Source organism: Pseudomonas sp. DTU_2021_1001937_2_SI_NGA_ILE_001, assembly GCF_032463525.1.
Classification (GTDB): Bacteria; Pseudomonadota; Gammaproteobacteria; order Pseudomonadales; family Pseudomonadaceae; genus Aquipseudomonas.
On the sequence record NZ_CP135971.1, the window covers coordinates 2,459,802 to 2,686,670 of the forward strand.

The 226,869-nt window shown below is 64.0% G+C and carries 210 protein-coding genes, 1 tRNA gene, 1 other RNA gene, 1 pseudogene and 1 riboswitch (2 of these 214 running past the window's edge); of the genes and pseudogenes, 92 read left to right on the top strand and 121 right to left on the bottom strand.

The window, feature by feature from the left end; all coding sequences use genetic code 11:
* From RRX38_RS10465 to rpoE, 4 genes are all read right to left on the bottom strand, one after another.
* A protein-coding gene (locus RRX38_RS10465) for a DegQ family serine endoprotease (protein WP_315962659.1) crosses the window boundary here: on the bottom strand, window positions 1-786 show its 5' portion. Its footprint begins 591 nt before the window's first position; only the first 786 of its 1,377 coding nucleotides appear in the window; its start codon is at window positions 784-786; the stop codon falls past the left edge of the window.
* 342 nt (window positions 787-1,128) lie between these two features.
* A complete protein-coding gene (locus tag RRX38_RS10470; protein ID WP_315962449.1) occupies window positions 1,129-2,091 on the bottom strand; it encodes a MucB/RseB C-terminal domain-containing protein in 963 nt (320 codons plus the stop codon).
* Between the two features lie 12 nt (window positions 2,092-2,103).
* Window positions 2,104-2,691 (bottom strand): RseA family anti-sigma factor, encoded by a 588-nt coding sequence (locus RRX38_RS10475; protein ID WP_295473706.1) that lies wholly within the window; start codon window positions 2,689-2,691, stop codon window positions 2,104-2,106.
* 32 nt (window positions 2,692-2,723) lie between these two features.
* Complete coding sequence (gene rpoE, locus RRX38_RS10480) at window positions 2,724-3,305, bottom strand: RNA polymerase sigma factor RpoE (protein ID WP_295473708.1); 582 nt, start codon at window positions 3,303-3,305, stop codon at window positions 2,724-2,726.
* A 527-nt stretch (window positions 3,306-3,832) separates the two neighbouring features.
* On the opposite strand from rpoE, the gene nadB reads away from it, so the two are divergent.
* Window positions 3,833-5,449 (top strand): L-aspartate oxidase, encoded by a 1,617-nt coding sequence (gene nadB, locus RRX38_RS10485; RefSeq protein ID WP_315962450.1) that lies wholly within the window; start codon window positions 3,833-3,835, stop codon window positions 5,447-5,449.
* 17 nt (window positions 5,450-5,466) lie between these two features.
* Here nadB and RRX38_RS10490 read toward each other — a convergent pair whose 3' ends face one another.
* Together RRX38_RS10490 and RRX38_RS10495 are read right to left on the bottom strand one after the other, a co-directional pair.
* Window positions 5,467-5,916 carry a protein YgfX gene (locus RRX38_RS10490; protein WP_315962451.1) on the bottom strand — a complete coding sequence of 150 codons (450 nt, stop codon included), beginning with the start codon at window positions 5,914-5,916 and terminating at the stop codon, window positions 5,467-5,469.
* Window positions 5,900-6,154: a succinate dehydrogenase assembly factor 2 gene (locus RRX38_RS10495; RefSeq protein WP_315962452.1), complete on the bottom strand. Its 255-nt coding sequence runs from the start codon at window positions 6,152-6,154 to the stop codon at window positions 5,900-5,902. The genes RRX38_RS10490 and RRX38_RS10495 overlap by 17 nt, the downstream gene beginning before the upstream one ends.
* Window positions 6,155-6,298: 144 nt before the next feature.
* On the opposite strand from RRX38_RS10495, the gene RRX38_RS10500 reads away from it, so the two are divergent.
* The gene (locus RRX38_RS10500; protein ID WP_315962453.1) at window positions 6,299-7,240 is read left to right on the top strand and encodes a folate-binding protein YgfZ; all 942 of its coding nucleotides are present in this window, start codon (window positions 6,299-6,301) and stop codon (window positions 7,238-7,240) included.
* A 63-nt stretch (window positions 7,241-7,303) separates the two neighbouring features.
* A complete protein-coding gene (locus tag RRX38_RS10505) occupies window positions 7,304-8,125 on the top strand; it encodes an HDOD domain-containing protein (protein ID WP_295473723.1) in 822 nt (273 codons plus the stop codon).
* 66 nt (window positions 8,126-8,191) lie between these two features.
* On the opposite strand, the gene RRX38_RS10510 is transcribed toward RRX38_RS10505, so the two are convergent.
* The gene (locus tag RRX38_RS10510; protein ID WP_295473726.1) at window positions 8,192-9,568 is read right to left on the bottom strand and encodes a sensor histidine kinase; all 1,377 of its coding nucleotides are present in this window, start codon (window positions 9,566-9,568) and stop codon (window positions 8,192-8,194) included.
* The gene (locus RRX38_RS10515) at window positions 9,558-10,232 is read right to left on the bottom strand and encodes a response regulator (protein ID WP_295473729.1); all 675 of its coding nucleotides are present in this window, start codon (window positions 10,230-10,232) and stop codon (window positions 9,558-9,560) included. The genes RRX38_RS10510 and RRX38_RS10515 overlap by 11 nt, the downstream gene beginning before the upstream one ends.
* A gap of 453 nt (window positions 10,233-10,685) precedes the next feature.
* On the opposite strand from RRX38_RS10515, the gene RRX38_RS10520 reads away from it, so the two are divergent.
* The 4 genes from RRX38_RS10520 to RRX38_RS10535 all read left to right on the top strand — a co-directional run bounded on the left by RRX38_RS10520 (window position 10,686) and on the right by RRX38_RS10535 (window position 14,726).
* Window positions 10,686-11,666, top strand: a complete 981-nt coding sequence (locus RRX38_RS10520; protein ID WP_295473732.1) for a Bug family tripartite tricarboxylate transporter substrate binding protein — start codon at window positions 10,686-10,688, stop codon at window positions 11,664-11,666.
* 61 nt (window positions 11,667-11,727) lie between these two features.
* Window positions 11,728-12,186, top strand: a complete 459-nt coding sequence (locus RRX38_RS10525; RefSeq protein ID WP_315962454.1) for a tripartite tricarboxylate transporter TctB family protein — start codon at window positions 11,728-11,730, stop codon at window positions 12,184-12,186.
* 1 nt (window position 12,187) lies between these two features.
* Window positions 12,188-13,702, top strand: a complete 1,515-nt coding sequence (locus tag RRX38_RS10530; RefSeq protein WP_295473738.1) for a tripartite tricarboxylate transporter permease — start codon at window positions 12,188-12,190, stop codon at window positions 13,700-13,702.
* On the top strand, window positions 13,695-14,726 hold the full coding sequence (locus tag RRX38_RS10535; RefSeq protein WP_315962660.1) for an AbrB family transcriptional regulator: 1,032 nt from the start codon (window positions 13,695-13,697) through the stop codon (window positions 14,724-14,726). Before RRX38_RS10530 ends, RRX38_RS10535 begins: the two co-directional genes overlap by 8 nt.
* Before the next feature lie 62 nt (window positions 14,727-14,788).
* Here RRX38_RS10535 and ung read toward each other — a convergent pair whose 3' ends face one another.
* Both ung and RRX38_RS10545 read right to left on the bottom strand, forming a co-directional pair.
* Window positions 14,789-15,481, bottom strand: a complete 693-nt coding sequence (gene ung / locus RRX38_RS10540) for a uracil-DNA glycosylase (protein WP_295473741.1) — start codon at window positions 15,479-15,481, stop codon at window positions 14,789-14,791.
* A 108-nt stretch (window positions 15,482-15,589) separates the two neighbouring features.
* Window positions 15,590-16,009 carry a hypothetical protein gene (locus RRX38_RS10545; RefSeq protein WP_295473744.1) on the bottom strand — a complete coding sequence of 140 codons (420 nt, stop codon included), beginning with the start codon at window positions 16,007-16,009 and terminating at the stop codon, window positions 15,590-15,592.
* A gap of 373 nt (window positions 16,010-16,382) precedes the next feature.
* Window positions 16,383-16,484: riboswitch (guanidine-I (ykkC/yxkD leader) on the top strand.
* A gap of 61 nt (window positions 16,485-16,545) precedes the next feature.
* On the opposite strand from RRX38_RS10545, the gene RRX38_RS10550 reads away from it, so the two are divergent.
* From RRX38_RS10550 to RRX38_RS10605, 12 genes are all read left to right on the top strand, one after another.
* Entirely contained in the window at window positions 16,546-17,625 is a 1,080-nt protein-coding gene (locus tag RRX38_RS10550) for a putative urea ABC transporter substrate-binding protein (RefSeq protein WP_315962455.1), read from the top strand.
* Between the two features lie 27 nt (window positions 17,626-17,652).
* Window positions 17,653-18,468, top strand: coding sequence for an ABC transporter permease (locus RRX38_RS10555; protein WP_315962456.1), 816 nt, complete (start codon window positions 17,653-17,655; stop codon window positions 18,466-18,468).
* Window positions 18,465-19,229 (top strand): ABC transporter ATP-binding protein, encoded by a 765-nt coding sequence (locus tag RRX38_RS10560; protein WP_315962457.1) that lies wholly within the window; start codon window positions 18,465-18,467, stop codon window positions 19,227-19,229. Before RRX38_RS10555 ends, RRX38_RS10560 begins: the two co-directional genes overlap by 4 nt.
* A 13-nt stretch (window positions 19,230-19,242) precedes the next feature.
* The gene (locus RRX38_RS10565; protein WP_295473756.1) at window positions 19,243-19,968 is read left to right on the top strand and encodes an urea amidolyase associated protein UAAP1; all 726 of its coding nucleotides are present in this window, start codon (window positions 19,243-19,245) and stop codon (window positions 19,966-19,968) included.
* Window positions 19,969-19,978: 10 nt separating this feature from the next.
* Window positions 19,979-20,596, top strand: a complete 618-nt coding sequence (locus RRX38_RS10570; protein ID WP_295473758.1) for an urea amidolyase associated protein UAAP2 — start codon at window positions 19,979-19,981, stop codon at window positions 20,594-20,596.
* 113 nt (window positions 20,597-20,709) lie between these two features.
* Window positions 20,710-24,294: an urea carboxylase gene (gene uca / locus RRX38_RS10575; protein ID WP_315962458.1), complete on the top strand. Its 3,585-nt coding sequence runs from the start codon at window positions 20,710-20,712 to the stop codon at window positions 24,292-24,294.
* Window positions 24,295-24,933: 639 nt separating this feature from the next.
* On the top strand, window positions 24,934-28,218 hold the full coding sequence (locus RRX38_RS10580) for a dermonecrotic toxin domain-containing protein (protein WP_315962459.1): 3,285 nt from the start codon (window positions 24,934-24,936) through the stop codon (window positions 28,216-28,218).
* Window positions 28,219-28,298: 80 nt separating this feature from the next.
* Window positions 28,299-29,768: a sensor domain-containing diguanylate cyclase gene (locus RRX38_RS10585; protein WP_315962460.1), complete on the top strand. Its 1,470-nt coding sequence runs from the start codon at window positions 28,299-28,301 to the stop codon at window positions 29,766-29,768.
* Entirely contained in the window at window positions 29,765-29,980 is a 216-nt protein-coding gene (locus RRX38_RS10590; RefSeq protein WP_315962461.1) for a cysteine-rich CWC family protein, read from the top strand. The genes RRX38_RS10585 and RRX38_RS10590 overlap by 4 nt, the downstream gene beginning before the upstream one ends.
* Before the next feature lie 3 nt (window positions 29,981-29,983).
* Window positions 29,984-30,676 carry a pseudouridine synthase gene (locus tag RRX38_RS10595; protein WP_315962462.1) on the top strand — a complete coding sequence of 231 codons (693 nt, stop codon included), beginning with the start codon at window positions 29,984-29,986 and terminating at the stop codon, window positions 30,674-30,676.
* A 304-nt stretch (window positions 30,677-30,980) separates the two neighbouring features.
* A complete protein-coding gene (locus RRX38_RS10600) occupies window positions 30,981-31,874 on the top strand; it encodes an alpha/beta fold hydrolase (protein ID WP_295473774.1) in 894 nt (297 codons plus the stop codon).
* A 138-nt stretch (window positions 31,875-32,012) separates the two neighbouring features.
* Window positions 32,013-32,086, top strand: a tRNA-Gly gene (locus RRX38_RS10605).
* A 61-nt stretch (window positions 32,087-32,147) separates the two neighbouring features.
* Here RRX38_RS10605 and RRX38_RS10610 read toward each other — a convergent pair.
* A complete protein-coding gene (locus RRX38_RS10610) occupies window positions 32,148-33,314 on the bottom strand; it encodes a TDT family transporter (protein WP_315962463.1) in 1,167 nt (388 codons plus the stop codon).
* A 101-nt stretch (window positions 33,315-33,415) separates the two neighbouring features.
* Between RRX38_RS10610 and RRX38_RS10615 the strand changes: the two genes are divergently transcribed.
* A complete protein-coding gene (locus tag RRX38_RS10615) occupies window positions 33,416-34,306 on the top strand; it encodes a LysR family transcriptional regulator (protein ID WP_315962464.1) in 891 nt (296 codons plus the stop codon).
* A gap of 47 nt (window positions 34,307-34,353) precedes the next feature.
* Here the strand turns inward: RRX38_RS10615 and RRX38_RS10620 are convergent, their stop codons facing one another.
* From RRX38_RS10620 to RRX38_RS10630, 3 genes are read right to left on the bottom strand one after another with little or no spacing between them, the layout of a single operon-like run.
* Complete coding sequence (locus RRX38_RS10620; RefSeq protein WP_315962465.1) at window positions 34,354-35,661, bottom strand: MFS transporter; 1,308 nt, start codon at window positions 35,659-35,661, stop codon at window positions 34,354-34,356.
* A 49-nt stretch (window positions 35,662-35,710) separates the two neighbouring features.
* Window positions 35,711-36,490, bottom strand: coding sequence for an SDR family NAD(P)-dependent oxidoreductase (locus RRX38_RS10625; RefSeq protein ID WP_295473786.1), 780 nt, complete (start codon window positions 36,488-36,490; stop codon window positions 35,711-35,713).
* Entirely contained in the window at window positions 36,471-37,388 is a 918-nt protein-coding gene (locus RRX38_RS10630; RefSeq protein ID WP_315962466.1) for a sugar phosphate isomerase/epimerase, read from the bottom strand. Before RRX38_RS10630 ends, RRX38_RS10625 begins: the two co-directional genes overlap by 20 nt.
* 121 nt (window positions 37,389-37,509) lie before the next feature.
* Between RRX38_RS10630 and RRX38_RS10635 the strand changes: the two genes are divergently transcribed.
* Window positions 37,510-38,430 (top strand): LysR substrate-binding domain-containing protein, encoded by a 921-nt coding sequence (locus tag RRX38_RS10635; protein ID WP_315962467.1) that lies wholly within the window; start codon window positions 37,510-37,512, stop codon window positions 38,428-38,430.
* Window positions 38,431-38,436: 6 nt separating this feature from the next.
* Here RRX38_RS10635 and RRX38_RS10640 read toward each other — a convergent pair whose 3' ends face one another.
* The 4 genes from RRX38_RS10640 to RRX38_RS10655 form a co-directional block, all read right to left on the bottom strand.
* Window positions 38,437-38,811: a cupin domain-containing protein gene (locus RRX38_RS10640; RefSeq protein WP_295473795.1), complete on the bottom strand. Its 375-nt coding sequence runs from the start codon at window positions 38,809-38,811 to the stop codon at window positions 38,437-38,439.
* A gap of 36 nt (window positions 38,812-38,847) precedes the next feature.
* Window positions 38,848-39,702 (bottom strand): AraC family transcriptional regulator, encoded by an 855-nt coding sequence (locus tag RRX38_RS10645; RefSeq protein ID WP_315962468.1) that lies wholly within the window; start codon window positions 39,700-39,702, stop codon window positions 38,848-38,850.
* The gene (locus RRX38_RS10650; RefSeq protein WP_315962469.1) at window positions 39,686-40,636 is read right to left on the bottom strand and encodes an alpha/beta hydrolase; all 951 of its coding nucleotides are present in this window, start codon (window positions 40,634-40,636) and stop codon (window positions 39,686-39,688) included. The genes RRX38_RS10645 and RRX38_RS10650 overlap by 17 nt, the downstream gene beginning before the upstream one ends.
* 107 nt (window positions 40,637-40,743) lie before the next feature.
* On the bottom strand, window positions 40,744-41,019 hold the full coding sequence (locus tag RRX38_RS10655; RefSeq protein WP_315962470.1) for a metal/formaldehyde-sensitive transcriptional repressor: 276 nt from the start codon (window positions 41,017-41,019) through the stop codon (window positions 40,744-40,746).
* Between the two features lie 62 nt (window positions 41,020-41,081).
* On the opposite strand from RRX38_RS10655, the gene dmeF reads away from it, so the two are divergent.
* Window positions 41,082-42,026: a CDF family Co(II)/Ni(II) efflux transporter DmeF gene (gene dmeF / locus RRX38_RS10660; protein WP_315962471.1), complete on the top strand. Its 945-nt coding sequence runs from the start codon at window positions 41,082-41,084 to the stop codon at window positions 42,024-42,026.
* A gap of 49 nt (window positions 42,027-42,075) precedes the next feature.
* Here dmeF and RRX38_RS10665 read toward each other — a convergent pair whose 3' ends face one another.
* The 4 genes from RRX38_RS10665 to RRX38_RS10680 all read right to left on the bottom strand — a co-directional run bounded on the left by RRX38_RS10665 (window position 42,076) and on the right by RRX38_RS10680 (window position 47,531).
* Entirely contained in the window at window positions 42,076-44,217 is a 2,142-nt protein-coding gene (locus RRX38_RS10665) for a TonB-dependent siderophore receptor (RefSeq protein ID WP_315962472.1), read from the bottom strand.
* 124 nt (window positions 44,218-44,341) lie between these two features.
* The gene (rtcA, locus tag RRX38_RS10670) at window positions 44,342-45,427 is read right to left on the bottom strand and encodes an RNA 3'-terminal phosphate cyclase (RefSeq protein WP_315962473.1); all 1,086 of its coding nucleotides are present in this window, start codon (window positions 45,425-45,427) and stop codon (window positions 44,342-44,344) included.
* Window positions 45,428-45,469: 42 nt separating this feature from the next.
* Window positions 45,470-46,258 carry a nucleotidyltransferase domain-containing protein gene (locus tag RRX38_RS10675; protein WP_315962474.1) on the bottom strand — a complete coding sequence of 263 codons (789 nt, stop codon included), beginning with the start codon at window positions 46,256-46,258 and terminating at the stop codon, window positions 45,470-45,472.
* 46 nt (window positions 46,259-46,304) lie between these two features.
* Window positions 46,305-47,531: an RtcB family protein gene (locus RRX38_RS10680; protein ID WP_295473827.1), complete on the bottom strand. Its 1,227-nt coding sequence runs from the start codon at window positions 47,529-47,531 to the stop codon at window positions 46,305-46,307.
* Between the two features lie 244 nt (window positions 47,532-47,775).
* Here RRX38_RS10680 and rtcR point away from each other — a divergent pair, with 244 nt between their 5' ends.
* The 3 genes from rtcR to RRX38_RS10695 are packed head-to-tail and all read left to right on the top strand — an operon-like array spanning window position 47,776 to window position 51,185.
* On the top strand, window positions 47,776-49,389 hold the full coding sequence (gene rtcR, locus RRX38_RS10685; RefSeq protein ID WP_315962475.1) for an RNA repair transcriptional activator RtcR: 1,614 nt from the start codon (window positions 47,776-47,778) through the stop codon (window positions 49,387-49,389).
* 48 nt (window positions 49,390-49,437) lie between these two features.
* A complete protein-coding gene (locus tag RRX38_RS10690) occupies window positions 49,438-50,181 on the top strand; it encodes an AraC family transcriptional regulator (protein ID WP_315962476.1) in 744 nt (247 codons plus the stop codon).
* Between the two features lie 53 nt (window positions 50,182-50,234).
* Window positions 50,235-51,185, top strand: a complete 951-nt coding sequence (locus tag RRX38_RS10695) for a DMT family transporter (RefSeq protein ID WP_315962477.1) — start codon at window positions 50,235-50,237, stop codon at window positions 51,183-51,185.
* A gap of 26 nt (window positions 51,186-51,211) precedes the next feature.
* Here the strand turns inward: RRX38_RS10695 and RRX38_RS10700 are convergent, their stop codons facing one another.
* Both RRX38_RS10700 and yiaY read right to left on the bottom strand, forming a co-directional pair.
* Complete coding sequence (locus tag RRX38_RS10700) at window positions 51,212-51,538, bottom strand: DUF2025 family protein (protein ID WP_315962478.1); 327 nt, start codon at window positions 51,536-51,538, stop codon at window positions 51,212-51,214.
* Window positions 51,539-51,594: 56 nt separating this feature from the next.
* Complete coding sequence (gene yiaY / locus RRX38_RS10705; protein ID WP_315962479.1) at window positions 51,595-52,743, bottom strand: L-threonine dehydrogenase; 1,149 nt, start codon at window positions 52,741-52,743, stop codon at window positions 51,595-51,597.
* 211 nt (window positions 52,744-52,954) lie between these two features.
* Between yiaY and RRX38_RS10710 the strand changes: the two genes are divergently transcribed.
* Window positions 52,955-53,854 carry a DMT family transporter gene (locus tag RRX38_RS10710; RefSeq protein WP_315962480.1) on the top strand — a complete coding sequence of 300 codons (900 nt, stop codon included), beginning with the start codon at window positions 52,955-52,957 and terminating at the stop codon, window positions 53,852-53,854.
* Here RRX38_RS10710 and RRX38_RS10715 read toward each other — a convergent pair.
* The 3 genes from RRX38_RS10715 to RRX38_RS10725 all read right to left on the bottom strand — a co-directional run bounded on the left by RRX38_RS10715 (window position 53,847) and on the right by RRX38_RS10725 (window position 56,472).
* A complete protein-coding gene (locus RRX38_RS10715) occupies window positions 53,847-55,067 on the bottom strand; it encodes an SAM-dependent methyltransferase (protein WP_315962481.1) in 1,221 nt (406 codons plus the stop codon). The two genes, RRX38_RS10710 and RRX38_RS10715, sit on opposite strands and share 8 nt — an antisense overlap.
* 116 nt (window positions 55,068-55,183) lie before the next feature.
* Complete coding sequence (locus tag RRX38_RS10720; protein WP_295473849.1) at window positions 55,184-55,801, bottom strand: TPM domain-containing protein; 618 nt, start codon at window positions 55,799-55,801, stop codon at window positions 55,184-55,186.
* A 23-nt stretch (window positions 55,802-55,824) separates the two neighbouring features.
* Window positions 55,825-56,472, bottom strand: coding sequence for a TPM domain-containing protein (locus RRX38_RS10725; RefSeq protein ID WP_295474305.1), 648 nt, complete (start codon window positions 56,470-56,472; stop codon window positions 55,825-55,827).
* Window positions 56,473-56,913: 441 nt separating this feature from the next.
* Here RRX38_RS10725 and bglX point away from each other — a divergent pair, with 441 nt between their 5' ends.
* The 5 genes from bglX to RRX38_RS10750 all read left to right on the top strand — a co-directional run bounded on the left by bglX (window position 56,914) and on the right by RRX38_RS10750 (window position 64,882).
* A complete protein-coding gene (bglX, locus tag RRX38_RS10730; protein WP_315962482.1) occupies window positions 56,914-59,217 on the top strand; it encodes a beta-glucosidase BglX in 2,304 nt (767 codons plus the stop codon).
* 74 nt (window positions 59,218-59,291) lie between these two features.
* Window positions 59,292-61,058: an ATP-binding protein gene (locus RRX38_RS10735; protein WP_315962483.1), complete on the top strand. Its 1,767-nt coding sequence runs from the start codon at window positions 59,292-59,294 to the stop codon at window positions 61,056-61,058.
* Window positions 61,055-62,377: a sigma-54 dependent transcriptional regulator gene (locus tag RRX38_RS10740; RefSeq protein ID WP_315962484.1), complete on the top strand. Its 1,323-nt coding sequence runs from the start codon at window positions 61,055-61,057 to the stop codon at window positions 62,375-62,377. The genes RRX38_RS10735 and RRX38_RS10740 overlap by 4 nt, the downstream gene beginning before the upstream one ends.
* 272 nt (window positions 62,378-62,649) lie before the next feature.
* Window positions 62,650-63,972, top strand: a complete 1,323-nt coding sequence (locus RRX38_RS10745; protein WP_295473859.1) for an MFS transporter — start codon at window positions 62,650-62,652, stop codon at window positions 63,970-63,972.
* A 364-nt stretch (window positions 63,973-64,336) separates the two neighbouring features.
* Window positions 64,337-64,882, top strand: coding sequence for a phage infection protein (locus RRX38_RS10750; protein ID WP_315962485.1), 546 nt, complete (start codon window positions 64,337-64,339; stop codon window positions 64,880-64,882).
* Between the two features lie 76 nt (window positions 64,883-64,958).
* Here RRX38_RS10750 and RRX38_RS10755 read toward each other — a convergent pair whose 3' ends face one another.
* Together RRX38_RS10755 and RRX38_RS10760 are read right to left on the bottom strand one after the other, a co-directional pair.
* Window positions 64,959-67,037: a TonB-dependent receptor gene (locus RRX38_RS10755; RefSeq protein WP_315962486.1), complete on the bottom strand. Its 2,079-nt coding sequence runs from the start codon at window positions 67,035-67,037 to the stop codon at window positions 64,959-64,961.
* 103 nt (window positions 67,038-67,140) lie between these two features.
* Window positions 67,141-67,542 carry a DUF2946 domain-containing protein gene (locus RRX38_RS10760; protein WP_315962487.1) on the bottom strand — a complete coding sequence of 134 codons (402 nt, stop codon included), beginning with the start codon at window positions 67,540-67,542 and terminating at the stop codon, window positions 67,141-67,143.
* Between the two features lie 122 nt (window positions 67,543-67,664).
* On the opposite strand from RRX38_RS10760, the gene RRX38_RS10765 reads away from it, so the two are divergent.
* Window positions 67,665-68,288, top strand: coding sequence for a flavin reductase family protein (locus RRX38_RS10765; protein WP_295473871.1), 624 nt, complete (start codon window positions 67,665-67,667; stop codon window positions 68,286-68,288).
* Between the two features lie 6 nt (window positions 68,289-68,294).
* Here RRX38_RS10765 and RRX38_RS10770 read toward each other — a convergent pair whose 3' ends face one another.
* Window positions 68,295-68,537 (bottom strand): hypothetical protein, encoded by a 243-nt coding sequence (locus RRX38_RS10770; RefSeq protein ID WP_315962488.1) that lies wholly within the window; start codon window positions 68,535-68,537, stop codon window positions 68,295-68,297.
* A gap of 129 nt (window positions 68,538-68,666) precedes the next feature.
* Between RRX38_RS10770 and RRX38_RS10775 the strand changes: the two genes are divergently transcribed.
* On the top strand, window positions 68,667-68,837 hold the full coding sequence (locus tag RRX38_RS10775; protein ID WP_315962489.1) for a hypothetical protein: 171 nt from the start codon (window positions 68,667-68,669) through the stop codon (window positions 68,835-68,837).
* Window positions 68,838-68,947: 110 nt separating this feature from the next.
* Window positions 68,948-70,432: an MDR family MFS transporter gene (locus RRX38_RS10780; protein ID WP_315962490.1), complete on the top strand. Its 1,485-nt coding sequence runs from the start codon at window positions 68,948-68,950 to the stop codon at window positions 70,430-70,432.
* A 93-nt stretch (window positions 70,433-70,525) separates the two neighbouring features.
* On the opposite strand, the gene RRX38_RS10785 is transcribed toward RRX38_RS10780, so the two are convergent.
* On the bottom strand, window positions 70,526-71,173 hold the full coding sequence (locus RRX38_RS10785) for a TetR family transcriptional regulator (RefSeq protein WP_295473883.1): 648 nt from the start codon (window positions 71,171-71,173) through the stop codon (window positions 70,526-70,528).
* 221 nt (window positions 71,174-71,394) lie between these two features.
* On the opposite strand from RRX38_RS10785, the gene RRX38_RS10790 reads away from it, so the two are divergent.
* Genes RRX38_RS10790 through RRX38_RS10800 form a run of 3 tightly spaced genes read left to right on the top strand, consistent with a single transcriptional unit; the run spans window position 71,395 to window position 77,150 of the window.
* Entirely contained in the window at window positions 71,395-72,555 is a 1,161-nt protein-coding gene (locus tag RRX38_RS10790) for an efflux RND transporter periplasmic adaptor subunit (protein WP_315962491.1), read from the top strand.
* 3 nt (window positions 72,556-72,558) lie between these two features.
* The gene (locus RRX38_RS10795) at window positions 72,559-75,693 is read left to right on the top strand and encodes an efflux RND transporter permease subunit (protein WP_315962492.1); all 3,135 of its coding nucleotides are present in this window, start codon (window positions 72,559-72,561) and stop codon (window positions 75,691-75,693) included.
* On the top strand, window positions 75,690-77,150 hold the full coding sequence (locus RRX38_RS10800) for an AdeC/AdeK/OprM family multidrug efflux complex outer membrane factor (protein WP_315962493.1): 1,461 nt from the start codon (window positions 75,690-75,692) through the stop codon (window positions 77,148-77,150). The genes RRX38_RS10795 and RRX38_RS10800 overlap by 4 nt, the downstream gene beginning before the upstream one ends.
* 83 nt (window positions 77,151-77,233) lie before the next feature.
* Here RRX38_RS10800 and RRX38_RS10805 read toward each other — a convergent pair whose 3' ends face one another.
* From RRX38_RS10805 to pcaR, 5 genes are all read right to left on the bottom strand, one after another.
* On the bottom strand, window positions 77,234-78,526 hold the full coding sequence (locus RRX38_RS10805) for an MFS family transporter (protein WP_295473893.1): 1,293 nt from the start codon (window positions 78,524-78,526) through the stop codon (window positions 77,234-77,236).
* Between the two features lie 231 nt (window positions 78,527-78,757).
* Complete coding sequence (gene pcaF / locus RRX38_RS10810) at window positions 78,758-79,960, bottom strand: 3-oxoadipyl-CoA thiolase (RefSeq protein WP_315962661.1); 1,203 nt, start codon at window positions 79,958-79,960, stop codon at window positions 78,758-78,760.
* On the bottom strand, window positions 79,957-80,739 hold the full coding sequence (locus RRX38_RS10815; protein WP_295474309.1) for a CoA-transferase subunit beta: 783 nt from the start codon (window positions 80,737-80,739) through the stop codon (window positions 79,957-79,959). The genes pcaF and RRX38_RS10815 overlap by 4 nt, the downstream gene beginning before the upstream one ends.
* Window positions 80,736-81,593 carry a CoA transferase subunit A gene (locus tag RRX38_RS10820; RefSeq protein WP_315962494.1) on the bottom strand — a complete coding sequence of 286 codons (858 nt, stop codon included), beginning with the start codon at window positions 81,591-81,593 and terminating at the stop codon, window positions 80,736-80,738. Before RRX38_RS10820 ends, RRX38_RS10815 begins: the two co-directional genes overlap by 4 nt.
* Window positions 81,594-81,762: 169 nt before the next feature.
* Window positions 81,763-82,605: a pca regulon transcriptional regulator PcaR gene (gene pcaR / locus RRX38_RS10825; protein WP_295473899.1), complete on the bottom strand. Its 843-nt coding sequence runs from the start codon at window positions 82,603-82,605 to the stop codon at window positions 81,763-81,765.
* 770 nt (window positions 82,606-83,375) lie between these two features.
* On the opposite strand from pcaR, the gene RRX38_RS10830 reads away from it, so the two are divergent.
* On the top strand, window positions 83,376-83,606 hold the full coding sequence (locus RRX38_RS10830) for a hypothetical protein (RefSeq protein ID WP_295473901.1): 231 nt from the start codon (window positions 83,376-83,378) through the stop codon (window positions 83,604-83,606).
* Between the two features lie 140 nt (window positions 83,607-83,746).
* On the top strand, window positions 83,747-85,219 hold the full coding sequence (locus RRX38_RS10835; protein WP_295473903.1) for an inorganic phosphate transporter: 1,473 nt from the start codon (window positions 83,747-83,749) through the stop codon (window positions 85,217-85,219).
* Between the two features lie 40 nt (window positions 85,220-85,259).
* On the opposite strand, the gene RRX38_RS10840 is transcribed toward RRX38_RS10835, so the two are convergent.
* The gene (locus RRX38_RS10840) at window positions 85,260-86,747 is read right to left on the bottom strand and encodes a helicase HerA-like domain-containing protein (protein WP_315962495.1); all 1,488 of its coding nucleotides are present in this window, start codon (window positions 86,745-86,747) and stop codon (window positions 85,260-85,262) included.
* Window positions 86,748-86,946: 199 nt separating this feature from the next.
* Here RRX38_RS10840 and RRX38_RS10845 point away from each other — a divergent pair, with 199 nt between their 5' ends.
* The gene (locus tag RRX38_RS10845; protein WP_315962662.1) at window positions 86,947-88,044 is read left to right on the top strand and encodes a glycosyltransferase family 1 protein; all 1,098 of its coding nucleotides are present in this window, start codon (window positions 86,947-86,949) and stop codon (window positions 88,042-88,044) included.
* Complete coding sequence (locus tag RRX38_RS10850) at window positions 88,037-88,843, top strand: polysaccharide deacetylase family protein (RefSeq protein ID WP_315962496.1); 807 nt, start codon at window positions 88,037-88,039, stop codon at window positions 88,841-88,843. Before RRX38_RS10845 ends, RRX38_RS10850 begins: the two co-directional genes overlap by 8 nt.
* Here RRX38_RS10850 and RRX38_RS10855 read toward each other — a convergent pair.
* Window positions 88,789-88,977, bottom strand: coding sequence for a hypothetical protein (locus RRX38_RS10855; RefSeq protein WP_315962497.1), 189 nt, complete (start codon window positions 88,975-88,977; stop codon window positions 88,789-88,791). The genes RRX38_RS10850 and RRX38_RS10855 overlap by 55 nt on opposite strands.
* A 64-nt stretch (window positions 88,978-89,041) precedes the next feature.
* Window positions 89,042-89,893 (bottom strand): formyltetrahydrofolate deformylase, encoded by an 852-nt coding sequence (purU, locus tag RRX38_RS10860; RefSeq protein WP_295473914.1) that lies wholly within the window; start codon window positions 89,891-89,893, stop codon window positions 89,042-89,044.
* A gap of 518 nt (window positions 89,894-90,411) precedes the next feature.
* Between purU and mvaT the strand changes: the two genes are divergently transcribed.
* Entirely contained in the window at window positions 90,412-90,792 is a 381-nt protein-coding gene (mvaT, locus tag RRX38_RS10865; protein WP_295473916.1) for a histone-like nucleoid-structuring protein MvaT, read from the top strand.
* Between the two features lie 169 nt (window positions 90,793-90,961).
* On the opposite strand, the gene sbcB is transcribed toward mvaT, so the two are convergent.
* A complete protein-coding gene (sbcB, locus tag RRX38_RS10870) occupies window positions 90,962-92,392 on the bottom strand; it encodes an exodeoxyribonuclease I (RefSeq protein ID WP_315962498.1) in 1,431 nt (476 codons plus the stop codon).
* A gap of 280 nt (window positions 92,393-92,672) precedes the next feature.
* Here sbcB and RRX38_RS10875 point away from each other — a divergent pair, with 280 nt between their 5' ends.
* The 6 genes from RRX38_RS10875 to RRX38_RS10900 are packed head-to-tail and all read left to right on the top strand — an operon-like array spanning window position 92,673 to window position 99,443.
* Complete coding sequence (locus tag RRX38_RS10875) at window positions 92,673-93,386, top strand: RDD family protein (RefSeq protein ID WP_315962499.1); 714 nt, start codon at window positions 92,673-92,675, stop codon at window positions 93,384-93,386.
* Window positions 93,383-94,363, top strand: a complete 981-nt coding sequence (locus RRX38_RS10880; protein WP_315962500.1) for a stage II sporulation protein M — start codon at window positions 93,383-93,385, stop codon at window positions 94,361-94,363. Before RRX38_RS10875 ends, RRX38_RS10880 begins: the two co-directional genes overlap by 4 nt.
* Window positions 94,350-95,873: a DUF4129 domain-containing protein gene (locus tag RRX38_RS10885; protein WP_315962501.1), complete on the top strand. Its 1,524-nt coding sequence runs from the start codon at window positions 94,350-94,352 to the stop codon at window positions 95,871-95,873. The genes RRX38_RS10880 and RRX38_RS10885 overlap by 14 nt, the downstream gene beginning before the upstream one ends.
* Window positions 95,870-97,069: a DUF4350 domain-containing protein gene (locus RRX38_RS10890; RefSeq protein ID WP_315962502.1), complete on the top strand. Its 1,200-nt coding sequence runs from the start codon at window positions 95,870-95,872 to the stop codon at window positions 97,067-97,069. Before RRX38_RS10885 ends, RRX38_RS10890 begins: the two co-directional genes overlap by 4 nt.
* Window positions 97,066-98,103 carry a MoxR family ATPase gene (locus RRX38_RS10895; protein WP_315962503.1) on the top strand — a complete coding sequence of 346 codons (1,038 nt, stop codon included), beginning with the start codon at window positions 97,066-97,068 and terminating at the stop codon, window positions 98,101-98,103. Before RRX38_RS10890 ends, RRX38_RS10895 begins: the two co-directional genes overlap by 4 nt.
* Before the next feature lie 8 nt (window positions 98,104-98,111).
* Complete coding sequence (locus RRX38_RS10900) at window positions 98,112-99,443, top strand: DUF58 domain-containing protein (protein WP_315962663.1); 1,332 nt, start codon at window positions 98,112-98,114, stop codon at window positions 99,441-99,443.
* Window positions 99,444-99,458: 15 nt separating this feature from the next.
* Here the strand turns inward: RRX38_RS10900 and RRX38_RS10905 are convergent, their stop codons facing one another.
* Entirely contained in the window at window positions 99,459-99,818 is a 360-nt protein-coding gene (locus RRX38_RS10905) for a PilZ domain-containing protein (protein ID WP_315962664.1), read from the bottom strand.
* Between the two features lie 198 nt (window positions 99,819-100,016).
* On the bottom strand, window positions 100,017-100,391 hold the full coding sequence (locus RRX38_RS10910) for a tetratricopeptide repeat protein (protein ID WP_295473936.1): 375 nt from the start codon (window positions 100,389-100,391) through the stop codon (window positions 100,017-100,019).
* 178 nt (window positions 100,392-100,569) lie between these two features.
* Between RRX38_RS10910 and pyk the strand changes: the two genes are divergently transcribed.
* Window positions 100,570-102,021, top strand: coding sequence for a pyruvate kinase (pyk, locus tag RRX38_RS10915; RefSeq protein WP_295473938.1), 1,452 nt, complete (start codon window positions 100,570-100,572; stop codon window positions 102,019-102,021).
* Between the two features lie 118 nt (window positions 102,022-102,139).
* On the opposite strand, the gene RRX38_RS10920 is transcribed toward pyk, so the two are convergent.
* Window positions 102,140-103,090, bottom strand: coding sequence for an iron-sulfur-binding ferredoxin reductase (locus tag RRX38_RS10920; protein ID WP_315962504.1), 951 nt, complete (start codon window positions 103,088-103,090; stop codon window positions 102,140-102,142).
* Window positions 103,091-103,274: 184 nt separating this feature from the next.
* Here RRX38_RS10920 and RRX38_RS10925 point away from each other — a divergent pair, with 184 nt between their 5' ends.
* Window positions 103,275-104,798 (top strand): fumarate hydratase, encoded by a 1,524-nt coding sequence (locus RRX38_RS10925; protein ID WP_295473944.1) that lies wholly within the window; start codon window positions 103,275-103,277, stop codon window positions 104,796-104,798.
* A 394-nt stretch (window positions 104,799-105,192) separates the two neighbouring features.
* On the opposite strand, the gene RRX38_RS10930 is transcribed toward RRX38_RS10925, so the two are convergent.
* The 3 genes from RRX38_RS10930 to RRX38_RS10940 form a co-directional block, all read right to left on the bottom strand.
* Window positions 105,193-106,350: a phosphatidylserine/phosphatidylglycerophosphate/cardiolipin synthase family protein gene (locus RRX38_RS10930; RefSeq protein WP_315962505.1), complete on the bottom strand. Its 1,158-nt coding sequence runs from the start codon at window positions 106,348-106,350 to the stop codon at window positions 105,193-105,195.
* 257 nt (window positions 106,351-106,607) lie between these two features.
* On the bottom strand, window positions 106,608-106,943 hold the full coding sequence (locus RRX38_RS10935) for an amidase (RefSeq protein WP_315962506.1): 336 nt from the start codon (window positions 106,941-106,943) through the stop codon (window positions 106,608-106,610).
* Window positions 106,940-108,046, bottom strand: a complete 1,107-nt coding sequence (locus RRX38_RS10940; protein ID WP_315962507.1) for a serine hydrolase — start codon at window positions 108,044-108,046, stop codon at window positions 106,940-106,942. Before RRX38_RS10940 ends, RRX38_RS10935 begins: the two co-directional genes overlap by 4 nt.
* A 203-nt stretch (window positions 108,047-108,249) precedes the next feature.
* On the opposite strand from RRX38_RS10940, the gene olsB reads away from it, so the two are divergent.
* Together olsB and RRX38_RS10950 are read left to right on the top strand one after the other, a co-directional pair.
* On the top strand, window positions 108,250-109,005 hold the full coding sequence (gene olsB, locus RRX38_RS10945; protein WP_295473954.1) for an L-ornithine N(alpha)-acyltransferase: 756 nt from the start codon (window positions 108,250-108,252) through the stop codon (window positions 109,003-109,005).
* Window positions 109,005-109,811: a 1-acyl-sn-glycerol-3-phosphate acyltransferase gene (locus tag RRX38_RS10950; RefSeq protein WP_315962508.1), complete on the top strand. Its 807-nt coding sequence runs from the start codon at window positions 109,005-109,007 to the stop codon at window positions 109,809-109,811. The genes olsB and RRX38_RS10950 overlap by 1 nt, the downstream gene beginning before the upstream one ends.
* Here RRX38_RS10950 and RRX38_RS10955 read toward each other — a convergent pair.
* Entirely contained in the window at window positions 109,727-110,368 is a 642-nt protein-coding gene (locus tag RRX38_RS10955) for an ACP phosphodiesterase (protein ID WP_295473959.1), read from the bottom strand. The two genes, RRX38_RS10950 and RRX38_RS10955, sit on opposite strands and share 85 nt — an antisense overlap.
* Window positions 110,369-110,533: 165 nt before the next feature.
* Between RRX38_RS10955 and RRX38_RS10960 the strand changes: the two genes are divergently transcribed.
* Both RRX38_RS10960 and RRX38_RS10965 read left to right on the top strand, forming a co-directional pair.
* Window positions 110,534-110,848 (top strand): ArsR/SmtB family transcription factor, encoded by a 315-nt coding sequence (locus tag RRX38_RS10960; protein ID WP_295473962.1) that lies wholly within the window; start codon window positions 110,534-110,536, stop codon window positions 110,846-110,848.
* A gap of 102 nt (window positions 110,849-110,950) precedes the next feature.
* Window positions 110,951-112,000: an alkene reductase gene (locus RRX38_RS10965; protein ID WP_295473965.1), complete on the top strand. Its 1,050-nt coding sequence runs from the start codon at window positions 110,951-110,953 to the stop codon at window positions 111,998-112,000.
* 59 nt (window positions 112,001-112,059) lie between these two features.
* On the opposite strand, the gene RRX38_RS10970 is transcribed toward RRX38_RS10965, so the two are convergent.
* From RRX38_RS10970 to RRX38_RS10980, 3 genes are all read right to left on the bottom strand, one after another.
* A complete protein-coding gene (locus RRX38_RS10970; RefSeq protein ID WP_315962509.1) occupies window positions 112,060-112,920 on the bottom strand; it encodes an ATPase in 861 nt (286 codons plus the stop codon).
* Between the two features lie 118 nt (window positions 112,921-113,038).
* Entirely contained in the window at window positions 113,039-114,040 is a 1,002-nt protein-coding gene (locus RRX38_RS10975; RefSeq protein WP_315962510.1) for an NAD(P)-dependent oxidoreductase, read from the bottom strand.
* Between the two features lie 55 nt (window positions 114,041-114,095).
* The gene (locus tag RRX38_RS10980) at window positions 114,096-114,983 is read right to left on the bottom strand and encodes a LysR family transcriptional regulator ArgP (protein WP_315962511.1); all 888 of its coding nucleotides are present in this window, start codon (window positions 114,981-114,983) and stop codon (window positions 114,096-114,098) included.
* Window positions 114,984-115,079: 96 nt separating this feature from the next.
* Between RRX38_RS10980 and RRX38_RS10985 the strand changes: the two genes are divergently transcribed.
* The 7 genes and pseudogenes from RRX38_RS10985 (at window position 115,080) to RRX38_RS11015 (ending at window position 124,314) form a co-directional block, all read left to right on the top strand.
* Window positions 115,080-115,682: a LysE/ArgO family amino acid transporter gene (locus RRX38_RS10985; RefSeq protein ID WP_315962512.1), complete on the top strand. Its 603-nt coding sequence runs from the start codon at window positions 115,080-115,082 to the stop codon at window positions 115,680-115,682.
* Between the two features lie 198 nt (window positions 115,683-115,880).
* Window positions 115,881-116,462 carry a superoxide dismutase gene (locus tag RRX38_RS10990; RefSeq protein WP_315962513.1) on the top strand — a complete coding sequence of 194 codons (582 nt, stop codon included), beginning with the start codon at window positions 115,881-115,883 and terminating at the stop codon, window positions 116,460-116,462.
* A 380-nt stretch (window positions 116,463-116,842) separates the two neighbouring features.
* Window positions 116,843-118,894 (top strand): putative bifunctional diguanylate cyclase/phosphodiesterase, encoded by a 2,052-nt coding sequence (locus RRX38_RS10995; RefSeq protein WP_295473985.1) that lies wholly within the window; start codon window positions 116,843-116,845, stop codon window positions 118,892-118,894.
* 196 nt (window positions 118,895-119,090) lie between these two features.
* Window positions 119,091-120,454 (top strand): annotated as a pseudogene (locus tag RRX38_RS11000) (imelysin family protein).
* 223 nt (window positions 120,455-120,677) lie between these two features.
* Entirely contained in the window at window positions 120,678-122,105 is a 1,428-nt protein-coding gene (locus RRX38_RS11005) for a di-heme oxidoredictase family protein (RefSeq protein WP_315962514.1), read from the top strand.
* 28 nt (window positions 122,106-122,133) lie between these two features.
* Window positions 122,134-123,198, top strand: a complete 1,065-nt coding sequence (locus RRX38_RS11010; RefSeq protein WP_315962515.1) for an imelysin family protein — start codon at window positions 122,134-122,136, stop codon at window positions 123,196-123,198.
* Between the two features lie 18 nt (window positions 123,199-123,216).
* Window positions 123,217-124,314: a DUF1513 domain-containing protein gene (locus tag RRX38_RS11015; RefSeq protein ID WP_315962665.1), complete on the top strand. Its 1,098-nt coding sequence runs from the start codon at window positions 123,217-123,219 to the stop codon at window positions 124,312-124,314.
* Window positions 124,315-124,329: 15 nt separating this feature from the next.
* Here the strand turns inward: RRX38_RS11015 and RRX38_RS11020 are convergent, their stop codons facing one another.
* Complete coding sequence (locus RRX38_RS11020; protein WP_315962516.1) at window positions 124,330-125,028, bottom strand: hypothetical protein; 699 nt, start codon at window positions 125,026-125,028, stop codon at window positions 124,330-124,332.
* A 255-nt stretch (window positions 125,029-125,283) separates the two neighbouring features.
* Between RRX38_RS11020 and RRX38_RS11025 the strand changes: the two genes are divergently transcribed.
* Together RRX38_RS11025 and RRX38_RS11030 are read left to right on the top strand one after the other, a co-directional pair.
* The gene (locus tag RRX38_RS11025) at window positions 125,284-126,435 is read left to right on the top strand and encodes an efflux RND transporter periplasmic adaptor subunit (RefSeq protein WP_315962517.1); all 1,152 of its coding nucleotides are present in this window, start codon (window positions 125,284-125,286) and stop codon (window positions 126,433-126,435) included.
* Between the two features lie 14 nt (window positions 126,436-126,449).
* Window positions 126,450-129,476, top strand: a complete 3,027-nt coding sequence (locus tag RRX38_RS11030) for a multidrug efflux RND transporter permease subunit (protein WP_315962518.1) — start codon at window positions 126,450-126,452, stop codon at window positions 129,474-129,476.
* A gap of 60 nt (window positions 129,477-129,536) precedes the next feature.
* Here the strand turns inward: RRX38_RS11030 and RRX38_RS11035 are convergent, their stop codons facing one another.
* From RRX38_RS11035 to RRX38_RS11075, 9 genes are all read right to left on the bottom strand, one after another.
* On the bottom strand, window positions 129,537-129,764 hold the full coding sequence (locus tag RRX38_RS11035; RefSeq protein ID WP_295474003.1) for a hypothetical protein: 228 nt from the start codon (window positions 129,762-129,764) through the stop codon (window positions 129,537-129,539).
* A complete protein-coding gene (locus RRX38_RS11040; RefSeq protein ID WP_315962519.1) occupies window positions 129,764-130,471 on the bottom strand; it encodes a lipopolysaccharide kinase InaA family protein in 708 nt (235 codons plus the stop codon). The genes RRX38_RS11035 and RRX38_RS11040 overlap by 1 nt, the downstream gene beginning before the upstream one ends.
* A gap of 16 nt (window positions 130,472-130,487) precedes the next feature.
* On the bottom strand, window positions 130,488-131,180 hold the full coding sequence (locus tag RRX38_RS11045) for a class I SAM-dependent methyltransferase (protein WP_315962520.1): 693 nt from the start codon (window positions 131,178-131,180) through the stop codon (window positions 130,488-130,490).
* Window positions 131,181-131,410: 230 nt separating this feature from the next.
* Window positions 131,411-132,706: a sensor histidine kinase gene (locus RRX38_RS11050; protein ID WP_295474010.1), complete on the bottom strand. Its 1,296-nt coding sequence runs from the start codon at window positions 132,704-132,706 to the stop codon at window positions 131,411-131,413.
* Window positions 132,696-133,379 (bottom strand): two-component system response regulator ColR, encoded by a 684-nt coding sequence (gene colR / locus RRX38_RS11055; protein ID WP_295474012.1) that lies wholly within the window; start codon window positions 133,377-133,379, stop codon window positions 132,696-132,698. The genes RRX38_RS11050 and colR overlap by 11 nt, the downstream gene beginning before the upstream one ends.
* Window positions 133,380-133,586: 207 nt before the next feature.
* Complete coding sequence (groL, locus tag RRX38_RS11060; protein ID WP_315962521.1) at window positions 133,587-135,230, bottom strand: chaperonin GroEL; 1,644 nt, start codon at window positions 135,228-135,230, stop codon at window positions 133,587-133,589.
* A 52-nt stretch (window positions 135,231-135,282) separates the two neighbouring features.
* On the bottom strand, window positions 135,283-135,576 hold the full coding sequence (locus RRX38_RS11065) for a co-chaperone GroES (RefSeq protein WP_295474018.1): 294 nt from the start codon (window positions 135,574-135,576) through the stop codon (window positions 135,283-135,285).
* 243 nt (window positions 135,577-135,819) lie between these two features.
* Window positions 135,820-136,308, bottom strand: a complete 489-nt coding sequence (locus tag RRX38_RS11070) for an FxsA family protein (RefSeq protein ID WP_295474021.1) — start codon at window positions 136,306-136,308, stop codon at window positions 135,820-135,822.
* Window positions 136,309-136,374: 66 nt separating this feature from the next.
* Complete coding sequence (locus tag RRX38_RS11075) at window positions 136,375-137,106, bottom strand: HugZ family protein (protein WP_315962522.1); 732 nt, start codon at window positions 137,104-137,106, stop codon at window positions 136,375-136,377.
* Between the two features lie 128 nt (window positions 137,107-137,234).
* On the opposite strand from RRX38_RS11075, the gene RRX38_RS11080 reads away from it, so the two are divergent.
* The gene (locus RRX38_RS11080; RefSeq protein WP_315962523.1) at window positions 137,235-137,993 is read left to right on the top strand and encodes an SDR family oxidoreductase; all 759 of its coding nucleotides are present in this window, start codon (window positions 137,235-137,237) and stop codon (window positions 137,991-137,993) included.
* Window positions 137,994-138,221: 228 nt separating this feature from the next.
* Here the strand turns inward: RRX38_RS11080 and RRX38_RS11085 are convergent, their stop codons facing one another.
* A complete protein-coding gene (locus tag RRX38_RS11085) occupies window positions 138,222-139,229 on the bottom strand; it encodes a DUF481 domain-containing protein (protein ID WP_315962524.1) in 1,008 nt (335 codons plus the stop codon).
* 213 nt (window positions 139,230-139,442) lie between these two features.
* Between RRX38_RS11085 and RRX38_RS11090 the strand changes: the two genes are divergently transcribed.
* Both RRX38_RS11090 and RRX38_RS11095 read left to right on the top strand, forming a co-directional pair.
* On the top strand, window positions 139,443-139,748 hold the full coding sequence (locus tag RRX38_RS11090; RefSeq protein ID WP_295474323.1) for an MGMT family protein: 306 nt from the start codon (window positions 139,443-139,445) through the stop codon (window positions 139,746-139,748).
* A gap of 43 nt (window positions 139,749-139,791) precedes the next feature.
* The gene (locus tag RRX38_RS11095) at window positions 139,792-141,345 is read left to right on the top strand and encodes an AmpG family muropeptide MFS transporter (protein WP_295474030.1); all 1,554 of its coding nucleotides are present in this window, start codon (window positions 139,792-139,794) and stop codon (window positions 141,343-141,345) included.
* A 73-nt stretch (window positions 141,346-141,418) separates the two neighbouring features.
* Here the strand turns inward: RRX38_RS11095 and RRX38_RS11100 are convergent, their stop codons facing one another.
* The gene (locus RRX38_RS11100) at window positions 141,419-142,261 is read right to left on the bottom strand and encodes a mechanosensitive ion channel family protein (RefSeq protein ID WP_295474033.1); all 843 of its coding nucleotides are present in this window, start codon (window positions 142,259-142,261) and stop codon (window positions 141,419-141,421) included.
* Window positions 142,262-142,400: 139 nt separating this feature from the next.
* Entirely contained in the window at window positions 142,401-142,886 is a 486-nt protein-coding gene (locus RRX38_RS11105; protein WP_295474036.1) for a YajQ family cyclic di-GMP-binding protein, read from the bottom strand.
* 156 nt (window positions 142,887-143,042) lie between these two features.
* Between RRX38_RS11105 and RRX38_RS11110 the strand changes: the two genes are divergently transcribed.
* Genes RRX38_RS11110 through RRX38_RS11120 form a run of 3 tightly spaced genes read left to right on the top strand, consistent with a single transcriptional unit; the run spans window position 143,043 to window position 146,639 of the window.
* On the top strand, window positions 143,043-143,963 hold the full coding sequence (locus tag RRX38_RS11110; protein ID WP_410524884.1) for a putative 2-dehydropantoate 2-reductase: 921 nt from the start codon (window positions 143,043-143,045) through the stop codon (window positions 143,961-143,963).
* A 44-nt stretch (window positions 143,964-144,007) separates the two neighbouring features.
* Window positions 144,008-146,044 carry an ATP-binding protein gene (locus tag RRX38_RS11115; RefSeq protein ID WP_315962525.1) on the top strand — a complete coding sequence of 679 codons (2,037 nt, stop codon included), beginning with the start codon at window positions 144,008-144,010 and terminating at the stop codon, window positions 146,042-146,044.
* Window positions 146,045-146,057: 13 nt separating this feature from the next.
* Window positions 146,058-146,639: a cob(I)yrinic acid a,c-diamide adenosyltransferase gene (locus RRX38_RS11120; RefSeq protein ID WP_315962526.1), complete on the top strand. Its 582-nt coding sequence runs from the start codon at window positions 146,058-146,060 to the stop codon at window positions 146,637-146,639.
* A 120-nt stretch (window positions 146,640-146,759) separates the two neighbouring features.
* Here RRX38_RS11120 and RRX38_RS11125 read toward each other — a convergent pair whose 3' ends face one another.
* From RRX38_RS11125 to secA, 3 genes are all read right to left on the bottom strand, one after another.
* A complete protein-coding gene (locus tag RRX38_RS11125; RefSeq protein ID WP_315962527.1) occupies window positions 146,760-147,704 on the bottom strand; it encodes a Nudix family hydrolase in 945 nt (314 codons plus the stop codon).
* 106 nt (window positions 147,705-147,810) lie between these two features.
* A complete protein-coding gene (gene argJ / locus RRX38_RS11130) occupies window positions 147,811-149,028 on the bottom strand; it encodes a bifunctional glutamate N-acetyltransferase/amino-acid acetyltransferase ArgJ (RefSeq protein ID WP_315962528.1) in 1,218 nt (405 codons plus the stop codon).
* A 113-nt stretch (window positions 149,029-149,141) separates the two neighbouring features.
* Entirely contained in the window at window positions 149,142-151,877 is a 2,736-nt protein-coding gene (gene secA / locus RRX38_RS11135; RefSeq protein WP_315962529.1) for a preprotein translocase subunit SecA, read from the bottom strand.
* 307 nt (window positions 151,878-152,184) lie between these two features.
* Here secA and RRX38_RS11140 point away from each other — a divergent pair, with 307 nt between their 5' ends.
* Complete coding sequence (locus RRX38_RS11140; protein WP_315962530.1) at window positions 152,185-152,640, top strand: DUF721 domain-containing protein; 456 nt, start codon at window positions 152,185-152,187, stop codon at window positions 152,638-152,640.
* A gap of 208 nt (window positions 152,641-152,848) precedes the next feature.
* Here RRX38_RS11140 and lpxC read toward each other — a convergent pair whose 3' ends face one another.
* From lpxC to rsmI, 18 genes are all read right to left on the bottom strand, one after another.
* Window positions 152,849-153,760, bottom strand: a complete 912-nt coding sequence (gene lpxC, locus RRX38_RS11145; protein WP_295474055.1) for a UDP-3-O-acyl-N-acetylglucosamine deacetylase — start codon at window positions 153,758-153,760, stop codon at window positions 152,849-152,851.
* 112 nt (window positions 153,761-153,872) lie between these two features.
* The gene (ftsZ, locus tag RRX38_RS11150) at window positions 153,873-155,069 is read right to left on the bottom strand and encodes a cell division protein FtsZ (protein WP_295474058.1); all 1,197 of its coding nucleotides are present in this window, start codon (window positions 155,067-155,069) and stop codon (window positions 153,873-153,875) included.
* Window positions 155,070-155,140: 71 nt separating this feature from the next.
* Window positions 155,141-156,400 (bottom strand): cell division protein FtsA, encoded by a 1,260-nt coding sequence (ftsA, locus tag RRX38_RS11155; RefSeq protein WP_295474060.1) that lies wholly within the window; start codon window positions 156,398-156,400, stop codon window positions 155,141-155,143.
* Window positions 156,401-156,414: 14 nt separating this feature from the next.
* Window positions 156,415-157,281 carry a cell division protein FtsQ/DivIB gene (locus RRX38_RS11160; RefSeq protein WP_295474063.1) on the bottom strand — a complete coding sequence of 289 codons (867 nt, stop codon included), beginning with the start codon at window positions 157,279-157,281 and terminating at the stop codon, window positions 156,415-156,417.
* A gap of 2 nt (window positions 157,282-157,283) precedes the next feature.
* Complete coding sequence (locus RRX38_RS11165; protein WP_315962531.1) at window positions 157,284-158,243, bottom strand: D-alanine--D-alanine ligase; 960 nt, start codon at window positions 158,241-158,243, stop codon at window positions 157,284-157,286.
* A complete protein-coding gene (gene murC / locus RRX38_RS11170; protein ID WP_315962667.1) occupies window positions 158,240-159,679 on the bottom strand; it encodes a UDP-N-acetylmuramate--L-alanine ligase in 1,440 nt (479 codons plus the stop codon). Before murC ends, RRX38_RS11165 begins: the two co-directional genes overlap by 4 nt.
* A gap of 13 nt (window positions 159,680-159,692) precedes the next feature.
* Entirely contained in the window at window positions 159,693-160,763 is a 1,071-nt protein-coding gene (murG, locus tag RRX38_RS11175; RefSeq protein ID WP_315962532.1) for an undecaprenyldiphospho-muramoylpentapeptide beta-N-acetylglucosaminyltransferase, read from the bottom strand.
* The gene (gene ftsW / locus RRX38_RS11180; RefSeq protein ID WP_295474332.1) at window positions 160,753-161,964 is read right to left on the bottom strand and encodes a putative lipid II flippase FtsW; all 1,212 of its coding nucleotides are present in this window, start codon (window positions 161,962-161,964) and stop codon (window positions 160,753-160,755) included. The genes murG and ftsW overlap by 11 nt, the downstream gene beginning before the upstream one ends.
* Window positions 161,964-163,310 (bottom strand): UDP-N-acetylmuramoyl-L-alanine--D-glutamate ligase, encoded by a 1,347-nt coding sequence (gene murD / locus RRX38_RS11185; protein WP_315962533.1) that lies wholly within the window; start codon window positions 163,308-163,310, stop codon window positions 161,964-161,966. Before murD ends, ftsW begins: the two co-directional genes overlap by 1 nt.
* 6 nt (window positions 163,311-163,316) lie before the next feature.
* The gene (mraY, locus tag RRX38_RS11190) at window positions 163,317-164,399 is read right to left on the bottom strand and encodes a phospho-N-acetylmuramoyl-pentapeptide-transferase (protein ID WP_295474075.1); all 1,083 of its coding nucleotides are present in this window, start codon (window positions 164,397-164,399) and stop codon (window positions 163,317-163,319) included.
* The gene (locus RRX38_RS11195; RefSeq protein WP_295474078.1) at window positions 164,399-165,769 is read right to left on the bottom strand and encodes a UDP-N-acetylmuramoyl-tripeptide--D-alanyl-D-alanine ligase; all 1,371 of its coding nucleotides are present in this window, start codon (window positions 165,767-165,769) and stop codon (window positions 164,399-164,401) included. Before RRX38_RS11195 ends, mraY begins: the two co-directional genes overlap by 1 nt.
* Complete coding sequence (locus RRX38_RS11200) at window positions 165,762-167,225, bottom strand: UDP-N-acetylmuramoyl-L-alanyl-D-glutamate--2,6-diaminopimelate ligase (RefSeq protein WP_295474081.1); 1,464 nt, start codon at window positions 167,223-167,225, stop codon at window positions 165,762-165,764. The genes RRX38_RS11195 and RRX38_RS11200 overlap by 8 nt, the downstream gene beginning before the upstream one ends.
* Window positions 167,225-168,949, bottom strand: coding sequence for a peptidoglycan D,D-transpeptidase FtsI family protein (locus tag RRX38_RS11205; protein ID WP_410524902.1), 1,725 nt, complete (start codon window positions 168,947-168,949; stop codon window positions 167,225-167,227). Before RRX38_RS11205 ends, RRX38_RS11200 begins: the two co-directional genes overlap by 1 nt.
* Window positions 168,949-169,242 carry a cell division protein FtsL gene (gene ftsL / locus RRX38_RS11210; protein ID WP_295474105.1) on the bottom strand — a complete coding sequence of 98 codons (294 nt, stop codon included), beginning with the start codon at window positions 169,240-169,242 and terminating at the stop codon, window positions 168,949-168,951. Before ftsL ends, RRX38_RS11205 begins: the two co-directional genes overlap by 1 nt.
* Window positions 169,239-170,180, bottom strand: a complete 942-nt coding sequence (gene rsmH, locus RRX38_RS11215) for a 16S rRNA (cytosine(1402)-N(4))-methyltransferase RsmH (protein ID WP_295474108.1) — start codon at window positions 170,178-170,180, stop codon at window positions 169,239-169,241. The genes ftsL and rsmH overlap by 4 nt, the downstream gene beginning before the upstream one ends.
* A 2-nt stretch (window positions 170,181-170,182) precedes the next feature.
* Window positions 170,183-170,638 (bottom strand): division/cell wall cluster transcriptional repressor MraZ, encoded by a 456-nt coding sequence (mraZ, locus tag RRX38_RS11220; RefSeq protein WP_295474111.1) that lies wholly within the window; start codon window positions 170,636-170,638, stop codon window positions 170,183-170,185.
* Window positions 170,639-170,943: 305 nt separating this feature from the next.
* An RNA gene (rnpB, locus tag RRX38_RS11225) (RNase P RNA component class A) lies at window positions 170,944-171,301 on the bottom strand.
* 81 nt (window positions 171,302-171,382) lie between these two features.
* Window positions 171,383-172,255, bottom strand: a complete 873-nt coding sequence (gene rsmI, locus RRX38_RS11230) for a 16S rRNA (cytidine(1402)-2'-O)-methyltransferase (protein ID WP_315962668.1) — start codon at window positions 172,253-172,255, stop codon at window positions 171,383-171,385.
* 253 nt (window positions 172,256-172,508) lie between these two features.
* Between rsmI and RRX38_RS11235 the strand changes: the two genes are divergently transcribed.
* The 4 genes from RRX38_RS11235 (at window position 172,509) to RRX38_RS11250 (ending at window position 175,998) form a co-directional block, all read left to right on the top strand.
* Window positions 172,509-174,323: a penicillin-binding protein activator gene (locus RRX38_RS11235; protein WP_315962535.1), complete on the top strand. Its 1,815-nt coding sequence runs from the start codon at window positions 172,509-172,511 to the stop codon at window positions 174,321-174,323.
* Window positions 174,320-174,688 (top strand): YraN family protein, encoded by a 369-nt coding sequence (locus RRX38_RS11240; RefSeq protein ID WP_315962536.1) that lies wholly within the window; start codon window positions 174,320-174,322, stop codon window positions 174,686-174,688. Before RRX38_RS11235 ends, RRX38_RS11240 begins: the two co-directional genes overlap by 4 nt.
* 141 nt (window positions 174,689-174,829) lie before the next feature.
* Window positions 174,830-175,423, top strand: a complete 594-nt coding sequence (locus RRX38_RS11245) for a phosphoheptose isomerase (RefSeq protein ID WP_295474120.1) — start codon at window positions 174,830-174,832, stop codon at window positions 175,421-175,423.
* On the top strand, window positions 175,420-175,998 hold the full coding sequence (locus RRX38_RS11250; RefSeq protein WP_315962537.1) for a BON domain-containing protein: 579 nt from the start codon (window positions 175,420-175,422) through the stop codon (window positions 175,996-175,998). The genes RRX38_RS11245 and RRX38_RS11250 overlap by 4 nt, the downstream gene beginning before the upstream one ends.
* A gap of 94 nt (window positions 175,999-176,092) precedes the next feature.
* Here RRX38_RS11250 and RRX38_RS11255 read toward each other — a convergent pair whose 3' ends face one another.
* From RRX38_RS11255 to rplM, 7 genes are all read right to left on the bottom strand, one after another.
* Complete coding sequence (locus RRX38_RS11255) at window positions 176,093-176,512, bottom strand: ClpXP protease specificity-enhancing factor (protein WP_295474126.1); 420 nt, start codon at window positions 176,510-176,512, stop codon at window positions 176,093-176,095.
* A 17-nt stretch (window positions 176,513-176,529) separates the two neighbouring features.
* Window positions 176,530-177,147, bottom strand: a complete 618-nt coding sequence (locus RRX38_RS11260) for a glutathione S-transferase N-terminal domain-containing protein (protein WP_315962538.1) — start codon at window positions 177,145-177,147, stop codon at window positions 176,530-176,532.
* 258 nt (window positions 177,148-177,405) lie between these two features.
* On the bottom strand, window positions 177,406-178,185 hold the full coding sequence (locus RRX38_RS11265; RefSeq protein WP_315962539.1) for a cytochrome c1: 780 nt from the start codon (window positions 178,183-178,185) through the stop codon (window positions 177,406-177,408).
* The gene (locus RRX38_RS11270; RefSeq protein WP_295474134.1) at window positions 178,185-179,396 is read right to left on the bottom strand and encodes a cytochrome b; all 1,212 of its coding nucleotides are present in this window, start codon (window positions 179,394-179,396) and stop codon (window positions 178,185-178,187) included. The genes RRX38_RS11265 and RRX38_RS11270 overlap by 1 nt, the downstream gene beginning before the upstream one ends.
* Entirely contained in the window at window positions 179,396-179,989 is a 594-nt protein-coding gene (gene petA, locus RRX38_RS11275) for a ubiquinol-cytochrome c reductase iron-sulfur subunit (RefSeq protein ID WP_295474137.1), read from the bottom strand. The genes RRX38_RS11270 and petA overlap by 1 nt, the downstream gene beginning before the upstream one ends.
* Before the next feature lie 298 nt (window positions 179,990-180,287).
* Window positions 180,288-180,680: a 30S ribosomal protein S9 gene (gene rpsI / locus RRX38_RS11280; protein WP_295474140.1), complete on the bottom strand. Its 393-nt coding sequence runs from the start codon at window positions 180,678-180,680 to the stop codon at window positions 180,288-180,290.
* Between the two features lie 14 nt (window positions 180,681-180,694).
* Entirely contained in the window at window positions 180,695-181,123 is a 429-nt protein-coding gene (gene rplM, locus RRX38_RS11285) for a 50S ribosomal protein L13 (RefSeq protein ID WP_045487943.1), read from the bottom strand.
* 446 nt (window positions 181,124-181,569) lie between these two features.
* Here rplM and RRX38_RS11290 point away from each other — a divergent pair, with 446 nt between their 5' ends.
* The gene (locus tag RRX38_RS11290) at window positions 181,570-182,466 is read left to right on the top strand and encodes a GlxA family transcriptional regulator (RefSeq protein ID WP_295474335.1); all 897 of its coding nucleotides are present in this window, start codon (window positions 181,570-181,572) and stop codon (window positions 182,464-182,466) included.
* Window positions 182,467-182,547: 81 nt separating this feature from the next.
* Here RRX38_RS11290 and zapE read toward each other — a convergent pair whose 3' ends face one another.
* From zapE to RRX38_RS11305, 3 genes are all read right to left on the bottom strand, one after another.
* Window positions 182,548-183,642 carry a cell division protein ZapE gene (gene zapE / locus RRX38_RS11295; RefSeq protein WP_315962540.1) on the bottom strand — a complete coding sequence of 365 codons (1,095 nt, stop codon included), beginning with the start codon at window positions 183,640-183,642 and terminating at the stop codon, window positions 182,548-182,550.
* Window positions 183,643-183,703: 61 nt separating this feature from the next.
* Entirely contained in the window at window positions 183,704-185,053 is a 1,350-nt protein-coding gene (locus RRX38_RS11300) for a tryptophan--tRNA ligase (protein WP_315962541.1), read from the bottom strand.
* Between the two features lie 43 nt (window positions 185,054-185,096).
* On the bottom strand, window positions 185,097-185,735 hold the full coding sequence (locus RRX38_RS11305) for an alpha/beta hydrolase (protein ID WP_295474151.1): 639 nt from the start codon (window positions 185,733-185,735) through the stop codon (window positions 185,097-185,099).
* Window positions 185,736-185,879: 144 nt separating this feature from the next.
* Between RRX38_RS11305 and RRX38_RS11310 the strand changes: the two genes are divergently transcribed.
* A complete protein-coding gene (locus tag RRX38_RS11310) occupies window positions 185,880-186,314 on the top strand; it encodes a YhcB family protein (RefSeq protein ID WP_295474154.1) in 435 nt (144 codons plus the stop codon).
* Between the two features lie 112 nt (window positions 186,315-186,426).
* On the opposite strand, the gene cysN is transcribed toward RRX38_RS11310, so the two are convergent.
* The 4 genes from cysN to RRX38_RS11330 form a co-directional block, all read right to left on the bottom strand.
* On the bottom strand, window positions 186,427-188,328 hold the full coding sequence (gene cysN, locus RRX38_RS11315) for a sulfate adenylyltransferase subunit CysN (protein ID WP_315962542.1): 1,902 nt from the start codon (window positions 188,326-188,328) through the stop codon (window positions 186,427-186,429).
* 52 nt (window positions 188,329-188,380) lie between these two features.
* Window positions 188,381-188,722 carry a four helix bundle protein gene (locus RRX38_RS11320; protein WP_315962543.1) on the bottom strand — a complete coding sequence of 114 codons (342 nt, stop codon included), beginning with the start codon at window positions 188,720-188,722 and terminating at the stop codon, window positions 188,381-188,383.
* Between the two features lie 103 nt (window positions 188,723-188,825).
* The gene (cysD, locus tag RRX38_RS11325) at window positions 188,826-189,743 is read right to left on the bottom strand and encodes a sulfate adenylyltransferase subunit CysD (RefSeq protein ID WP_295474162.1); all 918 of its coding nucleotides are present in this window, start codon (window positions 189,741-189,743) and stop codon (window positions 188,826-188,828) included.
* A 232-nt stretch (window positions 189,744-189,975) separates the two neighbouring features.
* A complete protein-coding gene (locus tag RRX38_RS11330; RefSeq protein ID WP_295474165.1) occupies window positions 189,976-190,734 on the bottom strand; it encodes a Nif3-like dinuclear metal center hexameric protein in 759 nt (252 codons plus the stop codon).
* 167 nt (window positions 190,735-190,901) lie between these two features.
* Here RRX38_RS11330 and algW point away from each other — a divergent pair, with 167 nt between their 5' ends.
* The gene (gene algW, locus RRX38_RS11335) at window positions 190,902-192,065 is read left to right on the top strand and encodes a Do family serine endopeptidase AlgW (RefSeq protein ID WP_295474168.1); all 1,164 of its coding nucleotides are present in this window, start codon (window positions 190,902-190,904) and stop codon (window positions 192,063-192,065) included.
* A gap of 70 nt (window positions 192,066-192,135) precedes the next feature.
* On the opposite strand, the gene hisC is transcribed toward algW, so the two are convergent.
* The 10 genes from hisC to RRX38_RS11385 form a co-directional block, all read right to left on the bottom strand.
* Window positions 192,136-193,188, bottom strand: a complete 1,053-nt coding sequence (gene hisC / locus RRX38_RS11340) for a histidinol-phosphate transaminase (RefSeq protein ID WP_295474171.1) — start codon at window positions 193,186-193,188, stop codon at window positions 192,136-192,138.
* 2 nt (window positions 193,189-193,190) lie between these two features.
* A complete protein-coding gene (gene hisD / locus RRX38_RS11345) occupies window positions 193,191-194,537 on the bottom strand; it encodes a histidinol dehydrogenase (RefSeq protein WP_315962544.1) in 1,347 nt (448 codons plus the stop codon).
* 175 nt (window positions 194,538-194,712) lie between these two features.
* Window positions 194,713-195,348: an ATP phosphoribosyltransferase gene (gene hisG, locus RRX38_RS11350; protein ID WP_315962545.1), complete on the bottom strand. Its 636-nt coding sequence runs from the start codon at window positions 195,346-195,348 to the stop codon at window positions 194,713-194,715.
* A gap of 155 nt (window positions 195,349-195,503) precedes the next feature.
* Window positions 195,504-196,769, bottom strand: a complete 1,266-nt coding sequence (gene murA / locus RRX38_RS11355; RefSeq protein WP_295474180.1) for a UDP-N-acetylglucosamine 1-carboxyvinyltransferase — start codon at window positions 196,767-196,769, stop codon at window positions 195,504-195,506.
* Window positions 196,770-196,791: 22 nt separating this feature from the next.
* The gene (locus RRX38_RS11360) at window positions 196,792-197,031 is read right to left on the bottom strand and encodes a BolA family protein (RefSeq protein WP_315962546.1); all 240 of its coding nucleotides are present in this window, start codon (window positions 197,029-197,031) and stop codon (window positions 196,792-196,794) included.
* Window positions 197,032-197,125: 94 nt separating this feature from the next.
* Complete coding sequence (locus tag RRX38_RS11365; RefSeq protein ID WP_315962547.1) at window positions 197,126-197,440, bottom strand: lipid asymmetry maintenance protein MlaB; 315 nt, start codon at window positions 197,438-197,440, stop codon at window positions 197,126-197,128.
* Entirely contained in the window at window positions 197,437-198,099 is a 663-nt protein-coding gene (locus RRX38_RS11370) for an ABC transporter substrate-binding protein (protein ID WP_315962548.1), read from the bottom strand. Before RRX38_RS11370 ends, RRX38_RS11365 begins: the two co-directional genes overlap by 4 nt.
* Window positions 198,100-198,109: 10 nt before the next feature.
* Window positions 198,110-198,577, bottom strand: coding sequence for an outer membrane lipid asymmetry maintenance protein MlaD (gene mlaD / locus RRX38_RS11375; RefSeq protein ID WP_295474192.1), 468 nt, complete (start codon window positions 198,575-198,577; stop codon window positions 198,110-198,112).
* Entirely contained in the window at window positions 198,577-199,374 is a 798-nt protein-coding gene (gene mlaE / locus RRX38_RS11380; RefSeq protein WP_295474194.1) for a lipid asymmetry maintenance ABC transporter permease subunit MlaE, read from the bottom strand. Before mlaE ends, mlaD begins: the two co-directional genes overlap by 1 nt.
* Window positions 199,374-200,183, bottom strand: a complete 810-nt coding sequence (locus RRX38_RS11385; protein ID WP_315962549.1) for an ATP-binding cassette domain-containing protein — start codon at window positions 200,181-200,183, stop codon at window positions 199,374-199,376. The genes mlaE and RRX38_RS11385 overlap by 1 nt, the downstream gene beginning before the upstream one ends.
* A 286-nt stretch (window positions 200,184-200,469) precedes the next feature.
* Between RRX38_RS11385 and RRX38_RS11390 the strand changes: the two genes are divergently transcribed.
* The 10 genes from RRX38_RS11390 to RRX38_RS11435 all read left to right on the top strand — a co-directional run bounded on the left by RRX38_RS11390 (window position 200,470) and on the right by RRX38_RS11435 (window position 207,539).
* Window positions 200,470-201,444, top strand: coding sequence for a KpsF/GutQ family sugar-phosphate isomerase (locus tag RRX38_RS11390; protein ID WP_295474200.1), 975 nt, complete (start codon window positions 200,470-200,472; stop codon window positions 201,442-201,444).
* Window positions 201,444-201,983: a 3-deoxy-manno-octulosonate-8-phosphatase KdsC gene (gene kdsC / locus RRX38_RS11395; RefSeq protein ID WP_295474203.1), complete on the top strand. Its 540-nt coding sequence runs from the start codon at window positions 201,444-201,446 to the stop codon at window positions 201,981-201,983. The genes RRX38_RS11390 and kdsC overlap by 1 nt, the downstream gene beginning before the upstream one ends.
* Before the next feature lie 26 nt (window positions 201,984-202,009).
* On the top strand, window positions 202,010-202,582 hold the full coding sequence (gene lptC / locus RRX38_RS11400; protein ID WP_295474206.1) for an LPS export ABC transporter periplasmic protein LptC: 573 nt from the start codon (window positions 202,010-202,012) through the stop codon (window positions 202,580-202,582).
* A complete protein-coding gene (gene lptA / locus RRX38_RS11405; RefSeq protein WP_295474209.1) occupies window positions 202,569-203,114 on the top strand; it encodes a lipopolysaccharide transport periplasmic protein LptA in 546 nt (181 codons plus the stop codon). The genes lptC and lptA overlap by 14 nt, the downstream gene beginning before the upstream one ends.
* The gene (lptB, locus tag RRX38_RS11410; RefSeq protein WP_295474212.1) at window positions 203,115-203,840 is read left to right on the top strand and encodes an LPS export ABC transporter ATP-binding protein; all 726 of its coding nucleotides are present in this window, start codon (window positions 203,115-203,117) and stop codon (window positions 203,838-203,840) included.
* A gap of 155 nt (window positions 203,841-203,995) precedes the next feature.
* Window positions 203,996-205,489, top strand: coding sequence for an RNA polymerase factor sigma-54 (locus RRX38_RS11415; protein ID WP_295474215.1), 1,494 nt, complete (start codon window positions 203,996-203,998; stop codon window positions 205,487-205,489).
* A 110-nt stretch (window positions 205,490-205,599) separates the two neighbouring features.
* Window positions 205,600-205,908, top strand: coding sequence for a ribosome hibernation-promoting factor, HPF/YfiA family (hpf, locus tag RRX38_RS11420; RefSeq protein WP_295474217.1), 309 nt, complete (start codon window positions 205,600-205,602; stop codon window positions 205,906-205,908).
* A gap of 12 nt (window positions 205,909-205,920) precedes the next feature.
* Window positions 205,921-206,385 carry a PTS IIA-like nitrogen regulatory protein PtsN gene (gene ptsN / locus RRX38_RS11425; protein WP_315962550.1) on the top strand — a complete coding sequence of 155 codons (465 nt, stop codon included), beginning with the start codon at window positions 205,921-205,923 and terminating at the stop codon, window positions 206,383-206,385.
* A gap of 2 nt (window positions 206,386-206,387) precedes the next feature.
* A complete protein-coding gene (rapZ, locus tag RRX38_RS11430) occupies window positions 206,388-207,251 on the top strand; it encodes an RNase adapter RapZ (protein WP_295474223.1) in 864 nt (287 codons plus the stop codon).
* A gap of 15 nt (window positions 207,252-207,266) precedes the next feature.
* Entirely contained in the window at window positions 207,267-207,539 is a 273-nt protein-coding gene (locus tag RRX38_RS11435) for an HPr family phosphocarrier protein (protein ID WP_295474225.1), read from the top strand.
* Between the two features lie 215 nt (window positions 207,540-207,754).
* On the opposite strand, the gene RRX38_RS11440 is transcribed toward RRX38_RS11435, so the two are convergent.
* From RRX38_RS11440 to RRX38_RS11455, 4 genes are read right to left on the bottom strand one after another with little or no spacing between them, the layout of a single operon-like run.
* Window positions 207,755-208,366, bottom strand: coding sequence for a superoxide dismutase (locus RRX38_RS11440; RefSeq protein ID WP_295474228.1), 612 nt, complete (start codon window positions 208,364-208,366; stop codon window positions 207,755-207,757).
* Between the two features lies 1 nt (window position 208,367).
* Entirely contained in the window at window positions 208,368-208,820 is a 453-nt protein-coding gene (locus tag RRX38_RS11445; RefSeq protein WP_315962551.1) for a hypothetical protein, read from the bottom strand.
* Between the two features lie 31 nt (window positions 208,821-208,851).
* Complete coding sequence (locus tag RRX38_RS11450; RefSeq protein ID WP_315962552.1) at window positions 208,852-210,228, bottom strand: class II fumarate hydratase; 1,377 nt, start codon at window positions 210,226-210,228, stop codon at window positions 208,852-208,854.
* Window positions 210,221-210,604 carry a FagA protein gene (locus RRX38_RS11455; protein WP_315962553.1) on the bottom strand — a complete coding sequence of 128 codons (384 nt, stop codon included), beginning with the start codon at window positions 210,602-210,604 and terminating at the stop codon, window positions 210,221-210,223. Before RRX38_RS11455 ends, RRX38_RS11450 begins: the two co-directional genes overlap by 8 nt.
* 539 nt (window positions 210,605-211,143) lie before the next feature.
* Between RRX38_RS11455 and RRX38_RS11460 the strand changes: the two genes are divergently transcribed.
* Window positions 211,144-211,350 (top strand): DUF6124 family protein, encoded by a 207-nt coding sequence (locus tag RRX38_RS11460; protein ID WP_315962554.1) that lies wholly within the window; start codon window positions 211,144-211,146, stop codon window positions 211,348-211,350.
* 143 nt (window positions 211,351-211,493) lie between these two features.
* Here the strand turns inward: RRX38_RS11460 and pmbA are convergent, their stop codons facing one another.
* Entirely contained in the window at window positions 211,494-212,840 is a 1,347-nt protein-coding gene (gene pmbA / locus RRX38_RS11465; protein WP_295474243.1) for a metalloprotease PmbA, read from the bottom strand.
* A 107-nt stretch (window positions 212,841-212,947) separates the two neighbouring features.
* Between pmbA and yjgA the strand changes: the two genes are divergently transcribed.
* On the top strand, window positions 212,948-213,469 hold the full coding sequence (gene yjgA / locus RRX38_RS11470) for a ribosome biogenesis factor YjgA (protein WP_295474246.1): 522 nt from the start codon (window positions 212,948-212,950) through the stop codon (window positions 213,467-213,469).
* A 21-nt stretch (window positions 213,470-213,490) separates the two neighbouring features.
* Here yjgA and tldD read toward each other — a convergent pair whose 3' ends face one another.
* The 8 genes from tldD to mreB form a co-directional block, all read right to left on the bottom strand.
* Entirely contained in the window at window positions 213,491-214,930 is a 1,440-nt protein-coding gene (gene tldD, locus RRX38_RS11475; RefSeq protein ID WP_315962555.1) for a metalloprotease TldD, read from the bottom strand.
* A gap of 2 nt (window positions 214,931-214,932) precedes the next feature.
* The gene (locus RRX38_RS11480; RefSeq protein WP_295474251.1) at window positions 214,933-215,778 is read right to left on the bottom strand and encodes a carbon-nitrogen hydrolase family protein; all 846 of its coding nucleotides are present in this window, start codon (window positions 215,776-215,778) and stop codon (window positions 214,933-214,935) included.
* A gap of 34 nt (window positions 215,779-215,812) precedes the next feature.
* Entirely contained in the window at window positions 215,813-219,628 is a 3,816-nt protein-coding gene (locus RRX38_RS11485) for a YhdP family protein (RefSeq protein ID WP_315962556.1), read from the bottom strand.
* Window positions 219,629-219,775: 147 nt separating this feature from the next.
* On the bottom strand, window positions 219,776-221,233 hold the full coding sequence (gene rng, locus RRX38_RS11490; protein ID WP_295474256.1) for a ribonuclease G: 1,458 nt from the start codon (window positions 221,231-221,233) through the stop codon (window positions 219,776-219,778).
* Window positions 221,230-221,829: a Maf family protein gene (locus RRX38_RS11495; protein ID WP_315962557.1), complete on the bottom strand. Its 600-nt coding sequence runs from the start codon at window positions 221,827-221,829 to the stop codon at window positions 221,230-221,232. The genes rng and RRX38_RS11495 overlap by 4 nt, the downstream gene beginning before the upstream one ends.
* 54 nt (window positions 221,830-221,883) lie before the next feature.
* Window positions 221,884-222,375 carry a rod shape-determining protein MreD gene (mreD, locus tag RRX38_RS11500; protein ID WP_295474263.1) on the bottom strand — a complete coding sequence of 164 codons (492 nt, stop codon included), beginning with the start codon at window positions 222,373-222,375 and terminating at the stop codon, window positions 221,884-221,886.
* Entirely contained in the window at window positions 222,368-223,456 is a 1,089-nt protein-coding gene (mreC, locus tag RRX38_RS11505) for a rod shape-determining protein MreC (RefSeq protein WP_410524903.1), read from the bottom strand. Before mreC ends, mreD begins: the two co-directional genes overlap by 8 nt.
* A gap of 230 nt (window positions 223,457-223,686) precedes the next feature.
* Window positions 223,687-224,724 carry a rod shape-determining protein MreB gene (gene mreB, locus RRX38_RS11510; protein WP_295474267.1) on the bottom strand — a complete coding sequence of 346 codons (1,038 nt, stop codon included), beginning with the start codon at window positions 224,722-224,724 and terminating at the stop codon, window positions 223,687-223,689.
* A gap of 206 nt (window positions 224,725-224,930) precedes the next feature.
* Between mreB and gatC the strand changes: the two genes are divergently transcribed.
* The 3 genes in view from gatC to gatB are tightly spaced (at most 14 nt apart) and all read left to right on the top strand, a layout consistent with a single transcriptional unit that may run on beyond the window.
* Window positions 224,931-225,218 carry an Asp-tRNA(Asn)/Glu-tRNA(Gln) amidotransferase subunit GatC gene (gene gatC / locus RRX38_RS11515; protein WP_295474270.1) on the top strand — a complete coding sequence of 96 codons (288 nt, stop codon included), beginning with the start codon at window positions 224,931-224,933 and terminating at the stop codon, window positions 225,216-225,218.
* A gap of 14 nt (window positions 225,219-225,232) precedes the next feature.
* Window positions 225,233-226,684 (top strand): Asp-tRNA(Asn)/Glu-tRNA(Gln) amidotransferase subunit GatA, encoded by a 1,452-nt coding sequence (gene gatA / locus RRX38_RS11520; RefSeq protein ID WP_315962558.1) that lies wholly within the window; start codon window positions 225,233-225,235, stop codon window positions 226,682-226,684.
* 13 nt (window positions 226,685-226,697) lie between these two features.
* A protein-coding gene (gatB, locus tag RRX38_RS11525) for an Asp-tRNA(Asn)/Glu-tRNA(Gln) amidotransferase subunit GatB (RefSeq protein ID WP_315962559.1) crosses the window boundary here: on the top strand, window positions 226,698-226,869 show its beginning. 1,274 nt of this gene lie beyond the right edge of the window; only the first 172 of its 1,446 coding nucleotides appear in the window; it begins with the start codon at window positions 226,698-226,700; the stop codon falls past the right edge of the window.

Below are 226,869 nucleotides of genomic sequence, written 5' to 3' on the forward strand. Positions count from 1 at the left end.
CTGAATGACCACGCCGAGCCAGCCCCGATCGACCTTGCCGTTGGCCTTGAGCTGATTGGCGACATCCATCGCGACATCGATCGGGATGGCAAACGACAGGCCCATGAAGCCGCCGGAACGGGTGAAGATCTGCGAGTTGATCCCCACGACCTCGCCCTTCATGTTGAACAGCGGGCCACCGGAGTTACCGGGGTTGATCGCCACGTCGGTCTGGATGAACGGCACGTAGGTGTCGTTCGGCAGGCTGCGCCCCTTGGCACTGACGATACCCTTGGTCACCGAGTGATCGAAGCCGAACGGCGAACCGATGGCCAGCACCCACTCACCCACCTTGAGCTTGTCGGTGCTGCCCAGCTTGGCGGTCGGCAGGTCCTTGCCGTCGATCTTCAGCAGCGCCACGTCGGTGCGTGGATCGGTGCCGACCAGCTTGGCTTTCAGCTCGCTGCGGTCGGACAGACGCACGATGATCTCGTCGGCACCATCAACCACGTGGTTGTTGGTCAGCACGTAACCATCTGGGGAAATGATGAATCCCGAACCCAGCGACTGGGCTTCGCGCTGGCGGTCACCACGGCCCGGGGCGCGCGAGCTTGGCGGCATGCCGCGCTCGAGAAATTCCCGCAGCATCGGCGGCAGACCTTCCAGGTCGGGCATCTGGCTGGCGACGGCACGGTCAGGCAGCTTCTGGCGGGTACTGATGTTCACTACCGCTGGCGAAGCCTGCTCGACCAGCCCAGTGAAATCGGGCAGATCCTCGGCCTGGGCCGTCGCGATCTGGCCAAGCATCAGCACGGCAGCCACCAGTGAGAAATAGGATTTCAAGCGTAATATCGACATACGGCTCCCGTTTGTAACGAGCGAAGTTAAGCATTACCAATGCGACCGACCTTTGCACCTGGAAAGTTCATTGGAAGTCTCCAATGGCACCCAATGGCTTTTTGTTTCCAGAAACAACAAAGGTCATAGCTGTCAGGCTGTGACCTATAGAAAAAAAAGCGCGGGCTTGCAACTTTCAAAGCACACCAAAGATTTCAAGAGCCGCCGCCGAAGCCAGTAAAACCGGGGCTTTCAGGGCGGCCGTGAACTATATGAAACCTTTTACATTCACCCGTACGGAGGTTCTGCCAATCATTTACCGGCAGCGGCACTGACCGGACGCATGGACAGGGCGATGCGCTCGGCAGTCCCCACGGGGATTTCACCCACGACGGTAATCATGGCGTCGTTCTGACCCGTTGCAAGCCGCCTGGACACCACGGCGGTGGGCCCGAACTGGGTGCGGATATCGGATGCTTGGCTTTTGCCCAGCGGCTCGATGAACACCGAGAAGCGGGTCAGGCCATCGCCATACAACTGGCTGGTGATCAGCGCACTGGAGTCATGATCCTTGCGCACCGACTGATTGGTCAGCTCGAACCCCGACGGCAACCAGTCGGAGCGCCAGGTTTGCCCGGCCGGGCTCTTGTCCGCAGGTTTGCTGCGCGAAGCCTGCACCGGCTTGCAATCGGCGCTGGCGCTGAGCAGGCTCTGGTCGGACGGCGCCGAAGGATCGAAGTCGACGAACTGGAAACGCTCCAGAAGAACGCCCCGCTCGCTGAGCAACAGGGATTTGAGGACCATGCCGCTCTGATCGTCCAGGTGCATTTCCACACCATAACGATGCTGATCCTTGGGAGACATGACCAGAATGGTCGCGGGGCGGCCTGCCACGCGAGACTTGCCCGCGACCTTGAGGTCGTACCAGGCGGAAAGCTTGTGGGCATCAAGTATGCGTCCGGCAGGATCCGGGAGATTGGCCAACCCTTCCACCAGCGTGCCGCTGACACATTGAGTCAGACCATCGACCCGGACGATCTCCTGTGCCGAGCCATCGAGCTGCAGCAGGCGCTCGCGCACCTTGCCGTCGAGGACTTCATGCCAGATCCGGTGAGTGGAGAAACTGCCGTTTCTCTCGTAGATGAACGCACCTTGAAAGCTTTGCTGCTGCTCGGCTTGCGCAAGACGCTTGAGCAGGTCTTGCGCATCGTCAGCATGTGCGGGAACGGCTAGCCATCCACTGAACAACAAAAACCATAGAGGAGTGGCTCGCATACTCGTCCTTTATTAGCGGTTTTCCAAGCTCGCAGCACGTGCATAAGGCAGTGCGCTTTCGGTTTCTTTCAGCGCAGCCTGCTGGGCATGCTGACGCAGGTAACCGGGCACACGCTGGTCATCGACACCGGCCTGGCCTTGTACAGCGCCACCGGCGGCAGGACCGGCCTCTTCGCTGGTGTTGTAACCCGCCAGCACGGCAGGGCCCTGAGGCTGAGCTACCGAGAGGTTGGCGGGCTGCTGGCTTTGCTGGGCCAGTTGGGCGCCGGTGATTTCGTCCTGGTTGTAGAGACGCACACCAGCCAGCACTGCCACGGTGACCGAAGCGGCTACCGCCAGGCGACCCAGGGTGCGCCATGGACCACGACCAGGCTTGAGAGGCGAGGCTTCATCAGCAATCGCCGCCGACACAGCAGCAGAGATATCCAGATGAGGAACCAGCAGCTCCTTGTGCATGGCTGCACGCGCTACTTGGTAACGCGCCCAGGTGGCCCGTGTATCGGCGTCGTCGATGGCGTTCAATACACGACGTAATTCCAGTTCGTCCGCTTCGTTATCCATCACCGCGGACAGCGATTCCTGCAGGGCTTCACGACTCATGGCGGGTTCCTCTCTTGGCTATCGCCGCTGTCTCAGGTTTCCTGCAACAACGGCTGCAGGGCTTTATCGATGGCTTCCCGAGCGCGGAAGATCCGAGAGCGCACGGTACCCACCGGACACTGCATGACGCTCGCAATGTCCTCATAACTAAGACCGTCGAATTCGCGCAAAGTTAGGGCCGTGCGCAAATCTTCCGGGAGTAGCTGGATGGTTCGATGGACAGTCCCTTCGATTTCATCCCTCAACAATGACCTCTCCGGAGATTCGATGTCCTTGAGGCCATGGTCGCCGTCGTAGAACTCTGCATCTTCGGACTTGACATCGCTGTCTGGCGGCCGCCTTCCACGGGAAACCAGATAGTTTTTCGCCGTGTTGATGGCGATGCGGTACAGCCACGTGTAGAACGCACTGTCGCCGCGAAAATTGCCGAGTGCGCGGTAGGCCTTGATAAAGGCTTCCTGCGCGACATCCTGAGCTTCATGGGTGTCGTGCACGAAACGCACGATCAACCCGAGAATCTTGTGCTGGTACTTCAGCACCAACAGATCAAATGCTCGCCGGTCACCGCGCTGCACGCGTTCGACCAGCTGCTGATCCTCTTCCTGGGTTAGCATGAACACTCCTCGTTGAGCCTGAAGGAGTGTTGCATCTGCCATCGCTCAGGCTTGCAAACATAGACTCGGGCTTTTGGCAAAAGTTCTCCCCCTTCAGGCAAGTTTCCTGCAGACATTGAACCAGCCTGCACGAAAAACGCAGCTCGAACGAAGCTCGGCTGCGTCAATAGTCTTTTCGTCGGATCGGCCGCCGATGATCGCTGCGTACGGCCGATACGCTCCCTTTATCAGGTATCCCGCTATTGAGTTTTGGGCTTGCTGAAAAGTTCCCGCACCCCTGTATACACAGGCCGAAACTCCCCAGTGGATCCGATCACCGCCCTCCCCGGCACACGCACCGAAAAACGGTAGGCATCATCCCGGTGAGTGGCGCACAATCCGATCCCGCTCCTGGTCTCACAGTGCCACTAACTACGTGGATATTGTGCCGTCCCCCCCTTACTTATACTAGGGGGCCGTCCAGGTTCCGGCGGCGACAAGACTGAACTTCCATGGCACGCGATGCCTGGTCTAAGCGGATTTGATGAATGAGCCTACATTTTCAGCATGATGTCCTGGTTATCGGCAGCGGCGCTGCCGGGTTGAGCCTGGCCCTTACCCTGCCAGGACACCTGCGCATTGCCGTTCTGAGCAAGGGCGACCTGTCGGACGGCTCGACCTTCTGGGCCCAGGGTGGCGTGGCGGCGGTCCTCGATGACAGCGACACCGTGCAATCCCATGTAGAAGACACCCTCAATGCCGGCGGTGGCCTGTGCAACGAAGAAGCCGTACGCTTCACCGTAGAGCACAGTCGCGAAGCCATCCAGTGGCTGATCGACCAGGGCGTGCCCTTCACCCGCGGTGACGAGGACCCCGAACAGGCCCAAGGCTTCGGCTTTCACCTGACCCGCGAGGGCGGCCACAGTCATCGACGCATCATCCACGCCGCCGACGCTACCGGCGCGGCCATCTTCCGCACCCTGCTGGCTCAGGCTCGCCAGCGCCCGAACATCGAGCTGCTGGAGCAGCGCGTGGCCATCGACCTGATCACCGAGCCGCGTCTGGGCCTGCCGGGCCAGCGCTGCCTGGGCGCCTATGTGCTGGACCGGCATACCGGCGAAGTCGATACCCACGCCGCGCGCTTCACGCTCCTGGCCTGCGGTGGTGCGGCCAAGGTCTATCTCTACACCAGCAACCCGGACAGCGCCTCCGGCGACGGCATTGCCATGGCCTGGCGCGCCGGTTGTCGGGTCGCCAACCTGGAGTTCAACCAGTTCCACCCCACCTGCCTGTACCACCCGCAGGCCAAGAGCTTTCTGGTCACCGAAGCGCTGCGTGGCGAAGGCGCCGTACTACGCCTGCCCAGCGGCGAGCGCTTCATGCCGCGTTTCGACGAGCGCGCCGAGCTGGCGCCCCGGGATATCGTGGCCCGCGCCATCGACCACGAAATGAAGCGCCTGGGTATCGACTGCGTGTACCTGGACATCAGCCACAAACCGGCCGAGTTCATCAAGGCGCACTTTCCCACCGTCTACGAACGCTGCCTGGAATTTTCCATCGACATCACCCGCGAGCCGATCCCCGTGGTGCCCGCAGCGCACTACACCTGCGGTGGCGTACTGGTCGACAACCACGGTCGCACTGACGTGCCCGGCCTCTATGCCGTGGGCGAAACCAGCTGCACCGGCTTGCACGGGGCGAACCGCATGGCCAGCAACTCGCTGCTGGAATGCTTCGTCTATGCCCGCTCCGCCGCCGCCGACATCGTCGCGCAGCTTGACCAGGTTGACATGCCAAACCACCTGCCCACCTGGGACGCCAGCCAGGTGACCGACTCGGACGAAGACGTGATCATCGCGCACAACTGGGACGAACTGCGGCGCTTCATGTGGGACTACGTCGGCATCGTGCGCACCAACAAACGCCTGCAGCGCGCCCAACACCGGGTACGCCTGCTACTCGACGAAATCGACGAGTTCTACAGCAACTACAAGGTCAGCCGCGACCTGATCGAACTGCGCAACCTGGCCCAGGTCGCCGAGCTGATGATCCGCTCGGCCATGGAACGCAAGGAGTCGCGCGGTCTGCACTACACCCTGGACTATCCACAGATGCTGCCCGAGGCCACAGACACCGTACTGACGCCGGAACATCATGCCCGCTGACCACCCCGCAAGCGGTTTCAGCCATGCCGGGCAAAACGCAGGCGCACCCGCAGACGCCGGTGCGCATCGGCCGGCAAGGCGTCGCGGGGGATGCACAGGGAATGGGTGAAGCAAAGAAAACGCCGCTCGTCGGCAAGCTTGAATCGCACCACCACCAGCCAGGGGATGACCAGGCTGTCGGCGCAGATGCGGGCCGGTCGCCAGCGGCCATCATCGCCACCGACCTGCCACCCATCGGGGCCATGACGCAAGGCGCGAAAGGCTTGGTGATGGGTGAACAGAATGCAACGCGGCAATACCCAGGCGGCATGGCCCAGGCACAGCAGCCAGCCAGAAAGGGCCAGCCAGGTGGGAATCGACAGCAGCCCCAAGGCCACCCAGGCCAGGACCTGGGCCGTCAGATAGACCGCCAGCAGCGTCCTGGAGGGCCGCCAGCGGCATTCGAAGGGATCACTGCGGCTGGACACGGTCCAGAATCATGCGAACCATGCGCTGCAGCTCGGCGTCTTCGGATTCGCCACGCTGCATGAACCAAACGAACATGTCCTGGTCTTCACAGTCGAGCAGACGGCGATACAAGGCGCGGTCTGTATCGTTCAGGCTCGGGTAAACCTCCCGCACAAAAGGGACCAGCAGCACGTCCAGCTCCAGCATGCCGCGGCGGCTGTGCCAGAACAGACGATTGAGTTCTACTTCATCGACCATGGATCGCTCCTCGAAATCAGGCGGCGAGTATACAGGCTTTGCCGCCGTGCTCGAATGGCAGGCTGTGACAAAGGCTTGCGTATACCTTTCTTCCCGGTACATCACTATGATGTACGACATTTCTTTCTGATCTTTGCGATGACCATGGCCGACCCAGCTTTCTTCTGCACGTTGTCTCACGAAGGCGTCCTGGCCGTACGCGGCGTAGACGCTGGCAAGTTCCTCCAGGGCCAACTGACCTGCAACATCAACTACCTGAGCGAGACCCGCTCCGGCCTGGGCGCACGCTGCACCCAGAAAGGCCGCATGCAATCGAGCTTCCGCATCCTCTTCGAAACCGACGGCTGCCTGCTGGCCATGGCCAGCGAGCTGATCGAGGCGCAACTGGCCGACCTGCGCAAGTATGCAGTGTTCTCCAAGTCCAAACTCACTGACGAAAGCGCCGCCTGGGTACGTTTCGGCCTGCAGCAGGGTGACAGCGCACTGGCCGCGCTGGGGCTCGACCTGCCAGCGGAAACCAACAGCCTGGTGCGCCACGCCGGGCTGCTCGCCACCCGGGTCAGCGCCGGGCGCGCCGAGCTGTGGGTGCCTGCCGCACAGGCCGAAGAAGTACGCACCAAACTGGCCGCACACCTGCCAGAAGCGCCGCTCAACGACTGGCTGCTGGGACAGATCCGTGCCGGCATCGGCCAGGTGCTGGGCCCCACCCGTGAAGAGTTCATCCCGCAGATGATCAACCTGCAGGCCGTGGATGGCGTGAGCTTCAAGAAAGGCTGCTACACCGGCCAGGAAATCGTTGCGCGCATGCAGTACCTGGGCAAGCTCAAGCGCCGCCTGTACCGCCTCAGCCTGGCTGACGACACCCTGCCCGAGCCAGGTACGCCACTGTTCTCACCGGTGCACACCAGCGCCGTGGGTAATGTGGTGATCGCTGCGCAAGCCGACGACGGCATCGAACTGCTGGCCGTGCTGCAGGACAACGCCATCGAAGATGGCCAGGTACATCTGGGCAGCGCCGAAGGACCGCAGCTGCGCCTCGAGGATCTGCCGTACACCCTGGACAGCAAGCTGGAAATCCAACGCTGAGCCGAACCGGCAGGCCCATGGCCTGCCGGCCCCTGACAAGAGCCCACAGCTACGAGACTTAACATGAGCAAGATGGCTGCTGAGGTACAAAAAGACCTGATCAAGGCCATTGATCGGGACGCACTGTTTTTGCCTACCCTGCCCGAAGTTGCCCTCAAGATCCGCCAGGCCGCCGAAGACACCGAGATCAGCGTCGCCGCGCTGAGCCGGGTGATCGGTCACGACACCGCCCTGTCCGCACGCCTGATTCGTATCGCCAACAGCCCGATGCTGCGCGGCAGCGTCGAAATCAGCGACGTCGGTTCCGCCATCCGGCGCCTGGGCATCAACTACACCAGCAACCTGGCCATCGGTCTGGTGGTGGAACAGATGTTCCATGCCAAATCGCCGGTGATCGAGCAGAAAATGCGCGAAATCTGGCAGCAGAGCCTGCAAGTGGCGGGCATCAGCTACACCCTGTGCCAACGCTACACCGCGCTCAAGCCTGACCAGGCCACCCTGGCCGGATTGGTCCACCTGATCGGCATCCTGCCGATCCTGACCTACGCCGAAGATCACTTCGACCTGCTGGCCGACCCGATCAGCCTCAATCACGTCATCGACAACATCCACCCGACCATTGGCGAGCGCCTGCTGCACACCTGGGATTTCCCGGAAGCCCTGGCTGCCGTGCCCAGCCAGTTCCAGATACTGGACCGGCCGCTGCGCAAGGCCGACTACGTCGATCTGGTGCAGGTGGCCAGCGCACATATCAACAGGGGCACTCCCCACCCGCTGGGCCAGGTCGACATCATCGACCTGCCGGCCTTCACTCGTCTGGGCCTAGACCCGGCCGGCGGTCAACTGGCCATTGACATGGATGAAGCCAGCCGGCTGTTCTACTAGCGTTCAGCGCTGTTTCCGCATAGCGGCTTCAGCCGGGCGGCTTTCCCGGCGCGGTGACTTGGACACTCAGGAAAACCGCACCCGCACTTTCAGGCCTCGTTCGGCCCCATCATGCAACGAGATCTGCGCCAGGTGAGCGCGACAGATCTCGCCCACGATCGCCAGCCCCAGGCCGGTCCCGGTGCCATGCGGCTGGCGCGTGTAGAAGCGCTCGAAGACCCGCTCGCGGTCCTCGGGCGCAATGCCGGGGCCGTCGTCCTCGACCTCCAGGATGCCCGGCTCCAGCACCCGCAAGACCACGTTTCCGCCAGAGGGGGTGTGGGCCAGGGCATTGTCGACCAGGTTGCTCAACAGCTCGTTGAGCAACGTCGGTTCGCCGCGCAGCCACACCGGCTCGTCGGCCTCAAGCGCCAGGCTTACACCGCGAGCATAGGCCAGCGGCGCCATGGCCATGCCCAGGTCGCGGGCCAGCTGGCTGAGGTCCAGGCGCTGCGCGCCGCCCTCGGCGATGGCGCGCGCACCGTTCTCGATGCGTGCCAACGACAGCAACTGGTTGGCCAGGTGCGTCAGGCGGTCAGTGCTTTGCGCCACCGACTCCAGGGTATGTCGCCACTGCAGCGGGTCGCGTTCACGCAGCCCCAGCTCGACCCGCGCCTTGAGCGCCGCCAGCGGCGTACGCAGTTCGTGGGCCGCATCGGCGATGAACTGCGCCTGACGTTCGAACTGGTGACGCAGGCGCTCGGTGAAGTGGTTCAGCGCACTGACCAGCGGCCGCAGCTCGTGCTGCACCTCGACCATCGGCAAGGGCCGCAGGTCATCCGGTCGGCGTTCTTCCACGGCGCTGCGCAAACGTTCCAGCGGGCGCAGCGCGCCGCTGACGGTGAACCACACCAGCAGCATCGCACCGGCGCCCAGCATGCCCAGGCGCAGCAGGGTGTCGGCCATCAGGCTGCGCGCCATGCCCACCCGCGCATCGTCGGTCTCGGCCACGCGGATCTCGGCAATGCCGTTCATGCCCGGTTCGCTGACCGGCTTGAGCAGGCTCACCACGCGCACGTTCTGGCCGCGATAGACGCCGTTGTAGAAGGTCGCCAGGGCTGGGTAGTCATCGGTGCGCGCCGTGCCCGGCGGGGGCGAAGGCAGGTTCTCGTAGCCGGATATCAAGCGCTTGTGGATGTCGTTGACCTGGTAATAGATGCGCCCCTCGCTGTCGTAGGCGAAGGTGTCCAGGGCCACGTAGGGAATGTCCGCGCTCAACGTACCGTCGCGTTGCGCCAGGCCCGCGGCGATGGTGCGTGCCGAGGCCAGCAGGGTGCGGTCGTAGGCGGTGTCGGCAACCTCCCGGCCATTCCAGTAGGCACTCATGCCACTGGCCAGCATCAGCAGGGTGAGCAACAGGCCAAGGGTCGAAAGCAGGCGCCAGCGCAGGCTGTCATTGCGCATCGCGACTTTCCAGCAGGTAACCCAGGCCACGGAAGGTCACGATGGCCACCGCGTGCCCGTCGAGCTTCTTGCGCAAGCGGTGGATGTAGATCTCGATGGCGTCCGGGCTGGCCTCTTCGTCCATGCCGAACACCTGCCCGGCCAGTTGCTCCTTGCTCATCACCCGTCCGGAGCGGGCGATCAGCACCTCCAGCACCGATTGCTCGCGCGAGGTCAACTGCAGGGGCTCGCCCTGCAAGCTGAAACGCCGGGTGTCGAGATCGTAGACCAGAGCGCCACAGCGCTGTTGGCGCTCGCCGCCCAGCACGCTGCGACGCAGCAACGCCTTGACCCGCGCCTCCAGTTCGGAAAGCTCGAACGGCTTGGCCAGGTAGTCGTCGGCCCCGAGGTTCAGACCATGCACGCGGTCCTTCACGTCGCTGCGCGCGGTGAGCATCAGCACCGGCAGGTTCTTGCCGCGCCCGCGCAGGCGCGCCAGCACTTCGAAGCCGTCCATGCGCGGCAGGCCGACGTCGAGAATGGCCACAGCATACTCTTCGCTGCTCAAGGCCAGGTCGGCGGCGACCCCGTCATGCAGCACATCCACGGTCAGACCGGCGAGCTTGAGCGCCTGGCAGACACTTTCGGCCAGTTGCAGGTGATCTTCGACGAGCAAAACACGCATCTCGGCCTCCGGGCATGGGGGGATGGGGGAAGAAACCGCAGAAGTGTTACAGCACACCCAGCCGCTGTGAAGCCCCGAAACAAATTGCCGCCAAACCGTCCCGCGAAGCTTTCAGAACTGAAAGGTTGCTGAAAGGTTGATGTTTTAGCATCGAGCAAACGCCCGAAAACAGGGCTTCTGCCACTGCGCATCAGCGCGCGGGCACACATAACAACAATAAAAGGATTTTCAGCCATGACCGATGCCCATCGGACCGCCTTGCTTTCTCTCTCGCCTCGTCTCGCGAACCACTCCCCCTGCCCGAGCGGCCAATGCGCCGTGACCTCGACTGGCCTCGCACACCCATTTTCGCTCCGACGTCGCTGAACGCGCCGGCGAATACGGCTGCCCGATCGCTCATCGGCAGCCCACAGCTTCCAATCAACAAAAATAACGTTCAAAGGAGACTGTCCCATGAAACGATCCCTGCGCCATCTTGCCCTGGCCGCCAGCAGCCTGCTGCTGGCCACCCAGGTCTTCGCCGCCGAACCCAAGCGTCCGGAATGCATCGCTCCGGCCTCGCCGGGCGGCGGCTTCGACCTGACCTGCAAGCTGATCCAGAGCGCGCTGATCAACGAGAAGGTGCTGAGTTCGCCGATGCGCGTCACCTACATGCCGGGCGGCGTGGGCGCAGTGGCGTACAACGCCGTGGTCGCCCAGCGTCCGGCCGATGCCGGCACCCTGGTGGCCTGGTCAAGTGGCTCGCTGCTCAACCTGGCGCAGGGCAAGTTCGGTCGGTTCGACGAGAACGCCGTGCGCTGGCTGGCCGCCGTGGGCACCAGCTATGGCGCCATCGCCGTGAAGAGCGACTCGCCGTACAAGACCCTGGATGACCTGGTCAAGGCACTGAAGGAAGACCCGAGCAAGGTGGTGATTGGTTCCGGCGGCACCGTGGGCAGCCAGGACTGGATGCAGACCGCGCTGATCGCCAAGGCCGCCGGCATCAACCCGCGCGCCCTGCGCTACGTGGCCCTTGAGGGTGGCGGCGAGATCGCTACCGCACTGCTGGGCGGCCACATTCAGGTCGGCAGTACCGACATTTCCGACTCCATGCCGCACATCCTCAGCGGCGACATGCGCCTGTTGGCGGTGTTCGCCGAGAACCGCATCGACGAGCCGGAGATGAAGAACATCCCCACCGCCCGCGAGCAGGGCTATGACATCGTCTGGCCAGTGGTACGCGGTTTCTACCTGGGGCCGAAGGTCAGCGACGAAGACTACAAGTGGTGGAAAGACGCGTTCGACAAGGTGCTGGCCTCGGAAGACTTCGCCAAGCTGCGTGACCAGCGCGAGCTGTTCCCCTTCGCCATGACCGGTGAGGAACTGGACACCTACGTCAAGAAGCAGGTCGTCGAGTACAAGAAGCTGGCCAAGGAATTCGGCCTGATCCAGTGACCGCCACCGCCTGACTGACAAGGGCCGTCGCCTGGCAAAGGGCGCGGTCCGGGAGACTTCCATGGTCTTGCAACGACTCTTCGCCGCCGCGCTGCTGCTGGTCTGCGCCGCGCTGGCAATCATGGCCTGGCCCTACCAGGCACCGTTTTCCTATGAGCCGGTCGGCCCGCGTGCCTTTCCGCTGCTGATGCTCGGCCTGATGGGCCTGGCGCTGCTGTACATGCTGTTTCGTCCTACGCCCATCGTGCACTCCGAAGACGAGCCGCCGCTGGACCGCGAAACCCTGATCAAGATCGGCGCCTGCATCGGCCTGCTGCTGATCTTCGCCGCCACCTTCGAAACCCTGGGGTTCATCCTCAGCAGCATTCTCATCGGCGTGCCCATGGCCCTGCTCTATGGTGGCCGCGCAGTGCCCGGCACCGTGGTAGTGGTGCTGATGAGCATCGCCCTGTACGTGCTGTTCGACAAAACCATGGACGTGCCGCTGCCCATGGGCTGGCTCAGCGTCCTGGAGAATTGACATGGATACTTTCAGCTACCTCGGCCAGGGCTTCGGCGTGGCCATGACCCCCTACAACCTGGTCACTGCCCTGTCGGGCACCCTGATCGGCACCATCGTCGGCCTGCTGCCAGGGCTGGGCCCGATCAACGGCGTGGCGCTGCTGATCCCCATCGCCTTCGCCCTGGGCCTGCCGCCGGAATCGGCGCTGATCCTGCTGGCGGCGGTGTACCTGGGTTGCGAGTACGGCGGGCGGATCAGCTCGATCCTGCTCAACATCCCGGGCGAAGCCTCGACCGTGATGACCACCCTCGACGGCTACCCCATGGCACGCAAGGGCCTGGCAGGCGTCGCCCTGTCGCTGTCGGCCTGGAGTTCGTTCATCGGTGCCTTCATCGCCACCTGCGGCATGGTGCTGTTCGCGCCAATCCTGGCCAAGTGGGCGATCGCCTTCGGACCGGCGGAATACTTCGTGCTCATGGTCTTCGCCATCGTCTGCCTGGGCGGCATGGCCGGCGACCGCCCCCTGAAGACCTTCATCGCGGCGCTGATCGGCCTGTTCCTATCGGCGGTGGGCATCGACGCCAACAGCGGCGTATACCGTTTCACCGGTGATGACGTGCACCTGGCCGATGGCATTCAGTTCGTGGTGCTGGTGCTGGGCCTGTTCTCGATCAGCGAAATCCTCCTGCTGCTGGAGAAGACCCATCGTGGCCAGGAAGCGGTCAAGGCCACCGGGCGCATGTTGTTCAACATGAAGGAAGCGGCGGCGGTGTTCGTCGTCAACCTGCGTTGCGGCCTGATGGGCTTCGTCCTTGGCGTACTGCCGGGTGCCGGCGCGACCCTGGCCAGTGCCGTGGCCTACATGACCGAGAAACGCATCGCCGGCGCCAAGGGCGAGTTCGGCAAGGGTGACATGCGCGGCCTGGCCGCACCGGAAACCGCCATCGGCGCCAGCTGCTGCGGCGCCCTGGTACCGATGCTGACCCTCGGCGTTCCCGGTTCGGGCACCACGGCGGTGATGATCGGCGCACTGACGCTGTACAACATCACCCCCGGCCCGATGCTGTTCCAGCAACAGCCGGATATCGTCTGGGGCCTGATCGCCTCGCTGTTCATCGCCAACGTCATGCTGGTGATCCTGAACATTCCGATGATCCGCATCTTCACCCGCATCCTGGCCGTGCCGAACTGGGCCTTGGTACCGGTGATCGCGATCATCACCGCGATCGGCGTGTACGCCGTGCATGCCACCACCTTCGACCTGTTCCTGATGGTCGGCATCGGCATCTTCGGCTACATCCTGCGCAAGATGGACTTCCCGCTGTCGCCGATCCTGCTCGGTTTCATCCTCGGTGGCCTGATGGAGCAGAACCTGCGCCGCGCGCTGTCGATCTCCAACGGTGAGCTGGGCATCCTGTGGTCCAGTTCCATCTCCGTCGGAGTGTGGTCGCTGACCGTCGTGATGCTGCTGTTCCCTCTGGTACGCATCTGGCGCAAACGTGCCAAGCAGCGCAGCGCCCTGGCCGATGCCTGACGGCACCTGGCGCTCATGGTGGGCGACCCCGCTGGCTGGGCTGGCGGGGGGTTACCTGGCCAGCCTCATCGGCTGGCCTTTGCCATGGATGGTCGGCTCGTTGCTGGCGGTCATCCTGGTGCGCTGCCTGACACCCTGGCAGCTGGCGCAGATCCCCGGTGGCCGCAAATGCGGCCAGCTGATCATCGGCGTGGGGATCGGCCTGCATTTCAATCCCGAGGTGGTCGAGCAGGTGCTCGGCCACTTCGGCCTGATTCTCTGCGGTGCACTGATAACCGGCCTGTCGTGCCTGGCCGGCGTGTGGCTGATGCTGCGCACCGGCGAAGACCGGCCGACGGCGTTCTTCTCCAGCATGCCCGGCGGCTCGCAGGAAATGGTCAACCTCGGCGGGCGCAATGGCGCGGTACTCAGCAGCGTGGCCGCCGCGCAGAGCCTGCGGGTGCTGGCAGTGGTACTGTGCGTACCGGCCCTCTTCAAGTACCTGCTCGGTGACGGCGCCCTCGCCTCCCACACCCTGAACGTCGACTGGCGCTGGCTGGTCGGCCTGACCCTGGCCGGGGCGCTCATGGCGGTGCTCTGGCAGCGCTGCCGGCAACCCAACCCCTGGCTGTTCGGCCCGTTGCTGGTCAGCTCTGTGGCCAGCATTTTCTGCGACCTGCGCCTCGGCCTGCCGGACGGCAGCAGCCAGCTGGGCCAGCTGCTGATCGGCAGCGGCCTGGGTTGCCACTTCAACCGGGCGTTCTTTCGCCGCGCGCCATCGTTCCTGGCTCGCACGCTGCTGGGCACCTCGCTGATGATGCTGGTGGCGGCGCTGGCGGCCCTGATCCTCGGCACCCTCACCCACCTCGACGTGCGCTCGCTGACCCTGGGCATGATGCCTGGCGGCATCGCCGAGATGAGCCTCACCGCCGAGGTGCTGCAGCTGTCGGTGCCGCTGGTCACCGCCATGCAGGTGATGCGTCTGCTGCTGGTGCTGTTCCTGGCCGAGCCGCTGTACCGGCGCTGGGCCAGGGCAAAGGCCTGAGCCTGCTGCCCTGGACCGGTAGCACTGGCTTCAGCCGGGATGCCCGGCGCGGCTGAAGCTGCCTACAGCGGCGGCAAACGCCAGTCGATCGGCGTCAGGCCATGCTGTTCGAGAAACTTGTTGGCACGCCCGAAGTGCCCATTGCCGATGAAGCCCTTGTAGGCCGACAGCGGCGACGGGTGCACCGAGGTGAGGATCAGGTGCTTGGTGGCGTCGATCAGCTTGCGCTTGCCCTGCGCATGGGCGCCCCAGAGCAGGAACACCAGGTTCGGCTGGTGGGCGCTGACCACTTCGATGACCTTATCGGTGAAATGCTGCCAGCCTCGCCCGGCATGGGAGGCAGCGTTGCCGCGCTCCACGGTAAGGGTGGTATTGAGCAGCAGCACCCCCTGGTCGGCCCAGGACTGCAGACAGCCATGGTTGGGGATGTCGATGTTCAGGTCGCGCTGCAATTCCTTGAAGATGTTCACCAGCGACGGTGGCGCCGGCACGCCAGGCTGCACCGAGAAGCACAGACCGTGGGCCTGACCGGGACCGTGGTACGGGTCCTGGCCGAGGATCACCACCTTCACGTCGTCCAGCGGCGTGGAGTTGAGCGCATTGAAGATCAGCGGGCCCGGCGGAAAGATCTGCTTGCCGGCGGCATGTTCCTGGCGCAGGAACTCGCGCAGCTCGCCCATGTAGGGCTTGTCGAACTCTTCGCGCAAGGCCTGCTTCCAACTGGGTTCGAGTTTGATGCGGTCGTCGCTGGTCATGGTCCTGCCCGTGTATGAAGAATGCGCGGACACTAGGAAAGCTGGCCGGCAAAGTCAAATGGCCCGTCCAGCCGCGCTTTACCTGCGGCTGGACGGGCCTTCTCGGGCTCAGTGGCGCCCGTCCCAGCGGTTGTCGTTACGACCGTCGTTCCAGCGATTGCGGTCACGCTGGTCATTCCAGCGGTTGTCCCAGGCCTGGCCCGGCGGGCGGCCCGGCATGTAGACCCGGGGTGGCAGCGGCTGGCCGTTATAGCGCGGCGGTGGCGGGCCATAGTAGCGCGGCGGTGGAGGCCCGTAATACCGCGGTGGCGGGGGGCCGTAGTAGCGCGGCGGCGGTGGGGGTGGGCCGTAATAACGCGGCGGCGGCGCCACGTAGACACGTCGCTCCTGATAGAAAGTGGGTCCTGCGTAGTAATAGGTCGATGCAGCAGGTCGGGTATAGACATCCGTTTCGTAATAACCGGAGCTTGCATAGCAACCGGTCAGGGATACAGCCATCAGCAGCACACAAAGGGATCGTCGATACATGGGCGGCCTCCTGGACCGCAAGGGTCACGTTTCAGCGACGCTGAACGCGCCCCCCAATACTTTGGGGGACGAGACATAAGACCGGAAAAAGCGCCTTCGGTGCGACACCCGGTCAACGCCTGGTCGTTCGACCACCTCGCTGAAGCGGTTGCGCGCCGACGCGGCGGGGGTTTGCCAACGGTCATCAATATGCAACAAGACATTTCACGCCTCATCACAGTGCGCCTTGCACCAGCACAAGGCATGCCCGGCGCCGCACAGAACCCCAGAACTGCCCGTAAAGCCCGCCAGCCCGCACTTCTGAGCAACTGGCACGCGGCTCGCATAGCGATAAGCGTGCAGGAGTCAACTCAGGTTCGCGGCACCACAATTTGCAATGGCTGACTAGGGTTCCGGCTCGCCGCAAGGCGGGTGGCTGGTCCGAGAGTCAGCGACCTCCAGTGAGGTTACACGGCGGGATAAAAGCCCGGGAGACAGGACACCCATGGTGTCGCGCAGCTCCTGGCCGCCCTTTTCCATACTGGAGGTTTCTCACGATGCCCACGCACAAGTCCAAGTTTCGTCTGGCCGGCCTTCTGGCCGCAGGTCTCTTCGCGGCACTGAGCCTCCCGGCCCAGGCAGCGCCCAAGGATCACTTCAACGTCTGCTGGACCATCTATGCCGGCTGGATGCCATGGGAGTACGCCGGCACCCAGGGCATCGTCGACAAGTGGGCGAAGAAGTACGGCATCAAGATCGACGTCACCCAGCTCAACGACTACGTCGAGTCGATCAACCAGTACACCGCCGGCCAGTTCGATGGCTGCACCATGACCAACATGGATGCCCTGACCATCCCGGCTGCCGGTGGCGTGGAAAGCACCGCGCTGGTGGTCAGCGACTTCTCCAACGGCAACGATGGCATCGTGCTCAAGGGCGAAGGCAAGACCGTGAAAGACCTCAAGGGCATGAACGTCAACCTGGTCGAGCTGTCGGTGTCCCACTACCTGCTGGCCCGCGCCCTGGACACCGTCGACCTGACCGAGCGCGACGTCAAGGTGGTCAACACCTCCGACGCGGACATCTCGGCCACCTTCTCCACCCCTGACGTACAGGCAGTGACCACCTGGAACCCGATGCTCGCCGAGATCAAGGCGCGTCCGGGCGTCACCCAGGTCTTCGACTCCAGCAAGATCCCCGGCGAGATCATGGACATGATGGTGGTCAACACCCAGACCCTGAAGGACAACCCGGCGCTGGGCAAAGCCCTGACCGGCGCCTGGTTCGAAGTGGTCGAGCTGATGAACCAGCGCAACGCGGCCAGCAAGGCGGCCCTGGAACACATGGCCAAGGCCTCGGGCACCGACCTGTCCGGCTTCGAAGCGCAGCTGGCCACCACCAAACTGTTCGCCACGCCCAAGCAAGCCCTGGACTTCGTCACCAGCGCCCAGCTGCCCGGCACCATGCGCAAGGTCGCGGCGTTCTCCTTCGAACATGGCCTGCTCGGCGAAGGCGCGCGTGACGCCAGTGCGGTGGGCATGACCTTCGCCAAGGGCGTGACCGAAGGCGACAAGGGCAACCTCAAGCTGCATTTCGACCCGACCTACGTGCAGATGGCCGCCGACGGCACGCTGTAAGCCGCCTCACCGACAAAGGGCTACGTCATGCGCCTGATCAACCGTCACCCGGACCGCGCCGCGCGCCTGTTCCTGGTGCTGCTGCCATTCGCCTTGCTGCTGTTCGCCTACCTGCTGGGTTCGGCCAGCCGCCTGGCGGAAAACCCCACCGACAAGCTGCTGCCCAGCGCGGTGCAGATGCTCGATGCCGTCAAGCGCATGGCCTTCGTGGCCGACGTGCGCACCGGCGACTACCTGCTCTGGCAAGACACCGCGTCGAGCCTGCAGCGCCTGGCGCTGGGGCTGGGCATCAGCGCCCTGCTGGGGTTGTGCCTGGGCATGGCAGCGGGCGTGCTGCCGCTGTTCGGCGCACCGCTGTCGCCGTTGCTTACCGTGCTGTCGATGGTGCCGCCGCTGGCGATCCTGCCGATCCTGTTCATCGTCTTCGGCCTGGGCGAGCTGTCCAAGGTGATGCTGATCGTGATCGGCATCACCCCCATGCTGGCGCGTGACCTGGAACAGCGCGCCCGAGAGATCCCCACGGAACTGCTGATCAAGGCGCAGACCCTCGGCGCCTCGACCTGGACGCTGATCCTGCGCGTGGTGCTGCCACAACTGCTGCCACGCCTGCTCATCGCCCTACGCCTGGTGCTGGGTTCGGCCTGGCTGTTCCTGATCGCCGCCGAGGCCATCGCCTCCACCGACGGCCTGGGCTACCGGATCTTCCTGGTGCGCCGCTACCTGGCGATGGACGTCATCCTGCCCTACGTGGCCTGGATCACCCTGCTCGCCTGGCTGATGGACCTGGGCCTGCGCAGCCTGGCGCGCAAAGCCTTCCCCTGGTACGAAGGAGCCCGCCCATGAGCTTCATCCAAGTGCGCAACGTGTGGCAGCAGTACGGCGACCAGGTGGTGCTCGAAGGCCTCGACCTGGACGTGGCCGAGGGTGAGTTCTGCACCCTGGTCGGCGCCTCCGGCTGCGGCAAGTCGACCTTTCTGCGCATGCTGCTGGGCCAGGAATCGCCCAGCCGCGGGCACATCACTCTGGGCGGCGAGGCCCTGGCCCGCGAGCCGGACCCGAGCCGTGGCGTGGTGTTCCAGCGCTACTCGGTGTTCCCGCACCTGTCGGTGCTGGACAACGTCGCCCTGGGCCTGGAACTGCCCCGCGCACGCCTGCTCGGCCGCCTGTTCGGCCAGGCCAGGCGCCAGGCCCGCGAGCAGGCCGCCGAGCTGCTGCGCAAGGTCGGCCTGGGGCATGCCCTGGACAAGTACCCGACGCAGCTCTCCGGCGGCATGCAACAGCGCCTGGCCATCGCCCAGGCACTGATCATGAAGCCCCGCGTGCTGCTGCTCGACGAGCCGTTCGGCGCCCTCGACCCGGGCATCCGCAAGGACATGCACGCGCTGCTGCTGGAGCTGTGGCAGGAAACCCGGCTGACCGTGTTCATGGTCACCCACGACCTGTCCGAAGGCTTCAACCTCGGCACCCGCCTGCTGGTCTTCGACAAGGTGCGCGTCGACCCTCACGAACCGGGGGCCTACGGCGCGCGCATCACCTACGACATTCCGCTCAACACTGACCGCCGCGCCGCGCGCGCGGCGCTGGACGCGCTGCAAGGCGCCTGACAGGAGACCTGCCATGACCGACTCCACCACCCTGTTCCCGGTATTCGCCGAGGAACTGCTGCCCGGCGGCGGGCACCGCTCGTTCGTCCTCAAGCGCGGCGAGCTGCTGCGCCTGACCGACCTCAACGGCCACGCCAACGTCAGCCTGACCCTGCTCAATGCCCATGAAAAGAGCGAGCGCCTGAACCTGCCGGACAGCCTCAAGTGCCAGCACACCGCGCGCCTGAGCCGTGGCCACTGCCTGTACTCGGACATGGGCCGGGTGCTGGCGGCGATCAGCGAAGACACCTGCGGCTGGAACGACAGCATCGGCGGCGTGCTCAACGCCGAGGAAGTCGCGCAGAAATACGGCCAGGGCCGCTACCAGGAACTGCGCAATGGCTTCTTCCGCAACGGCGTCGACAACCTGCTGGTGGAACTGGGCAAATGGGACCTGGGCCTGAGCGAGCTGCTGATGACCCTCAACCTGTTCAGCCGCGTCAGCGTCAGTGCAACCGGCGAACTGAGCTTCGTGCCCGGCAACTCCAAGGCCGGCGACTACATCGAACTGTACGCGCCGATGGACACCCTGGTGGTGCTCACCGCCCTGCAGCACCCCATGGACCCCAATCCCGAATACGCCCCGCAGCCGGTGCAACTGACCTGGATGAAGGCCGACGCCAGCGTCGCCGAACACTGCCGCACCTCGCGCCCGGAGAACGAGCGCGGCTTCATCAACACCGAACGCCTGTACGCCTGAGGAGCCCGCCATGTCCCTGCACGAACACACCTGCTGCAACCCGCTGATCCCGGCCGGCGAGCCGTTCCTGGCCGAGGTCAAGGCCGGCCAGACCGTGCGCATTCTCGACCTGGAAGGCAACCAGGCGGTGGACACGCTGTTCTTCAGCCTGGCCAACCCGCGCGAGCGCTACGACGTGCAGCGCACCCTGCGCAACCAGAAGCGCGTCTACCTGAGCACCGGCAGCGTGCTGTATTCCAACCTCGGCCGGCCGATGCTGACCATCGTCGAAGACACCTGTGGCCGCCACGACACCCTCGGCGGTGCCTGCGCCCAGGAGAGCAACACCGTGCGCTACGCCCTGGACAAGCGCTACATGCACAGCTGCCGCGACAACTACCTGCGCGCCTGCGCCCACGATGGCCGGCTGAGCAAGCGTGACATCGGCCCGAACATCAACTTCTTCATGAACGTACCGGTCACCGCCGAGGGCGGCCTGACCTTCGAAGACGGCATTTCCGCGCCGGGCAAGTACGTCGAGCTGCGCGCCGAGATGGACGTGATCGTGCTGATTTCCAACTGCCCGCAGTTGAACAACCCGTGCAACGGCTACAACCCGACCCCGGCGCAACTGCTGATCCGCGACTGAACCCCGGCCCACGCCAGCCACCCGCAACGGACGACCGTTGCGTGCCAAGACCCATAGCGGGACGGCCCGCTGCCTGCATGAACCGGCCCGAACCGGTTTCCGGGGTAACTGCCATGTTCGACACTCTGCTGATCGCCAACCGCGGCGCCATCGCCTGCCGCATCCTGCGCACCCTCAAGGCCCTCGATGTAAAGGGCGTGGCGGTGTATTCCGAAGCCGACGCCGCCAGCCTGCACCTGCTGCAGGCCGACCAGGCCCACAGCCTGGGTGAAGGCGGTGCAGCGCAGACCTACCTGGACGTGCCGCGCATCCTCGCCATCGCCCGCGCCAGCGGCGCCCAGGCCATCCACCCCGGCTACGGTTTCCTCTCGGAGAACGCCGCCTTCGCCCAGGCCTGTGAAGACGCCGGCATCGCCTTCGTCGGCCCGACCCCGGAACAGCTGCGCGTGTTCGGCCTCAAGCACACCGCCCGCGCCCTGGCCAAGGCCCATGGCGTGCCGATGCTGGAGGGCACCGAGCTGCTCGACAGCCTGGACGCGGCGCTGGCCGCCGCCGAGGCCATCGGCTACCCGGTGATGCTCAAGAGCACCGCCGGCGGTGGCGGCATCGGCATGCGCGTGTGCCGCACGGCGGCCGAGCTGGGCGAGTCGTTCGAAGCGGTCAAGCGTCTGGGGCAGAACAACTTCAGCGATGCTGGGGTGTTCCTGGAGAAATACATCCAGCGCGCCCGGCACCTGGAAGTGCAGGTGTTCGGCGACGGCCAGGGCGAGGTACTGGCCCTGGGCGTGCGTGACTGTTCGGTGCAGCGGCGCAACCAGAAGGTGCTGGAGGAGACCCCGGCGCCGAACCTGCCCGCTGGCATGAGCGAGGCCCTGTGCGAGGCGGCGGTGCGCCTGGCACGGGCGGTGAACTACCGCAGCGCCGGGACGGTGGAATTCGTCTTCGACAGCGACACCCGGCAGTTCTACTTCCTCGAAGTGAACACCCGCCTGCAGGTCGAGCACGGCGTGACCGAACAGGTGTGGGGCGTCGACCTGGTGGCCTGGATGGTGCAACTGGCAGCCGGCGACCTGCCGCCGCTGGCCGAGCTGCAGGCCGGCCTGCGCCCGCAGGGCCATGCCATCCAGGCGCGGCTGTATGCCGAAGACCCGGGCCGCGACTTCCAGCCCAGCCCCGGCCTGCTCACCGCCGTGAGTTTCCCGCCTGCCGATGGCCAGGCGCTGCGTATCGACACCTGGGTCGAGGCCGGCTGCGAGATCCCACCGTTCTTCGACCCGATGATCGCCAAGGTCATCACCTGGGCAGCGAGCCGCGAACAGGCCAGCCAGGCGCTGGAGCAGGCCCTGGCCGATACGCGCCTGTATGGCGTGGAAACCAACCGCGACTACCTGCGGCAGATCATCCAGGACGCGCCCTTTGCCAGCGGCCAACCCTGGACCCGCTGCCTGGAAGGCCTGCAGTACCAGGCCGAAACCTTCGAAGTGCTCAGCGGCGGCACCCAGACCACCGTGCAGGACTATCCCGGCCGCCTCGGCTACTGGGCCGTGGGCGTGCCACCGTCCGGGCCGATGGACAGCCTGGCGCTGCGCCAGGGCAACCGCCTGCTGGGCAACCCGGAAGGCTGCGCGGGCCTGGAAATCACCATGAGCGGGCCACTGCTGCGCTTCAACAGCGAGGCCGTGGTGGCGGTCACGGGGGCGCAAATCCCGCTGACCCTCGACGGCGCCGCACAGCCGATGAACACCGCGCTGTACATTCCGGCTGGCGCCACCCTGGCACTGGGCACCATTGCCGGAGCCGGGGCACGCAGCTACCTGTGCCTGCGCGGCGGCCTGGACGTGCCTGAATACCTGGGCAGCCGCAGCACCTTCACCCTCGGTCAGTTCGGCGGACACGGCGGCCGCGCCCTGCGCGCCGGCGACGTGCTGCACTTCAACCCGCTGAGCGAGCGCAGCACCGGGCAGCGCATCGCCGACACCGACCTGCCGCAGCTGGGCGCGGTGCGCCACCTGCGGGTCATCTACGGCCCGCATGGCGCGCCGGAGTACTTCACCGCCGCATACATGGACACCTTCCTGGCCACCGACTGGGAAGTGCATTTCAACTCCAGCCGCACCGGCGTGCGCCTGATCGGCCCGAAACCCGAGTGGGTGCGCGCCGACGGCGGCGAAGCCGGCCTGCACCCGTCGAACATCCACGACAACCCCTACGCCATCGGCGCGGTGGACTTCACCGGCGACATGCCGGTGATTCTCGGCCCCGACGGCCCGAGCCTGGGCGGCTTCGTGTGCCCGGTCACCATCATCGAAGCCGACCTGTGGCAGCTCGGCCAGCTCAAGGCCGGCGACAAGGTGCGCTTCCACCCGGTAGACATCGCCAGCGCCCGCGCGCTGATCGGCAGCACCACACAGGCCAGCGACCAGGCCCCGCGCCCGGTCAGTGAACTGCCCAGCCCCATCGTGCTGGACATCGGCCACGCCGACACGCGCCTGGTAGCGCGGCTGTCGGGCGACACCCATCTGCTGCTGGAAATCGGCGCCGCCGAGCTGGACCTGGTGCTGCGCTTCCGTGGCCATGCGCTGATGCAGGCCCTGGAAGGCCTGGCGCTGGACGGGGTGATCGACCTGACCCCGGGCATCCGCTCGCTGCAGGTGCACTACCAGCCCGAGCGCCTGCCGCTGGCACGCCTGCTGGAAGTCGTCGCCGGCGAATGGGACGCGGTGTGCGCCGCCGGCGACCTGCAGGTGCCGTCGCGCATCGTGCACCTGCCGCTGTCGTGGGACGACCCGGCCTGCCAGCTGGCCATCGAGAAATACATGACCACGGTGCGCAAGGACGCACCCTGGTGCCCGAGCAACCTGGAGTTCATCCGCCGCATCAACGACCTGCCCAACCTCGATGAAGTGCAGCGCACGGTGTTCGACGCCAGCTACCTGGTGATGGGCCTGGGCGACGTGTACCTCGGCGCGCCGGTGGCTACGCCCCTGGACCCGCGCCACCGCCTGGTGACCACCAAGTACAACCCGGCGCGCACCTGGACCGCCGAGAACTCGGTGGGTATCGGCGGTGCCTACATGTGCGTGTACGGCATGGAAGGCCCCGGCGGCTACCAGTTCGTCGGCCGGACCCTGCAGATGTGGAACCGCTACCGCGAAGTCGCGGCGTTCGAGGGCAAACCCTGGCTGCTGCGCTTCTTCGACCAGATCCGCTTCTTCCCGGTCAGCGCTGAAGAACTGCTGCGCATCCGCCGTGATTTCCCGCTGGGCCGCTACCCGCTGCACATCGAGCAGAGTCACCTGAACCTGGCCGACTACCAGGCCTTCCTGGCCCGCGAAGCCGCTGGTATCGACGCCTTTCGCACCCAGCAGCAGGCGGCCTTCAACGCCGAACGCGAACGCTGGATCGCCAACGGCCAGGCCGACTTCGTCAGCGAGGAGAGCAGCGCGCCGGTCACCGAAGAGGCGCCACTGGCCGAGGGTCATCAGGGGGTCGACAGCCACATCGCCGGCAACCTCTGGCAGGTTCAGGTACAGCCCGGTGAACGGGTCGAGGCCGGTGCGGTGCTGGTGATCCTGGAGTCGATGAAGATGGAAATCCCGCTGCTGGCCCCGGTGGCTGGAACCGTACGGGAAGTACGCGTGCAGCCGGGTTCGGCGGTACGTGCCGGACAGCGCGTGGTGGTGCTGGAAGCCGATTGAGGCTAAGCGGCGATACGGGTCAGTCAGGCCGGGCAGGAGCGGCTTCAGCCGCGAAGCGACCGCATGTTCACAGCAAATGCAGTGAATTTCCCGGCGCTTTCGCGGCTAACGCCAATACTGATCTTTTAGACCAAAGCAATCCGAACTGGCGTCGCTTTTTGCTTTTCATGCATCGCCCTCACAGACGCCGCAAAACGCGACTTCGGTGCAGGCCGAGTGGAGGTGTCATGGAAGGGGGTAAGCCGGCAGGGAAGCCGGCTTAGGCGCACTGGGCCAGGGACGGCCCATTGCGCCGGCCCCCTGGAATGGCGCCGGAAGGAGGGAAGTCTGCCCGCAGGGCAGACCCAAGCCAGGAGCAATGGCTTTTGGTTACTTTTGGCCGAAACCAAAAGTAACCCGCCGTAAAGGCGGAAAGGTGACTAAAGGGCACTGATGCTGCGGCGGGTGTACCCGGTCCAGATAGCCTGCCATTCGCGAGTAAGCTCCAACGGTCTAACTGACCAGTATTGCGGCTAAAGCCGCTCCCGCGACCGCAAAACGCCCAATCAAAGGGTATTGGCCAAGGGGCTATACATAAATAGCCCCGCTGCCCTGCGTGACAGCTGCATAGTGGCCCGCCCGCCTGTGCGAGCCACTGCCATGATCGAGCCCACCACCGCCCTGCCCCCTGACACGCCCGGCGTGGCCCTGCTGCCGGGCCAGGACCGCGAACGCAGCGACGGGCTGCCGAGCGCCGACGCGTTCGCCCTGTCGCCTTTCCAGTACGTCACCACAGACGCTCGCTTACCGGACCTGCAGCCCGCGCCTCTGGCCGCCCCGCAGATGCCCAGGCGCCTGCGCCGGCTGCGTCAGAGCCTGGCCGGCCGGCTGCTGCATGGCACGCCGCTGCTGTTGAACGCCTTGCAACTGGAGATGGACCTGCCCGAACCCTGGCCCACGGTGGCCCGACGCAAGCTCGGTGAGTACTTGCGCGAACTCACCGGCCAGACGTTGGACCCCACCCGCCTGCGCATGGTGATCAAGGCGCCGCATCCCTGGGTCGATGACCAGGACATCGAACGTGACGACTATGCGCTGTCGCTGCTGGAACTCACCCTCGCCAGCGCCGACCCACGGCAACGGCTGGCCCTGCTCAAGGCGACCCAGACCCATGACGTCGCCATCGACGGCCTGCCGACGCTGACGGCTGGCAGCGCGCTGCGGCAGATCATCAAGCTCGACTGGCAGGGTGAACAACAACGCCGGCTCGAAGCCTTCTGGAAGGCGCATACCGCTACCTGGCGCGAACTGGCGCGCCTGGCGCTGCTCGATGAGCTGGAGCGACACTGGCATCGGCGCAGGATCAGCCACGACGGCCATCAGTTGACCCTGGATGCCATGGGCTATCGGCAATTACCCGAGGATCTCACCGCCTTCCAGCGCCGCAGGCAGCCTGAACGCTCTCAGCTGTGGCTGCTGTACCTGGAAGATGAAGCGGTGCCCGGTCTGTTCCAGGTGCGCTCGCACAACACCTCGCACTGCTTCATTCACCGGCCAGGCTCCGGGCTGTCGCCGATCGAATACATCAGTGACGACCCCGAGCACATGACCCGTCGCCTGATCGATGCCATGAACGCCTCGCCCCGGCACCGAGACTGGCTGGAGCAAAACCAGGCCTGGCTGGATGAACCGCTGCAGAGCCAGGCGCAGGTGGTAAGCGGCGATCTGTTCAACGCCCTGCAGCGCGCCAGCCGAAGCGCAGGCGAAGCGATCTGGTGTACCCCCGCCCAGGCCATGACGCTGCACCCGATACACCGTGCGCTGACCCTGGCCGGGGGCATGGACCTGTGGCAACCCTACCCGGCGCTGCTGCAGGCCTTACCCGCGCCTCAGAAGCTCGCCAGCCACTTGATGAAGGCTTGGCTGCAGGAGCAGTACGGGCTGGATCTGGACCCCAGGCAGGTGTTCGTGGCCTGGCGCCCCGGCAGCCAGGCCACGCCCTTGGGCCATGTACGCCAGGCCGGTAGCGCCATCCGTGTGCCGAGCGGTGAACCGCTCGACCTGCCGCAGGCGTTGATCGAGCGCTTTCAGGCCGTGGAGCCTGGCGGATACATCGATACGGGGGGGCACTGGGCGGTGTGGCATGACCCGAGCGGCAAGGGACAATGGCAGGCCACGAAGGAACTGCCCATCGAGGCGCGGGCGCTGGAACGGCATATCGCCGGAATCGACTTCCTGGCTCTGATGACGCAACGCATCGAAGCGTTCTGGGAACACCATCAGCAGGCTCTGGAGCGCACCTTGCGCACGGCGCTGGTTCATCAGGCGATCATCTGCCTCAAGCTGGGCCTGCTGAGCAGGCCCGCGTTCGACAGAATCGCCCTGGCGCTCGAAGATCCGCAGGCGCGCTGGACGGTGCTGGGCGTCCAGGTACAGAGTTCATTGTTCGAGGGCCTGGAACGCCAGCCCTGTGCCAGCCTGTTGCTGCTGATGGCAGCAGACGGCCACTCGCTTGTGCTCTACCAGGCAGGCCTGGCCAAGGCGTTCATGGAGTTCAGCGACGAGCCGGCACTGCATCGCTACCTGCGCCAGGCCATGGCCAACGAACAGTGGCGACAGGCGGTGCTGCAATATGTGCCGGACCGTCACCACCAACGCCTGGGCTACCTGCTGCGCTTCTGGGGCGGCGTGCAGGAGCAGGTGCCGCCAGCCTCGCTGCTGCACCCCTGGAGTGACCACTTCTACCACCCCGACCATCACCTGCCCCTCGAACATGGGCTGTTCCAGCAGGTCCTGCCGGCCGGCCCGCCCTTTGCCTTCATCTGCGAGACACTCAGGGCCAATGCCCTCGAGCGAGCCCGGCAGGTGATCGTCACGCCCGCCGAGCAAAGCCTGCGTCAGTGGCAGGCGGTCTTTCGTCACCTGCAATGGCTGGTCGCTCCCATGTCGCTGGTGCTGAGCCCGGCGGCCCTCGCCTCACTGGCCCTGGAGGTGGGCATGACCGCCCTGGATGTCGCCACCGCCCAACTGCCCGGCCACCGCTATCGGGAGAAGCAACAGGCGCTGCTCGCGCTGCTGAGCCTGGGGCTGTGGCGGATCGGCCCGGCCACCCCACGCCTGCTCGGTGCGTTGCACAAGATCACCACTGCTGCCCGGCAGCTGCCCGCTGCCAGCGCCGGGCGGGGCGCGGGGGCCTTGCTCAGCCGCATCAGAAGGCCGCGCCCGACCCACCTGGCGCCGTTCTTCCATACCGACAGGCTGCTCAAGCGCTGGACCATCGCCGCCCACCCGCAATTCGGCGGTGTCGCGGTGCACGCCTGGAAACTGGGGCGCAAGTTCCTGCTCTGGACCTCGGAGCGCGGGCAGGCCAGGACTCTGGTGGTCAGCACCCACGGCTACTACCTGCCGTGGAGCAGGACCGTCGCCATTCCCAACGGCACCGAGATCCGCACCTTCGCACCGCATCAGCATGTTCTGCTCGATCCGGGCCTGCATCAGGTAGTCCGCCAGCGCAGCAGCGCTTTTGCATTGTCCACGACAGCCGGCAACACCCCACTGGCGACGCTGCCGCCCTTGGTCATGACCGACAGGCTGATGGCCGGCACCTCGAAGCTCGGGCGCTTGAAGAACTACACCCTGAGCAAATACCAGGGCTCGGGCAGCGAGACCTATGTCGATGTCAGCCACAGCGTACGCAACAGCCATGCCGCGACTTTTCCCGGTCTGCCCCCGGCCACGCCCATGGATGTGCTGACCGTGCGCAACCGCTTCGGCACCCGGCCGCCGAACTTGGAGGAACTCTTCGACACGCTGGCCGACCAGGGCATTCACTACGACCGGATTCTTCTGGTGCACTGCCGCTGCGCGGCCATCGATGCGCTGTTGAAGCGGGCGCCGGTGTATTCCGTGCCGATTCAGCCGACAGACATGCCAATCACGCCGTAAAGTGCACCCGGCGCGATAGTGGCCCCATGGACTTTTCGTCTACTATGCCGCTCCTTGGAGCCGTTCAGTCTGGAAGACGCATGCCTTTTGCTTCTGCTGTCACCTCGCAACGTCGCGTGCTACTGGCGGTGGTCATACTGCTGGCAGCAGGCTTTCTGGCGACCTCGCTGCTGAGCTACCACGCCTCGCGCGAGTCGATCCGCAACGGCATCATCGACACCGAGCTGCCGCTGACCTCCGACACGGTGTATTCCGAGATCCAGAAGGATCTGATCCGCCCGGTGCTGATCGCCTCGATGATGTCCCGCGACACCTTCATGCGTGACTGGGTCGTGGACGGCGAGCGCGATACCGGGCGCATGACTCGTTACCTGCGCGAAGTCATGGATCACTACGGCGCCTTCACCTCGTTCTTCATCTCCGACGCCACCCAGACCTACTACCAGGCCAAGGGCGTGCTGAAGAAGATCAATCCTCAGGAACCCCGCGACGCCTGGTATTACCGGGTGCGCGACATGCAGGAACCCTACGAGATCAGCTTCGACCCGGACATGGCCAATCAGGACAAGCCGACCTTCTTCATCAACTACAAGGTGTTCGACTACCAGAACCGCTTCATCGGTGCCGCCGGTGTGGGCCTGACGGTGGATGCAGCGGTCAAGCTGATCGACCACTACCAGAAGCGCTACGACCGCAGCGTGTACTTCGTCGACACCAAGGGACTGGTGGTGCTCACCGGCACCCGCACTGACACCGAAGGCCCCAGGGTCGGCCAGACGCTGCTGGACTTGCCGGTACTCAACGGTCACCAGCAGGTACTGACCGAAGCGAAACAGGGCACCTTCGAATACAACGTCTACGGCACCGGACATTTCGTCAACGTACGCTTCATTCCGGAACTGAACTGGTTCCTGTTCGTCGACAAGCGCGAAACCATGGCCCTGAACGGCATCCGCCACTCGCTGTACCTGAACCTGTTCATCTGCCTGGTGGTGACCGCCCTGGTCGTGGTGCTTCTGAATCGCACCCTGCGCCGCTACCAGAAGCGCCTGGAGGCCCAGGCCACCCTCGACAGCCTGACCGGCCTGCCCAACCGCCGCGGCTTCAACCTGCTGGCCGGCCATGCGTTGAGCGGCAACGGCCCGGTGACCGCCCTGCTGCTGGACCTGGACCATTTCAAACGCCTCAACGACACCCACGGTCACCTGGCCGGCGATGCGGTGCTGGCCGGTTTCGCCCAGGATCTCAAGAGCTGCCTGCGGCAATCCGACGTGATCTGCCGGTGGGGCGGCGAGGAGTTCATCGTGCTGCTCAAGGACAGCGACCTGGCCGGCGCGCAGCGGGTCGCCGAGCAGATTCGCCAGTTGGCCGAGCGCCACGAGTACTCGTTCGCCGGTATCATCCAGCAGGTCACGGTCAGCGTCGGCCTGACCCAGCGCTACCCGCAGGACAGCCTGCAGGACCTGATCGCCCGCGCCGACCGGGCGCTGTACCGCGCCAAGCTCAATGGGCGCAACCAGGTGTGCATCGAAAGGCCCAAACCGGCATGACCGACCTCGACCCGAACCTGTGCCCCGTGTGTGGGCAAAGCAACCGTTGCAGCCTGGCCGAGCCGCGTACTGCAACCCGCCCCTGCTGGTGCTTCGAGGTGACCATCGACCCGGCGCGCCTGGCCATGCTGCCAGACGAGCTGCGCAATCAGGCCTGCCTGTGTCCACGCTGCGCCCGCCTGGCGAATGCCGCTGACGCCGGCGACGACTGAACCATGCGCCTGGACCGTTTTCTCGGCAACCTGCCACGCTTCAACCGCCAGCAGGTGCGCCTGCTGCTGGTCGCCGGACGGGTGCAGGTCGATGGCCAGGTGGCCCGCGACCCGTTGCACGAAGTGCGCGAGTTCAGCCGCGTGGAACTGGACGACGAACTGCTGCAGGCAGGACGGCCGGCACGTTACTACATGCTGCACAAGCCCAAGGGCTGCGTCAGTGCCACGGTCGACCCGCAACACCCCACGGTACTGGACCTGCTGGACGTGCCGCAGCGTGATGAGCTGCACATCGCCGGACGCCTGGACTTCAACACCACCGGGCTGATGCTGTTGACCAACGACGGCCAGTGGTCGCGCCGCTTGACCCAGCCGCAGACCAAACTGCCCAAGGTGTATTACGTGGAAACCGAACGCCTGATCGACGAAGGTTACGTGGCGCGCTTCGCCGAGGGCTTCTACTTCGCCTTCGAAGGCATCACCACGCAACCCGCGCAGCTCGTTCTGCTGGGTCCGCGCCAGGCGCGGCTGAGCATCGTCGAAGGCCGCTACCACCAGGTCAAGCGCATGTTCGGCCACTTCGACAACAAGGTGCTGGTGCTGCACCGCGAAAGCATGGGGCCGTTGAGCCTGGATAACAGCCTGGCCCCAGGCCAGTTCCGTGCCCTGACAGCCCAGGAAATCCGCGCCATCTGACCGTCAGTCGGACGCCTTGCCCCTGAATGTGACTTCATACGAACGGCACTTGCGGGTTCCGGGATCGGCTGCTTGAATCCAAACGTCGGTCCACATGTGACCGGCGAGTCATACCCGCATTCTAAGAAACCTTTTTGCCGTACCGGGCCCCTCGGGCCCACGACAAATCGCCCGCCTAAAAACAATACCTGTCGGACAGATGGTTCGGATCGACATGGGCTTTTGACCGAGGCATATGCCTACCTGTCACGAAACCCGTGCAAATTGATTTGCGCGCACCCTTGTCTACGCCAGGAGAAGACATATGAGGCCAGAAACAGCTGTGCTCGATATACAGGGACAGTTCAGGGTTTACACGGAGTGTTATCGCGCAGATGCCGCAGAGAAGACCATCGTCATGGTCAACGGCTCACTGGCCACTACGGCATCTTTCGCGCAGACCGTTCGCAACCTTTACCCGCAGTTCAACGTGGTGCTCTACGACCAGCCCTATGCGGGCAAGTCCAAGCCGCACAACCGCCACGAGACACCGCTGACGCGCGAGATGGAAGGCCAGATCCTGCTGGAGCTGATCGACCACTTCAATGCCGAGTACGTGATGTCGTTCTCGTGGGGCGGCGCACCGACCCTGGTGGCCCTCGCACAGCGGCCCAAACGCATCGAGAAGGCGGTGATCAGCTCGTTCTCTCCGGTCATCAACGAAGCGATGCTCGATTACCTGCTGCGCGGTGTGAAACACCTTGGCGAGCACAATCGCTACGAGATCGGCCAGTTGATCAACAGCACCATCGGCAAATACCTGCCGTCGCTGTTCAAGCGCTTCAACTACCGGCACGTCAGCAGCCTTGACCTGCACGAGTACGACCAGATGCACTATCACGTCAGCCAGGTGCTGGAAATCGATCCGCAGAACTACCTGACTGCGGCCAGGAACATCAACGTACCCGTACTGTTCATGAACGGCTCGCTCGACGAGTACACCAGCGCTGCCGACGCACCGCGCTTCGCCGAACACGTGCAGCACAGTCATTTCATCACCATCCAGGGCGCCGGCCACTTTCTGGACATGGAAAACAAGGCCGCCTGTCGCGACTCGAAGAATGCCGTGCAGGCGTTCCTCACCCCGCAGCCTTCGGCCAGCCGCGCAGCGCGTTACGCTTACGAACCCATCCAGGGCAACCATGCATTCGCCTTTTGAATCGTCACTACCCGCAACCCGGTTGCAAGCGCATTCGCCGATGTCCATCCCCTCCACCGGCCAGTGCGGCTTGCAGCCAGGATTGCAATCAGTGCTTCAATTCACCCGCCCGATCTGATACAAAGTCAGCCGCTTAGCGCGGGTGTCGTATAATGGCATTACACCAGCTTCCCAAGCTGATTACGCGGGTTCGATTCCCGCCACCCGCTCCAGCCTCCTGCCGATCCTTACCTCTTCCCCGATAGCCCCGAAGCCATGCAGTAACGGCTTTGGCTATTCGCCCCGGCCGCAGCGAAGCGCAATGCAGGGCGAAACGAACAGCTCGCCGCGCCACGCGCCCTTCAGGGTCCTGCAGCCGACCACCGCCCACATCACCACCAGCATGGCCACCAGCCCCGTGCCCAGGTCCTGGAAGAATGCCGAGTGCAACTCGTACCCCAGTTTCAACGTGGTGAGCGCATAGACGCCCAGCGGAAAGGTGTAGCCCCACCAGCCCAGGTTGAACGCAATGCCCTCGCGCAGGTAGCGCGCGGTGATCAACATGGCCAGGATCATCCACCAGGCGCCCAGGCCCCAGAACAGCACGCCGGCGATCAGGCCCAGGCCGGCGGCAACGGTGGCCACGGCGGGCAGGCCCTGGGCGGCGAACACGCTCGGTGCGTGGCTGCCCAGCAACAGCATGCCCAACGCCGCCGTACCCACCGGGCCCAGGGCCAGCCAGCTCGACGCGGCCATGCTCTGGTGGGGCAGTTTGTGCAGGGCCAGGCGCAGCAGCAAAATCACCAGCACGCTCAGCGCCACCGGCACCGAATAGGCCCATAGCACGTAGCTGGTGATGACTGCCTGCAACTGCGCGGCCGGGTTGTCCAGATGCGGCACCAGCAGCGCACCGCTGGCAGCCGCCACTTCGGCGGCCACCACCGGCAGCAGCCACACGGCGGTCATCTGTTCGATGCTGTGCTGCTGGCGGGTGAACATCATGTACGGCACCAGCACACCACAGGCCAGGGCCATGACCACATCGACCCACCACAGCCCATACGCCAGCGAGACCATCTCGGCCCCCCAGCGCGGCACGCCGTACTGCAGGCAGCCGTTGACCAGCGTCGCCAGGCCCATGGGAATGGTGCCGAGGAACATCGACACGGTCGGGTGCGCGAAAATGCGCCGCGCCTCGTTGCCATACAGGCACCAGCGGCTGGCGTACACCAGGCTGAACAGCAAGAACAGCGCGGCATTGAACAACCACAGGCACTCGCCGAGCTGGCGCAGGAACGGTGTGCTCACCGGTACCTGCCCCAGTGCAAGCGACAGGATGCCGGTGCCCATGGTCACCGCGAACCAGTTGGGAGTGAATTGCCGCACCACTTCGCGCGGGTGCGGTAAGGCCTGAAATGGCCGTGGCAGGCCGAAGGGCAATGGGGTCTGGAACGGCGTCATGGACGAATCCTCGTAGGAACGAGGCTTCAGGCTAAGATTGATCGATCAACCTTAAAAACGAATAATTCCGCTATCTTCTAGCGAATTAACGGGTAAGCACTTTGCGCCTCAACCTTCGTCAGTTGCAGATTTTCTGCGCCATCCATGACACCGGCAGCACCACGGCGGCTGCCGCCCTCGTGGCGCTTTCGCAATCGGCCACCAGTGCCGCCCTCAACGAGCTGGAACAAAGCCTGGAAACCCGGCTGTTCGACCGGGTCGGCAAGCGCCTGGTGCTCAATGACAACGGCCGCGCCCTGCTGCCCCAGGCGCGGCAGATGCTCGACATGGCGCGGCACATCGAAAGCGACTTGCGGCCTGCGGCTGCAAGCCCCCGACGCTATCTGCGCATCGGCGCCAGCAGCACCATCGGCAATTACGTGCTGCCGCGCCTGGTGCGCCGCCTGCGCGATGCCATGCCGAACCTGCGCCTGGAGGTGCGTATAGGCAACAGCCGGGAAATCGCCAGCCTGGTCGCCGGTTTCCAGCTCGACGCCGGGCTGATCGAAGCGCCGTGCCACGAAGCGCAACTGAACGCCGAACCCTGGCTGGTGGATGAACTGTTGCTGGTAGCCGGTGCCGACCACCCCCTGGCGCAACAGGCCGAGGTCGGCCTCGGCGCCTTGAGCCGCGCTGAGTGGCTGCTGCGCGAACCCGGTTCGGGCACCCGCGAAGAGGTCGAACACCTGCTGCTGCGGCACCTGCACGACCTGGGCGAGATGCACGAAGTCGGCAGTTCGGAAGCGATCAAGAACACCCTGGTGCAGGGCATCGGCGTCAGTTGCCTGTCACGCTGGGTGGTGGGCGACATGCTCGACGACGGGCGCCTTCGCGTACTGGCGACCGAACTGCCACCGCTGACCCGGCGCTTCTTCATGCTGCGCCACCAGGACAAGTTCGTGTCGGCGGCGCTGGAGAGCTTCTGGCGGCTGTGCCAGGGCTTTGCCCACTGACCGCGGCGGAAGGGCCACCTGCCGCGTCGCCCTTCGACAACCTGAAGTCAGTGATGCGGCAATGCCGTGGCCGAGCCCGCCGCGCGTGCCGAATCGCTGGCCGGGCGTGACAGCATGGCGGCGATGCCCGCTATCAGGGCCAGGCCCCCGATGAAGCAGGCCACCGGCAACCAGCCGCCGTCCTGGCGCAGCAGCGCGTAGCACAGGCTGGGGGAAAAGCCGGAGACGATGAAGCTCAGTTGCGTAGCCAGGCCAACCCCGGTGTAGCGCACGCGGATGCTGAACATCTCGGCATAGAACGATGGCCACAAGGCATTCGGTGCGCTGTACAGAATGCCCTTGAGCAACACGGTGGCGAGAACGATCAACGCAATGTGCCCGGTGGTGATCGACCACAGGAACAGGAACACCCCGGCGCAGCAAGCCAGCGAACCGATGACGAAGATGCGCTTCTTGCCGATACGGTCGGCAAGCAGGCCGAACAGCGGCTGACAGATCAGGGCCACCACCTGGCTCGCGGCGATCGCCGAGAGCATCGAGGCGCGGTCTACGCCATTGTTGTTGGAGGCCCAGGACAAGCCGAAGATCATCACCAGCGACGACACGGCGCAGATCAGCGCACAACAGAACACCGTGACGAACGCCCGTGATTCCTTGCTGAACATTTCCACCACGGGCGCATGCTGCGGCTCGCTCTTCTGAGCCGCGAATTCCGGGCTTTCATCCACACCCCGGCGGATGATCCAGGTGCCCGCGACCATCAGCGCACTGAGCAGGAAGGGGATCCTCCAGCCCCAGGCCAACAGTTGCTCTTCCGACAGCAGCGAGAGCGGGATGAACACCGATGTGGCGAGGATCGAGCCCATCGAAGCACCGTTGATCAGCCAACTGGTGTAGAAGGCTTTTTTCTGGCCCGGTGCGTGCTCCATGGTCAGCAGGCTGGCGCCGACCTGTTCCCCGCCCGCCGACAGGCCCTGCAGCAGACGGCACAGCACCAGCAGGGCCGGAGCCCATGCACCGATGCTGGCATGGGTGGGCAGCAGGCCGATCAGGGTGGTTGCCAGGCCCATCAGCAGCAGGGTCATCATCAACACCTGCTTGCGGCCGATCCGGTCTCCCAGGTGGCCGAACAGCAAGGCCCCGACCGGCCGGGCGATGTAGCCCACACCGAAAGTCGCCAGGGCCGCCAGGGTTCCGGCCATCGGGTCGGTGGACGGGAAGAACAGCTTGCTGAACACCAGCGCGGCGGCCGATCCGTAGATGAAGAAGTCGTAGTACTCCACCACGCTGCCGAGGAAACTGCCGAAGGCAGCCCGACGGGCCATGCGGGGGTCTCTGGGTTGTGTGTCGTTCATGGGTCAACCTTTTCTTGTCTTTGTGATGGTTGCGAATCAGCACGGATACTCAGCGACCGAAGGGCGCCAACTGGCTACCGCCGCACACATGGATGACCTCGGCGGTGATGAAGGCTGCGTCCGGGCTGGCCAGGAACGCCGTGGTTCCGGCGATGTCCTCGGGGGTGGTCAGGCGCTTGAGCGGGGTACTGGCGATGCTCCCTTCGGCCATCAGCTCGAAGCTCGCCGCATCCCGGCCATCGAGCGTGAAGGCCGACGGCAACAAGCCTGGCGCGATGGCATTCACCGTGACCTGCAGCGGCGCCAGTTCACGGGCCATGGACCGGGTCAGGCCGACCAGGCCGGCCTTGCAGGCCACATAGGCCGGAGGACCGCCGGCGACCCAGCAGCGCGATACCATGTTGATCACCCGCCCACCCGCACCGCTGGCCTTCCAGTAAGGTGCGACCCGCTGGCACAACAGTGCCGGGCCGCGCAGGTTGACGGCCATCATGTGATCCCAGCGAGCCGCGTCGAAGTCGAAGATCGAGCCTCGATGGTTGACCGCCGCATTGTTGACCAGCACATCGATGCGCCCGAAGGCCGCACCGGCCTCCTCGACCATGGCGGCGATGCAAGCTGCGTCGCCCATGTCGGCGTACAACGGCAGCGCACGCTGGCCAGGCAGGGCCGGCAACGCGCCCGCCAGTTGCCGGGCAGCAGGCAGGTCGATGTCCACCGCCACCACATGCAGGCCGTCACGCCACAGGCGCTGGCAGATCGCTCGCCCCAGCTCGCCTGCCGCCCCGGTGACCAGCGCGACACGGCGCTCAGAAGGAGAAGTGTTCATGGGCGCGAGGCCTCCCGTTGTCGATGAGGGCGTTGGTAGCAGGCAGGGCATCGAGGCCCAGGTAGTGCATGAGCAGATCGCGATTGCGCAGCAGCTTGCTGTGGTCGTCGTACTGGCAGGAAAAGTCTTCGATGCTGACCCAGTCAGCGAAGCCATTGCGCGCCAGGGTGGCCAGCATGTCGTGCAGCGGCAGCACCCCTGCATCGGGCGGGCACCATTCCCATTTCCAGCCGCAGCCAGGTGCCTGAGGGCTGTAGGCGACATTCTTCACCTGCACATGAGCCAAGTGTTCGCCCATCAGGTCAAGGGACAGTTGCACGTCTTCGCGGCCTTCGATGGCCAGGTTGCCCATGTCGTAGATGATGCCCAGGTGGCGGGCCGGATAGTGCTCGGCGATGCGCATGGCCAGAGACGGGCTGGAGCAGATGGTGCGCTGGTGGACTTCCAGCGCCAGCTGTACGCCCTGCTCGGCCGCACGCGGCACCAAGCGGTCGAGAAAACGGCGCATGCGCGCCAGTGCATCGGCATAGCGCTGTTCTTCGTAGCTGGGGGCCCACAGCCGCAGCCGGGCATGGCCGGCCAGTTCGGCAAGGTCGATGAGCCGCCAGGCCTGCTCCAGATCGCCTACCGGCAGGTACGGGCTGAGACCGAAGATCTGCAGGCCCAGCGCCTGGCAGCGCCGGCTGATGCGCTCGACTGCGACGGCATCGGGCGCGATGGTGCAACGATTGTTGAGCCGAGCATCCCATGGGCGGCTGGGGTCGAGCTGAGCGGTGTCGGCGACACGCCACTCGACGCCCTGATAACCCAGGCGGGCCAGTTCATCGGCCAGGGCCTCGGGCGCGAGGCTGGGCAGCGATGCACTGGAAGCCCCGAGACGCAGTGCGGGCGGATGCATGGGGAAAGTCCTTGGTTCGTTGTTGTAGCCGGGATACTAAGTCAAACCAAGGGTTGATTAAATTGATATAAAGTCCGTCATAACTCAACCTGCAGCTCAACCAAAGTCAGGACTTCTGCGCGTGAATCTCTCTTCGATCAACCTGCGTCACTTCCGCGTGTTTCTCGCCGTGGTGAACAGCGGCAGCCTGGCTACTGCGGCCGGCCTGCTGCACATCACCCTCTCGGCCGTTTCCAAAAGCCTCAAGGAACTGGAACAGCAATTGGGTGTGCAATTGCTGGTGCGCGGGCGCAAGGGGGTGCGGCTGACGCAGGCTGGCGAGCGCTTCCACCAGCATGCCGCACAGACCCTGAGCAGCTTCAGCCAGGCCTTGGAACAACCTCTGAGCAGCCCCGAGGCCCCGCCCCTGCTACGTATCGGCGCCCTGCCCACCGCCGCCGGCTACATGTTGGCGCCGGTGGTGGCACAGATGCGCCAGCATTACCCGCACGTCAGGGTGCAGGTGCTGTCCGGCGTCTACGACTATCTGGTGGGTAAACTGCGCACCGCCGACATCGACCTGATCGTCGGCCGCCTGATCGGCCGTGACATGCTCGGTGTGGTATTCGAGGCACTCTACGAAGAGGAACTGCTGATGGTGGTGCGCACCGATCATCCGCTAGCCAGCCGTGATCGACTGCGCCTGGACGACCTGCGCCCCTACGTGCTGCTGGCCTCGCCGCAAGGCACCCTGGTGCGCATCAGCGTCGACAATTTCCTGCTTTCGGAAAACGCCGGCGAAGGCCTGCAGCTCTTCGAGTCGCTGAGCGAAACCTTCTCACGGGTGTACGTGCACGACCACGACGCGGTGTGGTTCGTACAACGCGGCGTGGTCGACCTCGATCTGCGCCAGGGCCTGGTCAAGGCCCTGCCCTTCGCCAGCCCGCTACTGCGCGCGCCGGTGGGTTTGACCACCCCCACCGACCGGCCGCTGTCCGACGTGGCGCGGCACTTTACCGAGCTGTTGCGCAGCTGGGCCCGCCAACAGGCTGCCAAGCCTTGAGCCCGCTCAGATCCACACGTCATTCTGTGCGGTGCGCTCACCACCTTCGTGCCCGGTGTTGAGCACCCCGCGTGGCTCGATGAGCATCAGCTGTACCTCCTGTTCGGCAAAGGGCTTGTGCTCCACGCCACGGGGCACCACATAGAGTTCGCCGGGCTTGACCAGCACATGGCCGTCGCGCAGGTCGATGCGCAGAGTGCCGTCCAGCACCAGGAAGGTTTCGTCGGTATCGGCATGGCTGTGCCAGATGAAGTCGCCCAGTACTCGCACGACCTTGAACTGGTAGTCGTTCATCTCGGCGACCACGCGGGGCGTCCAGAAGCCGTCGATCAGAGAGACCTTGTGCTGCAGGTTGATGGCGGACGATGGGGTTGCATTCATGACAGCGACACTCCTTTGGGATCAAGTGTCGCCAGCCTAAGGCAGCGGTGTGCCCGGCTTCTTGTACGATCCTGCACGTTCCGCCCGGCCGGCGCAGCCCTGCATCTTCAACCAGCGCGCCGGTGACAGGCCGTAGCACTGCACGAACTGGCGGGTCATGTGGCTCTGATCGAAGAAGCCTGCCGCCAGCGCGGCCTCGACCAGATTGAACCCCGTCCTGAGCAGTTGCCGGCACAGGTCCAGGCGCCGCAGCGTCACGTAGCGGTAGGGGCTGGTGCCGAACAGCGCGCGGAAATCCCGCGACAGGCTCCAGCGCTCCCGGCCGCTGACCTGCTCCAGGTCTTCCAGGGTGATGCTCGCGCCCAACTGCGCATGGATGTATTCCCGTGCGCGCTGCGCGGCGCGCCAGTCGAAGCTGCGCCGCCCGCGCGGCTTACCGGCCACCGCCTGCAGGGCATGGGCCAGTTCGAACAGCGCGTCCTGTTCTTCCAGCGCCTCCAGCGGACGATCCAGGGCCTGCACGAAGGCCTCGCTGGCACGGTACAGACGCGGGTCTGCGCTGAGGCCGCCTTCGATGAACGGCAGCGGCTGGCCGCCCAGCACTTGCTGGATGAGTGCCGGCTCGACGTAGATCATCCGGTAGTGAAAGCCGGCTTCCGTGCCGGCCATGCCGTCATGCAGCTCATCGGGGTGCAGCACCATGGTGCCGCCCGGCAGGCTGTGGCGCAGACTCTTGCGGTACAGGAAGCTCTGTACCCCGTTCAGGGTGCGGCCAATGGCGTAGGTGTCGTGACGGTGTGGATCATAGCCGTGGCCACCGAAGTACGCCTCGATGCGCTCGATGCGCGACGGGTGGCGGCTGTGCCGCACCCAGTCAGCGGGGCGTGCCATTGATCAACTGCGCAATGGGCTCGACCACGCCATTGGCCAACGGCAGGTCGGGGTTGCCGTAGGCGGCGACGTTGGCGTCATGATCGCCGGGCGGCACGGCCTTGAGCACATGGTTGACGCCGGGCAGGATGCGCAGCAGCGACCCGGGCCGGGCGGCGTTCAAGGCCTTGGCGTCCTGCACCGAAACCTGCAGGTCGTTGTCGCCCTGGATGATCAGCACCGGTTTGTTGATCCGCGACACCAGCAGCGCCGGGTCCTGGGCAAAACCGCTGATCAGGAAACCCTGCACCTCGGGGCGCAACAGCGGTTGCAGCGACGCCGGCACGTCCTTGACCGGCACCCCGCGCTGCAGCGAATCGATGATCGCCAGGGCGGCATCCAGCTGGCCACGATCCACCGGGTTGCGCTGCAACTGGCTGCGCAGCACCTGGCCCATCGGTCGCCCTGGCGTGGCGAGCAGGATCAGGCCGCACAGGTCGGGGTTGTTCTGCGCCGCCATCAGCGCCACCAGCCCACCTTCGCTGTGCCCCGCCAGCCACACGCAGCGGTAGCGGTCGCGCTGGGTCAGAAAGCTCATCCACAGGCGCACGTCGCTGGCGTAGTCCTGCATCGTGACCTGATTGGGGTTGGCGATGGCGGCGCGGCTGGCGAACAGCCCGCGCTTGTCGATGCGCAGGCTGCCGATGCCCTGCGCGGCCAGGCCCTGGGCGAGCAGGCGGTAGGCGCCGGCACGAATGCCCAGCGGGTTATTGCCGTCATGGTCGGTAGGGCCGGAGCCAGGCACGATCAGCACCATGGGCGCCTGCGGGTCGCTCACCGCCAGCAGGCTGCCCACCAGCGGCCCTTGAGGGCCGGGTACTTCCAAGGTCTGCTCGGCGAACACCATCGGCGAAAGCAACGCCAGTTGCAGCAACAGCACCCTAGTCCACTTCATGCAGGTCTCTCGTACTCGAACCGGGCCCTGAGCATCGGCCCCGCCGCGCATGCTGCCTGCTGCCCGGGAGAATGGCAAATACCCATGAGCGCTCGTGCGGCCCGTCGTCACCGCAGATAGGAACGCAACAGCTTGGCAACCTGGTCGATCTCGGCCTGACGCTGCTCGGCGCTCGCCTCGTTGTCACCCAGATGGTCGCGGATATGCCCCTCCATGACTTCCGCCATCAGGCCATTGACCGCGCCACGAATCGCGGCGATCTGCTGCAGGATCGCCAGACAGTCCTTTTCGCCTTCCAAGGCGGTTTCCAGCGCGGTGGCCTGGCCGCGGATCTTGCGGACCCGGGTCAGCAGTTGCTTCTTGCCGGTGATGGTGTGTGCCATTGTCTTTCCTCAAAACTATACTGGGGTATAGTATATGCCTTTCTATTTCGGAACCCCTCGCCATGCCCTCCCCCGCTCGTCACTGCCTGCACGTTCATGGTTTCCACCAGACCAATCTGTCGGCCGAACGCAAGACCCGACTCGCGGTATGGATCACGGCGGTGATGATGCTCGTGGAAATCGTGGGTGGTTGGCAATTCAATTCCATGGCCTTGCTCGCCGATGGCTGGCACATGAGCTCGCACACCCTGGCCCTGGGCCTGTCATTGTTCGCCTATGCCGCCGCGCGACGCCTGGCCGGCGACCCGCGCTTCACCTTCGGAACTTGGAAGCTGGAGATCCTCGGCGGCTACACCAGCGCCATCCTGCTGCTGGGTGTCGCCGGGCTGATGGCCTTCCAGTCGGTGCAACGCCTGCTGCAACCAGGCCCCATCCATTATGACGAGGCCATCGCGATTGCCGTGGTCGGGCTGGGCGTGAACCTGCTGTGCGCCTGGCTGCTGCGTGACGAGCATCACCACCACGGTCATGGCCACGATCACCACGCCCATGACCACGATCATCACGCTCACGATCATCAACATCATGACCTGAACCTGCGCTCGGCCTACCTGCATGTCATCGCCGATGCCGCGACCTCCGTACTGGCGATCATCGCCCTGCTGGCCGGCAAGTTCTGGGCCGCCGCCTGGCTCGACCCGGTGATGGGCCTGGTCGGCGCGATACTGGTGGGGGTATGGGCCAAGGGCCTGCTGCGCGACACCGGCCGGGTCCTGCTGGATGCAGAGATGGACGCGCCGGTGGTGCAGGAAGTACGCGAGGTGATCGATCAATTGCCGGTGGCGGCGACCCTCACCGACCTGCATGTCTGGCGGGTCGGCAAGGACCGTTACGCCTGCATGCTGAGCCTCGACAGCCGTGAACCGCTGCTGGCCCACACGGTGCGCGAAGCCTTGGCGATACACGAGGAACTGGTTCACGTGACGGTGGAAATCAACCGCCATTGAGCGTCCCGCCCGGCTGCCCGCGCCTCTGCGCACGGGCGGCCGGCACGTCTTACTTGAAGCGATAACTGGTGCTGAACATCAGCATGCGCGGGTCGCCGGGGAAGCACTGGGCGCTGCTGGCGCAACTGGCGACGTAGTCCTTGTTGGTCAGGTTGCTGCCGTTGACCGCGAAGCGCCACGGGCCGGTCTTGTAGTCGACCATCATGTCGTAGAGCGTGTAGTCGGGCGAATCGAAGCTGTTGGCCTGGTCGCCGGCCTGCTCACCGATATAACGCACGCCGGCGCCGACACCCAGACCCGGCAATACGCTGGACAGGTCGTAGCGCAGCCAGGCGTTGGCCATGTGCTCGGGCACCTGTACCGGGCGGTTGCCCTGGAAACCGTCGTTGCTCTTGGTGATCTCGGCATCGATGTAGCTGTAGGTGGCGATGAGGTCGAGCTTTTCAGTAAGTCGGCCATGCAGTTCGACCTCGGCGCCGCGATGGCGCTGCTCGCCCACCTGCACGCTGAAGCCACTATTGTTCGGGTCGGTGGTGGTAACGTTCTGGCGCTTGAGGTCGTACAGCGCGAAGGTCACATCGAAGGCCTGGCCCGGCGACTGGTACTTCAGGCCGATCTCAGTCTGCTCGCCGGTTTCCGGCTCGAAGGTCTTGCCATTGGCATCGCTGCCGGTCACCGGCACGAACGACTCGCTGTAGCTGATGTACGGCGACCAGCCGCTGTCGAAGGCGTAGAGCAGGCCGACCCGGCCGGTGGTGGCGTTCTCGTCGGTGCTGGTGCGCGTACTGCCACGGTGCGACTTGAGTTCCGACTCGTCGTGGCGCAACCCCAGCAGCAGGTTCCAGCCGTCACCGAACTTGATCTGGTCCTGCAGATACAAGCCACCTTGCTGCAGGTCTTCGGTGCCGCTGGTGTTGGCCTGGAAGGTCTTGGCGCCCGGGCTGACGTTGTAGTTCGGGTTGTACAGGTCGATGGCCGCCAGGGTCGAGGTGTGGCGTGTGTCGTCGGTGTGGAAATCGAACCAGTCCAGGCCCACCAGCAGATCGTGGCTGAATGGCCCGGTGTCGAGCAGCACGTTGAGCTGGTTGTCCATGGTGAACACTTCGCCCTTCACGTCGCGCCACTGCACCTGGCGGTTGTAGTTGCGCTTGTTGGCCGCCAGGGTGGTGGGGCTGGAGAAGGCGCCATCCAGGTCATATTCGGTGTAGCGCAGCTTCTGGCGGAAGGTCACGTCGGGGGTGAAACGGTGCTCCAGCTCGTAGCCGAACATCTGCTGCTCGGTGGTGTAGTCATCGATGCCCGGCACGCCGACGAAGCGGTCCCGGTCGATCTTGCCGTTGGGGTTACCCAATACCGTGCCCTCGGCCGGCAGGCCACGAATCGGCACGTAATGGCTTTTCTGGTAGCTGGCCAGCAGGGTCAGACTGGTGTCGTCGTTGATGTCCCAGGTCAGCGACGGCGCAAAGTAGCTGCGGTCGCGGTCGACGTAGTCGACGATGTCATCGCTCGAGGAATACAGCCCCACAAGCCGGTAGCGCAGGCTGCCGTCTTCATTGAGCTTGTCCGAGACGTCTGCGGTGTACTTGCGCTGCCCGTAGTTGCCCAGGCCCATGCCGACCTCGGCGAACGCCTCGTCGGTGGGTCGCTTGCTGACCTGATTGATCAGCCCACCCGGAGCGATCTGCCCATAGAGAATCGACGCCGGCCCCTTGAGCACCTCGATACGCTCGAAGGCGAACGGGTCGCTCTGGATCCACATGTCCGAGTCGGTGCGCATGCCGTCGACGAACTTGTAGGCGCTCTGCACGAAGCCACGCACGATGAAGTCATCCAGCCCGCGACGGCCGCGCTGCCCGGCGTTGACCCCAGCGGTGTAGCGCAGGCTTTCGGCCAGCGACTGGGCATTCTGGTCGCGCAACTGCTCGCTACCGATCACCGAGACCGCCTGCGGCGTCTCGTTCAGCGCGGTGTTGGTCTTGGTCGCGGTCTGCGCACGGTCGGCCTTGTAGCCGGTAAATGGCGCGGTAGCGGACGTCTGCCCCAGGGTGGCCTGCACATTGGTTTCCGGAAGCTCCAGGACCTGGCCGGCCTGCGCGGGAGCATTATCGGCCAGTACTGCTGGGCTGAAGGCCAACAGACCAAGGGCCGTGCCACGCGCAGCCGTGGCGAAGGGGCGGGAGAAATACCGCATTAGGAGGCTCCTCGGAGAGCGTACGAATGGAATCGGTGGATGCCCGCTCCGAAGAGGTTGAAACGCCGGCGCGAACGAGAACGCGGCGTATTAAATAGCAATAATTATTACTTGTGAATTACTTTTATAAACTCCCCGAAATGGTGCATTCCGCTCCACTTGCGTGCCCTGATTGCCCACTGGATTGCAAAGGCCGGCAACGGACATCGAGTACGGAGTCGGATAACGGCTGATGCTCGATCCGCACCGGCAGAAACCGCTCGATGACCTGAATGTTGCTGCGCAAGTGATCGCTCAGGTGCGTGGTGGTGAAGCTGCCGCCGCCGGCCAGGGCCATGGGCAGCAGCAGCTGGTCGGCCAAGTGCTCGGCCACCGCTGCATCGCTGGCCAGCCAGCGCTGTGCTTGCGCCACCGCCAGGTCGGCGACCTTCTCGGCACGCAGGCTGGCATGGCCCAAGGCGCTGAACAGCTCGGTCAGGTGCTCGCAGCGATACTCCAGCAGCAGGGCATTGCCAGGGCCGGTCTGCGCATCGAGCACCTGACGACGCAGCTCATCAGGGCGCAGCTCCAGATGCCGGGCGGCGCGCTGCAGCTCGCGCTCGGCGACATGTCCGGCGATGCCGGCGGTCAGCGCCCTGGCCCGCCGCGCCAGCAGCGCACCACGTTCAGGCAGGTGCAGGGGTTGCAGCGCGGACGGCTGGATGAACGCCTGCAGCTCGCCACCTCCGGCCGGTACGAAGCCGTGCCGCAGCAGTTGCAGTTCAACCTGCGCGCCCATGCGTTGCAGTTGCGGCAGGAAAGCCCGTTGCAGAAAGTCGGCGGGCGGCGCCAGCGGGTTATGGGTGCCGCCGCTGATGTGCAGCCGGCTCGGCTGCGGTGCGTACAGCAAGGCTGGCAGCAGGGTTTGCAAGACCAGGCTGCAACTGCCAGCGGTGCCGATGCTGAAGCGATAGTCGCCGCCGCGCAGGGCGCCGGGTGCGAAGCTCAGCGCCTGCGAATGCAGGACCGCACCTTCTACCTGTGCAGCGCTGATCTCGGCGGCCGCCAGCACCGCCGTCAGGTGCTGGCGCAACAGCCCCGGCCGGCTGCGCCGGGCGCGGATACCGTCGATACGCAGGGGGCGGCCGGTGATCATCGACAGGCTCAGGGCGCTACGCAGCACCTGACCACCGCCGATGCTGCCGTCCAGTTCGATCAATCCTCGAGTCATGGTGTCCTTCCAGGGTATCGGTGCCTGCCGCTCAGCGACGGATCAGGCGTAGCGCGCCACGGTTTCGCGCAAGTAGCGGTTCAGCTGCGCACTGTCTTCATGGGTGCGCGGCAAGCTCGGCACCGCGCGCTCCAGTTCGGCCTGTATGAAGTCGTGCAATACGGGCCGGCGCGGACCATAGGTGGCTTCGTCAGCGTTGCGCTTGAGGGTCAGCAGCTCGTCCACTTCGGCCAGCAGCGCCGGGTCGTCGACCGTCTCCAGCAAGCGCGCGAAGGTCATCGGTGGTCGCCCGCGCCCCTGGTCAACCCAGCGCACCGCCAGCAAGGGTCGCAGCACGTAGAAGTACTTCTTGAAGCGCACGCTGTCGCCCTGCAGGTAGCCACGGAAGTTGTTGCGGGCCATGTGCAGGTAATGCGCGCGCGCCGCCGGCGGGCTGTAGAAGCGCTCGGCCAAGGCGCGCAGCGGCTCGACGGCCTGGGTTTCCTGGCGGTACACCAGCGGCGAGTCCAGCCACTCCAGCAGGGTCGGGTTGGACTTGCGCAGCAAGCCCAGGGTCTTGCGCAGCTCCCAGCCGCTGACGTCCAGTTCGTCGTCCAGCGGCCGCTCTATGACATCACGGGGGGTGTCGACCTGCACGAACCAGTCGGGCTTTTCCACGTACACGAAGCGCACGTCGTAATCGCTGTCGGTCGAGGCGAAGCCCCAGGCACGGCTGCCCGATTCACAGGCGTACAGCACCTTGACGTTGCGCTCGTGCTCCAGCCGCTCAAGCTCCTGCAGAACCCGCTCGCGCATGCTGCTGCAGAGCGGATGAGTCTCTGTGCAGACCATTTCCTTTCTCCTTGTCTCTTTGATGGGCAGGCGCCAGGCGCCTGCCCTAACCTTTCACGCACACCACCTGACGCAGGGTATGCAGCACTTCCACCAGCTCGCGCTGGGCGTTCATCACCTGGTCGATGTCCTTGTAGGCCATCGGGATCTCGTCGATCACGTCGGCGTCCTTGCGGCACTCCACATGAGCGGTGGCGCGAATCTGGTCTTCCACGCTGAACAGCTTCTTGGCCTTGGTGCGGCTCATGGTCCGCCCCGCGCCGTGGCTGCATGAGCAGAACGCTTCCTCGTTACCCAGGCCGCGGACGATGAAACTCTTGGCGCCCATGGAACCGGGAATGATGCCCAGCTCGCCCTTCTTCGCCGACACTGCACCCTTGCGGGTGATCAGCACGTCCTGGCCGAAGTGGCGCTCCTTCTGCACGTAGTTGTGGTGGCAGTTCACCGCCTCCAGCGCAACCTCGAAGGGTTTGGCGATCACCTGCCGGGTGGCCTGGATCACCGCCTGCATCATCAGCGCACGGTTCTGCCGGGCGAAGTCCTGGGCCCAACCCACGGCCTCGACGTAGTCGTCGAAGTGCTGGCTGCCTTCCTCGAAGTAGGCCAGGTCACGGTCCGGCAGGTTGGCGATGTGCTGGCGCATATCGGCCTGGGCCAGTTCGATGAACAGGTTGCCGATGGCATTGCCGACCCCGCGCGAACCGCTGTGCAACATGAACCAGACCCGGTTGGCCTCGTCCAGGCACACCTCGACGAAGTGGTTACCGCTACCCAGGGTCCCCAGGTGCTGACGGTTGTTGGTGTTCTTCAACCGCGGGTACTTGTCGGTGATGGCGGCAAAGCGTGTCGCCAGGGCCGACCAGGCCTCATCGGCCTGCTGTGGCACATGTTCCCAGGCGCCCTTGTCGCGGCCACCACGCCCGGAGGTACGCCCGTGCGGCACGGCTTTCTCGATGGCGCAGCGCAGGCCGTGCAGGTTGTCCGGCAGGTCGGCGGCGGTCAGCGTGGTGCGCGCGGCGATCATCCCGCAGCCGATGTCCACGCCCACGGCAGCAGGGATGATCGCGCCCACGGTGGGGATCACGCTGCCGATGGTCGAGCCCTTGCCCAGATGCACGTCGGGCATCACCGCCAGGTGCTTGAAGATGAACGGCATCTTCGCCGTATTCATCAGTTGCGCGCGGGCCTCGTTTTCCACGGGCACGCCCTCGGTCCACATCTTGATGGGCTTGCCGTCGGCCACTTCCAGCAGTTGAACGGTGGTTCCTTGCATGACTGTCGTTTCCTCTAATGGCCGCAGGTCCATAGCGCTGCGGCGTCACATCGTCGTCGTTATCGGGGTAGCGGGTATAGAGCAGCTGCCGTGCCAACAACCGGAATACAACTCAAAAAAAATCATAAGTAATTGATTAATAAGTAATTAATAACGTTCAGGATCGAAGCAGCCACATTCGATGACGACACTCGAGCGATGAAAAGATATCTTTTTATATAAGTTTTTATCTTTAAGGATAGCCATGCATACCAAGCAGACGGTGGCGATCGGTTTCGTCGGCGCCACCCTGGACCGAATGGGCAAAGGCGCCAATCGCTGGAGCCAGTGGCGCCCCAGCATCGGCCTGTGCCAGCAGCCCGACCTGTTGATTCGTCGCCTGGAACTGATCCATGGCATCGATGCCCGCGACATCAGCCTCGCGCAACGGGTCGCGCAAGACGTCCGCCAGATCTCGCCGGAAACCGAGGTGCGTCTGCACCCTATGGCACTGAACAACCCCTGGGATTTCCAGGAGGTGTATGCCGCCCTGCACGACTTCGCGACCGCCTACCCCTTCGATACCGAACACGAGGATTACCTGGTCCACATCACCACCGGCACCCACGTCGCGCAGATCTGCTGGTTCCTGCTCACCGAGGCGCGCTACCTGCCGGCGCGCCTGATCCAGACCTCCCCGGCGCGGCGCCTGAGCCCAGAGCAGCGCCCCATGGGCACGCACTCGATCATCGACCTGGATCTGTCACGCTACGACCACATTGCCTCGCGCTTCGCTGGGCGGCGCCTGGAGGGCCTGGCGTTCCTCAAGTCGGGTATCGCCACACGCAACAGCGCATTCAACCGCTCCATCGAGCAGATCGACCGCGTTGCCCTGCGCTCCACCGCACCGATGCTGCTGATCGGCCCCACCGGCGCGGGCAAGTCGTTCCTGGCCCGGCGTATCTACGAGCTCAAGCGCAGCCGCCACCAGGTGCAGGGACGCTTCGTCGAAGTGAACTGCGCGACCCTGCGTGGCGACGGCGCCATGTCGGCACTGTTCGGGCACATCAAAGGGGCTTTCACCGGCGCCCAGAATGCGCGTGACGGGCTGTTGCGCGCCGCCGATGGCGGCATGCTGTTTCTCGACGAGATCGGTGAGCTGGGCGCCGACGAACAGGCGATGCTGCTCAAGGCCATTGAAGAAAAGCGCTTCTTCCCCATGGGCTCGGACAAGGAGGTGGCCAGCGATTTCCTGATCATCGCCGGCACCCACCGCGACCTGCGGGAGCGGGTAGCCCAGGGGCTGTTCCGGGAAGACCTGTACGCACGCATCAACCTGTGGACCTTCAACCTGCCGGGGCTCAGCGGTCGGCGCGAAGACATCGAGCCGAACATCGACTTCGAGCTGGAACGCCACGCCCGCGAACAAGGCCGCCTGGTGCGCTTCAACCTCGAAGCGCGACGTCGCTACGTGACCTTCGCCACCTCCGTGCACGCCGCCTGGCTGGGTAACTTTCGCGAACTGTCGGCATCGATCACGCGCATGGCCACCCTGGCCGACAGCGGGCGTATCGACGAAGGCCTGGTTGAAGAAGAGATCCAGCGCCTGAGCTACGCCTGGAGTCTGGCCCCCGAGCAGCCGGCGCCCGAGCAGGAGGACTGGCAGGCACTGCTACCCGTCGGGCAGGAGCTGGACCTGTTCGACCGCATGCAGCTCAAGGGGGTGGTCGAGGTGTGCCGGCGCGCCGACAGTCTGTCCGACGCCGGCCGCCAGTTGTTCGGCGTATCGCGACGGGACAAGGCCAACCCCAACGACGCCGACCGGCTGCGCAAGTACCTGGCGCGCTTCGGGCTGAGCTGGAAGCAGTTGCGCGACTGAATGACACGGCGCTAGATTGACGATCCTTTCGTCCTTGCGGCGTCCGCCATGCTTCCGACCCTCGACATCCGCCATTACCTGGGCGAACACCCGCGTCATCAGCATGCGTTCACCCAGCTGGTGCTGCCGATCTGCGGGCGCATGGACATCGAGGTGGAAGGCCGCGGCGCGCAGTTGGACAGCCGTACCGCCGCCGTGGTCGCCGCCGGCGCCGCGCATGCGCAGAGCGCCGAGGCGCACAGCCGCTTCCTGATTCTGGACTGCCCGCCGACATGGCTGCCGGAGCAGAACCTGGCCCCCCTGGCGCGCCAGCTTTTCGTGCCCATCGCGCCAGCGGCCCGCCACCTCATCGAGTTCGCCGACCTGACCGGCAGCCGGGTCCTCCCCCAGCATGCCGGCCAGTTGGCGCCGCTGTTGCTGGCGGCCCTGGGCCAACGACCTGCTGCAATGCCGTGCAGCTTCGAGCGCTTGCTGGCTCGTGTACAGGCCAACCCGCAAGCGCAATGGAGCAACAGCGACATGGCTCGCCTCGCCGGCCTCGGCCTCAGCCAGCTGCACCTGCGTTTTCGCGAGCGGTTCGCCACCTCGCCACAGGCCTGGCTGGCCAGCGTGCGACTGCAGCGGGCTCGCCAATGGCTGACCGAAAGCGACCTGCCCATCGCTGAAATCGCCCTGCGCAGCGGCTACTCCGACCAGGCCGCCCTGACCCGGGCGATGAGCCGTGTCGAGGGTGTCACCCCGGCCGCGCTACGCCGCAGCCTGGGTAAAGACCTGCGCAGCTGCGGACAATAAAAACCTGCGTCGTCCAGGCAGACTGCACGCCTCGACATCTGGAGCTTCATGACATGCAACTGGACCGGGTTTTGCTCAAGGGCATCGGCTATGGCGCAGGCGCAGGCCTGTGCTGGGGGGTGATCTTTCTCGGCCCCAAGCTCGCGCCCGGCCTCAGTGGCACGCAGTTCGCCGTGCTGCGCTATCTGAGCTACGGCCTGATCTCCCTGGCCCTGCTGGCTCCGCGCTGGCGCCGGGCCTGCGCAGGACTGCGCCGCGAGGACTGGCTCGCCCTGTTCTGGCTGAGCCTGGTGGGCAACCTGCTGTACTACTCCTTCGTCGGCAGTGCCGTGCAGCATGCCGGTGTCGCCACCACTTCGCTGATCGTCGGCCTGATTCCGGTGCTGGTGACCCTCGCCGGGCGCAAGGATGCCGACGCAGTCCCGCTGCGCCACCTGGCACCGTCACTGATGTGCGCCATCGCCGGCGCCGCGCTGATCAGCCTGCACGCCTTGCGCAATAGCAATGCCGGCCAGGCCCCTGGCGAGATCTTCATCGGCCTGCTGTGCGCGGTCGGTGCGCTGCTGGCCTGGAGCTGGTTCGCAGTGGTCAATGCCCGGCGCCTGGCGAGCATGCGCCAGGTGTCGGCCCAGGACTGGGCGCTACTGGCCGGCGTGATGACCGGTGGCCAGGCGCTGCTGCTGGCTGGCCCGACACTGGGCCCGGCGCTGGCGCAACACACCCCGCTCGCCTGGCTGGGTTTTCTGACTGCGGCTTGCGGCGTGGCCCTGCTCGCCTCGCTATTGGGCGGCGCCTTGTGGAACCAGGCCAGCCGCATGCTGCCGCTGGCGCTCAGCGGCCAGGTACTGGTGGTCGAGACGCTGGCAGCACTGCTGCTGGGCTTTCTCTGGGACAGTCGCTGGCCGGACGCACTGGAGTGCCTGGCCATCGCCCTGCTGGTCAGCGGGGTGGTGGCCTGCCTGCGCAGCCACCAGCCCAGACGCCCCTCCCCGCAACGCCTCTGAGGCTGTCGCCAGGCGGGTTAGCCGCTTCACTGCGCCAGCAACAGGCGCTCGGCACGGATCGGCGGCAGGTCGCTGCGGCGCAGGTAGATATGCAGCGGTTCGCTGATGCCCAGGCGGTCGTCGATGTTCTGCTCCACCAGCAATTGCAGCCGCTCGCGGTCCAGGCACATCTGCCGGCCCTCGACCGGGGTCCAGACGAATTCACGGGTCGGCACGATGCTCTGCTCGTCGACGTCCATGCCGAAGGCGTCTTCGCTGAAGCGCACGATGTACGCCGCGATCTTGCGGTGAAAGCCCACGAAGCCTTCAAGCCGTTCGGCCGCCTGGCAGATGTCCATGGAGGTGATGCTCATCGGGGTCTTCTCTGGCTGGATCGCGCACCGCCCTGCGGACGGCGCGCTCGCATGGATTAAAGGGCGGCGCGGAAGATGGCTTCGATCTGCGCCTGGTCGGCAGGCCGCGGGTTGGTAAGCCCGCAGGCGTCCTTCAGGGCATTGGCGGCCAGGGTGGGGATATCAGCTTCCTGCACGCCGAGGCTGGCCAGTCCGGCCGGGATGCCGACGTTGGCGGCCAGCTCTGCGATGGCCTGCACCGCTGCCTGGGCACCCGCCTCCGGTGACAGGCCACGGATATCGGCACCCATGGTGTGCGCCACGTCGGTAAGGCGTGCGGCACTGACCGGCGCATTGAAGCGCTGCACATGCGGCAACAGCACCGCGTTGCATACGCCATGGGGCAAATCGTAGAAGCCGCCCAGCTGATGGGCCATGGCATGCACGTAGCCCAGCGAGGCATTGTTGAATGCCATGCCGGCCAGGAACTGCGCGTAGGCCATGTTCTCCCGCGCCTGCAGGTCGTCGCCTTGGGCCACCGCCTGCTGCAGATTGCCGGCGATCAGCGCGATGGCCTTGAGCGCACAGGCGTCGGTGATGGGCGTGGCGGCGGTGGACACATAGGCTTCGACGGCATGGGTCAGCGCATCCATGCCGGTGGCGGCGGTCAGCGCAGGCGGCATGCCAGCCATCATCTGCGGGTCGTTGACCGACAGGATGGGGGTGACATTGCGGTCGATGATGGCCATTTTCACGTGCCGCGCTTCGTCGGTGATGATGCAGAAGCGCGTCATCTCGCTGGCGGTGCCGGCGGTGGTGTTGATCGCCACCAGCGGCAGTTGCGGCCGGGTGGAGCGATCGACGCCCTCGTAGTCGCTGATGTGCCCGCCGTTGCTGGCACACAGCGCGATGCCCTTGGCGCAATCGTGAGGCGAGCCGCCGCCCAGCGAGATGACGAAGTCGCACTGTTGCGCCTTGAGCAGGGCCAGGCCCTGTTCGACGTTGGCGATGGTCGGGTTGGGCCGCGCGCCGTCGAAGATCACCGAGTCGATGCCCTGCTCCACCAGCAGGCCGGCGATGCGGCTCGCCACACCGGCCTTGGCCAGGCCGGCATCGGTGACGATCAGGGCCTTGCGCAGCCCGTATTTGCAGAGGCTTTCTATCGCTTGGTCGATACAGCCGATACCGAGCATGTTCACCGCTGGAATGAAAAAGGTGCTGCTCATACGGGTTCTCCTGACTCGCCTGATTGGACAGGCCAACAGCTTCGGCCCTGGCCGCCGGGCGAGTATTGACCCAGCTCAACGATCGGCCGCACCACCGGACGCCGCCGACCAACTGTACGGTTCATTCCTTACCCAGCTGTGAAAGACGCCCGCGGCGGATCTATGGCTAGATGCTGGCTTCCCTGAACCAGACGACGATTCGGCACCCGCAATGTCTTCCCGTGAAAATACCGGCATGGCTCTTGGCCTGCTGGGCGTGATCATCTTCAGCCTGACCCTGCCCATGACCCGCGTGGTGGTGCAGGAAATCCACCCCCTGCTCAACGGCCTGGGCCGCGCCCTGGTGGCGGCCGTTCCGGCGGCGCTGCTGCTGGCCTGGCGCCGTGAGGCGTGGCCGAGCCGGGAACAGTTCAAGGGCCTGCTGTTGGTGGTGCTGGGGGTGATCGTCGGCTTTCCGGTGCTGTCGGCCTGGGCCATGCAGAGCCTGCCGGCGTCCCACGGCGCCCTGGTGAACGGTATCCAGCCGCTGTTCGTCGCGCTGTATGCCGCCTGGCTGTCACATGAGCGTCCGTCGCGGGCCTTCTGGGGCTGTGCGGCACTGGGCAGTGCCCTGGTGCTGGGTTATGCACTGTTCAATGGCGCCGGGAGCATTCAGGTCGGCGACCTGTGGATGCTCGGCGCGGTGGCGGTGGGTGGCCTGGGCTACGCCGAAGGCGGTCGCCTGGCGCGGCAGATGGGCGGCTGGCAGGTGATCTGCTGGGCGCTGGTGCTGGCATTTCCCCTGTTGCTCGGCCCGGTGGCCTGGCTGGCCAGCCAGCACCAGGGACCGGTCTCGCCGGGCACTTGGTGGGCATTCGGCTACGTCGCGCTGTTTTCCCAGTTCCTGGGCTTCTTCGCCTGGTACTCCGGGCTGGCCATGGGCGGAATCTCGCGGGTCAGCCAGATCCAGCTGCTGCAGATCTTCATCACCATCGCCCTGTCGGCACTGCTGTTCGGCGAACAGGTCGAGCCGCTGACCTGGCTGTTCGCCGCCGCCGTGGTCGGCACCGTGATGCTGGGTCGCAAGACCCGCGTCACGCCACCGCCAGCCGCGGCCACGCGCCTCAGCTGAGCAGGCCGTCGGCGCGCAGCAGGCTTTCCAGGCACTGCTCGCGGATGGCGTAGAAGCGCTTCAGCTCTTCGATCCGCGCCAGCAGCGGCGCGGGGTCGAAGGCACCGGCGCGCTTCACCGCAAGAATCATCTTGTTCTTGTTGGTGTGTTCCAGGGAGATGAACTCGAACACCTTGGTCTCGTAGCCGCAGGCCTCGAGCAGCAGCGCGCGCAGGCTGTCGGTGACCATCTCGGCCTGCTGGCCCAGGTGCAGGCCGTATTGCAGCATCGGTTGCAGCAGCACCGGGCTCTGGATCTGCTGGCGGATCTGCTTGTGGCAGCATGGCGAGCACATGATGATCTGCGCCCCGGAGCGAATGCCGGTATGAATCGCGTAGTCGGTGGCGGTGTCGCAGGCATGCAGGGCGATCATCACTTCCAGTTCGCTGGGCGCCACGCTGCGCACGTCACCGCAGCGAAACACCAGGCCTGGGTGCTCCAGACGCGCCGCTGCCGCGTTGCACAGGCTGACCATGTCTTCACGCAGCTCTACGCCGGTGACCTCGCCCTGGGCCTGCAGGGTGTTGCGCAGGTAATCGTGGATAGCGAAGGTCAGATAGCCCTTGCCCGAGCCGAAATCGGCGACCCGCACGGGCTTGTCCAGGCTGATCGGCGAACTGGCCAGGGCGTGGGAGAACACCTCGATGAACTTGTTGATCTGCTTCCACTTGCGCGACATCGCTGGAATCAGCTCGTGCTGGCGGTTGGTCACGCCCAGGTCGACGAGAAACGGCCGGCTCAGGTCGAGGTAGCGCTTCTTTTCCCGGTCGTGCCCGGCCGGCCGCGCCTCGCGAGCCTGCTGTGGCGCGCTGCTGGACAGGCTGGCCTTGCCCTTCTTGCTGAACTCCAGCTGCACCTCGTCGCTGAGCGACAGCAGGTGGGCATTGCGAAAGGCGCTCGGCAGCAGTTGACCAATCAGCGCCACGGACTCGGCCAGCGGGTGGTTCTTGGTGATATCGCGGGTCTTGTAGCGATAGACGAACGACAGGCAGGGCTGGCCCTTGAGGGTCACCGGCGTGATGAGGATGCGCTGCAGGTCGGGTTCAACCCCCACATGCCGGGCCAGAACCAGCTTGACCAGGGCGTTCTGCGCCAGGCACTCGTCCAGCAGGGTGAAGAAGCGGGCACGCTGATCCGCAGCTACAGGGGCTGCGGTATCGGGGGAAACTGACATGGGAAACGCCTCGGCCGTCACACGGGTGCAGGAAATCGAGGGCGCATTTTACGCGCAGGGAGGGCAAAACGGCTAACGCCAGGGCACCGCGCGTCCGGCGCCCAGGCAACACGCGCTCAGCTCAGCACCACCAGACGGTTGGACAACTCGCTGTGGCCACGCGTGGCCGGCAGGTGATAGGCCAGCAGTTCGTCGCAGGCACGCAGGCAGCCGAGGAAGCCATTGAGGTTCTGGCCGTTGCGCATCTGCTGGGTGAAGACATCGACCATGGCTTTCCAGGTTTCGTCACTCAAACGGCTGGAAATGCCGTAGTCGACGAGAATCTCGACATAGCGCTCAGCCTCGCAGACAAACAGCAAGATGCCGGTGCCGCCGCTGGCCGTGTGCAGGTTCTGCTCGAAGAACTGCCGACGCGCCAGGTTGCCCGCCCGCCAGCGCCGTACCGAAGACGGTACCAGGCGCGCCGTGACCCGCGGAATGCGACACACCAGGGCGATGCCGACAAAGGTGACCAACTGGGCCAACAGCAACTGGTTGGCGCTCAGCCAGCCCGTGCAGTAGTTGAACAGCCCTGGCCCCAGCAGCGCCATGGCCCCGGCCCAGACCAGCGGTACATAGGCGTAGTCGTCGGCCCGTGCAGCCAGCACCGCCACCAGCTCGGCGTCGGTACGCTGTTCGATATGGGCAATCGCTTCGGCGACCTGCCGCTGTTCATCCTCGCTGAGTAAAGCCATGCATCCCTCGTCCAGATTCACTTCTACCAGTTGCCGCAGGCGCCGCCGCCACCGAATCCACGGCCATTGCCGCCCAGATTGCGGCTGCCCGACGGGTCGTGTCTGACCCCGGCACTGCTACCCTTAAGGCGCATGCGACGGCCCAGGTTGGTCATCGCGCAGGTGGCCATGCCCAGCACCGCGAGGCCCAGCCCCAGCAGCAGCGGCCAGGGCACCCGGTTGACCGGCGTTGCATAGCCGCTGTCGTCCAGCAGCTCTGGCTCGTCCGGCACATGCCCGCCCAGGGCGATGACCATCGCCCGGGCGCCCTGCTCAATGCCGGCCGCGAAGTTGCCTTCGTGGAACTGCGGCGCAATGAGCATATTGATGATCACCGAGGCCTGTGCGTCACCGAGGCGATCCTGCAGACCGCTGCCGACTTCGAGGCGAACCTTGCGGTTGTCACGCGAGACCACCAGCAGGGCGCCGTTGTTCTTGCCCTTCTGACCTACACCCCAGGCCTTGGCCAGACGCGCGGCGTAATCCTCGATGGAAGTGCCCTGCAGGTCGACCAGGGTCACCACCACCAGTTGCTCGCCGGTGGCCTGCTCATGCTCCTGGAACAGCCTCGACAGCCGCGCGGTGGTGGGAATGTCGAGCATCTGCGCCGCATCGACCACCTGGCCAGTCATAGGCGGAAACAAAAGAGCCGGTTCTTCGGCGCGCACACCCTGGCTGCCCAGGCACCACAACAGCACCAGCCCGATGAACCGCTTCACGGCTTCACCTGCCCGACGCCCCGGGCCGCAAGCCCCAGGCGCCGCAGCGGCGGCGTGAAAGACCGGCCCGGACCGTGATCGCAACCCCGTGCATGCATCCTCAATACTCTCCTCTGGTACTGTATGGCCGCCTATGGAACCCCCGGCCTTAGCCAAAAGGCAAGATCCCCGGCATAATCCGGCGCCAACGCCGGAGTATCGGACGAAAACGCCCGAATGCGCCAGGCATGCGGCAGACGCGCAACGGGCGGCTACCCTGTGCTCTGTCCGAACAATAACGCCAAAGGTTCAAATTCCCTATCTGGCAGCCGGTATTGGACGTACATCGTCGGCAAACGCCTTGAGAAATCATTCATGAATAAGTTGTGCTTAGTAGGTCTGCTGGTCGGTCTGGCCAGTCAAACGACGCTGGCAGCCACCGCCACCAGCGCTCCGCAGCAAACCCCTCTGCAAGCCAAGAATGCCTTCATCGACAAGCTGATGAAGCAGATGACCCTGGACGAAAAGATCGGCCAGTTGCGCCTCATCAGCATCAGCCGGGAAATGCCGCAACCGAAGATTCTCGAGGAAATCGCCGCCGGCCGTATCGGCAGCACCTTCAACTCCATCACCCGCGCCGAGAACCGCCCGCTGCAAGAGGCCGCGGTCGCCAAGAGCCGGCTGAAGATCCCGATGTTCTTCGCCTATGACGTGGTCCACGGCCATCGCACCATCTTCCCGATCAGCCTGGGCCTGGCGGCCAGCTGGGACATGGACGCCATCGCCCTGAGCGGGCGCATCTCGGCCAAGGAAGCGGCGGCCGACGGCATCGACATGACCTTCGCGCCGATGGTCGACATTTCCCGCGATCCGCGCTGGGGCCGCAGTTCGGAAGGTTTTGGCGAAGACACCTACCTGGTCTCACGCATCTCCGAAGTCATGGTGCATGCCTTCCAGGCGCAGAGCCCGGCCGAGAAGACCAGCCTGATGGCAGCGGTCAAGCACTTCGCCCTGTATGGCGCGGTGGAAGGCGGCCGCGACTACAACAGCGTGGACATGAGCCCGACGCGCATGTACCAGGACTACCTGCCGCCCTACCGCGCAGGTCTGGATGCCGGTGCCGGCGGCGTGATGGTCGCGCTGAACTCGATCAACGGCGTGCCCGCCTCGGCCAACACCTGGCTGATGCACGACCTGCTGCGCAAGGAGTGGGGCTTCAAGGGCGTGACCATCAGCGACCATGGCGCCATCGGCGAGCTGATCAAGCACGGCGTGGCCAAGGACGAGCGCGAAGCCGCCAAGCTGGCGATCAAGGCTGGCGTCGACCTGAGCATGAACGACGAAGCGTATGGCGAACACCTGCCGGAGCTGGTCAAGAGCGGCGAAGTGTCGATGAAGGAAATCGACAACGCCGTACGTGAAGTGCTGGGCGCCAAGTGGGACATGGGCCTGTTCGCCGACCCGTACCGGCGCATCGGGGTGGCCGCCGAAGATCCGGCCGACACCTACTCCGACGACCGCCTGCACCGCGCCGAAGCCCGTGACGTGGCGCGCAAGACCCTGGTACTGCTGAAGAACCAGAACGACACCCTGCCGCTGAAGAAGCAAGGCACCATCGCCGTGATCGGCGGCCTGGCACAGAGCAAGCTGGACATGCTCGGCAGCTGGTCGGCTGCCGGCCGGCCGAACCAGTCGGTCACTCTCTACGAAGGCCTGACCAACGCCCTCGGCGACCAGGCCAAGCTGCTGTATGCCCGCGGCGCCAACGTCAGCGACAAGGAAAACGTGCTCACCTACCTCAACTTCATCGAGAAGGAAGTGGAGGTCGACCCGCGCCCGGCCCAGGAAATGATCGACGAAGCGGTGAAGACCGCCGAGCAGGCCGACGTGGTGGTGGCCGTGGTCGGCGAGTCGCGTGGCATGTCTCATGAATCGGCGAGCCGCAGCAGCCTGGACATTCCCGGCCGCCAGCGCGACCTGATCAAGGCCCTCAAGGCCACCGGCAAGCCTCTGGTGCTGGTGCTGATGAACGGCCGTCCGCTGGCCCTGGGTGACGAACTGCAGGAAGCCGACGCGGTGCTGGAAACCTGGTTCCCGGGCACCGAAGGCGGTAATGCCGTCGCTGACGTGCTGTTCGGTGACTACAACCCGTCCGGCAAGCTGCCGATGACCTTCCCGCGCTCGATTGGCCAGCTGCCGCAATACTACGCGCACATGAACACCGGCCGTCCCTATACCCCCGGCAAGCCTGGCAACTACACCTCGCAGTATTTCGAAGAGCCGGTGCAGGGTCCTCTGTTCCCCTTCGGCTATGGCCTGAGCTACACCCACTTCGATGTCTCGGACATCAAGCTGTCCAGTGACAAGCTCGAACGCAAGGGCAAGCTGAGCGCCAGCGTGACCGTGAAGAATACCGGCAAGGTCGCCGGTGCCACCGTGGTGCAGTTGTATCTGCATGACGTGGCCGCCTCGGTGAGCCAGCCGGTGAAGGCCCTCAAGGGCTTCCAGAAGGTCGACCTGCAGCCCGGCCAGGAGCAGGTAGTGACCTTCACCCTGACCGAGAACGACCTGAAGCTCTATAACCAGGCGCTCAAGCACGTGGCCGAGGCCGGCGAGTTCCAAGTGATGATCGGCCTGGATTCGGCTGACGTCAAAGAAGCCCGCTTCAACCTGCTTTAACAGGCTCGGCGGCGCCCCGGCGGACTCGCAAGCGCCGCCGGGGCGCGCCAACGAATTCCCGGAGCCACGCGTCCATGACTTTCACGCAACGTACCTGGCGTCTGTTCGTGTATGTCCTGCTCATCGTGGCCGGTGCAGCGCTGTGCGCCGGCCTGGCCATGTACCAGGCCCAGCAGCATGTGCTCAAGGAAGAAGCCCGGCGCGCCAGCCTGCAGCTGTCGCTGTATGCCAACACCCTGCACACCCTGATCGAACGTTACCGCGCCCTGCCAGCGGTACTGGCCCTGGACAATGAGATTCGCGAGGCGCTGCGCGGCCCGCTGACAGCCGAGAACCAGGCGCAGCTCAACCTCAAGCTCGAACGCATCAATGCGGCAGCCCACTCCTCGACCCTGGAGCTGCTGGACCACAACGGCCTGGCCATCGGCGCCAGCAACTGGCGCAGCCCGCAGAGCTACGTGGGCAACAACTATGGCTTCCGGCCTTACTTTTCGCAGGCCCGCGCCACAGGCGAGGGTCGTTTCTATGCAGTGGGCGTGACCACCGGCATTCCCGGCTACTTTCTGTCCAGTGCGGTGCTGGACGACGACGGCGAGTTTCTCGGTGCCATGGTGGTGAAACTGGAGTTTCCCAGCCTGGAACGCGAATGGGCCCAGCTCGGCACCGACCTGCTGATGGTCAGCGACAGCAAGGGCGTGGCGTTCCTGGCCAGCCATCCGGCCTGGCGCTACCGCGAACTGGCGCCCATTTCGATGGAAGATCGCGCCGAACTGCTCAGCACCCGGCAGTACGACAAGAAGCCGCTGTCGCCTCTGCGCAGCCGAATCCTGCAAAGCTTCGGCGCCAATAGCCATTTCACCCGCGTGGACGCCCCCGAAGGCAGCACCGACTACCTGTGGCAATCGCTGGAACTGGCCGACGAACACTGGACCCTGCACCTGCTGCGCAAGCCCGAATCGGTGAACGAAGACGTGCGCACCGCCGGCCTGGCAGCGGCCGGCATCTGGCTGACGCTGGTGTTTCTCGGCCTGTTCCTGTCGCAACGCTGGCGCCTGGCACGCTTGCGTGAGCGCAGCCGCGACGAACTGGAACGGCTGGTCCAAGAGCGCACCCGTGACCTGCGTACCGCCCAGGAAGGCCTGGTGCAGTCGACCAAGCTGGCGGCGCTGGGGCAGATGTCCGCCGCCCTGGCCCACGAAATCAACCAGCCGCTCACCGCCCAGCGCATGCAGCTGGCGACCCTGCGCCTGCTGCTCGACCAGGGGCGGATCGTCGATGCGGGCAAGATCCTTGCCCAGCTGGACCAGCAACTGACCCGCATGGCGGCCCTCACCGGGCACCTCAAGACCTTCGCCCGCAAGAGCCCGGACGGCCTGCGCGAACGCCTCGACCTCGCCAACGTGGTGGACCAGGCCCTGCTGCTGCTCGACACCCGACTGCGCGAAGAACAGGTCGAATGCGTGCTGCACCTGGCGCGCCCGGCGTGGGTGCGCGGCGACGCGATTCGCCTGGAACAGGTACTCATCAACCTGCTGCACAACGCTCTGGACGCCATGCGTGGCCAACCGCACAAGCGCCTGGAAGTGCGCATCGAGGCGCAGGGCGAGCAGTGGCAACTGAGTGTCGCCGACAACGGCAGCGGCATCGCCAGCGAACACCTGGGCAGCCTGTTCGACCCCTTCTTCACCACCAAGCCGGTGGGTGACGGCCTGGGCCTGGGGCTGGCGGTGTCCTATGCGATCATCCACAGCCTGGGCGGCCAACTGAGCGCGCGCAACGGCGAGCAAGGTGCCGTGTTCAGTTTCAGCCTCGACAATGACTTTCTGGAGCAAGCACCGTGACGCTCAATTCGGTGACCCTGGTCGATGACGAAGCGGCCATCCGCCAGGCCATCGAACCCTGGCTGAGCCTTTCCGGCTTCGAGGTCAGCCTGTACAGCCGTGGCGAAGACTGCCTGGCACAGTTGCCCGAGCATTACCCAGGGGTGATCCTCAGCGACGTGCGCATGCCCGGCATGAGCGGCCTGGAACTGCTCGACCGCTTGCAGACCCTCGACAGGGACCTGCCGGTGATCATCCTCACCGGCCATGGCGACGTGCCGATGGCCGTCGACGCCATGCGTCAGGGCGCCTACGACTTTCTGGAAAAGCCTTTCGCGCCCCAGGCGCTGCTCGACACCCTGCGCCGCGCCCTGGAAAAGCGCCAGCTGGTGCTGGAGAACCGCCGCCTGCATGAGCAGGCCGACAACCGGGCCCAGCTGGAGGCCACGTTGCTGGGCGTGTCGCCCGGCCTGCAGACCCTGCGTCGCCAGGTTCTGGACCTGGCCGCCATGCCGGTCAACGTGCTGATCCGCGGCGAGACCGGCAGCGGCAAGGAGCTGGTCGCCCGCTGCCTGCACGACTTCGGCCCGCGTGCGGCCAAGCCGTTCGTGGCGCTTAATTGCGCGGCGATTCCAGAGCAACTGTTCGAGGCCGAATTGTTCGGCCATGAAAGCGGCGCCTTTACCGGTGCCCAGGGCAAGCGCGTCGGACGCCTGGAATACGCCCAAGGCGGTACGCTGTTTCTCGATGAAATCGAAAGCATGCCCCTGGCCCAGCAGGCCAAGCTGCTGCGCGTGCTGCAAGATCGCCAGTTGCAGCGCCTGGGTTCTAACCAGAGCATCGAAGTGGACGTGCGCATCATTGCCGCGACCAAGCCGGACCTGCTCGACGAAGCCCGGGCGGGGCGCTTCCGGGAAGACCTGGCCTACCGCCTCAACGTCGCGGAATTGCGCCTGCCTGCACTGCGCGAGCGCCGCGAAGATATTCCTCTGCTGTACAACCACTTCCTGCGCGGTGCCGCCGAGCGTCTCGGCCGCCCGGCGACAGAACCCAGCGGCGCCCTGCTGGGTCGCCTGCTCAGCCACGACTGGCCGGGCAACGTGCGCGAACTGGCCAACGCCGCCGAGCGTGAAGTGCTCGGCCTGAGCCCCTCCACTGAAGAGGCCGCCGGGCAGTCCCTTGCCGCACAGCAGGAGGCCTTCGAAGCCCAGTGCCTGCGCGCCGCACTGAGCCGCCACAAGGGCGATATCAAGGCCGTGCTCGCCGAGCTGCAACTGCCACGCCGCACCCTCAACGAAAAGATGCAGCGCCACGGCCTGCAGCGCGAAATGTTTCTCTGAGCGTAGGCTGAAGCCGTCGGCCGGCAGCCACTCCCAGAGGGTCGGACGGCTGTCTTTCGGGTCACGGCGGGCTGATCAAGAAAACGCGCCTCCAAAGCCCAACCCATCGGCAAGAATCCGCTCACGCAAAACCGACCATGAGCGGATTCTTGCCTATTTCAACGCCTTAACCGCTCTATTCCGGGGCTTCCGCGCCTGGCACAGGTCCTGCTATAGATCCAGCACGGCTGCACATGCGGCCCTCTAATAACAATGACTGGACAAGGATCAACATGGCCATTCCAAACTCCCTCCCCGAGTCGGCGGGTGCACCTGCCGCGCAGAAAACCACTGCTTCGCGTCTCAAATCGATCTTCAGCGGCTCGGTCGGCAACATGGTCGAGTGGTACGACTGGTACGTCTACGCCGCCTTCTCGCTGTACTTCGCCCAGGCGTTCTTCCCCAAGGGCGACACCACTGCACAACTGCTCAATACCGCTGCGATCTTCGCCGTGGGCTTTCTGATGCGCCCCATCGGCGGCTGGCTGATGGGCCTGTACGCCGACTACAAAGGCCGCAAGGCTGCACTGATGGCCTCGGTCATCCTGATGTGCTTCGGCTCGCTGGTCATCGCCCTGACCCCCAGCTATGAAACCATCGGTGTCGGCGCGCCGATCCTGCTGGTCATCGCACGCCTGATGCAGGGCCTGTCGGTCGGTGGTGAATACGGCACCTCGGCCACCTACCTCAGCGAAATGGCCACCAAGGAACGCCGCGGCTTCTTCTCCAGCTTCCAGTACGTGACCCTGATTTCCGGCCAGCTCATCGCCCTGGCGGTACTGATCGTGCTGCAGCAGTTCCTCACCAAGGAAGAGCTGTACGCCTGGGGCTGGCGTATCCCGTTCGTGATCGGCGCACTGTGTGCGGTGGTTGCGCTGTACCTGCGCCGTGGCATGGAAGAAACCGAGTCGTTCACCAAGGTGAAGAAGGAAAAATCCAAGGAAAGCCTGATGCGCACCCTGCTGCGTCATCCCAAGGAGCTGGCGACCGTGGTCGGCCTGACCATGGGCGGCACCCTGGCGTTCTACACCTACACCACCTACATGCAGAAGTACCTGGTCAACACCGTGGGCATGAGCATCACCGACTCGACGATGATCTCGGCGGCCACCCTGTTCCTGTTCATGCTGCTGCAACCGGTCATCGGCGGGCTGTCCGACAAGATCGGGCGTCGACCCATCCTGATCGCCTTCGGAGTGCTGGGCACGCTGTTCACCGTGCCGATCCTCAGCACCCTGCATACCATCCAGACCTGGTGGGGTGCGTTCTTCCTGATCATGGCCGCGCTGGTCATCGTCAGCGGCTATACCTCCATCAACGCCGTGGTCAAGGCAGAGCTGTTCCCCACCGAAATTCGCGCCCTGGGCGTAGGTCTGCCCTACGCACTGACCGTCTCGCTGTTCGGCGGCACCGCTGAATACGTGGCCTTGTGGTTCAAGAGCGTGGGCATGGAGACCGGTTACTACTGGTACGTCACCGGCTGCATCGCTTGCTCGCTGCTGGTGTACGTGTTCATGAAGGACACCCGCAAGCACTCGCGCATCGAAACCGACTGATCTCGCGTCGCGTCGATACACAAGGGCAGTCCACGCCAGTGGCCTGCCCTTTTTCATGGCGAGAAAAAATATCCCTCACCCTCACTGACAGCAGGAAACTGGCCCACCGCCCTATTCAGCGCCCTGCTCCTGACGCATTTCAAATTTGTCAAGAGCTTTTATTACAAGACAATTCAAGAGACGCACCATTACCGTTCATTTTTCCGCACAACGCCCGAAATTCGCGCCATCGCGCCAACTATCATTTTCAGCAATGATCGCTAGCAATCCGATTAACTTCTTAATAAACCAGCGCGGCGTAGCATGAGCTCCATACCGGGAACACAACACACCCGACCCGACTTCCCGAATTGGAGAACTCATCATGAAAAAGAACACCCTGATCGCCGGCCTGACCTTCGCCATCATCGCTACCAGCGCTTTCGCCCTGCCCGTGACCGATGCCGCCAAACAGTCCATCAGCGCCGATTACATCACCGCCGATGGCGCTGACCGCGTAGGTGCCAACCGCCTGACCTCCGACGGTGCCGACCACGTCGGTGCCAACCGTCTGGCCGCTGACGGCGCAGACCATGTAGGTGCCAACCGCCTGACCTCCGATGGTGCCGACCACGTCGGTGCCAACCGCCTGGCCGCTGATGGTGCTGACCATGTAGGCGCCAACCGCCTGACCTCCGACGGTGCCGACCACGTCGGTGCCAACCGTCTGGCCGCTGATGGTGCTGACCACGTAGGCGCCAACCGCCTGACCTCCGACGGTGCCGACCACGTCGGTGCCAACCGTCTGGCCGCTGACGGCGCAGACCATGTAGGTGCCAACCGCCTGACCTCCGACGGTGCCGACCACGTCGGTGCCAACCGTCTGGCCGCTGATGGTGCTGACCGCGTCGGTGCCAACCGTCTGATCTGATTGCTCTACCGTTCCATCTCCTCCTTGATGCTCCCCCTTCATGCCAGCCAGGGCCGCCTGACTGGCATTTTTTTGGTCAGAAATCCAGTGTCAGCCCGGCATACAGCGCTCGCCCATCACCCGGCGCGTGCAACGATTGTTGAACGCCGGCGCTGCTGTCGTACCAGACGTACTCGTAATACCGGTTGGTGACATTCTTGACCTGCACATCCACGCTCAGAGTCGGCGTCAGGCGGTAGACGGCACTCAGGTTGAGCAACGTGTAGGCGCCGAACTGCCCGGTGCTGTTGGTACGCTCCAGGTAATAGTCGCTCTGGCCATTGACCCAGCCCGATAATTGCAGCTTCGGCATGGCCTGCCAGCTCGCGCCAACGGCGTATAGATGATGCGGCACATGGTCCATTTCCTGGCCCTTGCTGGCGGGCAGGTTCGGGCTGGGTTCGAGGATCTCCGAGAACTGCCGCGAGTACGACAGCCACAGGCTGGTGCTTTCGGTAGGGTAAAGGTTGACCTGGACGTCCCAACCTTTGCGCAGCGTCTGCCCGACGTTCTCGGCATCCCCCACCGCATCGTTGAGCTTGCGCTGCACCTCGTCAGAAGCCTTTTGCTGCCAGTAGGCAATGCGTCCGTCGATCCAGGCCGCCGGGCGGAACTTGATACCGGTTTCCCAACCGTCGTTGATCGACGGCTTGAGGTCATCGCTCTGCGTGGCCAGCCGATAGGCCGCCGAGCCGACACCGACCTGGTAGGTTCGTCCCCAGTTGGCATACAGGCTGGCCTGCTCCCAGGGTGACCACACCACGCTGAACTTGGGCTGGCGGATCAGCCCGTAGTCGTTGACCTCGGCATGCTCTCCCGTCAGCTCGTTGCGGTAGCCGCCGTACAACCTGTCGACCCGGTAGGCGGGAATGATTTTCAGCGATTCCCAGGGCTCGATCACCGCCTGCACGTAAGCACCGTAGACGTTGAGATCGAAGCGCTGGTCGCGGGTCTGCGCCACCTGACTGCGCAACAGGGTGCGATAACGCTCGCTGTGGTTTTCCTGGCGCTGCACTTCAGCACCGCCTTCAAGGGCGAAGGCATGCAACCCCTCGACCGGCGGGCGCCAGGTCAGGCTGTTCAGGGCGCCGTACTGGGTTTCGTCGGCGAAGCGCTCCTGCTGGGCACTGGTGCGCCAGTACTGCGTCCAGCGCCGGTCTTCGAAGGTGTTCACATAGGTTTTGCCGGCCCAGCTCAGGTCATCGCCAAGGCGTACGTCGAGGTGCAGCCCGAGCTGGTTCATCTCCCGCTCACCGGTGTCGGTCGCGTTGCTGGCATAGGACTGTCGCGGACGGTCACGGGCATCACTGCGCGCGAGATAGCCTGCTTCGTCAGCGTCGGCACGGTAATGCCTGAGGCTCAGCCCGGCGCGCCAGGCATCGTCATCGGCGGTGTAGAACCACTTGCCAGCCATGCTCAACCGCTCGGCGCCGGCATGGTGTCGATAGCCATCGCTGGCCTGGTAGCTGAGCGCGTAGTTCTGGCTCCATTGACCCGACTGAAGACCTTTTACCAGTTGCAGCTCGCGGGTGGCGAAGCTGCCATAGCGCACGCGCAACTGGCCGTCGTTACCGCCCTGGCGGGTATTGACCGTCGCATTGCCGGCAATGTTGTGCAGTCCATAGCGGGGGTCGTTGGTGCCGCGCACCACCTCGATGCTGTCGATCTCCAGCGGGAACACCATGTCGATGAACGGCATGTTGCCGTCATTGGTATTGCTGGGGATGCCGTCGATCAGCAGCTTGACGGCATTCACTTCACCTTCGCCATTGAACCCCCGCATGGACAACTTGCCGGAAGTGGTGCCCTGGTTGAATGGCGTCAGCATCACGCCCGGCACCCGATTGAACAACTCCCAACTGTATTGCACCGGCTGAGTCTGCAAGATGTCGGCGCCTACCACATCGACCGAACTGAGCACGTTGCCGGTGGACAACGGGCCGCTCTGCGCCGACTCGCTGCCCGATATGCTGACCGCGCCCAGAGTGATGACCGAATCACCTGGATGGCGGGTTTCGGCGAGCAGCTCGACGGTCGGTACGAAGGCTGCCAGGCCACTGAACAGGAACGGGGGGATTGCCAGGGGCCGAAGGCCCTTGTGCAGAAATGGGTTCATCTACTGCGCTTCCATGAAAAGCCATGAATCAGGCGCACGGCGACGCAGCCCGCAAGGGGCCGGTCAGACCAGTGCCGATGGAGAGAGGCCTGCAGCGTCGAACTCAGGCCAGGGTGTTCAGGGCGACAGGGGAAGCGCGAGGGTTGAGAGAAGTCCACCGCTCACGGGGTGGCGGTTGGGCGAGGCTGCGCAGAACCATGGGCGCAAGGGCCTTGCCCGGCATGCGGGTAAAATCCCAGGCGGCTTGCTGCAGGGCCAGCCCCAGGCCGCCCGACGAACACAGCGGGCAATCGAAGCTGAGCAGGGCCGGCTGAGTCGGGTTCGACGGCTGGGCATCGAAGGCGTGCCCATGCTCGCTGTCCAGGGCGCAATAGCCGCCCTGCAGCCCGCTGAGTGCCAAACCACTCATCTGACCGTGATGAATGCCGCACACCAACAGGCTGAACAGGACGCTGGCGTAAAGCGTCCATGCAATCAGCGAGCGTTCACGACGGTCAATTTTCATGGCAGCGGACTTTATCACCGGTCAGCAACCCTGGCGGGGCAAATGCTGCGGCCGATTGCCACAGCGACCGTAGGCCAAGCATGATGAGCGTCTCAGCCAACCAGGTTGCAAGGAAACGCCTCATGTCAGACCAGATTTACTCCTACGAGCCCGCCAAGGGTCACGGCCTGCCCCATGATCCCTTCAATGCCATCGTCGGCCCGCGCCCGATTGGCTGGATTTCATCGCAGGATGCCCAAGGCGTGCTGAACCTGGCGCCCTACAGCTTCTTCAATGCCTTCAACTACGTGCCGCCGATCATTGGCTTCAGCAGCGTGGGCCGCAAGGACAGCCTGAACAACATCGAGCAGACCGGCGAGTTCGTCTGGAACCTGGCCACCCGCTCCCTCGCAGAGCCCATGAACCTGAGCTGCGCGGCGGTGGCCGCCGAGGTCGACGAGTTCCAGCTGGCCGGCCTGACGCCGCTGCCTTCCCAGGTGGTCGCGGTGCCACGGGTCAAGGAGACGCCGGTGTCGTTCGAATGCAAGGTCACGCAGATCGTGCAGCTCAAGCGCGCCGACCAGGAACGGGTACCCAGTTGGCTGATTCTCGGTGAGGTGGTGATGGTGCATATCGCCGAGTGGCTGCTCAAGGACGGCATCTACGACACCGCTGCCGCCGAGCCGATCCTGCGCGGTGGCGGCCCGGCGGATTACTTCCAGCTGGGCCCGGAAGCGCTGTTCCGCATGAATCGGCCAAAGATCTGAAGCGTCTCAGCCTTCCTGTGGCCAGACCAGCTCGGCGGCGGCATCGACGTCGAGCAGGCGCTGCAATTCATTCTCGGCAGCGCGGTCGGCTTCATCGGCGGTGCTGAAGGTCTGTCCCGGCAACAGGCCATGAAAACGCGGCGCGCCGCCGCCATCGAGTGCCTTGACGGCGATCGCCGCCTGGTAGCTGCCTGATGCCGGAATCACTGCCGTCACCGCTTCGAAATGCTGGAAAACCCTGCGTGCCATGGACGCTGCCACCTGTATTGAAATTCGGGACGGCGATTCTACCTGTCTTCGCGGCCAGCACGATCCTGACGATGACCTACACTGCAAGTAACGCTTTCACTACTCCACGGTCGATCCAAGGGGTGCAGCATGAGAGTCACAATAAAAAAATGCCTGGCCGCACTGGGCATCGTCGGTGTCGTCGCCTTGTATGCGGCAGGCGCCTACCGCATCGAACTGGCCCGCATGGCCCCACCCGCCTCCCTGTGTGCCTTTGCCCACTGCTCGCCGACGGACGCCACCTTCACCGCGCTGCGATGAAGTTTCGTTCACTTCGGCCTGCCGAGGACATCGTTCGAAGGCTATCGGTTAGCACACTATCGGAATAGACTGGCCAGCAAGAAACCGCCAGCCCTTCCGTGACCCGCCCCATGCCGACCAATCCTGCGATCAGCAGCATTCTTTTCGCCTTGATGATGGCGATTTTCCTCAGCGCCCTGGACCAGACCATTGTCGCCGTGTCGCTGCCGGCCATTTCCGCGCAGTTGCACGATGTCGACCTGCTGGCCTGGGTGATCTCCGGCTATATGGTGGCAATGACCGTGGCGGTGCCGGTGTACGGCAAGCTGGGCGACCTGTTCGGGCGTCGGCGCATGATGCTCATCGGCCTGGCACTGTTCACTTTCGCCTCGTTGCTGTGTTGCCTGGCGCAGAGCATGGAACAGCTGGTGATGGCCCGGGTGCTGCAAGGCATCGGCGCGGGCGGCATGGTCTCGGTCAGCCAGGCGATCATCGGCGACATCATCCCGCCCCGCGAGCGGGGTCGCTACCAGGGCTACTTCAGCAGCATGTACGCCCTGGCCAGCGTCGCCGGGCCAGTACTGGGCGGGCTGATGACCGAATACCTGTCATGGCGCTGGGTATTCTTGATCAACCTGCCGTTGGGTCTCGCCGCCTGGGCCCTGGCCTGGCGGACCCTGCACGGCCTGCCCGTGCCGCAGCGCAAGCCGATCATCGACTACCTGGGCACACTGCTGATGATCGTGGGCCTCAGCGCCCTGCTGCTGGGCATCACCGAAGTCGGCCAGGGCCATGGCCTGGGCGACCGGCTGGTGCAGGTCCATCTGGCCATCGCCGCCGTTGCCCTGAGCCTGTTCATCATTCAGGAGCGGCGTGCCGTGGAACCGGTGCTGCCGTTGCACCTGTTCACCAGCCGCAGCGCCGTGCTGTGCTGGATGATCGTATTCTTCGCCAGCTTCCAGGCGATCTCCCTGACCATGCTGATGCCGCTGCGGCACCAGACGCTGACCGGCGCCGGCGCCGACAGCGCGGCGCTGCACCTGCTGCCGCTGGCCATGGGCATGCCACTGGGTGCCTACTTTTCCGGACGTCACACGGCGCGCAGCGGTCGCTACAAACCGCTGATTCTCGCTGGCGCGGTGCTGATGCCGGTGGCGATTCTCGGCATCGCCTTCACCCCACCCGAGCAGGCCTGGCTGACCGGGCTGTTCATGCTGCTGACCGGTGTCGCCAGCGGCATGCAGTTCCCCACCTCGCTGGTCGGCAGCCAGAATGCCGTCCAGCCTCGCGATACCGGGGTGGCCACCAGCACCAGCAACCTGTTCCGTTCACTGGGTGGCGCGGTGGGCGTGGCCTTGATGTCGGCCCTGCTGCTGGCCATGCTGCAAGGCACCGGCCTGGGCACGCTGGCACCGGGCAGCCTGGGCGGCGAAGGCCAGGCGGGCAACGCCCTGCTCGACAGTCTGCACGCCAGCAGCGGCCCTGCGCTGGAGGCCCTGCGTGGTGAATTGGCCAATACCTTCCGGCACCTGCTGAGTGTCAGCGCCGCCATCGGGCTGCTGAGCGTGGCGGCGGCGCTGGCCATGCCCAATACGCTGTTACGTGGCCGAGACTGAAACGGCCCGGCCTGCCAGGTAAAAGGTGATCGATTCATCCGCTGGACAGGCGCCTTGCGTCATGCTGTTCGGCAGGCGGCGAACGGTGTACGGTTACACGGCTGCGTCGTGCTGGCGCAAGGCTGGGCTATGGCGCAGCATGTCCATGCAGCTCTCGACCAGCGTTTCGGCCTGGTCATAGAGCGAGAAGCTTTCGGGCACCAGCAGCCACTGGGCGAGAAGCCCGTCGATGTAGGCGTGAAGGCTCACCGCCGCACGCGAGACGTCGAGCGTGGCCGGCAACTGCCCTTTGCGCACCGCGTTGCTCAAGGCAAGACCGATCCTTTCGTTGCACCACACGGCGTTATCCCGACGCTGACGGCGAAAATCGCACATTTCATCGGTGAACTCGCATTTATGGAAAAGGATCTCGTTGATGCGCCGGGTTTTCGGGTTCCTGGAAACCTCATGAAACAAATGCACCAGCAGCTTCTTCATGCACCCCAGCGGGTCGGCCTCGTCCTCATTGTGAGTAGCCTGGGACATTTCTTCGAGGGGTTCGTGAAGACTGTCGAGCATGGCCTGGAACAGCTCAGCCTTGTTGGTGAAGTGCCAATAGATGGCGCCGCGCGTGACCCCAGCCAGGGTCGCGATGTCAGCCAGGGTGGTGCGTGCGACACCGCGAGCGTAGAACGCCTGTTCGGCAGCCTCCAGAATCTGGCTGCGTGTGGCTTGTGCTTCCTCTTTGGTACGACGAACCATGGCAGTAAAACCTCGACATTGATGCGCCAGCCTGTCTAGAGCAGGGTCTGGGAACGGTATCGGCCGTGCGGCTGACCGAACGGCGACAACGTGATGGCACGCTGTTTACAAACAGCCGTGAATGTAAGTATATTCATTAGCATGCTATGTATCTAGCCGCAAAATTTTTTTACATCTCCACTTTCTTGAGCAATCAAGGTTCCTGACCTCCGAGGATCTTCATGCAATTCAAGCCAGCTGTTCCCGTTCTGGTCACTGCCGTCGCCCTGGCAACCCTGCTCAGCGGTTGTAGCAAGAAGGAAGAAGCGGCACCTGCCGCCCAGACTCCTCAGGTCGGCGTGGTCACCCTCAAAGCCCAGCCCTACACGCTCACCACCGAGCTGCCAGGCCGTACCACGGCCTTCCGGGTCGCCGAAGTGCGGCCGCAGGTCAACGGCATCATCCTCAAGCGGCTGTTCACCGAAGGCGCCGACGTCAAGGCCGGCCAGCAGCTGTATCAGATCGACCCGGCGATGTACGAAGCCACCGCCAACAGCGCACGCGCCAGCCTGCAGTCGGCCAAGTCGCTGGCTGACCGCTACAAGCTGCTGGTCAACGAGCAGGCCGTGAGCCGCCAGGAATACGACCAGGCCATCGCCTCCAGCCGTGAAGCCGAGGCCAGCCTGCAGACCGCCGAGATCAACCTGCGCTACACCAAGGTGCTGGCACCGATCTCCGGACGCATCGGGCGCTCGTCGGTCACCGAAGGCGCCCTGGTCAGCAATGGCCAGACCGAAGCGATGGCCACCATCCAGCAGCTCGACCCGATCTACGTCGACGTGGTGCAGTCTTCGGCCGAAATGCTCAAGCTGCGTTCCGACCTGGAAAGCGGCAAGCTGCAGAAGGTCGGCAACAACGCCGCCAAGGTGAAGCTGACCCTGGAAGACAACAGCGCCTACCCGCAGGAAGGCACCCTGGAGTTCTCGGAAGTCTCGGTCGACCAGGGCACCGGCTCGGTCACCCTGCGCGCCGTGTTCCCCAACCCTGAGCATCGTCTGCTGCCCGGCATGTTCGTCCATGCGCAGTTGCAGGCCGGCACCAATGCCCAGGCCATCCTAGCGCCGCAGCAGGGCGTGACCCGCGACCAGAAAGGCACGCCGACCGCCATGGTGGTCAACCAGGACAACAAGGTGGAAGTACGCACCCTGGTGGCCAACCGCACCGTGGGTGACAAGTGGCTGATTGAAAAAGGCCTGAGCGAAGGCGACCGAGTCATCACCGAAGGCCTGCAGTACGTCAAGCCAGGCGCCACGGTCAAGGTCGCGGAAGCCGGCAACGTCCAGGGCGCCCAACCGGCACCTGCCGCGGCGAGCGACAAGGCCGCCGGCGGTAAAGGGGAATAACCGATGTCGAAATTCTTTATCGAGCGCCCCATCTTCGCCTGGGTGATCGCCCTGGTGATCATGCTGGTGGGCGGCTTGTCGATTCTCAAGCTGCCGATCAACCAGTACCCGAGCATCGCCCCGCCGGCCATTGCCATTCAGGTCTCCTACCCGGGTGCTTCGGCACAGACCGTGCAGGACACCGTGGTGCAGGTCATCGAGCAGCAGCTCAACGGTATCGACCGACTCCGTTATGTCAGTTCGGAGAGCAACTCCGACGGCAGCATGACCATCACCGTGACCTTCGAACAGGGCACCAACCCCGACACCGCGCAGGTTCAGGTCCAGAACAAGCTGAACCTGGCCACTCCGCTGCTTCCGCAAGAGGTCCAGCAGCAGGGTATCCGCGTCACCAAGGCGGTGAAGAACTTCCTGCTGGTGATCGGCCTGGTATCCGAAGACGGCAGCATGACCAAGGAAGACCTGGCCAACTACATTGTCTCCAACATCCAGGATCCGATCTCGCGGACTTCCGGCGTGGGTGACTTCCAGGTGTTCGGCGCCCAGTACGCCATGCGTATCTGGCTGGATCCGGCCAAGCTCAATCAGTACCAGCTGACCCCGGGTGACGTGAAAACCGCAGTCAGTGCGCAGAACGTACAGGTCGCTTCCGGTCAGCTTGGCGGTCTGCCCGCCGTGGCCGGCCAGCAGCTCAACGCCACCATCATCGGCAAGACCCGTCTGCGCACCGCCGAGCAGTTCGAGAACATTCTGCTCAAGGTCAATGCCGATGGCTCCCAGGTCCGCGTGAAAGACGTCGCCAAAGTCGGCCTCGGCGCGCAGGACTACAGCATCGACTCGCAATTCAACGGCAAGCCGGCTTCGGGCATGGCGATCAAGCTGGCGCCCGGCGCCAACGCTCTGGACACCGCCAAGGCGATCCGCGCCACCATCGCCTCGCTGGAGCCCTTCTTCCCGCCTGGGATGAAAGCCGTGCTCCCGTATGACACCACACCAGTGGTCAGCGAATCGATTTCCGGGGTGGTGCATACCCTGGTCGAAGCGATCGTGCTGGTGTTCCTGGTGATGTACCTGTTCCTGCAGAACTTCCGTGCCACCGTGATCACCACCCTCACCGTACCGGTGGTGTTGCTCGGCACCTTCGGCATCCTCGCGGCGTTCGGTTTCACTATCAACACCCTGACCATGTTCGGCATGGTTCTCGCCATCGGCCTGCTGGTGGACGACGCCATCGTCGTGGTGGAGAACGTCGAGCGGGTAATGATCGAGGACAAGTTGTCGCCCAAAGAGGCCACGATCCGCTCCATGGGGCAGATCCAGGGCGCCCTGGTGGGCATTGCCCTCGTACTTTCCGCGGTACTGCTGCCCATGGCGTTCTTCGGCGGCTCCACCGGGGTGATCTACAAACAGTTCTCCATCACCATCGTTTCCGCCATGGCGCTGTCGGTGATCGTGGCGCTGATTTTCACCCCGGCGCTGTGCGCCACCATGCTCAAGCCCATCGACCACTCCCATGACCTCGAGAAGCGCGGCTTCTTCGGCTGGTTCAACCGCACCTTCGACCGTGGCGTACACGGCTACGAACGCGGCGTGGGCGGCATGCTCAAGCACAAGTGGCCGGCCTACCTGGCCTACGTGCTGATCTGCGCCGGCATGGTTTGGATGTTCAACCGCATCCCAGCAGCCTTCCTCCCCGAAGAAGACCAGGGCGTGATGTTCGTCCAGGTACAGACGCCGGCCGGCTCCACCGCCGAACGCACCCAGCAGGTGATGGACACCATGCGTGAGCACCTGCTCACCAAGGAAGCGGGCTCGGTACAGTCGGTGTTCACCGTCAACGGCTTCAACTTCGCCGGTCGCGGGCAGAACTCCGGTATCGCCTTCGTGCTGCTCAAGCCGTGGGATGAACGCCCTGGCGCAGAGAACAGCGTGTTCCAGCTGGCCAAGCGCGCGCAGGGCTATTTCTTCACGCTGCGCGATGCAATGGTCTTCGCCGTGGTGCCGCCGTCGGTACTGGAATTGGGTAACGCCACCGGTTTCGACGTCTACCTGCAGGACCAGGGCGGGGTCGGCCACGAGAAGCTGATGCAGGCGCGCAATCAGTTGCTGGGGGCGGCCTCGCAGAGCAAGATCCTCGCTGGCGTTCGTCCCAACGGCCTGAACGATGAGCCGCAATACCAAGTGACCATCGATGACGAGCGGGCCAGCGCCCTGGGCATCACCCTGTCGGACATCAACAGCACCTTGTCGATTGCCTTCGGCAGTAACTACGTCAACGACTTCATCGATCGTGGTCGGGTCAAGAAGGTCTATCTGCAAGGTACGGCCAATTCACGCATGACCCCTGAAGACCTGAACAAGTGGTACGTGCGCAATAGCAGCGGGCAGATGGTGCCGTTCTCGGCCTTCAGCAGCGGCGAGTGGGTGTTCGGCTCGCCGAAACTGTCGCGCTACAACGGCGTACCGGCCGAAGAAGTGCTGGGGACTCCGGCACCGGGCTACAGTACCGGCCAGGCCATGGCGGAGATCGAGCGTCTGGCCAAGGACCTGCCGCCGGGCATCGGTATCTCCTGGACCGGCCTGTCGTACGAAGAGCGGCTGTCCGGCTCCCAGGCCCCTGCCCTCTATGCCCTGTCGCTGCTGGTGGTGTTCCTCTGCCTGGCGGCCCTGTATGAAAGCTGGTCGATCCCGATCGCGGTCATGCTGGTCGTGCCACTGGGGGTCATCGGTGCCTTGATGGCGACCAGCCTGCGCGGTCTGTCCAACGACGTGTTCTTCCAGGTCGGCCTGTTGGTGACAGTGGGCCTGGCGGCGAAGAACGCCATCCTCATCGTCGAGTTCGCCAAGGAGCTGCACGAACAGGGCAAGGGGCTGGTGGAAGCCACCATCGAGGCCTGCCGCATGCGTCTGCGCCCGATCATCATGACCTCCATGGCCTTCATCCTCGGCGTGGTGCCGCTGGTGATCGCCTCGGGTGCCGGTTCGGGCAGCCAGCATTCCATCGGTACCGGCGTGATCGGCGGTATGATTACCGCGGTCGTCCTGGCGATCTTCTGGGTGCCACTGTTCTTCGTCTCGGTGTCGACACTGTTCAAGAGCAAACCGAAAAACATCAAACAGCAAGAGGCTGGCCAATGAGCAAGTCCCTGATTTCCCTGGCGGTTACTGCTTTCATCCTCGGCGGCTGCTCGCTGATTCCCGACTATCAGCGCCCCGCCGCCCCGGTGGCGGAGCAGTACCCGCAGGGGCCGGCCTACGAGCCGGCCCAGGCGGCCAACGTCGCCGCCGCCGAACAGGGCTGGCGGCAGTTCTTCCGTGATCCGGCGCTGCAGCAACTGATCCAGACCGCGCTGGAGAACAACCGTGACTTGCGCGTCGCGGCGCTGAACATCGACGCCTACCGTGCGCAGTACCGCATCCAGCGCGCCGACCTGTTCCCGGCGGTGGCCGCCGAGGGCAGCGGCAGCCGCCAGCGCACACCGGCCAACATGTCCACCACCGGCCGTTCGAGCATCGCCAGCAGCTACTCGGCGACCCTGGGCGTCAGTGCCTACGAGCTGGACCTGTTCGGCCGCGTGCGCAGCCTCAGCGAACAGGCATTGCAAACCTACTTCGCCAGCGAAGAAGCGCGGCGCAGCACACAGATCAGCCTGGTAGCCAGCGTGGCCAACGCCTACCTGACCTGGCAGGCCGACAAGGAACTGCTCAAGCTGACCCAGGAAACCCTCGGCACCTACGAGGAAAGCCTGCGCCTGACCAGCCGCAGCAACGAGGTCGGCGTGGCCTCGGCCCTCGACCTGAGCCAGGCCCGCACCTCTGTGGAAAGCGCCAAGGCGCGCCTGGCGCAGTATCAGCGCCTGGTAGCGCAGGACCAGAACAGCCTGGTGCTGCTGCTCGGCACTGGCCTGCCGGCCAACCTGCCGGCGGCACAGCCGCTGGATGCCGACCTGCTGAGCAAGATGCCAGCCGGCATGCCGTCGGACCTGCTGCAGCGCCGCCCGGACATTCTCCAGGCCGAGCACAACCTGATGGCCGCCAACGCCAATATCGGTGCCGCACGGGCCGCGTTCTTCCCGAGCATCAGCCTGACCGCCAGTGCCGGCACCATGAGCCCGGACCTGTCGGGGCTGTTCGACGGCGGCTCGGGCACCTGGTTGTTCAAGCCGACCATCAACCTGCCGATCTTCAACGCCGGCAGCCTGCGCGCCAGCCTGGACTACGCGAAGATCCAGAAAGAGATCAACGTCGCCAACTACGAGAAGGCGATCCAGACCGCGTTCCAGGAAGTCGCCGATGGCCTGGCTGCACGCAAGACCTACCAGGAACAGTTGCAGGCGCAGCGTGACTTCGTCACCGCCAGCCAGGACTACTACCGTCTGGCCGAGCGTCGCTACCGGATCGGTATCGACAGCAACCTGACCTTCCTGGATTCGCAGCGCTCGCTGTTCAGTGCCCAGCAGACGCTGATCACCGACCGCCTGGCGCAGCTGACCAGCGAGGTCAACCTGTACAAGGCCCTGGGTGGCGGCTGGTACGAAAACACCGGCGACAACCAGCCGATCGCCAAGGAAAAGCCTTCCGTGCAGTTGTTCTGATCGCTTTGCCTGAAATGAAAAGACCCGCCTCCGTGGCGGGTCTTTTTTTGCTCCATCGACAGGCTACACCCTGTAGGCGGTGATCAATGATCGTGATGCAGGTAAGCCGGCTGCTTCGGCAGACGCAGGCTGAACAGGAAGGCAATCACCATCATCACCGTGACGTACCAGTAGAAGTTGCTCTCCGCGCCCATGCTCTTGAAGTTCAGCGCCACGTATTCGGCCGAACCGCCGAACAGTGCGTTGGCGATGGCGTACGACAGGCCCACACCCAGTGCACGCACCTGCGGCGGAAACATCTCGGCTTTCACCAGGCCACTGATCGAGGTGTAGAAACTCACGATCGCCAGTGCCAGGGTAATCAGCGCGAACGCCATGAACGGGCTCTGCACGCTTTTCAGTGCGGTGAGGATCGGCAAGGTGCACAGCGCCCCAAGAGCCCCGAACAGCAGCATCGAGCTGCGCCGGCCGATACGGTCGGCGAGCATGCCGAACAGCGGCTGCATGCACATGTACACGAACAACGCTCCGGTCATGATGTAGCTGGCGGTCTTCGGCTCCATGCCGCCGGTGTTGACCAGGTACTTCTGCATGTAGGTGGTGAAGGTATAGAAGATCAGCGAGCCGCCGGCGGTGTAGCCCAGCACGGTGATGAACGCGGCCTTGTGATGCTTGAACAGGGCACTGACGCTGCCGGCGTCCTTGTCCTTGCGGGTTTCGGCAGTGGTGGTCTCGTTCAGGCTGCGGCGCAGCAACAGGGCGATGACCGCTGCCAGGGCGCCGATCACGAAGGGGATGCGCCAACCGTAGGCACGCAGTTCTTCGGTGCTGAGAAACTGCTGCAGGATGACCACGGTCAGCACCGCCAGCAGCTGGCCGCCGATCAGCGTCACATACTGGAACGAGGCGTAGAAGCCACGCTGGCCGCGCAACGCCACCTCGCTCATGTAGGTGGCGGTGGTGCCGTATTCACCACCGACCGACAGACCCTGCAGCAGGCGCGCCAGCAACAGCAGCGCCGGCGCCCAGGCACCAATGGCGGCATAGGTCGGCAGGCAGGCGATGACCAGCGAGCCGGCGCACATCATGGTCACCGAGATCAGCATCGAGTTCTTGCGCCCGTGCTTGTCAGCCACGCGGCCGAACAGCCAGCCGCCGATGGGGCGCATCAGAAAGCCTGCGGCGAATACCCCGGCAGTATTGAGCAACTGCACGGTGGGGTCATCGGAAGGAAAGAAGGCTGGGGCAAAGTAGATGGCGCAGAACGCGTAGATGTAGAAGTCGAACCATTCGACCAGGTTGCCGGACGAAGCGCCGACGATGGCGAAGATCCGCTTGCGACGTTCTTCACCTGAGTAGTGCATGGTGGTGGCCATTGTTGTTATACCCTCCGGATTGGTTGTGGCGTTTCATCCCTGCGAGGACAAGCGGCCCCAAGAAACAATTGGTCACATCCTAACGGCTATTGGTTCAGAATGGCCAACTGGTCTGGCCAAAAAAGCGCAGGCCTGGGCCTGCCAAGAGGAGGAATCGCTAGGGTCAACCCGCCAGCGACGTGTCCGGCCTGTTCGTGGAAGCCAGTCAGTCGCTGGAGGGTTGATGGGGGATCAGCGTTCGATAGCCAGGGCCAGGCCCTGGCCGACGCCGACGCACATGGTCGCCAGGCCTTTACGGCCACCGGTCTTTTCCAGCTGATGCAGCGCAGTAAGCACCAGGCGCGCACCGCTCATGCCCAGCGGGTGACCCAGGGCGATGGCACCGCCATTGGGGTTCACCTGCGGCGCATCGTCGGCCAGGCCCAGTTCGCGCAACACCGCCAGCCCCTGGCTGGCAAAGGCTTCGTTGAGTTCGATGACATCGAAATCGGTCACTGCCAGGCCCAGGCGCTCGACCAGCTTGCGTACCGCTGGCACCGGGCCGACGCCCATCACGCGGGGTTCGACGCCGGCACTGGCCATGCCCAGGATCCGCGCACGCGGGGTCAGGCCATGTTTCTTGACGGCATCGGCCGAAGCCAGGATCAACGCTGCTGCACCATCGTTGACCCCGGAGGCATTGCCCGCCGTCACGGTCTTGTCCGGACCGTTGACCGGCTTGAGCTTGGCCAGCGCTTCCAGTGTCGTTTCGGCGCGAGGGTGTTCGTCCTGGTCGACAATGGTCTCGCCCTTCTTGTGCGCGATGCGCACCGGCACGATTTCCTCGGCAAAAAAGCCCGCAGCCTGGGCAGCGGCGGTGCGCTGCTGGCTGCGCAGGGCGAAAGCGTCCTGATCGGCTCGAGAAACCTTGTAGTCATCCGCCACGTTGTCAGCGGTTTCCGGCATCGAATCGACGCCGTACTGGGCTTTCATCAGCGGGTTGATGAAGCGCCAGCCAATGGTGGTGTCTTCCAGCTTCATGCCACGGGAAAACGCCGCGTCGGCCTTGCCCATCACGAACGGCGCACGCGACATGGATTCCACGCCGCCGGCGATGGCCAATTCCATCTCGCCCGCAGCGATGGCGCGAAACGCCGTGCCGATGGCGTCCATGCCCGAGGCGCACAGGCGGTTCAGCGTCACGCCCGGAATGCTCGGCGGCAGGCCGGCCAGCAGCGCAGCCATGCGCGCCACGTTGCGGTTGTCTTCACCAGCCTGGTTGGCGCAACCGAAGAACACTTCGTCGACCTCTTGCCAGTTCACCGAAGGATTGCGCTCGATCAGCGCCTTGATCGGCACCGCAGCCAAGTCGTCGGCACGCACGCCGGACAGCCCGCCGCCGAAGCGGCCAATGGGCGTACGGATGGCATCGCAGATGAATACGTCACGCATCAGGCTTCTCCTGCCACTTGGCCATGGGCGGCGGCGGTGCGGGCTTCCAGGTCGCGCAGGGCGGTCAGCTCGGCCTCGCTCGGTTCGGCGGAAACCGCGACGTTCTCGGCAAAGCGCACCGGCCAGCCGGTGGCGGCCACCACCTGCTCACGGGTGACGCCGGGGTGCAGGGTGGTGACGATGAATTCGTTGCTGCCCTCCTCCGGCTCCATCACGCACAGGTCGGTGATGATGCCCACCGGCCCGGCCCCAGGCAGGCCCAGGCGCTTGCGCGAGTCGCCGCCTTCGCCGTGGCCCACCGAGGTGATGAAGTCCAGACGGTCGACGAACGAACGCGGCGACTGCTTGAGGATGATCAGCACCGACTTGGCGGAGCCGGCGATCTCCGGCGCACCACCGGCACCCGGCAGGCGCACCTTGGGCTTGTGGTAGTCACCTACCACGGTGGTGTTGATATTGCCAAAGCGGTCGACCTGTGCAGCCCCCAGGAAGCCCAGGTCGACCCGGCCGCCCTGCAGCCAGTAGCGGAAGATCTCGCTGGTCGACACCACGGTGTCGGCGGTCTCGGCCAGCTCGCCGTCGCCGATCGACAGCGGCAGGACGCTGGGCTTGGCACCGATGGGGCCGGACTCGTAGATCAGGACCACGTCCGGGCTGGAGGTCAGGCGCGCCAGGTTGGCGGCCTTGGACGGCAGGCCGATGCCCACGAAGCAGACGGTGCCGTTGTGCAGACGACGCGCAGCGGCGATGGTCATCATTTCACTGGTGGAATAGGTCATTATTTTGCCTCCGCAGCGCTGGCCAGCTTGTTGCGGAATTCATTGAAATCCGCGGTGCCATGGATGTACTCGTCGACCCAGGCCTTGAACGTTTCGCGATCACGGGCGATCGGGTCCCAGTCCTGGTAGAAGCGGTTGTCACGCTCGTAGTAACCGTGGGCGTAGGACGGATGGGCACCGCCGGGCACCACGCATACGGCACTCAGCGCCCAGGTCGGCAGCACGCAGGAGTTCATCGGCGCCTGCAGGTCGTCGACGATTTCTTCGACGGTCACGATGCAACGCTTGGCCGCCAGCGCCGCTTCCTTCTGCGAACCGAGAATGCCCCAGATCAGCACGTTGCCCTTGCGGTCGGCCTTCTGGGCATGGATCACGGTCACGTCGGGGCGTACCGAAGGCACGGCGGCCAACACTTCGCCGGTGAATGGACAGGTGACGGTCTTGATCAGCGGGTTGACCTTCGGCAGGTCGGAACCGGCGTAGGCGCGCAGCACCGCGAAGGGCAGCCCGGAAGCACCAGCCACGTAGGCGTTGGCCAGGTCGGCATGGCTGTGTTCTTCAAGCTCCAGGTCGCGCGGCCATTGTTTCTCCACCGCATCGCGCAGGCGGTGCAGCGAGCCGACACCGGGGTTGCCGCCCCAGGAGAAGACCAGGCGCTTGACGCAGCCGGCGCCGATCAACTGGTCATAGATCAGGTCTGGCGTCATGCGCACCAGGGTCAGGTCACGCTTGCCCTGGCGGATGATTTCGTGCCCAGCGGCAGAAGGAATCAGGTGAGTGAAACCTTCCAGTGCAACGGTGTCGCCATCGTTGACCAGTCGTTTCACCGCATCCTGTAAAGACATGATTTCAGCCATGAGGTGCTCCCGTACCCAAACATCACGTTCAATGATCGGCACGTCGAAGCGCGCCGCGATGAGCGTGAGGTTATGCGGGGGAACGCCTGGCAAACAATCCGATAATCGCTTATCCGTTCGGTAATCGAACGCAATCAGAAAGGCCCGCCAGAGAGCGGGCCTGGACGTTTCAGGTGAAGATCTGCGCGCTCAGTTCGCGACTGGCATCCAGCATGATCGGCAGGAAGCGCTGCTCCAGCTCGCTGCGCGCCACTCGAGCGGCACTGGTGCTGACGTTGAGCGCCGCAAGGACCTGGCCGGAAGCGTCGTAGACCGGCACGGCAATCGAGCGCAGGCCTTGCTCCAGCTCCTGGTCGACGATGCACCAGCCTTGCTGGCGCACCTGCTGCAGGCATTCGTAGAGCGCCTCGGTCGTGCGAATGGTACGGCTGGTCTTGGGTTGCAGGTCGACATGGTCGAGGTATTCGCGCAGCGAGACGTCGTCCAGTGCCGCCAGCAGAATGCGCCCCATCGACGTGCAATAGGCCGGCAGGCGGCCGCCTACCGACAGGTCGACGGAAATCAGCCGCTGAGTGGTGGCCGAACGGGCGATGTAGAGAATGTCGTCGCCTTCCAGGGTGGCCATGTTGCAGGCCTCGTGCAGTTGGTCGCTCATGCGGTCCAGGTAGGGCTGCGAAGAAACCGCGAGGGGGGTGGACGACAGGTAGGCATGCCCCAGGGTCAAGACCTTGGGCAGCAGCGAATAGGTACGACCGTCCGTCGTCGCGTAGCCGAGCTTGATGAGGGTGTGCAGGCAACGACGCACCGCTGCGCGAGGAATCTCGGTGCGGTGGCTGATCTGCGCGATGGTCAGATGCCGCTTGCGCTCCTGGAAGGCATGGATCACCGCCAGCCCGCGGGCCAGGGACGTCATGAAATCGGGATCACCCGTCAGGGCCTGGATGCGCTTGGCTGGCGAGGCGACGATGGGCGGCGCCAGGGAAACAAAAGAATTACGCAGTTCTTCATTCATGGCCACGATCTCGGCAACACCCTTCAGACCTTTCTAATCAACGGTTGCGCAGCTGCGCGGAATGATTCTCGACAGCCCGACCCGTGCGATTATCGAACAAGTGGCCGATAATCGCAATTGACCCCTGACAAATATGCTTATACCTTTATGCCTGCCATGAAGTGGCTTCTTGGAAATCCTGGTCAGGTACCCACTGAGAAGTCCAAGGCAACGGCCTTGTCCACGAAGCAAGGCCGTTTTTATTTCGGCCTCCTCTGACCGACTCGTTCAATGCTCACCTGGCGCATCTTCTTCATGGGCCTGCGCATGCCGATGAAACGCTGCAACTAACGACGCAGCACAAGTTCGATCATGCGGCGTACAGTACTAAGAGAAAACGCCACCTGCGAAGTGTTGACGATCCCAGGGTTCTTGGAGATAGTAGCTTTCACCCGGTTGGAAGTATTCCGTGTCGTGATGTGCCGTTCATGCCCTTACAGGTGCTGAGCGCCTGCTTCGACGAGCACCGCAACGCCCTGTTGCGTTGAACAGGACACGAGACCAGCCCGGCGCGTGCAGTTCATGCGCCTCTTTTTACTTGTCGCTACGACAGATGTTCGTTTCCGGTGCCCGTAGCCGCCAACCGCCTCGTGCGGCCCGCCGTTCGCAGTTCCCGGCCAGTCCCCAGGGTGCATTGTTTCCCTGTCATGGACAGCCGCATTCGCGAGCGCCCGCCCCCTGCGCAGCCTGGCGTCAACACCGGAGTTCATTCGACTTGATCAGGTAACACCGTGACTAAAGATGAACTGCGCGCCGAACTCGAGCGCCAGGAACAGCGCTTCAAGGAAGTGTACGGCGGCGAAATCACCACGTATGCCGCGCAGCCCGAACCGGAGCGCAAGCCCTGGCGCAAGCGGGCGACCGTTCAGGACCAGGCGTTCAAGCAAGAACTGCAACGCATGGAAAAAGAGCTGAAGGAAGAACACGACGACGTTGCCGGCCCCACGCCGAACGTATTCTGAACATTCCTGCCAGCTCGCGGCGTCGGGATTTACCCCTGTCCATGACGCAGATCTGATCGATACCGGCCAGCGGTCGGTACGTCGAAGTGTATTTTTTCTGTCATAATCGCGCCCCCTTCAGAACGGGCCAGAAAACTTACATGATCGATTTATTCAGCGGACTTGATGCCTGGGTATTGGTGAGCCTGCTACTCGCCCTCGCATTCGTCCTGTCGTTCGAGTTCATCAACGGCTTCCATGACACGGCCAACGCGGTGGCCACGGTGATCTACACCAAGGCCATGCCGCCGCACCTGGCGGTGTTCGCCTCTGGCATCTTCAACTTCCTGGGGGTACTGCTCGGCGGTGTAGGTGTGGCCTACGCGATCGTGCACCTGCTGCCGGTAGAACTGCTGATCAACGTCAACACCGGCCATGGCCTGGCCATGGTGTTCTCGCTGCTCACCGCCGCCATCGCCTGGAACCTGGGCACCTGGTACTTTGGTATTCCGGCTTCCAGCTCCCACACCCTGATCGGTTCGATCCTCGGGGTAGGCCTGGCCAACGCGTTGATCAATGGCATTCCGGTGGGCGAAGGCGTCAACTGGCAGAAAGCCATAGACATCGGCGCCTCGCTGGTGTTCTCGCCCCTGGCAGGTTTCATCGCGGCCGGTCTGCTGCTGGTCGCGCTGAAATGGTGGCGCCCGCAGTCGAAAATGCACAAGACCCCCGAACAGCGCCGCAAGGTGGACGACAAGAAGCACCCACCGTTCTGGAATCGTCTGGTCCTGGTGATCTCCGCCATGGCGGTAAGCTTCGTGCACGGCTCCAACGACGGCCAGAAAGGCATCGGCCTGATCATGCTGGTGCTGATCGGTATCGTGCCGGCGCAGTTCGTTCTCGACCTGAGCAGCACCACCTACCAGATCGAGCGTACCCGTGACGCCACCCTGCACCTGAGCCAGTTCTACCAGCGCAACCACGACACCCTGGGCGAGTTCCTGGCCCTGGGCAAGGCCGACAAGAGCGACCTGCCGTCTCATGCCGCCTGCGACCCGAAACAGACCGAGCCGACCATCGACGCACTGCTAGGCAAGCTGCAGGGCGTGACCGACTATCGCGCGCTCAGTTCTGAAGACCGTGTCGAAGTACGCCGCTACCTGCTGTGCCTGGACGACAGCGCACGCAAGGTCAGCAAACTGCCGGACCTCGCCGCCCGTGAAAAATCCGACCTGGCCAAGCTGCGCAAGGACCTGACCGCCACCACCGAATACGCACCTTTCTGGGTCATCATTGCAGTGGCCCTGGCGCTGGGCATCGGCACCATGGTTGGCTGGAAGCGCGTGGTACTGACCATCGGCGAGAAGATCGGCCGCCAGGGCATGACCTATGCCCAGGGCATGTCGGCACAGATCACCACCGCCACCGCCATCGGCCTGGCCAACGTGTTCAGCCTGCCGGTCTCGACCACCCATATCCTGTCGTCCGGCGTGGCCGGCACCATGGTCGCCAACCGCAGCGGCCTGCAGGCCGGGACCATCCGCACCATCCTGCTGGCCTGGGTGCTGACCCTGCCAGCCACTGTCGCGCTCTCCGCCTGCCTGTTCTGGCTGGCCTCCATGGCGCTGTCCTGATGCGATCGCCCCCAGGCGCAGGCCTGGGGGCATTGCCGCTTCAACGACGCTTCCTGCCGCCCAGCAACGACCCCATCAGTCCACGCACCAACTCCCTCCCCAATTGATTGGCGGCCTGCCGCATGGCGTTCCTCATCGCCTGCCCGGCCAGCCCGCCCAGCAGATCAGCGGCCTTGTCACTGAATCGCCCCTGCCGCTCAACCTTCTCGGCCGGCGCCCGTTCGACCTCGGGCGCAGCGACGGCACGCGCAACCAGGCGTTCATAGGCCGATTCACGGTCGATGGCCTGATCGTAACGCCCTGCCAAGGGTGAGCCGGCGATACACATTCGGCGCTCGGCGTCGCTCAACGGGCCGATGCGCGACTGCGGCGGTGCGATCATGACGCGCTGCACCTGCGCCGGCGTGCCCTTGTCCTGCAAGGTGCCCACCAGCGCTTCGCCAATGCCCAGCTCAGTCAACACCGCACGGGTATCGAACGCCGGGTTGGGCCGAAAGCCTTCGGCCACCGCACGCAAGGCCTTCTGTTCTCGCGCGGTGAAGGCCCGCAGGCCATGCTGGATACGCAGCCCCAGCTGGGCCAGCACCGCATCGGGAAGGTCGCCGGGCGACTGGGTCACGAAGTACACCCCTACCCCCTTGGAACGGATCAGCCGCACCACCTGCTCCAGGCGCTCCTGCAAGGCTTTCGGCGTGCCACTGAACAACAGGTGCGCCTCGTCGAAGAACAGCGCCAACAGCGGCTGCTCGGCATCGCCGCGCTCGGGCAACTGTTCGAACAGCTCGGCCAGCAACCAGAGCAGGAAGGTGGCATAGACCTTGGGGGCTTCATGCACCAGGCGCCGCGCATCGAGCAAATGAATGCGCCCGCGGCCGTCCGCGTCGGCTTGCAACAGGTCCTGCAATTGCAGCGCGGGCTCACCGAACAGGGCTTCGGCGCCTTGTTGCTCAAGACCGGCAAGGCGCCGTAACAGGGCCTGTACGGAAGCGGCGGTCATCAACGCCGCATCCTCTGCGAGCAGCTCCGGATGCTCGCGCAGGTGGCCGAGCAAAGCCTTGAGATCCTTCAGGTCCAGCAACAACAGCCCTTCACGATCAGCCACCTTGAAGGCGGCATACAACGTTGACTGCTGGCTGTCGCTCAGTTCCAGCAGGTTGCCCAGCAGCAGCGGCCCCACTTCGCTCAGGGTGGTGCGCAGCGGATGACCGGTGCGTGCGTCGATGTCCCAGAGCAGCACCGGATAGGCCTGTGGTCGATGGCCCAGCCACGGCATGCTGGCAATGCGCTCAGCGACCTTGCCCTGTGGCTGGCCGGCCGCGCCCAGGCCGCATAGGTCGCCCTTTATGTCGGCAGCGAAGACCGCGACGCCCGCGTCGCTGAAGGCCTCGGCCAGATGCTGCAGGGTGACGGTCTTGCCGGTCCCGGTGGCGCCGGCGATGAGGCCATGGCGGTTGGCCAGTCCAATGGCCTGGCCGACCGGCTGGCCGCCCGGGTCCGCGCCCAGGATGATCTGATTGACATGCTGCATGCGTTCAACCTCCCATACCCCACGGGGAATATCGGTAGCCGTTAAGCGGCGCATCACGATGGCAATGCCCTTAAGCATAGTGGGCAGGGCGGCGGGCACCACCCGACGGGCCGTCAGCAGACGGCAAGAACAACTATTCTTGTCGAAGGTCAGCAAGAGAGGCCCACCCTCAGGAGCGCCGATTGTGCATATCGCCGACATGACCATGTTCTACGCCCCGGCCAGTGGCGGCGTGCGTACCTACCTGGATGCCAAGCATCGGCGTCTGCAGGGTCACCCCGGCGTGCGGCACAGCCTGCTGATTCCCGGCCCGCGCTCCAGCCACAACGATGGCGTGCATGAGGTACCGGCACCGCCCCTGCCGTTCGGTAACGGCTATCGCTTTCCGCTGCGCGTCAGCCCCTGGCGCGAAACGCTCAAGCGCCTTGGCCCCGACCTCATCGAAGTCGGCGACCCTTACCTCACCGCCTGGGCAGCCCTGGATGCGCGCCGGCAACTTGATGTACCGGTGATCGGTTTCTATCACTCCGACCTGCCGCTGCTGATCGCCAACCGCATGGGGCAATGGATGGGGATCAGCGCGCAGGCCTACATAAGCCGCCTGTATGGCAACTTCGACCGCATCCTGGCGCCCAGCCAGGCGATGGCCGGCAAGCTGATCGCCATGGGTCTGGCGCAGGTCCACGTGCAACCCCTGGGGGTCGACCTGCAAGCCTTTCATCCAGGAAACCGCGACCCGTCGCTGCGACAACGCCTTGGCCTGGCGGCGGACTGCCATCTGCTGATATTTGCCGGGCGCGGCTCACGGGAGAAGAACCTGGGCACCCTGCTGCACTGCATGAAACGGCTGGGGCCGCGTTACCACCTGCTGCTGGTCGGCTCGCACATGCCCCTCCAGGTGCCGAACAACGTCACGGTGATCAACCGCTTCTGCGCCGCGAGCGAAGTCGCCGGGCTGTTGGCCAGTGCCGATGCTCTGGTACATGCCGGCGACCAGGAAACCTTCGGCCTGGTGGTCCTTGAAGCCATGGCCAGCGGTATTCCGGTGGTGGCGGTGAATGCCGGAGCCTTTGCCGAGATCGTCACCAGCGGTTGCGGCCTGCTGTGCGAACCCCGCCAGCCCAAGGCGATGGCCGCCGCCGTGCGTGAACTGTTCAGCCACGACGTGCAGGCCATAGGGCGCTACGCCCGACAACGGGTAGAGACCCACTACAACTGGGACCGCGTGGTCAGTGGCCTGCTCGAACACTACCGGGCGGTACTCGGCAGCCACCGACCGGTACGTGCCAATGGCTGAACGGCCACCGGCACGTCCACCGGCAGTTTTGCTGGTGCTGCATGACGTCGCGCCCTGTAGCTGGCAGGCCTACCTGCCGCTGCTGCAAGCGCTCGACGAGCGCGGCTCCATCCCGCTGACCTGGCTGGTGGTGCCGAATTTTCACAGGCAGTGCCCGCTTGACAGCGATCCGGCCCTGCTGCGCCTGCTCGACCGGCGCCTCGCCTTGGGCGACGAGCTGGTGCTGCATGGCCGGTACCATTGTGATGACGGCCCGGCACCGCGCACTCCGGTGGATTACCTGCGCCGGCGAATCTACACCCACGAAGGTGAATTCCAGCCCCTCAGCCAGGCGCAGGCCCTGACGCATCTGGACGCCGGTATCGAGCTGTTCCGCCAGCACGCCTGGCCCTTGTACGGTTTCGTGGCACCCGGCTGGCTGATGGGCGTCGGCACCCGGCAAGCCTTGCGGCAGCGGCCCTTGCAGTACACCAGTGACCGTCGGCACTTCTACCGCTTGCCGACGTTCACGCCCGAGCCGGCGCCAAGCCTGGTGTGGAGCGCTCGCAGCGCATGGCGGCGCGGTGCCTCGCGGGTATGGTGTGAGTGGCAGCAGCGGCAGTGGCGCCAGGCCCCGGTGATTCGCCTGGGCCTGCATCCGGTGGACATGCAGCATGCCTCGGCCAGGCAATACTGGCTGAAGGTGCTCGACCAATTGCTGGCCGAGGGGCGACAAGCGTTGACCAAGCGCGACTGGCTGTTCGCTCAGGCCGACTCGTCTAGCTCGGTGCTGTCTTCGCTGCCGCTAGCCTGCAACTGACGCCAGAGTTCGGCGGCACCGCTGAATTCGGTACCGTCCTGCGCCGACAGGGCCTCGGGATCGTAGCGACTCAGGCATCCCTCGCCGATCACCGGTGGAGGGCTGGCGGTGGCCTTGTCCAGTGGATCACTCATCATCTGCCCTGCCTTGGAGAAAGGGAGGCCGGCCTCGCATCACCGAACCGGCCTGGAACGGCGATCAGTCGAAGATCACCGTCTTGTTGTCATGGACCATCACCCGGTCTTCCAGGTGGGCACGCAGGCCGCGGGCCAGGACCAGTTTTTCCACGTCACGACCCAGGCGCACCAGCGTCTCGATGTTTTCCCGGTGGCTGATGCGCACCACGTCCTGTTCGATGATAGGCCCTGCATCGAGTTCTTCGGTGACATAGTGACAGGTGGCGCCGATCAGCTTCACGCCGCGCATGGCCGCCTGGTGGTAAGGCTTGGCGCCCACGAACGACGGCAGGAAGCTGTGGTGAATGTTGATGACCTTGTTGGCGTACTCTTGGCACAACTGCGGCGGCAGGATCTGCATGTAGCGCGCCAGCACCACCACATCGGCCTGATGCTCACCGACCAGACGCGACACTTCGGCGAAGGCCGGCGCCTTGTCAGCCGGGTCGACCGGTACGTGGAAGTACGGAATGCCATGCCATTCGACCATGCTGCGCAGGTCCTGGTGGTTGGAAATCACACAGGCGATCTCGCAATCCAGCTCTTCACTGTGCCAGCGGTGCAGCAGGTCGGCCAGGCAGTGCGATTCCCGGCTGGCCATCAGCACGACCCGTTTCTTCTGGGCCGAGTCGGTGATATGCCAGTCCATGGAGAATTCTTCGGCAATCGGAGCGAAAGCCTCGCGCAAACCTTGAAGATCCAGCGGCAGGCTGTCAGCCCGAATCTCATGACGCATGAAGAACCAGCCACTGAGATTGTCGGAATGGTGGCTCGATTCTGTAATCCAGCCATTGTAGGACGCCAGAAAGTTACTGACCTTGGCGACGATGCCAACCCGGTCCGGGCAGGCACTCACCAGGCGAAAGGTGCGCATGAACGAAACTCCAGACTACAAAAAAGGCCGCCATTCTAGCGGCTGCGCGGCAAATCTGCATGTTCGCCGTGGCCTCGACCGATGACTCGAACGGGCAGACAAACGGCATGATCGATTTCATCTTGCCAGCACCCGACAGATGGCCGCTTATTTTTCATTAAAGGCGGACGTTTATTACGGACTTTTCATGCACTGAAAAGGGGACATTTCTACTACCTGAAACCGCATAAAAAAGGCTAGAAGCAAAAAACCACGCCCCCTTTTAAGACGCCCATTCCCAGTTGCACTGCGGCCTGCCGGGGTGCTGGCGCAGTGAAAACAGGTCAGCATTGCAACAACATCTTTAGCGACAGCCGCGCGCACGCTCTAGTTCCAGAACTGTGTAGGAAAGCTACATCTTTCCTGAACAACTCATACGCGATGCTTATTTAATGTTTACTTGCTCAATGGCTCTGACTATTATTGCCTCACTGTCCCCTGAACCCTTCCACAACTCTTTCACAACATAGGTACTGCCCATGTCTCTGATCAACGAATACCGCGCCACTGAAGAAGCCATCAAAGAGCTGCAGGCTCGTCTGAAGAACCTGTCCCAAGATGACAAACTGCAGGCCGAGCTGGAATTCGAAGGCAAGCTGCGGACGCTGATGGGTGAGTACCAGAAGTCCCTGCGCGACATCATTTCCCTGCTGGACCCAGACGCCAAAGTTAACAAGGCGCCACGCAGCGCCGCCGTTAAAACCACGGGCACCAAGCGCGCCCGCAAGGTCAAGCAATACAAGAACCCGCACAACGGCGAAGTCATCGAAACAAAAGGTGGCAACCACAAGACCCTGAAAGAGTGGAAAGCCAAGTGGGGCAGCGACGAAGTTGAAAGCTGGGCCACGCTGCTGGGCTGATAACCCGATTTGATGCATCAAACGCCAGCTGTTGCTGGCGTTTTTCATTTCCGCAGGGCAACGTCTGACCGGCCAAGCGGCAGCCGCGTACGTAATCGCACGTCTGCGCCCGCCCTGGCATGTTTACTCGTGCGCCACGCTTGCCGCCCCGGAACAACTCATCACGGGTCTAGATACCCAGTCGGGTGCGCAGTCCCTGCACATAATCTTGCCACTCGCTCAATATCTTCAATTGCTCGGTTTTCGAGTTCAGCGACAATTCGACCAGCGCCTGGGTAAAACTTTGCAACGTGTTCGGCGCCCCGTATTCCGCGCGGGTCAGGCGCAAGCGACAGAAATTCAGCCAGCGTTGTTGTTCTTCCCTGCTCAAGGTCTCGGAAAAGTTACGTGCGCGGTAGCGAAACAAGAGTTCCGGCAGCCGTGCGTCATCAAAAGGCCATATGGGTTGTGCCAGTTGCGAAGGCTCGGCGCCACGCACTTGTTCGCACAAACGTCGATCCCGCTCCCCGATAAAACCGTCGTACAACTGCTGCTCGGGGTCCTGCGACGCCTCGAAATCTTCTTGTTCATATAGCGCCTGCAAGCGCGCCTGCCAAAGTTCGGGATTTTGCGTCAGGGCAGCGGCACGCTCGCGCATTATCGACATGTCCAGTTGCAGACGTTCACGGTCCTCTTCACGCAGAACATTGAGCGGCGCAATGACCGGGCAACGATTTATATGCAGCAGTTTCAACGGCACCGGCGACTCGCCGTCGGCCAATTCTTCACGACGCTTGTAAAGCCGCTGGCGCAACGACTCTGCGTCGAGTTCCAGCAAGGGCGAATGATCCAGGTGCAGGTCGCAGACGATCAGCGCATTACGGTTGCGCGGATGCCAGGCCAGCGGCAGGACCACCCCCAGATAATGCCGGGCGGCAGAGAAGCGCCCGGAGATATGCACCAGCGGCTGCAAGAGGCGGATCTGCTCCTGAACCTTCTGCTTGCTGCGCAGGGCGAACAGATAATCGTAGAGTTTCGGTTGCCGTTCGCGGATCAGTTTCGCCAGGGCGATGGTGGCGCGTACGTCGGACAGCGCATCGTGAGCCTGCCCGTGCTCGATGCCATTGGCCTGGGTCAGGCGTTCGAGCTTGAGGGTGACTCGCCCGTCCTCCTCCGGCCAGACGACCCCTTCGGGGCGCAAGGCATAGGCGGCACGCACCACGTCGATGAGATCCCAGCGGCTGTTACCACCCTGCCACTCGCGGGCATAGGGGTCGAAGAAGTTGCGATACAGGCTGTAGCGGGTCATCTCGTCGTCGAACCGCAAGGTGTTGTAACCCGCACCGCAGGTACCTGGTGCGGCCAGCTCGGCATGCACGCGGGCCATGAAGTCGGCCTCGCACAGGCCCTTCTCGGCCAGGCGCTGAGGCGTGATGCCGGTCACCAGGCACGCCGCCGGATGCGGCAGGATGTCATCGGCAGGCTGACAGTACAGATTGACCGGTGCCGCGATTTCATTGAGGTCGCCGTCGGTACGGATGCCGGCCATCTGCAAGGGGCGATCACTGCGTGGATTGATGCCGGTGGTTTCGTAGTCGTACCAGAAGATGCTGGGCTTCACGAGGGGGATCCTGAACTGAATACCGACGCAGTTTAGAGCCAGCACCGCGCAAATGGCCAATCTGCACCCGTCCTGCTGGCCACAGCGACTTATCCTGCACGTACAGTCCAGGCGTCCGATTGTCCAAAGCAAAGGTTCGGGTTACCGTCGCCGCTCATGCCCGCCCGCAAACGCCTCCCCTGCCGGAACTGGCGTAGGCCTGGCGTTGTCAGGCAAGATGCCGCCATTGCGGTCGCGAACGACGGTCCTTCCCACCCACCGCCCCAGGCCCAAGACCCCAATGCTTCCAGCTTCGCCAAGGCAGGCACCACCACTGGACACCCGGCTCGGCATCGAGACCCCGGAAGGCATAGAGCTGCTCCTGCGCCCGGCGGGGCTGGTGCCGCGTGCACTGGCCTTCGCCATCGACCTGGGCCTGCGCGGGGTGCTGCTCGCGGCGGGCTACCTGCTGCTCAGCGGCCTCGGACACCTCGGCACGGGCCTGGCAGCCATCGGCTTCTTCCTGGTCAACTGGTGGTACGCCGTGCTGTTCGAGGTACTCAACCAGGGCCGCACGCCCGGCAAGCAACTGCTCGGCCTGCGCGTCGTACAGGACGACGGCACCCCGATCGGCTGGGCCGGCTCGCTGATCCGCAACCTGCTGCGCCTGGTCGACATGCTGCCGTTCGGCTACGCCGCCGGTGCCATCGCCTGCCTCAATCATCCGCAGTTCAAGCGCCTGGGCGACCTGGCGGCCGGCACCCTGGTGGTCTATCGCGAACAGCCCGCCCAGCGCCCCGAACTGCCGGCAGCAAACGCCGAGCCTGCACCGTTCGCGCTACACATGGCCGAACAGCTGGCCATCCTGGAACTGGCCGAGCGCCAGGCCGAACTCTCAGCACAACGCGCCCGGGAACTGGCTGCCCTGCTCGCCGAGCCCTTGCGTGTCGCCCCCGAACAGGCGCTGGCACGGGTCAATGGCATCGCTCACCATCTACGGGGCGACGCGCCATGAAACAGAACCTGTTCGAAGCCCGTCACCAGGCGCAATGGCAGGGTTTCGCCGAACATTTGCAAGCGCTGGAGAAAGGCACGCGCGACGCGGCTGCCAGTGAAGGCTTCGGCCACGAGTACCGGCGTATCTGCCAGCACCTGGCGTTGGCGCGGGAACGCGGCTACAGCCGGCATCTGGTGGAATCGCTCCAGCAACTGGCCATGCGTGGCCACCAGCAGTTCTATCGACACCACAACCAGTCGGCGAGCGGGCTGCTGGGCTTCGTGGTGGCCGGTTTTCCACGCCGGGTAAGGACCGAATGGCGGTTCGTGGCACTGGCCGGGCTGCTGTTCATCGCTGGCCTGCTGGGCATGGGCCTGTTGGTGTACTGCGTTCCCGAGCTGGTCTACAGCGTCATGAGCGTCGAGCAGGTGACCGACATGCAGGCCATGTACAAGCCCGACGTCAGCCGCCTCGGGCGGTTGGCCGAGCGGGCGTCCAGCGAAGACTGGATGATGTTCGGCTACTACATCATGAACAACATCGGCATCGCCTTCCAGACCTTCGCCAGCGGCCTGTTGCTGGGCCTGGGCAGCCTGTTCTTCCTGCTATACAACGGCCTGTTGATCGGCGCCGTCGCCGCCCACCTGACCGACATCGGCTCGGGCCAGACCTTCTGGCCCTTCGTCATCGGCCATGGTGCCTTCGAGCTGACCGCCATCGTCCTGGCCGGGGCTGCCGGGCTGAAACTGGGCTGGGCACTGCTGTCGCCCGGCCGCCTGTCACGCGGCGCGGCATTGCGTGTGGCCGCCGGGCACAGCGTGCAACTGATGGGCGGTGTCATTCTCATGTTGCTGGTCGCGGCCTTCATCGAGGCCTACTGGTCTTCGATGACCTGGCCGGCACCGTGGATCAAATACCTGGCCGGTGGCCTGTCCTGGACCCTGGTAGCCGCCTGGCTGCTGCTCTCTGGCAGAGACCGTCATGCAACTCAATGACGCCGGTATCGAGATCCGCCCGCGCCCGGCCTGGGAAGCCCTCGACCTCGGCGTACTGCTGGCGCGCGAACACCGCCGCCTGCTGATGCTCTCCTGGGCTCTTGTTACCCTGCCGCTGCTGGCCCTGATGACCGCATTGCTATGGGATTACCCCGGTGCGGTGATGCTGCTGTTCTGGTGGCTGAAACCGCTGTACGAGCGCCTGCCGCTGCTGATCCTGTCACGCGCCCTGTTCGGTGCCACCCCGACGCTGAAGCAGGCCCTGCGCGCCTGGCCCGGAACGCTCAGGCAGCAATGGCTACCCAGCCTGTTCTGGCGTCGCCTGAGCCTGATACGCAGCTTCACCTTGCCGGTGCAGCAGCTCGAAGGTCTGGCTGGCGAGGCCCGGGCCCGGCGCCTGAGCGTTTTGTGCCAGGCCGACCTGAACGCCGCACGCTGCCTGACGCTGGTCGGCGCGCACCTGGAAACGGTCCTGTACACCGGGGCGCTCCTGCTGGTCTGGTCCTTCATTCCAAGGCAACTGGACCTGGACTGGAAATGGCTACTGTGGATGGGTAGCGACGAGCAATGGCTGTGGGCCGATCATCTGATGAACCTGCTCTACGCCCTGGTACTGATCGTCTGGGAGCCCATCTACGTTGCCTGCGGCTTCACGCTGTACCTCAACCGCCGTACGCGCCTCGAAGCCTGGGACATCGAACTGGTGTTCCGCCGCCTGCGCCAGCGGCTGGCCAGTACCGCCAGCCTTCTGCTGCTCGGCGGCGCACTGCTGCTGGCGCAGTGGCCGAGCAATGCCTGGGCCACCACCGAACTGCCCGTACAAAGCCCGCGCCTGACTCATCAACCGCTGAACAGCGAACAGTCACGCCAGGCCATCGGCGAATTGCTGGACAAACCACCGTTCAAGAACCCGGAAACCATCACTGGCTGGCGCTTTCCGGAAACCGGGCAGCCCCCGCCCAGCGAGCCATCCGCTCGATCATTCGGCTGGTGGCGACAGCTGGCGGAGGCCGCCGGCCTCTTCGCCCGTCTGCTGGAAATCCTGCTGTGGGCGCTGGCCATTGGCCTGATGGTGCTCCTGGCCTGGCGCTACCGGCACTGGCTGCGCCTGTTCGCTCGCCCTGTCGAACGACAAGCCCCCGCAGCGACAGCGCCACCCCAACAGCTGCTCGGCCTGCAGATCGGTGCCGCCAGTCTGCCGGCGGATATCCTCGGCAGCGTCCAGACGCTGTGGCCCCATGCCCCCCGCGAAGCCCTGAGCCTGCTCTACCGGGCCATGCTCAGCCGCTTGATCAGCGACTATCGCCTGCCGCTGCGCGAAGCCGACACCGAAGGCCTGGTGCTCGAACGCATCGCCGCGCACAACGATCCCGCACTCGATGAATTCAGCCGCGACCTCACCCGGCACTGGCAGAACCTCGCCTACGGCCATCGCCTGCCCAGCGACGAAACGCTGCAGCACCTGTGCGCAGGCTGGCGCCGTCTGTTCGAATCCGGAGCGCCGGCATGAACGCGCGCCGGGGCCTGGCGGTGCTGCTGGTCGCGCTGGTGCTGCTGGGCACGGCGCTGCTCGCCTGGCAGCTGGAGCCCTACGAAGAAACCGTCGACCGAGGTCCCTCGCCTGAAGCCCGCGCCAACCCCTACCTGGCGGCGCAACGCTTCCTTGAACAGCGGCACATCAACGTGCGCGCGGCAGACACCTGGACCGAGCTGCCCGTAGCGGCCGATACGCGCCAGACCCTGCTGCTGTTCGACGAGCGCTCAGCCATGACACCTCAGCAGGCCGATGCCTTGCTGGCCTGGGCCGAGCACGGTGGCCACCTGGTGTTCGTCGCCGAGCAACTGTGGAACGAACACCTGGGGCGCAGCGGCGACCTGCTGCTGGATCGCCTGCACATTCACCAGTACCGCACGGCCGACCTGCCGCCGGCGAACACCCAAGCGCCGAACAGCCCGTTGCCAGTGCCGATGGCCAGGCCGAGCCCGAAGCGCGAGCGTGGCCCACAGCTGACGCGCTTGTACCTGGAGAACGAAGACTCGCCGGCCTACATGAGCTTCGATCCGGCCTACCACCTCGAAGACCCCGAGGATCACGCCCAGTACTGGGCCAACAGCGCCAACGCCACGCACATGCTGCAACTGCAGCACGGCCAGGGCCTGGTCACCATCGTCACCGACGCCGAACTGTGGAAGAACAACGCCATCGACCGCTACGACAACGCCTGGCTGCTCTGGTATCTGACCCAGGACAGTACGGTGACCCTGGTCGCCCGCGCCCGCCACGACAACCTGCTGACCCTCCTGGTCAGGTACTTCCCGCTGGCTCTGACCACTCTGGCGGTGCTGCTGGTGCTGGCGCTATGGCGTGCAGCCATGCGTGAAGGCCCATTGCAGACACTGCCTGCAAGCGGGCGCCGGCAACTGACCGAGCATTTGCGCGCGGCCGCCGATTTCCTGCTGCGCCAGAATGGCCAGCAGGTGCTGCTCAGGCACTTGCAGCGCGACGTGCTGCGCAGAGCCCGCCAGCGCCACCCCGGTTTCGAGGCCCTGGGGGTCACCGAGCAGTGGCAGATCCTCGCCAGGCTGACCCGCCAGCCGACCCGCACCATCAGCCTGGCCTTGCGGCCACCTTCGCCCCAGCGCTTGTCCAAGGCCGAATTCACCCGTCAGGTGGCCCACCTGCAAACCATCAGGAATGCCCTATGAGCGAGCAAGACAGCGAACCGCTGAACCCCACAGGAGAACTTGAGCCAGCGCAGGCAGAGCCCGACCGTACTCAGCGTCAGCGCCAGCGGGCCAGTGCCCTCGCTCAGAGCCTGCGTCAGGAACTGCAAAAGGCTCTGATCGGCCAGAACGCCGTGATCGACGATGTGCTCACCGCGTTGCTGGCCGGCGGCCACGTGCTGATCGAAGGCGTTCCGGGTCTGGGCAAGACCCTGCTGGTACGCGCCCTGGCGCGCTGCTTCGGCGGCGACTTCGCGCGTATCCAGTTCACCCCCGACCTGATGCCCAGCGACGTGACCGGGCATGCCGTTTACGACCCGCAGAACGAACAGTTCAAGCTGCGCAAGGGGCCGATCTTCACCCACCTGCTGCTCGCCGACGAGATCAACCGGGCCCCGGCCAAGACCCAGGCGGCGCTGCTCGAAGCCATGCAGGAGCGCCAGGTGACCCTCGAGGGGCGGGCATTGCCCATCGCCCAGCCGTTCATGGTCTTGGCCACCCAGAACCCCATCGAGCAGGAAGGCACCTACCCCCTGCCGGAGGCCGAACTCGACCGCTTCATGCTCAACCTGCATATCGACTACCCGCAGCCCCAGGAAGAACTGGAGATGGTGCGCCAGGTCAGCCGCTCCACCCGCGCCGACATGCTCGACGTGCAGCCCCTGCGCGTGATCATGCAGCCCCGTGAGGTCCAGGCGCTGCAACGCATCGCCAGCGAACTGCCCATCGACGAGCAGGTGCTTGAATACGCCGTCAGGCTCGCCCGGGCGACGCGCAACTGGCCAGGACTGACCCTGGGCGCCGGGCCACGGGCCTCGATCGCGCTGGTGCGCGGCGGACGAGCCCGGGCCTTGCTGCGCGGTGGCGAATTCGTCCTGCCCGATGACATCCGCCACTGTGCCCTGGCCGTCCTGCGCCACCGCGTACGCCTGGCCCCGGAGCTGGACATGGAAGGTCTGTCGGTTGACCAGGTCCTGCGCCAGCTGTTCGACCAGGTTCCGGCACCGCGCCTATGAAACAGCACCTGCGCCCCTGCCGTGCATTGCTGCGCTGGATCGGCGCGCTGGCCGCCGTGGCCCTGGTGCCAGGCGTACTCGGCGCGCTCGGCCGGGGTGTGCCGCCAGAACTGACGCTCATCTACTGGTCGGCCCTGCTGGCGCTCATCGGCGTGGCACTGGTCGACGCCGCGTGGGTGATGCGCCTGCCGTCTCCACGGCTGCAGCGGCAACTGTCCGGCAGCCTGTCGCTGGGGCGCTGGAGCGACGTACACCTGACCCTGCAACACGACGCTGCGATCCCTCTGCAATTGCGGGTGTTCGATCACGCAACCGATGGCCTGGCCTTCGAGCACCTGCCGCAGCAGCTCAAGCTGGAGCCTGAGGAGCATGCGCAGCTGACCTGGCGCGTGCGCCCGCTACGCCGAGGTCGCTTCACCCTGGAGCGTTGCGAGGTGTGGATCCGCAGCCCGATGGGCCTGTGGGAAACCCGCCGTCTGCTGGCGCTGCCCGACGCCTTCAAGGTCTATCCGGACTTCGCCCGCCCCTACGACAACCCGCTGCAAGGCCTCGACACCTGGCTGAGCCGGGCCGGCGTGCGACAGCAGCCGCGTCGCGGCCTGGGCATGGAATTTCATCAATTGCGCGAATTTCGCGAGGGCGACAGCCTGCGTCAGATCGACTGGAAGGCCACGGCGCGTCATCGCACGCCCATTGCCCGGGAATACCAGGACGAACGCGACCAGCAGATCCTGTTCATGCTCGATTGCGGACGGCGCATGCGCAGTCAGGATGGCGAACGCTCGCATTTCGACCACGCCCTCAATGCCTGCCTGCTGCTCAGCCATGTCGCCCTGCGCCAGGGCGATGCGGTCGGCCTGTCGAGCTTCGCCGGCGACGCCGACCGGCATCTGGCTCCCGCCAAGGGGACCCAGCACATGAACCTGCTGCTCGATGCCGTCTGCGAACTGGACAGCACCCGGCGTCCGTCCGACTACAGCACGGCGGTAAAGGCACTGCTGACCAGGCAGAAACGCCGGGCACTGGTGATCATGGTCACCAACCTGCGAGATGAAGATGACGAGGACCTGCTGGCGGCGCTCAGGCAGCTGGGCCAGCGCCACCGTGTGCTGGTGGCGAGCCTGCGCGAGGATGTGCTGGATCGGCTGCGCGGTGAACGGGTCGAACGCTACGAGCAGGCATTGACCTATTGCGCGACGGTGGATTTTCTCAATCAGCGTGGCAGCCTGCACGAGCGCCTCGAAGCGCTCGGCGTGCCGGTGATCGATGCACGCCCACAGGACCTGGGCGTGCGGATGGTCAACCTCTACCTGAGCTGGAAAAGCGCCGGCGCCCTGTAGGTCTAGCCGCGCTGGTCAGGCCGAGGCTTCAAGTGGATAGAAGCTGAAGTAATGCTGCAGGCTGTGCATCAGTTCGAGATACTCGACCGGCGCTTCCTGGAGATGAAAGCCTGAATCGTAGCAACCTGGCGTCACGTCCTCATGACACCACTGGCAAGTGGCACTGACGTCGACCATGCGAAACTCATCGGGCCCCTGCGGGACCTTCAGACGCAGGTCGAAACGGCCGCCAACCAGCATCGGCAGGTCGCTGATCAGCATCAGTCCATCTTCGGACACATTGCCCAGACACCCCATGGGTCGGTCGGTATACCGATTGAAGACCTGGAGGTAGTACTGCAACTCGTGCCGCTTGATTCTTCTTTCTCTAAGCATGGCAGCGCCTTCCCCTTCAATGACCGCAGGCGGCTGGTGCACAAACGCTTCATCACGCAAGGCGACCACCACAACCCGCCGCACGAAAATCCCTGGATGCAGGGCTTTTCCGCCCCTTTCATTCCGTTAACAGAGAGACTAGCGCAATTTATACGTACATCCACCCGAACACGCTACCAATCATCCAATCGGGTGTAACTAGCGTGATGCAGGAAAAGTGCGGGCGGGCTCGCGCGGCGGGAAATGCCCCAGTTGCGCCAGAGTGTCGAGACGCGCACGGGCCCTGAAGGCGTATTCGTTGCCGGGGTACTGATTGATGATGTACAGGTAGGTCTGCGCCGCATCCACGTACAGCTTCTGTTTTTCCAGGCATTGCCCGCGCAGCATCGAAACCTCGGGCTGCACGTAGCGCCGCGAGCGGCTCTGACGGTCGACCTTGGATAGCGCCAGCATCGCCGTATCGCAATCGCCACGGTCGTAAGCGCGGTAGGCTTCGTTGAGGTTGGAATTCATCGCCCAGCGGGTGCAGCCGCTGGCGGCGGCCAGCAGCACGACAAGCATCAAGATACGCATGAGTCATCTCCTGTTCTGTGCCTGATATCGGCGGCCAGCGCCATTTCTTCAATCCAGCCTGCTCAACGGCGCTCAGCCGATTGCCCTGTCCGATCGAGGCGAGGTAGTGCAAAGGAACAATGACTACAGAGCCAGAGAGGAGTAGCCTCTGGCTGCGCTTCAATCTAGGAGTTTGTGCATGACCGTTCGCCGCACCAAAATCGTCGCCACACTGGGCCCTGCGAGTAATTCACCGGAAGTCATCGAGCGTCTGATCCTCTCGGGTCTGGACGTTGCCCGCCTGAACTTCTCCCATGGCACCCCGGACGAGCACAAGGCTCGCGCCCGGCTGATCCGCGAGATCGCCGCCAAGCATGGCCGTTTCGTTGCCCTGTTGGGCGACCTGCAAGGTCCGAAGATCCGTATCGCCAAATTCACCAACAAGCGTATCGAGCTCAAGGTTGGCGACAAGTTCACCTTCTCCACCGCTCATCCCCTGACCGAAGGTAACCAGGAAATCGTCGGCATCGACTATCCGGACCTGGTCAAGGATTGCGGCGTGGGCGACATCCTGCTGCTGGACGACGGGCGCGTGGTCATGCGTGTCGACACCCAGACCGCCCACGAACTGCACTGCACCGTGCAGGTCGGCGGCCCGCTGTCCGACCACAAGGGCATCAACCGCCTGGGTGGCGGCCTCACTGCACCGGCCCTGACCGAGAAAGACAAGCACGACATCAAGCTGGCGGCCGAGATGGACCTGGACTATCTGGCCGTGTCCTTCCCGCGTGACGCTTCCGACATGGAATACGCCCGCCAGCTGCGCGACGAGGCCGGCGGTACCGCCTGGCTGGTCGCCAAGATCGAGCGTGCCGAAGCCGTGGCCGACGATGAAGTGCTCGATGCCCTGATCCGCGCCAGCGACGCGGTGATGGTTGCCCGTGGCGACCTGGGTGTGGAAATCGGCGACGCCGAGCTGGTCGGCGTGCAGAAGAAAATCATTGCCCATGCCCGTACCCACAACAAGGCCGTGATCGTCGCCACGCAAATGATGGAGTCGATGATCACCAGCCCGATGCCGACCCGTGCCGAGGTTTCCGACGTGGCCAACGCCGTGCTGGACTACACCGACGCCGTGATGCTCTCGGCCGAGAGCGCCGCCGGTTCTTATCCGGTCGAAGCGGTCCAGGCCATGGCACGTATCTGCCTGGGTGCCGAACGCCATCCGACCGGCAAGAGTTCCAAGCACCGTCTGGGTGAAAGCTTCACCCGCTGCGACGAAAGCATCGCGCTGGCGGCCATGTACACCGCCAACCACTTCCCTGGCGTGAAGGCGATCATCGCCCTGACCGAAAGCGGCTACACCCCGCTGATCATGTCGCGCATCCGTTCCTCGGTGCCGATCTTCGCCTTCTCTCCGCACCGCGAAACCCAAGCCCGTGCGGCGATGTTCCGTGGCGTGTACACCATCCCCTTCGACCCGGCATCGCTGCCACCAGGGCAGGTCAGCCAGGCCGCCGTGGACGAGCTGCTGCAACGCGGGCTGATCGAACAGGGCGACTGGGTGATCCTCACCAAGGGTGACAGCTACCACACCATTGGCGGCACCAACGGCATGAAGATCCTGCACGTGGGCGATCCGCTGGTCTGATCCCGCGGTTGCTACGGCAAAGCCCCGGCGCGCAAGCGACCGGGGCTTTTTTCATTCAGGCGCAACAGCGTCGGGCGGAATCGGCTTCAGCCGGCAAGCCTTCCGCAGCTGAAGTCGTTCAGATACCTGCCGGCCGGCTGCCGAGAAACATATCGGTCAACACCCGGTTGCGCGGCACACCCGCCAGGTACAGGCTCTTGGCGAAGGTCTCGACGCTGTCCGGGCTGCCGCAGGCCAGCGCCACAGCCTGGCGCGCCAGCAGACGCAGCTCGCCCAGCGCCTCGCGCAGCGCCGGCGGAGTAACCAGCCTGACATGCAGCGCCGCATGCTCGCCTGACAGGCGTGCCAGTTCATCGGCCAGGTAATGACCTGCGGCCTCATGGGCCAGATGCAGGATATGGATCGGCCCCTGGTGGCCCTCATGCAGGGCCTGGCGCAGAACCCCCCACAGCGGCCCCAGCCCCGTACCGGCGGCCAACAGCAAGAGGGGGCGCGCCTGCCAGTCCGGGTCGTAGTGCAGCGCCCCGCCGCGCAGCTCACCCAGGCGCAACCGGTCGCCGGCCCGCAGATTCCGTGCGACATCGCAGAAGGCGCCTGGCAGACGGCAATCGATGTGGAATTCGAGAAAATCGTCGCAGCCCGGCAGGCTGGCCAGCGAATAGGGCCGCGCCACCCCGCTCTCGGTCCACAGCACCTGATGCTGGCCGGCCCGGTAACGCTGCGGGCGCTCGGCCTGCAGGCGCAGGCGCAACACCTGGGCACCCAGCCAGTCGGCCGCGACCACCTGTGCCGGCAGGCCATCGTGCAGCGGGTCGAAGACCTCCAGGTCGAGGTCTTCCACCACACGGCACTGGCAGGCCAGGCGCCAGCCCTGCTGGCGGCGTTCGGCGGCCAGCGCTTCGGGCTGGGCGTCCAGCGCTTCGCCCCGGGTGCAGCGCACCAGGCAGGCATGGCAACTGCCGGCCCGACAGCTATAGGGGATGGAAATGCCGGCCTGGATCAGGGCATCGAGCAGGCCGTCGCCGGCGCTCACCGGCCAGTGCCGGGCACCGACTCGCAGATGGGGCATCGAGAACTTCCTGGCGCCGCCTGTAGAAAATGACGCCGATTGTACAGGCTGGGCGACCGGGCAGGTTATACTGCCGCGCCTTTTGCGCCCGCTACGGCCCTTTCTGGTGCGAATCCAAGCGCTTCGCCAGAGCTTCGCCGAGTAGCGTCAACAATGTTCCCGTCCCTAAAGAGGAGCGCGCTGCATGACCGTGATCAAGCAAGACGACCTGATTCAGAGCGTGGCCGACGCCCTGCAGTTCATTTCCTACTACCACCCCGTGGACTTCATCCAGGCGATGCACGAAGCCTACCTGCGTGAAGAATCCCCGGCTGCTCGCGACTCCATCGCCCAGATCCTGATCAACTCGCGCATGTGCGCCACCGGCCATCGTCCGATCTGCCAGGACACCGGCATCGTCACCGTCTTCGTGCGCGTCGGTATGGACGTACGCTGGGATGGCGCGACCATGAGCCTGGACGACATGATCAACGAAGGCGTGCGTCGCGCCTACAACCTGCCCGAGAACGTCCTGCGCGCCTCGATCCTGGCCGACCCGGCCGGCAGCCGCAAGAACACCAAGGACAATACCCCGGCGGTCATCCACTACTCCATCGTGCCGGGCAACACCGTCGAGGTGGACGTCGCGGCCAAGGGCGGCGGTTCGGAAAACAAGTCGAAGATGGCCATGCTCAACCCATCCGACTCCATCGTCGACTGGGTCCTCAAGACCGTACCGACCATGGGTGCTGGCTGGTGCCCACCCGGCATGCTCGGCATCGGCATCGGCGGTACCGCCGAAAAGGCCGCTGTGATGGCCAAGGAAGTGTTGATGGAGTCCATCGACATCCATGAACTCAAGGCCCGTGGCCCGCAGAACCGTATCGAGGAACTGCGCCTGGAGCTGTTCGAGAAGGTCAACCAGCTGGGCATCGGCGCCCAGGGCCTGGGCGGCCTGACCACCGTGCTCGACGTGAAGATCATGGACTACCCGACCCACGCCGCCTCGCTGCCGGTGTGCATGATCCCCAACTGCGCGGCCACCCGTCACGCGCACTTCGTGCTCGACGGCTCCGGCCCGGCCGAACTGGAAGCGCCATCGCTGGACGCCTACCCGGAGATCGTCTGGGAAGCCGGCCCGTCGGCCCGCCGTGTCGACCTCGACACCCTGACGCCGGAAGAAGTGCAGAGCTGGCAGCCGGGCGAGACCATCCTGCTCAACGGCAAGATGCTCACTGGCCGCGACGCCGCGCACAAACGCATGGTCGAGATGCTCAACAAAGGCGAAAGCCTGCCGGTGGACCTCAAGGGTCGCTTCATCTACTACGTCGGCCCGGTCGATCCGGTCGGCGACGAAGTGGTTGGCCCGGCAGGTCCGACCACCGCGACACGGATGGACAAATTCACTCGCCAGATCCTCGAACAGACCGGCCTGCTGGGCATGATCGGCAAGTCCGAGCGCGGCCCGACCGCCATCGACGCGATCAAGGACCACAAGGCCGTGTACCTGATGGCCGTGGGCGGCGCTGCCTATCTGGTGGCCCAGGCGATCCGCAAGTCGAAGGTCGTGGCTTTCGCCGAGCTGGGCATGGAAGCGATCTACGAGTTCGAGGTCAAGGACATGCCGGTCACCGTTGCAGTGGACAGCAAGGGTGAGTCGGTGCACATCACCGGCCCGGCGATCTGGCAGAAGAAGATCAGCGACAGCCTGGCGGTGGAAGTTCAGTAACCCCAGGCGCTACAGGAAAAGCCCGGCCCGCCATGGCCGGGCTTTTTCATGTCTGGCCGTTGGTCGAGGCCTGTCATTTCTGCCAGTGGACGCTAGCCCCCTGGCGTCGCAGACTGAACCCGCAGTCGAGCGAAACCTGCCAGGGACGACAAGACCTTCTCCCCATGGCCAGGCCCGTCAGGCTATCGGGCATGACCGAGCAACAGGAACGTGCTGGCGACACTGATGGTGTTGCCGCGCTGAACGATCGCACAGGCCGAGCGCAGGCCTTGCCGTATCGATCGGAGCACGCGTGGCCATTGGCAATGCCGAGGGGAGAAGGCGCGCTTGTCTGCACTGCCGGCAATGACGCCCGGTAAGAACGGCAATAGTGCCCCGCCCATAGGCACAAACCTCAGCCCCTGCGATCCAGCAGGTTGACCACCAGCCTGTCCAGCCAGCCCCAGACCCGTTGCTTGACCCGTCGCCACAAGGGTCGAGACTTCCAGTCGGCCAGGGTGACCTCGCGGCTGTGTGCGAAATCCTTGTCGAAACTGGCCACCACCTGCCCGGTAAGCTGCGGGTCGATGGCCTCCAGGTTGGCTTCCAGATTGAAGCGCAGGTTCCAGTGGTCGAAATTGCACGAGCCGATGCTGGTCCAGTCATCGATCAGCACCATCTTCAGGTGCAGGAAGCACGGCTGGAATTCGAAGATCTTCACCCCGGCGCGCAGCAACCGCGGGTAATAGCGATGCCCGGCGTAACGCACCGAAGGGTGATCGGTGCGCGGCCCGGTGAGCAGCAGGCGCACGTCGACACCACGCAGCGCCGCCTTGCGCAACGAGCGGCGCACACGCCAGGTCGGCAGAAAATAAGGCGTAGCCAGCCAGATCCGCCGCTGCCCGCTGTTCAGCGCACGCACCAGCGATTGCAGAATGTCACGGTGCTGACGGGCATCGGCATACGCCACCCGGCCCAGACCTGAGCCGGCCACCGGGACCTTGGGCAAGTGAGTCAGGCCGAAATTGTCCTGGGGCCGCCAGGCGGTGCGCTGTTCGTTGACGTGGAACTGGCGGTCGAACAAGGCCTGCCAGTCGATCACCAGCGGCCCGCGAATTTCTACCATCACCTCATGCCACTGGCTGACCGGCTTGTGCGGCTCCCAGAATTCATCGGTCACGCCGGTGCCGCCCACCACTGCCAGACGCTTGTCGACCAGCAGCAGCTTGCGGTGGTCGCGATACAGATTGCGCAATCCGCGTCGCCAGCGAATCGGGTTGTAGTGACGCAGGATCACCCCGCCCTCGGTCAGCCGCTGCCTGAGTCGACTGCCCAGCGCCTGGCTGCCATAGCCATCGAACAGACAGCGCACGATCACCCCACGCCGCGCTGCCGCCACCAACGCCGCCACCACCGCTTCGGCACAGTGCCCGGCCTCGACCAGGTACAGCTCCAGGTCGACCTGCTGCTCGGCGCCCTCGATAGCGGCCAGCATACGCGGAAAGAACGCCGGGCCGTCGATCAGCAGTTCGAAGTGATTGTCTTCACGCCAGGGAAATATGGTGCCAGCCATGTTCAGCGGGCCAGACCAAGACGCAACACGGATCGAGCTGCGCGGGCGAGCTGATCGACCGCAAGACGAGCGACGTCCTGTACGAGTGAAACCCGTGCAGGCCAGGACGCCGTTCGCGGCAGCAACGGCGCCCACAGGTCACAGGCGGCCAGAGCGAACAGTGTTGGGCCAGGGCGTTTGAGCATGCGATCTCCGCAAGGGCAGTGGGACGGCAAATCTATCCGCCTGTCAGACCACTGGCAAATCGCCCGGTTCGCTCAGGAGGGCGGTGGCAGCAAGCGGCAACCCTGACGTTCGCCCTGCCACGCCGCCCGATGGCTGCGGCCCAGACCGCTGGCGGTCACGGTGCGGGTCGCTTCATCGTCGACCAGGCTGCTGGGCACATACTGCTTCACGTAGCCACGACAGTACTGCGCCGGGTTGCCGGTGACGTAGCGGCACGAGCAGTACTCCTTGGCGGTATAGGCGCTGATGATGTCGGGGAAGGCCTGCAAGGCGGCTCGATGCAACCAGCCCCATACCAGCAGCACGGCAAGCACCAGCAGCAACAGACTGCTCAGCGGGCGGCGACGCAGAAAGCTGTGGCGGCTCATGGTCGCGCTCCCGGACCGAAAGCGGCCAGTACGTGCTGCAAGAGGTCAGCGTGGCGGTAGCTGCCGTCACGGTCGTCGCCGTAGCGCACGATCACCAGCCCGGCGCTGGGAATCACGAACAGCGCCTGGCCCCAGTGGCCCAACGCCGCGAAGGTATCGGCCGGCGCCTGCGGCCAGGGCCCTGGCGCACCGGACGCCGTGCGGTTGAGCCACCAGTGGCCGCCGACCGTCTCATCGGTGGCATCGGCGTTACGCCCCGCGAAGGGGGTCAGCACGAAGTCCATCCAGGCCACCGGCAACAGCTGGCGGTCCTGCCAGCGCCCGCCGCGCTGCATGAGCAGGCCGATGCGGGCCAGGTCGCGGGCATTCAGATACAGATAGGACGACCCGACGAAGGTGCCGCTGGCGTCCGTCTCCCAGGTTGCGCTGCGAATGCCCAGCGGCTCGAACAACGCGGACCACGGATAGTCAGGATAAGCCGCTGCGCCGACCATGCCCTTGAGGGCCGCCGCCAGCACGTTGCTGTCGCCGCTGGAATAGCGCCAGGCGCTGCCTGCTGCCCAGGCACGCCCGTGCTCGGCGGTAAAGCGCGCCATATCCTGGTGGCCACGGGTGTAGAGCATGGCCACCACCGAGGAATTCAGCGGCGCGTACTCGTAATCCTCCTGCCAGTCGAGTCCTGAAGACCAATGCAGCAGGTCGGCCAGGGTCACGTCCGGGTGCGCCTTGAAGGGCTCGTAGAAACGCGCCACCGGATCTTCGAGGGCAAAGCGACCTTCAGCGAAGGCCACGCCGAGTACGGTCGCCAGCACGCTCTTGCTCACCGACCAGGTCAGGTGCGGGGTGTCGCCACGGGTCGGCCCGGCATAGCGTTCGTAGACGATACGCCCGTCACGCACCACCAGCAGGGCATCGGTGCGCACGCCCTTGCGCTGCGTCTCGTCACGCGGCGCAAAGGCGTAGGCGTCCAGTGCCTGCAACGCCGCGGAGGGTGCGGCAGGCCCCTCGCGCCATTGGCTGGCGGGCCATTCTTCGGCCTGCACCACAAGGCTGCCCAGGCAGCAGGCCAGCCACAGACAGAACCGGGCGAAACGACGAGTCATGAAGGTTTTCCACGGCAGAGGTCGCCCAGCTTAACCGCATTGGATGACAGAACGGCGTCGTCAAGAGCCGGAAACCGCTGGTAACACAACCATCACCAAAGCGTCACGGGCATGACACGGCACCTCCCTAGCCTGCAGGTACAGCAATGCGCTTGGACCCATCATTCGACCGGCCCTGCTCGGCTGGCACCCGGAGAGTTCGCATGACCCAGATCGCCCGTATCCGTGACAACAGTTCCGAACGCCGTCTGCAGGCCGAGCGCCTGACCGGGCCGCGTGCCCTGCAGGAAGCTCAGGCACTGCGTTTCAGTGTATTCAGCGCAGAATTCAACGCACGCCTCAAAGGCGCCGAACTGGGTCTGGATATCGACGACTACGACGTGCACTGCATGCACATCGGCGTGCGTGATCTGAACACCGGGCGCCTGGTCGCCACCACCCGCCTGCTCGACCACAAGGCTGCCACCAGCCTGGGGCGCTTCTACAGCGAAGAAGAATTCAGCCTGCACGGCCTGGCGCACCTGCAAGGCCCGATCCTGGAGCTGGGGCGCACCTGCGTCGACCCGGCCTACCGCAACGGTGGCACCATCGCCGTGCTGTGGAGCGAGCTGGCCGAAGTGCTCAACGAAGGCGGCTACAGCTACCTGATGGGCTGCGCCAGCATTCCCATGCAGGACGGCGGCATCCAGGCCCACGCGATCATGCAGCGCCTGCGCGAACGCTACCTGTGCACCGAACATCTGCGCGCCGAACCGCGCACGCCACTGCCCAGCCTCGACGTGCCCGGCAACGTGATCTGCGAGATGCCCCCTTTGCTGAAGGCCTACATGCGCCTGGGCGCGAAGATCTGTGGCGAGCCTTGCTGGGACCAGGACTTCCAGGTGGCCGACGTGTTCATTCTGCTCAAGCGTGACGAGCTGTGCCCGCGCTACGCGCGCCACTTCAAGGCGGCGGTGTGATGAGCCGGCTGCGCAGTGTGCTGCGCGTGGCCAGGGTACTGCTGGTGATCGTTGCCGGCCTGGCGCTGGGCAGCCTGGTCGCGACCCTGGAACGCCTGCGCCTCGGCGGCTCGATCGGCCTGCGCCAGCGCTGCAGCCGCTGGTTCATGGCACGCCTGAGCAACGCCCTGCCGTTTCGGGTAACGGTGCACGGCGAACTGCCGCGCGAACCGATGCTGTGGGTCTGCAACCACGTGTCCTGGACCGATATCCCCTTGCTGGGCCAGCTCACGCCGCTGTCGTTCCTGTCCAAGGCCGAAGTGCGCACCTGGCCCATTGCAGGCTGGCTGGCGCACAAGGCTGGCACCCTGTTCATCCGCCGCGGTGCCGGCGACAGCCGCCTGGTGCAACGCCAGATGGGCAACCTGCTGCAGCAGGGTCGTGCACTGCTGATCTTCCCGGAAGGCACCACCACCGACGGCCGCGCACTGCGTACCTTCCACGGTCGCCTGTTGTCCAGCGCCATCGACGCCGGTGTCGCCCTGCAACCGGTCGCCATCGAATACCGCCGCGCCGGCGCGCCGGACAGCATCGCGCCGTTCATCGGTGACGATGACCTGCTCTCGCACATTCGTCGGCTGTTCGCTCATGAGCAGGGCGAGGTGCACATCCACCTGTTGGCGCCCATCGCCAGCAGTGGCAAGGAACGCGCCGCCCTGGCCTTCGAAGCGCAGGCGGCGGTTCAGCAGGCGCTGTTCGGCGCACTGCCGGAAAGCCCCGCGGTGCCAGAACCAGCCACGGCGGCATCACCCGCCAAGGCGGCCTGAGCGAAGTCCTGCAACACCGGATAGAAGGCCGCGAAGTCCTCGCTCAGCGGTTGGTACAGGCCAGGCAGTTCCTGCATGGCCTGGAACAACCCCTCGGGGCGTGACAGGCGCCGGGCGATGCCACCCAGCGCTGCTTCAACCACCGAATACTCCTGATAGGACCCCAACCAGTCCTGCGCGACCATGCGCGGCGCCACCGCCGCCAGACGCTCAGGCAAGTCAGCCTGCGCCCGCAGTACGCGGTAGAAACGCTCGGTGAAAGCCTCCAGCGGCACTTGCGCATAGCAGTGCCAGTCTCTGGCCAGGCAGTGATCGAAGAACACGTCCAGCACGATCCCCGCATAGCGTCGGTTGCCCTGAGAGAAGCGCCCCAGCGCGGCCCGGGTCAAGGGATGCCGGTCAGTGAAGGCGTCGATGCGCCGGTGCAAATGGATAGACGCCTCGACCTCGGGCGTAAAGCGCCCGGCCAGCGGTCCTTTGACGAAGTCGCCGTAGAGGCTGCCGAGCAATTGCGCGGGGCGTTGCCCGCCGAGATGAAGATGTGCGAGGTAGTTCATGTCCCCAAGCCTACGCCGGGAACAGCGGCCATGAAACCCATATCGTTATAACCCGATATATCGATTCGCTCTGTGCTCAGCACTTCTGGATATTTGTACATCGCGATATAGCGATATATCGTCAACCGCTCATCGTCCTATTGCGCAGCCTCCATCGAGAACGCCATGAACATCGACCTCGACGAAGTCATGAAAGCCCTGGCCCATCCGGTTCGCCGCGAAATCCTCGTCTGGCTGAAGAACCCCGAGGCCTGTTTTCCGGACCAGGAGCACTCGCTGGAACACGGTGTGTGCGCCGGAAAGATCGACCAGCGTACAGGGCTGTCTCAGTCCACCGTCTCGGCGCACCTGGCCACGCTGCAGCGTGCCGGGCTGATCACCAGCAAAAAAGTCGGCCAGTGGCACTTCTTCAGGCGCAACGAAGCCTGCATCCAGGCTTTCGTGCAGGCCCTGGTCGCCGAGCTGGACAACCGCGCATGACCTTTCCAACCGGCCAGGCCGCCCTTCCCGGCGGCCTGGTCTTGCGTACTTCATGGGGCGACACGCATGCCCCGAACCGTCTCATCATCGAGGGTTTGTGACATGACCACACTGTTTGACCCGATCACCGTGGGTGACCTGGAACTGCCCAACCGCATCATCATGGCGCCGCTGACCCGCTGCCGCGCCGACGAAGGCCGGGTGCCCAACGCCATGATGGCCGAGTACTACGTACAGCGCGCCTCGGCGGGCCTGATCATCAGCGAAGCGACCTCAGTGACCCCGATGGGCGTCGGCTACCCGGACACTCCGGGCATCTGGTCCACCGACCAGGTGCGCGGCTGGAGCAACGTGACCAAGGCCGTGCATGGCGCCGGCGGACGTATCGTGCTGCAGCTGTGGCATGTCGGGCGCATTTCACACCCCTCCTACCTCAACGGCGAGACCCCGGTAGCGCCCAGCGCGGTGAAGCCGGCCGGGCACGTCAGCCTGGTGCGCCCGCAGGCGGAGTTCCCGACCCCGCGAGCCCTGGAGCTGGCAGAGATCGGTGATGTCATCGAGGCCTACCGCAGCGGGGCGGAGAACGCCAAGGCAGCCGGTTTCGACGGCGTGGAAATCCATGCCGCCAACGGCTACCTGCTCGACCAGTTCCTGCAGACCAAGACCAACCAGCGCACCGACCGCTACGGCGGCTCGTTGGAAAACCGCGCCCGCCTGCTGCTGGAAGTGACCGACGCGGTCATCGACGTGTGGGGTGCCGGCCGGGTCGGTGTACACCTGGCACCACGCGCCGATGCCCATGACATGGGCGACGACAACCGGGCGGAGACCTTCGGCTACGTGGCCAGCGAGCTGGGCAAGCGCGGCATCGCCTTCATCTGCGCCCGCGAGCGGGAAGCCGATGACAGCCTCGGCCCGCAGTTGAAAAAGGCTTTCGGCGGCGTGTACATCGCCAACGAGAAATTCACCAAAGCCACGGCCAACGCCTGGCTGTCCAGCGGCAAGGCCGATGCGGTGGCCTTCGGTGTGCCTTACATCGCCAACCCGGACCTGCCCGAGCGACTGGCCCAGGATGCACCGCTCAACGAGGCCGACCCGCAGACCTTCTACGGCAAGGGCCCGGTCGGTTACATCGACTACCCCCGCCTGTAACCAGAGTGACAAAAAAGGCGCAGCCCCTGGGGGATGCGCCTTTTTTCATAGCGGCTGATTCACTGTGCCGTGCCAATGCGCTGCGACAGGGTCTGCACCTGGTTGGTCAGTGCATTGAGGTTGCGCGTCACCTGGCTGCGGAACGCGTCGAACTCGGCGGTGTTGGTCCCGGAAGGGGCTGCCGCCGGACGGTTTTCCTGCTCGCTCCTGAGCACCAGCAGGTCCTGTTGCAGGCGCTCGATATCGGCCGCCGGATTACCCTGCTTCTTCAGCGCGGCAACGTCGGCAGCCAGGCTCTTGAGCTGCGCATCGAACTTGCCCTGCTCGCCCTGTGCAGCCTTGATCTGCTCCGGCAATGCCGCCTTGAGCGCGGCCAATTCAGCCTGCACGGCCTTGAGCTGCTCCTGGGTCTGGGCCAGCGCCGTGCGCTGTTCAGTGGTCTGTCCGCCCAGCTGCTCCAGGCGCTTGTCGAGGCTGCCCTGCTCGCCCTGGGCATTCTCCCGATGTTTTTCCTGCTCCTGCAGCTGCGCGTCGAGCAGGTCCAGGCGCTGCTTGAGGGCCTCGCCTTCGCGGCTCATGGCCTCGTTGGCGGTGACCTTGCCGGAAATGTCCTGCAGCCGGCCAGCGGCGTCCTCACTGATGCGCGCGAAACTTTCCTGGGTCGCAACCAGTTGCTGTTCCATCAGCGAGATCTGCTGGAAGCTCCACCAGCCCAGGCCGCAAAAGGCGATGAACAAGGCACCGATCAAGGCCCACAGCGGTGCAGTGGTCGGGGCCTTGACCTTGACCACCGGCGTCTCGCGTGAGTACACCGTGGTGCGTTCCCGTGCCCCCCTGGTCGGCACCAGGTCGTCATCGTCGTCATCCCGGGCACTGAGGCTGGGGATGTCATCGATGTCGTCTTGTGGTTCGTTACGCATAAGCCATCCTTCAAAGAGGTTTTGTAAGAAACCTGGCAACCCGGCGCAGTGTAAACGCCGGACATGACGCCAATGCCTGCGCCCAGGCTCGGTACTCGCGGTTGTCGACCGCTGAGGACTAGCGCGCCTGGTACATGTGCCCGGCCTTCCACCAGGCACAGAACTCGTCCAGCGCGGCCCACAGGCTGACCTGCGGCTCATAGCCCAGATAGTGCCGCGCCCGGGCGATATCGAGGGTGAAATCCTTGTTAAGCACCTGCACGCCGAGCCTCGACAGCGTCGGTTCGGGACGACCCGGCCAAACCAGGCAGGCGGCCTCGTTGAGCATGGCCATGCCGTAGGTCAGGCCGAACGATCTGTAACGCCTGACCTGCGGCAACTGCATCTGGCGCATCACGTAGTTGATCGCATCCCAGATCGGCACTGGCTGGCCATTGCTGATGTTGTAGACCTGCCCCAACGCCTCGTCACCCACCTGAACGCTGCGCAGCAAGGCCTGATTCAGGTTGGCCATGCTGGTGAAATCGACACGGTTCAGGCCGTTGCCCACGATCGCCAGGCGGCGCTTTTCCTGCAGCCTGAGCAAGCGGGGGAAGATACTGCGATCCCCCGCGCCCGTCACCATCCGCGGACGCAACGCAATGACCTCCAGGCCGAACTCCTGCGCGCCGAACACTTTCTGCTCGGCCAGGTACTTGGTCTGCGCGTAGGTATTGGCAAAACGCCGGGGTACCTGGTCTTCGCGCACGCCGAGCCGCGAGCGGCCGTCGAAATACACCGACGGCGACGACAGATAGACCAGCCGCCGGACCTTCTGTTTCAGACAGGCTTCGACGACGTTTTCGGTGAGCTGCACATTGGCTTGCAGGAAATCCTGGCGACGCCCCCAGAATCCCACCGCGCCGGCGCAATGCACCACGGTATCGACATCGCTGCACAAGGCACGAACCCCATCGGCGTCGGCCAGGTCGGCCGCCATGCACTGCGCACCGCGCAGGGCAAGGGGCTCCAGCGCTTCGCCGCGCCGGGCAGTGACCCGCACGTCGAATCCGCGCTCCAGGGCGTAGCGCGCGAAGCGCCCGCCGATGAAGCCGCTCGCGCCAGTGACCAGAATCTTCATTTACTCATCCTTCAACACAGACCACGACACAGCCTGAAGACGCTTGGTTCTATCCTCAGGGCACCAGCCACTGCGCGGCCTGCCGGGCCAAGTGGCTGGTCAGGCGGTTCAACAGCTGACCACCATTGCGCCAATGATGCCAGTACAGGGGCACCTCGATGCAGTGCCCCGGTAAAAGATCGCGCAGGGTACCGTCGTGCAGTTGATCGCGCACCTGCAGATCCGGTACCAGCCCCCAGCCCAGACCGGCCTCCAGCATACGCACGAAGCCCTCGGAAGACGGGCACAGGTGGTGCTCGAAACTTTCGTGCAGGCCGAGTGACGACAGGTAGCGATGCTGCAAGGTGTCATCCGGGCCGAACACCAGCACCGGCACGCGATTGAGCCGCGTCGCGTCCACCCCCTGCGGGAAATGCCGGGCGATGAATGTCGGGCTGGCCAGGGCCAGGTAGCGCATCGCCCCCAGGCGCAGGCTGCGTGCGCCAGAAACCGGTCGTTCGCTGGCACACACGCAGGCGGCGACCTCACCGGCACGCATGCGCCGCAAGCCGACTTCCTGGTCTTCCACCACCAAATCCAGCAGCAGGCGATGGTCGATGCAGAAGTCTCCAACCGCACCCGCCCACCAGGTGGCCAGGCTGTCAGCATTGAGCGCGATACGCAGCCGGTCGGGCAGGCCCTCTTCATCCAGGCTCGGCACCTGGCCCTGCAGGTCGCGTTCGAGCAGACGCACCTGCTGCACATGGTTGAGCAGCCGCTGGCCGATCTCGGTCGGGCCTGGCGGCGTGGAGCGCACCAGCACCGGCTGGCCCACGCGCGCTTCGAGCAGCTTGATGCGCTGCGACACCGCCGACTGGGAAATACCCAGTACCTGGGCGGCGCGTTCAAAGCCGGCCTGTTCGACGACGGCCGCCAGCGCGGAAAGCAGCTTGTAATCGAACATCAGTTTTCCTAATGAGCAATGAGTAAGATTGATTTTTCTTATACAGGCAAGCAGCCCAGAATCGCCAGCCATTACTTCGACGCGGATGTTCCTCTCATGTGGCAAAGCTATGTAAACGGTCTGTTGGTGGCCTTCGGGTTGATCATGGCCATCGGTGCACAGAACGCTTTCGTCCTGTCCCAGGGACTGCGCCGCGAACACCATGTCTCGGTTGCCGTGCTGTGCATTCTCTGTGACGCGGTGCTGGTGGCCCTGGGTGTGTTCGGCCTGGCCAGCCTGCTGTTGCAGAACCCGACCCTGCTAGCCATCGCACGCTGGGGCGGCGCGCTGTTCCTGAGCTGGTACGGCATCCAGGCACTGCGCCGCGCCTGCGCCCGGCAGAGCCTGGAGAACAGCGCCACCCAAGGCGCACGCTCGCGCCGCGCGGTGCTGCTCAGTGCCCTGGCGGTGACCCTGCTCAACCCGCACGTGTACCTCGACACCGTGCTGCTGATCGGCTCGCTGGGCGCCCAGCAGAGCATGCCAGGCGCCTATGTGGCAGGCGCCGCCAGCGCCTCGATGCTGTGGTTCTGCCTGCTGGCCTTCGGCGCAGCCTGGCTGGCCCCCTGGCTGGCCCGGCCGACCACCTGGCGGCTGGTCGACCTGATGGTCGCGGTGATGATGTTCAGCGTCGCCGTGCAACTGATACGGGGTGTCTGAATACGTCGCGGCATGTTCATCCCGCGTCGGGGAACCTCTATTCCATACAGTTGTTACGTGGTTAACCCGCAGACCCGGTGCTATGATCCGGGACCTGTGCCGCATAGAGAGTGGAAAACTCCCGGCGCACTGCTGTTTTGGATGGCCGCACCGTGAGCGGCCCCGCGACGAACGCATAGACCTGAAAGGAGATGAACCATGGCTTTTGAATTGCCGCCACTGCCCTACGCCAAAGATGCACTGGTACCGCACATTTCCCCGGAAACCCTGGAATACCATCACGACAAGCACCACAACACCTACGTCGTGAACCTGAACAACCTGGTGCCGGGTACCGAGTTCGAAGGCAAGTCCCTGGAAGAAATCATCAAGACCTCTTCGGGCGGCATCTTCAACAACGCAGCTCAGGTCTGGAACCACACCTTCTACTGGAACTGCCTGTCGCCAAACGGTGGCGGCCAGCCAACCGGCGCACTGGCCGATGCCATCAACGCCGCGTTCGGTTCCTTCGACAAGTTCAAGGAAGAGTTCAGCAAGGTCACCATCGGCACCTTCGGTTCCGGCTGGGGCTGGCTGGTCAAGAAAGCTGACGGTTCCCTGGCCCTGGCCAGCACCATCGGCGCCGGCAACCCGCTGACCACCGGCGACACCCCGCTGCTGACCTGCGACGTCTGGGAACACGCCTACTACATCGACTACCGCAACCTGCGTCCGAAGTACGTCGAGGCGTTCTGGAACCTGGTCAACTGGGACTTCGTGGCTCAGCAATACGCAGCCTGATCCCCGTTTCCAACAAGAAACCCGGCCATTGCCGGGTTTTTTGTTGCCTGCCAGAACCCTCGCGTCGGTGCAGCAACCCGGGGCCTGGCTGAAAGTCCCCGGCTTGAGCGGCCGGGCAAAACACCCGGCAAACCCGCGCAAACTTTCGCATTGCCCGGCCACAAATGAGCTTCAATAAAGCGATAGCGAAGCAATATCGCTTTTTGTATCGTGCAGGTTCCTGCTCAAGTTCCTCCCCTGTGCGTCCGACACAGTGACATGCACGTGCCTGCACAGGCAGGCAGCAACGGCCTGGTATATCAGGCCGGCACAGGGAGGCAGGCGATTCGAAGGGTTGTCGATGACGTCAAGGTTCCCGAAACGGATTAAGGAATGACCTCTTGAAGCTGGAACTCAGAAACAGTCTGTCGGTGAAACTGCTGCGCGTCGTCCTGCTCTGCGCGCTGGTCGTCGGCGTGGCATTGAGTTGCGCGCAGATCATCTTCGATGCCTACAAGACCCGCCAGGCCGTGGCCGCCGATGCCGGTCGTATTCTCGACATGTTCCGCGACCCGTCCACCCAGGCGGTGTACAGCCTTGACCGGGAAATGGGCATGCAGGTCATCGAGGGGCTGTTCCAGGACGCCTCGGTACGCCAGGCTTCCATTGGCCATCCCAACGAGACCGTGCTGGCGGAAAAGGAACGTCCACTGGAAACCTCCGGCAGTCGCTGGCTGACTGACCTGATTCTGGGCCAGGAACGCAGCTTCACCACACAGCTGACCGGCCGCCCTCCCTACAACGAATATTACGGCGACCTGCGCATCACTCTGGACACCGCGCATTATGGCGAAAGCTTCCTGATGAGTGCGCTGATCATTTTCATTTCCGGCACCCTCCGCGCCCTGGCCATGGGCCTGGTGCTGTACCTGGTGTATCACTGGATGCTCACCAAGCCGCTGTCGAAGATCATAGAGTCGCTGACCGAGATCAACCCCGACCGCCCCAGCGAACATCAGTTGCCGCGCCTGAAGGGTCATGAGAAGAACGAGCTGGGTCTGTGGATCGATACCGCCAACCAGTTACTGGCGTCCATCGAGCGCAACACCCACCTGCGCCACGAAGCCGAAAGCAGCCTGCAGCGCATGGCCCAGTACGACTTCCTCACAGGCCTGCCCAACCGCCAGCAATTGCAGGAACAGCTGGACAAGATTCTCGACGAGGCCGGACGCCTGCAGCGGCGAGTCGCCGTACTGTGCGTGGGCCTGGATGACTTCAAGGGCATCAACGAGCAGTTCAGCTACCAGGCGGGTGACCAACTGCTGCTGGCCCTGGCCGACCGCTTGCGGGTCCACAGTGGCCGGCTCGGTGCCCTGGCGCGCCTGGGCGGCGATCAGTTCGCACTGGTGCAGGCCGACATCGAGCAGCCCTACGAAACCGCCGAACTGGCGCAGAACATCCTCGACGACCTGGAAGCCCCCTTCGCCCTGGAGCAGCATGAGATTCGTCTGCGCGCCACCATCGGCATCACCCTGTTCCCCGAAGATGGCGACAGCACCGAGAAGCTGCTGCAAAAGGCCGAACAGACCATGACGCTGGCCAAGAGCCGCTCGCGCAACCGTTACCAGTTCTATATCGCCAGCGTCGACAGCGAGATGCGCCGGCGCCGTGAACTGGAGAAGGAACTGCGCGAGGCGCTGCCACGTAACCAACTGTTCCTGGTCTACCAGCCACAGGTCAGCTACCGCGACCATGCCGTAATGGGCGTAGAGGCGCTGATCCGCTGGAAACATCCTGAGCACGGCCTGGTGCCGCCCGACGTGTTCATTCCTCTTGCCGAACAGAATGGCACCATCATCGCCATCGGCGAATGGGTGCTCGACCAGGCCTGCCGACAGTTGCGCGAGTGGCACGACCAAGGCTTCAGCGAACTGCGCATGGCCGTGAACCTGTCGACCGTACAGCTGCACCACACCGAGCTGCCGAGGGTGGTCAACAACCTGCTGCAGATCTACCGTCTGCCGCCGCGCAGCCTGGAACTGGAGGTCACCGAGACCGGCCTGATGGAAGACATCAGCACCGCAGCCCAGCACCTGCTGAGCCTGCGTCGCTCGGGGGCGTTGATCGCCATCGACGACTTCGGCACCGGCTATTCGTCATTGAGCTACCTCAAGAGCCTGCCGCTGGACAAGATCAAGATCGACAAGAGCTTCGTCCAGGACCTTATCGTCGATGACGACGACGCGACCATCGTGCGGGCCATCATCCAGCTCGGCAAGAGCCTGGGCATGCAGGTGATCGCCGAAGGCGTGGAAACCGCCGAACAGGAAGCCTATGTGATTTCCGAAGGCTGTCACGAAGGCCAGGGCTATTTCTACAGCAAGCCGCTGCCGGGCCGGGAATTGCTGGCCTACCTGAAGCAGGCCAAGCGTCGCAGCGCGGCCACGCTATAACCTCGTCGGCACTCACCGCCCGGCTTCCAAGGGCTGCTGCCGGGGTCCCTTCGAAAACTCCAGTTACATCCGACGATGATCGGCTCCTGCGTTTAAAGGCGTTATGCCTTTACATCGAATGCAAATCTTTCGCATCATGTCGCAGTTTTTTCGGGCGCCTGGCGCCATCACCCCTTCCTAGACGCAGGATTTCGTCATGATTCGTATGCCTCTGGCATCCGCCAGTCTGCTGGCCATCGCTATCTCCCTCGCCGGTTGCGGCGAAGGCAAGGACAAGGCTGCCGCTCCAGCGCCCGCCTCCACCCCGGCCCCTGCCGCCGCCCCAGCGGCGCCAGCCCCGCCGCAGGCGCCACCACCAGCACCGGTCAACTGGATGAAGCCGCCGCCAAGGCCGTGGTCGCCAACTACAGCAGCATGGTCTATGCCGTATTCAGCGATGCCCACGATGCCGCCAAGAAGCTGCAGACTGCGGTAGACGAGTTCCTCGCCACCCCGAACGACAAGACCCTCAAGGCTGCCCGCGATGCCTGGCTGGCCGCGCGCATTCCTTACATGCAGAGCGAAGTGTTCCGCTTCGGCAATACCATCATCGACGACTGGGAAGGTCAGGTTAATGCCTGGCCCCTGGACGAAGGCCTGATCGACTATGTCGCCAAGGACTACCAGCACGCTCTGGGCAACCCGGGCGCCACCGCCAACATCATTGCCAACACCGAGATCCAGGTGGGCGAAGACAAGGTCGACGTCAAGGAAATCACGCCTGAGAAACTGGCCAGCCTCAACGAGCTGGGCGGTTCGGAAGCCAACGTCGCGACCGGCTATCACGCCATCGAGTTCCTGCTGTGGGGCCAGGACCTGCACGGCAACGGGCCGGGTGCCGGCGAGCGCCCGGCCAGCGATTACCTAGAAGGCGCCGGCGCCACCGGAGGCCACAACGACCGTCGCCGCGCCTACCTGAAAGCTGTCACCGAGCTGCTGGTCAGTGACCTGGAAGAAATGGTCGACAACTGGAAACCGGGTGTGGCCGACAACTACCGCGCTAGCCTGGAGGCCGAGTCGGGCGAAAGCGGCCTGCGCAAGATGCTCTTCGGCATGGGCAGCCTGTCGCTCGGCGAACTGGCCGGCGAGCGCATGAAAGTCGCCCTGGAAGCCAACTCCAGCGAAGACGAGCACGACTGCTTCAGCGACAACACGCACAACTCGCACTACTACAACGGCCTGGGCATCCGTAACGTCTACCTGGGTGAATACACCCGCACCGACGGCACCAAGATCAGCGGCCCGAGCCTGTCGTCGCTGGTGGCCAAGGCCGATGCGGCCGCCGACGCCACCCTGCGCGCCGACCTGGACAGCACCCAGGCCAAGCTGCAGGTACTGGTCGACCGCGCCAACAAAGGCGAGCACTTCGACCAACTGATCGCTGCGGGCAACACCGAAGGCAACCAAGTGGTGCGCGACGCCATCGGTGCCCTGGTCAAGCAGACCGGTGCCATCGAGCAGGCCGCTGGCAAGCTGGGCATCACCGACCTGAACCCTGACAACGCCGATCACGATTTCTGATCCGGCCCAGGCAGGTGTGCCATCCAATGCCGGTCAGTGCGCTGACCGGCATTTTTCTGCGCCGGGATCGTTCATCCGGGGGAGGCAAGGATTGTGCAAGTCCAACCTTGAGCAATTCGTAACAACAGGTTACACAGTCTCTGCTGAACGATAATCCCTCTTATTCCAGATCCGCAGGGCTGTTAAGCTGCTCGCCCTGAATTTCAGCTGTTGCAGACCCCGTATGACCCCGCCGCTGCGTATCCCCTTCAGTCTTCTGCTCGCCTTGCTCCTGAGCGGATGCGATGACGCCCCGCGCTTTACCAAAGCCGAACCCGGCGAAGCGCTCTCGGGCGGCAGTGCTACGGTGCAGCGACGCGACCAGAACGCCTTCGCCCTGCCCTCGGCGAATCTGCCGCCAGTGCGCCGCGTGGACTTCAGCGTAGGCAACAGTTTCTTCCGCAACCCGTGGGTCATCGCCCCGTCCACCACCACCGCGCGCGATGGCCTGGGCCCGTTGTTCAACACCAACGCCTGCCAGAACTGTCATATCCGTGATGGTCGCGGGCATCCGCCCGAGCCTGGTGACAACAATGCCGTATCGATGCTGGTACGTTTGTCGATTCCCGGTGGCGAGGCTTCGGCGCAGGCTCTGCAGCGCATCGGCGTAGTGCCCGAGCCGGTGTACGGCACGCAACTGCAGGACATGGCGATTCCGGGCGTCGTTCCGGAAGGCAAGGTGCGGGTCGAGTACGACCCGCTGGTGATGCGTTTTCGCGACGGCACCGAGGTGGAGCTGCGCCAGCCGACGCTGCGCATCACCCACCTGGGCTACGGTCCGCTGCATCCGGAAACCCGGGTCTCGGCGCGCATCGCCCCGCCGATGATCGGCCTCGGGCTGCTGGAGGCCATTCCCGAGACGGCGATCCTGGCCAACGCCGACCCGGACGACAAGAACGACGACGGCATTTCCGGACGCCCCAACTGGGTCTGGGATGAGGCCCGCCAGCAGGTCGCCCTTGGGCGTTTCGGCTGGAAAGCCGGCCAGCCCAGCCTCAATCAGCAGAACGCCCACGCCTTCGCCGGCGACATGGGGCTGACCACCCACCTGCTGCCCCACGACGACTGCACATCGGCGCAGACGGCCTGCCAGCAGGCGCCCAATGGCAATGGCCCGGACGGCGAACCGGAGGTCAGCGACAACATCCTGCGCCTGGTCGAGTTCTATACCCGCAACCTCGGCGTGCCGGCGCGCCGTGCGGTCGACGACCCGCAGGTACTGGCCGGCAAGAGCCTGTTCTTCAAGGCCGGTTGCAACCAGTGCCACACGCCGCAGTTCACCACCCGCAGCGACGCCGCCGAACCGGAACTGGCCAATCAGGTCATTCGTCCCTACACCGACCTGCTGCTGCACGACATGGGTGAAGGCCTGGCCGACAACCGCAGCGAGTTCCAGGCCAATGGCCGGGAATGGCGCACGCCGCCCCTGTGGGGGCTGGGCCTGACCCAGGCGGTCAGCGGACATACCCAGTTGCTGCATGATGGCCGGGCGCGCAACGTACTGGAGGCAATCCTCTGGCACGGCGGCGAAGCGCAGGCCGCGCAACGGCAGGTGCTGGCGTTCGATGCCGAACAGCGCGCAGCCTTGCTGAGCTTCCTCAATTCATTATGATTGCCTGCCCTTAACCAAGGAGCCCGAGATGTTCCGTCCCAAGCTGTTGTTCACCAGCCTCGCCGCCCTGGCGCTGGGCGCCTGTACCCCCGCCGATCCGCAGGCCGTGACCTCGGCGGCGATCGCCAAACAGGTGATCCTGCCTACCTACAGCCGCTGGGTAGAGGCGGACCGGCAACTGGCGGCCAGCGCCTTGGCATTCTGCGAAGGCAAGACCGACCTGCAGACCGCTCGCGCGGACTTCCTCAAGGCACAGAAGACCTGGGCCGAGCTGCAGCCTCTGCTGATCGGGCCACTGGCCGAGAGCAACCGTGCCTGGCAGGTCCAGTTCTGGCCGGACAAGAAAAACCTGGTGGGCCGTCAGGTCGAGCAACTGGTGGCGGCGCAGCCTTCGATCAGCGTCGAGGAACTGACCAAGGCCAGCGTCGTGGTCCAGGGTCTGTCGGCCTACGAATACATCCTCTTCGACGCCGACATCGACATGGCCAATGCCCAGCAGAAGGCCCGCTATTGCCCGCTGCTGACCGCTATCGGTGCACGCCAGAAGCTGCTCGCCGAAGAAATCCTCAACAGCTGGAACAGCAACGACGGCATGCTGGCGCAGTTGAGCAAGTTCCCCAACAATCGGTATGCCGACTCCCACGAGGCGATCGCCGAGCTGCTTCGCGTACAGGTCACCGCCTTGGATACGCTCAAGAAGAAACTGGGTACGCCGCTGGGCCGCCAGTCCAAGGGCGTACCACAGCCATTCCAGGCTGACTCCTGGCGCAGCCAGGCATCGCTCAGCAGCCTGCAGGCCAGCCTGGCGAGTGCCGAGACCGTATGGGCAGGTGTCGACAACAAGGGCCTGCGCAGCCTCCTGCCCGCCGAGCAGAAGCCCCTGGCCGACAAGATCGACGCGGCCTATGCCAACAGTCGCAAGCTGTTGGCCGAACTCAAGCCGCCGCTGGCCGACCTGCTGGCCAGCGAAGCCGGGCGCCAGCAGCTCAATGCGTTCTATGACAGCCTGAATGCCGTCCACCGCCTGCATGAGGGCGAGCTGGCCAAGGCACTGGGCATTCAGTTGGGCTTCAATGCCAACGACGGCGACTGATCGGAGGAAGAGCAGATGATGCTGCGACGTCAGGCCCTGGCTCTGGGCAGCCTGCTGCTGAGTGCGGTCACGCTGGGCGGCTGGAGTCTGTTCCGCCACAAGGACAGCGGCCCACTGCTGCTATCGGCGCGTGACGATGCCGATGGCAAGCACTACGCCGTGGGCTATCGACTGGACGGCAAGCAGGTGTTCTCCACCGAGGTCGCCCAACGTTGCCATGACATCATCAACCATCCCGAACTGCCGCTGGCGGTATTCATCGCGCGGCGTCCGGGGACGCAGAGCTACCTCATCGACCTGCGTAGCGGCCAGTTGCTGCAGACCATCGAGTCGCAACCCGACCGGCACTTCTATGGGCATGCGGTGATTCACAAGGATGGGGAATGGCTATACGCCACGGAGAATGACACCCGCGACCCAGGGCGCGGTGTACTGGGGGTGTATCGCTTCGTCGATCAGCGTCTGGAGCATGCAGGTGAAATTCCGACCCATGGTATCGGGCCGCATCAGGTGTCGTGGATGCCGGACGGCGAAACCCTGATCGTCGCCAATGGCGGGATTCGCACCGAGGCCGAAAGCCGGGTGGAAATGAACCTCGATGCCATGGAGCCAAGCCTGGTGCTGATGAAGCGCGACGGTACGCTGTTGAGCAAGGAACTCCTGAGCCAACAGATGAACAGCGTGCGTCACCTGGCGGTGGCCAGCGACGGCACCATCGTCGCGGGACAGCAGTTCATGGGCGACTCGACGACCCTGGCCGAGCTGCTGGCGATCAAGCGCCCGGGCCAGCCATTCCAGGCGTTTGCGGTGGCCGAAGAGCAGCTGCGCAGCATGAACCACTATACGGCAAGCGTCGCCATTCATGACGAGCTGCGCCTGGTGGCCTTGACCGCCCCCAGGGCCAACCGGTTCTTCATCTGGGATCTGGACAGCGCAGCCTTGAAACTGGACGCCTCCATGCCGGATTGCGCCGGCGTCGGTGCGGTGGCCGACGGGTTTGTGGTGACTTCTGGCCAGGGTCGCTGCCGCTTCTACGATTGCCGCCAGGCAAGCCTGCAGCCCAAACCACTGGAGCTGCCCAGCGCATTCTGGGACAACCACCTGCACTTGGCCTGAAGCCGCTGTACGGGCTCAGGGGAGCTGCACCAGCTCTTCTGCCCTGATTCGCTCGATCACGCTGCGGGCCCGCGCCTGGCAAGCCTGCGGCGGGGCTTCATGCAGGTGCCTGTCCAGCTCGGGATCGCGCACGCAGCGAGCCTCTTCGGTGGCCAGGCGACTGGCCATTTCTTCCTGATGCTGGCGGATGGTGTCCAGGGTGTCGGCAATCACTTGCAATTGGGCGACCGGCTCGCGGCGTGATGAGGCGGGGCCTGTCGCCCCCTGTCGAAGGATATCGGCCCCCCGCATGAGCTCGGCCTGTTTCTTGAGGGCGCGTAAACGGCTTTCATTGACCTCCAGTGCATGGCGCAGATGTTCCACGCTTCTGGAGTACTCACGGGCGACGCGGGTTTCTTCCATTAACAGGACTTCCTGCTCCGCGATTTCCCCGGCGACCTGCAGTGCTCGTTCATCTTCAGCGCGTTCGAGCGAATGGCGAAGTTCATCGGTGAGCGTCCTCAGTCGCCTCTGGGTCTGATGCACTTCCCTGCCGGCCAGGATATTCTTCGCCATCAGGTTGGCCAGGCTGGATCGCCCTGTCTCGACCAGCGCCTCGACCTCAAGCAGCTCGTGGTCCAGCACCCGCCAGGCCTGGTAGACCACGGTATCTTCGGCGGCATCCTGCAGGCCGCCACGCAAGGCAATCAGCAGTTTCGTCCATGTGGGACCCATCGCAATTCTTCCTTCTTTTATGGCGATATTCTGAAAGCGTTCGTATTGAAATACGGGGCAAGGAAAAAGATGGCATATGTAACTAACTGAATCTGCAAGAAACAGCATTTACATATGTAGGAGTATTCCTCAGATTTTGAAGTTATCCATTCGCCCATCCCTTCGAAGATCACACTTGTAATAACGCCGCAAGAGGCCGAATATCGGCAGATACCTGCAGGAGTTCATGCCAGGTTCTTTCCAGGGAAGTGACGCATGCTACGCCGCCGTATCCTGATCATGCTCGGGCTGGTACTGCTCGGTGTGCTGTTGCTCGCCGGCTACAAGGCCTTCTCGATCTATCGGCAGATCCAGCAGTTCAGCGCGCCCAAGCCTGCGGTCAGCGTGGCGGTGGCCACCGCGCGCGAACAACCCTGGCAAGCGCGGCTACCGGCCATCGGCACGCTCAAGGCTCTTCAGGGCGTCGAGCTGAGCCTTGAAGTCGCCGGCACGGTCAAGACGATCCAGTTCGAATCGGGGCAGCCGGTGCGCGCCGGCCAGCCGTTGCTGCAACTGGACAGCGATGTGGAGCGCGCCCAGCTGGCGACTGCCGAGGCAGACCTGGGTCTGGCCCGTGTCGAATATGGCCGCGGCAGCCGCCTGGTGGGCGATCAGGCCATCTCGCGGGGAGATTTCGACCGGCTCGCCGCCCAACAGCAGAAGTCTGCCGCCACCGTCAATCAGCTCAAGGCCGCGCTGGCCAAGAAGCAGATCCTCGCGCCCTTCGACGGCACCATCGGCATTCGCCAGGTGGACGTCGGCGCCTATCTGGCCAGTGGCACGGTCATCGCCACCCTGCAGGACCTGAGCAGCCTCTACCTCGACTTCAACGTGCCCGAGCAGAGCGTACCGCAGCTCGCCATCGGCCAGCCCGTACTGGCCGACGTTGCGGCATGGCCCGGACAGTCATTCGAAGGGCGCATCAGCGCGATCAATCCAAAGGTCGACGAAACCACCCGCAACGTGCAGGTTCGCGCGACCCTGCCCAACCCGGAACGACGCTTGCTGCCGGGTATGTTCGCCAGCCTGCAGGTGCAGTTGCCCGGCAACGCTTCGCGTGTCCTGGTGCCTGAAACAGCCATTACCTACACCCTGTATGGCAACTCGGTGTACGTCGTCGTCGCCAGCCACGATGAGCAGGGCCAGGCGCAGATGAACGCCGAGGGCCAACCGCGCTGGCAGGTCGAGCGGCGCTCCGTGGAAACGGGCGAGCGACGCGATGGCCAGGTGATCATTCTCAAGGGCATCAAGGCCGGCGAGGTGGTGGTCAGCGGAGGCCAGTTGAAGCTCGACCAGGGCACCGAGGTCAAGCCGCTGGCCGACCCGACCCTTCCGGCCGCATCGGCCGGCCAGCCTGACGCCGGTTGAGCAGGTCATCCGCCATGGCCTTTACCGACCTGTTCATCCGCCGCCCGGTGCTGGCCACAGTGGTCAGCCTGCTGATCGTGCTGCTGGGCCTGCAGGCCTTCGGCAAGCTGAGCATCCGCCAGTACCCGCAGATGGAAAACGCGCTGATCACCGTCACCACCGCCTATCCCGGTGCCAATGCAGAAACCATCCAGGGCTACATTACCCAGCCCTTGCAACAGAGCCTGGCCAGCGCCGAAGGCATCGACTACATGACCTCGGTGAGCCGCCAGAATTTCTCGGTCATTTCCGTCTATGCGCGCATCGGCGCCGACAGCGACCGTCTGTACACGCAACTGCTGGCCAAGGCCAACGAGGTCAAGAACGAGCTGCCACAGGCCGCCGAAGACCCGGTACTGAGCAAGGAAGCCGCCGATGCCTCGGCGCTGATGTACATCAGCTTCTACAGCCCGCAATTGAGCAACCCGCAGATTACCGATTACCTGTCGCGGGTGATCCAGCCCAAGCTGGCCACCCTGCCCGGCATGGCCGAAGCGCAGATTCTCGGCAACCAGGTATTCGCCATGCGCCTGTGGCTCGACCCGGTGCGCCTGGCCGGCTTCGGCCTCACCGCTGCCGACGTCACCGACGCGGTGCGTCGGCAGAACTTCCTGTCCGCCGCCGGTGAGGTCAAGGGCGAGTACGTGGTGACCAGCATCAATGCCGCCACCGAACTCAAGTCCGCCGAGGCCTTCGCCAACATTCCGGTGAAGGTCCAGGGTGACAGCCGGGTGCTGCTCGGCGACGTGGCGCGTGTCGAGATGGGCGCCGAGAACTACAACACTATCAGCTCCTTCGACGGCACGCCGTCGGTGTACATCGGCATCAAGAGCACGCCCAGCGCCAACCCGCTGGAGGTCATCAAGGAAGTGCGGCGGGTGATGCCGGAGATCGAAAGCCAGCTGCCACCAGGTCTGAAGGTGTCGATCGCCTACGACGCCACGTTGTTCATCCAGGCCTCCATCAATGAAGTGATCAAGACCCTGGCCGAGGCGGTACTGATCGTCATAGTCGTGGTGTTCCTGTTCCTCGGTGCCCTGCGCTCGGTACTGATCCCGGTGGTAACCATCCCGCTGTCGATGATCGGCGTACTGTTCTTCATGCAGTTGATGGGCTATTCGATCAACCTGCTGACCCTGTTGGCCATGGTCCTGGCCATCGGCCTGGTGGTGGACGACGCCATCGTCGTAGTGGAGAACATCCATCGCCACATCGAACAGGGCCAACGCCCGTTCGACGCAGCCCTGCAGGGTGCCAGGGAAATCGCCATGCCAGTGGTGTCGATGACCGTGACCCTGGCTGCCGTATACGCCCCCATCGGCTTCCTGCAGGGCCTGACCGGCGCGCTGTTCAAGGAATTCGCCCTGACCCTCGCGGGCGCGGTGGTGATTTCCGGCATCGTGGCCCTGACCCTCTCGCCGATGATGTGCGCCCTGCTGCTGCGACACGACAAGGCCCAAGGGGGGCTGGCCGCGCGCCTGGACCGGCTTTTCGACGGTCTGAAACGCCGTTACCAGCGCCTGCTGCACGGCACCCTGGAAACCCGCCCGGTGGTGCTGCTGTTCGGTGTTATCGTGCTGTGCCTGATTCCGGTGCTGCTGATGTTCAGCCGCTCGGAACTGGCGCCGGACGAAGACCAGGGCATCGTGTTCATGATGTCCACCTCACCGCAGACCACCAGCCTGGACTACATGAATGCCTACACCGATCAGTTCACCAAGGTGTTCAGGACCTTTCCGGAGTACTACTCCTCTTTCCAGATCAACGGCTTCAACGGCGTACAGACCGGCGTGGGCGGTTTTCTGCTCAAGCCCTGGGGCGAGCGCCAGCGCAGCCAGATGCAGATCCTTCCCGAAGTCCAGGCCAGGCTCGATGAAATACCCGGCCTGCAGATCTTCGGTTTCAACCTGCCGTCATTGCCGGGCACCGGTGAAGGCCTGCCATTCCAGTTCGTGATCAACAGCACCGGGGATTACCCCGCGCTGCTGGAGCTGGCCGAAAGGGTCCGCAAGCGTGCCATGGCATCGGGCAAGTTCGCCTTCATGACCGTCGATCTGGCGTTCGACAAGCCGGAGATCGTAGTCGACATCGACCGCGCCAAGGCGGCGCAGATGGGCGTCTCGATGCAAGACCTGGGCGGCACGCTGGCGACCCTGCTGGGCGAATCGGAGATCAACCGCTTCAGCATCGACGGGCGCAGCTACAAGGTGATCGCCCAGGTGGAGCGCGCCTACCGCGACAACCCCGCCTGGCTGAACCGCTATTACGTCAGGAACGACCAGGGCAAGCTGCTGCCGCTGTCGACGCTGATCAGCGTCAGCGATCGGGCACGGCCACGCCAGCTCAACCAGTTCCAGCAACTGAACTCGGCGATCATCCAAGGATTTCCCATCGCCAGCATGGGCGAAGCCATCGACACGGTGCGCACCATCGCGCAGGAAGAGGCGCCCGCCGGCTTCGCCTTCGACTACGCCGGGGCCTCGCGGCAGTACGTGCAGGAAGGCAGCACGCTGTGGCTGACCTTCGCCCTGGCCTTGGCGATCATCTTCCTGGTGCTGGCGGCGCAGTTCGAAAGCTTCCGCGCCCCATTGGTGATCCTGGTGACCGTCCCGTTGTCGATCTGCGGCGCCCTGCTGCCGATGTTCCTCGGCGTGTCGAGCATGAACATCTATACCCAGGTTGGTTTGGTGACACTGATCGGGTTGATCAGCAAGCATGGCATCCTGATCGTGGAATTCGCCAATGGCCTGCGCCGGCAAGGCCTGGAGGCCAGGGAGGCAGTCGAACAGGCCGCCGCGATTCGCCTGCGCCCGGTGTTAATGACCACCGCAGCCATGGTGTTCGGCATGCTGCCGCTGATCTTCGCCAGCGGCGCCGGCGCGGTGAGCCGCTTCGACATCGGTATCGTCATCGCCACCGGCATGTCGGTGGGCACCTTGTTCACCCTGTTCGTGCTGCCTTGCGTCTATACCCTGCTGGCACCGAAGGCCGAGACGCGGTAAAAGCCCTGAAACGAAAAGGCCCCGGTATCGAAACCGGGGCCTTCATGTCAGGTCAGTCATTCAGCGTCGCACTCCCGTGCCCTGGGCCAGGCTGTAGAGAAACAGCAGCAGGTCGTGGTCCGGCTGCGTCACCTGCTGGACCTTGGCCACCTTGGGCAAGGGACAGTGCCCCTCGCCATGCGGCGTGCTCAGCACTTTGGTGGAAGGTTGCTCCCAGGCTGCAACTGCCATCGTCGTGGTGGCCAGGGCCGCGACGAGAAACAAACCTCGAGCCATTTCTAGTTTCATTAGCCTAACCCTTTGAGAGCGCTGCCAAACGCCGTCTGGTAAAAGTAGATCAACTTGTCCCAGTCAGCGACACTGAATGACGAATGGCGGCGCAATTGCTTCATGTCGTGCAGCGCAGCACCACGAGCGGTCAGGCGCCGGCGGCCTTTTTCCAAATCCAGCAAGGCCACCTGTGGCTGCGCCTGGTCACCCTGGCCGGTGACTTTCACGAATACATGCTTGCTGTACAGGCAGCTGTGCTGCCAGCGGCCGCGGTGCATGCGTGCCAGGGTCTCGCCGATGGCCTGTAGCAGGCGCTCGTGCACGGCCTCGCCGTAGCGCTCACGACCGCCACCGGCGTACCAATGGTCTATTTCTTCGAAGCCTTCGAGATTGGCCGTCACCAACAGAGCGCGCCATTGCTGACGTTCGTCACGTTCGGCGCCGCAATAGATGATTTCCGGCACCCGCACGCCCAGCCGGCGCAGGCCTTCAAGTGCATCGCGCTCACGCAGCACTGTCGGCCTGCCGAAGGGATGCAGCCAGCTACGGTATACATGGCCGATCTGGCGCTTGACATAAAGCAGCCCGCCGTCCTCGGCGCGAACACGCTGCACGCCGCTTTCTCCGCCACGCCGCACGTTGGGTGCCTCGACCCAGTCGCCCTGCAGCTGCCAGAACTGCCCGAAATCGTCGTTGCTTGTGTTCAGTGTCGCCTGCGCCGTCATTGACTGCCCATCCTGGTTATTGTTTGCGTAGCAGATAGACTCGCCACATCGCATATTTCGGCAGGAAGTTCAGGTGCTTCTGGATGCTGAATCCTGCCGCTTCGAATTCCTGCTCAACCGTTGCAGCCGGTAACACAAAACGGTTCTGGTAACTTTCGGCCCCACTGGACACCGGCTGCTCGCCCTGGCGCCGACGCTCAAGACGCTTGCGCTTCCAGGCCTTGAAGTTGCCATCGACCCATAGCGACACGATCACGCTGTCGCGGCTAACCCGTTGAAACTCACGCAGTAACGCCATCCGGTGTTCGGCCTGACCAATATGGTGCAACAGGCGCATGCAGAAGATGCTGTCGACCGAATGGTCGGGCAGGTCAATGGCAAAGGCAGAAGTTTGCAAAGTACGTACCCGTTGCACCACTTCGTCCGCCTGGCCCTGCCGAGCGGTCCTGAGCATGTCGGCCGAGTTGTCGGCGCCGATGATCATTCGGGTAGGGTGTTCAGCCAGCAACGGCCAGAAACGCCCGGCGCCGCAGGGCAAATCCAGCACCACACCGGGATCCCCGGCCAGTTGCAGCGCCTTGCGAGCCAGTTGCTCGTCCCGCAGATGGGACAGCCGACGCCAGAGACCGTTCCGATGTTTTTCAAGATATTGCCGCGCGTGGTCACGGTCGTATTTGTTGGAAAACTCCAGTTCGATACGCTTGCTCATGAGGGCTCTCCGCTTCAGATGCCTTCACGATAGGTGAACGGCCGTCTGCGTCAGGTCATGCACTCGTGAAAAAAACGTCGTCAAACGCGAGAGAATGTTTCCAGTAATTTCAATGCGTTAGAAAGATCTTACAGACATATCCGAGACGGACAAGCGCGTCGCGAGCAAGATACGCACGTGTCAGGAGGGCGTTACGGTTCAACAGTGGGCCGGTTGCCCGGCCACCCTGTTCAGCGCTCGTTGCCAGTGGGGGCCAGATTGACTTCAAAACGGCAGCCGTTGGGCTCCATGGGGCTGAGGCTGACGGTCCAGCCCTGGTTGACGCAGATGCGCTGTACCAGCGAAAGCCCCAGCCCCAGACCTTCGCCACGCTGCTCGTTGCCGCGCACGAACGGCTCGAACATGGCCTCGCGCTTTTCTTCGGGAATGCCCACGCCACTGTCTTCGACGACGAAGCCTCGACCATGAAGTGTCAGAGCGATGAAACCCTGGTCGGTGTAATGCAGGGCGTTGCGTAGCAGGTTGCCCATCACCGCCAGCAGGAAGGTCGCGTTGTAGCGGATTTCCGACGCCTGGTCGTCCTCGGCCGGCTTGTAGATCAGCTCCAGGCCCTTGCTCTCGATGGGGCCGCGCCACTGCGCAATCAGCTGCTCGGCGACACCGGTCAGGGTGGCCTTGGGGGTCATGGTCGGGTCTTCGCGCTGAGTGCGGGCAAGCATCAGGAAGGTCTGCACCAGGTCGCGCATTTCCTCGCAGGCCCGTGCGATGCGCTCCACCTGACGCCGAGCCCGCTGGTCCAGTGCCGGATTCTCAAGCAGCAGCTCGCAGGAGCTGGCCAGGACCATCAGTGGCGTACGCAGCTCATGGCTGACGTCGCTGGTGAACATGCGTTCGCGGGTCAGCGCCTGGCGCAGGCGCCCCAGAGTGGCGTCGAAAGCCACCGCCAGTTCGCCCACTTCGTCGGCGGCATAATCCGGCGCCAAGGGCGGTGCCAGGCCCAGCAACTGATCACGGTGGCGCACCTGGCGGGCCAGGCGCACCACCGGCGCCATGACCCGACGAGCGAGAATCCAGCCCAGGAACACTGCCAGGGCCAGGGCCAGGACGAAGCCCACCAGCACCACGGCGAACAGCAGCCGCTCGCGCTCTTCGAAATCGCTCTGGTCCTGCAGCAACGCATAGTGACGACCGTCGACCACCTCGATCATTGCGTGATAGGACAGCGGTCCGCGAAACACCTCGTGAAAGCCCGGCTCCAGGTGGCGGATATCCGGGGGCAGGTCGAAGTCGCCTGGGCCATTGCTGAAGTAGAACAACTGGTCCTGCTTGGGACGGTGGCTCCAGTCGCTGACGCTTTCAGCCAGCAGCAGGCGATTAAGGTCACCGCCCAGGCCCGCTGATATGAGTTTCTCTTCGATAAAGTGCACAGTGGAAATGATGCCGACGGCGAACGAGCCGGCCACCAATGCGCTCATCAGCGCAAAGGCGATGATGATCCGCTGTGCGAGACTCTGCTTAAACTCCATCCCGGCCCTCGGCCAATCGATAGCCCACACCATGCACGGTGTGCAGCAGCGCCTTGGGGAATGGCTTGTCGATCACCTGGCGCAACTGGTGCACGTGGCTGCGCAGGCTGTCGCTGTCCGGGCAGTCATCGCCCCACAGTGCCTCTTCGAGGATTTCCCGACGCAGCACGTGTGGGCTCTTCTGCATCAGCACTGCCAGCAGCTTCAGGCCCACCGGGTTGAGCTTGAGCATGCGCCCGTCGCGCGTGACCTCCAGGGTGTCGAGGTCATAGACCAGGTCGGCGACCTGCAGGGTGCGCCGCCCGCCCCCCTGGGCGCGACGCAGCACGGCTTCGATACGCGCGGCCAGCTCCGACAGGGCAAAGGGCTTGAGCAGGTAGTCATCGGCGCCGGAACGGAAGCCCTGCAGGCGATCGTCGAGCTGATCGCGGGCAGTGAGCATGATCACCGGCGTGTCGCGCCGCGCATCTTCGCGCAGACGCTTGCAAAGCGTATAACCGTCGATGCCGGGCAGCATGATGTCCAGCACGATGAGGTCGTAATGTTCGGTGGCGGCCAGATGCAGGCCGGACAGACCATCCTGCGCGCAATCGACCGTATAACCCTTCATGCCCAGGTAATCGGCCAGGTTCGCCAGGATATCGCGGTTGTCTTCGACCAGAAGAATTCGCATAGGACTCTCCGCATGCAATTGGGGCTGGCGCAGCTTAGGGGTTGAAGCAGTGGCCGCGCAAGCCGCGTCCCTGCACTCGTTCAGACCATGGAAGGCAGGCAATGCCTCCCGATGAAGCACGTACTGCGCAAAGCGCATCTGCCTCATAAATGAAGAACCCCGCACGAGGCGGGGTTCTTTGGGTGAAGCAAAGAGGCTGGGGCCAGCTTACATCATGCCGCCCATGCCACCCATGCCGCCCATGTCAGGCATGCCACCAGCAGCCGGCTTCTCTTCCGGGATGTCGGCGATCATCGCTTCGGTGGTGATCATCAGGCTGGCGATCGAGGAAGCGGCCTGCAGTGCCGAACGGGTCACTTTGGCTGGGTCCAGGATGCCCAGTTCGATCATGTCGCCGTACTCACCGGTAGCGGCGTTGTAACCGAAGTTACCCGAACCTTGCTTGACCTTCTCGACCACGACGCTTGGCTCGTCGCCAGCGTTGGCCACGATCTGACGCAGTGGGCCTTCGACCGCACGACGCAGCAGAGCGATACCGACGTTCTGGTCAGCGTTGTCGCCTTTCAGACCTTCGATAGCCTGCAGGGAACGAACCAGGGCTACGCCACCGCCAGGCACCACGCCTTCTTCGACGGCTGCGCGGGTTGCGTGCAGGGCGTCTTCAACGCGGGCTTTCTTCTCTTTCATTTCGACTTCGGAACCGGCGCCGACCTTGATCACCGCAACACCGCCGGACAGCTTGGCCAGACGCTCTTGCAGTTTCTCTTTGTCGTAGTCGGAGCTGGTGTCGCCGATCTGCTGACGGATCTGGGCAATACGCGCGTCGATGTCGGACTTGTTGCCTGCACCGTCGATGATGGTGGTGTTTTCCTTGTTCAGCACGACGCGCTTGGCGTTACCCAGGTGCTCCAGGGTAGTGCTTTCCAGGCTCAGGCCGATTTCTTCGGAAATCACGGTACCGCCGGTCAGGACAGCGATGTCCTGCAGCATGGCCTTGCGGCGGTCGCCGAAGCCAGGTGCCTTGACCGCAGCGACCTTGACGATGCCGCGCATGTTGTTGACTACCAGAGTCGCCAGCGCTTCGCCTTCGACGTCTTCAGCGATGATCAGCAGTGGACGGCCGGCTTTGGCAACGGCTTCCAGGACTGGCAGCATTTCGCGGATGTTGGAGATCTTCTTGTCGACCAGCAGCAGCAGCGGGCTGTCCAGCTCGGCCACCATGGTGTCCGGCTTGTTGATGAAGTAAGGAGACAGGTAGCCACGGTCGAACTGCATGCCTTCAACAACAGACAGTTCGTTTTCCAGGCCCGAACCTTCTTCAACGGTGATCACACCGTCTTTGGTCACTTTTTCCATCGCTTCGGCAATGATGTCGCCGATGGAGCTGTCGGAGTTGGCCGAGATGGTGCCGACCTGGGCGATGGCCTTGGTGTCGGTGCATGGCTTGGACAGCGACTTCAGCTGGCTGACGATGGCCGCAGTGGCCTTGTCGATGCCGCGCTTGAGGTCCATTGGGTTCATGCCGGCGGCAACGGCCTTCAGGCCTTCGTTGACGATGGCCTGGGCCAGAACGGTCGCAGTGGTGGTACCGTCACCGGCGTCGTCGTTGGCACGGGAAGCCACGTCCTTGACCAGTTGCGCGCCCATGTTCTCGAAGCGGTCTTTCAGCTCGATTTCCTTGGCGACGGAAACGCCGTCCTTGGTGATCAGAGGAGCACCGAAGCTCTTCTCGATGATCACGTTACGGCCTTTCGGGCCCAGGGTGGCTTTTACTGCGTCAGCCAGGGTGTTGACACCAGCGAGCATTTTCTTGCGGCCGGCATCGCCGAATTTAACTTCTTTAGCAGCCATGATCGATATTCCTTAAATACTGTGTAGTAGCGGGAAATTGAGCGGGAAGGACTCAGCCTTCGATGACGGCGAGGATCTCGCTCTCGTTCATCACCAGCAGGTCTTCGCCGTCTACTTTCACGGTGTTGCTGCCGGAGTAAGGGCCAAATACCACTTTGTCGCCCACTTTCACGGTCAGCGCACGGACTTCACCGTTGTCCAGAACACGGCCGGCACCTACAGCGACGACTTCGCCACGGTTCGGCTTCTCGGCGGCCGAGCCTGGCAGCACGATGCCACCGGCAGTTTTCGTTTCTTCTTCGCTGCGACGGATTACGACGCGGTCATGCAGAGGACGAAGCTTCATTGTCGATCTCCTGATTTTGTTGGTACGTCCGGTGAAGGGCACCGGCGAGTTGTTAATCCGGCCTGGCCGGTTACGGTTCGGCATGCGAACCGCAGAAAACGGTCTGGCAGTGCGCCAGAAACCTTGCGGTGACCCATACATGAGGGCGCCCGATTTGATTACAAGGGCGGCGCAAAAAAAATTTTTACCCGGCCCTCAAACGCCTACGGCACCCGAAGGTGCCGTAGGCCTGCCCAGTGCTGGTCATTTGTCGCGGTGTTCGAACTCGCCTTCGATGACTTCAGGTTCGCGAGTCGGCTGATGGATGGCCTCCGGGCGCCCGGTCCCAGGATGCTGATGGGTGCGCAGGTCATCGGCGAAAGCGCGCTGGCGCATGGCCTGCTCTTCGGCGCGCTGACGCAGCTTGCCAATCAGCAGGCGGCGGGTCACCGGCAGCAGGCAGAGCACGCCCAGCACGTCACTGATGAAACCTGGCAGCAGCAACAGGCCACCACCGACCGCCATGCTCAGTCCTTCGAGCATCTGCTGCGCAGGCAGCTCGCCTCGCGCCAGGCTTTCGCGGGCACTCAGTGCGGTGGCCAGCCCGGCCACGCGCATCACCAACAGGCCGAGCATCGAGGTGGTCAGCACCAGCAGGAAGGTCCACAGGAAGCCTATGGACATGCCGACTTTCACCAGAACGAACAGCTCAAGCACGGGAAACAGGAGAAACAGCAGTAAAAAAGCACGCATCGAGTTTTTTCCTCTACGGAAGAACGCCTTCCAGTAGACCCTAAGTGATGTCGGAAAGTCGTTAAATCAAGCCTGAGTACCGCCGCGGGCAGGCCAATGTGTTGCGCGCGCCAGATGGACCAAGGCTTCGCGGACCTGTGTCGGGGTATTACAGGGCTCCGGGAAGGCCAGCCAGTGCAGCGAGTCGCCAATGCGCAGGTGCATGCCTTCGCTGTCGATGCCGACCATCTTCGGCGTGGCGCTCTGCGGCAGACCGGCGAGTTTCACGTAATGCGCCAGGGCCTCGGCGTGGTCCTGGTTCATGTGCTCGACCATGGAGGTTTCGCTGGAGCCGAAGAAAGGATTGGCCAACGCCACGTCATCGAGCCACTGGATGGACCCGACGCCTGCGATATAGCGGTAGCGCACCGGGGTCAGCACCCAGAAATCGAAGTCGTAGTCTTTATGGTGGTTCCGGGAGTCGGGGAAATACCGGTAATAGCGCTGTGCAGCCAGCTCCACGGCAGCCGGGTCGGCAAGCCTGCGCCCTTCGGCCATCAAGGTGATGCGCCCCAGCGTCTGGATGTTCGCCGCTTCGCGCTCGCCGACCAGCAGCGAACACTTGGGGTCCTGCTGCAGGTTATGAGTGTGCTGGGCGATACGGCTGATGAGGATCAGCGGCCTGCCCTGCCCGTCCAGGCAATAAGGCACGACCGAACCGAATGGAAAGCCCGGCATCGACATCGAGTGCGTGGCCAGCGCACCGCGGTATTCGCGCAGCAGCAGTTCACGGGCCGACCGGGTGGCTTGAACGCTCATCTTGACTCCCTCGTTAGTGTTTTTGCCGAGGCCATGGCCAGAGCCGGCCGGGCGCTGCTATACCTGTAGCGGTCTGCGGCGCAGTGCTGCACCCACGGCAGCAGCCTCTACAACCAGTGAGCACGCTTATGGAACTGAAAGGCAAGTTAATCATTATCACCGGCGGATGCCAGGGACTCGGCCTGGCCATGGCCCGCGACCTGGCCGGACGCGGCGCCAACCTGGCGCTGATGGACATCGACCAGGCCCGCCTCGACAGCGCGGTGGCCAGTTGCAAGGCACTGGGCATCCAGGCTCGCGGTTATGTCTGCAACGTGGCCGATGAAGCGCAGGTGGTCGACGCCGTGGCACGTATTGCGGCGGATTTCGGCCCGATTCACGGGCTGATCAACAATGCCGGCATCCTGCGCGACGGCATGCTGGTCAAGGTCAAGGACGGGCAGATCAGCACCATGAGCCTGGCGCAGTGGCAATCGGTGATCGACGTCAACCTGACCGGCGTGTTTCTGTGCACCCGGGAAGTTGCGGCGACCATGGTCGAGCAGAAGAGCCAGGGAGTCATCATCAACATCTCGTCGATCTCGCGGGCCGGCAATATCGGGCAGACCAACTATGCGGCGTCCAAGGCCGGTGTGGTAGCGGCTACCGTGACCTGGGCGAGGGAACTGGCGCGCTTCGGCATTCGTGTCGCGGCCATCGCCCCCGGTTTCATCGAGACGGAAATGACCGGCAGTATGAAGCCCGAGGCGCTGGAAAAGATGACCTCGGCAATTCCACTGAAACGCATGGGCAAGCCCGAGGAAATCGCCCGCTCGGTGGCGTTCATCCTGGAGAACGATTACTTCAGCGGCCGGGTACTGGAGGTGGACGGCGCGATGCGTCTGTAGCCGGCTCGGATCGCTGCTCAACGAATACAGTTAGGTTAGGGGGTGGGAGCGAGCTTGCTCGCGAAGGCGGCGCCGCGTTCACAGCAGACTTAGCGACTTTGCCCGCTTTTCCCGAGCAAGCTCGCCCCCACAAGGGCCAGAGCGCGCCTGCTTGAGGCGGAGTGGACCTGGGCAGCCAGTCGAACCCGCTCCGCCATGACGGCAGCGGGTCTGTTTGCTGGAAGAGGTTTACCAGGTCACGCCGAAGCCGGCGGTGTAGCGGGTCTTGTTGACATCACCGTCACGAGAGCCGCTGATGATGTCACGCTCGGCCTTGAGGTTGAGCGAGGCCCAGTCGGTGACCTTGTAGCGCAGGCCCGCCTCGACATCCAGAGAGTAGTCGGCGACACCGCTGAGCGGTTTGCCCAGCTCGCCATTGGTGAAGAACTCGAACTTCTTGCCCACCAGGTAGCGGTTGTAGTCCCAGGTACCGGCGACGGAATAGAAATTGGTCTTCTCGCCGTTGGAAAATTCGTAGTCCGTGCGGTTGAGCAGGCCACCCACCTTGAATGCGCCCAGCTCGTCATCCCAGAACTGATAACCCGGACCAGTACCCACGGTACGCTCACGGCTCAGGTCCTCGACTTTGTCACGCTTGTAGTTGATCCGTCCGTCCCAGTAGAACTTGTCGGTAAGGAAGTAATCCAGCGAGTACTCGGCGCTCCAGTCGTCGGTGGTGACCACGTCGTCCTGGGTTTCGCGGTTGTACTGGCCCTTGGCATTGTGCCGCCAGCGGTCGTGTCGGGCCGACGTCTTGAACGACAGGTTGTAGTCGTCGGAATCTCTCTCGGCGCGCTGGAAATCCAGCGCGGCATCGATGTTGCCCTTCCACACCAGGTCGGTAATGACCGGCTTGGGCTTGACGATCTGCTGGATGCTGGCCATTTCGACGGTCTTGGGTGCATCGCCATTGGCCAGCACCACCTTGCCGTCATCGCTGGGCTGCAGCGATTTGGCGACTTCGCCGGTGTACTGGTTCTGCTTGACCAGCAGCGGTTCCTTGCTTTCCAGGGTCTTGATCTTGCTCCAATCCAGCGGAATGGCTCCACCGTAGTCGGTCTGCAGCAGCAGCTTGCCACCGTCGAACAGTTTGATGGTGCCGGTCAGGCGGTCGCCGTTCTTCAGCCAGACGGTGTCGGCGAGCAAGGGCATGGAGGCGGTGGATACAGCGAGGCACAACAGGGTTCTGGACAACATAAGCAACTACAAGGCTGTGTTTGACGAAAATTCAGGCATCATTCGGCAGAATTCATCCCGAATACGAAACCGCAGGCGCGAGCATCACAGACCACGGGAATACGCTGTAGTTCATTCACGGTCCCGCTCAGCCCCTGCATCGCCCCCGGAAAAACCCCAGTCTTGAGCGCTTCAGACACTCCTGCCGAGCCATCACCCGCCGAGGCGCGGCGCATGGCCCTGTACATGACCCTGGAACAGATCCCCCCAGGGTACGTCACCAGTTATGGTGAGCTGGCCCAGATGGCCGGCCTGGGCCGTGCCGCGCGCTGGGTGGGTCGGACCCTGAGCCAGCTCCCGGAAGGCTCTACCCTGCCCTGGCACCGGGTGATCGGCGCTGGCGGTCGCATCAGCCTGCCGGCCGGCAGCCCTTCCGGTGATGAGCAGCGCGCCCGCTTGCGCGCCGAAGGCATAACCGTCCGTAACAATCGTGTGGATATGCTACGCCATGGCTGGCGTCCCCTATGGCACAGAGGTTAGAGTGCGCCCTTTGTTTTTCGTTACCTGAGGCAGTCACCAGCTCATGCCCCGTAAAACCTGGCGCGCCGCGCTCGCCGCTTATGCCAGCCCGTCGACGCTCGTGTTGCTGCTGCTCGGCTTTGCCGCCGGCCTGCCTTATATGCTCGTGTTTTCCACTCTGTCGGTCTGGTTGCGTGAAGCGGGCGTAGCGCGTGAAACCATCGGCTACGCCAGCCTGATCGGCCTGGCCTATGCCTTCAAATGGGTGTGGTCGCCGTTGCTCGACCAGTGGCGCCTGCCGGGCCTGGGCATGCTCGGCCGCCGTCGTTCCTGGCTGGTGCTGTCCCAGGTGCTGGTCATCCTCGGGCTGGTCGGCATGGGCTTCTGCGACCCGCAGCAGCACCTCTCTTGGCTGATCGCCATTGCCGTAGTGGTGGCCTTCGCTTCCGCGACCCAGGACATCGCCATCGATGCCTACCGTCTGGAAATTGCCCAGGACACCCAGCAGGCGGCATTGGCGGCCAGCTACATGTCCGGCTATCGGGTCGCGGCCCTGCTGTCTACCGCCGGGGCGCTGTATTTCGCCGAAGGCTTTGGCTCCACCGGCTTCGCCTACAAGCATTCGGCCTGGACCGGCACCTACGTGCTGTTCGGGGTGATGATGCTGCCGGCGCTGATCACCACGCTGATCATGCGCGAACCGCCGGTGCCCCTGCGCACGCAACTGTCAGCGGCGCGCTATGGGTTCATCCACCAACTGGCCTCGGTGTTCGTGCTGATCGTCCTGCTGGTCTCGGTCCCCGCCCTCTTTACCCAGCTGTACAACACCGACTTCGCCAGCGTGCTGTTCGGCGACGTCAGCTGGCTGACCCTGCTGCTCGAAGACCGCGCCTTCCTGCGCGCCATCCTCTATGCCGTGCTGACCAGCGCTTGCCTGTCGTCCATGGGGCGCCGCGGCCTGGCGCCGGTGCTGACGCCGGTCAACGATTTCATCATGCGCTATCGCTGGCAGGCCTTGCTGCTGCTGGGCCTGATCGCCACCTATCGAATGTCCGATACGGTGATGGGGGTGATGGCCAACGTGTTCTATATCGACCAGGGCTTCACCAAGGACCAGATCGCCAGTGTCAGCAAGATCTTCGGCCTGGTCATGACCCTGGTCGGTGCCGGAGTCGGGGGCCTGTTGATCGTGCGCTTCGGCATCATGCCGATCCTGTTCATCGGCGGTTTCGCTTCGGCGGCCACCAACATCCTGTTCCTGATGCTGGCCGACATGGGGCCGAACCTGCAGATGCTGGTGGTGACCATCTCGCTGGACAACTTCAGTTCCGGCATGGCCACCTCGGCCTTCGTCGCCTACCTGTCGAGCCTGACCAACCTGCGTTTCTCGGCCACCCAGTACGCCCTGCTCAGCTCGATCATGCTGCTGCTGCCGCGGCTGATCGGCGGTTACTCAGGGGTGATGGTAGAGAAGCTCGGCTACCACAATTTCTTCCTGATCACCGCCCTGCTCGGGGTGCCGACGCTGATCATGATCATTCTGCAGTGGAACCGGGAAATCCGGCATCCCGAGCCGCCGCCGCAAGCCCCGGCAGCGGTCGAGAAGCCTGAGGCCTGATAGGCTCATCGCGCTGGATCGGCTTCAGCAGCAAGCCCGTGGCGGCTGAAGCCCTGTAGACCCGGTGCGCTGATCAGCCCTGGGCCGCTTCCTTGTTCATCTGCACCACCTGCTGCTGGTACTGGATCTCGATGCCGGCCGCCTTCAGGCGGTCGCGGGCTTCGAGATTGAACTTCGACAGCACGTCGCCCAGGTCACCGGTCTTGGTCCACACCCGCAACTGCAGCACCACGGCGTTGTCGCCCAGCGCGCTGACCACCGCCTGGGGCGCCGGGTCCTTGAGCACCCGAGGGTCATCGGCCATGTCCAGCAGCACTTGCAGGGCCTGCCTGAGGTCAGCGTCGTAGCCCACCTTGACGTCGAACACGGCCTTGCGGGTCGGCTGACGGTTGGTATTGGTGATGATGCCGTTGGACAGCACGCCATTGGGCACGATCACCGTGCGGTTGTCGCCGGTACGCAGGATGGTGTGGAAGATCTGAATGTTGTCCACGGTCCCGGACATGCTCTGGAACTCGATCCAGTCGCCGATGCGGAACGGACGAAACAGCAGGATCAGCACGCCCCCGGCGAAATTCGACAGGCTGCCTTGCAGGGCCAGGCCGATGGCCAGGCCGGCCGCACCGATGGCAGCGACGAACGAGGTGGTCTCGACACCGATCATCGAGGCCACGCTGATCAGCAGCAGCACCTTGAGGATGATATTCGCCAGGGTACTGACGAAGCCCTGCAGGGCCTGGTCGGCGTTACGCAGTGCCAGCAGCGCGCCAAGCTTGTTGGTCACCCGGTTGATCAGCCACCAGCCGATGCTCAGGGTTACCAGGGCCAGCAGCACCCGGCTGCTGTATTGCATGATCAGCGGAATCCACGACTGGGAAACCCGCCACAGCTGATCGACTTCAGCATTCAAATCCATCTTCTACTCCTAGGTGCCTTTGGATCGCCAACGACGAAACCACTCGCGTTCTGAAGAAGCGAGTCACTTCGCGGGCTACAGGAAGGTCGGACGCATCCGGGCCGGCGGGGTTCCGCAGGCCCGGCTCGCGGCCGCGAAATCAGTCGCGGAAGTTGTTGTATTGCAGCGGCAGCTCGGCGTCGTAGGCACGCAGCAAGGCAATGGCGTCCTGCAGGTCGTCACGCTTCTTGCCGGTGATGCGCACCTGCTCGCCCTGGATGGCGGCCTGGACCTTGAGCTTGGAGTCCTTGACGTGGGCGACGATCTTCTTCGCCAGGTCCTTGTCGATGCCTTCACGCAGATTGGCTTCCTGCTTCATCACCTTGCCGGAGGCGTAGGGCTCTTTGACTTCCAGGCATTTGACGTCGATCTTGCGCTTGACCAGGGCCAGCTTGAGGATCTCGATCATCGCCTCGAGTTGGAACTCGGCCTCGGCAGTCAGGGTAATGGCCAGGTCCTTTTCCTTGAACTCGAAGGAACCCTTGCCTTTGAGGTCATAACGGCGATCCAGCTCCTTGATCGCATTGTCGACGGCATTCGTGACTTCGTGTTTATCCAATTCGGACACTACGTCGAACGAGGGCATGTATTTTCTCCAGATGAACGGCGCGCAAGAGTGACTTTTGGGCGCGCATGACTTGACGGTACGAAAGAGCGCTCATTATAACGGCACTTTTACCGCCGTTACTGCGAGCTTCGTCCGCATGCGCTCATCTTACCCCGCCACGCCTGGCCTCTGGCCGTGAGCACCTGGCACATCCTCGGCGCCGGCAGCCTGGGCAGCCTGTGGGCCATACGCCTGGCCCGCGCCGGTCTGCCGGTGCGCCTGGTCCTGCGCAACGCCGAGCGCCTGCAGGACTACCAACGCCAGGGCAGTTGCCTGAGCATGCTCAGCCACGAGGACTGCCAACGCCAGGCGTTGCCAGCGCAGCTCATCGACAGCGCCGAGCCCATCGAACGCCTGTTGGTGGCCTGCAAGGCCTACGATGCGCCACAGGCGGTCGCCAGCCTGGCGACACGCCTGGCTCCCGGAGCACAGGTCATCCTGCTGCAGAACGGCCTGGGCAGCCAGGAGGCGGTGGCGGCGTGCATCCCGGCGGCGCGCTGCGTATTCGCGTCCAGCACCGAAGGCGCGTTCCGCGAGTCGGCCTGGCAGGTGCGCTTCGCCGGACATGGCTTCACCTGGCTCGGCGACGCCCAGGCACAGACTCCACCGCAGCCCCTGCTGGACGACCTGCACAGCGCCGGCATTCCCCACCGATGGACCCCGGACATCCTCACCCGCCTGTGGCGCAAGCTGGCGCTCAATTGTGCGATCAACCCGCTGACGGTCCTGCATGATTGCCGCAACGGCGGCCTGCTTGAACACCCTTGCGAAGTCGCCACGCTGTGTGACGAGCTGGTCGGCCTGCTGCAACACTGCGGTCAGCCGAGCGCCGCCGAGGCTCTGCACGACGAGGTCCAGCGGGTCATCCAGGCCACGGCCGCGAACTATTCGTCGATGTACCAGGATGTCGCGCACGGCCGACGCACCGAGATCAGCTACCTGCTTGGCCACGCCTGCGCTGCGGCAGCCCGCCACCAGTATCCGGTGCCGCACCTGAGGGCGACGCTCACGCGTCTGCAGCAGCATCTGGCAGGCAAGGGTTTGCGAACCGACTAGGCCGCGCTAACCTGCCGGCTCAAGCCTCAGCGGTGTGACCCTTCATGTCCTTGCGTCAGCGACTCGACAACCTGCCCGTGGGCCAGAAGCTGCTGGCCGCCCTCCTGGTCTTGCTGACCACCGTCTTGCTGGTGGCCAACCTGACCTTCATCAGCGCCGCGTACTACATCTCCCAGGAGGCCATGGCGCCCCAGGCGCTGCAGACCATCGGCCGGCTGATCAGCAGCGCCTACCTCAATGAACGCGCGCTGAACTCGCCCGCCGACGCCCAGGCCCTGCTGCACGAACTCAAGAGCTACGGCCCGCTGCGCGCAGCGGCAGTCTACGACAACGACGGCACGCGCCTGGCCCAGTTGCAGCAAGGGCAGGACCTGGAGCTGCCGCATCACTACAAGGACATCGAAGGCTGGCGCCTCACCGAGTTCCGCAACACCCAGGTGATTCCGGTGCCCAAGGGCGAGCAATCCCCCGGCCACCTGCTGCTGGTGGCCAGCAGCGAGCTGCCGCCAGCGTTCTACAGCGGCACCCTGACCGCCAGCCTGGGCATTCTGGTGTTCAGCATTCTGCTGTGGGTGGTGGTCGCCCGACAGATCCGCCGGCTGATCACCGAGCCGATCTACCAGCTCGAAGAGCTGTCCCGGCAGGTCACCCGCGAAGAGAACTACGCCCTGCGCGTGCGCACCGGCAACAAGGACGAGATCGGCAGCCTGGCCTCGGCGTTCAACACCATGCTGGCGCGTATCGAAGCCCGCGAGCAGCAGCTCAAGCGCGCCCGCGACGAATCCCAGGAAGCCTACGACCAGGCTCGCGGGCTGGCCGAAGAAACACGTCGCACCAACCGCAAGCTGGAGCTGGAAGTGCAGGTGCGCAGCAAGATCGAGAAGAAGCTAACCGGCTTTCAGAACTACCTCAACAGCATCATCGACTCGATGCCCTCGGCCATGATCGCCCTGGACGAACAGCTGTATGTCACCCAATGGAATCAGGAGGCCAGCACCCTGTCGGGCACCACGCTGGACGAGGCACTCAACCAGCCGATCTTTCTCGCCTTCGAGCCGATGCGCAGCTTCATGCCCGAACTCAAGCAGACGGTGGAACAGCACCGCGTCACGCACATCGAGCGGGTCACCTGGATCAAGCATGATGTGCCCCGCCATTACGCGATGACCTTTTACCCGCTGGTGGGCGATGCCGGGCGCGGGGTGGTGATCCGCATCGACGACATCACCCAGCGCATCTCCCTGGAAGAGATGATGGTGCAGTCGGAAAAGATGCTCTCGGTGGGCGGCCTGGCTGCCGGCATGGCCCACGAGATCAACAACCCGCTGGGGGCGATCCTGCACAACGTGCAGAACATCCGCCGTCGCCTTTCCCCCGAGCTGCCCAAGAACCTGGAACAGGCACAGAGCGACGGAATCGACCTGGAGCGGGTCAACCGCTACCTGGCCGGCCGCGGCGTGCCGCAACTGCTCGACGGTATCCAGCAGGCTGGCGGGCGGGCCGCCAAGATCGTCAGCCACATGCTCAACTTCAGCCGCCTGAGCACTCGGCAGCTGTCGCCCTGCGACCTGCCGGCGCTGATCGACCAGGCCCTGGAAATCGCCAGCAACGACTTCGACCTTACGGTCGGCTTCGACTTCAAGGGCCAGAACATCGTGCGCCAGTTCGACCCGGAACTGGGTCCGGTGCCGTGCATCGCCAACGAGCTGGAGCAGGTGCTGCTCAACCTGCTGAAGAACGCCGCACAGGCCATTCACCAGCGCGAGGACGACAGCGAACCGGGGCGCATCACTCTGCGCACACGTCTCAACCCGCCCTGGGCGGAGATCCAGGTCGAAGACAACGGCATCGGCATGTCGGAAACCGTGCGCAAGCGCACCTTCGAGCCGTTTTTCACCACCAAGGAAATCGGTCAGGGCACCGGGCTCGGGCTGTCGGTGTCGTATTTCATCATCACCAATAACCACAAGGGTCAGATGGAGGTGCAATCGGCCGTCGGCACGGGCACCTGCTTCACCCTGCGCCTGCCGCTGGAAGCCCCGGCGGTGGAAGTGCCCCAGCAAACCATCAGTACACATTGAACAGGAGCCAGCCATGGGCTTTCGTCTGTCGAAGATCTACACACGCCAGGGAGACAGCGGCGAAACCGGCCTCGGCGATGGCCGCCGAGTGCCCAAGGACCACCCGCGCATCGAAGCCATAGGCGAGGTCGATACCCTCAACAGCCAGCTGGGGCTGCTGCTTGCCGGCCTCGCTGAACAGGCTGTGCAGCACCCCGCGCTGCACGAGGTCATCGAGGTTCTAGCGCCCTGCCAGCACCGCCTGTTCGATCTTGGCGGCGAGCTGGCGATGCCGGCCTATCAGGCCCTGAACACCAACGAGATCGAACGCCTGGAAGCGGCCATCGACCGCTGGAACGAAGAGCTGGGCCCGCTGGAAAACTTCATCCTGCCCGGAGGCTCGCAACTGCTGGCCCAGGCCCACGTGTGCCGCAGCCTGGCGCGCGGTGCCGAACGCCGCTGCCAGCAGCTCAATGCCATCGAACCCCTGCAAGGTGTCGGGCTGGCCTACATCAACCGGCTGTCGGACCTGCTGTTCGTCGCCGCGCGCCTGATCGGCCGCCGCCAGGGCATCGCGGAAATCCTTTGGCAACCGGCGGCCAAACCGGCGTCTTGAGCGACGCCTGGCTTTTGACTACGCAACGGGTAGAAAGGGCTTGCGCGCAGCAACCTCAAGTTCACGGCAGAGGCGGTGAACTTACCGGCCATTTAGCGGCTGAAGCTCTACAGGTGAATCTCAGCCAGCCGGCCAGAAGGCGCGGATGCCGGCCACGCCTTGGGCGCCGCACTCCCAGGCCTGCTGCAACTGCTGCGGGCCGACACCGCCGAGCAGGAACACCGGCTGGGTGAAACCGCCGATTAGCTGCGCCGCCTGTTCCCAGCCCAGCGGCGACGCGTCAGGGTGGGTCTGGGTCGGCTGGACCGGCGACAGGGTCACGAAATCAACGCCCATCTGCTCGGCCAGGGCCAATTCCTCGGCGTTGTGGCAGGAAGCTGCCAGCCAGCGCTCGGTGGGGAATGGTCGCCCCTTGGGCGCGTACTTGCGCAGTTGCTCGGCGGTCAGGTGCCAACCGGCCGAGGGGAAGTCGCCCAGCCACTCCAGCGGCCCCTTGAGCATCAACTGCGCCTTGCCGGCACACAGCCCTACGGCATCCACCGCCAGGTCGCGATAGGCCGGGTCGTAGCCGCCCGGTGCACGCAGCTGGATCAGCTTGGCGCCCTGGGCAATGGCTTTCTGCATGCCACGCAGCAGTTCACCGTTCTCCAGGCCATCCGGGGTGATGAGGTACTCGCCGGGCAGCCGCGCAGCGGCCACGATCGGCCGGTTGGCGGCGGGGAATTCGTAGTCGGGCAATTCACGGCCGGTGACCCAGGCCAGCGGCTGGCCTTCGGCGCCATGCGGCTCACCGCCGAATGCCGAAACCTCCCAGACATCCAGCAGCACGTGCTTGTCGGGGTAGTCATGCTGCACCTTGATCAGCGGGCGCGCCGCCTCGACCTGGATGCCCAACTCTTCCTGCAGCTCACGCCCCAGCGCCACGCGAGGGGCTTCGCCCTCCTCGACCTTGCCGCCGGGAAACTCCCAGAGCCCGCCCTGATGCTGGGTGTCGGCACGCCGGGCAATGAGAATACGGCCATCCTGGCCACGGATCACGGCGGCCACTACGTGTATGCGTTTCACGGTTCAAGTTCCTCCTGACCGCCTGCCGACAATGCGGGAAGACAGGCGGACGTCGCGAATTCAATAAGGCCCCGGCTGTTGCGCAGATACCGGGGCCGCGCAGACCTCAGGTCCGGTATTCGGCGTTGATCTTCACGTACTCGTGTGACAGGTCGGTGGTCCAGATGGTCTCGCTGCAATCACCACGACCCAGTTCGATACGGATGGTGATTTCCTCGCGAGCCATGACCTCGGCGCCCTGGGCCTCGGTGTAGCTGGCGGCACGGCCACCCTTGCTGGCGATGCAGACTTCGCCAAGGAACACGTCAATCTTGCTCACGTCCAGTTCTGGCACGCCGGCACGGCCCACGGCGGCCAGGATACGGCCCCAGTTCGGGTCGGAGGCGAACAGCGCGGTCTTGATCAGCGGCGAGTGGGCCACGGCGTAACCGACGTCCAGGCACTCCTGATGATTGCCACCGCCGTTGACTTCGACGGTGACGAACTTGGTCGCGCCTTCGCCGTCACGCACGATGGCCTGGGCCACTTCCATGCACACTTCGAACACGGCTTTCTTCAAGGCCTCGAACAGCGCCCCCTTGGCTTCGGTCACTTCCGGGACATTGGCCTGGCCAGTGGCGATGAGCATGCAGCAGTCGTTGGTCGAGGTGTCGCCATCGATGGTGATGCGGTTGAACGACTTGTTGGCGCCGTCGCGGATCAGGTCCTGCAGCACGTTCTGGGAAACCTTGGCGTCGGTGGCGATGTAGCCGAGCATGGTGGCCATGTTCGGACGGATCATGCCGGCGCCCTTGCTGATGCCGGTGACGGTGACGGTCACGCCATCGTGCTGGAACTGGCGGCTGGCCCCCTTGGGCAGGGTGTCGGTGGTCATGATGCCGGTGGCCGCAGCGGCCCAGTTGTCTTCCGAGAGGTCGTCGAGGGCGGCCTGCAGGGCGCCTTCGATCTTCTCGACCGGCAGAGGCTCGCCGATCACCCCGGTGGAGAACGGCAGCACCGCGTCAGTGGCTACGCCGGTCAGCTGGGCCAGCGCGTCACAGGTGCGCTTGGCCGCAGCCAGACCCGGCTCGCCGGTACCGGCGTTGGCATTGCCGGTGTTGGTCAGCAGGTAGCGCACGGTGCCCTGTACGCGCTGCTTGGCGAGGATCACCGGCGCCGCACAGAAAGCGTTGAGGGTGAATACGCCCGCCACGCTGGAGCCTTCGGCACAGCGCATGACCACTACATCCTTGCGCCCGGGGCGCTTGATACCGGCCGAGGCGATACCCAGTTCGAAACCGGGCACCGGGTGCAATGTAGGCAAAGGACCAAGACCAACAGCCATGCGTGCGCTCCTTGAGCTCTCTGTGCGCCGTCCGCCCATCGGTACGGCGCTCGATAATGGTAAAACGCCGCGACGGCGGGGCCGGTCGCGGCGTGGGTGTCAACGGCCTGGACTCAGCTGATCTGGCCGTGGCAATGCTTGAACTTCTTGCCCGAACCGCACCAGCACAGCTCGTTGCGGCCCAGCTTCTGGTCGTTGCGCACCGGTGCGGAGGCCACGGCGACTTCGCCTTCCTCCTCGGTGGCAACTGCCTGCTCCAGGCCGGGGGCCTCGGCGTGCTGGAACTGCATGCGCTGGGCCAGCTCTTCGGCTTCACGACGCAGACGCGCTTCTTCTTCCTCGGGGTCTTCGCGACGCACCTGGACATGAGACAGGACGCGGATGGTGTCGCGCTTGATCGAGTCGAGCAGCTCCTGGAACAGCGTGAAGGATTCGCGCTTGTACTCCTGCTTCGGGTTCTTCTGCGCGTAGCCACGCAGGTGGATACCGTGGCGCAGATGATCCATGGTCGACAGGTGGTCTTTCCACAGGTCGTCCAGCACGCGCAGCAGGATCTGCTTCTCGAACGTGCGCAGCGCCTCGGCACTGGCCTGTTCTTCCTTCTCGTTGTAGGCCGCCAGCAGCTCCTGCAAGAGCTTCTCGCGCAGGGTTTCCTCGTGCAGGTGGTCGTCTTCGTCGAGCCACTGCTGGACCGGCAGACGCACGCCGAAGTCCGACAGCAGGGAGGCCTCCAGGCCGGCGACGTCCCACTGCTCGGGCAGCGACTGTGGCGGAATGTGCTGGCTGATGAGGTTGTTCAGCACTTCTTCGCGGAACTCGGCGATGGTGTCGCCGATGTTGGTGGCTGCCAGCAGGCTGTTGCGCATGTGGTAGATCACCTTGCGCTGCTCGTTGGCGACGTCGTCGAATTCCAGCAGTTGCTTACGAATGTCGAAGTTGCGGCCTTCGACCTTGCGCTGCGCCTTCTCGATGGCGTTGGTGACCATGCGGTGCTCGATGGCTTCGCCGGACTGCATGCCCAGGGCCTTCATGAAGTTCTTCACCCGGTCGGAGGCGAAGATGCGCATCAGGCTGTCTTCCAGCGACAGGTAGAAGCGGCTCGAACCCGGGTCGCCCTGACGGCCGGCACGGCCACGCAGCTGGTTGTCGATACGCCGCGATTCGTGGCGCTCGGAGGCGATCACGTGCAGGCCGCCGGACTCGATGACCTGCTGGTGACGCTTCTGCCAGTCGGCCTTGATCTGCGCGATCTGCTCGGGGGTGGGGTTCTCCAGGCCGGCGACTTCGACTTCCCAGTTGCCGCCCAGCAGAATGTCGGTACCGCGACCGGCCATGTTGGTGGCGATGGTCAGCGCACCGGGACGGCCCGCCTGGGCGATGATCTCGGCTTCCTTTTCGTGGAACTTGGCGTTGAGGACCTTGTGGTCGATGCCTTCCTTGCGCAGCAGGGCCGACATGTGCTCGGAGGTCTCGATGGTCGCGGTCCCCACCAGCACCGGACGGTTCTCCGCCACGCAGGCCTTGATGTCAGCAATGATGGCCGCGTACTTCTCTTCGGCGGTCAGGTACACCAGATCGTTGAAGTCCTTGCGCGCCAGTGGCTTGTTCGGCGGGATGACCATCACTTCCAGATTGTAGATCTGCTGGAATTCGAAGGCTTCGGTGTCGGCGGTACCGGTCATGCCGGACAGCTTGGTGTACAGACGGAAGTAGTTCTGGAAGGTGGTCGAAGCCAGGGTCTGGCTTTCGGCCTGGATGTTGAGGTGTTCCTTGGCCTCGATGGCCTGGTGCAGGCCCTCGGACAGGCGACGGCCGGGCATGGTACGGCCGGTGTGCTCGTCGACCAGCAGCACCTGGCCGTCCTGGACGATGTACTCAACGTTGCGGTTGAACAGCTTGTGCGCACGCAGGCCGGCATAGACGTGGGTCAGCAGGCCCAGGTTGTGCGCCGAGTAGAGACTCTCGCCCTCGGCCAACAGGCCGGCTTCGGTGAGCATTTCCTCGATGAACTGGTGCCCGGCTTCGTTGAGTTCGACCTGGCGGGCCTTTTCGTCGATGGTGAAGTGGCCAGCCTGGGTGACTTCGCCTTCCACAGCCTCGATGTGCTGCTGCAGCTTGGGAATCAGGCGGTTGATCTCGGTGTACAGCCGCGAGCTGTCTTCGGCCTGGCCGGAGATGATCAGCGGTGTACGGGCCTCGTCGATGAGGATGGAGTCGACTTCGTCGATGACCGCGAAGTTGAGTTCACGCTGGAACTTGTCTTCCAGGCTGAACGCCATGTTGTCGCGCAGGTAGTCGAAACCGAATTCGTTGTTGGTGCCGTAGGTGATGTCGGCGGCATAGGCGGCGCGCTTCTCTTCCGGCGGCTGGAAGGGCGAGACGATGCCGACGGTCAGGCCGAGGAATTCGTACAGCGGACGCATCCAGTTGGCGTCGCGGCGGGCCAGGTAATCGTTGACCGTGACCACGTGCACGCCCTTGCCGGACAGCGCATTGAGGTACACCGCCAGGGTACCCACGAGGGTCTTGCCCTCACCGGTACGCATCTCGGCGATCTTGCCCTCGTGCAGGGTCATACCGCCGATCAGCTGGACGTCGAAGTGACGCATGCCCATGACCCGCTTACCGGCCTCACGGGCCACGGCGAAGGCTTCTGGGAGCAGTTGGTCGAGGGTTTCGCCTTTGGCTATGCGGGCTTTGAACTCTTCGGTCTTGGCGCGCAGCTGCTCGTCCGAAAGGGCCACCATTTGCTCTTCGAAGGCATTGACGATCTGTACCGTCTTGAGCATGCGCTTGACTTCACGCTCGTTCTTGCTTCCAAAAAGTTTTTTTAACAAAGGCGCAAACATATCGACAGGATCTTCCACACATAGGAATGGAGGGCGGCCCCGTGAGTCGCCCGTGCGGCCCTCATGGCCGCATGCGAACGAGCATTCTACCCGGAAACGATGGTGAGGAAAGTGGCGTTAATCCACGATGCTGGCACAGCGCTGTAAGGGGGCACGGTCACAATGGGGTCTTTTTGCCCGACTTCAACCCTGATAAACATGAAACTTGCCTGCCTGGTCGCGAGGGACACAGCCCTGGCGAGCCTGGCGACACTTTCTGATAACATTGGCCCGCTCCAGCAACCCGACTTCCCAAGGCAGCCTCGTCATGGCCTTTCGTCCCCTCGATGCCCGCTCCCCCGCCGCCCTGCTGCGCGATGCCCGGCCATTGCGGGCGATCTTCCGCCAGGCCGAACGACTCAGCCACTTGCAGAAACTGCTGGAGAGCCAGTTGCAACCGGCTGCGCGAGAACACTGCAAGGTCGCGTCCTGGCGCGAGGGCTGCCTGCTGCTGGTGGTCACCGATGGCCACTGGGCCACGCGCCTGCGCTACCAGCAACGCCGCCTGCAACGGCAACTGGCGCTGTTCGACGAGTTCGCCAGCCTGACCCGCATCCAGTTCAAGGTCCAGCCATCGACACTGCAGCAGGGCGCCGCGACTCACACCCTCGACCTGTCCCACAGCGCGGCAGAGAACATCCAGGCAACCGCTGAAGGCATCACCGACCCCAAGCTGCGCGCCGCCCTGGAGCGCCTGGCCAGCCACGCCAAAGATCGTTCCTGAGCCAAACAGAGTCTGACTGGCCAGCAGCATCTGCCGTCAGGGCATGCGACGCCTGGATGCTTTCTGCTGCCTCGCCGCCCGTGAACCAAAGGGGTGTATGGGACCGCAATCCGCTTACTCGCCAGGTACCGGCACTTTCCGTCCCTATAAAAAAGGGCCACCCGAAGGCAGCCCTGAAAGAATAAGGAAAGAGAGTAAAGCTTTTTTACTACGCTGCGGCCACAGGACGCATGTAGGAAATAGGAGCGGTGCTGGCGTCTTCGAAGACCACCGTTTCCCAGGCATCCTTTTGTGCGATCAGTGCGCGCAGCAAGCGGTTGTTCAGCGCGTGGCCGGACTTGAAGCCGCGGAATTCACCGATCAGGCTGTTACCCAGCAGATACAGGTCGCCGATGGCGTCCAGGATCTTGTGTTTGACGAACTCGTCTTCGTAACGCAGGCCGTCTTCGTTCAGCACGCCTTCCTTGTCGACCACGATGGCGTTTTCCACGCTGCCACCCAAGGCCAGGTTGTGCTTGCGCAGGTACTCGATGTCGCTCATGAAGCCAAAGGTACGGGCCCGGCTGACTTCCTTGACGAACGAAGTGCTGGAGAAGTCCACACTGGCGCTCTGCGTGCGATCCCGGAATACCGGGTGATCGAAGTCGATCTCGAAGCTCACCTTGAAGCCTTCGAAAGGCACGAAGGTGGCACGCTTGCCGTCTTCTTCGACGGTGACTTCACGCAGGATACGGATGAACTGCTTCGGCGCTTCCTGCTCCTGCAGGCCGGCCGACTGGATCAGGAACACGAAGGGACCCGCGCTGCCGTCCATGATCGGGACTTCGGACGCCGAGAGTTCGACATAGGCGTTGTCGATACCCAGGCCAGCCATCGCCGAAAGCAGATGCTCGACAGTGTCCACCTTGATGTCGCCCTGGACCAGCGTGGTCGACAGGGTGGTTTCTCCGACGTTTTCCGCACGAGCCTGGATCTGGACAACCGGGTCCAGGTCGGTACGGACGAAGACGATACCGGTGTTCACAGGTGCGGGCTTCAGGGTCAGGTAAACCTTTTCCCCGGAATGCAGACCGACACCTGTGGCACGGATAATATTTTTCAGGGTACGTTGTTTAATCATGGCATTGGCCGCTTGAGCACTAGTTGCGAACGGGTATCAACAAAGGCTGGCGATAATAGCAGACCGAGCCTTTGCTGAACACCAATCAGCCTAATCCCCCTGATAAATTCCATCAATCGGCCTGGCGACGCAGGAAGGCCGGGATGTCCAGATAGTCCAGATCATCGTTGGGGTTGAGCTTGGTCGCAGCGCTGGCGCCGGCGTGTGCCTGGTTGCGCATCACGGTCGGACGCTCCAGGTCACGGTAGTTCACCGCGGCCGGTTCACGCACGGTAGCAGCCGGTTGCTGAACCTGCTGTTGCGGCGCAGCGCTCTGCAGGGTGTTGTCGATGACCTTGACCGGCTTCTCGATACGCGCACCCAGACCGGTGGCCACTACGGTAACGTGCAGCTCGTCGCGCATGTCCGGATCGATAACGGTACCGACCTTGACCATCGCGTGCTCGGAAGCGAAAGCCTCGATGATGCTACCCACGTCGGAGTACTCACCCAGCGACAGGTCGGGACCTGCGGTGATGTTGACCAGGATGCCGCGAGCGCCCTGCAGGTTGACGTCTTCGAGCAGCGGGTTGCGGATTGCCGCTTCGGTGGCCTCGCGTGCACGGTTCGGACCGCTGGCGGCACCGGTGCCCATCATGGCCATGCCCATCTCGCTCATCACGGTACGTACGTCGGCGAAGTCGACGTTGATCATGCCGGGACGCTTGATGATGTCGGAGATACCGCGAACGGCACCGGCCAGTACGTCGTCGGCCTTGGCGAAGGCGGACAGCAGGCTGGCATCCTTGCCCAGGATGGTCAGCAGCTTCTCGTTGGGGATGGTGATCAGCGAGTCGACGCTTTCGGCCAGCATGCGGATGCCTTCATCGGCGATCTGCATACGTTTGCGACCTTCGAACGGGAACGGACGGGTCACCACCGCAACGGTGAGGATACCCAGCTCCTTGGCCACTTCGGCGATGATCGGCGCAGCACCGGTACCGGTACCGCCGCCCATGCCGGTAGTGATGAACACCATGTTGGTGCCCTGCAGGACTTCCGCGATGCGCTCGCGGTCTTCCAGCGCAGCCTGGCGGCCGACTTCAGGGTTGGCGCCAGCGCCGAGGCCCTTGGTCACACCGGTACCCAGTTGCAGGATGGTGCGCGCGCCGATGTTCTTCAGCGCTTGTGCATCGGTGTTGGCGCAGATGAATTCGACGCCTTCGATGCTGCTCTTGACCATGTGGTTGACCGCGTTGCCGCCACCACCACCCACGCCGATAACTTTGATTACCGGGCTTTGCGGGACATTGTCTACGAGTTCGAACATTTTCCCTCTCCTTCAGCTCTCTATTTTATTTACGCCTATCGCCTGCCGTTACCACTGGCCAAGCGTGGGGTTCAGAAGTTGCCCTGGACCCAGCGCTTGAAGCGCTCCAGTACCGGAGCCTTTGGTTCATCGCCATAAGAACCGTTACCAACACCGAGACCGGACAGCGAAATGCCATCCGATTGTTTCTGCAGCCCGTACTGCAGCAAACCTACACCCGTGGAATAGATCGGGTTGCGCACGACGTCGGCCAGTCCCTTGACGCTGTGTGGTACGCCCAGGCGTACCGGCATGTGGAAGATCTCCTCGGCCAACTCGACCGCGCCTTCCATTTTCGAGGTCCCGCCGGTCAGCACGATGCCCGCCGGGATCAGGTCTTCATAGCCGCTGCGACGCAGTTCGGCCTGGATCAGGGTGAACAGCTCGTCGTAACGAGGTTCGACCACTTCGGCCAGGGCCTGGCGCGACAGCTCGCGAGGTGGACGGTCGCCCACGCTCGGTACTTTGATGGTTTCACCGGCGCCGGCCAGTTTGGCCAGGGCGCAGGCATAGCGAATCTTGATTTCCTCGGCGTACTGGGTCGGCGTACGCAGGGCCATGGCGATGTCGTTGGTGACCTGGTCACCGGCGATCGGAATCACCGCCGTATGGCGAATGGCGCCTTCGGTGAAGATGGCGATGTCGGTGGTACCGCCACCGATGTCCACCAGGCACACGCCCAGCTCTTTCTCGTCGTCGGTCAGCACCGAATAGGCCGATGCCAGTTGCTCGAGGATGATGTCATCGACTTCCAGTCCGCAGCGACGCACGCACTTTTCGATGTTCTGTGCAGCGTTCACCGCGCAGGTGACTACATGCACCTTGGCTTCCAGGCGCACGCCCGACATGCCGAGCGGCTCGCGCACGCCCTCCTGGTTATCGATCACGTAGTCCTGCGGCAGCGTGTGCAGCACACGCTGGTCGGCCGGGATGGCCACGGCCTGGGCGGCATCCAGTACGCGCTCCAGGTCGGCAGAACTGACCTCGCGATCGCGGATCGCCACGATGCCGTGGGAGTTCAGGCTGCGGATGTGATTGCCGGCCACGCCGACGAACGCCGAGTGGATACGGCAGCCGGCCATGATCTGCGCTTCTTCGACCGCACGCTGGATCGACTGGACGGTGGACTCGATGTTCACCACGACGCCCTTCTTCAGGCCGCGGGACGGATGGGTACCGATCCCGACGATCTCCAGCGAACCATCGGCCGCGACTTCGCCTACCAGCGCCACCACCTTGGAGGTGCCGATATCCAGTCCGACGATCATTTTGCCGCTTTGCACATTTGCCATGGTTCTGCCTCTAGTCAATTCTTCGCAACGGCGGGTTTGTCCGTCGCCGGCGCTGCCTGCTCACGCCATCCGACCGCAAGGCCGTTGGAATAGCGCAAGTCGACGCGCGCAATATTCGTAATTTGTTCTTTCAGCGTCTTGTCGTAGATCGAGATGAAGCGGCGCATCTTCTCGACCAGATGGTCACGCCCCAGCAACAGCTCGATCCCTGGTCCCGCACTGCCAGCCCCCGTGGTCAGGAACCAGCTGCCTCGCTCACGCAATTCCAGGCGCGCGATGGAAAAGCCCAGCGGTCGCAGCATCTGGCTCAACACCTGGTACTGCTGCATCACCTGCTGCTGGGCCCGCTGCGGGCCGAACAGCTGCGGAAGATGCTCGTAATTGGACAATTCACGCGGGGTGAACGCCTGTCCCTGGTTGTTCAGCAATGCCTCATCGCCCCAGCGCGCCACCGGGAGTTGCTCCTCCAGGCGGATCACCACCTGGTCCGGCCACACCCGCCGAACCTCGGCATGGGCGATCCATGGCATCTGTTCCAGCTCGGTACGCATGCCGGTCAGGTCGATGGTGAAGAACCTCGCCGCCACATAGGGCGCGATACGCTGCTGCACCGCCTGCTGGCTGATGTAGCTCAGGTCGCCCTGCACGTTGATCCGGCTGATCGGTCGGTCGACGTACGGCAGCAGGTACTGCGCGCCGTAATAGGTGCCGAAGCCGAGACCTACCAGCATCACCGGCCACATCAGACGCTTGAAGAATCCTGCGCTGGGCTTGGGCATGCGCGCCGACAGCGGCTCCTTGGCCACCATGCGGCTCGCACCCCGTGGTGCCGGCTTGCGGCCGGAAACCGGGGGCTGATGACGTGCCGATGCGCCGTGCATGCTCAACCTCGCACCTGAACGCTGTCAGCGAGAATCGCCAACACCAGTTGCTGGAAATCCAGCCCCGCCGCGCGCGCCGCCATGGGCACCAGGCTGTGGTCGGTCATGCCGGGCACGGTATTGACCTCCAGCAACCAGAAGCGCCCCTCGGCGTCCTGCATCACGTCGGTACGCGCCCAGCCGCTCACGCCCAGGGCCTGGCAAGCGCTGGCGGCCAGGTCCTTGAGGGCCTGCTCGCTGGCTTCGCTGAGCCCGGAGGGAATCCGGTACTGGGTGTCGTCGGCCAGGTACTTGGCCTCGTAATCGTAGAAACTGTGGGGCGTGCCCAGGCCGATTGGCGGCAGGACCTGGCCACGCAGGCTGGCAACGGTGAACTCCGGACCTTCGATCCATTGTTCAACCATCACTTGCGAATCGTAGGTACTGGCATTCTTCCAGGCGGCGATCAATTCCTCGACGCTGCTCACCTTAGCCATCCCGATACTGGAACCTTCATGGGCCGGTTTGACGATCAAAGGCAGGCCCAGTTCCGTCGCTGTAAAAATACAGTCATCTTCGCTGGCGAGCACGGCGTACAAAGGCGTCGGCAGGCCGAGGCTGTGCCAGATCTGCTTGGTGCGCAGCTTGTCCATGGCCAGTGCCGAAGCCAGTACGCCGCTGCCGGTGTAAGGGATGCCCAGACACTCCAGCAGACCCTGCATGCTGCCATCTTCGCCGCCACGGCCGTGCAGTACGATGAACGCACGGTCGATCTTCTCGCCGCTCAGGCGCTGCAACAGGTCGGCCCCTACATCGATGCCGAACGCGTCCACCCCGGCGCCCAGCAGCGCATCGAGCACGGCTCGCCCAGACTTGAGCGAGACTTCGCGCTCGGCGCTGTTGCCGCCGAACAGCACTGCCACCCGGCCGAAGGATTCCGGTGCCAGGTTGCAGGACAAGGTGGATACGCTCAGATCGGTCATTTGAGCTTCCCTTCGGTGGGCGCCACTACGGCGCCAGCGAACAGCGGACTCTTGAGCAACTGCGGCGCCAGCCCACCGATGTCACCGGCACCCTGACAGAGCAGGATGTCGCCGGCACGCAGCAGCGGCTTGACCAGCGGCGCCAGCTCGGTGCCCCGCTCGATGTAGATCGGGTCCAGCTGGCCACGCTGACGAATGCTGTGGCACAGGTTGCGGCTGTCCGCACCGGGAATCGGTTCTTCGCCGGCCGGGTAGACTTCCATCAGCAGCAGTACGTTGGACTCGGCCAGGACCTGGACGAAATCGTCGTACAGGTCGCGGGTGCGGCTGAAACGGTGCGGCTGGTAGACCATCACCAGGCGACGCTCCGGCCAGCCGCCGCGCACGGCGTTGATCACCGCAGCCACTTCACGCGGGTGATGGCCATAGTCGTCGACCAGCATCACGTGGCCGCCCTCGACCGGCAGCTCGCCGTAGACCTGGAAGCGTCGGCCCACACCCTGGAAGCCCGACAGGCCCTGGATGATGGCTTCGTCGCTGATGCCTTCGTCGGTGGCGATGGCGATGGTCGCCAGCGAGTTGAGCACGTTGTGGTTGCCCGGCATGTTCACCGACACATCCAGCGGCTCACGGTCGCGACGCAGCACGGTGAAGAAGGTGCGCATGCCTTCCTGGCGCACGTTGATGGCACGCACATCGGCGGCTTCGTCGAAGCCGTAGGTGACGATCGGACGCTTGACCTGGGCCATGATCTCGCGCACCACCGGGTCGTCGATGCACATCACCGCCAGACCGTAGAACGGCAGGTTGTGCAGGAACTCGACGAAGGTCTTCTTCAGCTTGTTGAAGTCGCCTTCGTAGGTGGCCATGTGATCGGCATCGATGTTGGTGACCACGGCGACCAGCGGCTGCAGGTGCAGGAAGCTGGCGTCGCTTTCGTCGGCCTCGGCGATCAGGTAACGGCTGGTGCCCAGCTGGGCATTGGTGCCCGCAGCATTGAGACGGCCGCCGATGACGAAGGTCGGGTCCAGGCCACCGGCGGCGAATACCGAGGCCAGCAGGCTGGTGGTGGTGGTCTTGCCGTGGGTGCCGGCCACGGCAATGCCATGCCGGTAGCGCATCAGCTCGGCGAGCATCTCGGCACGCGGCACCACGGGGATACGGCGCTCCAGGGCGGTGGCGACTTCCGGGTTGGAGGTGTTGACCGCGCTGGAAACCACCAGCACGTCGGCGCCCACGGTGTTCTCGGCCTGGTGGCCGATGAAGATCTCGGCACCGAAGGATTTCAGGCGTTCGGTGACCGCCGAACTCTTGAGGTCGGAACCGGACACCTGGTAACCCAGGTTGAGCAGCACTTCAGCGATGCCGCACATGCCGACGCCGCCGATACCGACGAAGTGGATACGGCGGATACGGCGCATTTCCGGTTGCGGCATGGCGCGTTGACTCTCAACCACGGGCCACCTCCACACAGGTATCGACGACGGTACGGGTAGCATCGGGCATGGCCAGTCGGCGGGCGGTCCGGGCCATGCTGTTCATTTGTTCGGGCTGCATCAGAACCTCTTTCAGGCGGCTGGCCATTTCGGCGGCGCCAGTTGTCGCTTGTGGCATGACGAAGGCAGCGCCTTCGCGGGCCAGATAATCGGCATTGCGGGACTGGTGGTCGTCGATCGCATGGGGCAGCGGGATCAGCAGCGCAGGCAGGCCGGCGGCCGCCAGTTCACTGATGGTCAGCGCGCCGGCACGGCACACCACCAGGTCGGCCCAGGCATAGGCCTGGGCCATGTCCTGGATGAAAGGCGCGACCTGGGCCTGCACACCGGCACTGCGGTAGCGCTCGGCGGTCACCTGGTCGTGCTGCTTGCCGGCCTGGTGGAAGATTTCCGGGCGGATCTCTTCCGGCACCAGGGCCAGGGCCTCGGGCAGCAGTTTGTTCAAGGGTTCGGCCCCCAGGCTGCCGCCCAGCACCAGCAAGCGTGCCTTGCGGCCGGCCAGGGGCTGTCGCGGCGTCTCGAAGAACAGCTCGACACGCACCGGGTTACCGGTAGTGCGGCGCTTGGCGGACGCGGCAAAGGTATCTGGGAAGGCTTCGCAGATACGGCTGGCGAACGAAGCCAGGCTGCGGTTGGCGGTACCGGCCACGGCGTTCTGCTCGTGGATGATCAGCGGCACGCCGGCCAGTTTCGCGGCCAGGCCGCCCGGCCCAGTGACATAACCGCCAAAGCCGACCACGAATGCCGGTTTGAGCTGACGCATGATGCGCCGCGCCTGCAGCAGTGACTTGAGCAGCATGAACGGCGCCTTGAGCAGCGACAGGCGCCCCTTGCCGCGCAGGCCGGTGGCATCGATGCGGTGCAGGGTGATACCGGCCTGCGGCACCAGGTCGTTCTCGATGCCGCGCGGCGTGCCCAGCCAGTGGACCTTGTAGCCACGGTCGCGGAACTCGCGAGCGCAGGCCAGCGCCGGGAACACGTGCCCGCCGGTGCCGCCGGCCATGATCAGCACGTTAGCGTCCATGGGGCGGCTCCTCGGCAAAATCGCTTTCCTTGAATTCGGTTTCCTCACTGCCCATGTTGTTGCGCGATTCCCATTCGATGCGCAGCAACAGGCCCAGGCTGGCGCAGCAGATCACCAGCGAGCTGCCACCGTAGCTGAGGAATGGCAGGGTCAGGCCCTTGGTCGGCAACAGGCCGACGTTCACGCCGATGTTGATCAGGAACTGGCCGATCCACAGGAACGACAGGCCATAGGCGGTGTAGGCACCGAAGAACTGCTTGGCACGCTCGGCCCAGAAGCCGATGTACATGCCACGGATACTGACGAACAGGAACAGAGCGACGGTAATCAGCGAACCGACCACGCCAAGCTCTTCGGCCAATACCGAGAACACGAAGTCGGTGTGCGCCTCAGGCAGGTAGAACTGCTTCTGCACACTGTTGCCCAGGCCCACGCCGAACCATTCGCCACGACCAAAGGCGATCAGCGCCTGGGTCAGCTGGTAGCCCGAACCGTACTGGTCGGCCCAGGGGTCGGTGAAGTTGGTCAGACGCGCCATGCGGTAAGGCTGGGCCTGCACCAGGACGAACACGGCCACCACCGCCAGCACCACCATCAGCGAGAAGCGGAACAAGCCGACGCCCCCCAGAAACAGCATCGCCGCCGCCGCGCCCATCATCACCACGGTAGCCCCGAAGTCCGGCTCCATCAGCAACAGGCCGGCCATCGGCAGCAGGACGATGAACGGCTTGAAGAAGCCCATCCAGCTTTCCCGTACTTCCTGCTGACGACGCACCAGGTAACCGGCCAGGAACAGCACCACGAACACCTTGGCGATTTCAGAGGGCTGCACGTTGAACGCGCCGAAGCCGATCCAGCGCATCGAGCCGTTGACCTCACGACCGATGCCCGGTACCAGCACCATCAGCAACAGGCCGAAGGCGCCGAGCAGCATCATCCAGCCCATGCGTTGCCAGGTGGCGACCGGGACCATCATGGTGGCGCCACAGGCCCCCAGGCCGATGAGCAGGTAGACCAGATGCCGGGTCATCATGTACAGGCTGTTGCCCGACTGCGCCGCCGCGACTTCCGACGACGACGAGGTGATCATCACCAGGCCCAGGCCCAGCAGTGCCAGGCAGCCGGCCAGCATCGGGAAGTCCACGTCGATGCCACGGCCGCTGATCAACGGCGAAGGGTAAGGTTTGAGGACGCCGAAGATCATGCCAGCGCCTCCACGGCCTGGGCGAACAGACGCCCACGCTCTTCATAGTTCTTGAACATGTCCAGACTCGCGCAGGCCGGCGACAGCAGTACCGCATCGCCGGCCTGGGCCAGCTCCGCACTGCGCTGCACGGCTTCTTCAAGGGTGGCCACACGTACCAGCGGCAGCGCATCCCCCAGGGCTTGGGCGAGGCGTTCGGCATCCCGCCCGAGCAGCACCACGGCGCGGCAATGGGCCGCCACGGGTGCGCGCAGGCCGCTGAAGTCGGCACCCTTGCCATCGCCACCGGCGATCAGCACCAGCTTGCCGGTGATGTCCGCGCCCAGGCCTTCGATAGCCGCCAGCGCGGCACCGACGTTGGTGGCCTTGGAGTCGTTGTAGTACTGCACGCCAGCGCGCTCACGCACCCACTGGCAACGATGCTCCAGGCCGGTGAAGGTGCGCAGGCTGGCCAGCATGGCGTCCATCGGCAACCCGGCGGCATGCCCCAAGGCCAGCGCGGCCAGGGCATTGGCCTGGTTGTGTGCACCGCGTACTTTCAGCTCACTGGCCGGCATCAGCAGGTCGAACTGGAAGGCCAGGTATTTCTCGCCGTTTTCCTCGCGGATACCGAAGGCATGGAAGTCTGGCTTGTTCAGGCCGAAGGTCCAGCATGGCAAGCCCTCGCCGATCAGCGGCCGCGACAGGGCGTCCTGGCGGTTGACCACCACTTGCCTGGCACCACGGAAGATCCGGTGCTTGGCCAGGTGGTAGGCCGGCAGGCCGCTGTAGCGGTCCATGTGGTCTTCGCTGATGTTCAGCACGGTGGCCACTTCGGCGTTCAGCTGGTCGGTGGTTTCCAGCTGGAAGCTGGACAGCTCCATCACGTACAGCTCCACCGCGTCGTCCAGCAGATCCAGCGCCGGAGTACCGAGGTTGCCGCCCACGGCGACACGCTTGCCCGCTGCGGCGGCCATTTCGCCGACCAGCGTGGTGACCGTGCTCTTGGCATTGGAGCCGGTGATGGCCACGATCGGTGCCTTGGCATGCCGGGCAAACAATTCGATGTCACCGGACAGCCGCACGCCACGGGCCTGGGCCTGCTGCAGCGCCGGTGTAGCCAGTGCCAGGCCGGGGCTGACGTACAGCTCACTGGCGCGGCAGAGGAACTCGACGTCCAGTTCGCCACACCGAACCTCCACCTGCGGATACTCGCGACGCAGGGTCGCCAGCTCCGGGGGATTGTCCCGCGTGTCGGCCACGGCAAAGGCGACGCCCTGGTTCGCCAGGAAGCGAACCAGGGACATGCCGCTCTTGCCGAGGCCGACAACGATGCGGAACTGGTCGGTAACGATCAAAGACACTCGCGATTACCTCAGTTTCAGCGTGGCAAGGCCGATCAGCACGAGAATCACGGTGATGATCCAGAAACGGACGATCACCCGAGGCTCGGGCCAGCCCTTGAGTTCGAAATGGTGGTGAATGGGCGCCATGCGGAACACGCGGCGACCGGTCAGTTTGAACGAAGCCACCTGAATGACCACTGAAAGGGTTTCCATGACGAACACGCCGCCCATGATGAACAGCACGATTTCCTGGCGCACGATCACCGCGATGGTGCCCAGCGCGGCACCCAGCGCCAGGGCGCCGACGTCGCCCATGAACACCTGGGCCGGATAGGTGTTGAACCACAGGAAGCCCAGGCCGGCACCGATCAGCGCGCTGCAGAACACGATCAGCTCGCCCGCGCCTGGCACGTAGGGAATCAGCAGGTATTCGGCGAATTTCACGTTACCCGACAGGTAGCAGAAAATGCCCAGGGCACCGCCGACCATCACCGTCGGCATGATCGCCAGGCCGTCCAGGCCATCGGTGAGGTTGACGGCGTTGCTGGAGCCGACGATGACGAAATAGGTCAGTACCACGAAGCCGATACCCAGCTGCCAGTGCATGTCCTTGAACATCGGCACGATCAGGGTGGTCTCGACCGGCGATTGCGCGGTGACGAACAGGAAGATGGCGGCGCACAGGCCGAACACCGACTGCCAGAAATATTTCCAGCGGCTCGGCAGGCCACGGGAGTTCTTCTCGATGACCTTGCGGTAGTCGTCGACCCAGCCGATGCCACCGAACAGCAGGGTCACCAGCAGTACCACCCACACGTAGCGGTTAGTCAGATCGGCCCACAGCAGGGTGCTCACCGCGATGGACGAAAGGATCAGCGCACCGCCCATGGTCGGGGTGCCGGACTTGGACAGGTGCGATTGCGGACCGTCGTTACGCACCGCCTGGCCGATCTGACGGATCTGCAGGGTGCGGATCATCCATGGCCCGAGCCACAACGACAGGCTCAGCGCAGTCAGCACACCCAGAATCCCGCGCAGGGTCAGGTACTGAAAGACTGCGAAGCCTTTATAGAACTGTTGTAGAAATTCGGCCAACAGCAACAGCATCAATGTTTCTCCAGGCTGGAGCCGCACAAGGCCGCGACGACATGTTCCATGGCGGCGCTGCGCGATCCCTTGATCAATAAAGTGGTGTTTGAATCTTGTTCGCCTTGCAGCGCAGCGATCAGCTCGGCCTGGGTTGCGAAGTGCCGGGCCTGCGGGCCGAAGGCCTCGGCGGCATGGCGCATCAGCGGGCCGACGGCATACAGGGCATCGACCTTGCCGACGGCATAGGCGCCCACTTCACGGTGGCCCTGCTCGGCCCACTCGCCCAGTTCGCCGATGTCGCCCAGCACCAGGACGCGCCGGCCGTCGAAACCGGCCAACACGTCGGTAGCGGCCTTGATCGAGCCCGGGTTGGCGTTGTAGGTGTCGTCGATGACCCGCTGGCCGTTGGCGGCGATCTGCGCCACGGCACGGCCCTTGACTGGCTGCAAGGCTTCGAGGCCGGCGACGATGCCGTCCAGGCTGACGCCCATTGCATGGGCCGCTGCAGCAGAGGCCAGGGCGTTGCTGACGTTATGTACGCCCAGCAGGTTCAATTGCACCCGCGCCGAGCCTTGAGGGCCCTGCAGCACGAACACCGGGCAACCGCGTGCATCACGACCCAGCTCGTTGGCGTGGAAATCGGCCTGGGGGTTTTCCAGGGCGAAGCTCAGTACCTTGCGGTCACCGGCACGCATGACCCACAGCGGGTAGGCTTTGTCGTCCAGGTTCAGTACCGCGACACCCTGGCTGTCCAGCCCCTCGATGATCTCGCCCTTGGCCTCGACGATGCGCTCAGGACCGCCGAATTCACCCACATGAGCGGTGCCGGCGTTGGTCAGGATGGACACGTGGGGCTTGGTCAGGCTTGCGGTGTAGGCAATCTCGCCGACCCGCGAAGCGCCCAGCTCGATGACTGCCGCCGTGTGCTCGGGCGCCAGTTCCAGCAGGGTCAGCGGTACGCCGAGGTCGTTGTTCAGGTTGCCACGGGTCGCCAGGACCGGCCCACGGGTGCGCAGGATGCTGGCGAGCATCTCCTTGACCGTGGTCTTGCCACTGGAGCCGGTAACGGCAGCCACCGGGCGGTCGACGAAGGCGTTGCGATTCAGGGCACCCAGCTGTGCCAGGGCCTTGCGCGTGTCGAGCACCACCAGTTGCGGCAGGTCGACGCCTGGCACCTCGCGCTCGACCAACGCACCGACGGCGCCCTTGGCAGCCACCTGGGCAAGGTAGTCATGACCGTCGAAACGCGGGCCGGTCAGGGCCACGAACAATTGCCCGGGGGCGATGCTACGGCTGTCGGTGCTGACCCCGGAGAAACGGCAGTCGGCACCGGTGCGGCGGGCGTCCAGCGGGGTCAGCAGTTCGCTGAAGCTCAGGGCGTCAAACATGCGCAGCCTCCCAGGCAGCCAGGGCGATACCGGCCTGTTCAAGATCGGAGAACGGATGACGCTGGCCATCGATCTCCTGGTAGTCTTCGTGTCCCTTGCCAGCCAGCAGCACCACGTCGTCGGCGCCAGCAGCGGCAACGAACTCGGCAATGGCCTGACCACGCCCCTCAACGAAACGCACCTGGTTGGCGTTGGCGAAACCGGCACGAATGTCGTCGAAGATCTGCGCAGGCGCTTCGCTGCGCGGGTTGTCATCGGTGACCAGCACGCTGTCGGCCAGGCGTTCGGCAACCTCGGCCATCAACGGGCGCTTGCCACGGTCACGGTCACCACCGCAACCGAACAGGCACAGCAGGCGACCCTTGGCATGCGGACGCAAGGCTTCGAGCACCTTCTCCAAAGCGTCTGGGGTGTGCGCATAGTCGACCACCACCAGCGGCTGCTTGCCGCCACCCAGACGCTGCATACGGCCAACCGGGCCGACCAGTTGCGGCAGCACCTTGAGGATTTCGTCCAGGGCATAGTCCAGCCCCAGCAGTGCGCCGATGGCCGCCAGTACGTTGCTCAGGTTGAAACGGCCGAGCAGACTGCTGCGCAGGAAGTGTTCGCCCTGCGGCGTGACCAGCGTGGCGCGCACGCCATCGTCATCGAACCGCGCATCGCGACAGAACAGGTAGGCGCTCTTGTCGGTCAGGCTATAGGTAATCAGCTTCGAGCGATGCGGCGCGTCGGCCAGCTCACGACCAAAGGCGTCGTCCAGGTTGATGACCCGGCAGCTCAGGTCTGGCCAGGCGAACAGCTTGGCCTTGGCGGCGCCATAGGCTTCCATGGTGCCGTGGTAGTCGAGGTGATCACGAGACAGGTTGGTGAACACCGCAACGTCGAATTCAACGGCCTTGACCCGGCCCTGCTCCAGGCCATGGGACGAGACCTCCATGGCCACGGCACGCGCTTCGGCCTGCTTGAGGTCAGCCAGAGTGGCCTGCACGGCAATCGGATCAGGGGTTGTGTGACGGCCGCTTTCCAGGGCGCCATAGAAGCCGGTGCCGAGCGTGCCGACGATACCGCAGCGCTGGCCCAGCAGGTCGAGGGCCTGGGCCACCAGCTGGGTCACGCTGGTCTTGCCGTTGGTGCCGGTAACCCCCACCAGGTTCAGGCGGCGGCTCGGTTCGCCGTAGAAACGCCCGGCGATGGCCGACAGCTGGCCGACCAGGCCCTTGACCGGGATCAGCGGCACCTCGGTAAGTGGCAGCACGCTGGAGCCTTCGGCTTCATAGGCCACGGCAGCAGCACCACGTTGCAGGGCGTCGGCGATGTGCTCGCGACCATCGACCCGGATACCCGGCACGGCCAGGAACAGGTCGCCCGGACGCACCTTGCGGCTGTCCAGGGTCAGTTCGCGGATCAGCGGGTCACGGTCGGTGCCCGGGAAGATCTTGCTCAGATTGAACGACATCAGCCACGCCCTCCTTTGGCGACCGGGGCCGCTGCGGCCTGTTCCGGCTCCAGGTTATCCGGCGGAATGTTCATCAACCGCAACGTACCGGACATCACCTTGCTGAATACCGGGGCCGAGACCAGGCCACCGAAGTAACCGCCCTTGCTCGGCTCGTCGATCACCACGACGATCGCATAGCGCGGGTTGCTCATCGGCCCGAAGCCGGCGAACAGCGAACGGTAGGAATTCTCGGCGTAGCCTTTGGTGCCGATGGAGGTCTTGCGCGCCGTACCACTCTTGCCGGCCACGTGGTAGGAAGGCACGCGTGCGCGGTAGACGCCACGGGTGTCTTCGATCACCTGTTGAAGCATGCCGTGCAGGGTCTTGGCGGTGGCCTCCGGAATGGCCTGGACCGCGGTCGGCTCGGCGCTGGTCTTGAGAATGCTCAGGGGCACGATACGACCATTGTTCGCCAGGGCGCCGTAGGCGTGGGCGAGCTGCAGGGCGGTGACCGAAACACCGTAGCCGTAAGACAGCGTGGCAGTTTCCGCCTTGCGCCATTCGCGGTAGTTGGGCAGGTTGCCGACGCGCTCACCCGGGAAACCCAGGCCGGTGTACTGGCCGAAGCCCATGCGCTGCATGGTGCGGAAGATCGCCTCGCCACCCACGTCGAAGGCCACCTTGCTCATGCCGACGTTACTGGAGTTGATCAGGATGCCGGTCAGATCGAGCACCGGGCCTTCGGTCTTGCTTACGTCACGAATAGTGTAGCGACCGATCTGCAAGGTGCCGGGATACACCTCGACCTTGTCGGAAGGCTTCCAGCGACCGCTTTCCAGCGCGGCACTCATGGAGATCGGCTTCATGGTCGAGCCAGGCTCGAACACATCGATGATCGCCCGGTTGCGCATGGCCGCCGGCACCATGGTGCGACGGTTGTTGGGGTTGTAGGTCGGGCTGTTGACCATGGCGAGGATCTCGCCGGTCTTGACGTCCATGATCACCAGGCTGCCGGCCTTGGCCTCGTTCTCGACGATGGCGTTGCGCAGCTCACGGGTGGCCAGGTACTGCAGACGCAGGTCGATAGACAACGCCAAGGTCTTGCCAGCCTTGGCGTTCTTGGTCACCTGAACATCCTTGATCAGTCGGCCGCGCCGGTCCTTGATCACCTGCCGCTTGCCCGGCACACCGGCCAGCCAGTCGTCGTAGGCGAGCTCGACACCCTCGCGGCCATGATCGTCCAGGTCGGTGAAGCCGACCATGTGCGCAGTCACATCGCCGGCGGGATAGAAGCGGCGGAACTCTTCGATGCCATAGACGCCCGGCACCTTGAGGTCGAGCACGGCCTGGCCGTGTTCAGGGGTCAGGCCGCGAACCAGATAAATGAATTCCTTGTTGGCCTGGGACTCCAGGCGTTCGGCCAGCGCCTTGGGATCCTGGCCGATCGACTGGGCGAGCAGCGGCCACTTGCTGCGATCCTGGAGCATTTCCTTTGGGTTGGCCCACAGGGTGGTGACCGGCGTACTCACCGCCAATGGCTCGCCGTTGCGGTCGGTGATCAGGCCACGGTGCGCCGGAATAGGAATATGCCGCAGGCTGCGGGCGTCGCCCTGTTCCTGAAGGAAGGTGTGGTCGACGACCTGCAGGTCGATGATGCGCCAGGAAATGGCGAGCACCAGCAACGACAGCAGAGCCACCACGAGGCGGAAGCGCCAGGGGTACAAAGCCCCTTCAAGCTTCATCATGGCGCCACCATCCGCACTTCACCGGCATTGGGAATGCGCATCTTGAGCTGGTCGGTGGCCAGGGCCTCGATACGGCTGTGGGCCGTCCAGGTGCTCTGCTCGAGAATCAGCCGGCCCCATTCGGCCTGCGCCTTGTCGCGAATCGTGGTTTCGGTGTAAAGCGAATTGAGCAGCTGACGATTCCAGTGGGCACTGTAAGAAACGCCAATCGCCGACACGAGGACGGCGATGAATAGCAGCAGCATGATGAAGCTGCCGCGCGGCAGAGGTTTGAAGAACAGACGGCTCATCGGAGCTTCTCCGCTACGCGCATGACAGCGCTGCGCGAACGCGGATTGGCACGGGTTTCTGCCTCGGAAGCGAACTGCGCCTTGCCGACCAGACGCACGCGTGGCTCGAAGATCTTGGCCTGGATCGGCAGGTTACGCGGCATGTTGTCCGCCTCGCCCTTGACCAGCTTGCGCATGAACAGCTTGACGATACGATCTTCCAGCGAATGGAAGCTGATGACCACCAGGCGGCCGCCCACTTCAAGGGCGTCGAGCGCGGCCTCCAGACCGGCTTCCAGATCACCCAGTTCGTTGTTGACGTGGATGCGCAGGCCCTGGAAAGCACGGGTCGCAGGGTGCTTGCCCTTCTCCCAGGCCGGATTGGCGGCCTTGAGCACTTCGGCCAGGTCGGCGGTACGCTCGAACGGCTGGACCTGGCGACGCTCGACGACGGCATTGGCCATACGACGAGCGAAGCGCTCTTCACCATATTCCTTGAAGACGCGCGCCAGCTCTTCGGCCGACGCGGTGGCGACGAACTCGGCGGCACTGATGCCCTGCCCCGGATTCATGCGCATGTCCAGGGGGCCGTCGTTCATGAAACTGAAGCCACGCTCAGGGTCGTCGAGCTGTGGCGAAGAAACACCAAGGTCGAGCAGCACGCCACTGACCTGGCCTTGCAGGCCACGCGCCGCAACTTCTTCGCCCAGTTCGGCAAAGCTGCGCTGCACAATGACAAAGCGGCCGTCTTCGGCCGCCAGCGTTTGCCCTGTGGCAATCGCTTGAGGGTCCTTGTCGAAGCCCAGCAGCCGACCGTCCGGCCCCAGGTGTTCGAGCACCCGGCGACTGTGACCGCCACGCCCGAACGTGCCGTCCAGATAGCAGCCATCGGCGCGCACGGCCAGAGCCTCTACGGCTTCTTCCAGCAGTACGGTGATGTGGGTAAAACCGCCATTCATAGTCACAGGATCAGGTCACGTAAATCATCGGGCATCGCGCCAGGTTGCTGAATGGCCGCCAGGTCCGCATCGGCAAGAGCGTTCCAGGCGTCCTCGTCCCACAGTTGAAACTTGTTGAGCTGGCCCACCAGCATCACGCGCTTATCCAACTTGGCGTATTCGCGTAAACGGGGCGGCACCAGAAAACGTCCGCTGCCATCCAGCTCCAGGTCGACCGCATTACCAATCAGGAGCCGCTGCAAGCGGCGGTTCTCTTCACGGAAGGTGGCGAGCTCACGCAGCTTCGCCTCGATCAACTCCCACTCGGAAAGCGGATAAATGCACAAGCAGGGATCTATGGCATCGATGGTGACGATCAACTGACCGGCACTACGCGAATCAAGCTCGTCACGATACCGGCTCGGCATAGCGAGACGACCCTTGGCATCGAGATTGATTGCGTTGGCACCACGGAACACAGGCGCGCTCTCCGAATTCTACTTTTTTGCGCTACAAAAACCCACTTCGTGCCACTTTCTGCCACTTGCGCACACTATAGGAACGCGCCCACCACACCGTCAAGGTAGGGCTCTAAGGAAAACCCTTACAGAACGGCAATTTAGGAGTGGTATTGGATAAGCGGAGAGGAATTTGCGAGGACGCTGCGCAAATAAAACGACGCACCACAAAGCGATGAGAATCGAAGTTAAAGTGATTTATGAAGTTTAAGATTTTTTTGATATTACGAAGCGCGTCACGACCATGAAACGCGGATAAAGGAGGGATGGAGAGTCGATCTGTAAGCCGGGTTCTGTCGAGGACAGTCATTCCTCTACGACGGCCATCACTGGACGTCTTTAGCAACCTACCCGGTTCCAGCGCGGGCCACGCCTTGGAACCCTATTTGGTCTTGCTCCGAGTGGGGTTTACCTAGCCACGAACTGTTACCAGACGTGCGGTGCGCTCTTACCGCACCTTTTCACCCTTACCGGCACCGAAGTGCTTAGGCGGTTGTTTTCTGTGGCACTTTCCGTAGGCTCGCGCCTCCCAGGCGTTACCTGGCACTCCGCCCTATGGAGCCCGGACTTTCCTCCCCCACCTGTTGCGGAACAACAAGCGGCAGCGACTGTCCAATCGACTCTCCGCCGCCAAGGTTAACGGCACGGGCGCCCAAGAACAAGCTTTAAAAGCCTGAAGCCCGCTGCGCCCGCCATGAAAGTGCCTTATTTCTTCTGCTGTTCTTCGAGCGCCAGCTGGTAGAGCAGATTCTTGCGCACGCCGGTGATTTCCGCCGCCAAGGCTGCCGCCCGCTTGACCGGCAGGTCCTCCAGCAGCAATCCCAGAATCCGACGCGCCTCGCTGCCGATGGCATCATCCCCCTGCGGCTCGCTCCAGCCTGCCACCAGCACCACGCACTCACCGCGCTGCTGATTGCCATCGGCCTCGACGAATGCGCGCAGCTGCGCCAATGGCAAGCCCTTGAGCGTCTCGAAGGTTTTCGTCAATTCGCGGGCCAGCACTGCCGGACGCTCGCCGCCGAACACCGCCTCCATATCCTGCAGGCATTCCAGGATCCGATGCGGCGCTTCGTAGAAGATCAGGGTACGCGGCTCTTCGCAAAGCTGCTCGAGACGGGTCTTGCGCCCCACGGCCTTGGCCGGCAGAAAACCTTCGAAGATGAAGCGGTCCGACGGCAAGCCCGCCGCCGACAAGGCCGCGATCAACGCACAGGGCCCCGGCACCGGAACCACCGGCACCCCGGCGGCACGCGCCTGGCGCACCAGGTGGTAGCCCGGATCGGAAATCAGCGGTGTACCCGCATCGGAGATCAGCGCCACATCCTCGCCCGCCAGCAATTTCTCGATGAAGCGTCCGCCTTCGTTGCGCTCGTTATGCTCGTGGCAGGCCGCCAGCGGCGTGGCTATGCCAAAGTGTTGCATCAGACGCAATGAATGCCGGGTATCCTCAGCCGCAATGAGAGCGACCTCGCGCAGCACCTTGAGCGCACGCACGCTCATGTCGTCCAGGTTGCCAATTGGCGTGGCCACGACATAAAGCGATCCCGTGGCGGAATTCGAAGCAGCCGCAACAGTCAAAACGCACACCCCATGTTCATGACTCCACACATATATAAAGAAAGCATTGTACAGACTCCATGCCCTGACAGGAGTCCGCACCCCGACAGGCCTGCAAAAGGAAGCCAAGGCATGAGAGTCCCGCCCCCTTCACGACGATAACACCCCCTCGCGCTGCGCTCAGGTTGCGGCCGCGCACGCCTTCGAAGTCGCACCCCGGCCAGTGCTTGGGTACAATTCCCCGCTAATTCGCTTGAGTACCAGGAACATATACATGATCGCTTGCCTGCGGCTGTTATCTGCCCTCTGCCTCGCTGCCCTGCTGGCGGCCTGCGCCAGCTCTCCTTCGTCGAACCTCGGTGAACTGCCGCGCACGCCCGACGCCAGCATCGAACAGCTGCTGGAACAGGCGGCCAACGCCAAGACACCGGACAAGGCCGCCACCCTGCGCCTGAGCGCCGCGGACCTGGCCAACCGCCAGGGCAATCCGGGCCGCGCCGCGCAATTGCTAGCACAAGTGCAGATCGACCAACTGCCGCCAGGCCTGCAGGTCTTCGCCAGCACCCTGTCCGCCGAACTGGCCCTGGGCCGCAACCAGCCCAAGGCAGCGCTCGAGGCCTTGGCCCACCCAAGCATGCAACGCCTGGGCGAGCTGTCGACCGAGCAGCAGGTGCGTACCCACATGGTGCATGCCAAGGCACTCGAGCAGGACGGCCAGATCCTCCCGGCAGTGCGCGAGCGCGTGTTCGCCGGCCCGCTGCTCGAAGGCCAGGATGCCAGCAGCAACAACGACGCCATCTGGAAGCTGGTCTCCGCACTGCCGCCTGAACAGCTGCAGGCCACTGGCAACGATGACCTGAGCGGCTGGCTGAACCTGGCCAGCGCCATCAAGAACGCCGGCACCCTGGAGCAACAGCAGGCCGCCATCGACAACTGGAAAGCGCAGAACCCGAAACACCCGGCCGCCCAGCAGCTGCCCACCGCACTGGCGCAGCTGCGCTCGCTGACCAGTGAACCGCTGACCCGCATCGCGCTGCTGCTGCCTCAGGAAGGCCCGCTGGCCAACGTCGCCAAGGCGCTGCGTGAAGGCTTCCTGGCCGCCCACTACCAGGCCCAACAGGCTGGCCAGAATCCGCCGGCCATCCAGGTCTTCGACAGCTCTCGAGTGACCTCCATGGACGATTTCTACCGCCAGGCCAAGGCTGCCGGCGTACAGCTGGTGGTCGGCCCTCTTGAAAAGGAACTGGTCAAGCAGCTCAGCAGCCGCCCTCAACTGCCCATCACCACCCTGGCCCTGAACTACAGCGACAGCCCTACCGCTGGCCCGCAGGAACTGTTCCAGTTCGGCTTGGCCGCCGAGGACGAAGCTCGCGAAGTGGCTCGCCGCGCCTGGTCGGAAGGCAAGCGTACTGCCGTGGCGATGGTGCCCAAGGGCGAATGGGGCGACCGTGTACTGACCGCCTTCAACAACAGCTGGCGCGCCAAGGGCGGCACTCTGGTCGCCGTCGAGCGTATCGACCAGCCCGTCGACCTGGCCCGCCAGATCGCCGACATGTTCCAGCTGCGCTCCAGCGAAGGCCGCGCCCAGCGTCTGCAGGCCGCCACCGGCAGCCAGGTCGCGACCCAGCCTTCGCGCCGCCAGGACATCGACTTCATGTTCCTGGTCGCCACCCCGCAACTGGCCCAGCAGATCAAACCGACCATGGTCTTCCAGTACGCAGGTGATGTACCGGTGTACGCCACCTCGCAGCTGTTCACCAACAGCAACGATCACGCCCAGTACATGGACCTCAATGGCGTTCGCTTCTGCGACACACCATGGCTGCTCAATGCCAACGACCCGCTGCGCCAGCAGGTGGTCGCCCAGTGGCCACAGGCAGCGGGCAGCCTGGGCCGCCTCTATGCCATGGGCGTCGACGCCTACCGCCTGGCGCCGCGTCTCACACAGCTCAAGGCCCTGCCTGACAGCCGCCTCGACGGCCTGTCCGGCAGCCTGAGCCTGAACCAGAACCGTCGCGTTGAACGTCAACTGCCCTGGGCCGAGTTCGTCAACGGCCAGGTCCAGCGCCTGCCGGACACCGCGCCTTGAGACCAGGCAGCCAGGTTGCAGGGCGCGAGGCTGAAACCTTCGCCCTGCAGCATCTGCAACAGCATGGCCTGCAACTGCTGGCACGCAACTGGACATGCCGACGCGGCGAGCTTGATCTGGTCATGCTGGACGACTCTACAGTAGTATTCGTCGAAGTCCGCTACCGCCGCCAGAACGGCTGGGGCAGCGCCATGGAAAGCATCGATGCACGCAAGCAGGAACGGCTGATCGCCGCCGCGCAGCAGTTTCTCCATGAACAGCCGCGCTGGGCCGAAAGCCCCTGCCGTTTCGATGTCATCGCGGTCGAGGGGACGCCTGGCGAGGGCAATGTGTTGAACTGGCTGAAGAGCGCCTTCGACAGCTGAGCCGTCGCCACCCCGAGCACCCACCGAATCCAACACCGTTTTTTCGTTTGCCGCGCCGGCCAACCCGATGATGCAGGGCGCCTGCGGCGATTGCCCAGGGCGCCGAACCGCGACCCGACGCGCTAACCAAGGTCACTCCAGATGGACATGCAATCCCGAATCCGCCGGCACTTCCAGGCCAGTATCGATACCAAGCAACAGGCCATGGAGGTCCTCGCACCGCATATCGAGCTGGCCAGCCAGGTCATGGTCAATGCCCTGCTCAACGAGGGCAAGATGCTGGCCTGCGGTAATGGCGGCTCAGCGGGCGACGCCCAGCACTTCTCCTCGGAGCTGCTCAACCGCTTCGAGCGTGAGCGCCCCAGCCTGCCCGCCATCGCCCTGACCACCGACAGCTCGACCATCACCTCGATCGCCAACGACTACAGCTACAACGAGGTGTTCTCCAAACAGATCCGCGCCCTTGGCCAACCGGGCGACGTGTTGCTGGCGATTTCCACCAGCGGCAATTCGGCCAATATCATTCAGGCGATCCAGGCCGCACATGATCGCGAAATGATTGTCGTAGCATTGACTGGACGCGACGGTGGCGACGTAGCTTCGCTACTGCTGCCCGAGGACGTGGAGATCCGCGTCCCGGCCAAGGTCACCGCGCGCATTCAGGAAGTCCATCTGCTGGCGATCCACTGCCTCTGCGATTTGATCGACAGCCAATTGTTCGGGAGCGAAGAATGACCCCTAATCGTCTCAGCCTGGCAGTTCTGGCCCTGTGCCTCGGCCTTGGCGGCTGCAGCTCGGTACTGACCGCCACCCGCGACCAGCCCATCGAGGATGACCGCGGCACACGCACCCTTGGCAGCAAGATCGACGACTCGCTGATCGAGACCAAGGCGGCGGTAAACATCTCCAAGGCCCATCCGGACCTGGCCGAGGGCTCGCACATCGTGGTCACCAGCTACAACGGCATCGTCCTGCTGGCCGGCCAGACGCCGCGCGCCGAGCTGAAGAACATCGCCGAACAGGCGGCGGCCTCGGTGCAGCGGGTCAAGAAGGTCAACAACGAGCTGCAGGTCATCCCGCCCTCTTCGTTCCTGGCACGCCAGAACGACACCTGGCTGACCACCAAGATCAAGAGCCAGATGCTGGCCGACAACTCCATTCCCGGCTCACGCATCAAGGTGGTGACCGAGAACGGTATCGTCTACCTGCTGGGCCTGGTCACTCAACAGGAAGCCAACCGCGCGACCAATCTGGTCCAAGGGGTCTCGGGCGTGCAGAAGATCGTCAAGTTGTTCGAGTACATCGACTGACCATGAGCCGCTTCGCCGGGCTGGCAGGCTATCGGCAATCAGGCCCAGGCGGCATCCTGAAATGAAAAAAGGCGATCCGCAGATCGCCTTTTTTTCATTTCACGACTTTCAGGCTCGGCCTGCCGCTGGGGCGCGGCGGCTCACTGTCGGGTGGCGAGTTGTCGTCGTCCATGTCGATTTCTTCGACATCCCGCTCCTCCAGGGCCGGCTCCAGGTCAAAGACCATGCCCTGGCCATTCTCACGAGCGTAAATGCCCAGGATCGCACCGACCGGCACGTACAAGGTGTGCGGCACGCCACCGAAGCGGCCCTCGAAGCTCACTGCTTCGTTATCCATGTGCAGCTGGCGCACCGCACTCGGCGATACGTTGAGGACGATCTGCCCGTCATTGGCGAAACCCTGGGGCACCTGCACCGAGGGATACTCGGCATTGACCAGGATATGAGGGGTGCAATCGTTATCTACAATCCACTCGTAAAGAGCACGAATCAGATAAGGGCGACTGGAGTTCATCAACGGCTCCTTAGGCCTTAGCGCATTTCACGCTCGGCAGCAGACAGGCTTGCCTGGAATGCCTCACGCGCGAACTGGCGTTCCATGTAGTCGAGCAACGGCTTGGCTTGCCGTGGCAATTCGATACCCAAAACCGGCAAACGCCAGAGTATGGGCAGTAGACAGCAATCGACGAGACTTAGCTCATCACTGAGAAAAAACGGCTTGTCAGCGAACAGTGGCGATACCCCTGTCAGACTCTCGCGCAGCTCCTTGCGCGCCTGGACCCGATCACTCTCCTTGCAGCGCGGATCCAGGATCTTGTCCACCAGACCGCACCAGTCCCGCTGTATGCGATGTGCCAGCAGCCGGGTATTGGCCCTGGCCACCGGATAAACCGGCATCAGTGGTGGATGCGGGTAGCGCTCCTCCAGGTACTCCATCACCACGGTCGGCTCGTACAACGCCAGATCCCGATCAACCAGAGTCGGCAGGCTTCCATAGGGATTCACCTCGACCAGCTGCGGCGGCAGGCGATCAGCCACGACATCGATGATCTCGGCGATGACGCCCTTCTCGGCGAGCACGATGCGCACGCGGTGGGAATAGTGGTCGGCGGGGTCGGAATAACAGGCCAACCGATTGGTCACGCCCATGGTGATCCTCCTCGCTTGTAGATATGAGTGTAACGACGGCGCAAATACGCCCTGACATGCCTGCGTGGATGCACGCTGGCAGCAGGGCGTCGATACGCGAACAGGATAGCTTATTCACCTGAGGCAAATTTGCAATCTTGCTCCGCTACTATACTCGCAACGCGGGTCTTTTTCCTGAAAGCGCTACCGCCTGGTGCTCTGCTGAAACGAATATGCGCCCTATTATCCGCGCCTGTCCCCGGAAAGCTGGCCAAGCGATCAGTGCACGTCCTTCCAGTATTCGCGCTTGAGCAGCCAGGCGAACACAAAGAAGAATGCCAGGTACAGCAGCACCCAGGTGCCAATACGCTGGAGTTCCAGCTTCATCGGGTTGGCCGAGTAGGCCAGGAAGGTCACCAGGTTACGGATCTTCTCATCGAACTGCTCCTGGCTCAGGCTGCCGGTGTTGGGCAACACGGTCAACTGGTCACAGGCTTCATGGGTCAGGACCGCACCCGTGAGCGGGTCGTACTGTTTCTTGCCGCTTTCGACCACCGGTACCTGCTTGCAGCCGATCACCTGGCGCCCCTGCAGGCCGACCAGCACATTGGGCATGCCGACATTGGGGAAGACACGGTTGTTCACCCCCAACGGCCGGGACGGGTCTTCGTAGAACGAGCGCAGGTAGTGATACAACCAATCGGTCCCACGCACCCGCGCCACCAGGGTCAGATCCGGAGGTTCGGCACCGAACCAGGCCTTGGCATCGGCCGGTCGCATGCTGCTGGTCATGTGATCACCGATCTTCGCCCCGGTGAACACCAGCTTCTCGAGCATCAGCTCATGAGGAATGCCCAGGTCATCGGCCACCCGCTCGTAACGCTGGTACTTGGCCCCGTGACACCCCATGCAATAGTTGACGAAGGTTCGCGCACCATCCTGCATCGCCGCCTTGTCGGAGACGTCGATCTTCACCGGCTCCAGCTCGGCAACCTGTTCGGCCGCCGTGCAGAGCACCGGCAGCCAGGCCAGCATCAATACCGCCAATAGCTTGTTCATCAGCCTGTTACCCTCTCTGGCACCGGTTTGGTTTTCTCGAGCCGGGTATAGAACGGCATCAGAATGAAATACGCGAAGTACAGGAAGGTGCAGACCTGCGACAACAAGGTCCGTCCCGGCGTGGGCGGCTGTACACCCAGCACGCCGAGCGTCACGAAGGCCAGGCAGAACACCGCCAGCCACAAACGACTGAGCCAGCCCTTGTAGCGCATCGAGCGCACCGGGCTGCGGTCCAGCCAGGGCAGCACGAACAGCACGGCGATCGCAGCCCCCATGGCCATTACCCCCATAAGCTTGTCAGGGATGGCGCGCAAGATGGCGTAGAACGGCGTGAAGTACCACACCGGCGCGATGTGTTCGGGTGTCTTGAACGGATTGGCGGCCTCGAAGTTAGGCTTTTCCAGGAAATAGCCGCCCATTTCCGGGAAGAAGAACACGATGGTGCAGAACACGAAGAGAAACACCGCCACGCCGACGATGTCCTTTACCGTGTAGTAAGGGTGGAATGGAATGCCATCCAGCGGCTTGCCGTTCTCGTCCTTGAGCTTCTTGATATCGATACCGTCCGGGTTGTTCGACCCCACCTCATGCAAGGCCAGGATGTGCAGCACCACCAGGCCGAGAATGACGATGGGCAGCGCGATGACATGCAGGGCGAAGAAGCGGTTCAAGGTAATGCCGGAGATCAGATAGTCGCCGCGTATCCACTCGGTCAGCGCATCACCGATGAAGGGAATCGCGCCGAACAACGAGATGATCACCTGGGCCCCCCAATAGGACATCTGCCCCCACGGCAGCAGGTAGCCCATGAAGGCCTCGGCCATCAGCGCCAGGTAGATGAACATGCCAAATATCCACACCAGCTCACGCGGCTTCTGGTACGAGCCATACAACAGCCCCCGGAACATGTGCAGGTACACCACGATGAAGAACGCCGAGGCACCGGTGGAGTGCAGCAGACGCAAGATGGCGCCGTATTCCACATCACGCATGATCGTCTCGACAGAGGCGAAAGCCTCTTCCGCCGTCGGCGTGTAGTTCATGGTCAACCAAACGCCGGTCGCCAGCTGATTGACCAGAACCAGCAGCGCCAACGAGCCGAAGAAATAGAAGAAGTTGAAGTTCTTCGGTGCGTAGTACTTGCTCAGATGCTCTTCCCACATCCTGGTGGCAGGAAAACGCGCATCGATCCAATCCATGAACTTGCTCATCACGCCCCCTCCTGATCGACGCCAATGACAATGACCGTGTCCGACTCATAGCTGTGCGGCGGTACCGGCAGGTTCAATGGCGCAGGTTGTGATTTGTAGACGCGGCCGGCCAGGTCGTAGCGCGAGCCGTGGCATGGGCAGAAGTAGCCGCCGACCCACTCCGGCCCCAGGTCGGCAGGCGCCACCTCCGGACGGAAGGTCGGCGAGCAGCCCAGGTGGGTGCACAGACCGACCAGCAGCAGGATCTCTGGCTTGATCGAACGCAGGGCATGGTCGACATAGCCCGGCTGCACGGACTGTTTCGATTCAGGATCCGCCAACTGGCCGCCTATCCTGCCCAAACCCTCAAGGATCTGGCTCGTTCGGCGCAGGATGAACACCGGCTGCCCGCGCCACTCGGCAACCATCTGCTGGCCCGGCTCGATCTTGCCGATGTTGACCTTGACCGGCGCGCCCGCGGCCTTGGCCTTGGCGCTGGGAAACCACGATCCTACAAACGGGACCGCAGCCCCTACCGCCCCCGCCGCGCCCACCACCGAGGTAGCCGCTACCAGGAAGCGACGCCGGCCCGCATTGACGCCGTCATTGCTCATTCCGCCCTCTCCCGTCCACGCAGGCCTGATCAATCAGGAACCTGCTCGATAACAATCTAGTCATTGCCAAGTGGCCGGGATGGTAAATAATGCCCCTTCTGTCAACAAGGTCTTAAGACCCTTCAAAAGGTAGGAATAGGTGTAAACATTGACTTGCAGCAGTGAGGCAGATTGCCTCACTGGATAAACACCGATGTATCAACAACGAACATTTCGCCCTGCCCCGAAAAAATCGTGGGCATAAAAAAACGCCCGACTTCCGGAGAAGCGGGCGTTCTTCTTGAAACGTAAGCGCGTATTAACGCTTGGAGTACTGCGGACGCTTACGCGCTTTACGCAGACCCACTTTCTTACGCTCAACTTCACGGGCGTCACGAGTGACGTAGCCGGCTTTACGCAGCGGGCTGCGCAGCGACTCGTCGTATTGCATCAGCGCGCGAGTGATGCCGTGGCGGATTGCGCCAGCCTGGCCACTTACGCCGCCACCGATAACGGTGACGTAGATGTCGAATTTCTCGGTGGTCTCGGTCAGTTCCAGAGGCTGGCGAACTACCATGCGGGCAGTTTCACGGCCAAAGAACACGTCCAGCGAACGGTTGTTGATCGAGATGTTACCAGTGCCCGGACGCAGGAAAACGCGAGCGGTTGCGGTCTTGCGACGGCCAGTGCCGTAATTTTGAGTCGCCGACATAATCAACTATTCCGTTAAAACTTCAGTTCTTGGGGCTGCTGAGCGGTATGAGGGTGCACAGCGCCCGCATAGACTTTCAGCTTACGGTACATGTCGCGACCCAGCGGGTTCTTAGGCAGCATGCCTTTTACCGCAGTCTCGATCACGCGCTCAGGAGCCTTGTCGATCAGCTTTTCGAAGTTGATCGACTTGATGCCGCCAGGGAAGCCGGAGTGAGAGTAGTAGATCTTGTCGGAGGACTTGGCACCGGTCACACGAATCTGCTCGGCATTGATCACGACGATGTAGTCGCCAGTGTCAACGTGCGGAGTGTATTCAGGCTTGTGCTTGCCACGCAGACGGCTCGCGATTTCGGTGGCCAGACGACCCAGGGTCTGGCCAGCAGCGTCGACGACGAACCAGTCGCGCTTAACTGTTTCCGGTTTAGCAGTAAAAGTTTTCATTCTTTATAGCCTCAGGGGCCGCCTTGAAAAATAGACGGCGGAGCTTACTGAATAGTGCAATCCCTGACAAGCCAGAGGCCCGCCAGTGGCAGCCGGAAACAGACGCTATCGGGGGCTCGGGTCAGCGCGTCCGTATACGGCGAAATCTTTAGCAGGCGGGGCATCACTCCCTCTGCCAAGAGGTGCGCAATTATACAGGCTGCAACGAGAAGCTCAACCTCAATTTCATCTCTGCCTTCACCTTTGGCCCGCCCCCGGCGACAGAGCGGTCGAGGCTGGACAGAGCGGAAAAAACATAAGACGATTCAGCCGCTGTTTGACCACTATTACCTATAAGAACAAAGACTATGCCGATCCCACCCTCCGCCGTTCTGCGGCGCGTGAGCATCCTGGCCATCGACCGGGTGTTCGCTTCGACCCTGATGCAAGCCAAGGATTTCTTCCACCTGGCCAGCCTGCGCTACAGCAAGCAACTCGGCCACGGCATCAAGCCCGCCTTCGAGATCCGCCTGGTCAGCCCTGACGGTCTTCCCGTGAACAGCTTCAGCGATGTCATGCTGCCGGTCGACGGCGGTCTGGAATCCAGCGACATCATCGTGCTGCCGGCCTTCTGGGATGACTTCGACGCACTCTGCGAACGCTACCCGCAGGTCCTGCCCTGGCTGCGCGACCAGCATGCCCAGGGTGCGGTGCTCTGCGCCGAGGCCAGCGGTGTGTTCTGGCTGGCCGCCAGCGGCCTGCTGGACGGCAAGGAAGCCACCACCTACTGGCGCTTCTTCAACGAGTTCAGCGAACGCTTCCCCAAGGTGCTGCTCAACCAGGACAAGCACATCATCGACGCCGACAACCTGTATTGCGCCGGTGGCAGTACCTCGGCCTGCGACCTGTACATCTACATGATCGAGCGCTTCTGCGGTGCCAACGTGGCCCAGGCCGTGGCCCGCGACATCCTCTACGAAGTGCGGCGCAACTATGCACCGGGGCGCATCGGCTTCGGCGGGCAGAAGCTGCACCAGGACATGAGCATCCTGCAGATCCAGCAATGGCTGGAAGAACACTTCGCCGACAAGTTCCGCTTCGAAGACGTGGCCCGCGAACATGGCATGAGCATCCGCAACTTCATGCGCCGCTTCCAGAGCGCCACCGGCGACAAGCCCCTGCACTACCTGCAGCGCCTGCGCATCGAGACCGCCAAGGGCCTGCTCTCGGCCACCAGCAAGAGCATCAAGACCATCAGCTATGAAGTGGGCTACGACGACGCCAGCTTCTTCGCCCGGCTGTTCCGCCAGCACACCGAGCTGTCGCCCAACCAGTACCGGCAGCAGTACCAGCAGGCCGCCTGAGTCGCTTGCAGGCACCGCGTAGGAGCGGCTTCAGGCGGTCAAAGATTTTCGCGGCTGAAGCCGCTCCTACAGCCGCTGCCTTCAGGGCTTGTGGGCGCGGGACAGGAATTCGTGGGACTGCATTTCCAGCAGGCGGCTGAGGGTGCGCTGGAACTCGAAGTTCAGGCGGCCACCCGAGTAGAGGTCCTTGAGTTCGACCTCGGCAGAAATGATCAGCTTGACGTTGCGATCGTAGAACTCATCGACCATGTTGATGAAGCGTCGAGCGATGTCGTCGGTGGTCACGCTCATCTGCTCCACGTCGCTGAGCAGCACGGCGTGGAAGATCTTGCCCAGCTCGATGTAGTCGTTCTGGCTACGCGGGCCGTCGCACAGGTCGCGGAAGTTGAACCAGGCCACGTCGTCGCAGGTGCGCACCGCACGGATCTCGCGGTTCTCGATGATCAGCACGTCGTTCTCGACGGTTTCCGCGCAGTCGGGCGTCAGGGCCTTGAAGCTGGCCTTCAGGCTTTGGTGCGCCGCTTCGTCCAGCGGGTAGTGGAACAGCTCGGCCTGCTCCAGATGGCGCAGGCGGTAGTCCACGCCGCTGTCGACGTTGACCACGTCGGTATGCTGTTTGATCAGGGCGATGGCCGGCAGGAAGCGCGCGCGTTGCAGGCCGTCCTTGTACAGGCCGTCTGGCACGATGTTCGAGGTGGCGACCAGCGATACACCATTCTTGAACAGCTCTTCCATCAGGGTGCCGAGGATCATGGCATCGGTGATGTCGGAGACGAAGAACTCGTCGAAGCAGATCACCCGGGCTTCCTCGGAGAAGCGCTTGGCGATCACCGTCAGGGGGTTCTTCTCACCCTTGAGGGTCTTCATTTCTTCGTGCACACGCTTCATGAAGCGGTGGAAGTGCGTACGCATCTTCTGCTTGAACGGCAGCGCGTCGAAGAAGGTGTCGACCAGGTAGGTCTTGCCCCGCCCTACGCCACCCCAGAAGTACAGGCCCTTGACGACCTCGGGCTCCTTCTTGCCGAACAGCTTGCCGAGCAGGCCAGGCTTGTTGTTCTGCGCGGCGATCAGGTCATCGTACAGACGCTGCAGGTGACGCACGGCGTTTTCCTGCGCGGCGTCGTGAAAGAAGTCCGGGCGTTTAAGGTCGGCTTGATATCGTTCCAGGGGCGTCATAGGTCATCAGCGGGCAATAAAAGCGGGCCGACACTGTAGCGACGGCCCTGGCGATTGGCAATCAGTCCTGTTGCGGGGCCAGTGCCGACTTGAGGTTTTCGATAGCCAGGTCACGCGCAGCGGTATCGGCGTACACCGGGCTTTCGCCCACGCAGACGCCATCGAGCCACAGGCTGAAGCGGTCGCTTTCGGGACGGATGTCCAGCTCGCCACCCTGCTGCAACTGCTTGCTTACCGCTCCGGCGGCCTTGCCGTCAGGGAAAGCATGGGACAACAGCAGTTGTTCACCGTCGGCGGCCAGCAGGCGGAAACGGAAGCTGCCATCGTCTTCGCGGAAGCTGACGAAACGTGCAGCCTTGGCGGCCTTCTTCTTGCCGGTGTCAGCCGCTTGCACCGCACTGCGGAACGAGCGCAGGCCAACGGCTTCGCGCAGCGATTCGAGGAACGGCGTCGCGATGCGACGAGCCTTCTGGGCGCCGGCCAGGAGGATGTCCTCCAGGTCAGCCGGGCGCGCGATCAGCCCCTGATAGATTTCCCGCGGGCCGCTCAGCTCGGCGTCCAGCAGGCTGAACAACCGCGCCTTGGCTTCGCCCCAGCCCAGGCCATCGAGCAGCTCGGCACGGAACGCCGCGCTCTGCGCGGGGGTGGAGAACGCCTGGTAAAGGGTGAACAGGTGCGAGTTGTCCGGGTCCTTGGCTTCGCCCGGCGCGCGCGAGTCGGTGACGATGCGCGAGATGGCGTCCTTGAGTTCCTTGGGGCTGCTGAACAGCGGAATGGTGTTGTCGTAGCTCTTGGACATCTTGCGCCCGTCCAGGCCCGGCAGGGTTGCCACGCTTTCTTCGATCAGCGCTTCGGGCAGGGCAAAGAAATCCTTGCCGTTGCCGAACAGGTGGTTGAAGCGCTGGGCGATGTCACGGGCCATTTCCACGTGCTGGATCTGGTCGCGGCCCACCGGAATCTTGTGGGCGTTGAACATCAGGATGTCGGCGGCCATCAGCACCGGGTAGCTGTACAGGCCCATGGTCACGCCGGCATCGGGGTCTTCACCGGCTTCAACGTTCTTGTCCACCGAGGCCTTGTAGGCGTGGGCACGGTTGAGCAGGCCCTTGGCCGATACGCAGGTCAGCAGCCAGGTCAGCTCGGGAATCTCGGGGATGTCCGACTGCCGATAGAAGGTCACGCGCTCCGGGTCCAGACCGGCGGCCAGCCAGGTGGCGGCGATTTCCAGGCGCGAACGCTGGATGCGCAGCGGATCGTCGCACTTGATCAGGGCGTGGTAGTCGGCCAGGAAGTAGAACGAGTCGACGCCGGGCTGGCGGCTGGCGACCACCGCCGGACGGATCGCGCCGGCGTAGTTGCCCAGGTGGGGAGTACCGGTGGTGGTGATACCGGTCAGGATACGAGTGGTCATGGCGGGTCGCTTAATCAGTGGGCTGCATCGGTAGAAGGCGGTGTCAAACGGGCTCGGCCAGCAGCCGTGGCATCACCAGGTCCTTGAGATCGGTGAGCTTGCCGTGGAAGAAGTGTCCGCATTCTGCCACTTTCAGCAGCTCATGGGGACGTTGCAATGCGCCAGACCAGTCATACACCACACCAGGTTCGATGACTTCGTCGGCCTCGGGCTGAATGATGGTCAGCGGTACGCTCTGCGCCAGCGCATCGGCCTCCTTGAAGCGCGCCGCGGCCGGGGCGATGAGGAACACCTGGCGCAGGCGCTCGCCTGCCGCTTCCAGCTCGCCACTGAGGGCGCCGGCCACGTAGCCGCCGAAGGAGAAGCCGAACAGCGTCATGGGCAGCTCGGGTTGGGCCTGGCGCAGCCAGCGGGCAGCGGCGCGTGCATCGTCGATCTCCTCGACACCGGCCACCGAGGTGCCGGCACTGGCCCCGACGCCGCGATAATTGAAGCGCAAGGTGGCGAAACCGGCATCGCGCGCGGCCCGCTGCAGGGTGGAGACCACCTTGTTGAGCATCGTCCCGCCCTGAATCGGGTTAGGATGGCAGATCAGCGCCACGCCCTTGGCATCGGGCAGGTCCTGGTAGAGGGCTTCGAGCGGGCCTTGCGGGCCATCGATGAAGACAGGGGTTTCGCGCATGGCAGGAAAGAACTCCGTGACCCCATGGTGGGTCGACTCGTCTAGCTGATTGTCTGTGGCTGGCATATCGGCGACGCGTCGCGGGTATACAGCGCCTGTTCGAGCCGTTAACGTAAAGCAAAGCCGTTTATAGAGGAAGGACTCGTGGAACACTCGCTCTTAGTTTGGTTGTTGCCGACTCTTGCCCTGGTTGCCGGTGTCGTCATTGGTTTCCTGGTCGCGCGTCTGCTGCCCAACGCCGCTCCGAACAGCACCCAGCGTCAGCTGGATGACGTTCAGGAACGTTTCGATACCTATCAGAACGAGGTGGTCACCCACTTCAATGCCACGGCCAGCCTGATCCAGAAACTCAGCCAGCAGTATCATGAAGTTCAGGAACATCTCGCCGAAGGCGCCAACCGCCTGGCGCTGGACGAACTGACCCGCCAACGCCTGCTGGCCGCCATGCATCCCGAGGCCCAGCACGCGCCACGCGAACGCATCACCCCGCCGCACTACACCGAGGCGCCGAAAGACTACGCGCCCAAGGCACCGAATGCTCCCGGCATGCTGGATGAGCACTACGGCTTGAAGAAGTAACGAAGCACACAAAGAAAAGCCCCCGCGCCGCAAGGCCGGGGGCTTTTTCTTGACTGCCGTCTGGTGTGGACGGCGGGGTCGCGAAGCTTTCGCGCCCAGCCGTCAACCCGCCTCAGATCGCGCCGCGCTTGCGCAGCACTTCCAGCACCTGACGCACGCCCTCTTCCACACCCACCTGTTGGGTATCGATCACCAGGTCGGCATCCAGCGGCACATCGTAGGCAAAGGATTCGCCCGGGATGTTGTCGCCACCGGCGGCGTACAGGCCCTGCGGGTCACGCTCACGGCATACGGTTGGCGATGCCTGCACGTAGACGGTGACCAGACGATCCTTGCCGATCAACACCTTGGCCTGCTCGCGGCCTTCGGCATCCGGCGCGACGAAGGCGGCCAGGGTCAACAGACCGGCTTCGTTGAACTGACGCGCCACGTGGGCGGCACGACGCCAGTTCTCGGTACGCCCGGCACGATCCTGCGGCAGGCCCTTGTTCAGGTCATGACGCAGGTTCTGGCCGTCGAGCACGTAGACCGCACGGCCCATGTCGAACAGTTTGCGCTCCACGGCATAGGCCAGGGTGCTCTTGCCCGCACCGGACAGGCCGCTGAACAGCACGGTGGCTGGCTGCTGGCCGAAACGCAGCGCGCGCTCTTCGGTGGACACATGAGCCTGCTTGCCGTGCTGGCCATTGCCACCGTGCGGTAGCACCGGCGGAGCGATGATCATGCCGGCACCCACGGTGCCGTTGGTCAGGCGGTCGATGACGATGAAGGCACCGGTGGTGCGGTTGCTCTCGTAGCCGTCCAGAGCAATGGAGGCATCCAGAGCCACCTTGATCCGACCGATCTCGTTGAGCTGCAGCGCGCTGGCCGCGCCCTTCTCCAGCGTGTTCACATCGACCTTGTGGGTGATGCTGGCAATCGAGCCCGGCACGTAGCTGGTGGCGCGCTTGATGTCGTACTTCTTGCCCGGCAGCATCGGTTCTTCGGCCATCCACACCAACATGGCGTCGAACTGATCGGTGACCGGCGGAACGTTGTCGGCGTGCACCAGCAGGTCGCCACGCGAGATATCGATCTCGTCTTCCATGGTCAGGGTCACGGCCTGGCCAGGACCGGCCTGCTCCAGCTCGCCTTCATAGGTGACGATGGATTTGACGCGGCTGCTCTTGCCCGACGGCAACACCACCACTTCGTCGCCCTTGTGCACGATGCCGCTGGCCAGGGTGCCGGCGAAGCCGCGGAAGTTCAGGTTCGGACGGTTGACGTACTGCACCGGGAAACGCAGGTCGGTGAAGTTACGGTCGGCGGCGACTTCCACGGTTTCGAGGATTTCCATCAGCGCCGGGCCTGTGTACCACGGCGAGCGCTCGCTGCGGTTGACCACGTTGTCACCCTTGAGCGCCGACATCGGCACGAAGTGCAGGCTGCTCGGCGTCAGGTCGATGGCCTCGGCGAACTTAAGGTAGTCGGCCTTGATCGACTCGAAGACCTGCTCGTCGAAGCCTTTGAGGTCCATCTTGTTGACCGCCACGACGATGTGCTTGATGCCCAGCAGCGAGGCGATGTAGCTGTGCCGACGGGTCTGGGTCTGCACGCCGTAGCGGGCGTCGACCAGGATGATCGCCAGGTCGCAGGTCGAGGCGCCGGTGGCCATGTTGCGGGTGTACTGCTCGTGGCCCGGGGTGTCGGCGATGATGAACTTGCGCTTGGCGGTGGAGAAGTAGCGGTACGCCACGTCGATGGTGATGCCCTGCTCACGCTCGGCCTGCAGGCCGTCGACCAGCAGCGCCAGGTCGACTTCTTCACCGGTGGTGCCGCTCTTCTTCGAATCACGGGTGATGGCCTCGAGGTGGTCCTCGTAGATCATCTTGGAATCGTGCAGCAGGCGCCCGATCAGGGTGCTCTTGCCGTCGTCGACGTTGCCGCAGGTCAGGAAACGCAGCAGTTCCTTGCGCTCGTGCTGGGCCAGGTAGGCGAGGATGTCCTCGCTGATCAGATCAGATTGGTGACTCATGGGTTCAAGCTCCAAGCTGTAAGCTTCAAGCTGCAAGCTTGTCGGCGTACAGCTAGTTAGAAATTTTGTTGATCAGCCCGCTGAGCATTCTCGACAGCTGGCGAGTTTCATTAATCCACTTGTCAGCCAGTTCAGCAGATAGATAGCCGATCTCGGCAGCGATGATCAGTTGCGTGCGCAGCTCTGCACAGGAAGCCTTTGCAACGCCGAGAAGCCAGACCTTTTCTCTCCAACTCAGACGTTCCATGCCTTCGGCAATGTTGGAAGGGATGGACACCGCCGAGCGGGTAATCTGACCTTTGAAACCAAAGTCTCGGCATTCCTTGAACACCTGATAGACACCGACTGCCAGATCCTTGCTTCTCCGCCAAACCGACAACTTCTCAAAATCCACTGCGGCCACTCCCTGTGAGCCCGCAGAGCAGGCTGCAAACGACAAAAGCCAGAAACTACTCGCTCCGTTGGCGTCTTGCAGCTTGCCGCTTGTAACTTGAAGCTTAGAAGTAGCCTTGACGTTTCTTGTCTTCCATCGAGCCGGCGCCATCGTGGTCGATGACACGGCCCTGGCGCTCGGACGTACGGGTCAGGAGCATTTCCTGGATGATGTCCGTCAGGGTCTCGGCCTGCGACTCGACGGCGCCGGTCAGCGGGTAGCAGCCGAGGGTACGGAAACGCACCTTCTTCTTGACGATGCGCGCTTTCTCTTCCTCGGAGAGGTGCTCGAGGATGCGTTCGTCGTCGATCATGATCAGGGTGCCGTTCTTCTCGATGACCTCACGCTCGGCGGCGAAGTACAGCGGCACGATCGGGATGCCTTCGAGGTAGATGTACTGCCAGATGTCCAGCTCGGTCCAGTTCGACAGCGGGAACACGCGGATCGACTCGCCCTTGTTGACCTTGCCGTTGTAGACGTTCCACAGCTCGGGACGCTGGTTCTTGGGGTCCCAGCGGTGCTTGCTGTCGCGGAACGAGTAGACGCGCTCCTTGGCCCGCGACTTCTCTTCGTCGCGCCGTGCGCCGCCGAACGCGGCATCGAAGCCGTGCTTGTCCAGTGCCTGCTTGAGGCCCTGGGTCTTCATGATGTCGGTGTGCTTGGCACTGCCGTGAGTGAAGGGGTTGATACCCTGTGCAACGCCCTCGGGGTTGACGTGGGTGATCAGCTCCAGGCCCATTTCCTCGACCATCTTGTCGCGGAAGCGGTACATCTCCTGGAATTTCCAGCGGGTGTCGACATGCATCACCGGGAACGGCAATTTGCCCGGGAAGAAGGCCTTGCGTGCCAGATGCAGCATCACGGCCGAATCCTTGCCGATCGAGTACAGCATCACCGGGTTATCGAACTCGGCGGCGACCTCGCGGATGATGTGGATGCTTTCCGCCTCCAGCTGTTTCAGATGCGTCAGTTTGTCAACCATGGCTACTCACGGATTGCTGGTGTTGGGTTCGGACCGCCGGGTATCGCAAGGCGCCATCGCGGCGCGAGCCCACCCGGAAACCGAGTCCTGTTGCGGCCTACGGGCCGTATTCGAGCCGCGCACTTTATCATGCCGTGGCGGCTCACTTCAGCGCGTCAGGTAGATCGAAACGATCTAACGATATAGCCGCCCGTTCGGTGTGAAGACCCGGCCTGGGCGGCCATGCGGCGGATCACACCGGGTTCGGGCAGTCGATGAACAGGTGCTCGACCGCAAACCGGCGCGCCAGGTAGTCGCCCAGTGCCTGCACGCCATAACGCTCGGTGGCGTGGTGTCCGGCAGCGATGAAACTGACGCCGTTCTCCTGGGCGCTGTGGAAGGTCTGCTCCGAGGCCTCGCCGCTGAAATACAGGTCCACGCCTTCGGCGATCGCCCGGTCGATGTAGCCCTGGCCACCACCGGAACACCAGCCCACGCGCTGGACCATGCGCTGACCTTCGATGAGCAGCGGCTCGCGGCCCAGCACTTCCTGGATTCGGCGGGCGAAATCCCGCGCGCTGACCGGTTCGGCCAGCGAGCCGACCAGGCCCACCACCTTGGCGTCATTGGGATCGAGCGGACCTTCGACGGTAATGTCCAGTTGCCGGGCCAGCTGCACGTTGTTGCCCACTTCGGGGTGCACGTCCAGCGGCAGGTGGTAGGCGAGCAGGCTGATGTCGTGCTTGAGCAGGGTCTTCAGGCGCCGCTGCTTCATGCCTACCACGCAGGGGTTCTCGCCTTTCCAGAAATAGCCATGATGGACCAGCACCAGATCCGCCTGGGCCTCCACCGCTGCATCCAGCAGTGCCTGGCTGGCGGTGACGCCACTGACGATACGCATCACCTGCGGTCGACCTTCGACCTGCAGACCATTGGGGCAGTAATCCTGGATACGCGCACTGTTGAGGTAGCGGTCGGCTTCTTCGACCAGCGTGCTGAGGGCGACGGCCATGGAGAGGTTCCTCGATCAAGAGTTGGGTAAGGGCAAAGACAGCGTCGTAGACGGGTTAATTGCACACGAATAGAGAGACAGCGCCCACAGGGCTCGTATAATGCCCGCCATTATGGCGCACCCCGGCTGCAAAATTCTGCGCCCATCACCATCCAGGACTTCTTCGAATGCTCAAGGCACTGCGCTTCTTTGGCTGGCCGTTGCTGGCAGGCGTACTCATCGCTCTGCTGATCATCCAGCGCTACCCGCAATGGGTTGGCTTGCCCAGCATGGACGTCAACCTGCAACAGGCACCGCAGACCACGCAGATCGTCCAGGGCCCCTCGTCCTACGCCGACGCGGTGAGTGCCGCCGCGCCAGCGGTGGTCAACCTGTACACCACCAAGATGATCAACAAGGGCGCCAACCCGCTCTTCGAAGACCCACAGTTCCGGCGTTTCTTCGGTGACAACCAGCCCAAGCAGAAGCGCATGGAGTCCAGCCTGGGTTCCGGGGTGCTGATGAGCCCCGAAGGCTACATCCTCACCAACAATCACGTGACCACCGGCGCCGACCAGATCGTGGTGGCGCTCAAGGACGGCCGCGAGACCATCGCCAGGGTGATCGGCAGCGACCCGGAAACCGACCTGGCGGTATTGAAGATCGACCTGAAGAACCTGCCGGCGATCACCATCGCCCGCTCCGACAGCATTCGCATCGGCGACGTGGCCCTGGCCATCGGCAACCCGTTCGGCGTCGGCCAGACCGTGACCATGGGCATCATCAGTGCTACCGGCCGCAACCAGCTGGGCCTGAACACCTATGAAGACTTCATCCAGACCGATGCGGCGATCAACCCCGGCAACTCCGGTGGCGCGCTGGTGGATGCCAGCGGCAACCTCACCGGTATCAACACTGCGATTTTCTCCAAGTCCGGCGGCTCGCAGGGCATCGGCTTCGCCATCCCGACCAAGCTGGCCATGGACGTGATGAAGTCGATCATCGAGCACGGCCAGGTGATCCGTGGCTGGCTGGGTATCGAAGTGCAACCGCTGACCGCCGAGCTGGCGGAGTCGTTCGGCCTCAAGGGGCGGCCAGGCATCGTGGTGTCGGGCGTGTTCCGTGATGGGCCGGCACAGCGCGCCGGCCTGCAGTTGGGTGATGTGATCCTGAGCATCAATGGCGAGCCGGCCAGCGATGGTCGCCGCTCGATGAACCAGGTGGCGCGGGCCAGGCCGAAAGAGAAGATCACCATCAATGTGCTGCGCAACAACAAGGAGTTGCGTCTGACCGCGGAGGTGGGTATCCGCCCGCCACCCGCTCCGCCTGCGACACCGGCCCCAGCCGGATAACCCTGCTCAGGACGGGACAACACACAAAAAAGCCGCCCAAGGGGCGGCTTTTTTGTGTGTGGCAAGCGGCTCAGAGATCGCTCAGCCCGTCCAGCAGCGCCTGGTTCTGCTCCGGCGTGCCGATGCTGATGCGCAGGAACTGCGCGATACGCGCCTGCTTGAAGTGCCGTACGATCACGCCCTGCTCGCGCAGGCGCGCCGCCAGACCAGCAGCGTCGTGCTGCGGGTGGCGGGCGAAGATGAAGTTGGCTGCCGATGGCAGCACCTCGAAGCCCTTGCCCTGCAGCGCAGCAGTCAACGCCTCGCGGCTGGCAATCACCGCCTGGCGGGTGCTGTCGAAGTGCGCCTGGTCGTCGAAAGCGGCGGCCGCGCCGGCGATCGCCACACGGTCCAGCGGGTAGGAGTTGAAGCTGTTCTTGACCCGCTCCAGCGCCTCGATCAGGTCCGGATGCCCGACCGCCAGGCCGACCCGCAGGCCGGCCAGCGAGCGTGACTTGGACAGGGTCTGGGTCACCAGCAGGTTCGGGTAGCGGTCCACCAGGGTAATGGCCGTTTCGCCGCCAAAGTCGATGTACGCCTCGTCCACCACCACGACCGAGTCAGGACTGGCCTGGAGGATCTGTTCCACGGCCTCCAGGGCCAGCAGGCAACCGGTCGGCGCGTTGGGGTTGGGGAAGATGATGCCGCCATTGGGGCGCGCATAGTCGGCCGGGCGGATGCGGAACTGCTCGTCCAGCGCGACCGCCTCATGCTCGATGCCGTAGAGGCCGCAATATACCGGGTAAAAGCTGTAGCTGATGTCCGGAAACAGCAGCGGCAGATCGTGCTGGAACAGGCCGTGGAAGATGTGCGCCAGCACCTCGTCCGAACCATTGCCCAGGAACACCTGCTCAGGCTGCACCTGATAGTAGCGGGCCACCGCCTGCTTGAGCAGGTCGCTGTTGGGGTCCGGGTACAGACGCAGGTTGTCCGACAGCTCGGCGCGCATCGCCTCCAGCGCCTTCGGCGAAGGCCCGTAGGGGTTCTCGTTGGTGTTGAGCTTGACCAGCTTGGTCAGCTTGGGCTGCTCGCCCGGCACGTAGGGCACCAGGCTCTTGACGAAGGGACTCCAGAATTTGCTCATGTTCACTCGCCTTGTTCGTTACGGCCTGGCTTGAAGCCGGGGTCGGTGATTCGGTACTCGGCACTGCGCGCGTGACCGCTCAGCGATTCGCCACGGGCCAGCACCGAGGCCGTCTTGCCCAGTTCGGACGCGCCCTGCGGCGAACAGAAGATGATCGACGAGCGCTTCTGGAAGTCATAAACCCCCAGCGGCGAGGAGAAACGCGCGGTGCCGGAGGTCGGCAACACGTGATTGGGGCCGGCACAGTAGTCGCCCAGCGCCTCGGAGGTGTGACGCCCCATGAAGATCGCGCCGGCGTGGCGGATCTGTGGCAGCCAGGCCTGCGGGTCTTCCACCGACAGCTCCAGGTGCTCGGGCGCGATGCGGTTGGCGACGTCGATGGCCTGCTGCATGTCGGCCACCTTGATCAGCGCGCCACGGCCGTTGATCGAGGTCTCGATGATCGCGGCGCGGTCCATGGTCGGCAGCAGCCGGGCGATGCTCGCCGCGACACGGTCGAGGAATTCACCGTCCGGGCTGACCAGGATGGCCTGTGCATCTTCGTCGTGCTCGGCCTGGGAAAACAGGTCCATGGCGATCCAGTCGGGGTCGGTCTGGCCGTCGCAGACCACCAGGATCTCCGACGGGCCGGCGATCATGTCGATACCGACCTGGCCGAACACATGGCGCTTGGCGGTGGCCACATAGATGTTGCCGGGGCCGACCACCTTGTCGACCTGCGGCACGCTTTCGGTACCGTAGGCCAGTGCGGCGACGGCCTGGGCACCACCGATGGTGAACACGCGGTCGACCCCGGCGATGCACGCGGCGGCCAGTACCAGCTCGTTGATTTCACCGCGTGGCGTCGGCACCACCATGACCACTTCGGCCACCCCGGCAACCTTGGCCGGAATCGCGTTCATCAGTACCGAAGACGGGTAGGAAGCCTTGCCACCGGGCACATAGAGACCGGCGCGGTCGAGCGGCGTGACCTTCTGGCCCAGCACGGTGCCGTCCGCCTCGGTGTAGCTCCAGGAATCCTGCTTCTGCTTTTCGTGGTAGCTGCGCACCCGCTGGGCGGCCACTTCCAGGGCCTGGCGCTGGGCCGGTGAAATACGCGTCAGGGCCTGCTCCAGGCGCTCGCGCGGCAGGATCAGGTCAGCCATGCGGGTAGCCTGCACCGCGTCGAAGCGCTGGGTGAATTCCACCAGGGCGGCATCGCCACGCTCGCGCACGGCCTTGATGATGTCCAGCACCCGCTGGTTGACCGCGTCGTCGGACACACTTTCCCAGCTCAGCAGATGATCCAGATGTCGGGCGAAATCCGGGTCGGCAGCATCGAGTCGGCGTATTGCGGTGGACGTGGTCATAGCGAGGGCCTCAGTAATTGGCGAATGCTCAGGTGCCATAAGCTACCAAGCTATCCGCGCTGGCACCTGAACAATCTGGCTATGACACGGATAGCGGGGCGCGACACGAGGGCCGCGCGATCAGAAGCAGGTCAGTGAAGGGCTCCGGCTTTACAGCCGTCTCTTCAAAGACCTGCTAGCTATGGTGTCGGGACTCGACGGCGTTGCGCAGGGTGTCGATCAGCGCCTGGATGCGCGCGTGCTGCATCTTCATGGAGGCCTTGTTGACCACCAGGCGGGAACTGACGGTGGCGATCAGCTCTTGGGGTTCGAGACCGTTGGCACGCAGGGTGTTGCCGGTGTCGACCACGTCGATGATCTTGTCCGCCAGGCCGACCAGCGGCGCCAGCTCCATGGAGCCGTAGAGCTTGATGATGTCGACCTGACGCCCCTGCTCGGCGTAGTAGCGCTTGGCGACATTGACGAACTTGGTCGCCACGCGCAGGCGCCCCTTGGGCTCGGGCGCACCGATGGCGCCAGCGGTCATCAGCTTGCAGCGGGCGATCTCGAGGTCCAGCGGCTCGTAAAGGCCCTGGCCGCCGAATTCCATCAGCACGTCCTTGCCGGCCACGCCCAGGTCCGCCGCACCATGCTCGACATAGGTCGGCACATCGGTGGCACGCACGATCAGCAGGCGGACATCCTCCTGGGTCGTGGGAATGATGAGCTTGCGGCTCTTGTCCGGATTCTCGGTCGGCACGATGCCCGCTGCGGCGAGCAGCGGCAGGGTGTCGTCGAGGATGCGGCCCTTGGACAATGCGATGGTCAGCATGGGGAAACTCGGGTCCTTATCAGGAAGCTCATGCCCTGGTGGCGAACCCCAGAGCTTACCCGATACGCAGGGACATTGCGCGATCAGGCAAAGGAAATCTCGGCGCTACATGGAACGACGGCCCCGATACCGGTGGCATCGGGGCCGTCTGTTCACTAGCCCGGTACGCGACGGATCTTCGCGCCCAGCATCTGCAGCTTCTCTTCGATGCACTCGTAACCACGGTCGATGTGGTAGATGCGGTCGATGAGGGTATCGCCCTCGGCCACCAGGGCCGAGATGACCAGGCTGGCCGAAGCCCGCAGGTCGGTGGCCATCACCGGCGCGCCCTTGAGCACCTCGGTGCCGGTGACGATGGCGGTGTTGCCTTCGACCTGGATCTGCGCGCCCATGCGGTGCATTTCGTACACGTGCATGAAACGGTTTTCGAAGATGGTCTCGATCACCGCGCCAGTGCCCTCGCCGATGGCATTGAGCGAGATGAACTGCGCCTGCATGTCGGTCGGGAACGCCGGGTATGGCGCAGTGCGCACGTTGACCGCCTTCGGACGGCGACCATGCATGTTCAGCTCGATCCAGTCTTCGCCGGTGGTGATCTCGGCACCCGCTTCCTGCAGTTTGAGCAGTACGGCCTCGAGGATGGTCGGATCGGTATCCTTGACCTTCACACGACCGCCGGTAGCGGCGGCGGCAACCAGGTAGGTGCCGGTCTCGATGCGGTCCGGCATGACCTTGTAGGTCGCCGAGTGCAGGCGCTCGACGCCATCGATGGTGATGGTATCGGTGCCGGCGCCCTGGATCTTCGCGCCCATGGCAATCAGGAAGTTGGCCAGGTCGACCACTTCAGGCTCGCGGGCGGCGTTCTGCAGAACGGTACGGCCCTTGGCCAGGCTGGCGGCCATCATGATGTTTTCGGTACCGGTCACACTGACGGTATCGAAGAAGAAGTGCGCGCCACGCAGGCCGCCCTCGGGAGCACGAGCCTTGATGTAGCCGCCGTCGACGTCGATGATCGCGCCCATGGCCTCAAGGCCACGGATGTGCAGGTCGACCGGACGCGAACCGATGGCACAGCCACCCGGCAAGGCCACTTCGGCCTCGCCGAAGCGCGCGACCATCGGGCCCAGCACCAGGATCGAGGCACGCATGGTCTTGACCAGCTCATAGGGTGCGACCAGGGTCTTGATGGTCCGCGGGTCGATCTCGACGCTGAGTTTCTCGTCGATCACCGGCTCGATGCCCATGCGCCCGAACAGCTCGATCATGGTGGTGATGTCGTGCAGGTGCGGCAGGTTCTGCACGGTGACAGGGCCATCGGCCAGCAGCGTAGCGGAGAGGATCGGCAGAGCCGAGTTCTTGGCCCCGGAAATGCGGATTTCGCCATCCAGGCGCACGCCGCCGGTAATAATCAGTTTATCCATTGCAATCTCGACACCGGTGGGTTCAGGTGCGCTCGGCCCAGGCCGCGCTGCTGAAGAATTTCATCGTGACCGCGTGGATGCTGCCATCGGCGATCCAGGGGTTCAGATGGGAGTAGATCTGTTGTTGACGCTTGACCGGGCTCAGCGCGGCCAACTCGTCACTGATGACATTGAGCTGGAAGTTGCAGCCTTCGCCTTCGACTTCCACCTTGATTCCGGGCAGCTTTCCTTCAAGGAAGCTTTTCACTTCGACAGCCTGCATGCTTAACCTCGATCGGCGCCCTGTGCGCGCGGGTCGGCCATGATACAAAAAAGCCCCTGCAATGCGAACCCCGCACGGACAGGGGGCGTGCCCGTCAGGCCGGGGTCGGCGTGGCGAATAGCTCGCTGGCCCCGGAAACCTCGGCAATCTTGCGCATGTCCTCGGGCATGGAATGCACACTGACCGACTTGCCCGCCACAGCGGCATCACGCATGAAGGCCAGCAGCAGGGCCAGGCCAACGCTGGTGGACCGGCTGACCCCGGAACAGTCGATGACCAGTGTCGGCAGCGTGCTGGAACGGATCAGCGCCGCGCCCTGCTTGCGCAGCAGCGGGCCGGTGCTGTAGTCCAGCACGCCGACCAGCCGCAGCTCGCCAGCCCCGATCAGGCGTACGGCAGACTCGGTCATTGCGCCGACTTCTCGGTGGCCTGATCGGTGACTTCCTTGGCCTTGGCGACTTCGCCGGCCCAACCATCGATGGTCTTGTCCAGGTCGTTGCCGTTGCGCTGCATGGCGTCGGCGAACTGGTCACGGAACAGCTTGCCGATGTTGATGCCGTTGATGATCACGTTGCGCACCTTCCACTGGCCGTTGATCTTCTCCAGCGTGTAGGAAACCGGATAGACCGCACCGTTGTTGCCCTTGACCTGCATGTCGACACTGGTGCGGTCGCCGCTTTCATCCTTGGCAGGCGAAACGGTGATGCCCTGGTTGTTGTACTCCAGCAGCGCGTTGCCATAGAACTGCATCAGGCTGCGCTTGAAGTTTTCCTGGAAACGCTGCATCTGCTCGGGCGTCGCCTTGCGCGAGTACTTCACGGTCATGATGCTGCGCGAAATGCCATCGGCATCCACCACCGGCCCGACGATGCGGTTCAGCGCGTCGTAGAAGGCGTTGGGGTTGGCCTTGTATTGCTCGCGGTTGGCCGACAGGTCGCTGAGCAACTGGTCGGTGGTCCCCTTCACCAGATCATGGGCCGACGGGGCGGCCGCCGCGTTGGCCAGCATCGGCAACACGGCCAGCAGGACCAGCAGGACCAGCAGACTGCGACGCAGGATAGAGATCATGGAAAGCTCCTTATTTGGCTTCTTTGCTCACGGTGTTGAGCAGGAATTTACCGATCAGGTCTTCGAGCACCAGGGACGACTGGGTGTCGTGGATCGTTCCGCCATCCTTGAGCAGGGTGTTGTCGCCACCCACGCTGATACCGACATATTTCTCACCCAGCAGACCGGCGGTGAGGATCGAAGCCGTGGAATCGGAAGGCAGGTTGTCGACCGACTTCTGGATTTCCATGGTCACCCGACCGGTGAAGGTGTCACGATCCAGATCGATCGCCGTCACCCGGCCGATGGTCACACCTGCCATGCTCACCTTGGCTCTGACAGTCAAACCGGCGATATTGTCGAAGTAGGCGTAAAGTTTATAGGTGTCGCTGGTCGCGCTGGTGCTCAGACCACTGACACGCAGGGCCAGCAGGAGCAGGGCCAGGATGCCGGCCAGCAGGAACAGTCCGACACCGGTTTCGATGGCGCGGTTTTGCATCAGAAGTCTCCAAACATCAAGGCGGTCAGAATAAAGTCCAGGCCCAGCACTGCCAGCGAGGCGTATACCACGGTCCGGGTCGTGGCCCGACTGATCCCCTCGGAGGTGGGATCGCAGTCATAACCCTGGAAAACGGCGATCCAGGTCACTACCAAGGCAAATACGACGCTTTTGATGAGGCCATTGAGCACATCGTCGGTAAAGGAAACGCTGCTCTGCATGTTGGACCAGAACGATCCTTCATAGACGCCGAGCCAGTCGATGGCCACCCACGAGCCTCCCCAGATCCCCACCACGCTGAAAATCAGGGTCAGCACCGGCAGCGAGATGAAGCCGGCCCAAAGGCGCGGCGCAATGATGTACTTGAGCGGGTCGACACCGATCATTTCCAGGCTCGACAGCTGCTCGGTGGATTTCATGTTGCCGATTTCGGCGGTCAGTGCCGAACCGGCACGCCCGGCGAACAGCAGCGCAGCGACCACCGGGGCCAGCTCGCGCAGCAGGGTCAGGGCGACCATCTGCCCCACCGCCTGCTCCGAACCGTACTTGGTGAGGATGCTGAAGCCCTGCAAGGCCAGCACCATGCCGATGAACATGCCCGAAACGACGATGATGATCAGCGACATCACCCCTACCGAATACAGCTGCCGAACCAGCAGTTGGAAACCGCTGCCGACGCTGCTGCGCCCGAGCAGGGCATTGGCCAGGAAGATGCCGGAACGACCGAGCACGGTCACCACATCGATGGCCGAGCGCCCGAGCAGGCGGATACGCTCCATGATTGATTTCTTGCGCATCAGCGCTTCCCCAACAGGTCTTCGCGAAAATCCGAGGCCGGATAGTGAAAAGGTACGGGACCATCCGGCTCACCGGTCATGAACTGGCGAATGCGCGGGTTATCCGAGGCCATCAGCTCTTGCGGCGTACCCTGCCCCAGCACCTGGCCATCGCCGACCACATAGAGGTAATCGGCGATGCTCGCGGTTTCGGTCAGATCGTGGGAGACCACGATGCTGGTGATTCCCAGGGCATCGTTGAGTAGACGGATAAGACGCACCAGAACGCCCATGGCAATGGGGTCCTGGCCGACGAACGGCTCGTCGTACATCAGGATCTCGGGGTCCATGGCGATGGCACGGGCCAGGGCGACCCGGCGCTTCATGCCGCCGGACAGCTCGTCGGGCATCAGTTCGACCGCACCGCGCAGACCAACGGCCTGCAGCTTGAGCAGCACGATGTCGCGGATCATGTCCTCCGGCAGTTCGGTGTGCACCCGCAGGGGGAAGGCCACGTTCTCGAACACGTCCAGGTCGGTGAACAACGCGCCACTCTGGAACAGCACGCCCATGCGCTTGCGCGCATCGAACAGGTCGCCACGCGACAATTGCGGCAGGTTCTGGCCATTGACCCAGACCTCACCGGTATCCGGGCGCAGCTGGGCGCCCATCAGGCGCAGCAGCGTGGTCTTACCACAGCCCGATGGGCCCATGATCCCGGTGACCTTGCCCTTGGGAATACGGATATCGACATCGTTGAAAATGCTGCGGGCACCGCGCTTGAAGGTAACGCCCTTCAATTCGACCGCGTAAGCGTCATCGGCACTCATCTAAACTCCTTGCGATACGACCCAGTCATGGCGCCACCTCCGCCAGAGCGAAGGCAAGAGCGGCCTGAACGGGCCGGACAAGCCGCGCACTATATCATCGCCACGGCACACCACCCAAGCACGGAACCGGCGCACCGCCTCCGCTTTCATATCCATTTGCTACAGCGCCGCCCGGCCTCGTCACGCACCGGGAACACATCGGCGAACGGCTGCGACGATCAGGGCGTGAGCCGGATCGACATTACGGCTATAATCCCCGCCTTTTCCCAGTCTGACCGACCCTGACATGAGCCAATCCAGCGACCTGATCCAATCCGCACAGCGCACCATCCGCCTAGAGATAGAAGCCATCGAGAGCCTGCTGGGACACATCGATGGCGATTTCGTGCGTGCCTGCGAGCTGATCCTGGCCAGCAAAGGCCGGGTCGTGGTGGTCGGCATGGGCAAGTCGGGACACATCGGCAACAAGATCGCCGCCACCCTGGCCAGCACCGGAACCCCGGCGTTCTTCGTCCACCCTGCCGAAGCCAGCCATGGCGACATGGGGATGATCACGCGTGACGATATCATTCTGGCCCTGTCCAATTCTGGAACCACCAGCGAGATCGTCACCCTGCTGCCGCTGATCAAGCGCCTGGGCATCCGCATGATCAGCCTGACCGGCAATCCGGAGTCGACCCTGGCCAAGGCCGCCGACGTCAACCTCAATGCGCGCGTCGAACAGGAAGCCTGCCCGCTGAACCTGGCACCGACCTCCTCGACCACCGCCGCCCTGGTGATGGGCGACGCACTGGCTGTCGCACTGCTCGAAGCGCGTGGCTTCACCGCCGAGGATTTCGCTTTCTCGCACCCCGGCGGTGCGCTGGGGCGGCGCCTGCTGCTCAAGGTCGAACACGTCATGCACAGCGGTGACACCCTGCCCAGCGTCCCGCGCGGCACCTCGCTGCGCGACGCCCTGCTGGAAATGACCCGCAAGGGCCTGGGCATGACCGCCATCGTCGAACCCGACGGCCGCCTGGCCGGAATATTTACCGACGGCGACCTGCGCCGCACCCTGGACCGCGCCCTGGACATCCGCCAGGCCAGCATCGACCAGGTGATGACCGTGCACGGCAAGACGGTGCGCGCCGAGATGCTCGCCGCCGAGGCGCTGAAGATCATGGAAGATCACAAGATCAACGCACTGATCGTCGTCGACCAGGAAGATCGCCCGGTGGGCGCCTTCAACCTGCAGGACCTGGTCAGAGCCGGGGTGATGTAATGGAGAATCACGCAGTGAACGAACAATTGCAGCAACGCGGCCAACGCATCCGCCTGGCAGTCTTCGACGTCGATGGAGTACTGACCGACGGCCGTCTGTACTTCTTGGAAGACGGCAGCGAATTCAAGACCTTCAACACCCTCGACGGCCAGGGCATCAAGATGCTCATCGCTTCGGGTGTCACAACGGCTATCATTAGCGGACGCAAGACACCGGTGGTCGAGCGCCGAGCGAAGAATCTCGGCATCGCGCACCTGTACCAGGGCCGCGAAGACAAACTGGTGGTACTCGACCAGCTGCTTGGCGAACTGAACCTGACCTACGAAGAAGTCGCCTACCTGGGTGACGATCTGCCAGACTTGCCGGTGATCCGCCGCGTCGGTTTGGGGATGGCCGTGGCCAATGCCGCGCCCTTCGTTCGCCAGCACGCCCATGGCGTGACCCAGGCTCGCGGTGGCGAAGGTGCCGCACGCGAGTTCTGCGAACTGATTCTCGCTGCCCAGGGCAAGCTGGATGCCGCCCTGGCCGCTTATCTGTAGAAACCGTCTTTTTATAGAAGCCGCATATGCTCAGCAAAAAGATCCGCACTTACCTGGTTCTCGGCGCTCTCGCCCTGCTGCTGGCTGCAGCCGGCTACTGGAACGTCAGCCCGGAAAGTTTCATGGACCAGCCGGCACAAGTGGCCGACGACACGGCCATCGACTATTACGTCATCAATGCGCGCAGCGTGCAGTACCTGCCCGACGGCAAGGTCCAGTACGAGATGACCGCCGACAAGGTCGAGCACCTGAAGGCCACCGAGGTGTCCCTGGTGACCACCCCGGACCTGCAGATGTACCGTGGCACGCTCTACCCCTGGCATGTGCAGAGTACCCGTGCCGAGGTCTCGCCCTCCGGGGACCAGGTGGAGCTGATCGACAACGTTCGCGTGGCGCGCACCGATGAAAAGCAACGCGCGACCATCATCACCAGCAGTCGGATGACTGTATTCCCACAGAAGCAATATGCGCAGACCGAGCAAGCCGTTAAAATCGACGCCGCCGGCGGTGTCAGCACGGCGGTCGGGATGAAAGCCTATTTGAAAGACGGCAGGATGGACCTGTTGTCCAAAGTAAGAGGACAGTATGACGCTCGTTAAAACCCTCCCTTTATTGCTCGGCCTGGGCGCAGCACTGGGAAGCGCGAGCGCCTGGTCCCTGCCGACCGACCGTGATCAGCCGATCCACATCCAGTCCGACGACGCGCAGCTGGACGACAAAAAAGGCATCGCCACCTATAAAGGCAACGTAATCATCACCCAGGGCTCGATGAAGATCACCGGCAACACCGTGACCATCACCCGCAATGCCCAGGGCGAAGTCGACGTGTTCACTTCGGTGGGCAACCTGGCCTATTACGAGCAGAAGCCCGCGGTGGACAAGCCCATCGTCCAGGCCTATGCCGTCACCATCCAGTACTACGCGGCGCAGGATCGCATCGTGCTGATCGACAAGGCCAAGGTCATCAACGACGGCAACACCTCCGAAGGCGAGAAGATCGTCTACGACACCGTGCGCCAGGTCGTCAGTGCCGGCCGCGCCACAGGCAACCAGGTCACCGCGCCACGTCCGCGCATCGACATGGTCATCCAGCCGAAAAAGAAAACCGAACAGCAGCAGAAGGCGCAGTAAATGGCGACGCTTAAAGCCCAGCACCTGGCCAAGAGCTACAAGAGCCGCCAGGTCGTACGCGATGTCAGCCTGTCCATCGACAGCGGTCAGATCGTCGGCCTGCTGGGCCCCAATGGCGCCGGCAAGACGACCTGCTTCTACATGATTGTCGGCCTGGTCCAGGCCGACCAGGGCCGCGTACTGATCGACGACCTGGACGTCAGTCACCAGCCCATGCACGGCCGCGCCCGTGCCGGCATCGGCTATCTGCCACAGGAAGCCTCGATCTTCCGCAAGCTGAGCGTGGCCGACAACATCATGGCGATCCTCGAGACCCGCAAGGAACTCGATGCCGCCGCCCGCCGCAAGGAACTGGAAAGCCTCCTGCAGGAATTCCACATCACCCACATCCGCGACAGCCTCGGCATGAGCCTGTCCGGTGGTGAACGCCGCCGCGTGGAGATCGCCCGCGCCCTGGCCACCTCGCCGAAGTTCATCCTGCTCGACGAACCCTTCGCCGGTGTAGACCCGATTTCGGTCGGCGACATCAAGCAGATCATCCATCACCTCAAGGCCAAGGGCATCGGTGTCCTGATCACCGACCACAACGTGCGTGAGACCCTGGACATCTGCGAAACCGCCTACATCGTCAACGACGGCCAGCTGATCGCCGAAGGCGATGCCGAGACCATCCTGGCCAACCAGCTGGTGAAAGAGGTTTACCTGGGCCACGAATTCCGCCTCTGACAGCGCTCAGGCTGTTGACAACAGATTATTTGTCATGACGCTCTAGGCAAGCACTCGGGCTTCAGGCATATAATTTGCTTATAAGGCGGCGCCCAGGCGCCCTGTAGTGGATGGCGCTCTCCGGCGCCGGCGAATGAAGGTGTTGAGCAACTGCCATGAAACCATCGCTAGTCTTGAGAATGGGCCAGCAGCTGACGATGACGCCGCAGCTGCAACAGGCCATCCGCTTGCTTCAGCTCTCGACCCTGGATCTGCAACAAGAGATCCAGGAAGCGCTGGAATCCAACCCGATGCTGGAACGCCAGGAAGAAGGCGACGACTTCGACAATTCCGACCCCATGGCGGACAACGTCGAGAACAAGGTGACCAGCGAGCCACAGGAACCGACCTTCCAGGAAACCGCCACCACGGTGGACAACCTCGAGGAAGGCGACTGGAACGAGCGCATCCCCAATGAGCTGCCGGTCGACACCGCCTGGGAAGACATCTACCAGACCAGTGCCAGCAGCCTGCCCAGCAGCGACGACGATGACTGGGACTTCACCACCCGCACCTCGGTCGGCGAGAGCCTGCAAAGCCATCTGCTCTGGCAGCTCAACGTCGCACCGATGTCCGACACCGATCGCCTGATCGCCGTCACCCTCATCGACTGCATCAACGACCAGGGCTACCTGGAAGAATCCCTCGACGAACTGCTGGAAGCCTTCGACCCGGAGCTGGATATCGAGCTCGATGAGATCGAGGCCGTGCTGCATCGCATCCAGCAGTTCGAACCGGCCGGGGTGGGGGCGCGCACCCTCGGCGAATGCCTGTTGCTGCAACTGCGCCAGCTGCCCGCCAAGACCCCTTGGCTGAGCGAAGCCCAGCGCCTGGTCAGCGACTTCATCGACCTGCTCGGCGGTCGCGACTATTCGCAGCTGATGCGGCGCATGAAGCTCAAGGAAGACGAACTGCGCCAGGTCATCGAACTGGTGCAGAGCCTCAACCCCCGCCCTGGTTCGCAGATCGAGTCCAGCGAGCCGGAGTACGTGGTGCCTGACGTGATCGTGCGCAAGGACAGCGACCGCTGGCTGGTGGAGCTGAACCAGGAGGCGGTGCCACGCCTGCGCGTCAACCCGCAGTACGCCGGTTTCGTACGCCGCGCCGACACCAGCGCCGACAACACCTTCATGCGCAACCAGTTGCAGGAAGCGCGCTGGTTCATCAAGAGCCTGCAGAGCCGCAACGAAACGCTGATGAAGGTCGCCACGCAGATCGTCGAGCACCAGCGCGGCTTCCTGGAGTACGGCGACGAAGCCATGAAACCGCTGGTCCTGCACGACATCGCCGAAGCGGTAGGCATGCACGAATCGACCATTTCCCGGGTCACCACGCAGAAGTTCATGCATACGCCACGCGGCATATACGAGTTGAAATACTTCTTCTCCAGCCACGTCAGCACCTCCGAAGGCGGCGAATGCTCGTCCACGGCGATCCGCGCCATCATCAAGAAACTGGTGGCCGCGGAAAATCAGAAAAAGCCATTGAGTGACAGCAAGATCGCTGGTTTACTGGAGGCACAAGGCATTCAAGTCGCCCGTCGCACCGTCGCCAAGTACCGCGAATCGCTGGGCATTGCACCCTCCAGCGAGCGCAAGCGGCTGATGTGACCGATGGGGTTCAGGCGGCGATCCCGAGCTCGATCGCAGCCGAACCCGGCCAAAGCGTTCCAGTGGCAGGCACGGCCTGCCTCTTATGCACAGGCAAAGGAGAGAGCAGTATGCAAGTCAACATCAGTGGACACCAACTGGAAGTGACCAAGCCCCTGCGCGAATATGTGGAGCTCAAACTCAAGAAACTCGAAGGACATTACGACAAGATCACCAATGTCCAGGTCACCATGACGGTCGAGAAGCTGAAACAGAAAATCGAAGCCACGATGCATATCCCTGGTGGTGAAGTGGTGGCCAACGCCGAACATGACGACATGTATGCGGCCATCGACCTGCTCACCGACAAGCTCGACAGACAATTGCTCAAGCACAAGGAAAAGCAGCAAAGCATCCTCAAGGGTGCGACCGCTCGCTAACACACCCGACCCATGATCCGACTTGAAGATATCCTGACCCCCGGCCGTTCCCTGGTGAACGTGCCGGGCGGCAGCAAGAAGCGCGTACTCGAACAGATTGCCAACCTGATCGGCCGTGAAGTACCGCAACTCGAAGCCAATACCGTATTCGAAAGCCTCGTGGCCCGTGAAAAGCTCGGCTCCACGGGCTTTGGCAATGGCATTGCCATTCCCCACTGCCGCCTCGCCAACTGCTCATCGCCGGTCAGTGCGGTGCTGCACCTGGAAACCCCGGTCGACTTCGACGCCATCGACGGCGCGCCCGTCGACCTGCTGTTCGTGCTGCTGGTCCCCGAGGCTGCCACCAACGAGCACCTCGAACTGCTGCGCCAGATCGCCAGCATGCTCGACCGCGACGAGGTCCGCCGGCAGCTGCGCGCCGCGCCAAGCAGCGATGCGCTGTACCAGGCAGTGCTGAAAGAACTCAAGGGCCATTGACCATGAGCCCGCGCATGATCGTCGTCAGTGGTCGTTCCGGTTCCGGCAAGAGCACTGCGCTCGACATGCTGGAAGACAACGGTTTCTACTGCGTCGACAATCTGCCAGCGGGCCTGCTGCCCGAGCTGGCGGAACGCGCACTGCTCAACACCGAACAGACCGAGCCGCTGCTGGCGGTCTCGATCGACGCGCGCAACATGCCCAGCCATCTGAGCCGCTTTCCGCAGATCCTGGAAGAACTCCGCGCCCGACATATCCAGTGCGACGTGCTCTACCTGGACGCCGATGATGCCACCCTGCTCAAGCGTTTTTCGGAAACCCGTCGCCGCCATCCGTTGAGCAGCTCGCAGCGCTCCCTGGCCGAAGCCATCCACGACGAGAGCCTGCTGCTCGGCCCGATCGTCGACCTGGCCGACCTGAAGATCAACACCACGCACCTGAACCTTTACCAGCTGCGCGACACCATCAAGTTGCGCCTGCTGAACAAGCCGGAACCCGGCACCGCGTTTCTCATCGAATCCTTCGGCTTCAAGCGCGGCATGCCGGTGGATGCCGATCTGGTGTTCGACGTGCGATGTCTGCCCAACCCTTACTGGAAGCCGGAGCTGCGCGAGCATTCCGGTCTGGACCCGGTGGTGGCCGAGTACCTGGCAGCGCAGCCAGACGTAGAAGAGATGTTCCAGGACATCTTCGCCTATCTGAACAAATGGCTGCCGCGCTTCGCGGCCAGCAACCGTTCCTATGTCACCATTGCCATTGGCTGCACCGGCGGGCACCACCGCTCGGTCTACCTGACCGAACGCCTGGGCCAGATCCTGCAACAAACACTCAAGAACGTTCAGGTCCGTCACCGCGACCTCAGCTGAAGGACTTTCACTGCGATGCCCGTTCGTCAAATCACCATCATCAACAAACTGGGCCTGCACGCCCGGGCCGCTGCCAAGTTCGTCGGCGTGGCCGGCAAGTTCCCCTGCCAGATCAAGGTCGGCCGCTCGCCGGAGAGCCTGGTGGACGGCAAGAGCATCATGGCCGTCATGATGCTGGCCGCTGGCAAGGGCACCGACATCCACCTGTTCGCCGAAGGCGAACAGGACGAGCAGGCTCTCGATGGCCTGGTCGAGCTGATCAACAACAAGTTCGATGAAGGCGAGTGACCACGCCAGCGAGCACAAAAAAGGGGATGCCACACGGTATCCCCTTTTTCGTGATCGCCTGGGCGTCTAGGCACCCAGCCATGTGACCGCGTGGGCCACCAGCAGGACAACTCCGCCAAACAACAACAGGCTGCCCAGAACCCGGCGCAAGCGCTTGAGACGCACGCCCGCAGTACTTGAACCTCTACCCTGCGCGGCTTTTTCCACCACGAGCATCAGCCCAGCGCTGCCTGGTAGCGGCGCGCCACTTCATCCCAATTGATGACGTTGTAGAAGGCACCGATGTATTCGGCGCGGCGGTTCTGGTACTTCAGGTAGTAGGCGTGCTCCCAGACATCCAGGCCCAGGATCGGCGTGTTGCCGTGCATCAGCGGGCTGTCCTGGTTCGCGCTGTGCTCGACCACCAGTTTTTTCTCTGGGGTAACGCTCAGCCAGGCCCAGCCGCTGCCGAAGCGCTTGACCGCCGCGTCGGTGAACGCACTCTTGAAGGCTTCGAAGCCGCCCAGTTGCGTATCGATGGCCTGGGCCAGCACACCGCTTGGCTGGCCACCGCCCTGGGGCTTCATCACGGTCCAGAACAGCGAGTGGTTGGCGTGCCCGCCGCCGTGGTTGATGACCACCGGGCGCAGGTTTTCCGGCAGGCTGTTGACCCTGGCCACCAGCTCTTCGACCGGCAGCGACTCGTACTCGGTGCCGGCGATGGCCTTGTTGATGTTATCGATGTAGGTCTGGTGGTGCTTGGTGTGGTGGATCTGCATGGTTTGCGTGTCGACGTGCGGCTCCAGCGCCTCGTAGGCGTAGGGCAGTGCAGGCAAGGTATAGGGCATATCAGTGGACTCCTTGGTATTGGCCGATCGGCGAATGCCGGCGCACGCCAGGCTCACGCTCACCCACGCCGCTCAGCAGGCGCTGGGTGCGCGGGTACTCACCGTGTTCGCTGATGAAATTCAGCAGCTCGGCATAGGTGTGGTTGCTGTGGCGCAAGGCCGCCTGGCGCAGGGCTTCGGGCAGCCGTGGGTTCTGAACGGCCTGCAGCAGCCGCTGATGGATAGCGCAGAGGTATTCGGCGCTCTCCTCCGGCTGCCCCAGGCTCAGGTGCAGGTCGGCCAGGTTGTGATGGGAAATGACGCAGGCGGCCACGGCTTCGTCCGCGTCCGCCCAGCGCTCGAACAGCACCTGGGCGAGCGCCAGGGCCTGAAGGTACAACTCACGAGCCTCGACCCAGTCGCCGAGGTTGAAACAGCGATTGGCCTGTTCGATGGTGCGTTTCCAATGCTGCATGATCACCTCCAGAACGCCGGGCGCGACTCGCTCAGATCCCGCCGGCGGTGAGTTTTTCGGGGTTGAGCAACGTCTCCAGCTGGCTGCGTTGCAGGTCGGTGTGTTCCAGGGCCACATCGATAATGGGGCGGCCCTGCTGGTAGGCCTTCTTGGCGATCTCGGCGGCCTTCTGGTAACCGATGATCGGGTTGAGTGCGGTGACCAGGATCGGGTTGCGCGACAGCGCCTCCTGGAGCTTGGCCTGGTTGACCTTGAAGCTGGCGATGGCCTTGTCGGCCAGCAGGCGGCTGGCGTTGGCCAGCAGCTCGATACTGCGCATCAGGTTGTCGGCGATGATCGGCAACATCACGTTCAGCTCGAAGTTGCCCGACTGCCCGGCCACCGTGATCGCCGCGTCGTTGCCGATCACTTGGGCGGCGACCATGGCGGTGGCCTCGGGGATCACCGGGTTGACCTTGCCCGGCATGATCGACGACCCGGGCTGCAAGGCTTCGAGTTCGATCTCACCAAGCCCGGCCAAGGGGCCGGAGTTCATCCAGCGCAGGTCGTTGGCGATCTTCATCAGCGAGACCGCAGTGGCCTTGAGCTGACCGGAGACGGCCACGGCGGTGTCCTGCGAACCGATCAGCGCAAACAGGTTCTGGCCAGGGGTGAAGGTCACTCCGCTCAGGGCACTCAGGTGAGCATTGAAGCGCTGGGCGAATTCGGGGTGGGCGTTGATGCCGGTGCCGACGGCGGTGCCACCCTGGGCCAGGGACTGCAGGCTCGGCTGCAGCGCCTGCAGGTTGACGATGTTGGCGCGCAGCTGGCTGGCCCAGCCGTCGAGCACCTGGCTCATGCGCACCGGCATGGCGTCCATCAGGTGGGTGCGGCCGGTCTTGACGAACGGATGCACCTGTACGGCCTTGTCGGCAGTGACCTTGACCAGGTGCTCCAGTGCCGGCAGCAGGTGCTCATGCAAGGCCAAGGCGGCACTGACATGGATGGTGGTAGGGATGATGTCGTTGCTGCTCTGGCCGCAGTTGACATGGTCGTTGGGGTTGACCGTCTCGCCCAGGATGCGTGTGGCCAGGGTGGCGATCACCTCGTTGGCGTTCATGTTGGAGCTGGTGCCGGAGCCAGTCTGGAAGATATCCACCGGGAAATGCACCATGAAGTCCTCGGCCAGCAGTTGCTCGACGGCCTGGACGATGGCACGGCTCTGCCCGGCACTGATCTGCTGCAGCTCCAGGTTGGCCTTGGCTGCGGCAGATTTGGCCAGCAGCAAGGCACGGATGAACTGCCGCGGCATGCGCTGCTGGCTGATCGGGAAGTTGTCTACCGCACGCTGGGTCTGGGCACCGTACAGCGCCTCGGCGGGCACCTGCAGTTCACCCATGCTGTCGCGTTCGATACGGGTATTACTCATCGGAATGTCCTTGCAGCAGTTCAGTGAGAGAAATCGAAGGTTGCAGCACGCAGCTGGCCAGCTCATAGGCGCAGGCGCGCCATTGGCGGTCGCTCGCCAGGGTCTTGAGATCCCGCAGCGGCCGCCAGCACTGGTCCAGGCACAGGCAGCGCCAGTGCCACGGCAGCACCGTGTCGCGGGCGGTGTCGAGCAACAGGCGGAATGAGGCCTGGGCGATATGGCGATTGGGAATGCCCTTGAAGCGGGCCAGATAGCGGCCTTCGGCGAGGTAGTGATCGATGAGGCGAGGCTCGTCCGGGTCGAGCCCGCAACGGATCCGCAGACCCAGTGCGTGCCAGCTTTGCAGCTGCGGCAATTCATGCAGGACAGACGCCATGAGCCCCTCTCACCCAATTAATGATACTCATTATTAATTGAGATTAAGAATCATGACAACCCTGGAATTTGCCGAGGCCACGAGCGCAAGAATCGGGTACAAGCGGCTTTAGCCGCGAAAATGCCGGTAAAGAAAATACATTTGCTGTGAATGTGACGCCGTCTTCGCGGCTGAAGCCGCTCCTACCCTGTCGGGCTGATCAAGGGGGAAATTTCGCTTGCCGGGGCAATTCCTACCCATCAGTCAGGCTTTTCCTGCGGTCATTTCGCTTTCATTTGTGCGAACTTTCCGAGAAAATCCCGGCCTCTTGCATGGGGTATCGTCGAACACTAGGCTGCGTTCGTCGCTGAATATCAGCGATCGGGTTTAGCAGCTCGTTGTGACGACCGCACGCATGTACCGCCTATGGCGGCTTTGCGTGGGGCACCTTCGGGTGCGCCGGTTTTTGCGTCGTCCACCGGTCTGCTAACCCGCGACAAAGCCGCCACCTCTCGCACGTTTAGCAGCGTCCGTCCGGTGGCCCTCATCAGGACGACGTCATGAAAACCGTAATTCCCGACCCACCCTGCCTCGAAGACGCCCTGCTCCACATCCACAACGTGCTACGCAGCGCCGCCGCCACCGCCTATGAAAGCGCCGATCAGCTCAACGGCCCGCAACGCGATCTGGCCCTATCCACCCATCACCTGATCGGCCTGGCCCAGTCACTGCTCGACGAAACCCTGGAGCGGCTGGAAACGGCCTGATTCAAGCAGGGCTCATAGCGGTGCTCCAGCCACACCCGGTAGGAGCGGCTTCAGCCGCGAATTCACTGCACTTCACCACCGATGCAGTTAATATCCTGGCGATTCGCGGCTAAAGCCGCTCCTACTGGTGCCGCCTTGAAGGATCAGCTGCCCGCGACGGTCATGCGCTCGATCAGCACCGAGCCGGTGCGAATGTTGCCGCGCAGCTCCAGGTCGCTGCCCACGGCGACGATCTGGCGGAACATCTCGCGCATGTTGCCGGCAATCGTGACTTCCTGGACCGGGAACTGGATCTCGCCATTCTCTACCCAATAACCCGCGGCGCCCCGCGAGTAGTCGCCGGTGACCATGTTCAGGCCGCTGCCCATCAATTCGGTGACCAGCAGGCCACGCCCCATGCGGCGCAGCAGCGCAGCCTGATCCTCGCTGCCATGGGTGACGAACAGGTTATGCACACCGCCGGCGTTGGCCGTGCTCGGCATGCCCAGCTTGCGCCCCGAGTAGGTGCTCAGCACATAGGACACCAGGTCGCCATTCTCGACGAACGGCTTGGCATAGGTCGCCAGGCCGTCGCCGTCGAATGCCGCGCTGCCCAGGGCGCGCATCAGGTGCGGACGCTCGTCGATGGTCAGCCACTCGGGGAACAGGCGCTGGCCCAGCGTGCCCTCCAGGAAGGATGACTTGCGGTACAGGTTGCCGCCGGAAATCGCCCCCAGGAAGCTGCTGAACAGACCACCGGCCAGCTCGGCCGAGAACAGCACCGGCACTTCGCAGGTCGGCACCGGGCGGGCACCGAGGCGGCTGGCAGCCCGTTGCGCGGCCTTGCGCCCGATACTCTGCGCATCACTCAGCAGTTCGCCCTGGCGGTTGACGTCATACCAGTAGTCGCGCTGCATCTGGCCGCCGTCTTCGGCGATCATCACGCAGCTCAGGCTGTGCCGGGTGGAGGCGTAGCCGCCGATGAAACCGTTGCTGTTGCCGTACACCCGGCAGCCCTGATGGGTGTTGAGGGTGGTGCCGTCGGCATTGCGGATGCGGCTGTCGGCTTCGAAGGCCGCCGCCTCGCAGGCCAGAGCTTTCTCGATGGCTTGCTCGGGGCTGATGTCCCACGGGTGGAACAGGTCGAAATCCTGGATATCCCGCGCCATCAGCGCAGCATCGGCCAGCCCCGCACTGTGGTCTTCGGAGGTGTGCTCGGCAATCGCCAGGGCGGCGGCGACGGTTTCGCGGATCGCCTCCGGGCCGGTGGCGGAGGTGCTGGCCGAGCCCTTGCGCTGGCCAACGTACAGGGTGATACCGAAACCCTGGTCGCGATTGAACTCGACGGTCTCGACTTCGCGCTGGCGCACCGAGGTCGACAACCCTTGGTCCACGGACACCGCCACTTCACAGGCCGTGGCGCCCTGGCGGCGCGCTTCGGCGATGATCTGCTCGACCTGTTCCTGCAGGGCGGGCAAGGCCTGCGGGCCGACGCTTGGGGTTGCACTCATGACTTTCTCCATCAAATTCTGCTTTCGGCACGGCCCGTATACCGAGCGGGCCGGACAAGCGGCCCCCGACTGGTTATCATGGCGCCGTTTATTTTCGGACGGCCCCCATGGTTGATTCTTACGACGACTCCCTTGATGGGGAGAAAAGCAAAACCCAGGTAAAACGTGAAATGCAGGCTCTGGTAGAGCTTGGCGAACGCCTGACGACCTTCAAACCCGACCTGCTGGACAAGCTGCCGCTGACCGACGGCCTGCGCAAGGCGCTGGCCGAAGCCCCGAAGCACACGGCCCACGCCGCGCGCAAACGGCACATCCTGTTCATCGGCAAGCTGATGCGCGACCAGGACCAGGAAGCCATCCTCGCCATGGTCGACCAGCTCGACAGCTCGACCCGCCAGTACAACGAGCGCTTCCACGCCCTGGAGCGCTGGCGCGACCGGCTGATCGGCGGTGATGACGGCGACCTGGAAAAATTCGTCGCCGAGTACCCCGATGCCGACCGCCAGCAACTGCGCTCGCTGATCCGCCAGGCCCAGCACGAGGTGGCGCGCAACAAGCCGCCGGCCTCGAGCCGCAAGATCTTCAAATACATCCGCGAAGTGGACGAGCTGCAGCGCGGCCTGCGCTGAAGCCCTCCCCCTGCACGCCACTCAAGCCCCGGTGCCGCCCACGGTGATCGCATCGAGCTTGAGGGTCGGCTGGCCTACGCCGACCGGCACCGACTGACCATCCTTGCCACAGGTGCCGACGCCGCTGTCCAGCGCCAGGTCGTTGCCGACCATCGACACCCGGCTCATGGCCTCGGGCCCGTTGCCGATCAGGGTCGCACCCTTGACCGGCGTGGTGATGCGCCCGTCTTCGATCAGGTAGGCCTCGCTGGTCGAAAACACGAACTTGCCGCTGGTGATGTCGACCTGACCACCGCCGAGGTTGGCGCAGTACAGGCCTTTCTTCACCGAGGCGATGATTTCCTGCGGGTCGCTCTGCCCGCCGAGCATGTAGGTGTTGGTCATGCGCGGCATCGGCAAGTGCGCGTAGGACTCGCGGCGACCGTTGCCGGTACGCGCCACGCCCATCAGCCGGGCGTTGAGCTTGTCCTGCATGTAGCCCTTGAGCACACCGTTCTCGATCAGCGTGGTGCACTGGGTCGGTGTGCCTTCGTCGTCGACGCTCAGCGAACCCCGGCGACCGGCCAGGGTGCCGTCGTCGACGATGGTGCACAGGCTCGACGCCACCTTCTCGCCCATGCGTCCGCTGTAGGCCGAGCTGCCCTTGCGGTTGAAGTCGCCTTCCAGGCCATGACCGACCGCCTCGTGCAACAGCACGCCGGACCAGCCCGAACCGAGCACCACCGGCAGCGTACCGGCCGGGGCCGGCACCGCTTCGAGGTTGACCAGCGCCTGGCGCAAGGCCTCGCGGGCATAGCCCATGGCGCGGTCTTCGTTGAGGAAATAACGGTAGTCGGTGCGCCCGCCACCGCCGTGCCCGCCGCGCTCGCGGCGACCGTTCTGCTCGACGATGACACTGACATTGAAGCGCACCAGCGGGCGTACATCGGCGGCCAGGCTGCCATCGGCTGCGGCCACCAGAATACGCTCCCAGACCCCGGCCATGCTCACCGAAACCTGCTGGATACGTGGGTCGAGGGCACGGGTGGCGACGTCGATACGCTTGAGCAGCTCGACCTTCTCGGCGCGGCTGAGCACTTCAAGGGGGTTGTCCGGTGCGTAGAGCTGCGCGACATCCTGGGCACTGAAGGCCTGCACGCGGCCGTTCTGCCCGGCGCGGGAAATCGAACGGGCGGCACGGGCCGCCGCCGTCAGGGCTTCGAGGTTGATCGCGTTGCTGTAGGCGAAGCCGGTCTTTTCACCGGACTGCGCGCGTACGCCGACGCCTTGGTCGAGGTTGAAGCTGCCTTCCTTGACGATACCGTCCTCAAGGGCCCAGGACTCGGAAATGATGCCCTGGAAATACAGGTCGGCGGCATCGATGCCAGGCCCGGCCAGCTCGCCCAGCACCGACTGCAGGTTGTCCAGGCTCAGGCCACCGGGGGCCAGGAGATGTTCGCTGACTGAGGACACGTGACTCATATTCACTCCGAAGCAGGCCGCACCGCGTCCTGCACTGAAAATCGCCGGTGACTCGACACCGGCATCCGCGCCCGGATGGACGCCTGTTCTTCGTTGTCGCGCTGGGCCAGCAGCACGCCCTCGCCCTTGGCCTGCTCGGCCAGGATGCGCCCCCAAGGGTCGACGATCGCCGCCTGCCCCCAGGTTTCCCGCGGGCCGGGATGCACGCCACCCTGCGCGGCGGCCAGCAGGTAGCACTGGGTCTCGATGGCGCGGGCGCGGATCAGCACCTCCCAGTGCGCCGCGCCGGTCACCGCCGTGAACGCCGACGGCGCGCTGATCAGCTCGGCACCGGCTTCACGCAGGGCCGTGTACAGCTCCGGGAAGCGCAGGTCGTAGCAGACACTCAGGCCCAGACGCCCGACCGGGGTATCGGCGACCACGATGCGGCTCCCATGAGCATAGTCATCGGATTCACGATAGCGCCCGCGATTGTCCGTCACATCCACATCGAACAGGTGCAGCTTGTCATAGCGTGCGACCTGTGCGCCGTATTCGTCGATCAGCAGCGAGCAGGCCGTGACCTTGCCATCGGGCTGCCCCTCGGGCGGCAACGGCAAGGTGCCGGCGACTATCCATAACCTGAGGTCGCGGGCCGCCTGTTTCAACCAGGGCAGCACCGGTCCCTGCCCGGTGGCTTCGGCATGGCCCAGCGCAGCGGCATCGCGCCGCCCCAGCGCCGAGAAGTTTTCCGGCAGCACCGCCAGGCGCGCGCCCTGCCCCGCCGCCTGCTCCAGCAGGGCACGGGCCTGGCGCAGGTTGGCATCGATGTCGCTCTGGCTGACCATCTGGATGACCGCGAATGTCACGCTGCTCTCCCGGATCGTGCGGCGGGCCGCGCCATCACTGTGGTTTCTCGAAGGGTTTGTCGAAGGTGATCTTCGGCTCTTTCCAGGGCCCTTCGACCTTGTACTGGACGCTGGCGAAACGTGCAACGCGGTCGCCCAGCAGCTTGTCAGCGATGAATAGCGCACCACCGATGGCCGGCGCACCGACGATCAGCGCGGCGATCGGCAGGTTATTGGTCAGCGGCAGGGTCACCAGCAGCTTGGCATCGACGCGGTCCTTGACCATGTCCAGAGTGCCATCAAGCTCCAGGTTGCTCGACGGGCCGGTCAGGGTAATGGGCTTGCGAGTCACGTAAACGCCATCGCTGGCCACCAGCACGCCCTTGACCTTGTCGTAACTCAGGCCCTTGCCCAACAGGTCGGAGAAGTCCAGGCGCAGGCGCCGGCCGATGGAGTTGAAGTTGAGCAGGCCGAATACGCGCAGGGCCTGTGCGCCGCCTTCGACTTCGACGAACTGGCCGTTGGCAAGATTGGCATCCAGCGTGCCCGAATAGCGCTTCAGGCCCACCCAGGCCGGCGAGCCGGGCCAACGGCCGTCGATGTCCAGGTCGAACTTCTCGCTGGTCACCGTGGGCGCGAAGCCCCAGGCCTTGAGCACGTCGCCGAGGTTCTTGCCCGTCACGTGGCCCTTGAGCCAGCTGCTGCTGGCGCCAGGGGCGCCTTCCCAGCCGCCTTCGCCGGTCAGCTGCAGGCCCTTGAGGCCCAGGCTCATGTCGTTGAAGCGCAGCCCGGCAGGTGTCTGGCGGGTTTTCAGGCCCCAACTGCCGAGCAGTTGCTCGCCCTGGAACAACTGGTCGACCTTCACGTTCAGCGCAGGAATGTTGCGTGGGTCGACATCGCCCAGCGGGTCAGGTGCGTTGTCCGAGGCCTGCGCGGCCGGATCGGCTGCTGGCAGGCGCACGTACTGCATGGCGATGTCCAGCGGCGCATTCTTGGCATCCGGCAGCGTGGCGTTGCCCTTGGCCTGGGCACTGTCCAGCGACAACTGCCAGGCCGGGCCGCTGCGTTGCAGCTGCACGCGGGCCTGGTCGAGGGTGGTGCCCATGGCGGTCAGCTTGCCCAGCTGCAGGTCGACACGGTTGAGCAGTTGCCGGGCGTTGCCACCCGGGTCGTTGCCGCTGTAGCGCTGCGCCACCGCCTGCCAGGGCGCGATGTCCAGTTCCGGCAGGCTGCCGCTGACGCGCAGCCCCTTGGCTTGCGGTACCACGGCACCGCCCTGGCCGAGGAACAGCTCGCCACGGCCCTGCAACGGGTCGCTGGCCGGCGCGGCCCAGGCCAGATTGGCCATATCGGCGTAGGCCGCGTCATAACGGCGCTCGCTGCCTTGCAGGGTCATGCGCAGTTCGCTGGCACGCGCCTGTTCGGCGCTCTTGCCGAACGGCGCCGGCAGGTCGATGGTCACGCCGCGCAGGTCGGAGGTGATCGCCAGGGGCGTCGAGGCGTCATCCAGGGTCAGTTGCAACTGGTAGGGAATGTCGCCCGACACCGGAATCGGCTGGTTGAAACCCAGCCATTCGGTGAGGCGCTTGATCTCGATCTGACTGCTGGCGGTGATCCGCGTGACATTCGCGCCCGGTTTGCCCTCGGCGAACACCTGCGCCGTCACCGGGCGTCCGAAGGCCTGGCCGCTGATGTTCTTGCCCGACAGGCCGCGGGCGCTGTCGAAGCGGAAATCGCCCTTGAGCTGGCTCAGTTCCAGGGGCGGGTCAGGCAGTTTGAGGCGCGCGCCCTCGCTGGCGAAATCCACTACGACCTTGGGTTCCGGACCCTTTTCCAGCGCAATGTCCAGCTTTAGCGCGCCGTTCAGCGGGCCCTCGCCCTCCCAGCCGGCGAAGGCCTTGGCAGTGCCGATTGGCGCGCTCTGGAGAATCTTCAAACCATCGACCATGCTGCCGGCGAACTTGCCATCCACCAGCAGGTGGCTGGTCTGCCCGCTCGGCACATGAGGCACTTCCACCTTCACGTCACTGATCTGGGTATCGAGCATCTGCCCCTTGTCGGCCTTGATGCGCACGCCGCTGTTCTCGACGTAGACCTTGCCGTTCACGCCGGTCAGCAACGGCCAGCCGGGCTCTACGGCCAGGGTGGCGTTACCCACGTCGAAGAACAGGCTGATCACCCGCGCGGTGTCGGGCGCGTTCTTGTGCAGCGAACCCTGGTACTGGAAGAACCCCTGATGCACGTCACCGGCCACTACGGCGGTGCGCAGCCAGTGGTCCAGCGCCGGGGTCAGCACCGCCGGCAGGTACTTGCCGGTGTACCGGCCATCGCCGTCGGTCATGCCCACCCGCAGGTCCATGTAGTCCTCATGGCCGGGCTTGAGGAAGATGCGAATCAGGAAGTCGGCGGCGATCTTGCCTTCGTCACCCAGCACCTTGATGTACGGCGCGACCAGGGTGAAACGCTCTTCGTCGAGGGTCCAGGTCAGGCGTGCATTGGCCTTGGGGTAGGTCCAGGGTTTGGCGAAGATCGGATCGAGGTGCAGCATGAAGTCTTCGCTGTCCAGACGCAGTTCGCCTTTGCCCAGATTGCCGCTGATCGCGCCGCTGACGTTACCGGCCGCCGGGGCGCCGTGGTAGGCGTCGAAGCCGACGCGGTCGAGGTTGGCGGCAAAGCTCAGACGCTCGTCGCCCACCACGTCGGGGCGCCAGTCGAGCATGACGTTGCGCAGGCCACCGGTCACGTTGAGACGGTTCACCACCTCGCGCAGGGTGTCGGGCAGCGGCGCCAGGGCGTCGAGCAACGGGGTCAGCGGGGTCAGGTCCAGGCGGTCGGCCTCGACGTGCCAGGCCGCCGGCCGCTCGCCATCGGCCAGAGTCTGCCGCGCGGTCAGGCGGCTTTCCCAGCGCTGTTCGCCCAGGCTCATGGCCAGGGAGCTGACCTTGGCCTGATAGCCCTGGTCGCTGTGGGTCAGCCAGGCATTGAGCGCCAGGTTGTCGATTTGCGCCGCCTTGCGCTCGGCATAGCGGCCGTTGATGTGCGGCGCATTGAGGCGCACGGCGGCGCTCTGCAAGGCACCGGCGCCCCACTCCAGCCAGAATTCGCCACCGGCCTTGAAGGTCGCGATATGCCAGTCTCCGGTCAGGCTCTTTGGCAGCCAGGCGGCCCAGTCGCTCTGTGGCAGGCTCAGGTACACCTGGGCCTGGGCGTCACGCCAGTGGCTGGCATCGATGCGTGTGTGCACATCCAGCGCCACGGGCTGGCCGTCGGGCAGGTTGAGTCGCGCGTCCAGGCGCTGCTGCCGGGTGCCACTGCTCAGGCTGGCATTGACGTAGGTGAAGGTCATCGGCGTCGCATCGTGCGGTTGCACGGTGATCTGGCTGTCGAGCAGCGACAGGTGCGCGACCTGCTGCAGTTGTTCGAGCACGTGTTCGGGATCGGTGGGCGTATCGTCACGCCGGGGAATGCCCTGCAGGCTCCACTGGCCTTCGGCATCCTGGCTGAGCACCACTTGCAGGCCACTGACCTCCAGATGCGCGATGCGTACCTGGCGGGCCTTCAGGCTGGCCCACAGCGCCGGCACCACCCGCACCTGGTCCAGACGCAAGGCATTGCCACCCTCGCCCACCGTAACGTCATGGGCCAGCAGCACCGGGGCAAAACCGCTCCAGCGGCCCTCCAGGCGGCCGATGCGCAAGGGCATGTCCAGGGCTGCACCGGCACGGTCTTCCACGTCGGCACGGTATTCAGCCAGCATCGGCGCCAGTTGCCGGCCAAGGCTGACATACAGGGCCGCCAGGATCAGCAGCGTGGCGCACAGCCCCAGGCTCCAACGGGTCAGGGTCGCCAGCAGGCGAGACAGGCGAGCCATGTCAGCGGCGCCTGTGCCAGGGCAGCGGATTCAGGTGCACGGGCCGGGAGCAACCGGCCTTGGCGGGCGTCGGGATGGATTCACTGGTCACGCGTTACTCGCATCGATGCATGGGACGTGGCGGCTTGCACGACAAGCTCGCTCCTACTAGAGCAGTACAACGTCATATTGTTCCTGGGAATACATCGATTCGACCTGAAAACGGATGGTGCGGCCGATGAACGCCTCCAGCTCGGCCACGTTGCCCGACTCCTCGTCGAGCAGACGATCGACCACTCGCTGGTTGGCCAGCACCCGATACCCCACCGCCTGGTAGGCGCGGGCTTCGCGGAGAATCTCGCGGAAGATCTCGTAGCAGATGGTCTCCGGGGTCTTCAGCTTGCCGCGCCCATGGCAGCAATGGCAGGGCTCGCAAAGAATCTGTTCGAGGCTTTCCCGGGTGCGCTTGCGGGTCATCTGCACCAGGCCCAGCTCGGTGATGCCGATGATGTTGGTCTTGGCATGGTCGCGTTCGAGCTGCTTTTCCAGGGTACGCAGCACCTGGCGCTGGTGCTCGACATCTTCCATGTCGATGAAGTCGATGATGATGATCCCGCCCAGGTTGCGCAGGCGCAGTTGCCGGGCGATGGCCGTGGCGGCTTCCAGGTTGGTCTTGAAGATGGTCTCTTCGAGGTTGCGGTGGCCGACGAACGCGCCGGTGTTCACGTCGATGGTGGTCATCGCCTCGGCCGGGTCGACCACCAGGTAGCCGCCGGACTTGAGCGGCACCTTGCGCTCGAGGGCCTTCTGGATTTCGTCCTCAACGCCGTAGAGGTCGAAGATCGGCCGCTCGCCGGGGTAATGCTCCAGACGATCGGCGATTTCGGGCATCAGTTCGGTGACGAACTGCCCGGTCTTCTGGAAGGTCTCTCGCGAGTCGATGCGGATCTTCTCGATGCGCGGGCTGACCAGGTCACGCAGCGTGCGCAGGGCCAGGCCGAGATCTTCGTAGATGACGCTGGGCGGGCTGATGGTCTTGATCTGCTCGCCGATCTGGTCCCAGAGCCGACGCAGGTAGCGGATGTCCATGAGGATCTCGTCGGCCCCGGCGCCCTCGGCGGCGGTACGCAGGATGAAGCCGCCGGTCTCGGTGATGCCTTCCTGCTCGACGCAGTCGCTGACCACCTTCTTGAGCCGCTCGCGCTCGGCCTCGTCCTCGATCTTCAACGAGATGCCCACATGGGCAGTACGCGGCATGTACACCAGGTAACGCGAGGGGATCGACAGCTGGGTGGTCAGGCGCGCGCCCTTGCTGCCGATGGGGTCCTTGGTGACCTGCACCACCAGGCTCTGGCCCTCATGCACCAGCGAGCTGATCGGCTCTACCGCCGAGCCTTCGCGCAGGGAAATTTCCGAAGCATGGATGAACGCCGCACGGTCCAGGCCGATATCGATGAAGGCCGCCTGCATGCCGGGCAGCACCCGCACCACCTTGCCTTTATAGATATTGCCGACGATGCCGCGACGCTGCGTTCGCTCGACGTGAACCTCTTGCAACACGCCGTTCTCCACCACCGCCACACGGGATTCCATCGGCGTGATGTTGATCAGGATTTCTTCACTCATGGCTGCTCACCTTCCAGGCCTTGCCAACAGGGTATGCCGAAATGGCCCAGCAGGTCTGCGGTTTCGCACAGTGGCAGGCCCACGACCGCCGAATAGCTGCCGTGCAGTGCCTCGACGAAAATCGCCGCCAGCCCCTGGATGGCGTAGCTGCCGGCCTTGTCGCGGGGTTCGCCGCTGCGCCAGTAGGCGTGTGCCTCGACGCTGCTGATCGGACGAAAGCGCACGCGGCTGGTGACCACCCGGCTGACGCAGCGCGAGCCGTCGACCAGGGCGACTGCGGTGAGCACCTGATGCTCACGCCCGGAAAGCGCCGCCAGGGTATCCAGGGCGTCCTGGCGGTCCACGGGCTTGCCAAGGATGCGCCCGTCGAGCACCACGGCGGTGTCGGCGCCCATCACGCAGCCACCATCCTCACCCAATAGTGCCTGGCCGGCACGCGCCTTGGCGCAGGCCAGGCGCTCGACATAGGCGGCCGGTTCTTCGTCGGGCAGCGGGGTTTCGTCGATCTCGGCGCTCAGAACGCTGAACGGTACGCCGATCTGGGTGAGCAGTTCACGTCGCCGCGGGGAACCGGAAGCCAGGTAGAGCGAAGGCATGGGGACGTCTCCGTGTCAGCGACGCTCCCGCAGAAGCTGGGGCAGAAGCGCCGCTCAATTGATTTTCAGGCGCTTGCGCAGACCGCGCAGGCCGTAGCTGATCCACGGCCACAACAGGGCACTGACCAGCGCCGGCAACACCAGCGCCAGGGTGGGCTGACGGTTACCGGTCAGGGCACTGAGCCACAGCTGCACCAGTTGCGCCACCCCGTAGACCACCAGCAGCACCAGGCACTGCTGCCACACCGGGAAGATCCGCAGGCGCGGCTGCAAAGCCATTATCAGGCAAGTGATCAGGGTGAGGATCAGCGCGTTCTGGCCCAACAGGGTGCCGTACAGCACGTCTTCCATCAGGCCCAGCAGCCAGGCGGTGGTCATGCCCACCTTCTGCGGCAGGGCCAGGGTCCAGAAGGTCAGCAGCAGGGCCAGCCACATGGGGCGGAAGATTTCCATGAACTGCGGCAGCGGCATGACGCTGAGCAGCAGGCCGATGGCAAAGGTCAGCCAGACCACCCAACCGTTGCGTCCGGAGACATGACTAACCATCGGTAGGCTCCCGGGAGCTGGACGGCGCTCGGGCCGGTGTGGATGAAGCCGGCCTGGACGCCGGGCGACTGCCGTTCGCAGCCGGGGCCGGGTTGCCACGGGCGGCCGGCTGGGTCGCAGGTGCAGGCGTGGTCGCCGGGCGCGTCACCGGCAGGTTGCTCGGGTAGAACGGCAACAAGGCACCAGGGATGTTCGACAGCACCGGCGCATAGGCCGCCGGTGCCGCTGGCTGGGCAGACGTCTCGGCGGCGTGACGCTCGGCGCTTTCCTGGGCCTGGGCGGCCTCGGCGGCACGCTCCTCGGGCGAACGCCCATCGGAGAATACCAGCAGCAGGTAACGGCTGCGGTTCAGCGCCGCCGTAGGCACCGCTCGCACGATGGCGAACGGCTGGCCCGAATCGTGGATGACTTCCTTGACCGTCGCCACCGGGTAACCGGCCGGGAAGCGCTGGCCGAGGCCGGAGCTGACCAGCAGGTCGCCTTCCTTGATGTCGGCGGTATCAGCGACGTGGCGCAGTTCCAGGCGCTCCGGGTTGCCGGTGCCGCTGGCGATGGCGCGCAGGCCGTTACGGTTGACCTGTACCGGAATGCTGTGGGTGGTGTCGGTGAGCAGCAGCACCCGCGCGGTGTAAGGCATCAGTTCGACCACCTGGCCCATCAGCCCGCGAGCGTCGAGCACCGGCTGGCCGAGAAACACCCCATCACGCTCGCCCTTGTTGATGATGATCCGGTGGGTAAAGGGGTTGGGGTCAGTGCCGATCAGTTCGGCGACTTCGACCTTTTCATTGACCAGCGCCGAGGAATTGAGCAACTCGCGCAGCCGCACGTTCTGCTCGGTCAGCGCCGCCAGCTTCTGCAGGCGCCCCTGCAGCAGCAGGGCTTCGGTCTTGAGTTTTTCGTTTTCGGCGAGCAGCTCGGTACGACTGCCAAACTGGGTAGCGACGCCCTGGAACAGGCGCTGCGGCAGATCGACGACCCAGTAGGCCTGCATCAGCACCAGCGACATCTGGCTGCGCACTGGCTTGAGCAGGGTGAAACGGGCGTCCACGACCATCAGGGCAACCGAGAGCACCGCCAGCACGAGCAGGCGCACGCCCAGCGAAGGGCCTTTGGTGAACAGCGGTTTAATGGGCCGCTCCTTTCGGGCATTCGCTCGAAGGATGGGGCCTTGCTTGGCAGTGGGTCATGAGCACGAAAAGCCTGGGCAGATGAAAGGCGCGTCGGGCGTCCGGGCCGAACGAAGGCCGACGCGTACAGGCAGCGCGAAGGCTGCCTGTAGACGAAGAACCGCCGGCGAGCGCCTGCGAAGGATCACTCGCTGGAAAGCAGGTCCATGGCATGCTTGTCCATCATCTCCAGCGCACGGCCACCGCCACGCGCCACACAGGTCAGCGGGTCTTCGGCGACGATCACCGGCAGGCCGGTTTCCTGGGCCAGCAGCTTGTCGAGGTCACGCAGCAGCGCGCCACCACCGGTCAGCACCAGGCCACGCTCGGCGATGTCCGAGGCCAGCTCGGGCGGCGACTGTTCCAGGGCGCTCTTGACCGCCTGCACGATGGTCGCCAGGGACTCCTGCAGGGCTTCGAGCACTTCGTTGGAATTGAGGGTGAAGGCCCGTGGTACGCCTTCGGCCAGGTTGCGGCCACGGACGTCGACTTCACGGACTTCGCCGCCCGGGAAGGCGGTGCCGATTTCCTGCTTGATGCGCTCGGCGGTGGATTCGCCGATCAGGCTGCCGTAGTTGCGGCGCACGTAGGTCACGATGGCTTCGTCGAAACGGTCACCGCCGACGCGTACGGACTCGGCATACACCACGCCGTTGAGGGAGATCAGCGCGATCTCGGTGGTGCCGCCGCCGATGTCGACGACCATCGAGCCACGGGCCTCTTCGACCGGCAGGCCGGCACCGATGGCCGCAGCCATGGGCTCTTCGATGAGGAACACTTCGCGGGCACCGGCGCCCAGCGCCGATTCGCGGATGGCACGACGCTCGACCTGGGTCGATTTGCATGGCACGCAGATCAGCACGCGTGGGCTGGGCTGCAGGAAGCTATTCTCGTGAACCTTGTTGATGAAGTACTGCAGCATCTTTTCGCAGACGCTGAAGTCGGCGATGACACCGTCCTTCATGGGGCGGATGGCGGCGATATTGCCTGGGGTACGGCCCAGCATGCGCTTGGCCTCGGTGCCTACGGCCACGACGCTCTTCTGGTTACCGTGGGTACGGATGGCGACGACCGAGGGTTCATTCAGGACAATACCGCGCTCACGCACGTAAATAAGGGTGTTGGCAGTGCCCAGGTCGATGGAAAGATCACTGGAAAACATGCCACGCAGTTTCTTGAACATGGGAAGGGGACCCTAGGGAACGCGTGGGTAAAAAAGTGCGGCAAACTCTAACAACGACAGGGATTTTGGGCAAGGAGCCAATATGTTAAATTGGCGGTTTTCCAAGCACGACCCTGCGCGTTTGCGGTTTCAGACCGACAAACTGCCGTTGTGTTCCGCTATCCGTCCACGGATCCAATCCGTCGCCCTGCATATGGAGATTCCCCATGGCGCTCGAACGCAGCGACGTGGAAAAGATCGCTCACCTGGCCCGCCTGGGCCTGAATGAAGCCGATCTGCCACGTACCACCGAAGCACTGAACAGCATTCTCGGCCTGGTCGACCAGATGCAAGCGGTCGACACCACCGGTATCGAGCCGCTGGCTCACCCGCTGGAAGCCGCGCAACGCCTGCGCGAAGACGCCGTGACCGAGCAGAATCACCGTGACGAATACCAGGCCATCGCTCCGGCGGTCGAACAGGGCCTGTATCTGGTTCCGAAAGTCATCGAGTAAGGGAAAGCGCCTGCATGCATCAAATGACTCTGGCCGAGATCGCCCGCGGACTCGCCGACAAGCAATTCTCCTCTGAAGAGCTGACCCGCAACCTGCTCGAGCGCATCAAGCGCCTCGACCCGCAGCTCAACAGTTTCATCACCGTCACCGAAGACCTGGCCATCACCCAGGCCCAGGCCGCCGACGCCCGCCGCGCCGCCGGCGAGAACGGCGCCCTGCTCGGCGCCCCCGTGGCCCACAAGGACCTGTTCTGCACCAAGGGCATCCGCACCAGCTGCGCCTCGCGCATGCTCGACAACTTCAAGGCCCCCTACGACGCCACCGTAGTGGCCAGGCTGGCCGCCGCCGGTGCCGTGACCCTGGGCAAGACCAACATGGACGAATTCGCCATGGGGTCGGCCAACGAGTCCAGCCACTATGGTGCAGTGAAGAACCCCTGGAACCTGGAACACGTTCCGGGCGGCTCGTCCGGCGGTTCCGCCGCTGCCGTGGCTGCGCGCCTGCTGCCGGCCGCCACCGGCACCGACACCGGCGGTTCGATCCGCCAGCCGGCGGCGTTGACCAACCTCACCGGCCTCAAGCCCACCTACGGGCGCGTATCGCGCTGGGGCATGATTGCCTACGCGTCGAGCCTCGACCAGGGCGGCCCGCTGGCGCGCACTGCCGAAGACTGCGCGCTGCTGCTGCAAGGCATGGCCGGTTTCGACCCGCAAGACTCCACCAGCATCGACGAACCGGTGCCGGACTACAGCACCAGCCTCAATGACTCGCTCAAGGGCCTGCGCATCGGCCTGCCGAAGGAATACTTCGGCGCCGGCCTCGACCCGCGCATCGCCCAGCTGGTGCAGGACAGCATCAAGGAACTGGAAAAGCTCGGCGCAGTGGTCAAGGAAATCAGCCTGCCCAACCTGCAGCACGGCATTCCGGCCTACTACGTCATCGCTCCGGCAGAGGCTTCGTCCAACCTGTCGCGCTTCGACGGCGTGCGCTTCGGCTACCGCTGCGAAGAGCCCAAGGACCTCACCGACCTGTACAAGCGTTCGCGTGGCGAGGGCTTCGGTGCCGAGGTGCAGCGGCGCATCATGGTCGGCGCCTACGCGCTGTCGGCCGGCTACTATGACGCCTACTACCTCAAGGCGCAGAAGATCCGCCGCCTGATCAAGAACGACTTCATGAACGCCTTCGCCGAGGTCGACGTGATCCTCGGCCCGACCACGCCGAACCCGGCCTGGAAGCTCGGCACCAAGAGCAGCGACCCGGTCGCCGCCTACCTGGAAGACGTCTACACCATCACCGCCAACCTCGCCGGCCTGCCAGGGCTGTCGATGCCGGCCGGCTTCGTCGACGGCCTGCCCGTCGGCGTGCAGTTGCTCGCCCCGTACTTCAAGGAAGGCCGCCTGCTGAACGTGGCCCACCAGTACCAGTTGGTCACTGACTGGCATAAGCGCACCCCTGAAGGCTTCTGAGGAGAGAACACACATGCAATGGGAAGTCGTCATCGGGCTGGAGATCCACACCCAGCTTTTGACCCAATCGAAGATTTTCTCCGGCAGCGCCACCACCTTCGGCTCGGAGGCCAACACCCAGGCCAGCCTGGTCGACCTTGGCATGCCGGGCGTGCTGCCGGTGCTCAATAAAGAAGCCGTGCGCA

Bases quoted from the DNA above. Each gene is read 5' to 3' on its own strand.
- RRX38_RS10530 (WP_295473738.1), top strand. From the start codon at position 12,188: ATGGATACTTTCAGCTACCTCGGCCAGGGCTTCGGCGTGGCCATGACC.
- RRX38_RS10585 (WP_315962460.1), top strand. From the start codon at position 28,299: ATGCCTTTTGCTTCTGCTGTCACCTCGCAACGTCGCGTGCTACTGGCG.
- mraY (WP_295474075.1), bottom strand. From the start codon at position 164,399: ATGCTGTTGCTGTTGGCCGAATTTCTACAACAGTTCTATAAAGGCTTC.
- ftsA (WP_295474060.1), bottom strand. From the start codon at position 156,400: ATGGCAAATGTGCAAAGCGGCAAAATGATCGTCGGACTGGATATCGGC.
- RRX38_RS11200 (WP_295474081.1), bottom strand. From the start codon at position 167,225: ATGTCGTTCAATCTGAGCAAGATCTTCCCGGGCACCGACCGTGACCCG.
- RRX38_RS11250 (WP_315962537.1), top strand. From the start codon at position 175,420: ATGACCCCTAATCGTCTCAGCCTGGCAGTTCTGGCCCTGTGCCTCGGC.
- RRX38_RS11445 (WP_315962551.1), bottom strand. From the start codon at position 208,820: ATGCAGCATTGGAAACGCACCATCGAACAGGCCAATCGCTGTTTCAAC.
- mlaD (WP_295474192.1), bottom strand. From the start codon at position 198,577: ATGCAAAACCGCGCCATCGAAACCGGTGTCGGACTGTTCCTGCTGGCC.
- zapE (WP_315962540.1), bottom strand. From the start codon at position 183,642: ATGACGCCCCTGGAACGATATCAAGCCGACCTTAAACGCCCGGACTTC.
- RRX38_RS10725 (WP_295474305.1), bottom strand. From the start codon at position 56,472: ATGACTGGCCAGGTGGTCGATGCGGCGCAGATGCTCGACATTCCCACC.
- RRX38_RS10745 (WP_295473859.1), top strand. From the start codon at position 62,650: ATGGCCATTCCAAACTCCCTCCCCGAGTCGGCGGGTGCACCTGCCGCG.
- RRX38_RS11120 (WP_315962526.1), top strand. From the start codon at position 146,058: ATGGGCTTTCGTCTGTCGAAGATCTACACACGCCAGGGAGACAGCGGC.
- RRX38_RS11035 (WP_295474003.1), bottom strand. From the start codon at position 129,764: ATGAAACTAGAAATGGCTCGAGGTTTGTTTCTCGTCGCGGCCCTGGCC.
- RRX38_RS10790 (WP_315962491.1), top strand. From the start codon at position 71,395: ATGCAATTCAAGCCAGCTGTTCCCGTTCTGGTCACTGCCGTCGCCCTG.
- RRX38_RS11195 (WP_295474078.1), bottom strand. From the start codon at position 165,769: ATGTTTGACGCCCTGAGCTTCAGCGAACTGCTGACCCCGCTGGACGCC.
- nadB (WP_315962450.1), top strand. From the start codon at position 3,833: ATGAGCCTACATTTTCAGCATGATGTCCTGGTTATCGGCAGCGGCGCT.
- RRX38_RS11440 (WP_295474228.1), bottom strand. From the start codon at position 208,366: ATGCCCTATACCTTGCCTGCACTGCCCTACGCCTACGAGGCGCTGGAG.
- rsmH (WP_295474108.1), bottom strand. From the start codon at position 170,180: ATGAATGGCGGTTTTACCCACATCACCGTACTGCTGGAAGAAGCCGTA.
- RRX38_RS11090 (WP_295474323.1), top strand. From the start codon at position 139,443: ATGGCCCTGTACATGACCCTGGAACAGATCCCCCCAGGGTACGTCACC.
- RRX38_RS10475 (WP_295473706.1), bottom strand. From the start codon at position 2,691: ATGAGTCGTGAAGCCCTGCAGGAATCGCTGTCCGCGGTGATGGATAAC.
- lpxC (WP_295474055.1), bottom strand. From the start codon at position 153,760: ATGATTAAACAACGTACCCTGAAAAATATTATCCGTGCCACAGGTGTC.
- RRX38_RS11485 (WP_315962556.1), bottom strand. From the start codon at position 219,628: ATGGCTCGCCTGTCTCGCCTGCTGGCGACCCTGACCCGTTGGAGCCTG.
- RRX38_RS10555 (WP_315962456.1), top strand. From the start codon at position 17,653: ATGCGCCTGATCAACCGTCACCCGGACCGCGCCGCGCGCCTGTTCCTG.
- RRX38_RS10620 (WP_315962465.1), bottom strand. From the start codon at position 35,661: ATGAACGACACACAACCCAGAGACCCCCGCATGGCCCGTCGGGCTGCC.
- RRX38_RS10895 (WP_315962503.1), top strand. From the start codon at position 97,066: ATGAGCGAGCAAGACAGCGAACCGCTGAACCCCACAGGAGAACTTGAG.
- RRX38_RS10980 (WP_315962511.1), bottom strand. From the start codon at position 114,983: ATGTTCGATTACAAGCTGCTTTCCGCGCTGGCGGCCGTCGTCGAACAG.
- hisG (WP_315962545.1), bottom strand. From the start codon at position 195,348: ATGCTGACCATCGCATTGTCCAAGGGCCGCATCCTCGACGACACCCTG.
- RRX38_RS11115 (WP_315962525.1), top strand. From the start codon at position 144,008: ATGTCCTTGCGTCAGCGACTCGACAACCTGCCCGTGGGCCAGAAGCTG.
- pcaR (WP_295473899.1), bottom strand. From the start codon at position 82,605: ATGAATGAAGAACTGCGTAATTCTTTTGTTTCCCTGGCGCCGCCCATC.
- RRX38_RS10645 (WP_315962468.1), bottom strand. From the start codon at position 39,702: ATGGCACGCCCCGCTGACTGGGTGCGGCACAGCCGCCACCCGTCGCGC.
- RRX38_RS11095 (WP_295474030.1), top strand. From the start codon at position 139,792: ATGCCCCGTAAAACCTGGCGCGCCGCGCTCGCCGCTTATGCCAGCCCG.
- yiaY (WP_315962479.1), bottom strand. From the start codon at position 52,743: ATGAGCAGCACCTTTTTCATTCCAGCGGTGAACATGCTCGGTATCGGC.
- mvaT (WP_295473916.1), top strand. From the start codon at position 90,412: ATGTCTCTGATCAACGAATACCGCGCCACTGAAGAAGCCATCAAAGAG.
- RRX38_RS10950 (WP_315962508.1), top strand. From the start codon at position 109,005: ATGAGCCGGCTGCGCAGTGTGCTGCGCGTGGCCAGGGTACTGCTGGTG.
- RRX38_RS10960 (WP_295473962.1), top strand. From the start codon at position 110,534: ATGAACATCGACCTCGACGAAGTCATGAAAGCCCTGGCCCATCCGGTT.
- RRX38_RS10920 (WP_315962504.1), bottom strand. From the start codon at position 103,090: ATGCCCCATCTGCGAGTCGGTGCCCGGCACTGGCCGGTGAGCGCCGGC.
- rapZ (WP_295474223.1), top strand. From the start codon at position 206,388: ATGAGCCCGCGCATGATCGTCGTCAGTGGTCGTTCCGGTTCCGGCAAG.
- RRX38_RS11005 (WP_315962514.1), top strand. From the start codon at position 120,678: ATGACCCCGCCGCTGCGTATCCCCTTCAGTCTTCTGCTCGCCTTGCTC.
- RRX38_RS10955 (WP_295473959.1), bottom strand. From the start codon at position 110,368: ATGAACTACCTCGCACATCTTCATCTCGGCGGGCAACGCCCCGCGCAA.
- RRX38_RS10735 (WP_315962483.1), top strand. From the start codon at position 59,292: ATGACTTTCACGCAACGTACCTGGCGTCTGTTCGTGTATGTCCTGCTC.
- groL (WP_315962521.1), bottom strand. From the start codon at position 135,230: ATGGCTGCTAAAGAAGTTAAATTCGGCGATGCCGGCCGCAAGAAAATG.
- RRX38_RS10905 (WP_315962664.1), bottom strand. From the start codon at position 99,818: ATGCTTAGAGAAAGAAGAATCAAGCGGCACGAGTTGCAGTACTACCTC.
- RRX38_RS11245 (WP_295474120.1), top strand. From the start codon at position 174,830: ATGGACATGCAATCCCGAATCCGCCGGCACTTCCAGGCCAGTATCGAT.
- RRX38_RS10935 (WP_315962506.1), bottom strand. From the start codon at position 106,943: ATGAGCCGCCACAGCTTTCTGCGTCGCCGCCCGCTGAGCAGTCTGTTG.
- pmbA (WP_295474243.1), bottom strand. From the start codon at position 212,840: ATGAGTGCAACCCCAAGCGTCGGCCCGCAGGCCTTGCCCGCCCTGCAG.
- RRX38_RS10885 (WP_315962501.1), top strand. From the start codon at position 94,350: ATGCAACTCAATGACGCCGGTATCGAGATCCGCCCGCGCCCGGCCTGG.
- RRX38_RS10625 (WP_295473786.1), bottom strand. From the start codon at position 36,490: ATGAACACTTCTCCTTCTGAGCGCCGTGTCGCGCTGGTCACCGGGGCG.
- mreB (WP_295474267.1), bottom strand. From the start codon at position 224,724: ATGTTCAAGAAACTGCGTGGCATGTTTTCCAGTGATCTTTCCATCGAC.
- RRX38_RS10655 (WP_315962470.1), bottom strand. From the start codon at position 41,019: ATGGCACACACCATCACCGGCAAGAAGCAACTGCTGACCCGGGTCCGC.
- RRX38_RS10550 (WP_315962455.1), top strand. From the start codon at position 16,546: ATGCCCACGCACAAGTCCAAGTTTCGTCTGGCCGGCCTTCTGGCCGCA.
- RRX38_RS11105 (WP_295474036.1), bottom strand. From the start codon at position 142,886: ATGCCCTCGTTCGACGTAGTGTCCGAATTGGATAAACACGAAGTCACG.
- RRX38_RS10855 (WP_315962497.1), bottom strand. From the start codon at position 88,977: ATGAGTGATCCACTGGACAAGGCCACCGCCAGCCCTCCACCGGTGATC.
- RRX38_RS10650 (WP_315962469.1), bottom strand. From the start codon at position 40,636: ATGAAGTGGACTAGGGTGCTGTTGCTGCAACTGGCGTTGCTTTCGCCG.
- RRX38_RS10520 (WP_295473732.1), top strand. From the start codon at position 10,686: ATGAAACGATCCCTGCGCCATCTTGCCCTGGCCGCCAGCAGCCTGCTG.
- RRX38_RS10770 (WP_315962488.1), bottom strand. From the start codon at position 68,537: ATGGCACGCAGGGTTTTCCAGCATTTCGAAGCGGTGACGGCAGTGATT.
- RRX38_RS11360 (WP_315962546.1), bottom strand. From the start codon at position 197,031: ATGCAGGCTGTCGAAGTGAAAAGCTTCCTTGAAGGAAAGCTGCCCGGA.
- RRX38_RS10985 (WP_315962512.1), top strand. From the start codon at position 115,080: ATGTGGCAAAGCTATGTAAACGGTCTGTTGGTGGCCTTCGGGTTGATC.
- mlaE (WP_295474194.1), bottom strand. From the start codon at position 199,374: ATGCGCAAGAAATCAATCATGGAGCGTATCCGCCTGCTCGGGCGCTCG.
- dmeF (WP_315962471.1), top strand. From the start codon at position 41,082: ATGCCCTCCCCCGCTCGTCACTGCCTGCACGTTCATGGTTTCCACCAG.
- RRX38_RS10545 (WP_295473744.1), bottom strand. From the start codon at position 16,009: ATGTATCGACGATCCCTTTGTGTGCTGCTGATGGCTGTATCCCTGACC.
- secA (WP_315962529.1), bottom strand. From the start codon at position 151,877: ATGTTTGCGCCTTTGTTAAAAAAACTTTTTGGAAGCAAGAACGAGCGT.
- RRX38_RS10695 (WP_315962477.1), top strand. From the start codon at position 50,235: ATGCAACTGGACCGGGTTTTGCTCAAGGGCATCGGCTATGGCGCAGGC.
- RRX38_RS10560 (WP_315962457.1), top strand. From the start codon at position 18,465: ATGAGCTTCATCCAAGTGCGCAACGTGTGGCAGCAGTACGGCGACCAG.
- RRX38_RS10880 (WP_315962500.1), top strand. From the start codon at position 93,383: ATGAAACAGAACCTGTTCGAAGCCCGTCACCAGGCGCAATGGCAGGGT.
- RRX38_RS11020 (WP_315962516.1), bottom strand. From the start codon at position 125,028: ATGGGTCCCACATGGACGAAACTGCTGATTGCCTTGCGTGGCGGCCTG.
- RRX38_RS10975 (WP_315962510.1), bottom strand. From the start codon at position 114,040: ATGAAGATTCTGGTCACTGGCGCGAGCGGCTTCATCGGCGGGCGCTTC.
- RRX38_RS10775 (WP_315962489.1), top strand. From the start codon at position 68,667: ATGAGAGTCACAATAAAAAAATGCCTGGCCGCACTGGGCATCGTCGGT.
- RRX38_RS10750 (WP_315962485.1), top strand. From the start codon at position 64,337: ATGAAAAAGAACACCCTGATCGCCGGCCTGACCTTCGCCATCATCGCT.
- rtcR (WP_315962475.1), top strand. From the start codon at position 47,776: ATGCATACCAAGCAGACGGTGGCGATCGGTTTCGTCGGCGCCACCCTG.
- RRX38_RS10495 (WP_315962452.1), bottom strand. From the start codon at position 6,154: ATGGTCGATGAAGTAGAACTCAATCGTCTGTTCTGGCACAGCCGCCGC.
- yjgA (WP_295474246.1), top strand. From the start codon at position 212,948: ATGGTTGATTCTTACGACGACTCCCTTGATGGGGAGAAAAGCAAAACC.
- RRX38_RS10970 (WP_315962509.1), bottom strand. From the start codon at position 112,920: ATGCGTAACGAACCACAAGACGACATCGATGACATCCCCAGCCTCAGT.
- RRX38_RS10600 (WP_295473774.1), top strand. From the start codon at position 30,981: ATGAGGCCAGAAACAGCTGTGCTCGATATACAGGGACAGTTCAGGGTT.
- RRX38_RS10925 (WP_295473944.1), top strand. From the start codon at position 103,275: ATGACCGTGATCAAGCAAGACGACCTGATTCAGAGCGTGGCCGACGCC.
- RRX38_RS11025 (WP_315962517.1), top strand. From the start codon at position 125,284: ATGCTACGCCGCCGTATCCTGATCATGCTCGGGCTGGTACTGCTCGGT.
- petA (WP_295474137.1), bottom strand. From the start codon at position 179,989: ATGAGCAATGACGGCGTCAATGCGGGCCGGCGTCGCTTCCTGGTAGCG.
- RRX38_RS11415 (WP_295474215.1), top strand. From the start codon at position 203,996: ATGAAACCATCGCTAGTCTTGAGAATGGGCCAGCAGCTGACGATGACG.
- mreD (WP_295474263.1), bottom strand. From the start codon at position 222,375: ATGGTTAGTCATGTCTCCGGACGCAACGGTTGGGTGGTCTGGCTGACC.
- RRX38_RS10570 (WP_295473758.1), top strand. From the start codon at position 19,979: ATGTCCCTGCACGAACACACCTGCTGCAACCCGCTGATCCCGGCCGGC.
- RRX38_RS10665 (WP_315962472.1), bottom strand. From the start codon at position 44,217: ATGCGGTATTTCTCCCGCCCCTTCGCCACGGCTGCGCGTGGCACGGCC.
- RRX38_RS10565 (WP_295473756.1), top strand. From the start codon at position 19,243: ATGACCGACTCCACCACCCTGTTCCCGGTATTCGCCGAGGAACTGCTG.
- RRX38_RS11075 (WP_315962522.1), bottom strand. From the start codon at position 137,106: ATGAGCGTTCAAGCCACCCGGTCGGCCCGTGAACTGCTGCTGCGCGAA.
- RRX38_RS10680 (WP_295473827.1), bottom strand. From the start codon at position 47,531: ATGCAAGGAACCACCGTTCAACTGCTGGAAGTGGCCGACGGCAAGCCC.
- rplM (WP_045487943.1), bottom strand. From the start codon at position 181,123: ATGAAAACTTTTACTGCTAAACCGGAAACAGTTAAGCGCGACTGGTTC.
- RRX38_RS10720 (WP_295473849.1), bottom strand. From the start codon at position 55,801: ATGGCTTTACTCAGCGAGGATGAACAGCGGCAGGTCGCCGAAGCGATT.
- RRX38_RS10840 (WP_315962495.1), bottom strand. From the start codon at position 86,747: ATGCAGCATGTCAATCAGATCATCCTGGGCGCGGACCCGGGCGGCCAG.
- RRX38_RS11160 (WP_295474063.1), bottom strand. From the start codon at position 157,281: ATGCACGGCGCATCGGCACGTCATCAGCCCCCGGTTTCCGGCCGCAAG.
- RRX38_RS10580 (WP_315962459.1), top strand. From the start codon at position 24,934: ATGATCGAGCCCACCACCGCCCTGCCCCCTGACACGCCCGGCGTGGCC.
- RRX38_RS10940 (WP_315962507.1), bottom strand. From the start codon at position 108,046: ATGACTCGTCGTTTCGCCCGGTTCTGTCTGTGGCTGGCCTGCTGCCTG.
- RRX38_RS10805 (WP_295473893.1), bottom strand. From the start codon at position 78,526: ATGGCCACCACCATGCACTACTCAGGTGAAGAACGTCGCAAGCGGATC.
- hisD (WP_315962544.1), bottom strand. From the start codon at position 194,537: ATGACCACGTCCACCGCAATACGCCGACTCGATGCTGCCGACCCGGAT.
- RRX38_RS10850 (WP_315962496.1), top strand. From the start codon at position 88,037: ATGGCTGAACGGCCACCGGCACGTCCACCGGCAGTTTTGCTGGTGCTG.
- RRX38_RS10505 (WP_295473723.1), top strand. From the start codon at position 7,304: ATGAGCAAGATGGCTGCTGAGGTACAAAAAGACCTGATCAAGGCCATT.
- rng (WP_295474256.1), bottom strand. From the start codon at position 221,233: ATGAGTGAAGAAATCCTGATCAACATCACGCCGATGGAATCCCGTGTG.
- murG (WP_315962532.1), bottom strand. From the start codon at position 160,763: ATGGACGCTAACGTGCTGATCATGGCCGGCGGCACCGGCGGGCACGTG.
- lptC (WP_295474206.1), top strand. From the start codon at position 202,010: ATGCTCAGCAAAAAGATCCGCACTTACCTGGTTCTCGGCGCTCTCGCC.
- lptB (WP_295474212.1), top strand. From the start codon at position 203,115: ATGGCGACGCTTAAAGCCCAGCACCTGGCCAAGAGCTACAAGAGCCGC.
- RRX38_RS11165 (WP_315962531.1), bottom strand. From the start codon at position 158,243: ATGACCGATCTGAGCGTATCCACCTTGTCCTGCAACCTGGCACCGGAA.
- murC (WP_315962667.1), bottom strand. From the start codon at position 159,679: ATGCCGCAACCGGAAATGCGCCGTATCCGCCGTATCCACTTCGTCGGT.
- kdsC (WP_295474203.1), top strand. From the start codon at position 201,444: ATGGAGAATCACGCAGTGAACGAACAATTGCAGCAACGCGGCCAACGC.
- RRX38_RS10590 (WP_315962461.1), top strand. From the start codon at position 29,765: ATGACCGACCTCGACCCGAACCTGTGCCCCGTGTGTGGGCAAAGCAAC.
- RRX38_RS11030 (WP_315962518.1), top strand. From the start codon at position 126,450: ATGGCCTTTACCGACCTGTTCATCCGCCGCCCGGTGCTGGCCACAGTG.
- RRX38_RS10515 (WP_295473729.1), bottom strand. From the start codon at position 10,232: ATGCGTGTTTTGCTCGTCGAAGATCACCTGCAACTGGCCGAAAGTGTC.
- RRX38_RS11455 (WP_315962553.1), bottom strand. From the start codon at position 210,604: ATGGCGTCTGTCCTGCATGAATTGCCGCAGCTGCAAAGCTGGCACGCA.
- RRX38_RS11010 (WP_315962515.1), top strand. From the start codon at position 122,134: ATGTTCCGTCCCAAGCTGTTGTTCACCAGCCTCGCCGCCCTGGCGCTG.
- RRX38_RS11270 (WP_295474134.1), bottom strand. From the start codon at position 179,396: ATGAGCAAGTTCATGGATTGGATCGATGCGCGTTTTCCTGCCACCAGG.
- RRX38_RS10700 (WP_315962478.1), bottom strand. From the start codon at position 51,538: ATGAGCATCACCTCCATGGACATCTGCCAGGCGGCCGAACGGCTTGAA.
- rpsI (WP_295474140.1), bottom strand. From the start codon at position 180,680: ATGTCGGCGACTCAAAATTACGGCACTGGCCGTCGCAAGACCGCAACC.
- RRX38_RS10710 (WP_315962480.1), top strand. From the start codon at position 52,955: ATGTCTTCCCGTGAAAATACCGGCATGGCTCTTGGCCTGCTGGGCGTG.
- RRX38_RS10760 (WP_315962487.1), bottom strand. From the start codon at position 67,542: ATGAAAATTGACCGTCGTGAACGCTCGCTGATTGCATGGACGCTTTAC.
- RRX38_RS10595 (WP_315962462.1), top strand. From the start codon at position 29,984: ATGCGCCTGGACCGTTTTCTCGGCAACCTGCCACGCTTCAACCGCCAG.
- RRX38_RS10470 (WP_315962449.1), bottom strand. From the start codon at position 2,091: ATGCGAGCCACTCCTCTATGGTTTTTGTTGTTCAGTGGATGGCTAGCC.
- RRX38_RS10500 (WP_315962453.1), top strand. From the start codon at position 6,299: ATGGCCGACCCAGCTTTCTTCTGCACGTTGTCTCACGAAGGCGTCCTG.
- RRX38_RS11255 (WP_295474126.1), bottom strand. From the start codon at position 176,512: ATGAACTCCAGTCGCCCTTATCTGATTCGTGCTCTTTACGAGTGGATT.
- RRX38_RS11100 (WP_295474033.1), bottom strand. From the start codon at position 142,261: ATGGATTTGAATGCTGAAGTCGATCAGCTGTGGCGGGTTTCCCAGTCG.
- gatC (WP_295474270.1), top strand. From the start codon at position 224,931: ATGGCGCTCGAACGCAGCGACGTGGAAAAGATCGCTCACCTGGCCCGC.
- RRX38_RS10875 (WP_315962499.1), top strand. From the start codon at position 92,673: ATGCTTCCAGCTTCGCCAAGGCAGGCACCACCACTGGACACCCGGCTC.
- RRX38_RS11385 (WP_315962549.1), bottom strand. From the start codon at position 200,183: ATGAGTGCCGATGACGCTTACGCGGTCGAATTGAAGGGCGTTACCTTC.
- RRX38_RS11305 (WP_295474151.1), bottom strand. From the start codon at position 185,735: ATGCGCGAAACCCCTGTCTTCATCGATGGCCCGCAAGGCCCGCTCGAA.
- RRX38_RS11390 (WP_295474200.1), top strand. From the start codon at position 200,470: ATGAGCCAATCCAGCGACCTGATCCAATCCGCACAGCGCACCATCCGC.
- RRX38_RS10675 (WP_315962474.1), bottom strand. From the start codon at position 46,258: ATGGTCTGCACAGAGACTCATCCGCTCTGCAGCAGCATGCGCGAGCGG.
- cysN (WP_315962542.1), bottom strand. From the start codon at position 188,328: ATGAGTCACCAATCTGATCTGATCAGCGAGGACATCCTCGCCTACCTG.
- ptsN (WP_315962550.1), top strand. From the start codon at position 205,921: ATGATCCGACTTGAAGATATCCTGACCCCCGGCCGTTCCCTGGTGAAC.
- cysD (WP_295474162.1), bottom strand. From the start codon at position 189,743: ATGGTTGACAAACTGACGCATCTGAAACAGCTGGAGGCGGAAAGCATC.
- RRX38_RS10765 (WP_295473871.1), top strand. From the start codon at position 67,665: ATGTCAGACCAGATTTACTCCTACGAGCCCGCCAAGGGTCACGGCCTG.
- ftsZ (WP_295474058.1), bottom strand. From the start codon at position 155,069: ATGTTCGAACTCGTAGACAATGTCCCGCAAAGCCCGGTAATCAAAGTT.
- algW (WP_295474168.1), top strand. From the start codon at position 190,902: ATGCTCAAGGCACTGCGCTTCTTTGGCTGGCCGTTGCTGGCAGGCGTA.
- RRX38_RS10930 (WP_315962505.1), bottom strand. From the start codon at position 106,350: ATGGCTGGCACCATATTTCCCTGGCGTGAAGACAATCACTTCGAACTG.
- RRX38_RS11265 (WP_315962539.1), bottom strand. From the start codon at position 178,185: ATGAACAAGCTATTGGCGGTATTGATGCTGGCCTGGCTGCCGGTGCTC.
- hisC (WP_295474171.1), bottom strand. From the start codon at position 193,188: ATGAGCAAATTCTGGAGTCCCTTCGTCAAGAGCCTGGTGCCCTACGTG.
- murA (WP_295474180.1), bottom strand. From the start codon at position 196,769: ATGGATAAACTGATTATTACCGGCGGCGTGCGCCTGGATGGCGAAATC.
- RRX38_RS11300 (WP_315962541.1), bottom strand. From the start codon at position 185,053: ATGACCACTCGTATCCTGACCGGTATCACCACCACCGGTACTCCCCAC.
- RRX38_RS10715 (WP_315962481.1), bottom strand. From the start codon at position 55,067: ATGTCAGTTTCCCCCGATACCGCAGCCCCTGTAGCTGCGGATCAGCGT.
- RRX38_RS11460 (WP_315962554.1), top strand. From the start codon at position 211,144: ATGAAAACCGTAATTCCCGACCCACCCTGCCTCGAAGACGCCCTGCTC.
- RRX38_RS11450 (WP_315962552.1), bottom strand. From the start codon at position 210,228: ATGAGTAATACCCGTATCGAACGCGACAGCATGGGTGAACTGCAGGTG.
- RRX38_RS11045 (WP_315962520.1), bottom strand. From the start codon at position 131,180: ATGAGCAAGCGTATCGAACTGGAGTTTTCCAACAAATACGACCGTGAC.
- RRX38_RS11070 (WP_295474021.1), bottom strand. From the start codon at position 136,308: ATGCGTGCTTTTTTACTGCTGTTTCTCCTGTTTCCCGTGCTTGAGCTG.
- RRX38_RS10640 (WP_295473795.1), bottom strand. From the start codon at position 38,811: ATGAATGCAACCCCATCGTCCGCCATCAACCTGCAGCACAAGGTCTCT.
- ung (WP_295473741.1), bottom strand. From the start codon at position 15,481: ATGACCAGCGACGACCGCATCAAACTCGAACCCAGTTGGAAGCAGGCC.
- RRX38_RS10780 (WP_315962490.1), top strand. From the start codon at position 68,948: ATGCCGACCAATCCTGCGATCAGCAGCATTCTTTTCGCCTTGATGATG.
- purU (WP_295473914.1), bottom strand. From the start codon at position 89,893: ATGCGCACCTTTCGCCTGGTGAGTGCCTGCCCGGACCGGGTTGGCATC.
- RRX38_RS11365 (WP_315962547.1), bottom strand. From the start codon at position 197,440: ATGACCGAGTCTGCCGTACGCCTGATCGGGGCTGGCGAGCTGCGGCTG.
- RRX38_RS10890 (WP_315962502.1), top strand. From the start codon at position 95,870: ATGAACGCGCGCCGGGGCCTGGCGGTGCTGCTGGTCGCGCTGGTGCTG.
- RRX38_RS11015 (WP_315962665.1), top strand. From the start codon at position 123,217: ATGCTGCGACGTCAGGCCCTGGCTCTGGGCAGCCTGCTGCTGAGTGCG.
- RRX38_RS10990 (WP_315962513.1), top strand. From the start codon at position 115,881: ATGGCTTTTGAATTGCCGCCACTGCCCTACGCCAAAGATGCACTGGTA.
- RRX38_RS10845 (WP_315962662.1), top strand. From the start codon at position 86,947: ATGACCATGTTCTACGCCCCGGCCAGTGGCGGCGTGCGTACCTACCTG.
- tldD (WP_315962555.1), bottom strand. From the start codon at position 214,930: ATGAGTCACGTGTCCTCAGTCAGCGAACATCTCCTGGCCCCCGGTGGC.
- RRX38_RS11065 (WP_295474018.1), bottom strand. From the start codon at position 135,576: ATGAAGCTTCGTCCTCTGCATGACCGCGTCGTAATCCGTCGCAGCGAA.
- lptA (WP_295474209.1), top strand. From the start codon at position 202,569: ATGACGCTCGTTAAAACCCTCCCTTTATTGCTCGGCCTGGGCGCAGCA.
- RRX38_RS10820 (WP_315962494.1), bottom strand. From the start codon at position 81,593: ATGGCTGAAATCATGTCTTTACAGGATGCGGTGAAACGACTGGTCAAC.
- RRX38_RS11040 (WP_315962519.1), bottom strand. From the start codon at position 130,471: ATGACGGCGCAGGCGACACTGAACACAAGCAACGACGATTTCGGGCAG.
- RRX38_RS11050 (WP_295474010.1), bottom strand. From the start codon at position 132,706: ATGGAGTTTAAGCAGAGTCTCGCACAGCGGATCATCATCGCCTTTGCG.
- uca (WP_315962458.1), top strand. From the start codon at position 20,710: ATGTTCGACACTCTGCTGATCGCCAACCGCGGCGCCATCGCCTGCCGC.
- RRX38_RS10910 (WP_295473936.1), bottom strand. From the start codon at position 100,391: ATGCGTATCTTGATGCTTGTCGTGCTGCTGGCCGCCGCCAGCGGCTGC.
- RRX38_RS11330 (WP_295474165.1), bottom strand. From the start codon at position 190,734: ATGGCCGTCGCCCTCAGCACGCTGGTCGAAGAAGCCGACCGCTACCTC.
- hpf (WP_295474217.1), top strand. From the start codon at position 205,600: ATGCAAGTCAACATCAGTGGACACCAACTGGAAGTGACCAAGCCCCTG.
- RRX38_RS10795 (WP_315962492.1), top strand. From the start codon at position 72,559: ATGTCGAAATTCTTTATCGAGCGCCCCATCTTCGCCTGGGTGATCGCC.
- RRX38_RS11260 (WP_315962538.1), bottom strand. From the start codon at position 177,147: ATGGGCGTGACCAATCGGTTGGCCTGTTATTCCGACCCCGCCGACCAC.
- RRX38_RS10525 (WP_315962454.1), top strand. From the start codon at position 11,728: ATGGTCTTGCAACGACTCTTCGCCGCCGCGCTGCTGCTGGTCTGCGCC.
- bglX (WP_315962482.1), top strand. From the start codon at position 56,914: ATGAATAAGTTGTGCTTAGTAGGTCTGCTGGTCGGTCTGGCCAGTCAA.
- olsB (WP_295473954.1), top strand. From the start codon at position 108,250: ATGACCCAGATCGCCCGTATCCGTGACAACAGTTCCGAACGCCGTCTG.
- rpoE (WP_295473708.1), bottom strand. From the start codon at position 3,305: ATGCTAACCCAGGAAGAGGATCAGCAGCTGGTCGAACGCGTGCAGCGC.
- RRX38_RS11085 (WP_315962524.1), bottom strand. From the start codon at position 139,229: ATGTTGTCCAGAACCCTGTTGTGCCTCGCTGTATCCACCGCCTCCATG.
- RRX38_RS11495 (WP_315962557.1), bottom strand. From the start codon at position 221,829: ATGCCTTCGCTCTACCTGGCTTCCGGTTCCCCGCGGCGACGTGAACTG.
- rtcA (WP_315962473.1), bottom strand. From the start codon at position 45,427: ATGACTCGAGGATTGATCGAACTGGACGGCAGCATCGGCGGTGGTCAG.
- RRX38_RS11080 (WP_315962523.1), top strand. From the start codon at position 137,235: ATGGAACTGAAAGGCAAGTTAATCATTATCACCGGCGGATGCCAGGGA.
- RRX38_RS10610 (WP_315962463.1), bottom strand. From the start codon at position 33,314: ATGACGCCGTTCCAGACCCCATTGCCCTTCGGCCTGCCACGGCCATTT.
- RRX38_RS10965 (WP_295473965.1), top strand. From the start codon at position 110,951: ATGACCACACTGTTTGACCCGATCACCGTGGGTGACCTGGAACTGCCC.
- RRX38_RS11140 (WP_315962530.1), top strand. From the start codon at position 152,185: ATGGCCTTTCGTCCCCTCGATGCCCGCTCCCCCGCCGCCCTGCTGCGC.
- RRX38_RS10835 (WP_295473903.1), top strand. From the start codon at position 83,747: ATGATCGATTTATTCAGCGGACTTGATGCCTGGGTATTGGTGAGCCTG.
- RRX38_RS10800 (WP_315962493.1), top strand. From the start codon at position 75,690: ATGAGCAAGTCCCTGATTTCCCTGGCGGTTACTGCTTTCATCCTCGGC.
- RRX38_RS10510 (WP_295473726.1), bottom strand. From the start codon at position 9,568: ATGCGCAATGACAGCCTGCGCTGGCGCCTGCTTTCGACCCTTGGCCTG.
- RRX38_RS10630 (WP_315962466.1), bottom strand. From the start codon at position 37,388: ATGCATCCGCCCGCACTGCGTCTCGGGGCTTCCAGTGCATCGCTGCCC.
- argJ (WP_315962528.1), bottom strand. From the start codon at position 149,028: ATGGCTGTTGGTCTTGGTCCTTTGCCTACATTGCACCCGGTGCCCGGT.
- RRX38_RS11235 (WP_315962535.1), top strand. From the start codon at position 172,509: ATGATCGCTTGCCTGCGGCTGTTATCTGCCCTCTGCCTCGCTGCCCTG.
- colR (WP_295474012.1), bottom strand. From the start codon at position 133,379: ATGCGAATTCTTCTGGTCGAAGACAACCGCGATATCCTGGCGAACCTG.
- RRX38_RS10785 (WP_295473883.1), bottom strand. From the start codon at position 71,173: ATGGTTCGTCGTACCAAAGAGGAAGCACAAGCCACACGCAGCCAGATT.
- pyk (WP_295473938.1), top strand. From the start codon at position 100,570: ATGACCGTTCGCCGCACCAAAATCGTCGCCACACTGGGCCCTGCGAGT.
- RRX38_RS10535 (WP_315962660.1), top strand. From the start codon at position 13,695: ATGCCTGACGGCACCTGGCGCTCATGGTGGGCGACCCCGCTGGCTGGG.
- RRX38_RS11370 (WP_315962548.1), bottom strand. From the start codon at position 198,099: ATGATCTCTATCCTGCGTCGCAGTCTGCTGGTCCTGCTGGTCCTGCTG.
- RRX38_RS11205 (WP_410524902.1), bottom strand. From the start codon at position 168,949: ATGAAGCTTGAAGGGGCTTTGTACCCCTGGCGCTTCCGCCTCGTGGTG.
- RRX38_RS11435 (WP_295474225.1), top strand. From the start codon at position 207,267: ATGCCCGTTCGTCAAATCACCATCATCAACAAACTGGGCCTGCACGCC.
- RRX38_RS10755 (WP_315962486.1), bottom strand. From the start codon at position 67,037: ATGAACCCATTTCTGCACAAGGGCCTTCGGCCCCTGGCAATCCCCCCG.
- RRX38_RS10690 (WP_315962476.1), top strand. From the start codon at position 49,438: ATGCTTCCGACCCTCGACATCCGCCATTACCTGGGCGAACACCCGCGT.
- ftsL (WP_295474105.1), bottom strand. From the start codon at position 169,242: ATGAGCCGTCTGTTCTTCAAACCTCTGCCGCGCGGCAGCTTCATCATG.
- gatA (WP_315962558.1), top strand. From the start codon at position 225,233: ATGCATCAAATGACTCTGGCCGAGATCGCCCGCGGACTCGCCGACAAG.